At 64.8% G+C, this 174,100-nt stretch carries 156 protein-coding genes, 1 tRNA gene, 1 other RNA gene and 7 pseudogenes (1 of these 165 only partly in view); 78 read left to right on the top strand and 87 right to left on the bottom strand.

All coding sequences use genetic code 11. From position 1 onward, the window contains the following. The 9 genes from AC1POX_RS01955 to AC1POX_RS01995 all read left to right on the top strand — a co-directional run. Window positions 1–2,638: the 3' portion of a bifunctional acetate--CoA ligase family protein/GNAT family N-acetyltransferase gene (locus AC1POX_RS01955; RefSeq protein WP_372356687.1), read on the top strand. Its footprint begins 71 nt before the window's first position; only the last 2,638 of its 2,709 coding nucleotides appear in the window; the start codon falls outside the window, past its left edge; its stop codon occupies window positions 2,636–2,638. Window positions 2,639–2,743: 105 nt separating this feature from the next. After that, window positions 2,744–3,787 carry a DUF475 domain-containing protein gene (locus AC1POX_RS01960; protein ID WP_008575120.1) on the top strand — a complete coding sequence of 348 codons (1,044 nt, stop codon included), beginning with the start codon at window positions 2,744–2,746 and terminating at the stop codon, window positions 3,785–3,787. Window positions 3,788–4,389: 602 nt separating this feature from the next. Beyond that, window positions 4,390–6,888, top strand: a complete 2,499-nt coding sequence (locus AC1POX_RS01965) for a ribonucleoside-diphosphate reductase subunit alpha (protein WP_218502721.1) — start codon at window positions 4,390–4,392, stop codon at window positions 6,886–6,888. Between the two features lie 194 nt (window positions 6,889–7,082). Then, window positions 7,083–8,126: a ribonucleotide-diphosphate reductase subunit beta gene (locus AC1POX_RS01970; protein ID WP_005914812.1), complete on the top strand. Its 1,044-nt coding sequence runs from the start codon at window positions 7,083–7,085 to the stop codon at window positions 8,124–8,126. Between the two features lie 169 nt (window positions 8,127–8,295). Continuing rightward, window positions 8,296–8,778 carry a flavodoxin gene (locus tag AC1POX_RS01975; RefSeq protein WP_003487312.1) on the top strand — a complete coding sequence of 161 codons (483 nt, stop codon included), beginning with the start codon at window positions 8,296–8,298 and terminating at the stop codon, window positions 8,776–8,778. Further along, window positions 8,750–9,076 (top strand): thioredoxin family protein, encoded by a 327-nt coding sequence (locus AC1POX_RS01980; RefSeq protein ID WP_005914813.1) that lies wholly within the window; start codon window positions 8,750–8,752, stop codon window positions 9,074–9,076. The genes AC1POX_RS01975 and AC1POX_RS01980 overlap by 29 nt, the downstream gene beginning before the upstream one ends. 37 nt (window positions 9,077–9,113) lie before the next feature. Continuing rightward, window positions 9,114–9,566 carry a DUF3592 domain-containing protein gene (locus tag AC1POX_RS01985; protein WP_031424735.1) on the top strand — a complete coding sequence of 151 codons (453 nt, stop codon included), beginning with the start codon at window positions 9,114–9,116 and terminating at the stop codon, window positions 9,564–9,566. Window positions 9,567–9,603: 37 nt separating this feature from the next. Further along, entirely contained in the window at window positions 9,604–10,005 is a 402-nt protein-coding gene (locus AC1POX_RS01990; protein ID WP_003487309.1) for an acyl-CoA thioesterase, read from the top strand. Window positions 10,006–10,065: 60 nt separating this feature from the next. Beyond that, a non-coding RNA gene (locus AC1POX_RS01995) (sX9 sRNA) lies at window positions 10,066–10,139 on the top strand. A gap of 13 nt (window positions 10,140–10,152) precedes the next feature. Here the strand turns inward: AC1POX_RS01995 and AC1POX_RS02000 are convergent. From AC1POX_RS02000 to AC1POX_RS02015, 4 genes are all read right to left on the bottom strand, one after another. After that, a complete protein-coding gene (locus AC1POX_RS02000; RefSeq protein ID WP_029820668.1) occupies window positions 10,153–10,668 on the bottom strand; it encodes a hypothetical protein in 516 nt (171 codons plus the stop codon). Window positions 10,669–10,975: 307 nt separating this feature from the next. Continuing rightward, a complete protein-coding gene (gene panE / locus AC1POX_RS02005) occupies window positions 10,976–11,920 on the bottom strand; it encodes a 2-dehydropantoate 2-reductase (protein ID WP_173363331.1) in 945 nt (314 codons plus the stop codon). Then, window positions 11,920–12,732, bottom strand: coding sequence for an ABC transporter permease (locus tag AC1POX_RS02010; RefSeq protein WP_029820666.1), 813 nt, complete (start codon window positions 12,730–12,732; stop codon window positions 11,920–11,922). The genes panE and AC1POX_RS02010 overlap by 1 nt, the downstream gene beginning before the upstream one ends. Beyond that, the gene (locus tag AC1POX_RS02015) at window positions 12,729–13,724 is read right to left on the bottom strand and encodes an ABC transporter ATP-binding protein (protein ID WP_011348950.1); all 996 of its coding nucleotides are present in this window, start codon (window positions 13,722–13,724) and stop codon (window positions 12,729–12,731) included. Before AC1POX_RS02015 ends, AC1POX_RS02010 begins: the two co-directional genes overlap by 4 nt. A 36-nt stretch (window positions 13,725–13,760) precedes the next feature. On the opposite strand from AC1POX_RS02015, the gene AC1POX_RS02020 reads away from it, so the two are divergent. Beyond that, entirely contained in the window at window positions 13,761–14,588 is an 828-nt protein-coding gene (locus AC1POX_RS02020; protein ID WP_011348949.1) for a ferredoxin--NADP reductase, read from the top strand. 85 nt (window positions 14,589–14,673) lie between these two features. Here the strand turns inward: AC1POX_RS02020 and dmeF are convergent, their stop codons facing one another. After that, window positions 14,674–15,675, bottom strand: coding sequence for a CDF family Co(II)/Ni(II) efflux transporter DmeF (gene dmeF / locus AC1POX_RS02025; protein WP_031424726.1), 1,002 nt, complete (start codon window positions 15,673–15,675; stop codon window positions 14,674–14,676). 64 nt (window positions 15,676–15,739) lie between these two features. On the opposite strand from dmeF, the gene AC1POX_RS02030 reads away from it, so the two are divergent. Then, complete coding sequence (locus AC1POX_RS02030; RefSeq protein WP_008575145.1) at window positions 15,740–16,012, top strand: metal/formaldehyde-sensitive transcriptional repressor; 273 nt, start codon at window positions 15,740–15,742, stop codon at window positions 16,010–16,012. A gap of 118 nt (window positions 16,013–16,130) precedes the next feature. Here the strand turns inward: AC1POX_RS02030 and AC1POX_RS02035 are convergent, their stop codons facing one another. Then, the gene (locus AC1POX_RS02035; protein WP_031424719.1) at window positions 16,131–17,693 is read right to left on the bottom strand and encodes a GH39 family glycosyl hydrolase; all 1,563 of its coding nucleotides are present in this window, start codon (window positions 17,691–17,693) and stop codon (window positions 16,131–16,133) included. Window positions 17,694–18,155: 462 nt separating this feature from the next. Between AC1POX_RS02035 and AC1POX_RS02040 the strand changes: the two genes are divergently transcribed. Genes AC1POX_RS02040 through AC1POX_RS02060 form a run of 5 tightly spaced genes read left to right on the top strand, consistent with a single transcriptional unit; the run spans window position 18,156 to window position 22,564 of the window. Beyond that, window positions 18,156–18,743 (top strand): hypothetical protein, encoded by a 588-nt coding sequence (locus AC1POX_RS02040; RefSeq protein ID WP_011348946.1) that lies wholly within the window; start codon window positions 18,156–18,158, stop codon window positions 18,741–18,743. Then, window positions 18,740–18,940 carry a helix-turn-helix transcriptional regulator gene (locus tag AC1POX_RS02045; RefSeq protein ID WP_008575151.1) on the top strand — a complete coding sequence of 67 codons (201 nt, stop codon included), beginning with the start codon at window positions 18,740–18,742 and terminating at the stop codon, window positions 18,938–18,940. The genes AC1POX_RS02040 and AC1POX_RS02045 overlap by 4 nt, the downstream gene beginning before the upstream one ends. A 54-nt stretch (window positions 18,941–18,994) precedes the next feature. Beyond that, window positions 18,995–20,596: an alpha/beta hydrolase gene (locus AC1POX_RS02050; protein ID WP_372356688.1), complete on the top strand. Its 1,602-nt coding sequence runs from the start codon at window positions 18,995–18,997 to the stop codon at window positions 20,594–20,596. Window positions 20,597–20,627: 31 nt separating this feature from the next. Then, window positions 20,628–21,374: an ABC transporter ATP-binding protein gene (locus AC1POX_RS02055; RefSeq protein ID WP_014091358.1), complete on the top strand. Its 747-nt coding sequence runs from the start codon at window positions 20,628–20,630 to the stop codon at window positions 21,372–21,374. After that, window positions 21,371–22,564: an ABC transporter permease gene (locus AC1POX_RS02060; RefSeq protein WP_008571232.1), complete on the top strand. Its 1,194-nt coding sequence runs from the start codon at window positions 21,371–21,373 to the stop codon at window positions 22,562–22,564. The genes AC1POX_RS02055 and AC1POX_RS02060 overlap by 4 nt, the downstream gene beginning before the upstream one ends. 139 nt (window positions 22,565–22,703) lie before the next feature. On the opposite strand, the gene AC1POX_RS02065 is transcribed toward AC1POX_RS02060, so the two are convergent. From AC1POX_RS02065 to AC1POX_RS02085, 5 genes are all read right to left on the bottom strand, one after another. Next, window positions 22,704–23,714, bottom strand: a complete 1,011-nt coding sequence (locus AC1POX_RS02065) for an energy transducer TonB (protein ID WP_046932079.1) — start codon at window positions 23,712–23,714, stop codon at window positions 22,704–22,706. A gap of 139 nt (window positions 23,715–23,853) precedes the next feature. After that, window positions 23,854–25,419 (bottom strand): tryptophan halogenase family protein, encoded by a 1,566-nt coding sequence (locus tag AC1POX_RS02070; protein ID WP_011348942.1) that lies wholly within the window; start codon window positions 25,417–25,419, stop codon window positions 23,854–23,856. Window positions 25,420–25,429: 10 nt separating this feature from the next. Then, window positions 25,430–26,443 carry a cupin-like domain-containing protein gene (locus AC1POX_RS02075; RefSeq protein WP_372356689.1) on the bottom strand — a complete coding sequence of 338 codons (1,014 nt, stop codon included), beginning with the start codon at window positions 26,441–26,443 and terminating at the stop codon, window positions 25,430–25,432. Next, window positions 26,433–27,134, bottom strand: a complete 702-nt coding sequence (locus AC1POX_RS02080) for a SapC family protein (protein ID WP_008576490.1) — start codon at window positions 27,132–27,134, stop codon at window positions 26,433–26,435. The genes AC1POX_RS02075 and AC1POX_RS02080 overlap by 11 nt, the downstream gene beginning before the upstream one ends. A 187-nt stretch (window positions 27,135–27,321) precedes the next feature. Continuing rightward, entirely contained in the window at window positions 27,322–30,336 is a 3,015-nt protein-coding gene (locus tag AC1POX_RS02085; protein WP_122273179.1) for a TonB-dependent receptor, read from the bottom strand. 383 nt (window positions 30,337–30,719) lie between these two features. Here AC1POX_RS02085 and AC1POX_RS02090 point away from each other — a divergent pair, with 383 nt between their 5' ends. The 4 genes from AC1POX_RS02090 to AC1POX_RS02105 all read left to right on the top strand — a co-directional run bounded on the left by AC1POX_RS02090 (window position 30,720) and on the right by AC1POX_RS02105 (window position 36,503). Beyond that, window positions 30,720–31,409 carry a glutathione binding-like protein gene (locus AC1POX_RS02090; protein ID WP_008576488.1) on the top strand — a complete coding sequence of 230 codons (690 nt, stop codon included), beginning with the start codon at window positions 30,720–30,722 and terminating at the stop codon, window positions 31,407–31,409. Between the two features lie 332 nt (window positions 31,410–31,741). Beyond that, a complete protein-coding gene (locus AC1POX_RS02095) occupies window positions 31,742–33,979 on the top strand; it encodes a S9 family peptidase (RefSeq protein WP_372356690.1) in 2,238 nt (745 codons plus the stop codon). Between the two features lie 434 nt (window positions 33,980–34,413). Next, the gene (locus AC1POX_RS02100; protein WP_372356691.1) at window positions 34,414–34,650 is read left to right on the top strand and encodes a cytochrome c oxidase assembly factor Coa1 family protein; all 237 of its coding nucleotides are present in this window, start codon (window positions 34,414–34,416) and stop codon (window positions 34,648–34,650) included. Between the two features lie 68 nt (window positions 34,651–34,718). Next, window positions 34,719–36,503, top strand: a complete 1,785-nt coding sequence (locus AC1POX_RS02105) for a DUF885 domain-containing protein (protein ID WP_338339879.1) — start codon at window positions 34,719–34,721, stop codon at window positions 36,501–36,503. 192 nt (window positions 36,504–36,695) lie between these two features. On the opposite strand, the gene AC1POX_RS02110 is transcribed toward AC1POX_RS02105, so the two are convergent. From AC1POX_RS02110 to AC1POX_RS02155, 10 genes and pseudogenes are all read right to left on the bottom strand, one after another. Next, a complete protein-coding gene (locus tag AC1POX_RS02110) occupies window positions 36,696–38,045 on the bottom strand; it encodes a Tle-like phospholipase domain-containing protein (RefSeq protein WP_372356692.1) in 1,350 nt (449 codons plus the stop codon). Then, window positions 38,042–38,686 (bottom strand): hypothetical protein, encoded by a 645-nt coding sequence (locus tag AC1POX_RS02115; RefSeq protein WP_338339881.1) that lies wholly within the window; start codon window positions 38,684–38,686, stop codon window positions 38,042–38,044. The genes AC1POX_RS02110 and AC1POX_RS02115 overlap by 4 nt, the downstream gene beginning before the upstream one ends. Window positions 38,687–38,859: 173 nt before the next feature. Further along, window positions 38,860–39,099 (bottom strand): annotated as a pseudogene (locus tag AC1POX_RS02120) (type IV secretion system protein); the annotation flags it as partial. A 146-nt stretch (window positions 39,100–39,245) separates the two neighbouring features. Then, the gene (locus AC1POX_RS02125; RefSeq protein WP_372356693.1) at window positions 39,246–39,764 is read right to left on the bottom strand and encodes a DUF4189 domain-containing protein; all 519 of its coding nucleotides are present in this window, start codon (window positions 39,762–39,764) and stop codon (window positions 39,246–39,248) included. Between the two features lie 106 nt (window positions 39,765–39,870). Next, a pseudogene (locus AC1POX_RS02130) lies at window positions 39,871–40,587 on the bottom strand (type IV secretion system protein); the annotation flags it as partial. A 14-nt stretch (window positions 40,588–40,601) separates the two neighbouring features. Next, window positions 40,602–41,716, bottom strand: a protein-coding gene (locus AC1POX_RS02135) for an IS3 family transposase (protein WP_409350108.1) whose coding sequence is annotated in 2 segments (ribosomal slippage) — window positions 40,602–41,459 and window positions 41,462–41,716 — 1,113 coding nt in all. Because the reading frame shifts where the segments join, the coding sequence is not laid out codon by codon here. Between the two features lie 70 nt (window positions 41,717–41,786). Continuing rightward, window positions 41,787–42,169 (bottom strand): annotated as a pseudogene (locus AC1POX_RS02140) (type IV secretion system protein); the annotation flags it as partial. Between the two features lie 4 nt (window positions 42,170–42,173). Further along, the gene (locus AC1POX_RS02145) at window positions 42,174–43,529 is read right to left on the bottom strand and encodes a Tle-like phospholipase domain-containing protein (protein WP_372356694.1); all 1,356 of its coding nucleotides are present in this window, start codon (window positions 43,527–43,529) and stop codon (window positions 42,174–42,176) included. Continuing rightward, a complete protein-coding gene (locus AC1POX_RS02150) occupies window positions 43,526–44,173 on the bottom strand; it encodes a hypothetical protein (RefSeq protein ID WP_277574329.1) in 648 nt (215 codons plus the stop codon). The genes AC1POX_RS02145 and AC1POX_RS02150 overlap by 4 nt, the downstream gene beginning before the upstream one ends. A gap of 338 nt (window positions 44,174–44,511) precedes the next feature. Further along, complete coding sequence (locus AC1POX_RS02155) at window positions 44,512–44,949, bottom strand: DUF4189 domain-containing protein (RefSeq protein ID WP_372356695.1); 438 nt, start codon at window positions 44,947–44,949, stop codon at window positions 44,512–44,514. Window positions 44,950–44,973: 24 nt separating this feature from the next. On the opposite strand from AC1POX_RS02155, the gene AC1POX_RS02160 reads away from it, so the two are divergent. Further along, window positions 44,974–46,076, top strand: a protein-coding gene (locus AC1POX_RS02160; protein WP_372356259.1) for an IS3 family transposase whose coding sequence is annotated in 2 segments (ribosomal slippage) — window positions 44,974–45,232 and window positions 45,232–46,076 — 1,104 coding nt in all. Because the reading frame shifts where the segments join, the coding sequence is not laid out codon by codon here. A 186-nt stretch (window positions 46,077–46,262) separates the two neighbouring features. On the opposite strand, the gene AC1POX_RS02165 is transcribed toward AC1POX_RS02160, so the two are convergent. The 7 genes from AC1POX_RS02165 to AC1POX_RS02195 form a co-directional block, all read right to left on the bottom strand. Next, window positions 46,263–47,213, bottom strand: a complete 951-nt coding sequence (locus tag AC1POX_RS02165; RefSeq protein WP_372356696.1) for a TrbL/VirB6 family protein — start codon at window positions 47,211–47,213, stop codon at window positions 46,263–46,265. 12 nt (window positions 47,214–47,225) lie between these two features. Then, window positions 47,226–47,750 carry a DUF4189 domain-containing protein gene (locus AC1POX_RS02170; RefSeq protein ID WP_372356697.1) on the bottom strand — a complete coding sequence of 175 codons (525 nt, stop codon included), beginning with the start codon at window positions 47,748–47,750 and terminating at the stop codon, window positions 47,226–47,228. 139 nt (window positions 47,751–47,889) lie between these two features. Beyond that, entirely contained in the window at window positions 47,890–48,207 is a 318-nt protein-coding gene (locus tag AC1POX_RS02175) for a hypothetical protein (protein ID WP_372356698.1), read from the bottom strand. Window positions 48,208–48,338: 131 nt separating this feature from the next. Next, window positions 48,339–48,857, bottom strand: coding sequence for a DUF4189 domain-containing protein (locus tag AC1POX_RS02180; protein ID WP_372356699.1), 519 nt, complete (start codon window positions 48,855–48,857; stop codon window positions 48,339–48,341). A 17-nt stretch (window positions 48,858–48,874) separates the two neighbouring features. Beyond that, a complete protein-coding gene (locus AC1POX_RS02185) occupies window positions 48,875–50,020 on the bottom strand; it encodes a TrbL/VirB6 family protein (RefSeq protein ID WP_089111453.1) in 1,146 nt (381 codons plus the stop codon). A gap of 61 nt (window positions 50,021–50,081) precedes the next feature. Beyond that, window positions 50,082–51,023 carry a hypothetical protein gene (locus tag AC1POX_RS02190; RefSeq protein ID WP_372356700.1) on the bottom strand — a complete coding sequence of 314 codons (942 nt, stop codon included), beginning with the start codon at window positions 51,021–51,023 and terminating at the stop codon, window positions 50,082–50,084. Between the two features lie 209 nt (window positions 51,024–51,232). Further along, a complete protein-coding gene (locus AC1POX_RS02195; protein WP_372356701.1) occupies window positions 51,233–51,688 on the bottom strand; it encodes a hypothetical protein in 456 nt (151 codons plus the stop codon). A 223-nt stretch (window positions 51,689–51,911) separates the two neighbouring features. Between AC1POX_RS02195 and AC1POX_RS02200 the strand changes: the two genes are divergently transcribed. Further along, the gene (locus AC1POX_RS02200; protein WP_017156266.1) at window positions 51,912–52,154 is read left to right on the top strand and encodes a hypothetical protein; all 243 of its coding nucleotides are present in this window, start codon (window positions 51,912–51,914) and stop codon (window positions 52,152–52,154) included. A 224-nt stretch (window positions 52,155–52,378) separates the two neighbouring features. After that, window positions 52,379–53,371, top strand: coding sequence for a porphobilinogen synthase (hemB, locus tag AC1POX_RS02205; RefSeq protein ID WP_031424711.1), 993 nt, complete (start codon window positions 52,379–52,381; stop codon window positions 53,369–53,371). Window positions 53,372–53,745: 374 nt separating this feature from the next. Here the strand turns inward: hemB and AC1POX_RS02210 are convergent, their stop codons facing one another. Next, window positions 53,746–54,498, bottom strand: coding sequence for a DNA/RNA non-specific endonuclease (locus AC1POX_RS02210; RefSeq protein WP_218533307.1), 753 nt, complete (start codon window positions 54,496–54,498; stop codon window positions 53,746–53,748). Window positions 54,499–54,727: 229 nt separating this feature from the next. Between AC1POX_RS02210 and AC1POX_RS02215 the strand changes: the two genes are divergently transcribed. Continuing rightward, a complete protein-coding gene (locus AC1POX_RS02215) occupies window positions 54,728–57,262 on the top strand; it encodes a PepSY domain-containing protein (RefSeq protein ID WP_372357132.1) in 2,535 nt (844 codons plus the stop codon). Between the two features lie 464 nt (window positions 57,263–57,726). On the opposite strand, the gene AC1POX_RS02220 is transcribed toward AC1POX_RS02215, so the two are convergent. Next, the gene (locus AC1POX_RS02220; RefSeq protein ID WP_209261452.1) at window positions 57,727–58,608 is read right to left on the bottom strand and encodes a TolB family protein; all 882 of its coding nucleotides are present in this window, start codon (window positions 58,606–58,608) and stop codon (window positions 57,727–57,729) included. A 64-nt stretch (window positions 58,609–58,672) separates the two neighbouring features. Here AC1POX_RS02220 and aroE point away from each other — a divergent pair, with 64 nt between their 5' ends. From aroE to AC1POX_RS02285, 13 genes and pseudogenes are all read left to right on the top strand, one after another. Next, the gene (aroE, locus tag AC1POX_RS02225) at window positions 58,673–59,524 is read left to right on the top strand and encodes a shikimate dehydrogenase (protein WP_031424704.1); all 852 of its coding nucleotides are present in this window, start codon (window positions 58,673–58,675) and stop codon (window positions 59,522–59,524) included. After that, window positions 59,514–59,888, top strand: a complete 375-nt coding sequence (locus AC1POX_RS02230) for a hypothetical protein (RefSeq protein WP_372356702.1) — start codon at window positions 59,514–59,516, stop codon at window positions 59,886–59,888. The genes aroE and AC1POX_RS02230 overlap by 11 nt, the downstream gene beginning before the upstream one ends. Continuing rightward, the gene (locus AC1POX_RS02235; RefSeq protein ID WP_008576468.1) at window positions 59,885–60,121 is read left to right on the top strand and encodes a hypothetical protein; all 237 of its coding nucleotides are present in this window, start codon (window positions 59,885–59,887) and stop codon (window positions 60,119–60,121) included. The genes AC1POX_RS02230 and AC1POX_RS02235 overlap by 4 nt, the downstream gene beginning before the upstream one ends. A 264-nt stretch (window positions 60,122–60,385) precedes the next feature. After that, the gene (gene dinG / locus AC1POX_RS02240; protein WP_008576467.1) at window positions 60,386–62,521 is read left to right on the top strand and encodes an ATP-dependent DNA helicase DinG; all 2,136 of its coding nucleotides are present in this window, start codon (window positions 60,386–60,388) and stop codon (window positions 62,519–62,521) included. A 557-nt stretch (window positions 62,522–63,078) separates the two neighbouring features. After that, window positions 63,079–64,584 (top strand): annotated as a pseudogene (katB, locus tag AC1POX_RS02245) (catalase KatB). Window positions 64,585–64,642: 58 nt separating this feature from the next. Then, a complete protein-coding gene (locus AC1POX_RS02250; RefSeq protein WP_218211802.1) occupies window positions 64,643–65,248 on the top strand; it encodes an ankyrin repeat domain-containing protein in 606 nt (201 codons plus the stop codon). A 562-nt stretch (window positions 65,249–65,810) separates the two neighbouring features. Beyond that, a complete protein-coding gene (locus AC1POX_RS02255) occupies window positions 65,811–66,035 on the top strand; it encodes a hypothetical protein (protein ID WP_008576462.1) in 225 nt (74 codons plus the stop codon). A gap of 460 nt (window positions 66,036–66,495) precedes the next feature. Then, window positions 66,496–67,500 carry a tRNA dihydrouridine(20/20a) synthase DusA gene (gene dusA, locus AC1POX_RS02260; RefSeq protein WP_011348923.1) on the top strand — a complete coding sequence of 335 codons (1,005 nt, stop codon included), beginning with the start codon at window positions 66,496–66,498 and terminating at the stop codon, window positions 67,498–67,500. Between the two features lie 274 nt (window positions 67,501–67,774). Beyond that, window positions 67,775–68,140, top strand: a complete 366-nt coding sequence (locus AC1POX_RS02265; protein ID WP_031424692.1) for a hypothetical protein — start codon at window positions 67,775–67,777, stop codon at window positions 68,138–68,140. A gap of 71 nt (window positions 68,141–68,211) precedes the next feature. Continuing rightward, entirely contained in the window at window positions 68,212–68,895 is a 684-nt protein-coding gene (locus tag AC1POX_RS02270) for a response regulator transcription factor (protein ID WP_002808458.1), read from the top strand. A gap of 74 nt (window positions 68,896–68,969) precedes the next feature. Further along, on the top strand, window positions 68,970–70,340 hold the full coding sequence (locus AC1POX_RS02275) for an ATP-binding protein (protein ID WP_008576455.1): 1,371 nt from the start codon (window positions 68,970–68,972) through the stop codon (window positions 70,338–70,340). A gap of 118 nt (window positions 70,341–70,458) precedes the next feature. After that, window positions 70,459–72,048: a DUF1800 domain-containing protein gene (locus tag AC1POX_RS02280; RefSeq protein ID WP_372356703.1), complete on the top strand. Its 1,590-nt coding sequence runs from the start codon at window positions 70,459–70,461 to the stop codon at window positions 72,046–72,048. A 119-nt stretch (window positions 72,049–72,167) separates the two neighbouring features. Then, complete coding sequence (locus tag AC1POX_RS02285) at window positions 72,168–73,352, top strand: DUF1501 domain-containing protein (protein WP_029820642.1); 1,185 nt, start codon at window positions 72,168–72,170, stop codon at window positions 73,350–73,352. A gap of 137 nt (window positions 73,353–73,489) precedes the next feature. On the opposite strand, the gene AC1POX_RS02290 is transcribed toward AC1POX_RS02285, so the two are convergent. Continuing rightward, on the bottom strand, window positions 73,490–74,245 hold the full coding sequence (locus AC1POX_RS02290) for a M90 family metallopeptidase (protein ID WP_029820641.1): 756 nt from the start codon (window positions 74,243–74,245) through the stop codon (window positions 73,490–73,492). 8 nt (window positions 74,246–74,253) lie between these two features. Further along, on the bottom strand, window positions 74,254–74,568 hold the full coding sequence (locus tag AC1POX_RS02295) for a hypothetical protein (protein ID WP_008576447.1): 315 nt from the start codon (window positions 74,566–74,568) through the stop codon (window positions 74,254–74,256). Between the two features lie 304 nt (window positions 74,569–74,872). On the opposite strand from AC1POX_RS02295, the gene birA reads away from it, so the two are divergent. The 4 genes from birA (at window position 74,873) to AC1POX_RS02315 (ending at window position 77,643) form a co-directional block, all read left to right on the top strand. After that, window positions 74,873–75,889, top strand: coding sequence for a bifunctional biotin--[acetyl-CoA-carboxylase] ligase/biotin operon repressor BirA (gene birA, locus AC1POX_RS02300; protein ID WP_031424681.1), 1,017 nt, complete (start codon window positions 74,873–74,875; stop codon window positions 75,887–75,889). Continuing rightward, entirely contained in the window at window positions 75,886–76,614 is a 729-nt protein-coding gene (locus AC1POX_RS02305; protein WP_014091334.1) for a type III pantothenate kinase, read from the top strand. Before birA ends, AC1POX_RS02305 begins: the two co-directional genes overlap by 4 nt. 9 nt (window positions 76,615–76,623) lie before the next feature. After that, window positions 76,624–77,535: an SPOR domain-containing protein gene (locus AC1POX_RS02310; protein ID WP_080721248.1), complete on the top strand. Its 912-nt coding sequence runs from the start codon at window positions 76,624–76,626 to the stop codon at window positions 77,533–77,535. A gap of 32 nt (window positions 77,536–77,567) precedes the next feature. Then, window positions 77,568–77,643, top strand: a tRNA-Thr gene (locus AC1POX_RS02315). A 307-nt stretch (window positions 77,644–77,950) separates the two neighbouring features. On the opposite strand, the gene tmk is transcribed toward AC1POX_RS02315, so the two are convergent. The 5 genes from tmk to AC1POX_RS02340 form a co-directional block, all read right to left on the bottom strand. Continuing rightward, window positions 77,951–78,631 carry a dTMP kinase gene (tmk, locus tag AC1POX_RS02320; RefSeq protein ID WP_011348915.1) on the bottom strand — a complete coding sequence of 227 codons (681 nt, stop codon included), beginning with the start codon at window positions 78,629–78,631 and terminating at the stop codon, window positions 77,951–77,953. A 470-nt stretch (window positions 78,632–79,101) separates the two neighbouring features. Further along, complete coding sequence (locus tag AC1POX_RS02325; protein ID WP_003486615.1) at window positions 79,102–79,644, bottom strand: GTP-binding protein; 543 nt, start codon at window positions 79,642–79,644, stop codon at window positions 79,102–79,104. Continuing rightward, window positions 79,641–80,558, bottom strand: coding sequence for a hypothetical protein (locus AC1POX_RS02330; RefSeq protein ID WP_008576439.1), 918 nt, complete (start codon window positions 80,556–80,558; stop codon window positions 79,641–79,643). The genes AC1POX_RS02325 and AC1POX_RS02330 overlap by 4 nt, the downstream gene beginning before the upstream one ends. A gap of 96 nt (window positions 80,559–80,654) precedes the next feature. Further along, window positions 80,655–81,014: a roadblock/LC7 domain-containing protein gene (locus AC1POX_RS02335; protein WP_003486613.1), complete on the bottom strand. Its 360-nt coding sequence runs from the start codon at window positions 81,012–81,014 to the stop codon at window positions 80,655–80,657. Between the two features lie 63 nt (window positions 81,015–81,077). Next, window positions 81,078–81,530 carry a roadblock/LC7 domain-containing protein gene (locus AC1POX_RS02340; protein ID WP_008576438.1) on the bottom strand — a complete coding sequence of 151 codons (453 nt, stop codon included), beginning with the start codon at window positions 81,528–81,530 and terminating at the stop codon, window positions 81,078–81,080. A 320-nt stretch (window positions 81,531–81,850) separates the two neighbouring features. Between AC1POX_RS02340 and rocF the strand changes: the two genes are divergently transcribed. From rocF to AC1POX_RS02375, 7 genes are all read left to right on the top strand, one after another. After that, window positions 81,851–82,774, top strand: a complete 924-nt coding sequence (gene rocF, locus AC1POX_RS02345) for an arginase (protein WP_008576436.1) — start codon at window positions 81,851–81,853, stop codon at window positions 82,772–82,774. 106 nt (window positions 82,775–82,880) lie between these two features. Further along, a complete protein-coding gene (locus tag AC1POX_RS02350) occupies window positions 82,881–83,033 on the top strand; it encodes an entericidin A/B family lipoprotein (protein WP_011348912.1) in 153 nt (50 codons plus the stop codon). Between the two features lie 74 nt (window positions 83,034–83,107). Continuing rightward, window positions 83,108–83,242, top strand: a complete 135-nt coding sequence (locus tag AC1POX_RS02355; RefSeq protein ID WP_005914328.1) for an entericidin A/B family lipoprotein — start codon at window positions 83,108–83,110, stop codon at window positions 83,240–83,242. Window positions 83,243–83,469: 227 nt separating this feature from the next. Beyond that, complete coding sequence (locus AC1POX_RS02360; protein ID WP_003486601.1) at window positions 83,470–83,679, top strand: CsbD family protein; 210 nt, start codon at window positions 83,470–83,472, stop codon at window positions 83,677–83,679. A gap of 166 nt (window positions 83,680–83,845) precedes the next feature. Further along, window positions 83,846–85,135 carry a tryptophan--tRNA ligase gene (locus tag AC1POX_RS02365; protein WP_071117705.1) on the top strand — a complete coding sequence of 430 codons (1,290 nt, stop codon included), beginning with the start codon at window positions 83,846–83,848 and terminating at the stop codon, window positions 85,133–85,135. Window positions 85,136–85,263: 128 nt separating this feature from the next. Further along, the gene (locus tag AC1POX_RS02370) at window positions 85,264–86,208 is read left to right on the top strand and encodes an MBL fold metallo-hydrolase (RefSeq protein ID WP_008576427.1); all 945 of its coding nucleotides are present in this window, start codon (window positions 85,264–85,266) and stop codon (window positions 86,206–86,208) included. A 399-nt stretch (window positions 86,209–86,607) separates the two neighbouring features. Continuing rightward, complete coding sequence (locus AC1POX_RS02375) at window positions 86,608–88,260, top strand: M28 family metallopeptidase (RefSeq protein WP_481108605.1); 1,653 nt, start codon at window positions 86,608–86,610, stop codon at window positions 88,258–88,260. 336 nt (window positions 88,261–88,596) lie between these two features. Here the strand turns inward: AC1POX_RS02375 and AC1POX_RS02380 are convergent, their stop codons facing one another. Then, window positions 88,597–89,070, bottom strand: a complete 474-nt coding sequence (locus AC1POX_RS02380; RefSeq protein WP_046932093.1) for a Rap1a/Tai family immunity protein — start codon at window positions 89,068–89,070, stop codon at window positions 88,597–88,599. 31 nt (window positions 89,071–89,101) lie between these two features. On the opposite strand from AC1POX_RS02380, the gene yedA reads away from it, so the two are divergent. After that, window positions 89,102–90,046, top strand: coding sequence for a drug/metabolite exporter YedA (yedA, locus tag AC1POX_RS02385; RefSeq protein ID WP_031424669.1), 945 nt, complete (start codon window positions 89,102–89,104; stop codon window positions 90,044–90,046). Further along, on the top strand, window positions 90,043–90,951 hold the full coding sequence (gene rarD / locus AC1POX_RS02390) for an EamA family transporter RarD (RefSeq protein ID WP_109290482.1): 909 nt from the start codon (window positions 90,043–90,045) through the stop codon (window positions 90,949–90,951). The genes yedA and rarD overlap by 4 nt, the downstream gene beginning before the upstream one ends. 76 nt (window positions 90,952–91,027) lie before the next feature. On the opposite strand, the gene AC1POX_RS02395 is transcribed toward rarD, so the two are convergent. From AC1POX_RS02395 to AC1POX_RS02415, 5 genes are all read right to left on the bottom strand, one after another. Continuing rightward, window positions 91,028–92,143 carry an alpha/beta hydrolase family protein gene (locus AC1POX_RS02395; RefSeq protein WP_008574769.1) on the bottom strand — a complete coding sequence of 372 codons (1,116 nt, stop codon included), beginning with the start codon at window positions 92,141–92,143 and terminating at the stop codon, window positions 91,028–91,030. Between the two features lie 167 nt (window positions 92,144–92,310). Then, window positions 92,311–93,636 (bottom strand): ABC transporter permease, encoded by a 1,326-nt coding sequence (locus tag AC1POX_RS02400; RefSeq protein WP_029820629.1) that lies wholly within the window; start codon window positions 93,634–93,636, stop codon window positions 92,311–92,313. Window positions 93,637–93,643: 7 nt separating this feature from the next. Further along, window positions 93,644–94,804 (bottom strand): ABC transporter permease, encoded by a 1,161-nt coding sequence (locus AC1POX_RS02405; RefSeq protein WP_014091324.1) that lies wholly within the window; start codon window positions 94,802–94,804, stop codon window positions 93,644–93,646. Window positions 94,805–94,816: 12 nt separating this feature from the next. Continuing rightward, window positions 94,817–95,506 (bottom strand): ABC transporter ATP-binding protein, encoded by a 690-nt coding sequence (locus AC1POX_RS02410; RefSeq protein ID WP_014091323.1) that lies wholly within the window; start codon window positions 95,504–95,506, stop codon window positions 94,817–94,819. A gap of 375 nt (window positions 95,507–95,881) precedes the next feature. Beyond that, window positions 95,882–97,126: an efflux RND transporter periplasmic adaptor subunit gene (locus AC1POX_RS02415; protein WP_372356705.1), complete on the bottom strand. Its 1,245-nt coding sequence runs from the start codon at window positions 97,124–97,126 to the stop codon at window positions 95,882–95,884. A gap of 449 nt (window positions 97,127–97,575) precedes the next feature. Between AC1POX_RS02415 and AC1POX_RS02420 the strand changes: the two genes are divergently transcribed. The 3 genes from AC1POX_RS02420 to AC1POX_RS02430 all read left to right on the top strand — a co-directional run bounded on the left by AC1POX_RS02420 (window position 97,576) and on the right by AC1POX_RS02430 (window position 100,466). Next, entirely contained in the window at window positions 97,576–98,763 is a 1,188-nt protein-coding gene (locus AC1POX_RS02420) for a sensor histidine kinase (RefSeq protein ID WP_372356706.1), read from the top strand. A gap of 84 nt (window positions 98,764–98,847) precedes the next feature. After that, window positions 98,848–99,450 (top strand): response regulator transcription factor, encoded by a 603-nt coding sequence (locus AC1POX_RS02425; RefSeq protein WP_008574779.1) that lies wholly within the window; start codon window positions 98,848–98,850, stop codon window positions 99,448–99,450. 227 nt (window positions 99,451–99,677) lie between these two features. Next, a complete protein-coding gene (locus tag AC1POX_RS02430) occupies window positions 99,678–100,466 on the top strand; it encodes a ThuA domain-containing protein (RefSeq protein ID WP_372356707.1) in 789 nt (262 codons plus the stop codon). Between the two features lie 224 nt (window positions 100,467–100,690). On the opposite strand, the gene AC1POX_RS02435 is transcribed toward AC1POX_RS02430, so the two are convergent. Beyond that, on the bottom strand, window positions 100,691–101,233 hold the full coding sequence (locus AC1POX_RS02435; RefSeq protein WP_280302886.1) for a cytochrome b: 543 nt from the start codon (window positions 101,231–101,233) through the stop codon (window positions 100,691–100,693). Further along, window positions 101,230–102,321 carry a catalase family peroxidase gene (locus tag AC1POX_RS02440; RefSeq protein ID WP_011348897.1) on the bottom strand — a complete coding sequence of 364 codons (1,092 nt, stop codon included), beginning with the start codon at window positions 102,319–102,321 and terminating at the stop codon, window positions 101,230–101,232. Before AC1POX_RS02440 ends, AC1POX_RS02435 begins: the two co-directional genes overlap by 4 nt. Window positions 102,322–102,481: 160 nt before the next feature. Between AC1POX_RS02440 and AC1POX_RS02445 the strand changes: the two genes are divergently transcribed. Then, window positions 102,482–102,997 carry an RNA polymerase sigma factor gene (locus tag AC1POX_RS02445; protein WP_008574784.1) on the top strand — a complete coding sequence of 172 codons (516 nt, stop codon included), beginning with the start codon at window positions 102,482–102,484 and terminating at the stop codon, window positions 102,995–102,997. Beyond that, window positions 102,994–103,746 carry an anti-sigma factor family protein gene (locus AC1POX_RS02450; RefSeq protein WP_372356708.1) on the top strand — a complete coding sequence of 251 codons (753 nt, stop codon included), beginning with the start codon at window positions 102,994–102,996 and terminating at the stop codon, window positions 103,744–103,746. The genes AC1POX_RS02445 and AC1POX_RS02450 overlap by 4 nt, the downstream gene beginning before the upstream one ends. A gap of 55 nt (window positions 103,747–103,801) precedes the next feature. Here AC1POX_RS02450 and AC1POX_RS02455 read toward each other — a convergent pair whose 3' ends face one another. From AC1POX_RS02455 to AC1POX_RS02485, 7 genes are all read right to left on the bottom strand, one after another. Further along, window positions 103,802–105,172, bottom strand: a complete 1,371-nt coding sequence (locus tag AC1POX_RS02455) for a leucyl aminopeptidase family protein (protein ID WP_127172439.1) — start codon at window positions 105,170–105,172, stop codon at window positions 103,802–103,804. Window positions 105,173–105,213: 41 nt separating this feature from the next. Next, window positions 105,214–105,951, bottom strand: coding sequence for an HAD family hydrolase (locus AC1POX_RS02460; protein ID WP_136732927.1), 738 nt, complete (start codon window positions 105,949–105,951; stop codon window positions 105,214–105,216). A 100-nt stretch (window positions 105,952–106,051) separates the two neighbouring features. Then, a complete protein-coding gene (locus tag AC1POX_RS02465) occupies window positions 106,052–107,158 on the bottom strand; it encodes an AI-2E family transporter (RefSeq protein WP_029820624.1) in 1,107 nt (368 codons plus the stop codon). Between the two features lie 604 nt (window positions 107,159–107,762). Next, entirely contained in the window at window positions 107,763–108,146 is a 384-nt protein-coding gene (locus AC1POX_RS02470) for a hypothetical protein (RefSeq protein ID WP_031424660.1), read from the bottom strand. Beyond that, the gene (locus AC1POX_RS02475) at window positions 108,143–108,628 is read right to left on the bottom strand and encodes a phage holin family protein (RefSeq protein ID WP_014091315.1); all 486 of its coding nucleotides are present in this window, start codon (window positions 108,626–108,628) and stop codon (window positions 108,143–108,145) included. The genes AC1POX_RS02470 and AC1POX_RS02475 overlap by 4 nt, the downstream gene beginning before the upstream one ends. Before the next feature lie 3 nt (window positions 108,629–108,631). Beyond that, window positions 108,632–108,994 (bottom strand): hypothetical protein, encoded by a 363-nt coding sequence (locus AC1POX_RS02480; protein WP_008574792.1) that lies wholly within the window; start codon window positions 108,992–108,994, stop codon window positions 108,632–108,634. A 116-nt stretch (window positions 108,995–109,110) separates the two neighbouring features. Then, a complete protein-coding gene (locus AC1POX_RS02485) occupies window positions 109,111–110,547 on the bottom strand; it encodes a Do family serine endopeptidase (RefSeq protein WP_005914355.1) in 1,437 nt (478 codons plus the stop codon). A 243-nt stretch (window positions 110,548–110,790) separates the two neighbouring features. On the opposite strand from AC1POX_RS02485, the gene AC1POX_RS02490 reads away from it, so the two are divergent. Then, window positions 110,791–111,642 carry a histidine biosynthesis protein HisIE gene (locus AC1POX_RS02490; protein ID WP_372356709.1) on the top strand — a complete coding sequence of 284 codons (852 nt, stop codon included), beginning with the start codon at window positions 110,791–110,793 and terminating at the stop codon, window positions 111,640–111,642. Between the two features lie 278 nt (window positions 111,643–111,920). Here AC1POX_RS02490 and AC1POX_RS02495 read toward each other — a convergent pair whose 3' ends face one another. The 8 genes from AC1POX_RS02495 to AC1POX_RS02530 form a co-directional block, all read right to left on the bottom strand. Next, window positions 111,921–112,583, bottom strand: coding sequence for a DUF3313 domain-containing protein (locus AC1POX_RS02495; RefSeq protein ID WP_071118126.1), 663 nt, complete (start codon window positions 112,581–112,583; stop codon window positions 111,921–111,923). Window positions 112,584–112,647: 64 nt separating this feature from the next. Next, on the bottom strand, window positions 112,648–112,938 hold the full coding sequence (locus tag AC1POX_RS02500) for a hypothetical protein (RefSeq protein WP_372356710.1): 291 nt from the start codon (window positions 112,936–112,938) through the stop codon (window positions 112,648–112,650). Between the two features lie 376 nt (window positions 112,939–113,314). Continuing rightward, complete coding sequence (locus AC1POX_RS02505) at window positions 113,315–114,499, bottom strand: ATP-binding protein (RefSeq protein WP_372356711.1); 1,185 nt, start codon at window positions 114,497–114,499, stop codon at window positions 113,315–113,317. Beyond that, complete coding sequence (locus AC1POX_RS02510; RefSeq protein WP_127167769.1) at window positions 114,496–115,161, bottom strand: response regulator transcription factor; 666 nt, start codon at window positions 115,159–115,161, stop codon at window positions 114,496–114,498. The genes AC1POX_RS02505 and AC1POX_RS02510 overlap by 4 nt, the downstream gene beginning before the upstream one ends. Window positions 115,162–115,307: 146 nt before the next feature. Continuing rightward, window positions 115,308–116,195: a TIGR01777 family oxidoreductase gene (locus tag AC1POX_RS02515; protein WP_029820618.1), complete on the bottom strand. Its 888-nt coding sequence runs from the start codon at window positions 116,193–116,195 to the stop codon at window positions 115,308–115,310. Between the two features lie 204 nt (window positions 116,196–116,399). Then, window positions 116,400–116,993, bottom strand: coding sequence for a DUF4142 domain-containing protein (locus AC1POX_RS02520; protein WP_011348885.1), 594 nt, complete (start codon window positions 116,991–116,993; stop codon window positions 116,400–116,402). 74 nt (window positions 116,994–117,067) lie between these two features. Beyond that, window positions 117,068–117,343, bottom strand: a complete 276-nt coding sequence (locus AC1POX_RS02525; protein WP_008574808.1) for a hypothetical protein — start codon at window positions 117,341–117,343, stop codon at window positions 117,068–117,070. A gap of 43 nt (window positions 117,344–117,386) precedes the next feature. After that, window positions 117,387–117,668, bottom strand: coding sequence for a hypothetical protein (locus tag AC1POX_RS02530; protein WP_003486531.1), 282 nt, complete (start codon window positions 117,666–117,668; stop codon window positions 117,387–117,389). Between the two features lie 404 nt (window positions 117,669–118,072). Between AC1POX_RS02530 and AC1POX_RS02535 the strand changes: the two genes are divergently transcribed. The 3 genes from AC1POX_RS02535 to AC1POX_RS02545 all read left to right on the top strand — a co-directional run bounded on the left by AC1POX_RS02535 (window position 118,073) and on the right by AC1POX_RS02545 (window position 120,288). Further along, complete coding sequence (locus tag AC1POX_RS02535) at window positions 118,073–118,237, top strand: hypothetical protein (RefSeq protein ID WP_008574812.1); 165 nt, start codon at window positions 118,073–118,075, stop codon at window positions 118,235–118,237. A gap of 87 nt (window positions 118,238–118,324) precedes the next feature. Beyond that, window positions 118,325–119,419 (top strand): DUF3182 family protein, encoded by a 1,095-nt coding sequence (locus AC1POX_RS02540; protein ID WP_011348882.1) that lies wholly within the window; start codon window positions 118,325–118,327, stop codon window positions 119,417–119,419. Continuing rightward, complete coding sequence (locus AC1POX_RS02545) at window positions 119,419–120,288, top strand: alpha/beta hydrolase family protein (RefSeq protein WP_031424647.1); 870 nt, start codon at window positions 119,419–119,421, stop codon at window positions 120,286–120,288. The genes AC1POX_RS02540 and AC1POX_RS02545 overlap by 1 nt, the downstream gene beginning before the upstream one ends. Window positions 120,289–120,555: 267 nt before the next feature. On the opposite strand, the gene AC1POX_RS02550 is transcribed toward AC1POX_RS02545, so the two are convergent. From AC1POX_RS02550 to fabR, 4 genes are all read right to left on the bottom strand, one after another. After that, on the bottom strand, window positions 120,556–121,356 hold the full coding sequence (locus AC1POX_RS02550; protein WP_008574817.1) for a hypothetical protein: 801 nt from the start codon (window positions 121,354–121,356) through the stop codon (window positions 120,556–120,558). 205 nt (window positions 121,357–121,561) lie between these two features. Continuing rightward, window positions 121,562–122,785 carry an RtcB family protein gene (locus tag AC1POX_RS02555; RefSeq protein WP_039417243.1) on the bottom strand — a complete coding sequence of 408 codons (1,224 nt, stop codon included), beginning with the start codon at window positions 122,783–122,785 and terminating at the stop codon, window positions 121,562–121,564. Window positions 122,786–122,839: 54 nt separating this feature from the next. Then, window positions 122,840–123,964 carry a slipin family protein gene (locus tag AC1POX_RS02560; RefSeq protein ID WP_071118213.1) on the bottom strand — a complete coding sequence of 375 codons (1,125 nt, stop codon included), beginning with the start codon at window positions 123,962–123,964 and terminating at the stop codon, window positions 122,840–122,842. A 1,660-nt stretch (window positions 123,965–125,624) separates the two neighbouring features. Further along, window positions 125,625–126,272, bottom strand: a complete 648-nt coding sequence (fabR, locus tag AC1POX_RS02565) for an HTH-type transcriptional repressor FabR (protein ID WP_008574825.1) — start codon at window positions 126,270–126,272, stop codon at window positions 125,625–125,627. Between the two features lie 92 nt (window positions 126,273–126,364). Here fabR and AC1POX_RS02570 point away from each other — a divergent pair, with 92 nt between their 5' ends. Together AC1POX_RS02570 and AC1POX_RS02575 are read left to right on the top strand one after the other, a co-directional pair. Next, window positions 126,365–127,441 carry a ferredoxin reductase gene (locus tag AC1POX_RS02570; RefSeq protein WP_008574827.1) on the top strand — a complete coding sequence of 359 codons (1,077 nt, stop codon included), beginning with the start codon at window positions 126,365–126,367 and terminating at the stop codon, window positions 127,439–127,441. Window positions 127,442–127,450: 9 nt separating this feature from the next. Beyond that, window positions 127,451–128,572, top strand: coding sequence for a fatty acid desaturase family protein (locus tag AC1POX_RS02575; protein ID WP_372356712.1), 1,122 nt, complete (start codon window positions 127,451–127,453; stop codon window positions 128,570–128,572). Window positions 128,573–128,636: 64 nt separating this feature from the next. On the opposite strand, the gene AC1POX_RS02580 is transcribed toward AC1POX_RS02575, so the two are convergent. After that, the gene (locus tag AC1POX_RS02580; RefSeq protein ID WP_372356713.1) at window positions 128,637–130,199 is read right to left on the bottom strand and encodes an EAL domain-containing protein; all 1,563 of its coding nucleotides are present in this window, start codon (window positions 130,197–130,199) and stop codon (window positions 128,637–128,639) included. Between the two features lie 379 nt (window positions 130,200–130,578). Here AC1POX_RS02580 and AC1POX_RS02585 point away from each other — a divergent pair, with 379 nt between their 5' ends. Further along, a complete protein-coding gene (locus AC1POX_RS02585) occupies window positions 130,579–130,755 on the top strand; it encodes a hypothetical protein (protein ID WP_008574834.1) in 177 nt (58 codons plus the stop codon). Window positions 130,756–130,978: 223 nt separating this feature from the next. On the opposite strand, the gene AC1POX_RS02590 is transcribed toward AC1POX_RS02585, so the two are convergent. The 3 genes from AC1POX_RS02590 to ubiK all read right to left on the bottom strand — a co-directional run bounded on the left by AC1POX_RS02590 (window position 130,979) and on the right by ubiK (window position 133,642). Next, window positions 130,979–131,488 (bottom strand): lipocalin family protein, encoded by a 510-nt coding sequence (locus AC1POX_RS02590; RefSeq protein WP_338334831.1) that lies wholly within the window; start codon window positions 131,486–131,488, stop codon window positions 130,979–130,981. 339 nt (window positions 131,489–131,827) lie between these two features. Continuing rightward, on the bottom strand, window positions 131,828–133,348 hold the full coding sequence (locus tag AC1POX_RS02595; RefSeq protein WP_029820832.1) for a YifB family Mg chelatase-like AAA ATPase: 1,521 nt from the start codon (window positions 133,346–133,348) through the stop codon (window positions 131,828–131,830). A gap of 15 nt (window positions 133,349–133,363) precedes the next feature. Then, on the bottom strand, window positions 133,364–133,642 hold the full coding sequence (ubiK, locus tag AC1POX_RS02600) for a ubiquinone biosynthesis accessory factor UbiK (RefSeq protein ID WP_008574840.1): 279 nt from the start codon (window positions 133,640–133,642) through the stop codon (window positions 133,364–133,366). A 153-nt stretch (window positions 133,643–133,795) separates the two neighbouring features. Between ubiK and AC1POX_RS02605 the strand changes: the two genes are divergently transcribed. Both AC1POX_RS02605 and AC1POX_RS02610 read left to right on the top strand, forming a co-directional pair. After that, a complete protein-coding gene (locus AC1POX_RS02605) occupies window positions 133,796–134,170 on the top strand; it encodes a P-II family nitrogen regulator (protein WP_008574841.1) in 375 nt (124 codons plus the stop codon). 485 nt (window positions 134,171–134,655) lie between these two features. Continuing rightward, on the top strand, window positions 134,656–136,641 hold the full coding sequence (locus AC1POX_RS02610) for a glycoside hydrolase family 84 protein (RefSeq protein WP_372356714.1): 1,986 nt from the start codon (window positions 134,656–134,658) through the stop codon (window positions 136,639–136,641). A 203-nt stretch (window positions 136,642–136,844) separates the two neighbouring features. Here AC1POX_RS02610 and AC1POX_RS02615 read toward each other — a convergent pair whose 3' ends face one another. Further along, a complete protein-coding gene (locus tag AC1POX_RS02615) occupies window positions 136,845–137,501 on the bottom strand; it encodes an RIO1 family regulatory kinase/ATPase domain-containing protein (protein ID WP_014091297.1) in 657 nt (218 codons plus the stop codon). A gap of 545 nt (window positions 137,502–138,046) precedes the next feature. Here AC1POX_RS02615 and AC1POX_RS02620 point away from each other — a divergent pair. Both AC1POX_RS02620 and AC1POX_RS02625 read left to right on the top strand, forming a co-directional pair. Continuing rightward, on the top strand, window positions 138,047–138,865 hold the full coding sequence (locus AC1POX_RS02620; protein ID WP_372356715.1) for a hypothetical protein: 819 nt from the start codon (window positions 138,047–138,049) through the stop codon (window positions 138,863–138,865). Between the two features lie 185 nt (window positions 138,866–139,050). Further along, complete coding sequence (locus AC1POX_RS02625) at window positions 139,051–139,662, top strand: PH domain-containing protein (protein WP_372356716.1); 612 nt, start codon at window positions 139,051–139,053, stop codon at window positions 139,660–139,662. A 368-nt stretch (window positions 139,663–140,030) separates the two neighbouring features. Here AC1POX_RS02625 and speE read toward each other — a convergent pair whose 3' ends face one another. Beyond that, window positions 140,031–140,888 carry a polyamine aminopropyltransferase gene (gene speE, locus AC1POX_RS02630; protein ID WP_057681265.1) on the bottom strand — a complete coding sequence of 286 codons (858 nt, stop codon included), beginning with the start codon at window positions 140,886–140,888 and terminating at the stop codon, window positions 140,031–140,033. 237 nt (window positions 140,889–141,125) lie between these two features. On the opposite strand from speE, the gene speA reads away from it, so the two are divergent. The 5 genes and pseudogenes from speA (at window position 141,126) to AC1POX_RS02655 (ending at window position 150,470) form a co-directional block, all read left to right on the top strand. Continuing rightward, entirely contained in the window at window positions 141,126–143,012 is a 1,887-nt protein-coding gene (speA, locus tag AC1POX_RS02635) for an arginine decarboxylase (RefSeq protein ID WP_218497590.1), read from the top strand. A 137-nt stretch (window positions 143,013–143,149) separates the two neighbouring features. Further along, complete coding sequence (locus AC1POX_RS02640; RefSeq protein WP_218559262.1) at window positions 143,150–143,320, top strand: hypothetical protein; 171 nt, start codon at window positions 143,150–143,152, stop codon at window positions 143,318–143,320. 620 nt (window positions 143,321–143,940) lie between these two features. Beyond that, window positions 143,941–147,882, top strand: a pseudogene (locus AC1POX_RS02645) (amino acid adenylation domain-containing protein). Next, window positions 147,875–149,206 (top strand): glycosyltransferase, encoded by a 1,332-nt coding sequence (locus AC1POX_RS02650; protein WP_372356717.1) that lies wholly within the window; start codon window positions 147,875–147,877, stop codon window positions 149,204–149,206. The pseudogene AC1POX_RS02645 and the gene AC1POX_RS02650 overlap by 8 nt, the downstream one beginning before the upstream one ends. Window positions 149,207–149,342: 136 nt before the next feature. Then, window positions 149,343–150,470, top strand: coding sequence for an acyltransferase family protein (locus AC1POX_RS02655; RefSeq protein ID WP_372356718.1), 1,128 nt, complete (start codon window positions 149,343–149,345; stop codon window positions 150,468–150,470). A 247-nt stretch (window positions 150,471–150,717) separates the two neighbouring features. On the opposite strand, the gene AC1POX_RS02660 is transcribed toward AC1POX_RS02655, so the two are convergent. The 5 genes from AC1POX_RS02660 to radC form a co-directional block, all read right to left on the bottom strand. Next, on the bottom strand, window positions 150,718–151,473 hold the full coding sequence (locus AC1POX_RS02660; protein WP_008572040.1) for an SDR family NAD(P)-dependent oxidoreductase: 756 nt from the start codon (window positions 151,471–151,473) through the stop codon (window positions 150,718–150,720). A 36-nt stretch (window positions 151,474–151,509) separates the two neighbouring features. Then, window positions 151,510–152,043, bottom strand: a complete 534-nt coding sequence (locus AC1POX_RS02665; protein ID WP_372356719.1) for a hypothetical protein — start codon at window positions 152,041–152,043, stop codon at window positions 151,510–151,512. Window positions 152,044–152,049: 6 nt separating this feature from the next. Beyond that, window positions 152,050–152,934 carry an SPOR domain-containing protein gene (locus AC1POX_RS02670; protein ID WP_104613790.1) on the bottom strand — a complete coding sequence of 295 codons (885 nt, stop codon included), beginning with the start codon at window positions 152,932–152,934 and terminating at the stop codon, window positions 152,050–152,052. A gap of 179 nt (window positions 152,935–153,113) precedes the next feature. Next, window positions 153,114–154,802, bottom strand: coding sequence for an arginine--tRNA ligase (gene argS / locus AC1POX_RS02675; protein WP_008576503.1), 1,689 nt, complete (start codon window positions 154,800–154,802; stop codon window positions 153,114–153,116). 87 nt (window positions 154,803–154,889) lie between these two features. Then, a complete protein-coding gene (gene radC / locus AC1POX_RS02680; protein ID WP_011348857.1) occupies window positions 154,890–155,567 on the bottom strand; it encodes a RadC family protein in 678 nt (225 codons plus the stop codon). 96 nt (window positions 155,568–155,663) lie between these two features. Between radC and coaBC the strand changes: the two genes are divergently transcribed. From coaBC to AC1POX_RS02695, 3 genes and pseudogenes are all read left to right on the top strand, one after another. Then, window positions 155,664–156,938, top strand: coding sequence for a bifunctional phosphopantothenoylcysteine decarboxylase/phosphopantothenate--cysteine ligase CoaBC (coaBC, locus tag AC1POX_RS02685; RefSeq protein ID WP_029820818.1), 1,275 nt, complete (start codon window positions 155,664–155,666; stop codon window positions 156,936–156,938). Next, window positions 156,935–157,402 carry a dUTP diphosphatase gene (gene dut, locus AC1POX_RS02690; RefSeq protein WP_007964142.1) on the top strand — a complete coding sequence of 156 codons (468 nt, stop codon included), beginning with the start codon at window positions 156,935–156,937 and terminating at the stop codon, window positions 157,400–157,402. Before coaBC ends, dut begins: the two co-directional genes overlap by 4 nt. 13 nt (window positions 157,403–157,415) lie before the next feature. Beyond that, a pseudogene (locus AC1POX_RS02695) lies at window positions 157,416–159,176 on the top strand (phosphomannomutase/phosphoglucomutase); the annotation flags it as partial. Window positions 159,177–159,190: 14 nt separating this feature from the next. Here the strand turns inward: AC1POX_RS02695 and AC1POX_RS02700 are convergent. Continuing rightward, window positions 159,191–160,293, bottom strand: a protein-coding gene (locus tag AC1POX_RS02700) for an IS3 family transposase (RefSeq protein WP_372356259.1) whose coding sequence is annotated in 2 segments (ribosomal slippage) — window positions 159,191–160,035 and window positions 160,035–160,293 — 1,104 coding nt in all. Because the reading frame shifts where the segments join, the coding sequence is not laid out codon by codon here. Between the two features lie 69 nt (window positions 160,294–160,362). On the opposite strand from AC1POX_RS02700, the pseudogene AC1POX_RS02705 reads away from it, so the two are divergent. Further along, window positions 160,363–160,968: pseudogene (locus tag AC1POX_RS02705) on the top strand (phosphohexomutase domain-containing protein); the annotation flags it as partial. A gap of 106 nt (window positions 160,969–161,074) precedes the next feature. Here AC1POX_RS02705 and AC1POX_RS02710 read toward each other — a convergent pair. The 9 genes from AC1POX_RS02710 to pyrE all read right to left on the bottom strand — a co-directional run bounded on the left by AC1POX_RS02710 (window position 161,075) and on the right by pyrE (window position 168,153). Beyond that, the gene (locus AC1POX_RS02710) at window positions 161,075–161,647 is read right to left on the bottom strand and encodes a hypothetical protein (protein ID WP_127165606.1); all 573 of its coding nucleotides are present in this window, start codon (window positions 161,645–161,647) and stop codon (window positions 161,075–161,077) included. A gap of 372 nt (window positions 161,648–162,019) precedes the next feature. Beyond that, window positions 162,020–162,361, bottom strand: a complete 342-nt coding sequence (locus AC1POX_RS02715; RefSeq protein ID WP_008571195.1) for a lipid-A-disaccharide synthase N-terminal domain-containing protein — start codon at window positions 162,359–162,361, stop codon at window positions 162,020–162,022. Further along, complete coding sequence (locus tag AC1POX_RS02720) at window positions 162,361–163,083, bottom strand: glycosyltransferase family 2 protein (RefSeq protein WP_008571194.1); 723 nt, start codon at window positions 163,081–163,083, stop codon at window positions 162,361–162,363. Before AC1POX_RS02720 ends, AC1POX_RS02715 begins: the two co-directional genes overlap by 1 nt. Before the next feature lie 360 nt (window positions 163,084–163,443). After that, window positions 163,444–164,409, bottom strand: a complete 966-nt coding sequence (locus AC1POX_RS02725; protein ID WP_008571193.1) for an SDR family NAD(P)-dependent oxidoreductase — start codon at window positions 164,407–164,409, stop codon at window positions 163,444–163,446. A 204-nt stretch (window positions 164,410–164,613) separates the two neighbouring features. Next, window positions 164,614–164,922, bottom strand: coding sequence for a helix-hairpin-helix domain-containing protein (locus AC1POX_RS02730; protein WP_008571192.1), 309 nt, complete (start codon window positions 164,920–164,922; stop codon window positions 164,614–164,616). Window positions 164,923–164,955: 33 nt separating this feature from the next. Next, complete coding sequence (locus tag AC1POX_RS02735) at window positions 164,956–165,882, bottom strand: ParB/RepB/Spo0J family partition protein (protein WP_122272235.1); 927 nt, start codon at window positions 165,880–165,882, stop codon at window positions 164,956–164,958. After that, on the bottom strand, window positions 165,882–166,679 hold the full coding sequence (locus tag AC1POX_RS02740) for a ParA family protein (protein ID WP_029820813.1): 798 nt from the start codon (window positions 166,677–166,679) through the stop codon (window positions 165,882–165,884). Before AC1POX_RS02740 ends, AC1POX_RS02735 begins: the two co-directional genes overlap by 1 nt. Before the next feature lie 114 nt (window positions 166,680–166,793). Then, a complete protein-coding gene (locus AC1POX_RS02745) occupies window positions 166,794–167,444 on the bottom strand; it encodes a hypothetical protein (RefSeq protein WP_039417898.1) in 651 nt (216 codons plus the stop codon). A gap of 49 nt (window positions 167,445–167,493) precedes the next feature. Then, window positions 167,494–168,153, bottom strand: coding sequence for an orotate phosphoribosyltransferase (gene pyrE, locus AC1POX_RS02750; protein WP_011348851.1), 660 nt, complete (start codon window positions 168,151–168,153; stop codon window positions 167,494–167,496). Window positions 168,154–168,279: 126 nt separating this feature from the next. On the opposite strand from pyrE, the gene AC1POX_RS02755 reads away from it, so the two are divergent. The 3 genes from AC1POX_RS02755 (at window position 168,280) to AC1POX_RS02765 (ending at window position 170,981) form a co-directional block, all read left to right on the top strand. Beyond that, entirely contained in the window at window positions 168,280–169,080 is an 801-nt protein-coding gene (locus tag AC1POX_RS02755) for an exodeoxyribonuclease III (RefSeq protein WP_014091280.1), read from the top strand. Window positions 169,081–169,399: 319 nt separating this feature from the next. Then, entirely contained in the window at window positions 169,400–170,695 is a 1,296-nt protein-coding gene (locus AC1POX_RS02760; RefSeq protein WP_011348849.1) for an AmpG family muropeptide MFS transporter, read from the top strand. Window positions 170,696–170,753: 58 nt separating this feature from the next. Further along, window positions 170,754–170,981, top strand: coding sequence for a hypothetical protein (locus AC1POX_RS02765; protein WP_003489057.1), 228 nt, complete (start codon window positions 170,754–170,756; stop codon window positions 170,979–170,981). Window positions 170,982–171,022: 41 nt separating this feature from the next. Here the strand turns inward: AC1POX_RS02765 and AC1POX_RS02770 are convergent, their stop codons facing one another. Continuing rightward, a complete protein-coding gene (locus AC1POX_RS02770) occupies window positions 171,023–172,156 on the bottom strand; it encodes an anhydro-N-acetylmuramic acid kinase (RefSeq protein ID WP_011348848.1) in 1,134 nt (377 codons plus the stop codon). A 379-nt stretch (window positions 172,157–172,535) separates the two neighbouring features. Next, complete coding sequence (locus AC1POX_RS02775) at window positions 172,536–173,954, bottom strand: M23 family metallopeptidase (protein ID WP_008571183.1); 1,419 nt, start codon at window positions 173,952–173,954, stop codon at window positions 172,536–172,538. Window positions 173,955–174,100 lie beyond the last annotated feature (146 nt).

A 174,100-nucleotide genomic window follows, 5' to 3' on the forward strand; every position in this document is an offset into this window, starting at 1 on the left:
GCGCTCGGCCGGGCGGGCGGTGGTGCGCAACCTGCGCGCGGCCGGGTTTCCCGGCCGGATCGGTTGGGTGAGCCCGCGCTATAGCGAGATCGATGGCGTGCGCACGGTGGCGCGGTTGACCGATCTGCCGTGGGTACCGGACCTGGTGGTGATTACAGCGCCGGCGCGCATCGTGCCGCGCATCGTCTCCATCGCCGCGCGGCGTGGTGTGGCGGCCGCCATCATCCTCACCGCCGGCCTGGGCAGCGGCCCCGGCTCGCCGGCCGCGCGCATGGAGTCGGCCGCGCGCGCCAAGGGCATGCGCATCCTCGGCCCGCACTGCCTGGGCGTGATCGCCCCGCATGCGCGGCTCAATGCCAGCATCGCCGCGCATTGCCCGCAGGCCGGCGACCTGGCGTTGATTTCCGAATCCAGCGCCATTGCCGCCGCGCTGGTGGAGTGGGGTGTGGCGCGCTCGGTCGGGTTTTCGGCGGTGGTGTCGCTGGGCGATACGCTGGACGTGGATTTCGGCGATCTGCTCGACTACTTCGCCACCGACTACCGCACTCGCGCGATCCTGCTGTACGTCGAACGCATCGGCGATGCGCGCAAGTTCATGTCGGCCGCACGTGCCGCCGCGCGCGCCAAGCCCGTCGTGGTGGTCAAATCCGGCCGCCAGTACCGCATCAATCCCAATGCCGACACCCACGCGCAGGCGCTGGCCGGTTCGGACGCGGTGTACGGCGCGGCGTTCGCACGCGCCGGGCTGTTGCGGGTGGGCGCGCTGGACGAGCTGTTCGCCGCCGCCGAAACGCTGGGCCGGCTCGGCAGTTTCCCGGGCCGGCGCCTGGCCATTTTGAGCAACGGCGGCGGGGTGGGGCAGCTGGCGGTGGACCAGCTGGTGTTGCGTGGCGGCACCCTGGCCGAGTTGTCGCCCAAGACGCTGGAAAAACTCGATCAATCGCTGCCGGAAGGCTGGTCGCGCAGCAACCCGGTCGACATCATTGTCGACGCCGACGGCGCGCGCTATGCCGCAGCGATCGAAGCGCTGCTGGACGATCCGGAAAACGACGCGCTGCTGGTGGTCAATGTGCCCACCGCGTTCACCTCCTCGGCCGATGCGGCCAAGGCGTTGACCCGCGCGCTGGACCAGCGCAACCGCTACCAGCGCGACAAACCGGTGTTTGCGGTGTGGCTGGGCCAGGACGATGCGGCGATCGCCGCGCTCAACGCCGCACGCGTGCCCACCTATGCCACCGAATCGGATGCGGTGCGTGGCTTCACCCACCTGGTGCGCTACCGCGAGGCGCAGGCGGCGCTGATGGAAACCCCGCCCAGCCTGCCGGAAGACTTCGTCGTGGATGCCGGCATCGCGCGCACGCTGGTGGAAGAGGCGCTGGCGGCCGGCCGGCGCTGGCTGGACCCGGTCGCCACCAACCGCCTGCTGGCCGCCTACGGCATCCCGGTCGTACCGCTGCAGGTGGCCGCCACCGCCAACGAGGCCGCATTGCTGGCCGACCCGTTGCTGGCCGTCGGCCGCACCGTGACATTGAAAGTGTTGTCCAGCGAGATCGCGCATAAGTCCGACGTGGATGGCGTGCGCCTGAACCTGTCCAGCGTGGCGGCGGTGCGCGAAGCGGCCACCGGCATCCTGGCGCGTGCGCGCGCCGCGCATCCCCATGCAGTGATCGAAGGGGTGATCGTGCAGCCCACGGTGCTGCGGCCCAAGGCGCGCGAACTGATCGCCGGCATCGCCGACGACCCGGTGTTCGGCCCGGCGATCGTGTTCGGGCGCGGCGGCACCGCAGTGGAAGTCATCAACGACCGCGAGCTGGCCCTGCCGCCGCTGGATCTGCGCCTGGCCCACGAACTGATCGGCCGCACCCGCGTCTCGCGCATCCTCAAGGCCTACCGCGACGTGCCGGCCGCCGACGAGCGTGCGGTGGCGCTGGTGCTGGTCAAGCTGGCGCAGCTGGCCGCCGACATCCCCGAAATCACCGAGCTGGACATCAACCCGCTGCTGGCCGACCGCGATGGGGTGATTGCGCTGGACGCCCGCGTGGCGGTGGCGCCGGCGCGCAAGCTGCACAAGGGCCGCGGCCATCCGCGCTTTGCGATCTTCCCGTACCCCAAGGAATGGGAGCGCCAGATCGGCCTGGGCGATGGCACCCATGCGCTGGTGCGCCCGGTGCGCCCGGAAGACGACGCGCTGTTCCGCGCCTTCTTCGCCCGCGTCACCGACGAAGACCTGCGCCTGCGCTTCTTCCAGTCGGTCAAGCATTTCAGCCATGAATTCATTGCTCGGCTGACCCAGCTCGATTACGCCCGCTCCATCGCGCTGGTGGCCATCGACCCCAAGACCGGCGACATGCTCGGCGCGGTGCGCCTGCACGCCGATGCCGATTACCAGCGCGGCGAGTACGGCATCCTGATCCGCTCGGACCTCAAGGGCCACGGCATCGGCTGGCAGCTGATGCGCATCATGATCGAGTACGCGCGCTGGCTGGGCCTCAAACAGATCGAAGGCCAGGTGCTGCGCGAGAACCGCACCATGCTGGCGATGTGCCAGAGCCTGGGCTTTGGCGTGCGCCCGGATCCGGACGATGCGACCCTGATGGCGGTGACACTCCCTATAATAGGCGAGCCGCGCCCGGCCTGACGTTGCGTCACGCCGCGGTCCCCCATCCTCCACTGCACGCCGGGCTGCCAGGCCTCGATCTGGCCCATTGCTCCGGCTGTCGTCTCGGCCCGCCTGGGAGTGTCAATGTTTCGCGATTTCAGAATGTCGTTCGTGGTCACCGCCATCTGCCTGGGCCTGGCTGCGTGGTGGGGCCATACCTCATCGATGGGGATCTGGCAGGCGCTGTGGCTGTGCCTGGTGCTGAGCGTGCTGGAAGTGTCGTTGTCGTTCGACAACGCGGTGGTCAACGCCGGCGTGCTCAAGCACATGAACGCGTTCTGGCAGAAATTGTTTCTGACCGTGGGCATCCTGATCGCCGTGTTCGGCATGCGCCTGGTGTTCCCGATCGTGATCGTGTCGGTGGCCACCGGCATGGGCCTGGTGCCGGTGATGCAGATGGCGCTGAAGGAGCCGGACCGCTACAGCCAGGTGCTGACCGATAACTACCCTTCCATCGCCGCCTTCGGTGGCATGTTCCTGCTGCTGGTGTTCCTGAATTTCCTGTTCGACCAGGAGCGCAAGCTGCACTGGCTGGGCCCGGTGGAGCGGCTGGTCGGCAAGCTGGGCAAGGCCGATGCGATGTCGGTGATCGTGGCGGTGTCGGTGCTGCTGGGCACCAAGCTGTTCCTGCCGGAGGCCATCTTCCAGAGCGTGCTGTTCGCAGGCCTGGGCGGCATCCTGCTGTATCTGCTGGTCGGCAGCGTGGATGCGTTGTTCGAGGCCGAAGAGAGCGAAGACGGCAGCATGGGCCCGGCCAAGCGTTCGGGCATCGCCGCGTTCCTGTATCTGGAAGTGCTGGATGCCTCGTTCTCGTTCGACGGTGTGATCGGCGCCTTCGCCATCACCCGCGACGTGGTGATCATCATGCTGGGCCTGGCGATCGGCGCGATGTTCGTGCGCTCGATGACCGTCTACCTGGTGCACAAGGGCACCCTGGACGAATTCGTGTTCCTGGAGCACGGCGCCCATTACGCCATCGGCGTGCTGGCGATCATCATGCTGGTGGGCACCGTCTACCACGTGCCGGAAGTGCTGACCGGCCTGATCGGCGTGGCCTTCATCGCCGCCTCGGTGTGGTCGTCGATCCGCTACCGCAAGCGCCACCATCTCGGGCCGACCGAGATCTGAGCGATCACCGGCGAGCTTGCGCGGTCGCTGAACGGCTGGTGGCGCGTGGGTCGCCCGGCGGGTAAAAAAACGCGACCGATAGCACGCCTGGTGTCGACGGCGGGTGAGTGCGGCGAGCGAATCAGGACCCTCCCGACTTGACCTGCGCAGTCGGATTCGTCCTCCCGCCGCGCGAGGCGACCGCTCGTCAGCGCAGCCCGTTGTGCCGCAAGGCTCGGCGCAATTTGGGCACATTTGGTGTTGACCCCCTGGGGGTACCCCACTATCTTGGGGTTCGGTGGTGACCGCCCCCAAGTGGCACCGATCAGACGAAGGCGATGCGCAAGTGCGACATTGCCTGCGGCTCCCATCTCAGCGACCTGTACGCGCCCCGGCATTGCCGCGGTCGCTTCCGGCCCGATGACGGCAGCGCGTTGCCACCGAACACCATCATGCGACAGCACACCGCGTGATGGCGGCCGTGGGAGTTGAGGGAAATTGGTGGGTGATGCCGCCGCAGGCCATGGCCTGCGCGCTGTGCGTCCTGTGTCGCCAATGCACCCTGGACGCCGCTCGGTCGTTGCCTGCTCCGGCAGGTTCGTGTGCCTACGCATGGAGGACGCATGACCACCAACGACACCCTTTCCGCGATCGCCGCCGGTACCGCAACACCCACCAGCGTTCCCGCCAGCGTTGCCGCGCCCGCCTGCGGCGCGCCGGAAGTGACCGACCCGTCGGACATCGTGCCGCCTCCCCGCCAAGCCATTGCAATGCACGCACAGACCATCGAAGAACAAAACGTCTCCACCTGGATCACGAAAGAAGCGGGCAATCGCAAGATTCCGTTCGAGCCGGAGCGCCTGAATCGCGCCATCGACCAGATCCATGCCGAGTTCCCGCAGCTGGACGTGGCCGATTACAAGCGCTCGGTGTTCGGGTTTGTCGAGCGCAAGGACAGCGTCAACGCCGACGACCTGGTCGATCACCTGATCCGCGAGGCCGAAGCCCGCGTCGACCTGACCACCCCGGAGTGGGAGCACTTCGCTGCGCGTCTGTATCTGCGCCGCCTGTACAAGCGCGCCAGCCGCAACCGTTTCTACGACGCCAGCCAGAAGTACGGCTCGTTCGTCGGCCTGCAGGAGAGCCTGGCCGACCGCAATGTCTATTCCAACGACATCCTGCGCCGCTATTCCAAGGACGAGCTGATCGAAGCCGGCAAGATGATCGAGCCCGAGCGCGACAAGCTGTTCGCCTACAACGGCCTGTACCTGCTGGCCACGCGTTACCTGGCCACCGATAGCTCGCGCGGTGTGTTCGAACTGCCGCAGGAGCGCTGGCTGACGATCGCGCTGTACCTGATGCAGGACGAGATCGGCACCGGCAAGGGCAGCCGCGAGCGCCGCATGCAGCTGGTGGGCGAGGCCTACTGGGCGCTGTCCAACCTGTACATGACGGTGGCCACCCCGACGCTGGCCAATGCCGGCAAGGTCGGCGGCCAGCTGTCGAGCTGCTTCATCGACACCGTCGACGACAGCCTGCAGGGCATCTACGACTCCAATACCGACGTGGCGCGCGTGTCCAAGCACGGCGGCGGCGTCGGCGCCTACCTGGGCTATGTGCGTTCGTCGGGTTCGGCGATCCGCGGCGTGTCCAACTCGTCCGGCGGCGTGGTGCCGTGGATCAAGCAGCTCAACAACACCGCCGTGTCGGTGGACCAGCTGGGCCAGCGCAAGGGCGCCATCGCGGTCTACCTGGACATCTTCCACCGCGACATCGAAGCGTTCCTGGACCTGCGCCTGAACAACGGCGACCAGCGCCTGCGCGCGCACGACGTGTTCACCTCGGTGTGCATCCCCGACCTGTTCATGGAAGCGGTCGAGCGCCGCGGCGACTGGTACCTGTTCGACCCGCACGAAGTGAAGCGGATCAAGGGTTGGTACCTGCAGGACTTCTATGACGAGAAGAAGGGCGACGCCAACGGCAGCTTCCGTCGCAAGTACGAAGAAGTCGTCGCCGACGAGCGCATCACGCGCAAGACCGTCAAGGCGATCGAGATCTTCAAGCGCATCATGGTCAGCCAGCTGGAAACCGGCAACCCGTTCATGTTCTATCGCGATGAAGTCAATCGCAAGAACCCGAACAAGCACGAGGGCATGGTCTATTCGTCCAACCTGTGCACCGAGATCCTGCAGAACATGAGCCCCACGCGCATGATGCAGGAGATCATCAGCGGCAATCAGATCGTCACCACCAAGAAGGCGGGCGATTTCGTCGTGTGCAACCTGTCCTCGATCAACCTGGGCCGCGCGATCACCGTGCAGGCCGACCAGGCCGATCTGCTGGGCGCCGACGTGCTGGAGCGCCTGATCCCGATCCAGGTGCGCATGCTCGACAACGTGATCGATCTGAACCAGTTGCCGGTGCCGCAGGCCACCATCACCAACCAGAAGTACCGCGCGATCGGTCTTGGCACCTTCGGTTGGCATCATCTGCTGGCGCAGAAGTCCATCCACTGGAATGCCAAGGAAGCCGAGGACTACAGCGACGAGCTGTACGAGCGCATCAACTACCTGACCATCCAGGCGAGCATGGAGCTGGCCAAGGAAAAGGGCACCTACAGCGTGTTCCGCGGCAGCGACTGGCACAACGGCGAGTACTTCCGTGCACGCGACTACAACAGTCCGCAGTGGCTGGAGCTGTCGGCGCAGGTGGCGGTCAATGGCGTGCGCAATGCGTGGATGCTGGCGGTGGCGCCGAACATGAGCACCGCGCAGATCGCCGGTTCCACCGCCTCGATCGACCCGATCTACAGCGCGTTCTACTACGAAGAAAAGAAGGACTTCCGTCGCCCGGTGGCCGCGCCCGGCCTGTCGCTGGAGACCTGGCCGTACTACGAAAAGGGCGCCTACAAGGTCGACCAGTTCGCCAGCGTGCGCCAGAACGCGCGTCGCCAGCGTCACGTGGACCAGTCGATCAGCTTCAACTTCTACGTGCCCAGCACCATCCGTGCGAGCACGCTGCTGGACCTGCATATGACCGCCTGGCGCGAAGGGTTGAAGACCACGTACTACGTGCGCTCCAACGACATCGACATCAGCGAGTGCGAATGGTGTTCGAGCTAAAGCGCATGCAGTAGCTAAGCGCATTCGCGCTTCGCTTCCACGGTTCGCGTTGCGAACCGTGGACCCTGCTTCACAAGTATCCACACCCCGCGCCTTCGGCGCGCCCCCTGACTCAGGGGGCTTTCCTCCAGAACGATTGCTGCCGTCGTCCCTGCTGTACGCGCGCGCGACGCCTGAAACACGAGTAGAAACCCATGTCCGCAACACCGCTCGACCGCATCAAGATCCTTGAGCCGCGCAACCCGAACCGTTCGACCGGCATCATCAACGGCCAGACCTCGGGCATCCTCAACTGGAACGATATTCCGTACCCGTCCTTCTATCGGGCCTACAAGGAACTGTCGACCAACTTCTGGATCCCCGACGAGGTGGACATGAAGGGCGATGCGCGCCAGTACAACGAGCTGTCGGCGCGCGAAAAGAACGCCTACGACTCGATCATCGGCTTGCTGGCCACGCTGGATTCGCCGCAGACGCGCTTCATCTACAACGTGGCCGAATACATCACCGACCCGGCCGCGCATGCCAATGCCGCGATCATCGGCCAGCAGGAAGTGATCCATAACGAGAGCTACAGCTACGTGCTGGCCTCGATCACCGGCCTGGCCGACCAGAACCGCGTGTTCGAAATCGCGCGCACGCACCCGACCATCATCAAGCGCAACGCGCCGATCATGGGCGCCTACGAAGACTTCATGCGCGAGAAGACGGCCGAAACGCTGATCCGTTCGCTGATCCAGTCCTCGATCCTGGAAGGCATCAACTTCTATTCCGGCTTTGCGTATTTCTACAATCTGGTCCGCCAGAACCGCATGACCGGCACCGGCAAGATCATCAGCTTCATCAACCGCGACGAACTGGCGCATTCGAAGTTCATCAGCGAGCTGATCCGCGCCATCATCGGCGAGAACCAGGCGCTGCAGGGCGACGAGCTTACCGACTACGTGCACAAGGCCTTCGAGCACGCGATCGACCTGGAAACCCAGTGGACCGCCGAAGTGCTGGACGGCATCGACGGCATCGACGTGGACGAGATGATCCGCTACGTGAAGTACCGCGCCAACAAGATGGCCGGCATGCTCGGCATCGAGAAGCTGTACGAAGGCGCCAACGACAACGTGATGCCGTGGATCAAGGCCTACGCTGACAACTTCACCGAAACCAAGACCGACTTCTTCGAAATGCGCAATGCGTCTTACAAGAAGACCAACTCGGATAACGGCTTCGACGATCTGTGAGGAGCCGGGATTTGGGATTTGGGATTCGTTGAAGCGCCGGGATTAGGCATTGGAGATTTGGGATTCGTCACAGCAGCACTGCGCTAAGACACATCGATCAAGGACTTTCAATGACGTACCAGTTGCGGCTTTTGCGAATCCCCAATCCCGACTCCCCAATCCCCGCCCCATGAACATCCTGCTCGCCCTGGCATCGTTGAGCGGCAACACACGCGATCTGGCGCGTGCGGTGGCGCTGCGCTGCGAAGCGGCCGGGCATGCGGTGACCTGGTTGGAAACCGACATGCAGACCCTGGCCCAGGTGCCGCATGCGCCAGGGCAGTACGCGTTGTTTTTGCTTGGCAGTTGGACCGACAACGGCGGCCGTACGCCGGCAGAGATGAAGCGTTTCATCGTCGAGCTGGTCGACACGCTGGGCAAGCCACCGCGCGTTGCCGTGTTCGGCACCGGCGAAACGCAGTGGGGCGAAGAGTATTTCTGCGGTGCGGTGCACCGAATCGCGCGCTTCTTCGACAGCCCGTTTCCCCGTTTGACCATCGAACAGATGCCCCACGGCCAGCGCGACGCGCAGGCCATCGCCGCCTGGACCGATACGGTTCTGGCCCAATGCAAGAACGATCCCAATGCAGACCATTACCGTCACGTCGCCTGAGCACTACACCCAGACCCTGGCTGCGCATCCGCGCGCGCTGGTGGATTTCTACAAAGATAACTGCCCCGGCTGCCGCATGCTCGACATGTCGCTGGACAAGTTCGCCACCAGCGATGCCGCCAATGGCGTGGCCTTGTTGAAGGTCAAGTTGGAAGTGGTGGGCGAGGACTTCTTCCGCGAGCTGGGCCTGCGCCAGACGCCGACCCTGGCGCTCTACCGCGACGGCAGTGAAGTGGCGCGTCTGCCCGGCTTTCAGTCGCCGGCGCAGGTGGAAGCGGCGGTCCGTAGCGGCCTGTGATGGCGACGGGCGCCCGGTCGATGCGAGGCGCCCTGCGATGAACACCACGGTCACCATCGTCGCCTGGAGCTTCCTGCTGGCGGGGTTGGGCTTGTTGACCGGTGCGGCGCTGCTGCCGGATCAGGCGCGCTGGATCTTGTTGCTGCTGGGCGTGACGTTCGGCGGTGTGGGTGGTGGCATCCTCGGCTATCGCGTCTGGCATGCGCGCCGTGCTGCGTGGTTGCGCCGGCATGGCACGGTGGTGGAGGCGCGCTTGGTATGCGTTGAACGCAATGCGTCTTTGCAGGTCAACGGCGTGCACCCGTTCCGTATCCTGGCCCATCGCCACGACCGCACGCACGACACCTTGACCGAGTATCGCAGCGACAACCTGTGGACCGATCCCCAGCCGTTCCTGCGCGAGGGGCAGTCGCTGCGGGTGTTCGTCGATCCGCAGCGGCCATTGCGCTACCACCTGGACCTGAGCTTCCTGCCGACGCTGCGCAGATGATCGGGCTGGCTTTCCTTCCTTCTGACGGCACTTCTTCATGACCAGTTCCACGCCCGTTGCACCGACCGAAGCCCGCATGGCCGAGATCGTGTTTCCCAATCACACCAACCATCTGGGCACGCTGTTCGGTGGGCAGGCGCTGGCGTGGATGGACAAGGCCGCGTTCCTGGCCGCCTCGCGCTATGCGCGCCGCACTGTGGTGACGGCGCGTTCGGATCAGGTGGATTTCAAGCTGCCGATCCGTCAGGGCCAGATGGTGGAAACCATCGCCCGCGTGGTGTTGGTGGGGCGTAGCTCGATCACGGTGGAAGTGGAACTGATCGCCGAAGACCTGCTCAGCGGCGCACGCGAGCTGTGCACGCGCGGGCAGTTCGTGATGATTGCGCTCGATGCCGATGGCAAGCCGACTGCGGTGCCGCCGCTGCCGGCAGCCGACTAAGAGCAGCGAATAAGACGACTGCACTGCCGCCATGTGGGCGCAGCCAGTGCTCGGTGCGGTATGTATCACGTGCACTGCGGTTGCTGCGCTTCATCCACACCGGCCTGACGACCGCTCGCGACGTGGTGTTCGCCGCCGTGAGCGCGCTTACTCCTGTACTTCGCGGTCTTCGCGCTTGGTTTCTTCCATCGCCTCCGGTTCCAGCTCTTCGGCGCTGCGATTGAGTTTGACGAACACACCCCAGGCGATCAGCAGCAGTGCCGCGCAGGAGCCGACGGCAGCCGCGTAAGGCAGCTTGGCCGGGTCGGCATGCATCAGTTCGAAGATCGACACCAGCGTCTCGATTGCCAGCGCGATCACGATGACCACGAAAAAGCGCGACAGATACCGCCGCACGCGCGTCGGGCCGCTGACCTTGACGTCGCGCAGGATCTCTTCTTCGAAGATGGTCTGGCCCAATTCGAGCGTGACCAGCGCCACCGTCAGCAGGCCGATGGCTTCGAGCACGACGTTGAAACGGTCGCGCACCACCATGTCGCCGCCGGGTGTGAAGCCGTGCCACAGCTCCAGCCCGGCCATCGTCACCAGGCCCGCCGCGCACAGCACGAAGAACGCCAGGATCACGAAATGACCGGCACGAAACAGGTGGCTGAGCGCTTTCATCAGGGGCGAGGCGGGCGATGGGAAGCAGAGCATCGTGTGCACCGCGTCGTTGCAGCGCGAAGGCTGCGCCAACCCGGCGCACCCTCATCCGGCGCGTTGCGCCACCTTCTCCCGCGAGCGGGAGAAGTGACGTCCCAGAGCAACGCGGTGGAATGGATATGCAGGCCTTTGGCCCATTGCTGTGTAGCGACCCGCATCCTTTGTCCCGCGCTCTTCCCCCGCCTGCGGGGGAAGGTGCCCGAAGGGCGGATGGCGCAGACGGCTCACACGGCTCACACGCGCAGGCGGCCTCAGTTGCCCGCCATGATCAACTATGCCGCAACACCTGATACGCCTGCAGGTGCACATTGGCCGCCATCAGCAGAGGCGCGTTGCGCCCGGTTTCGCGCACGCGCGCCAGCATGTCGCCGACGATCTGCGCCGCTTCCACGTCCTGGCCGGCTTCCAGGTCGCGCAGCATCGAGGCCTTGAGCGGCGAATCCACCTGCAGCAGCGTTTGCAACGCTTTGGCGCGTGCCGGCTCGGGAATCGATTGCCCGGCCGCATCGGCAGCCCACAGGCATTCGTTGTACAGGCCGTTGATCAACGCGCGGCCGTCGTCGGTGGCCACGATCGCGCCGACCGGCGCACGCATCAGGCACGTGGCCGCGGCCAGTGCGGTGAGGAAGCTGTACTTGTTCCACTGCTCCTGCGCGATCTGGGTGCTGGCCACGTGGTCGATGCTGGCCTGCGCGCAGGCGGCGGCAAATGCCTGCACCCGGGTCGAATGTGCGTCACCGCTACGCTCGCCGAAGGTGATCGCCGCCGGCTTGCCCAGGTGCACAATCTCGCCGTGCTCGCCCTTGGTCGCGCTGATGAAGCACAGCCCGCCCAGTACCCGCGCGGCGCCGAAGCGCTCGTCCAGGGCCGCGTAATGGCGCAGCCCGTTGAGGATGGGCAACACCGTGGTGTGCTCGCCCACCGCCGGCGCAATCGCCTCGATCGCGCTGTCCAGGTCGTAGGCCTTGCAGCTCAAGATCACCAGATCGAACGGCCGCTGCGCCACCAATGCCGGCAAGTCCTGCGCGGTGACATGCGCCACCTGCAGATCGGCATCGCCCAGCGGGCTGCGGATGCGCAAGCCGTCGGCCTGCAGCTGCGCCGCACGCGCTTCGCGCACCAGGAAGGTGGCATCCACGCCGGCCTGCGCCAGACGTCCGCCGAAATACCCGCCGGTGCCGCCGGCGCCCAGGATCAGGATGCGCATGGCCATCAGCTCCGCAGCCCCACACCCCGCCGCAGCAACCACAGCGCCAGCGCGCTGAGCACGGCGACAAAGCCCAGCATCAATGCGTAGGCGACCCAGATCGGCACGTCCGAGCTACCGAGCAGGCCGTAGCGGAACGCGTTGACCATGTAGAAGATCGGGTTGGCGTGGGTGGCCGCTTCGGCCCAGCCGGGCAGCAGTTTCACCGAGTAGAACACGCCACCCAGGTAGGTCAGCGGGGTCAGGATGAAGGTGGGCACGATCGCCACGTCGTCGAACTTCTTGGCGTAGACCGCGTTGACGAAGCCGGCCAGCGAGAAGATGGTCGCGCCCAGCAGCACCGTGGTCAGCGTGACCAATGGATGCGGGATCCGCACCGGGGTGAAGAACATCGCGATGATCAGCACGATCGCCCCGACCATCACCCCGCGCAGCACCGCGCCGGACACGTAGCCCCACAGGATCACCCAGTTGGGCATCGGGCTCACCAGCAGTTCTTCGACATGGCGGCCGAACTTGGCGCCGAAGAAACTCGAAGAGATGTTGCCGTAGCTGTTCTGGATCACGCTCATCATCACCAGGCCCGGCACGATGAATTGCATGTAGCTGTAGCCGCCCATCTCGCCCACGCGCGAGCCGATCAGCCCGCCGAAGATCAAAAAGTACAGCGTCATGGTGATGGCCGGCGGCACCAGGGTCTGACCCCAGATGCGCAGGATGCGCTGCACTTCGCGGCGCACGATGGTGCCCAGCGCAATCCAGTTGCGTTGGCGGGGTGTGGCGGGCGTGGCGGACATCGACGGCTCCGAAGGACTCATGGGTGGCCTGCCGGGCGCACGGGCGCCGTTGCGGCAGGAGCCGGGGCGGCGACGGTCTCGCCAGGCCCGGTCAGACGAACGAACAATTCTTCCAGCCGGTTGCTCTTGGTACGCATCGAGCGCACGCGGATACCGGCGTCGCCCAGCGCGGCGAACACGCGGTTGAGGTCCATCGCGCGCGGCATGTCCAGATCCAGCGTGTGGCCGTCGATGGCGGTGAGCGTGGTGCCTTCGATCACCGGCAACTGCGTGGGCAGCTCACCGTCGATATCGAACAGGAAGCCTTCCACGTCGAGCTTGGCCAGCAGTTCGCGCATCGGCCCCTGGGTGACGATCTGGCCGTGATTGATGATGGCCAGGTTGCGGCACAGGTGCTCGGCCTCTTCCAGGTAATGCGTGGTCAGGATGATCGTGGTGCCGGCGGCGTTGATGTCCTTGAGCACGCGCCACATGTCGCGGCGGATTTCGATATCCACACCGGCGGTGGGTTCATCCAGGATCAGCAGGCGCGGCTGGGTCATCATGGCGCGGGCAATCATCAGCCGGCGCTTCATGCCGCCGGAGAGCGTGCGGCTCATCACCTGGGCCTTCTCCCACAGGTGGGCGCGGCGTAGTTCCACTTCGGCCAGTGCTTGCGCCTGGCTGCGCGGCATGCCGTAAAAGCCGGCGTAATTGACCAGGATGTCGAACGGCTTTTCGAACAGGTTGAAGTTGATTTCCTGCGGCACCAGGCCGATCAGGCGCATCGCATCGCTGCGGTGGGCGACCAGGTCGGTGCCGAACACTTCCACCTGGCCGCCGGACAGGTTCACCAGCGAGCTGATGATGCCGATCAAGGTGGACTTGCCCGCCCCGTTGGGGCCGAGCAGGGCGAAGAAATCGCCTGGCGCCACGTCCAGCGAGACGCCCTTGAGCGCCTGGGTGCCGTTGTCGTAGGTCTTGCGCAGATCGCACACGCGCAGGGCGGGCGCACGGGGAGATGGGGAATTCAAGCCGGGTCCTTCGCGCCAGGGTGACGGCGCAGCGAGTTGCAGCCCGTTATTATAGAAGCCCGTTGGGGCTTGCCCCGATCACAGACTGTCCCAAATACGTTCGTGCCCGTTCAATTCCCCCTCAAGCTTGTCGACCGGCGCATGATTGCGCCCACCGTGGCCCACTGCCAGTTCGTCCGTGACGACGGCCAGCCGCTGGATTTCCAGCCCGGCCAGTTCATCCAGATCCATTTCGACTATGCCGATGGCACGCCGACCAAGCGCAGCTATTCGCTGGCGACCATCCACGATCATGCGCTGGGGCCGGGCGAGGCAGTGGAGATTGCGGTGAGCTTCGTGCCCGGCGGCTCGGCCACGGCCTTGTTCGAAGGCCTGGAGATTGGTGACCAGTTGCAGGCAAGCGGTCCCTACGGGCGCTTTTGCCTGCAGCCGGGCGATCACAACCAGCGTTACGTGCTGATCGCCACCGGCACCGGCGTCACCCCGTACCGCTCGATGCTGCCGCTGCTGGCCGAGGCAATCGCCACCCGCGGTGTGCAGGTGGTGTTGCTGCAGGGCGCACGCACCCCGACCGAGCTGCTGTACGGCGACGACTTCCGCGCGTTTGCCGATGCGCACCCGCAGTTCCGCTACGTGCCGTGCTTCTCGCGCGAAGTGCCCGAGCAGCCGCATGCCGATGTGCGGCACGGTTACGTGCAGCAGCACCTGGCCGAGTTCGCGCCCGATGCCGCGCACGACATCGCCTACCTGTGCGGCAACCCGGACATGGTGGATACCTGCCTGGACGCGCTCAAAGCCGCCGGCCTGCCGAGTGCGCAGATTCGCCGCGAGAAGTACGTCAGCTCCACGCCGCCCAAGGTCTGAGGTGGCATGCAGGCGGCGCGTCGATGCCGCCTGTGTCTGCAGGCGTGCTGTGGGCTGCAGCGTGTGACGCCAAGTTGCTGCGGTTTTAGCCGGCAGCGTCTAGAAGCGCCGGGCGCTGCAGCTCCACCGTGACATGCACCAGTTCTTCGTGGATCTGCAGTGCGCGGCGCACCAGCTCCGCATCGATATCGGCTGCAGTGACCAGGCTGACGACGCAGGCATAACGCTCGCTGCCGACCCGCCAGACATGCAGGTCGGCGATGTCGATCGCATGCCCAAGCTCGGCGATGACCTGTTTCACTTCGGCCACCACTGGCGCGTCCATCTCCGCATCCAGCAACACGCTGCCGGTGCTGCGCAGCAGCCCCCAGGCCCAGGCGGTGACCAGCACCGCGCCGACGATGCCCATGAGCGGGTCCAGCCAGGTCACGCCCCAGTGCATGCCGGCCACCAGTGCGACGATGGCGAGCACCGAGGTCGCGGCATCCGCCACCACGTGCAGATACGCCGCGCGCAGATTCAGATCGCTGTGCGCCTCCTGGCCATGACCATGACCCCCGTGCGTGTGCGCATGTCCGTGACTGTCATGCGCGTGCACGTGACCATGGTGGTGACCGTGCGCATGCCCATGCGAGTCGCGCAACCACCATGCGCAGATCAGATTGACCAGCAGGCCGATCAGCGCAATCACGGTGGCCTCCTGATACTGGATGGGCTTGGGCGTGAACAAGCGTTCCACCGACTGGAATGCCATCAGCGCGGCAACCCCCAGCAACAGGACCGCGCTGGTGTAACCGCCCAGCACCTCCACCTTCCAGGTGCCGAAGGTGAAGCGCACATCGCCGGCATGCTGCCGCGCAAAGCGGTAGGCGAACAACGCCAGTCCCAGCGCCAACGCGTGCGAGCTCATGTGCCAGCCGTCGGCGAGCAGGGCCATGGAATTGAGCGTCCAACCGCCTACGATCTCCACCGCCATCATGAGCACGGTCAGGATCACCGCCTTGCGGGTGCTGCGCTCGGCGAGCGGGTTGGCGCTGGCAAAGGTATGCGACTGCGCGCAATGCGGCGCAGCGTGCGTGGTCGACATCGGCGGTAGCTCTGGCTAAGGTACCCCCAGAGGGTATCCTAAATACCCCCAGGGGGTATATGGCGTGGCACATCTCAATCAGGACAAATCGAAACTGCTCGCGCGCGTGCGCAGGATCCGCGGGCAGGTGGAAGGGCTGGAAAAAGCCCTGGCGCAAGACGTGGACTGCACCGCGTTGCTGACCCAGGTGGCCGCATTTCGCGGCGCGGCGCAGGGCTTGATGGTCGAGTTGCTCAGCGAGCACCTGAAGCATCACGTGGCCGCGCCGGATGCATTGGGTGAGCGTGAGCTGGCAGTGGATGACATCACGGCCATCCTCAAGACCTATCTGAAGTAAGCGCGGCCGACACACCATTGCGCTCACTCTCGGCCGGTTATGGTCCAGGCGCGCGGGACGGCCTGCATGGGCGTGTCGCGCGCCGTCGTCCTGATGCGCGGCACCCTGGCGCTTGCAGTCAGTGCGCCGCCGGCTCCAGCGTCAGCAGCACCACATCGTTGCTGCGCATCGGTACCGCGATGGCAACCACGCCATCGGCGCCCACACGCACACGCCGGTCCTGTTCGGGCGCATCGCGCGTGGCCTGTTGCAACTGCGTCAACTGACGCGGCGCAAGCGCCTTGGGCATGCCCATGTCGATATACAGCGATAAGGGGTCGTTGCGCCGATAGCCGGTCCTGCGCACCTGCAACTGGTAGGTGCCGGCAGGCACGTGGGTCATGCGCATCTGCAACGGTGCGCTATCGGTGGCGGGCACCTGCTTGGTGTAGAACGGCGTATTGCTCACCGCCTGCACGGGCTGCTGCCAATCCCACACCAGCGCGGCGACACGCGTGCCGTCCACTGCGGCGAGGGAGTGTGGGTCGCCCAGCGGCACATTGCGGCCCTTGAGTGCATTCAAATATTTGTAGGCGAACCAGGCCGGCTTGCGAATGCCTTCGCGGTTCATCAGCCCGAATCCGCCGTGGAAGGGCGTGGGCGGTGGGCCGGGTTCTTCGAACAGATCGGTATAGGTCCAGTAACTCATGCCCTGCACCAGGCCCTGCACCTGCTTGAGCTTGGTCAGGATGTACGGCGCGGCGATGTAACTGTCGTGGACGAAATCGCGCGGCGTATAGCTGCTGCTCCACTCGGTGAAGTACAGCGGCAGGTCCGGAAACGGCGAGGCCTGGATCTGTGCGCGCACGCGCCGCACATCGCCGACGATGGCATCCGGCGACGCAGACAGCTTGGTGTCCTGGTTGCCGTCTTCATCGAGAAACCCGCCATCCACGCCATAGGTATGTGTCGTGACGAAATCGATCGGCAGCTTGTTGGTGGCGACAAAGGCCAGTAACTCGGGCACCCAGGCGGCGCCTGCCGTGGATGGACCGCCGACGCGCAGTTGCGGGTCGATCGCCTTGATGGTGCGCGCCGTGTTCGCATACAGATCGAAGTACGCCTGCTGGTCGGCGTTCTCCCAGAAATCCTTCAGATTGGGCTCGTTCCACACTTCGAAATACCACTGGCGCACTTCCTCGGCACCGTAGCGCGCGCGGATGTGGCGCACATACGCATCGATCAACTGCCTCCACTTGGCAGGATCCGGATGCGAGGTGTTGCCCTTCCAGTAGAACAGCGTCTGCTCGGAGGTCTTCATCGCGCTTGGGGTAAAGCCCAGTTCGACGAAGGGGCGAATGCGCTTGGCCAGCAGTGCGTCGTACAACTGGTCCAGCTTGGTCCAGTCGTACACCAGTTTGCCGTCGACCTGTTTGACGGTGCCGAGCACATCATGGAAGACATCGTGGAAGCGGATGTAGCGAAACCCCAACTCCTGCACGGCAGGCAGCAGATGCGCCTGCGTGTCGCTGCGAATCAAGGTGCCGGGAAAATCCGAGCCAACCGACAGGTCGTAGAAACGATCGACCGGCGCACCCGCCGTGGCCAGATCCAGCTGGATCGTGCGCGGCGCTGCGTGCTGCGCCGGTGCAGAAGCCGTCACGCAGCACAGCGCCGCCGCCAACAAGACATGTGAACGCATCGCCGCTCCTGCTGAAGTGCCAGCCGGCAGCCTAACGCATATGCGGCAGACCACTGCCGACACGCAGGGTGATGCAGCGAGGCCAACAACACTGCTGGGCAGCCGCCATGCGAACGCGGCCGCGGCTCGGCATCGGCATCGGCATGTGCCGTGCGTACGCTGCGGCGGCTGTGTGTCGTCTGTCTTACCTGCCGACATCCCGCGACGGGTGTTCGCCGCTTGGGTCAGGCGATGACGGCGGACGCAAAAAGACCGCATTCGAATGTGTAAAGGGTGCTTGACAGCAAGCGCCAGTGGGCGCATCTTGCCTGTCAAGCGTACTTGACAGGCGACTGAGATGCGGTGGCAGCATAGGCACATGGAATGCAGGCATCACCGCGCAACGCGATGCGCTGTGCGCACGGTCGCCGGGCGTGCGCGCAGCGATCGGGCAGCGCGTCATGGCTTCACCGAGGCCGTGCGATGACTAGCTGCAAGCGCAAGGCGCTGCTGGTGTTCTGCGTGGGGCTGGTCTTCCTCGGCATTGGGCTGCTGGGTCTGTGGCACGTGCTGCCGTTGAACAACTACCTAGCCGGGGTCAGTGCCGGTATTGGTGGCTCATGCATGCTGCTGTCGGTGCCGATGTGGCTGGCGCGCGGCAATCCGCGCGATAGCACCCGTCCGGCGTTGGCGCGGCGGTACTACCGCGAATTCGGCATCCCGATGCTGTTGTACGTGCTGGTGATGCTGTTCTGGCGCTATCTGCTCGGGCATGTCGGGCCGCACTGGGCGCGCGTATTGATCGCCCTGCTGCCGGCGGTGCTGGTGGTACTGGTCATTCGTGCGGTGGCGCGTTACGTGCGCGATTCGGACGAGATGCAACGACGGATCGAGCTGGAAGCGATCGCCATTGCCGCCGGCCTGGTCAGCGGTGCGTACATGACCGCCGGATTTCTGCAGGCCGCCGCGCTGATCGATGTTCCGGCGAGCGCGGCGATGCTGTGGGTGTTTCCGTTGCTGTGCGCCATCTACGGCATCACCAAAAGCATCCACGCGCGTCGTTTTGAATGAATAGCCGCGTGCGCGAATTGCGCGAGGCCAATGGGTGGTCGCAAGGAGAACTCGGCGAACGGCTGGGTGTGTCGCGGCAGACGATCAACGCGCTGGAAACAGGCAAGTACGATCCCAGCCTGCCGTTGGCGTTTCGGATCGCACGCCTGTTTGGGGAATCGATCGAGCACGTTTTTCTTTACGAAGACGGGCAGTAACGGTCACGTGTGGCCGCATGCAGCGTCGGGGGACAGGCAATGCCAGGAGACGGGATGACGATGGTCAAGCAATCCACGATGGTGGCGGCAGTGCTGATGGCGATGCTGGCTGCCGGATGCCAGCGCGCCGCAGCGCCGGCCGCAGCAAACGACGTTGCAGCAAAATCCACCGCGACAGCACCGGGTGCGACTGCGCAGCAGTCCGCCTCAAAAATGCCGCCCGGCACTGCCGCGGGCAATCGTTACGGCACGCTGCTGTTCACGCCGTGCACGCTGAGCGCTGGTGGTGCTGCCGGCAACATCGAAGCGCAATGCGCGAGCCTGCGCGTGCCTGAAAATCCGGCCGTACCGAGTGGGCGCAGCATCGCGTTGAAGATTGCCTGGCTGGAAAGCGAAGCTGGCGCCGGCAGCACGCCGGACCCGGTGTTCTTCATCGCCGGTGGACCGGGGCAATCGGCCACTGAGGTCGCGGCGATCGTGGACATGGGCCTGCATGAAGTGCGCAAGCAGCGCGACATCTTTCTGGTCGATCAGCGCGGCACCGGCGGCTCGCATCCGCTGGAGTGTCGCGACGCGGCGGGCAAGCCGCTGGCGCTGGAGAACAGCAGCCAGGCCTCCGCCGAGCAATTGACTGCGTATGCGGCCCGATGTGCCGACGGTTTGCGCAACCACGCCGACCCGCGCTACTACACCACCAGCGAAGCCATCGGCGATCTGGATGCGGTCCGCGCAGCGCTGGGCGTGCAGACGCTGAATCTGATCGGTGCCTCGTACGGCACGCGCGTGGCGCAGCACTATGCCGCGCGTTATCCGCAGCACACGCGCACCGTGGTGATCGATGGCGTGGCGCCGAACGATCTGGTGATCGGCGGCGAGTTCGCGCGCACCTTCGAAGATGCGATCGCGCTGCAGTCTGCGCAATGTCGCCAGCAGCCTGCATGCGCCAGGCGTTTTCCAGTGGATACCGCCACGCAGTTGCGCCAGGTGGTCGAGCGGCTGCGGCAGGCGCCGGTGGCGGTGGACTACCGCGACCCGCGCACCGGTGGCTTACGCCACGAGCAGGTCACTGCCGACACCGTGGCCGGCCTGGCGTTCGGTTTCTCGTATGCGCTGGAAACCGCATCGTTGCTGCCGTTGGTGCTGGACGAAGCTGCCGCAGGCCGTTACGCCTCGTTGATGGCCTTGGCGCAGATGAGCGCATCGGGCATGTCCGATCAGATGAATCGCCTGATGCAATGGTCGGTGTTGTGCAGCGAAGATGCCGGGCGTTATCACCCCCCCGCACACCAGGACACGACGTTGCTGGGCAACGAGGTCGCCGAGATGTTCTTCGCACCGTGCAAGGTGTGGCCGTCCAAGCCGGCGCCGGCCGCCGCAAGCGCGCCGTTCCGCTCCACCTTGCCGGTGTTGCTGCTCTCCGGCGCGCTCGACCCGGTCACGCCGCCACGTTACGCCGAGCGCGTGCTGCAGGGGCTGCCCAACGGCCGGCATGTGATCGCGCCCGGGCAGGGGCATGGCGTGTTCCGGCTGGGCTGCATGCCCAAGGTGCTGAGCCAGTTCATGCAGACCGCCGATGCCAAGGCGCTGGATGCCACCTGCGTTGCCAGCCTCAACACCGTGCCTGCCTTCACCTCGTTCAACGGATGGGAACCATGAGTCGCATCGACCACGCCACGGAGGCGCTCGCATGATCGTCGTCGACACCCTGCATAAGTCGTTCAAGACCAAGACCGGTCTGGTGAAAGCCGTCGACGGGGTCAGCTTCAGCGCTGCCGACGGCCAGATCACCGGGCTGCTCGGCCCCAATGGCGCCGGCAAGACCACCACCTTGCGCATGCTCTACACGTTGATGACGCCCGACCAGGGCAGCGTCACGGTCGATGGCGTGGATGCCGCCCGCGACCCGGTGACGGTGCGCCGCGCACTCGGGGTGTTGCCGGACGCACGCGGCGTCTACAAGCGCCTGACCGCACGCGAGAACATCGCCTACTTCGGCCAGTTGCATGGCCTGTCGCGCAGCCAGATCGCACAGCGCACGCACCTGCTGGCCAGCGCGTTGGACATGGACGATATTCTCGACCGCCAGACCGAAGGCTTCAGCCAGGGCCAGCGCACCAAGACCGCGATTGCGCGCGCATTGGTGCACGATCCACGCAACGTGATCCTGGACGAGCCCACCAACGGACTGGACGTGATGACCACCCGCGCCATGCGCGGCTTCCTGCAACAACTGCGTGCGGAGGGGCGCTGCGTGATTTTTTCCAGCCACATCATGCAAGAGGTCGCCGCGCTGTGCGACCGCATCGTCATCATCGCCAAGGGCAAGGTGGTGGCGTCCGGCAGCGCCGACGAACTGCGCGCTGCCACCGGTGAACACAACCTGGAAGACGCCTTCGTCAAGGCGATCGGCTCGGACGAGGGACTGCACGCATGAGCACCACATCGTTGTTGTCCACGCTGTGGACCGTGCTGCGCAAGGAATTGCGGGACATCTCGCGCGACCGGCGCACCCTGGCATTGGCGTTGCTGTTGTCGCCGCTGCTGTACCCGATCCTGATCCTGGGCATGGGCGCGTTGAGCGAAAGCCGCGTGCGCACGCAGATCGACAAGCCGCTGGAGATCCCCACGCTCGGGCGCAGCAACGCACCGAATCTGGTGCGATTCCTGGCCGCGCAGGGGCTCAATGCCGTGGATGCGCCAGCCGATCTGACCGCGGCCATTCGCAACCAGGATGTGGATGTGGCACTGCGCATCAGCGACAGCTACGCCGAGGATTGGCGCGAAGGCCGGCCGGCGCTGGTGGAGATCATCAAGGACAGCACCCGCCGCGAGGCCGATGTGCCGAGCATGCGCTTGCAGGCCGCGCTCACCGGCTACAGCCAGCAGGTCGGCGCATTGCGGCTGCTGGCGCGCGGTATCGATGCGCAGGTGTCCAGGCCCCTGGAAGTGGCCGCGCAAGACCTGGCCACTGCCGAAGCCAAGCGCGGCCAGATGATGGCGATGCTGCTGCCGGTGTTGCTGGTGATCACCTCGTTTTTGGGCGGCGCCTCGTTGATTCTGGACGCCACCGCCGGCGAGCGCGAACGCCAGTCGCTGGAGCCCTTGCTGGCCACGCCGGCGCCGCGTAGCGCCATTGTCAGCGGCAAGATCGCTGCGGCCTGCGTGATCGGCATGGTGTCGCTGTTGCTCACCTTGCTGGCATTCAAGCTGAGCGCGCAGCTCTCCACATCCAACCTGGGCCGCCAGCTCAATGTCGGCTTCGTGCCGATGCTGCAGATGCTCTTCATCCTGGTACCGATGCTGTTTGTCGGCACTTCGCTGCTGACCTATCTGGCCGCCGCGGCCAAGAGCATGAAGGAAGCGCAGGCGCACATGACCTGGTTGCTGCTGCTGCCGATGCTGCCGGGCTACGCCTTGATGGCCTATCCGCTGAAGACGCAGCTGTGGCATTTTGCGGTGCCGTTTCTGGCGCAGAACCAGATGCTGTTGAAGGTGATCCGCCACGAGACCATCAACCTGCAGACCTGGGCGGTGTATCTGCTGGCCGGCTTCGGTGTGGCGGCATTGCTGTGGTATGCGGCAGTGCGCCGGTATCACCAGGAGCGCCTGGCGATTTCGGGCTGAGGGTGTTGGGTGGCGGCTGTTTGCGGCAAGTCCCGGCGGCACCCTGCAACGCGCAACACCAGAGTTGCACCACCGCTACAACGCAAAAGCCCGCATCGCTGCGGGCTTTTGCATTTCCATGTCATCAACGACCCAGCGATCAATCGCCCGGATTGAACGACAGCGTACGCCGCGTGGTCACCGGTGCGGCCACCGGTTCGAAGCGCCAGCGCTTGACCGCGTTGAGGGCTTCGCGGTCGAACACGCGCGGCGGGTTGGCGCGCAGCACGCGCGAGGCGGTGATCGAGCCGTCGGTACCGACCGTGAGTTCCACCAGCACTTCGCCCGAGGTCCCCGAGCGCAGGGCTTCGGCGGGGTAGCGCGGTGCCGGGGTGCTGATCGGACGCAGCGACTGCGCGGCCGGTGCGGCTGCAGCGGCGGCTGCCGGCGCCGGACGCGGTGCCGCCGGTGTGGGTGCCGGCGCTTCGGCCTGACGCCGCGCAGCGGCCTGGCGCTCGGCCTCGGCGGTCTGCTGGCGGGCCGCTTCCTGCTGGGCGGCAATCTGCTGGGCAGCGGCGGCCTCGCGGCTCTGCTGCTCGGCCAGACGCTTCTGCTCGGCCGCCTGCTTGGCCTTGTCCTCGACCTGCTTCTTGGCCAGCTCGGCATCCTGCTCGGAGCGGTTGGCAGCAGTCTTCATGCCCGTTTCCAGGCCGCTTTTCAGGCGCGGCAATGCCGGTGCCTGCGGGTCGACCTTCTCGATCAACGCGATCAAACGCTGCGCTTCGGGAAATTCTTCGCGGCTGATGCCTTGTTCGGCGGCGATCAGGGTATAGGGAAGCAGATCGGTCAGTGCGCTGTTGACGGTGGCATCCTGCGGCTGCTTCTCGCGCAAGGCCAGGTAGTACTCCACCGCGTTGTCGCCGGCCGGGGCGTACATGCGGTTGTCCTGCAGCGCTTTGGTGGCCGATTCGCGCAATTGTTCGGCAGCCATCGACTGCACCTGCGGCGAGACCGCCGTGGCCGGCGTGGGTGCCGTTGCCGCCGGTGTGGCGCCGGTCGCCGGCGTGGTGGTGGCGGCCTTGTCTTCCTGCTTGGAGCAGGCGGCCAGGCCCACCAGCAAAATGACCGGCGCGATCCGGCGTGCCATACGGCCCTGTGTCAGATCCAACATGCGTCCCCCTTACCCCGAGTGCGAAAGATAACGTTGCTGCGGCGAGCGCCGGCCATTGTTCCCGCAATGGACGGCAATGCCGCAATCTAGCATTGCTGGGGCGGTCTAAGCCAAGGGTTGCGCTGCAGATCGCCGAAATTTATCCCGCCGGGGTCGCCATGACCGGCGGGGCCGGCACGCGAGCGGCCGGTTCGGGCAGCGGCGGGGCAGGGCAGTAGCGCTGCAGGAAGTCCGCGTGCGCAGGCAACCGCACCAGCGCCGCCTCCACCCGGGCGCGGATGGTCTCCAGAAAGCGGCCCAGTTCCGCATCGCCCATCAGGTCGGCCACCGGGTGGTGCTGTTGCGGCACCACGCCCTGGCCCAGCATCACCTGCACCCACGAGTTCTCGGCGAACAGCTCGTTGGCCTGATGGAAGACCCGCCCGCTCTGGCGGAACAACTCCACCCGGTGGCGCAGCGAATCGGGGATGTCCATGGCCGCGCAGTCGCGCCAGAACGGCGTGTCGCGGCGATCGGTGGCGTGGTAGTGCAGGATCACGAAATCCCGGATGTGGGTGATCTCCTGGGCCGCCTGACGGTTGTACTCGGCGATGTCGGCAACGTTGATGACCTGCGGAAAGGTCTGCAGCAGGCGGATGATGCCGCGCTGGATCAGATGGATGTTGGTCGATTCCAGCGGCTCCAGGAATCCGCTTGCCAGGCCCAGCGCCACGCAGTTCTTCTCCCACACGCGGTGGCGCTGGTTGGGCGTGAAGCGCAGCGGCCGCGGTTCGGTCAGCGCGCGCCCGGTGAGGTTGCGTTCCAGCACCGCGCGGGCGCCATCCTGGTCCATGTAGCGGCTGGAATACACGATGCCGTTCCCCACCCGGTGCTGCAGCGGAATGCGCCACATCCAGCCGGCCTGGTCGGCGCGCGAACGGGTGTAGGTCACCGGCGGACCCACCGATTCGGTCTGCACCGCCAGCGCGCTGTCGGCGAACAACCAGCGCGACCAATCGTCGCTGCCCACGCCCAGCGTCTTGCCGATCAGCAGGCCGGCAAAGCCGGTGCAATCCAGGAACAGGTCGCCTTCCACCCGCGTGCCGTCCTGCAGCGTCAGTGCGGTGAGAAAGCCGCTTTGCGCATCGGTCTCCACCTGGCCGATGCGGCCTTCGATGCGGGTGACGCCGAAGCCTTCGCTGAAGCGGCGCAGGAAGCGCGCGTACAGCCCGGCGTCCAGGTGGTAGGCGTAATTCATGCCGCCATTGGGCAGGTGCGCGAAGCGGCCTTCCTGCGCCGCACGCAGTTCCAGGCAGTAGTCGCCGAAGTCGCGCGCCACTCCACGCTGGCGCCCCTTTAACCAGAAATGCTGGAACCCGGCGCTCCAGTGGTCGGTTCCGGCATGCCCGAAGGAATGGATGTAATGCTGGTCCACATCACGCCAGTGTTCGAAGGCGATGCCGAGCTTGATGGTGGCCTGGGTGGCGGCCATGAAGGCGGCTTCGTCGATTTCCAGCAAGCGGTGGAAGGTGACCAGGCTGGGGATGGTGGCTTCGCCCACCCCCACCGTGCCGATCTCGTCGGACTCCACCAGGGTGATCTGCAGGTGCCGGCCCAGCAGTTTCGACAGCGCTGCAGCCGCCATCCAGCCGGCCGTGCCGCCACCGGCGATGACGACGCGGCGTACCGGGCGCTGTTGCGGGTCCGAAGGCGTGGTGTCGGGCATGGTCAAATCCTCAGCGATTCAAGCGTTGCAGCAGCCGCGCACGCAGGCTGCGCGCGCTGGCGTCGTCCATCGGGGCCAGCACGCCGCGTGCGGCATCAGGCAGATGCGCGGCGGTGCTGTCGTCGGACTCGAAGACATAGTGGCGGAACACTTCCTGCCAGGTGGCGCGTTGTTCGGCCGGCAGGTCGCGGATGGTCAGCAGCGCCAGCATCAGCGCGTTCATCGGCGAATCCATGTAGGCCGGGCTCTGCCGCCACCAGAAATTCACCAACACGTTGAAGCTCTCCAGTGCCTCGACGTGATGCCACCACATGCTGGGAATGAACAGCGCATCGCCCGGCGCCAGCTCGGCGACCAGGGCGTGGTCCAGCGCCTGCGCATAGCGTGGAAAACGCTGCAGGTCCGGTGCGGCGATATCCACCAGGCTGACCGGCTGCCCGGCCGGGGTGAGATCCAGCGGGCCGATGTAGAGATTGGCCAGCTGATCGGGCGGGAACAGCGTAAAACGGCGGCGCCCGGCAACCACGCAGGCCAGGTTGTCGGGCAGGTCCTGATGGGCGGCGATCCGGGTGCGGTTGCCGATCCAGATGCTGGCCAGCGGCTCGCCCTGTGGCAGCGCGATCGGGTTGTGCGCGCGCAAGCCGGGCAGGTAGGTGTCCAGCGTGGTGGAGCCGACATAGATCGCCGGCGGCTGGGAGGCGTGCAGGTCGCGCAGCAAGGTGTCCAGCACCACGCCCAACGGCAAGCGTTCGGGGCGGAAATTGAAGCCGCTCATGTCCGCGTTGTAGAAAAAGCGCCCACCGATCTCCGGTGGCCCAACCTGCGCCACCACCGCCTCGCCGCGGTCGAAACCACGCAGGTAGGCGGCAGCAGACTGCGCAGAACTGGCACCGGCGCGGGCCAGCGGCCAGTCGCGCACCAGCCCGCGCAGCACCAGCGGGCTGGTGGAGCGAAGGATGGCCGGGTCCAGCTGTTGCGGGTCCAGGCCGTGACGCTCTTGGATGGGGCGTGGCTCAGCCGGCATGACGGCGGTTCATGCGTTCGAGCAGATGGCGCAATTGCGCAATCGAGGCCACCGCCATGTACAGCGGTTCCAGATCGCCATGCCGGTGCAGTTCGAGCAGCGCCGCCTCATCGAGTGCGCGCAGGCGTTCTTCGTGCACGACATAGAGCCCGGCCAGGCGGCATTCCAGGCCGTTGTTCAAGGTGGCTTCGAACACGAAGGGTTCGAGCAGGTCGTAACGCAACGCACGTTCGACAAATGCCGTGCTGGCCGCCAGGCCATCGTGCAGCGTGCGCAGCACCTGGCTGATGTGGTCCAGAAATTCGGTGGTGCCGCCGTGTTCGCGAAACAGCAACTGGCCCTCGGTGGTGCTGACGCGTGGGCTGTCCAGGTCCACATGCACCATCGGCCCATCGGGCTGTTCGCCGATCAGGAACGGCTGGCGTTGAATCGCCAGCGGAACATAGGGCGCATCCCAACGCGCGCCATCCAGGAACAGGTTCTCGCCCAGGCGTAATCCCAGCAATGCCAGCGGCTGGAAACTGCGCTCGCCGCTGCGATGGAACACGATGGGGTATTGCGCCTGCAACTGGCGAAATTCCTGCGGAAAGGTCGCAGCCGACATCACGTCATCGCCGTAGGCGGCGCCGTGCGCGGTGATCACCCGCAGATCGCGGTGATCGAGATTGTTCAACAACACGGCATTGGTCATGGGGATTGGCACAGCACGCGGGGGCGCGTGGCCCATGCTTCAACGAATCGCCATTGCACGGCAAGCCCCGGATGCCTTCACGTCCCCGGGCGGTGCAACGGCCGTGTACGTTTCCCGGCAGCCAGGCTGCCGGGAAACGTGTGGGTTGCTGTAGCGATGCAGTCAGTCCTGCATCGCCCAAGCGGCATCACCAGAACTTGTAGCGCAGGCCCAGCATGTAGCGCGGGCCGGTCTGGGTGGCATAGATGATCTCGTTCTTCTGCCGGCCGTGCTGGCGCTGTATTTCGTTGGTGAGGTTGATCGCCTCCAGGCTCAGCGACAGGTTCTCGGTCCACTGGTAGCCAATGCTCAGATCCAGCTGGCCATAGGCTTCGGTGTAGACCGGGTTGGGCAGGCCACTGCCGTCAAAACGCGCGGCCAGGAACTCGTCGCGCCAGTTGTAGGCCGCACGGACTTGCCATTGTCCCTTGTCGTAGAAACCGACCAGGTTGGCCGAATCGCTCAAGCCTTCCAGCGCGAACTGCTCGCCGATCACGTAGTTGTTGTAGGTCAACCCGGAGTCGACCTTGGTGTAGTTGGCCGACACGCCGAAGCCGCTCTGGCCGAACATGTGCTGCACGTTGAATTCCCAACCATCCAGCGAGGCCGAGCGCTGGTTGGCCGGCGCGGTGATGGAGAAGTTGGCGACCGGGTCGCCTGGCTGACCGCTGATCGTACCGGTGGCATTGCCATTGGTGTCGTCGGTTCCGCGGACCACGCCCGGCTGGCCGGCGAAGTTGCGGAAGATGTAGTTGCGGATGCAGGTCAGGTCGGCAGTGGCGCAGCCATTGGCCAGCGCCTGGTTCCAGTAAGCGCCGCCCACCGGGGTGTGCAGGCCGAGCGAGGTGTCGTTGCGGGTGGTGACGCCGACATAGTTGTCGATGTTCTTGCGGAAGAACCCCACCGAGGCGTAGCTCGCTTCGCCGTAATACCACTCCAGCGACAGGTCGATGTTGTGCGACAGCAATGGCTTCAGGCCCGGATTGCCTTCCTGGCCCGAGCCGCCTTCGATGCGGCCGATCTGGTTGAGCGTCTGCCCGCCCTGGATGTCGCCCCAGCCGGGCCGGCCGATGGTTTCGCCGTAGCTGCCGCGCAGCACCAGGTCTTCGCGCAGCTTGAAGCTCAGGTCCAGGCTGGGCAGCCAGTATTCGTACTTGCCGCTGCCGCCGGAAAACGCCGAGTCGGCCAGCCGGATCGGCAGCTCGTTGTTGGCGACCCAGTCGATGCCCACGGCCACCGGCACCAGCGCGCGCGCTTCCACTTTGGTTTCTTCGTAACGCACACCGGCCGCCAGGCTGATCGGCACGCGCAGATCGTCCCAGCTATTGCCCCACTGCAGGTAGGCGTTCTTGGATTTTTCGGTCACGCGGCGGTCGGTGGTGAACACCGGCGAGATGCGGTACAGCGACTCGTCGCCAGCGGCTTGCGCAGCGGCCTGGCGCGCGCGCTCGAAATCGAACAGGAACAGCTGGTTGAACTGCGCCGGATTGCCGCTGCCGTCGATCGCATCGAAGTACTGCGCGAACGAGCTGGGAATCCACAGGTCGTCCGGGTAATCGGCCGCAGTGCCGTTGCCGCCCCAGGTGTCGCGCTGCACGTTGGAAAACGCCGAGCGGTTCTTGACCTCGGTGCTGCCGACGCCGAACTTCAACTGCGAATAGTTTTCGAAGGTGAAATCGCCGTTGACCTGCGCCTGATCGATTTCCGACTTCATGTAGCTGTTGCGGAACGCCGAGCCGGTGACCAGCGTGCGCGACGGGTCCAGGCCGTTCAGCCCGAAGCCCAGCTGCTGCTGCAGCACCGGGAAATCCTTGCTGAAATCCACCACCGAGGTGCCGCGGTAGAAGCCGGACACGCCCAGCGAGTTGCTCGACCCGTACGGGCTGTCCGCGCCGGCTTCGGCGGTGGAGCGGTGGATGTCGAAGTTGAGCTTGAACTGATCGTTCACCGCCCAATCCACGTTGAAACCCAGCGACTTGTTCTGGTTACGCGTGGCCGCATTGGACCCGGCGGTGGCCAGATCGCTGGTGGGCGGATTGACGATTTCCGAATAGGTGATCGGACCGGCGACCGGTCCTTTGGTCCAGGAGCTGGCGGACGGCCCGTAGTTGAACCACACCGACATCTCGTTGCGCTGCTGCTGGATCTTGTTTTCCGAGTAGGTGTAATCCAGCGTGGTGGTGATGTTGTCCAGCGGCTTGTACTGCAGCACCAGCTGGCCGTTGGTGCGCTGGCGTTCGACGCCGACCACGCGGTAGTTGAGGTTCTGCGGCACCGAATAGATATCGTTCGGACCGGGGCGGTTGACGATGTTTTCCGAACCCGGTGCGCCCGGCTGCGGAATGGTGCCGTAGGCGGTGGAATCGCCGCGGAATGCGCGCCAGCCATTGGGGACGCCGACCTGGCTGTAGCCGAAGTCGCGTTCCTGGTAGCTGCCGCTCAGCGACACGCCGAAGCGTCCGTCGGCCGAGGTGTTGCTGAAGATGCCGGAGATTTCCGGCGTCAGCGAATCGCCCTGCAAGCGGCCGGGCAGGTTCTCGTTGGACGAGTCGTGCACACCCTTGAGGCCCACGTTGGCATGCATGCCGGGATTATCCAGCGGCCGGGCAGTCTTGATGTTGATGGTCGCGCCGATACCGCCGGTGGGCGTGCTGGCACGGCTGGTCTTGAACACCTCGATACCGGAGATCGACTCGGACGCCAGGTTGGCGAAGTCGAACGCACGCGAGTTGGAGGCATTGGATTCTTCGATGCTGGCGCCCGGCATCTGGCGGCCGTTCAACAGCACCAGGTTGAAGTCCGGGCCGACGCCGCGCACGGTGACGCGCGAGCCTTCGCCCAGCGAGCGGTCGATCGACACACCGCTGATGCGCTGCAACGACTCGGCCAGGTTGGTATCGGGGAATTTGCCGATGTCCTCGGCCACGATGCCGTCGACGATGCCTTGCGCATCGCGTTTGACGTTCATCGACGAGGTAAGGCTGCCGCGAATACCGCTGACCTGGACGGTATCGAGGGTGGCGGGGTCGGCCTGACTGGAACCCGGGACAGTGGATGCCGATTGCGGCGCCGGCGCGGTCTGCGCGGCCAGCGGAGTCGACAAGGCGAACAGCAGGGCAGACGTCAAGCGCCGCGTGCGCGGCAGGGTGCGAGTCTCTCTCACGGTGATTGCTTCCCCAAACAGAAGATAAGGCCGGCCCCACGGGGGCAGGCAAAGGTCGACGGAACAATCGAGCATTTGTTAGTGCAGCCTTAACAAAGTCAATTTGCACTGCAGCATCGGCCGCGACCCTGTCGCGTCACACATCGTTCCACCGAGCCAGGTGTGTCATGCCGCCATAGGCAAACGCTTGGCCTTACCATCGCGCTTGGATGGCAACCTCTCTCAAGATGCGATGGCACTGAGGTAGCGGGCACACGCCTTGGATGCGCACCTGGCAAGCGGATTCGTCAGGTGCGAGTGCGTTGCCGGCCCGACGCCTGCACGCCAGGCAGCCGCCCTTGAGTCAGGCCTGCCGCAACGACCACCTTTGACTGGAGCGCACGATGATCGATCTGTACTACTGGCCCACGCCCAACGGGCACAAAGTCACGCTGTTTCTGGAAGAGGCGGGGCTGCAGTACACCCTCAAGCCGGTCAACATCGGCAAGGGCGAGCAATTCGAACCGGCATTCCTGCAGATTTCGCCCAACAACAAGATGCCGGCCATTGTCGACCATGCACCGGCCGATGGCGGCGGTGCGCAGAGCGTGTTCGAGTCCGGCGCGATCCTGCTGTATCTGGCCGAGAAGACCGGCCGCTTCCTGCCGCGCGATGCCCGCGGCCGGATCGCTGCACTGGAATGGCTGTTCTGGCAGATGGGCGGGCTGGGCCCGATGAGCGGCCAGATGGGTCACTTCAACGTCTACGCACCGGAAAAGATTGCTTACGCGATCGAGCGCTACAACGCCGAGGTGCGTCGCCTGCATGGCGTGCTCGACAAGCGCCTAGCCGACCACGCCTTCCTGGCGGGCAACGACTACGGCATCGCCGACATGGCCAGCTATCCGTGGATCGAAGTGTATGGCGACCTCAAGCCGGACTATTCGGCCTTCCCGCATCTGAAACGCTGGCACGACGCCATCGCCGCCCGCCCCGCCACCCAGCGCGCCTACGCGCTCAAGGAGCAGGTCAATCCCAATGCGGGCCAGCCGCTCAGCGATGAAGAGCGCAAGCACCTGTTCGGCAAGCGTTGAAGCAACGTCTTGGGCGCGGATGCGTAACAGTACACGCGCATCAAACGCGCGCGGCACATCAACGGGGCGGCATGCGCCCCTCTCCCACGGGAGAGGGGTTGGGATGAGGGTACGGCATCGCCGGAGACTGACAGCGACCCCAATTGCGCTCCCTCGCCATACGTAGCGGCGCGTTAGTCCCCATCGTCCACAGACATCTTGCGATGCATGCGCATCCCCGGCCCCATCAATCCCAACGCGCGCACGCCTGAGCGGCCAACGCCAGGATCGCCGCGCTTCTCAAATCCACAACGCCGCCGCATCCTGTGCGCAGTCGTCAGACAGGATCATCGATGCGCGCCCTGTTCGTAGCCCTTGCCCTCATGCTCAGCACCGTTCCCATGGCCCATGCCGAAAAACTCACCCTGGAGGCCATCACCGGCCCATTGCCGCTTGCCGGTCCCACGTTGATGAAGCCCAAGGTAGCACCGGATGGCTCGCGCGTGACCTTCCTGCGCGGCAAGGACAATGATCGCAATCAGCTGGATCTGTGGGAATACGACATCGCCAGCGGCCAGACGCGCCTGCTGGTCGATTCCAAGGTCGTGCTGCCCGGCACCGAGGTCTTGAGCGATGTCGAAAAAGCCCGCCGTGAACGCCAGCGCATCGCCGCGTTCACCGGCATCGTCGATTACCAATGGGCACCGGATGCGCACGCGCTGCTGTTCCCGCTCGGTGGCGAGTTGTATCTGTACGACCTGCGCAAGACCGGCGCGGCCGCGGTACGCAAGCTCACCCACGGCGAAGGCTTCGCCACCGACGCCAAGCTCTCGCCCAAGGGCGGCTTCGTCAGCTTCGTGCGCGAGCGCAACGTGTGGGCCATCGAGTTGGCCAACGGCAACGCGCTGCAGCTCACCCACGATGGTAGCGAGACCATCGGCAATGGCGTGGCCGAATTCGTCGCCGACGAAGAAATGGATCGTCACACCGGCTATTGGTGGGCGCCGGACGACTCGGCGATCGCCTTTGCGCGCATCGACGAATCGCAAGTGCCGGTGCAAAAGCGCCCGGAAGTGTATGCCGACCATACCGAAGTGATCAGCCAGCGCTATCCGCAGGCCGGCCAGCCGAATGTAGCGGTGCAGCTAGGTGTGATCGCGCCGCGCGCCAAGGCCACCCCGCGCTGGATCGACCTGGGCAAGAACCCGGACATCTATCTGGCGCGCGTGGATTGGCGCGATGCACAGCGGCTGACCTTCCAGCGGCAGTCGCGCGACCAGAAAACCCTTGAGCTGATCGAAACCACGCTGGCCAGCGGCGTGCAGCGCACGCTCATCACCGAAACCTCGCCCACCTGGGTGCCGCTCAGCAACGACCTGCGGTTTCTCAAGGACGGCCGCTTTCTCTGGAACTCCGAACGCAGCGGCTACGAGCATTTGTATCTTGCATCCGAAGACGGCCGCACGTTGACGCCACTGACTTCCGGCAACTGGGTGGTCGATGCCCTGCTCGCCGTCGACGAACAGGCCGGCAACGTGTATTTCGCCGCCAGCAAGGACGGGCCCACACAAACGCATATTTACGCCGTGCCACTGGCCGGTGGCGCGATCGAAAAGCGCTCCAACACCAACGGCACGCATGCGGCCAGTTTCGCAAGCAACGCCAGCGTGTACGTCGATACCTGGTCCAACACCACCACGCCACCGCAGATCGAGTTGTTCCGCGCCAGTGGCGAAAAGATCGCCACGCTGCTGAAGAACGACCTGAGCGATCCGCAGCATCCGTACGCCACCTACCGCGATGCGCAGCGCCCGATCGCATTCGGCACGCTCACCGCTGCCGATGGCAAGACACCGCTGCATTACCGGCTGACCAAGCCCGACAAGTTCGACCCGGCCAAGCGCTACCCGGTCATCGTTTACGTGTACGGCGGCCCGGCGGCGCAGACCGTGCTCGATGCCTGGCCCAGCCGCGGTGATGCCTTGTTCGACCAATACCTGGCCCAGCGCGGGTACGTGGTGTTTTCGCTGGACAACCGTGGCACGCCGCGGCGCGGGCGCGCGTTCGGTGGCGCGCTGTACGGCAGGCAGGGCACGGTGGAAGTGGACGACCAGTTGCAAGGCGTGGCCTGGCTCAAGCAACAGCCCTGGGTGGATGCCAAGCGCATCGGCGTGCAGGGCTGGTCCAACGGCGGCTACATGACCTTGATGCTGCTGGCCAAGCACAGCGACGCCTATGCCTGCGGCGTGGCCGGCGCACCGGTCACCGATTGGGGCCTGTACGACACCCATTACACCGAGCGCTATATGGATCTGCCGGCTCGCAACGCCGCAGGCTACCGCGAGGCACGCATCGCCACGCATCTGGATGGCCTGCGCGCCAAGCTGCTGCTGATCCACGGCATGGCCGACGACAATGTGCTGTTCACCAATTCCACCGCGCTGATGAGCGCGCTGCAGCAACGCGGCACCCCATTCGAATTGATGACGTATCCCGGTGCGAAGCATGGGTTGTCGGGTGCCACGGCGCTGCATCGTTACAAGACTGCCGAAGCGTTCTTGCAGCGCTGCCTGATGCCGGTGCACGACTGAGCGTGCCCAGCAGGCGCAAGCAACAGTAGCCAGCTGGGTGAGGGCGGCGCACAGCAACCGAAGCGTACCTGTAGCGCGCCGCTTCTGAGCATCTCCTGCGCCCGCCGGCGGCTGTGCAGTCGTTGTCCACTGCTGTGCATCGCTCACAATGGGCGGTACCGATCATCCGCGTTTTCAGCGTTTGCACAAGGAGTGCCGTGTCCCGGCCACCACCGCTTCCTCAAGCAGCACCGCAACGCCCGCGTGCTGCCGACCTTTGGAGAACCGGCACTGGAAGTGGGCCGTGCCTGGCATCGGTATTGCGCTGTCTGTACTCCTGGCGTTGCTGATCGGTGGTGTGCTCTACGTGATCACTGCAGCGCTGAAATCCAGCGACGTGTATCGCGACGCTGCAGATCGCAAAGACCGACGCGCAGGTCGTGCAACGGCTGGGCATGCCAATCAACGAAGACGTCTCGATCAACGGCAGCATTCGTTATTCCGGTCCTACCGGCGAAGCGCATTTCAGCGTCGGGCTGCACGGCCCGCACGGCAAGGGCCGTGTGCAGGTGGATGCCATGCGCAGGCAGAGCCGCTGGACCTACCGGACATTGACCTTCGCCGGCGTCGATGGCGCCCGGATCGATGTGTTACCTGTTGCCGCCTCGCCGCCGCCGCCCCGCCGGCCATGACCTAAGGCAGATTGCCGCGGCCGCTGCAGATGGGTAGGGTCGCGCTACTCAATTCGCGGATCTGCCTCATGAAGCCACTCGTTCTCGCCGTTGCGCTGGCGCTCGGTTACTCGTTACCGTTGCAGGCACAGACCGGCAAGACTGCGCCCACACAACCCGCCAGCCCGGCCTGGGTGCAGACCAGCAACGGCTATGCGCAGATCCTGCTCAATGCGCAGGCGCCGTTCCAGCCCGAATACGCCAGCTTCTTCGGTGTGCCCGGCTACGACGATCAGGTCGTCGACCTCGGCCCGGACAACGCCGCGCGCTATCGCGATGCCATGCGCAAGGCGCGCGCCACGCTGCAAACGAAGTTGACCACCGAGCGCGATGCCAACGTGCGCCAGGACCTGCAGATCATGATCGGCGCGGCCGAGCAGAACATCGAAGGCAGCGAGCTCAACGAACGGTATCTGTTGCCCTGGAGCGATGCTCCCGAGGCGGTTTTCAGTGGTCTCAACGGTCTGCTCTCCGACCAGACCGTGCCCGAGCGCCGCGCCAAGGCGCTGGATCGCCTCAAGCGTTACGTCGGCCTGGTACCGGGAAGCACGCCCACCACCACGCTGGCGCGCCAGCGCTACGAGGAAAAGCTGAGCAACAAGGCCCTGCTGCAGCCCACCCAGCGCGAAGTGGAGCAGGCGCTGGCCAATGTGGACACCTACGTCGCCGGTATTGGCGAGCTGTTCGCCAAGTACAAGATCGCCGGCGCCGACGAGGCGCTCAAGGCCATGTCCACGCAACTGAAGGACTACGCCGCGTGGACCCGCGCCACCGTGCTACCCAAGGCGCGCAAGGACACCCGCCTGCCCGAGCCGCTTTACGCTTTCCAGCTCAAGCAGGTCGGGATCGATATCGCGCCGCAGCAGCTGATCCAGCGCGCGCAACTGGAGTTCATGGAGACCCGTTCGGCCATGCGCCAACTGGCGCCGCTGGTGGCCAAGGCCAAGGGCGTGCAGGGCGGCGATTATGTGCAGGTGATCCGCGCCCTCAAGGGCAACAAGATCGCCGACGACCAGTTGGAAACCCACTACCGCGGCGTGATCGATCAGATCGACCCGATCATCCGCCAGCAGCGCATCGTCGATGTGCCTAACCGCCCGATGCAGATGCGCCTGGGCAGCGCCGCCGAAAGCGCCGCGCAACCGGCCCCGCACTTCCTGCCGGCCCCGTTGATCGGCAATACCGGCCAGCAGGGCCAGTTCGTGTTGCCGCTGGGCAACCCGACCGCCGATGGCGCCAAGAAAGAGCAATACGACGACTTCAACTTCGGCTCGGCCGCCTGGACGCTCAGCGCTCACGAAGGCCGCCCTGGCCACGAACTGCAGTTCACCGCCATGGTCGAACGCGGCGTCTCGCTGGCGCGCAGCATGTTCGCCTTCAACTCGGTCAACGTCGAGGGCTGGGCGCTGTATGCCGAAGCGGAAATGGTGCCGTACGAACCGCTCGACGGCCAGCTCATCGCCCTGCAGTTCCGCCTGTTGCGCGCCGCCCGCGCCATGCTCGACCCGATGCTCAACCTGGGCCTGATCGACCGCGAACGCGCGCGCCAGGTACTGGAAGACGACGTCGGCCTGTCGCCGGCCATGACCCGCCAGGAACTGGACCGCTACACCGTCCGCGCGCCCGGCCAGGCCGGCAGCTACTTCTACGGCTACACCCGCATCCTCGAACTGCGCATGCGCACCGAACTGGCCCTGGGCAAGAAGTTCGATCGCCTGGCCTTCAACAACTTCCTGCTCGACCAGGGACTGCTGCCACCGGACCAGCTGGCCAAGGCGGTGGAGACGCAGTTCATTCCAGCGCACCAGAAGTAATGACGGTACTCGCTGTTCCAGATGCCACTCCTGGCAGACAACAACCTGGCCAGATCGCGCGCTGAAACGCGCGATCTGGTTCCGGCCGTGTTGGTAATGTCTTAGCCAACTCTCGTGTGCAACTCACCAGCCATCGGCACACTGGAGAAGCTATGGCTGACATCGTCGTTGTCGATCAGTCGCGCCATCGCCCTACATCACACGCGTCGGCGTCGGTGCAGCCATCTCCGACTGCGCCCGCTGCGCATCCAGCGCACGCAACTGCTGCTGGCTCTCTTGCAACGGCGGTGCCTCTGCCGCCAGATCCACTTTGGTGCGGAAACCCGGCGTATTGCCGACGATCCAGGCGTTGCTATCTTGCACGGTTACGCTGCGCAGCTGGTCGACGTTGACGATGCCGGCGCGTTTGGCTTCCACAGTCGCATGCATGGCCACTGCATCGGAGGTGCCTTCGGGTAACTTGCTGTGGATGGAGCGGTACAACGGATCAGTGGACATGGCCGCCGCAGCTGGATCCACGCAGCGCTCTGGGGTATTGCCCAACGGCAGCTTCCAACCAGGGGCTACATAGACCGGCGTGTCTTCGCGCTCCATGCGCTGTTGCGTTTCCGTCCAGCGCTTGGCTGCCATCTCGGCTGCGCCGGCACCAGGAGCCAGCGTGCCACGTAGGTGGTTGATGGCATCGGGGAGGTTCATCGATTGGGCGCTGCGCGATGCCAGGGTCAGGCCGCCACGCATCAGCGCCACATCATCGCGGTACTTGTCGATCATCGGCGCGTATTGCTGCGCCAGCTGCTGCGACCTGGGATCTCCCAGCACCGAGCGATCTGGTTTGCCATTGCCGTCAACGGGCAGAAAGTTATGCATGCGATGCGAATCGCCCAATTCGACGGCGACAAGCGGGTTGCGGTCATCCAGCACACTGCGGTCGTTGGCATACCCGGCCTTCTGCAATGTGGCGACTTCTTGTGGCGTTGCGTAGATCCTGACCTGGCCATAATGCTTGCTGGCAGCACTGACCGCATCGCCAGCCATTACGTGATTGATGACATCGTGACCGCCTTCGGGAATGCGCCGGTCCAGGCTAACCGCGCCATAGGCGTTGAAGGTTTCCCCTTTGAGACCGAAATGGTGCGCGGTGACCTGGGCCAAGTCGCCGCCAAGCGAGTGGCCGGTGACGGTGACGGCGGGTACTTCGCCATCCTTGCCGATTTTTTGCGCGTAGACCAACGCCCGCTTGGTCAACTCAATTGCTTCAGCGGCCTGGCGATTGTGACGTGCTGCGACCATGCCGCCATCGGTGTAGACACCATCCTGCTTGAGCTCACGCTCAGTCTCGGTGCCACGGTGGGCGACGATAATCTCGTTGGTGTCGATCCGCTGATAGACCATGCCTTGATAGCCTGAAGGGCTGTCTACATACTCAAGGCGCTTGTAGGTAATGCCGCCAATATTTACGGGTCGACTAACCGGGCCTGTCTCTCGCGGCTCCTGATAAACATCGTCAGAGAGAGCGGCATATTGCTGGCTCGTAAGGCTCATGGGGTCACCTTTTCAGTAGTCAGGGTGACTTTAAAGATGTCATTACGGGCATTGTCATTGAATTGATCGATTCTTGATCTGCCGCTGTCAGGGAAGTTGTCTACATCTTCCTTCGGGTAGCGTCCTTTCCAAAAGTAAGTGACCTTCGGAGCTTTGCTGTAAATCTCGTTCTTAAATAGGGCCGGCTGAAAGCGTGTGTCTTCATGCTTTTCGGTCGCTTTCAGGGAGATTCCAACCCCGTCTAATTCAAAAGAACACGTCCCCTTGCCATAATAGTCCGCATCTACCATGCCATCGGCATAGATCGTGCCAACATACGTGGATGCATTTATCCTCTCAAAGTGGATGGGGATGCCGTCTTCATCAGACTTGTTCCACACGCCGGCAATGGGCTCGATCGGCGTGCATTGTTTGTGGTTGGTCATCTGGTAGAACGCCGTGCCCGAGATCCATCCAAACGGACCCGGCGCATCCTCAATTGTCATCGTGATCCGGTACGCTTGCGTCGGATGCGGGTTCTTCTGGTAAGTCGGATCTTTGGTTGCGTCGGCGTTTGAGGATGGGGTAGTCATGGGTTTGCATCCTGCAAGAAGAACGGGCATGAGGAGGGAGGCGAAACGAGCGATAATCTTGGGGTTCATTGGGAATGCTTTCACTGCCTGTGCGCATTGTGCAATAGGGGGTATGCAGTTTTGGCCCGGATTGGGTGGTTCGCTGATCCCGACATCGCATTAGTGCGGCACGCGAACCCGCAGGACCAGCATAGGTTCAAAGGATACCTCGAACAACCCTGCCGCTTCCTATGCATCGCATGTGCCGAACCCACCGATAACATGGACATCGAGAACAATGTGCCGATCACATAGAGCGGCCATTTCTTGAACGGGCCCTTGGTCGCATCAAACATCAGCATCAGGATGAAGATGGAGCTGACGCCGACCATGAATGCCATCGTGAACTTGAACAACAGAATCGCGACTGTCGCAATCGCGGGGCTGGCTGTGCCATATCCGGCAAGCAGCGTGGCATTGCTATTCTTTTGGAGCGCCTCCGGATGATGATGGTAACTAAGAAGCCGATGTGGCCTGTTGCATAGGCCAGATTTTAGGAAACTTGAGATAGTAATGCTTGATCAAGATGACATGAATTTTGGATGATTGCACGGATTCCAATTCCGTCTTGACCCTTGGATATCTAACATCAAAATTTTTGGAAAATTGGCTCCGAGCAGGCTGTATAAATGACTCTGCACTCGATCTTATTCTTCGATAGGCATCTGCTAGACGCTTCGCTATTATTCTTCTCTAGTGATGGACTTGTTACGAACTGTAAACTTCCAGATGCTGATCTTCCATTGCTATAAGGCTCTGCAACAGCTATACATTGGTTTCGGTATGTTGCCCATTCTTTGCACTTAGTGCCGCCTGCTTTGGCGCAATTTGCAAGTGCAGTCTGCTGGGCATCATTTTTAGACAATTTTCCAGCTGACACGCCAAGCGCGCCCACGTCAGACTCGTCTAAAGCTACGGCACCCCAAGTCTTTATCCATTTTCCGATGGGACTAGGTTGTGTTTGTTGTGTTTGACTTTGTGGGATGGGAGCACATGCTGCAGCTCCTTGTCCTCCTATAGGATATTGCCCGGGCGGACAGCCCTGCTCAGCAGTTGCTGAATAACTGAAGAAAAATAAAAGTATTGTGGCGAAAACATAATTTTTCATTGTAAATTCGAAGATTATTAAGTAGGGTTTTCGCTTTGGGTGTTCTATATAATTTGGGTGACTTTTAAGTATGGCAAAGTGGATAAACGAGTCGGATCCGGCTTAATTAAATATTAAAGTTATCTGTTCTTCCGGCATTTCCTCTAGAGCCCGGTGCCGGTAGCGAATCTGAGGTGCCTACAATAGGTCTGTTTGCAGAATGAGTATTTGTGATGGACTCTCTCTGCCCATTATTAGATCCGTTATCATTAGAAATCTGACGCGGCATATAAGACCCTGGCGGCTGCCCCTGAGGGCCAGGAGCAGCGCTACTGGCGTTAGAGGCACCAGCGGTACCAAATGCCGAGTACGCCATAAACGTTCCCATGCTTCCTTGCCATAGCGCTGCCGCAACGGTAGGCATGGTGATGATGAGGGTGGTCAGCAGCAAGCCGATGCCGCCCTGCTGCAAGGCTTGCGAGCTCAGGCCTTCGGTATTGTTACCCATCAGCCCGGTGATGCCTTTGGCAACCCAGAGCGCGATGGCGACTTTGGTGGCGAGCTTGAGCACGATGGCCGAGACCACCGAAAGCATGGACATCGAGAACAAGGTGCCGATCACATAGAACAGCCACTTCTTGAACAGATCCTTGGTGGCATCAAACATCAGCGCCAGGATGAAGATCGGGCCGACGCCGACCAGGAATGCCATCGTGAACTTGAACAACAGCAGCATGGCGCCTGCCGCCATCGCGGGACTTGCCGTGCCGAATCCGGCAAGCAGCATGGCATTGCTCTTCTTTTGAAGCGCCTCCGGATCATCGGAGTCGATGTTCACTACATCCGTTAGCTCCCCCGTCAAGCAGGCACTTCAAAAGTAGAGCTTTCGGCGTACTTGTTGCGGTACTCGACCGGGGTCATTCCGCCGAGCGAATCATGGGATCTTGCTTCGTTGTAGTCGATCATCCACCAGTGGGCGGCTTCGCGCACATCGTCGAGGCAGGCGAAGAGATTCAGGTCGAGCACTTCCTCGCGGAACGTGCGATTGAAGCGCTCGATGAAGGCATTCTGATTTGGCTTTCCCGGCTGGATGTACTGTAGTGCGACGCCATTGGTCTTGAGCCAGCTGGTGAACGCTTCGCCCAGGAACTCGGGGCCGTTGTCCGAGCGCACCACCTGCGGCAAGCCATGATCGCGTTTGATCTGCTCGAACACACGCACAAGCCGTTGCGAGTTGATCGAGGTGTCAACCTCGATGTGCAGCGCCTCGCGATTGAAGTCATCCACCACGTTGAAGGTGCGAAAGCGTCGTCCGCATGCCAGCGCATCGCTCATGAAGTCGACCGACCAGACCGTGTCTGGCAGCCTCGGCACGTAGAGCGGCACCCGCTCACGCTTGGGAAGGCGACGCTTTGCAGCGCGGCGTAGGTTGAGCTTCATGGCCTTGTAAACGCGATAGATGCGTTTGGGATTCCAACCTGGTTGCTGCTTGCGAAGGTAGTCGCTGCACTTCCAGAAGCCACGACTGGGGTGCGCTTCAACGTAACGCGCGATCTCGGCAATCAGCTCGGCATCGCGCACCGTCCAGTCCAGAGGCGGTGCATACCAAGCGGCACGCGACAGCCCGACGCATGCACAGGACCGGCGCAACGGCCGCGCGTGGACCTCGATAAGGAACCGCACCGCCTCGCGTTTACGCGCCGGCCCTAGAGTTTTTTTGCGATCAGGTCCTTCATTGCCGCGTTGTCGAGCGCCAACTCGGCATACATCCGTTTGAGCTTGGCGTTCTCGGACTCGAGCTCCTTGACCCGCCGCAGCTCGGACGCCTCCAAGCCGCCGTACTTGCTCTTCCACTGGTAATAGGTCGCCGTGCTGATGCCGACTTGGCGACAGATGTCTTTGACTGGAACGCCTGCGTCGGCCTGCTTGAGCGTGGCGATGATCTGTGTCTCGGTGAACTTCGATGTGCGCATGGAACCTCCTGACTTGGGAACGATGCCAGAAAGATCTACTTATGCGGTGTCTGCGGATCGGGGGAGCTTACGCATCCACGGCGGCCATCGCCAGCTGCGTATAGCCCAGATTTTCGTCGATTGCATCGGCTGCTGACGTACCGCTTTCGCCTGTGAACAGTTCGTGGATCTCCTTGTCCAGGTTCTGCGTCATCGTCTTGTGCAGCATCGCGCCATTGCTTCCCACCGCCGTGGCGATACTCAGGATAAAGACGATCTTTGCGGCTTTACCCATCGTCTCCATCGCAGAATTGCGCGACTGTCCGGTGGCTAGTCGATAGCCAACGATCATCACCCACAGCGTGACCAAAATCATGGCGATCACGCTCACCCACGTCATGGCAGGGCCCATAGCGCCAGGTCAAAGTCCTGGAGCGTATTGCTGACATCGTCGTTGTCGATCAGTCGCGCCATCGCCCTACATCACACGCGTCGGCGTCGGTGCAGCCATCTCCGACTGCGCCCGCTGCGCATCCAGCGCACGCAACTGCTGCTGGCTCTCTTGCAACGGCGGTGCCTCTGCCGCCAGATCCACTTTGGTGCGGAAACCCGGCGTATTGCCGACGATCCAGGCGTTGCTATCTTGCACGGTTACGCTGCGCAGCTGGTCGACGTTGACGATGCCGGCGCGTTTGGCTTCCACAGTCGCATGCATGGCCACTGCATCGGAGGTGCCTTCGGGTAACTTGCTGTGGATGGAGCGGTACAACGGATCAGTGGACATGGCCGCCGCAGCTGGATCCACGCAGCGCTCTGGGGTATTGCCCAACGGCAGCTTCCAACCAGGGGCTACATAGACCGGCGTGTCTTCGCGCTCCATGCGCTGTTGCGTTTCCGTCCAGCGCTTGGCTGCCATCTCGGCTGCGCCGGCACCAGGAGCCAGCGTGCCACGTAGGTGGTTGATGGCATCGGGGAGGTTCATCGATTGGGCGCTGCGCGATGCCAGGGTCAGGCCGCCACGCATCAGCGCCACATCATCGCGGTACTTGTCGATCATCGGCGCGTATTGCTGCGCCAGCTGTTGCGACCTGGGATTTCCCAGCACCGAGCGATCTGGTTTGCCATTGCCGTCAACGGGCAGAAAGTTATGCATGCGATGCGAGTCGCCCAACTCGACGGCGACCAGCGGGTTGCGGTCATCCAGCACACTGCGGTCGTTGGCATACCCGGCCTTCTGCAATGTGGCGATTTCTAGCGGCGTGGCATAGATCCTGACTTGGCCATAATGCTTGCTGGCAGCACTGACCGCATCGCCAGCCATCACGTGATTGATGACATCGTGACCGCCTTCGGGAATGCGCCGGTCCAGGCTGACCGCGCCATAGGCGTTGAAGGTTTCGCCTTTGAGGCCGAAGTGGTGCGCGGTCACCTGGGCCAAGTCGCCGCCAAGCGAGTGGCCGGTAACGGTGACTTGAGGGGCTGGTTGGCCGGTCTTGAGATGTTTTTGCTCTGCATACATCAAGGCATGATGCGTTAAATCTATCGCATCAGCGATCTGGTTGTTGTGACGTGTTGCAACCATACCGCCGTCGGTATAAACGCCATCTTCTCTTAGCTGCCGATCGGTCTCTGTGCCGCGATGGGCTACGATAATCTGCCCTGTGTCTATTCTCTCATAGATAACGCCCTGATAACCTGATGGGCGATCCATGTATTCAAGGCGCCTAACTAGAAAGTCGCCGAGATCTACTGGTTTACTGTTGGGGCCCGTCTCGTTAGGCTTTTTATACGCATCGCTTGCAAGCAGTGCGTACTGCTGATGTGTCAAGCTCATTTAGGCACCTTTTCAGATTTTAGCGTTATCTGAAATAAGTTGCTTCTGTTGGGTTCTGAGTATTTGTCCGCACTATATTCGCCGGTGTCGGGGTAGTTATCCATCTTACTTCGTGGATAACCGCCTTTCCAAAAGTAGAACTTCACCGGTCTTACGTCGTGTATCTGCGACTTGAAGAGTAAGGGCTGGAACCGTGTTTCCTCTTCCTTGCCGGTCGCTCGAAGTGAGATGCCGATCCCGTTTAGCTCAAACTCGCATATCCCTTTTCCGTAATAATCTGCATCAACCATGCCATCGGCATAGATTGTCGCCATATAAGTGGATGCATCGCGCTTCTCGAAGTGGATGGGAATCCCATCTTCGTCAGACTTGTTCCACACGCCGGCAATGGGCTCGATCGGCGTGCATTGCGTGTGGTTGGTCATCTGGTAGAACGCCGTACCCGAGATCCACTCGAACGGCCCCGGCGCATCCTCGATGGTCATGGTGATGCGATATGCCTGTGTCGGATGCGGGTTCTTCCGGTAAGTCGGATCGCTGGTCGTCGCTTCGGCTTTTGAGGATGGGGTAGTCATGGGCTTGCATCCTGCAAGGAGAAAGGGCATGAGGAGGAAAGCGAAACGACCGATAATCTTGGTGTTCATTGGAGATGCCTTCGCTGCCTGTGCGCATCGAGCAATAGAGAGAACGCTGTGTTGGCCTGGGTATGCTCGATCATGCATTAGCTACGTGCTTGATCACCACACCTTCCGGGTCCTGGATGCCTCGCTCGTGGACAAAGCGAGCGAGGCCTGCCGCTTGCTCAGCGCCACGACTAAAGCCAATCGGAGCGACACTGCTCGTTGCCTCAGGGTCATCTCAAATCCACTCGCTGGCTGCTTTGCGCGAATTTTCCGAGCAGTTGCCAAGGCCCATTCGGGTTATTTCAGCAGCCTGCTAATGTATTTGGATAGATTTTACGCTGCTAAAATTAATTCAGTCTTCAAAGTTCCTGAAAAATCGGTTCTGAGCATGCGGAGTAAATAACTTTGCATTGCATCGTAGGATTTCTCCTTTCGCAACTTTCTAAAGCTTCTTTAATTGCGTTTTCTTTGCCTGGCTGCCGTGCGAACTGAACATATCCATCCGGATTTGGTCGCCCATTACTTTGAGGTTCACCAATTGCTGTGCACTGATTGCGATAAGTTGCAACAACATGGCAGTTATCTGCGCCTAGCTTTGTACACCTTGCGATAGCTTCTTTTTTTGCAGAAGCTTCACTAGGTAATCCCGTTGGCACGCCGTAATTCGGAACCCCATCAATAGTTCCTAGCGCAATAGCGCCCCAGGTTTTAATCCATTTTCCGGTAGGGCGTGGAGAGTTATTTTTATAGTATCGACGCCCCCCCGATTTTGAGTAGCACCTCAGTTTGGAGTCCAATTCCCTAACTCGAGGAGATTGGACGTGAAGAAGCGTTTTTCTGAAGAACAGATCATCGGCTTCCTGCGCGAAGCTGATGCCGGTGTGGCGATCAAGGACCTGTGCCGGCGGCATGGCTTCAGCGAGGCTTCCTATTATCTGTGGCGCAGCAAGTTCGGCGGGATGAGCGTGCCCGATGCCAAGCGGCTCAAGGACCTTGAGTCCGAGAACGCGCGGCTGAAGAAGTTGCTGGCCGAGCAGCTGTTCGAGAACGACCTGATCAAGGATGCACTGCGAAAAAAGTGGTGAGCGCACCGGCGCGTCGCATGCTGGTGCGCGAGTGGATCGGGCGTGGTGCCAGCGAGCGTCGTGCGTTGGCAGTGATCGGCATGAGCGCCAGTGCGCTGCGATATTGCCCGAGCGAAGATCGCAACGTCGAACTGCGCGAACGCATCTGTGCGTTGGCGCATCGCCATCGCCGTTATGGTGTGGGGATGATCTATCTCAAATTACGACAGGAAGGACGCATCGTGAACTACAAGCGTGTGGAGCGGTTGTACCGCGAGCAGCAGCTGCAGGTCCGGCGCCGCAAGCGCAAAAAGGTGCTGATAGGAGAGCGTCAGCCGCTGCTGCGGCCATCGCAGGCCAATCAGGTGTGGTCGATGGATTTCGTGTTCGACCGCAGCGCCGAAGGCCGAGTGATCAAGTGTCTGGTGATCGTGGACGATGCAACCCACGAAGCGATCGCCATCGAGGTGGAGCGCGCAATCTCGGGCCATGGCGTGACACGCGTGCTGGATCGGCTGGCGCACAGTCGCGGCTTGCCACAGGTGATCCGCACAGATAACGGCAAGGAGTTTTGCGGCAAAGCGATGGTGGCCTGGGCACATGCGCGTGGCGTGCAGTTACGGCTGATCCAGCCTGGCAAGCCAAACCAGAACGCCTACGTCGAATCGTTCAATGGCCGGCTGCGCGACGAATGCCTCAACGAGCACTGGTTCCCAACCCTGCTGCATGCGCGTACCGAGATCGAACGCTGGCGACGCGAATACAACGAGGAGCGACCCAAGAAGGCCATTGGCGGCATGACGCCATCTGCGTATGCCCAACAGCTGGCCAACACCGATATCATCAACTCCGGACTCTAAACCCGGCCGCTACTCAGAGCGGGGGGACGTCGGTATCCCTGGGGTATCGGTCCGCATGATGCAGGTCCGCCACCTGCTTGTGCAGGAATTTGTCCGGTAGGACATCCCTCTTCGGCGACTGCTATATCCATAAAAGCTAATAAGAATAATGCCAAGATTGTCTTTTGCATCACGACTCTCCTAAGCCTACGCTATTCGATTTCCGTCGTTTGCCAATCCCCGCGTGCCAGACATTTGGGCGGGCTGGTTATCCGACGGAGAACCTGAGGTCCGGCTAGCATTAATATTTGCAGGCCTTGCTTCTGGTGTGGATCGCGCATCATCATCGCGCCGAGCAGGTGTATATGAACCTGCCGGTTGCCCCTGCGGTCCGGGTGATGAAGCCCCGCCGCCGCTAAATGCTGAGAAGTGCATGAAGCTGCCCATGCTTCCTTGCCATAGAGGGGCGGCGACGGTTGGCATGGTGATGATCACCACCGTGAGCAGCATCCCAATGCCGCCTTGCTGCATGGCTTGCGAACTCAGGCCTTCTACATCATTCCCCATTAGACCGTTGATGCCTTTGGCGACCCAAAGCGCGACGGCGACCTTGGTGGCGAGCTTGAGCACGATGGCCGAGACCACCGAAAGCATGGACATCGAGAACAAGGTGCCGATCACATAGAACAGCCACTTCTTGAACAGATCCTTGGTGGCATCAAACATCAGCGCCAGGATGAAGATCGGGCCGACGCCGACCAGGAATGCAATCGTGAACTTGAACAACAGCAGCATGGCGCCTGCCGCCATCGCGGGACTTGCCGTGCCGAATCCGGCAAGCAGCATGGCATTGCTCTTCTTTTGAAGCGCCTCCGGATCATCGGAGTCGATGTTCACTACATCCACGGCGGCCATCGCCAGCTGCGTATAGCCCAGATTTTCGTCGATTGCATCGGCTGCTGACGTACCGCTTTCGCCTGTGAACAGTTCGTGGATCTCCTTGTCCAGGTTCTGCGTCATCGTCTTGTGCAGCATCGCGCCATTGCTTCCCACTGCGGTGGCGATACTCAGGATAAAGACGATCTTTGCGGCTTTACCCATCGTCTCCATCGCAGAATTGCGCGATTGTCCGGTCGCTAGCCAATAGCCAACGATCATCACCCTAGACTCTCAAAATTTCTGAAAAACTTGCTCGGAACAAGCTGTGTGAATAACCTTGCACTCAGCCCCAGGGTTTTCCTTCATGCATCTACGTAGTGCCTCGGCGCTCGCCTCTGCCTCCGTAGGTTGTCCTGAGAATTGAATAATTCCATTAGGCTTTGGCAAACCATCGATTTGAGGCTCGCCAATAGCCATACACTGATTTCTAAAAGTGGTTCCTATTCGGCAGCCTTGAGCGCCTGATCGGTTGCAGCGTGCCATTGCTTCTCTCTTTGCTTCAGCTTCTGAAGCAAGTCCGACTGGAACACCGTATCGAGGTGCAGCATCTAGTACACCCACTGCGACTGCGCCCCAAGTCTTTAGCCACTTTCCAGCAGGACGAGGCTGCGCGACTGTGGGTCGGTCTTGCGGAATAGGTGCACATGAAATCGCTCCCTGTCCTCCTATTGGATACTGGCCAGCTGGGCAGCCTTGTTCTGCAAACGCCGGACAAGAAAGGGCTATTCCCAGAAGTATCATTGTAGCTTTAAGCATTAGTAATTCTCTTCAAAGGAAAGCTAGACAATTCGATTGGTGTCATGAGTCGGCGCGATCCCGCGCGAACCAGCGGCTGCTGGGCTAGATGTAGCAGTAGTGCCACCGGACACTCGCCCGGCATTTAGGTTCGGCATGTTCATTTGCTCATGCGTTGCACCATCGCTCGGTTTTTGTGACGGATATAAGACCCAGGCGGCTGCCCCTGCGGCCCAGGAGAAGCACTACTCGCACCAGCGGTACCAAATGCCGAGTACGCCATAAACGTTCCCATGCTTCCTTGCCAGAGCGCTGCCGCAACGGTAGGCATGGTGATGATGAGGGTGGTCAGCAGCAAGCCGATGCCGCCCTGCTGCAAGGCTTGCGAGCTCAGGCCTTCGGTATTGTTACCCATCAGCCCGGTGATGCCTTTGGCGACCCAGAGCGCGATGGCGACCTTGGTGGCGAGCTTGAGCACGATGGTCGATACATTCTTTTGTAGCAAATTTAGCGGAGTTAAAAAATAATTAGGCTCACGGGCTCGGCTTAAAAATCGCTATGCAGAGTATTGAAATTAATTAACTGTTACACGGTTGATGGAGACCATTTTTAAAATTGCTTAAAAACGGGTTCTGTGCAATTTTTGTAACCTATACTGCATTCCGCATTTGGATTATTCTTCGTGCAAGTAGCTAAAGCATCAGTACTAGCTTCGTTGAGCGTCGCCCTTCCGACCAAACGAGCAATTCCCGAGGGTCTACCATCGATTTTTGGAGTGGCTACGGCGGCACACTGATTTCTATAGGTTAGTAAAACTGCGCAATTATTTTCACCATGTGATGAGCACTGCGCCAGTGCTTCTTGTTCCGCCTCGGCTTTCGAAAATTTACCTGTCGAAACGCCGTAGGTTACTATTGAGTCAATAGTGCCACTTGCAATGGCGCCCCAGGTTTTAATCCACTTTCCGATAGGCCTGGCTTTCTGTTGTGTCTGATCTTGAGGGAGCGGGGCGCAGGCAATAGCGCCCTGACCTCCGATAGGGTATTGGCCGGGTGGACATCCACCTTCAGCATGCGCTATGTCTAAAATGCATGCATAAATAAGTAAAATAAGCAGGCTAATTTTCATAAGCTCGTCACTAGACCTCAAATAATTTGGTCATTTCCTTTGGGTGCAAGACCTCTTGAGCCGGGAGATTGGGTTGCAGGCTGCTGTGCCCCAAGAAATCTCTCGCCAGATGCTGCTACAGGGTTACTCGCATTTGCTCTCGTGTTATCGCCACTAATCTGCTGCGGCATATACGACCCAGGCGGCTGACCCTGAGGCCCAGGGGACGCACTACTCGCACCAGCGGTACCAAATGCCGAGTACGCCATAAAGGTGCCCATGCTTCCTTGCCAGAGCGCTGCCGCAACGGTAGGCATGGTGATGATGAGGGTGGTCAGCAGCAAGCCGATGCCGCCCTGCTGCAAGGCTTGCGAGCTCAGGCCTTCGGTATTGTTACCCATCAGCCCGGTGATGCCTTTGGCGACCCAGAGCGCGATGGCGACCTTGGTGGCGAGCTTGAGCACGATGGCCGAGACCACCGAAAGCATGGACATCGAGAACAAGGTGCCGATCACATAGAACAGCCACTTCTTGAACAGATCCTTGGTGGCATCAAACATCAGGGCCAGGATGAAGATCGGGCCGACGCCGACCAGGAATGCCATCGTGAACTTGAACAACAGCAGCATGGCGCCTGCCGCCATCGCGGGACTTGCTGTGCCGAATCCGGCAAGCAGCATGGCATTGCTCTTCTTTTGAAGCGCCTCCGGATCATCGGAGTCGATGTTCACTACATCCACGGCGGCCATCGCCAGCTGCGTATAGCCCAGATTTTCGTCGATTGCATCGGCTGCTGACGTACCGCTTTCGCCTGTGAACAGTTCGTGGATCTCCTTGTCCAGGTTCTGCGTCATCGTCTTGTGCAGCATCGCGCCATTGCTTCCCACTGCGGTGGCGATACTCAAGATAAAGACGATCTTTGCGGCTTTACCCATCGTCTCCATCGCAGAATTGCGCGACTGTCCGGTGGCTAGTCGATAGCCAACGATCATCACCCACAGCGTGACCAAAATCATGGCGATCACACTCACCCACGTCATGGCACGGCCGATGAGCTCCATGCCGAACGTGTCGATCTCCTTATTGAGGTAATCATTGATCAGCTTGAAAAAGACATAGTCGCCGATGCCTACATCGGCCATCGGCGTAAGCCAACTCAATGCACCCTGAAAAACGCTGTCCATATCCGCCCCGATTTGATCCTAATAAAACTGCCTGCCGTGCATGGCAAATGTATAAGTGCACTCAATCGACTGATAGTGCCGCCTTCAACGCAGCGGCCTGTACCAGCTGGGTGACCAATGGAATGCCGCCGCCCTTATTGCCATCCAGGGCGCGCTTTGTGAGCTTGCGCTGGTCACTTTTCAGGGATGCCTCGTAATAGTCGTAGGCCTTCAATTTTGCCTGCCAGTAATCGAGATCCATCGAGTTCTGCGCCATGAAGCGTGAGACCTCGTTGTCGTTTGCGGCAAGCGCGCCCTGGCTGGTTCCCACGCTGTTACGCTGCGACTGAATCTTTTGCTCGAAATCCTTGTTACGCTGAATCAGTCGTTTGAGCATGCGGACAGACTCGTTGTAGCGAGCGTTTTCAGTCATCACCATCAACTGACAGATCTTGGTCTGCTCAGTCACCAGGTTGCCATCCATATTGGGCAATATGCTTTTGATGCTTGTCATGATGCTTCCCAAGCCACCACCTGAGCCTGGGCATGCTTCCGCCACCCCGTAGTTGGGATCACGTTCGTTGAAATTGTCTTCTAGATTTGTAGTGCCCAAGTTGAGGCTCTGCAGCTTGATCAGCTGTTGCTGATAGTGCGCATATTCTTTCTGGTACTGGGACAACGTTTCCTTCCAACGTTCAAATTCCTTTCCGTATTCAGCAATAATGCTTTCCAACGTCATCGGGTCGTGGGTAATCACCTGTGCGCTTGCATGCCCGGCAAACAGCCCTACCGCGAGGAGCAGGCCTGCTGCAAGGCGTGAAAACGGCGCACGAGAACGACGGACATGGTCAGTCATAGCAAGTCTCACTGAATTGGCTTGATACGGGAAAAAAGACACAGGGATGCGCCGGTGGGTCCTGTCGGCGGCTTGCCTGGGAGCGGGCGTCGTGCTGCCGATGCAGCCATAGACGCCCGCGCTGGCGCTGCTGTCAGCGCTGAAATTGTTCGTTCGAGTGCCTGCCACGGCCATCTTCCTTGTGTGCGGTTAAACGCAGGTCTGCCGTAAGGTGCCACAGAGCAGGCCGCATTTCCATATTTTTAATGCGTCGTTGTTTGATGAATGTCTTCAGATTCTCGGCCGGCGCCTTATCGGGAGAGGCTGTCCTGACCGCTCTTCCTTCCAATGCATCGCATGCGAGGACTCTTCGGTGGGTTGCTGCCCTGAAGCGACGCTCAAGGTTCTTTCGTAGGCGTGTCCCTGGCCCCCGCCGGCACCCAGATCGCCACTCCGGCCGCGCGCTTCTGGGTGGTGGGGATGCCGATCCCCAAGCCGCCGCCGACGCGGCCGCCGTAGCTGCCACCGCCCACCGACAGGCCGCCGCCGGAGCGTTCGGAGCCTAGGCCGACGATGACCACGCCGTTGGCGCCGAGCTTGGCGGCTTCGCGCTTGAGGCGTTGCACGGCAGCGTCGGTCTGGCCCTGGGTGCCGAAGCCGGCGGCGCTGGTCGATTCGAGCTGGGCGATTTCCACCGAGCCGACCGGGGCGTTGGAATACACCTGCACCTGCGCCGGGTCGATCGGCGCGCGCGCCTGGCCCAGCATCACCTTGGAGCTGCTGGCGCAACCGGCCAGCAAGGCGGCGGTCGCCGCGGCGATGGCGACGTTCCTGATCAGCGATTGCTTGTGCATGGTGGACCCCCCTTGGGTGATGAAAGCTGGGTAATGAAATCCGCGTAGTGGCAGCGATGATCCGGCGCCTGGACTGAATCGCGCCGCACTTTGGCGCACCCTAGCCATGCCGGTGTGAGGCTGCCGCCAAACCGCCATTGGTCATGATGACCACCCGCCCACGGCGTGAGGACGGCCGCGCCGGTAAGCTCGTGCTTTCTTCAAGACGAGGTGGCACGTGGGACTGATCAGCCTGTTGTGGGGCATCGTGGCGCTGCTCTGGATGGTGTTGGCCTTCATTCCGCTGCTGGGTTGGGGCAACTGGTTCCTGATTCCGTTCGCGGCGGTGGGCGCGTTGATCGCCGCCATCGCGCTGTTGTTCACCTCGGCAGGCAACCGTGGCCGTGCCAAGACCGGCTTGGTTCTCAACGGCCTGGTGATCGTGGTCGGGGTGATGCGCCTGACCCTGGGCGGCGGGATTATCTAACGGGCTCTCGACAAGGCGGCGATGCGCACCTGCGTGTGCATGTGTCGGGTGCGCGCGTGTCCGGCAGGGTCTGCATCGCCAGACGTCGGCGCCTTGCTCGACCTGTGGCTGAGAGAAAGCGAGCAAGAACCCGCGTGCCGTTGCAGCGCTGCGACACTGCGTCGCAGCGCGTTCTGCGCATCATGGCGGGCGTAAACTGATGCGCTGTCTACAGGAGCCTTGTCATGGCCCACCCGCACTATCGCCCCCGCCGCATGCGCCACGATGGGTTTTCGCGTCGGTTGATGCGCGAGAACACGCTGACCACCGATGACCTGATCTGGCCGGTGTTCGTACACGAACTGCCTGGCCGCGCGCCGATCGCGTCGATGCCCGGCGTGGAACGCCTGTCGCTGGACGAGCTGCTGCGCGAGGCGGAAAACGCGCTGGAACTGGGCATCCCGGTGATCGACCTGTTCCCGGTGATCGACCCGGCCGGCAAGAGCCTGGACGCGGCCGAAGCCTGGAACCCGGACGGCCTGGCGCAGCGCGCGGTGCGGGCGTTGAAGTCGCGCTTCCCGGAGCTGGGCGTCATGACCGACGTGGCGCTGGACCCGTACACCACCCACGGCCAGGACGGCATCATCGACGCGAAGGGTTATGTGCTCAACGAGATCACGGTCGAGGCCTTGGTCAAGCAATCGTTGTCGCATGCGCAGGCGGGCGTGGACATCATTTCGCCTTCGGACATGATGGATGGCCGCATCGGTGCGATCCGCCGCGCGCTCGATGCCGACGATCATCTCAACGTGCGGATCATGGCGTATTCGGCCAAGTACGCCTCGGCGTTCTACGGTCCCTTCCGCGATGCGGTAGGCAGCGCCGGCAATCTGGGCAAGGCCGACAAGACCACCTACCAGATGGACCCGGCCAACGGCGATGAAGCCTTGCGCGAGATCGCCCTGGATCTGGAAGAAGGCGCGGACATGGTGATGGTCAAGCCGGGCATGCCGTATCTGGATGTGGTGCGCCGGGTGAAGGATCAATTCCGCGTGCCGACCTTTGCGTACCAGGTCAGCGGCGAGTACGCGATGCTCAAGGCGGCGTCAGCCAATGGCTGGCTGGACGAGCGCAAGTGCGTGCTCGAAGCATTGATGGCCTTCAAGCGTGCCGGCGCCGATGGCGTGTTGACCTATTTCGCCCCGCAAGTGGCGCGTTGGTTGCGCGAAACGCGCTGAGCGCGAGCACGGTGCGACGGCGCTGCCACTCAGTTACGCAAGAGTGAGGGCCGCTCGCGTCGGCCAGGCAGTCGCCTGCGTGCAGTGGGGTCTGGAGCGGGCGGTCTGGTTCGATGGGCGTCGTTAGCCTGACAGATGCGCCAGCGCCCGCTGGATCGCGGGGAGTCGACGTGCCGCCTGCATCAGATGCAATACGGCACGTCGCTCCCATGCACTAGCGTTCAAACCTTTTGATGGTATGGCTTGCGTACGCCGCAACAGGACCGGCGCGCTACGCTTGAAATTTCCGGGTCAGCCGCGCAACGCGCCTGGCGACGGCGCAGTGCCGAGCCAGCAACTGATAGTGGTGCAAATCCCGAATCCCAAATCCCGTCTCAGGGCAGCACCAACGCGATCGCCTGCGACTTCACGCTGGCGCTGAGCGAGGGGAACGGGTCGACGTTGGTCATCACGACCAGGTCGTCGATCGACACCACGTCGCAATTGATGCTGCTGTCGTTGACGCACAGATACGCGCCGGCGCCCACGCCCGGTTCGTAGATCGCCTTCCACACATATGCCGGGACGGCGACCTTGTCGGTGCCGATGGTCGGTGCAGTGCCGCTGTCGAAGGCCGGGCCGGTCACCACGTACAACTCGCCGTGCTGCTTGGCCAGCTGACGCACCTGTTCTTCGATGTGCGCCCACTCGCCGGTGTTGAGCTTGTGGTCCTGCGGGACGACATTGGCCATGGAAAATGTTTCTTTTTCCGAACTTTCGGTCGATGCATCGCCGGCCGGCGTCATGTGCCCGCGGTCGTAGCCGGTATTGGTGTAGTCGGAACTTTTCGAGCGATCAGCGGCGGGGATGCCGGTTTCGTCGTGGAAGGAGCCGACCCGGCCGATCGCCTCGGCGCCGGCAACCTGTTGGTCGGTGAGGTGCTCGGCCGAATACACCGGGTCCTTGGTCACGCCCGAGGCCAGCAACACGTATTCGGTGTGGCAGACCTCGGTGGCGCGGGTCGTGCTGCTGCCCACGCTCGGCGGGGTGCCATTCGCGTAGAGGCTGGGACAACGGGTGGCGGCCATCGCCACGGAGGTCGTGCACAACACTGCCAGGGCCACACAACCGCGCAGGAGGAAGGACATTGCAGAGCTCGCTTGCCAAGGGAAGTGAGGAAGGTGGCAAGGCGCGATGTCCAAACGATGACCGCGCCATGTGCGGCAGATGACGGCGCGGCAGCACGCGTCAGACCAGACAGACCGCTGCCGGGCGCGGCGTGCAGCGAGCCATAGAACGCCGTCGGCATCGATGCAGATCGGATGCGAGACTCATTCTCATCTACAATGGGCGGCCGTCCTGTTTCGTGTCCAGGTCTTGATCAAGACGCTCCTGTTCCAGCTGCATTGGCTGCTCGGCATCACTGCCGGGCTGGTGCTGTCGGTAATGGGGTTGACCGGCGCGGCGATGTCGTTCGAAAACGAGATCGTGCGCATGGCCAATCCGGCCATTGCGCAACTGGCGCAACGGCATGCGGCGGGCGAGCAGCCCTTGCCGGTGGATGTGTTGCTGCAACGGCTCGATCTGGCGCCAGCCGGTGCCGGGCAGAAACAGACGGTGACGCGCCTGTTGATCGATCCCACTGGTGCGCGCCCGTCTGCCGCGCGCCTCTCCGGCAAGGGCGCGGGCCGGGTGTATTTCGACCCCTATACGGGTGAGCGGGTCGCGCCGCCGCGGCTGAGTACTGCGTTTGCCTTCATCGAAGACCTGCACCGCAATCTGACGGCCGGCAAACGCGGGCAGGCGGTCACCGGTGCGAGCGCCTTCATCTTGCTGTTCTTCTGCGCATCTGGGCTGTATCTGCGCTGGCCGCGACGGTGGTGGAGCCCGCGCACCTGGTGGGTGGTGGAATGGCGGCGGCAGGGGCGCAGTTTTTTGTGGAGCCTGCACGCGGTGTTCGGCACCTGGTGCTTGCTGGTGTATTTTCTGGTCGCGCTGACCGGGCTGACCTGGTCCTACCCCTGGTATCGCGATGGCATGATGGCCTTGCTTGGCGGCCTGCCTGCGATACGCGGCGACAAAGGCGATAACCGCCCGGCCACCGTCGATCTTGCACGCGTGCAGCGCACGCTCGATGGCATTCCCGCCACGCGCAGCGCCGCCCTGGATCTGCGCATTCCCGCGCGCGCCGGGCAGCCGTTGAATGTGCGGTTCTTGCCCGACCATCCCGCTCACGATCGCGCCTACAACAGTCTTGATATCGCGCCGGACAGCGGAGCACTGCTGCAGCGCCTGGACTACGCGCTGCTGCCGCGCGGGCAGCAATTGGCGGCGAGCATGTTCCCGCTGCATTCGGGCAGTTTCTTCGGGTTGCCCGGGCGCATCGTGGTGATGCTCGCCAGCCTGGGCATGTCGGTGTTCTTCGTCACCGGCTGGATGCTGTATCTGGATCGGCGCCGCAAAAAACGCGAACTGCGCGCTGCGCGCAAGGTGTTGCAAGGCGCAGCACCGGCCTCGCAAGCGGCGCCGTGGTTGATTGCGTTTGCCAGCCAGAGCGGTTTTGCCGAGCGCCTGGCGTGGCAGGCCGCCGGGCATCTGCAGGCCGCCGGCTTGCCGGTGCAGGTGTGCTCGCTGGCGCAGCTGGATGCGCAGGCGCTACAACGCACCGGGCATGCGCTATTTGTGATCAGCACGTTTGGCGATGGCGAGCCACCGGATGCGGCACGCGGTTTCGAGCGTGGGCTGCTGCGGCAACGCCTGCAATTGCCGCACCTGACCTACGCGGTGCTGGCGCTGGGAGACCGCCAATATGCGCAGTTCTGCGGGTTCTCGCGGCGTGTCGAACAGTGGCTGGATGCGCAAGGTGCACGCGCGCTGTTTCCTGCGGTGGAACTGGATAACGTCGACCCGCAGGCGCTGGCGCAATGGCATGCGCAGCTGGGCCAGATCGCCGGTGCACCTTTGCGCGTGGCGCCGCTGGCACGGACCAAATTGACCGAATGGACCCTTTCCTCGCGCATGCATCTGAATCCGGGCAGCGAGGGGGCGCCGATCTGGCGCGTCGATCTGCAGCCGCCTGCCGATGCGCAGTGGCAGGCCGGCGACATCCTCGAAGTGCAGCCTGCGCATGCCCAAGCACAAGTGCGCGCCTGTCTGGCGGCATGGGGCCTGGCGCCGGACGCACTGGTGCACGTGGATGCGCAGCTGCTGCCATTGCAGCAGGCTGCCGCCGAGCGCGTCCTGCCCGAGCCGCCCGCAACGCCGCTTGCCCATCGCCCTGATCCGCAGACCTGGCTGGATGCTTGCGCCTGGCTGCCCACACGCGATTATTCGCTCGCCAGCGTACCGGCTGACGGCACCGCGATGGTGGTGGTGCGGCTGACGACGCGTGTCGATGGCAGTCCCGGTCTGGGTTCGGGGTGGTTGATCTGCCATGCGGCGATCGGCACGCCGGTGCGCGCACGGTTGCGCACCAATCCCGGGTTTCATCGGCTCGAAACGATGCCGATGGTCTTGATCGGTAACGGAACCGGCATTGCGGGCCTGCGCGCGCTGCTACGCGAGGCCGAGTTGGCCGGCGTGCATGGGCACTGGTTGTTGTTCGGCGAACGGCATGCGGCGCACGACCGCCTGTTCGCCGACGAGCTGCAGGCCTGGCAGGCGAGTGGGCATCTGCAGCAGCTGGAGTGGGTGTTCTCGCGCGATCAACCACAAAAGCGCTACGTGCAACATCACTTGCGCGACGCCGGCGACACGCTGCGACACTGGATCGACCGCGGCGCGGTCATTTGCGTCTGCGGCAGTCTGGACAGCATGGCGCGCGAGGTCGATGCAACCTTGCGAGAACTGCTCGGCGACACGCGATTGGAATCGCTGACCGCGGCCGGCCGTTATCGACGCGATGTGTATTGAGCGCGGCGATGACGGCGCCAGCCCCGCCTTACATCGGCTAGCAGAACCTGGCCAGTGAGCATTGTGCGGGTGCGCAGAGCAGAGAGCCGCAGACCACCGTGGACGACGGATACGCGCCCACTCCGAGTGGCGAGCGTTCTACGTTTGCATGGCATTGGTGCAGCGTTGTGTCGGCTGACGACCTGTTGGACCCATCAACAACGCCTCGCCGGTCGAGCGTGCGCTGTCCTCGTCGCGCGCGGGACACGCCATGAACCCATTCCTGTGGTTTAACGGCGGCAGCCATGCCGCCAACGGTCCAGCAAGCGGCGCAGGCACCACGCCAGTCAGTTCGCGGGCTGTTTATCGAAGAATGAGCACGTCGCGTCGCACGGTTTGCTTGTCCCCGCATTGGAAGTGATCAGCAGCTCTGCGGCGAATGCCCAGGCAACATGGTCTCGATCGGACCGATGCACCCATCCACCTCAACGGCAACTCGCATCGCCGTCGGCTGCCGGTGCCTTCATCCGGTAGATGTCCAACTGCCCTGCGCGTGGCGCACGGGCGCTGCCGGTCACCAGCAATTCGCCCGGCTTGGCGGTATCCACGACCGCGCCGAAAGTGCGCTCCTGCGGCCCGTTGAACGACAGTGGCAGCGGCAAGCCCTGGGCAAAACGACCGTCCTTGCAGATGGCCAGCAGCAACTGGCTGGGGCCATCGGTCTTCCCCCGGGCCCAGACCAATGCGCGCCCGTCGCCGAGCCAGGCTGCGTCCAGCTCGTCGGCTGCGCTATTGATGTCGACCAAGGCCACCGGCGTGGTGAACGCCTGCCCATCCCAGCGCGCGACGAACAGATCCATGCCGCCAGCACCGCCATGACCGTCGCTGGCGAACAGCAGGCGTGTGCCGTCCAGCGACAGCGTCGGTGCGCGCTCGTTGCCGGCGCTGTTGATCGCCGCGCCCAGCGATTGCACCGGGCCCACGGCGCCTTGCGCACCCACTGGTGCACGGTACAGGTCGCTGCCGCCCGCGCCGCCGGGCCGGGTGGAGGCGAACAGCAGCCAGTGGCCGTCGGCACTGAACAATGGGGTGGTCTCGTCCTGCGCGGTATTGATCGGCAGCGGCTGCGCGTCCTGCCAACGCCCGCCGCGCAGCTGCGCCTGCCACAGATCCCAGCCGCCGGTGCCACCGGCCCGGTCGCTGGCCCAAACGATGCGCTGCCCGTCCGGGCTGAGCGTGGCGCGCGCCTCGTTGGCCGGCGTGGAGACCACACCCATGCCCTCGATACCGAATTCAGCAAGCCCCGAAGCAGACGGGACGCAGAGTAAACTTGCCGCCAGCGTAAGCAGCGTCCATCGATAGTGCATGCGGTGTTCCTGCCTCAAGAGCGGCTCCAAGTCGCGCACAGTCTAGTCAACCAGAGAGCGTTTCATGCCCGTATCCCGTTATGCCGTGTTCGGTCACCCCGTCGCCCATTCGCTGTCGCCGGCCATCCACACCGAGTTCGGGAAGCAGACCGGCATTGCGCTGGAGTACACCGCCATCGACGCGCCGCTAGAGGATTTCAGCGCCGCGTTGCAACGCTTCGCCGATGAGGGCGGCAAGGGCGCCAACGTCACCCTGCCGTTGAAGGAAGCCGCCTATGCGCTGGCCAGCAGCCTGAGCGATCGCGCCCGGTTGGCCGGGGCGGTGAACACGTTGGTGCGCAACGACGGCCAGTGGCAGGGCGACAACACCGACGGCGCCGGCCTGGTGCGCGATCTCACCGAACGCCAGGGCCTGGATCTGCGTGGCCGCCGCGTGCTGCTGCTGGGCGCCGGTGGCGCTGCACGCGGTGTGGCGCCGGCGCTGCTGGAGGCGGGCATCACCGCAATGGTGGTGGTGAACCGCTCGCCCGAGCGCGCCGATGCCTTGTGCGATGCGCTGGGCGAGCCTGCGCGGGTGACGTCGCGTTACATCGAAGACCTGCGCGAGCTGGGCGACTTCGAACTGATCGTCAATGCCACTGCGGCCGGTCGCGACCGCGATGCCGGTGCGTTTGCATTGCCACTGGGTCTGGTCAACAGCCTGACGGCCGCGGTCGATCTGAATTACGGCGACACCGCCATTGCGTTTCTGGCCTGGGCGCGCGCAGCGCAATGCCGGTACGCCATCGATGGACTGGGCATGCTGGTGGAACAGGCTGCCGAGAGCTTCGCGCTGTGGCATGGCGTGCGCCCGGACACCGACCCGGTCTATGCCGCGCTGCGCGCGCGCGAGGCAGTGCTGGTCAGTGCCGACTGACGTGGGCAGCGCCGATGCCACCGCGATCCTGCTGACCCTGGTCACCAGCCTGCTGTCGCGCGTGCCGATGCTGATTGCGGTGCTGCTCGGGCTGGTTCTGTTGTGGCGCGCACCGCATAGCCCGCTGCGGCGCGCCGGGCTGGCCGCGCTCTGGTTGCTGCTGGGCTGCCTGTTCGCCGAGGTCGCCGTCCAGGCGATTCCGATGGTGTTGCTGCAGCAAGGCAACGTGCGCCAGATCAGCGTGGTGGTCGGCATCGCCCACTTCGTGCTGATGGCCATGCAGGCCGTCGGCATCGGCGTACTGGTGTGGACGCTGGCGGCCAGCCTGCAGCGTTTGCCGGCTGGCACTGGTCCGCGCCCGTGATCCCGCTCAAAGCCATCTTGCTGGTGATCGTTGGATTGGTCTGTGCCGGGCAGGGCGTGTGGACGCTGCTGCATCCGCAGGCGCTGGCGGCGGTCAATCGCGGCGGCCTGCTGTACGAACGTTTCGGGCCCAATGGCGTCGGCGCCGGCATGCTGTTGATGGGCGTGGCCATGGCGGCCATCGGCCTGGTGTGGGCGCGCCATGCGTGGCCGGCACGCCGGCAGCGGAACTGAGCGCGCATCGATCCTGCCTACGCGTTAAAGACAGCGGCGTTTCGTGCATCGGCATTCACTGCGCCGCCTTCCGGGTCGCGCCGGCGGCGAGCGCCTGCAGGCGGCCGGTGCTGGGCCACGATCGGAGAATCGAACCATGCCCTCGGCCGCGTAGCAGTCGCACCAGCGTGGGAGTGGCCGGGTGGCCGCCGCAGGCAGGCAACCTGTTCAGCCCTGCGGCGCGCCGGTCGCAGTCACTGCGCCGGTCCGTGCGAAAATAGCGCGATGAGTGAAGTTGCCCCACCGGCCGCGCCGTCGGCGCCCGTTTCCACCCAGCGCAGCCTGACCGACCCGATCAAGGCCAGCATCCGCGACGCTTACGCCAAGCTGCAGGCCAATACGCCGGGCTTTGCCACGCGGCGCGCACAGAGCCAGATGATCGGCCTGGTCTCCCGTGCCCTGGCCACCTCCGGCGGCATCGGCATCGCCGAGGCGCCCACCGGCGTGGGCAAGAGCCTGGGCTATCTCACCGCCGGCGTGCCGATCGCACTGGCGACCAAGAAAAAACTGGTCATCAGCACCGGCACCGTGGCGCTGCAATCGCAGCTGGTGGAACGCGACATCCCGGCCTTCCTCAAGGCCACCGGACTGGAAGCGACCGTGGCGCTGGCCAAGGGCCGTACCCGCTATCTGTGCACCCGCAATGCCGCCGAACTGGAAGGCGACACCAGTCAGAACGCCATGTTCGAAGACGAGCAGGCGCTGTACGACCGCCCGCTCAGCCCCGTCGATGCGGATCTGGCCAAACGGTTGGCCAAGGCCTACGCCGCCCGCACCTGGAATGGCGATCTGGACGATGCGCCGGAACAGATCTCCGTGCCGCTGCGCATGCGCATCACCACGCCGGCCTCCGGCTGTGCGGGGCGCCGCTGCAGCTACGCGGCGCAATGTCCGGTACTCAAGGCGCGCACCGATGTACGCGAGGCGCAGATCGTGGTCACCAACCACGCCTTGCTGCTGTCGTCGCTGTCGCTGGGCGATGCCGAAAACGGCCAGCCGCTGATCGCCCCGCCAGCGGACATGCTGCTGGTACTCGACGAAGGCCACCACATCGCCGGCGTGGCGATCGACCAGGGCGCGGCGAACCTGCCGCTGGACGAGATGGCCAGGCGCACCGGGCGCCTGCAGATCCTCATCGCGGCCGCTTATCGTGCAGTGGACAAGGACAAGCTGGGCAACTTGCTGCCCAACGAAGCCATCGAGGTGGCTGCGCGCGTGTCCAAACTGCTCAAGGCCTTCCACGCCGAGGTCGAACGCGTGTGGAAGCCCGAGCCCGGCGAGCGCGATCCGCTGTGGCGCGCGGCCAATGGCAAGTTGCCGCCGCAGTGGGGCCCGGCCATCGAAGAGCTTGGCGAAGAAACCCGCGCACTGTTCAACTGGGTGCATGCCGCACACAGCGCCATTGCCAAGGGAAAACAGGACGATTCCGCGCGCGAACGTCTGCAGCGCAGTCTCGGCCTGGCGCTGGAGATGGCCGAGCAGCAACACAATCTGTGGAGTGGCTGGCGCCGCGAAGACAAGGAAGGTCAGCCGCCGATGGCGCGCTGGATCACCCTCTCGCGCGACGGCGACCTGATCTGCCATTGCTCGCCGGTGTCGGCCGCGCAGGTGCTGCGCACGATGATCTGGAACGAGGTGGATTCGGTGGTGATGACCTCGGCCACGCTGACCGGTGGCGGCGATTTCCAATCCTTCGCCATCGACAATGGCTTGCCCGATCACGCCGAAATGGCATCGCTGGCCTCGCCGTTCGACCTGCCCAACCAGGCCGAATTGATCGTCCCCAATTTTCCGGTCACTCCCGACGACCGCGAAGGCCATCCCAAGGAAGTGGCCAAGTATCTGGTGCGCGAACTGGATTGGAACGCCAAGGGCAGCATCGTGTTGTTCACTTCGCGCTGGAAGATGGAAAAGGTGGCCGACCTGATGCCGTTGGCGCAACGCAATCGCGTGCTGGTGCAGGGCGAAGGCAACAAGTCGCAACTGATCACCGAACATTTGCGCCGCATCGGTGCCGGCGAAGGCTCGGTATTGTTCGGCCTCAATTCCTTCGGCGAAGGCCTGGATCTGCCCGGTGAAGCCTGCACCACCGTGGTCATCACCCAAGTGCCGTTCGCCGTGCCCACCGATCCGCAAACCTCCACCTTGAGCGAATGGCTGGAAAGCCGCGGGCACAACGCCTTCAACCTGATCGCCATCCCGCATGCGTTGCGCACGCTCACCCAATTCGCCGGCCGCCTGATCCGCAGCTCCAGCGACCACGGCCGCGTGATCATCCTCGACTCGCGCCTGCTCACCCGTCGCTACGGTAAACGCATCATCGATGCCTTGCCGCCGTTCAAGCGGGTGATCGGGCGTTGAAGATCGCCTGGCGATGCCAGTGCCATCATCATCGCAATGTGCAATCTCGCGTGCGACGGTGATGGCGCAGCCGATACGGATGTAGCGCGCCGGTTCGGGTGTTGCGCGATGCAAGCCAGCGCCGCGCTGTGCAGCCACACAGGGAGCATGGCCAGTCGTACCGCATCGGCATACGCGCGATGGTGTAGCTGCAGCGTTGGAGGATCTCGTGCCGCGGCTCTGCATAATCGGCGCTGCATACGTGGCCCAGTCCTGCATCGCGCGATGCGCAATGGGCCACTCGCGTCATCCACACTGCGCACGATCCTGCAACGCAACATTGGCTGCGCGCGATTGAAACTCAGGTCGCGCAAAAAAACGCAATGACGCACGTAGCGTTCGATAATGCGGTTATTTGCTATGTACCGCTCGCGAGTTTGGCGATGCATATCACGCAACGCAGTCATCATCATCTTCCCCTATCGAAGCGATCATAACTAACGACTTCTCACGCTCCGGCCTGCTAGCGATGATTCAGCCTCCTCAAACGAGCTGACGCCATGCGCCCTGGACACCTCATGGTGCTAGCCCTGCTAGCCCCGACGTTGATCGCTCCGCCGGTCTTCGCCCAATCCGTTCTGACCCGCGACAATGGCGCCAAGGTCGGCGATAACCAGAATTCGCAGACAGCCGGTGCCACCGGCCCGACGCTGCTGCAGGACGTGCAGCTGATCCAGAAGCTGCAGCGTTTCGATCGCGAACGCATTCCCGAGCGCGTGGTGCATGCGCGCGGCACTGGCGTCAAAGGCGAGTTCACCGCCACTGCCGATCTCTCCAGCCTGACCAAGGCCAAGGTCTTCAGCGCCGGCGAAAAAACTCCGGTGTTCGTGCGCTTTTCTTCGGTAGTCCATGGCAACCATTCGCCGGAGACGCTGCGCGACCCGCATGGTTTCGCTACCAAGTTCTATACCAGCGAAGGCAATTGGGATCTGGTCGGCAACAACTTCCCAACGTTCTTCATTCGCGATGCGATCAAGTTCCCCGACATGGTGCACGCGTTCAAGCCGGACCCGCGCACCAATCTGGATGACGATTCGCGTCGCTTCGATTTCTTCTCGCACGTGCCAGAAGCCACGCGCACGCTGACCCTGCTGTACTCCAACGAGGGCACGCCGGCCGGCTATCGCTTCATGGACGGCAATGGCGTACACGCCTACAAGCTGGTCAACGCGCAGGGTGAAGTGCACTACGTCAAGTTCCATTGGAAGACGCTGCAGGGCATCAAGAACCTCGATCCCAAGCAGGTCGCCGCGGTGCAGGCCAAGGACTACAGCCACCTGACCAACGATCTGGTCGCTGCGATCAAGAAGGGCGATTACCCGAAATGGGATTTGTACGTGCAGGTGCTCAAGCCGGAAGACCTGGCCAAGTTCGATTTCGACCCGCTTGACGCCACCAAGATCTGGCCGGACGTGCCGGAGCAGAAGGTCGGCCAGATGGTGTTGAACAAGAACGTCGATAATTTCTTCTAGGAAACCGAGCAGGTGGCCATGGCGCCGGCCAATCTGGTGCCGGGTATCGAACCTTCGGAAGACCGCCTGTTGCAGGGCCGTATCTTTTCCTACGCCGACACCCAGCTGTATCGCATCGGTGCCAATGGGCTGAGCCTGCCGGTCAATCGCCCGCGTGTAGCGGTCAACAACGGCAATCAGGATGGGCAAGGCAACATCGGCCAGACCACCAGTGGGGTGAACTACGAGCCGAGCCGCCTGGAGCCGCGTCCGCAGGACACCGCTGCGCGCTACAGCGAGCTGCCGCTGTCGGGCACCACCCAGCAGGCCAAGATCACCCGCGAGCAGAACTTCAAGCAGGCCGGCGAGTTGTATCGCTCCTACAGCAAGAAGGACCGTGCCGATCTGGTGCAGAGCTTCGGCGAGTCGCTGGCCACCACCGACCCCGAAAGCAAGCACCTGATGCTGTCGTTCCTGTACAAGGCCGACCCCGAGTACGGTACCGGCGTCACCCGCGTGGCCAAGGGCGATTTGGCGCGGGTCAAGCAGTTGGCCTCCAGCCTGCAGGACTGATCCGCCCGACGACATCGCGGCCTGCGCCGCGGTGTCGTCTTTACTTCGGGAGATCCCTATGCGCACCCTGTTGTTTCTGATGCTTGGCAGCGTGTCTGCGATTGCCAACGCTGCGTCGCCTGCATCTGCATCTGCATCTGCATCTGCATCTGCATCCGCTGCCAGCGCAACGGCCACTGCCACTGCCACGCCTGAGCAGATCAAGCTGCAACTGCGCGAGTATTTCTTCGACGCCGCGCGTGAGGGCCGCCAGGAGATGCTGGCCGAATTCATCCGTTCGCATTACGACCTCAATACCCGTGACGAGAAGGGCTATACGGCCCTGATCCTGGCCGCATACCACGGCCAGCGGCCGGCGGTGGAGCAATTGCTGAGCGCCGGCGCCGATCCCTGTGCGCAGGACAAGCGCGGCAACACCGCACTGATGGGCGCCATCTTCAAGGGCGAGCTGGGCATCGCCAAGCGCCTGATGCAGGCCGATTGCGCGCCGGACCAGCGCAACAACGCCGGCCAGACCGCTGCGATGTATGCCGCGTTGTTCCAGCGCACCGACGTGCTCAAGGACCTCGCCGCCAAGGGCGCGGATCTCAGCCTCAAGGACGGGCAGGGCAACGATGTGACCAAGCTACAACGCGGCGAATTTGCCACCGTGCCGGCGCGCTGAGCGCGCCAGTCTTGCCTGCCAGGCGCGCCCCTGACAGCGTGCCGCATCGGCCGCGATGCGTCCGTGGTTGCGCTTCACTCACTAGAAGCAACGGGCGGCTGCTCGTGGCCAACGGCCGTGCAGCAGGTTGTAGTCACACGCGCTCTTGTCGCAACGCCCCGGCTCTCGCGAAGACGCCACGCTTGTGGGTGCACGCCGCGCCCCCCGGTCGCTGCATATCCTCCAGCTCTTGCTGCACCTGCCATGTCGACGGCGTCGATCGGGATCGCCGCATCCATTGCAGCACTCAGAACCGCTGTCTGGTACCCCCAAACTGCGCCTTGCAGCGCCGTCGGTTTTCCGCCACGGCCGCGCTGGATCTCTGACAGTGGCGGTGAAATCTTCGCCATTGCGTCAGGATTTTTCTGACGCGCAAACCCTTGTGCGCCAAGGCTTTGACAGAAAACTGAGTACTTGCTGACTTGCTTTAAATCGCCTGGAAAAAATCGCAGAAAACAGTTCAAGAAAGCGCCGGGAACGCCGATGCTGCAGCTATCGCATCGCACCTTGGAACCCCCGGACCATGAAGCTCGATCCCTCCATTCCCTTCCTGATGTCGCTGCTGGCCATGGTGCTGTGCACTGCCGCTGCCGTGGTTGCGCTGGTGTTCGGCCAGGTGCATGTGCTGGCCAAGTCGTGGAGCTTCTACACGGTCATGGGCACTGCCCTGATCACGCTGGTTGCCTCCTACCATGCACTGGGCAAGCCGCTGAGCGCCGAAGAGCGTGTCGGTGTCCGTAACCCGTAAGTTCCGGGTTCGTCCGGGCGCAGCGGTCACCGCGGCACCGGACCTGGAAAGCTCCGCTCGTCACTGACGATGCAAGGCGTTCGCCGCAGAGGCGAACGCAGACAGGCACCGCGCATCCTGCAGCGCTGCCTCCGTTACCGCCCGCACTTGGCGAGCGAGGGAAACTAAAACAGCGTCAACGCGATCTTCGGCGCTGTTGCCGTTTCCGACAGTAAAACGCACCCGTGGTGCTGGCCGCCCAAGCGCGTCACCAGCGCCACTCGCAATCGCGCGTCATGCTCGTCGCCGGCCAGCTGATAGGGGGCGATCCCGTGGCGCAACGAGTAGGCGATCCTGCAGCTAAGTCCCAAAGCAGCCGCTCCAGCCGCCCACTCCGCACCGCCGCAGATTCATCGACGCCCGTGTAAGCTGTTGATCCTGCTTCGCATTCTAATGGCTGCTCGCTGCGGCCACTTCGTCGATGACCGCTTCCGCCGATCGCTACGCCGCCTCCCTGCGCCTGTCCGTCGCTCCGATGATGGATTGGACCGACCGCCATTGCCGGGTCTTCCACCGCCTGTTGGCGCCGTCCGCGCGCCTGTACACCGAGATGGTGCACGCCAACGCGGTGATCCACGGCGATCGCGCCCGCTTGATCGGCTTCGATGCGGTGGAACATCCGCTGGCGCTGCAGCTGGGCGGCAGCGATCCCGCCTTGCTCGCGCAGGCGGCGGCGATTGCGCAGGAGTGGGGCTTTGATGAGATCAATCTCAACTGCGGTTGCCCCTCCGACCGTGTGCAGGCCGGGCGTTTCGGCGCCTGCCTGATGCGCGAGCCGGCGCTGGTGGCCGAGTGCGTCGCGGCCATGTGCGCGGCCACCCACGTGCCGATCACCGTCAAGTGCCGCCTGGGCGTGGACGACGATGACGACTACGCGCTGTTTGCCCGCTTTGTCGACCAGGTGGTCGCGGCCGGCGCGGCCATGGTGGTGGTGCATGCCCGGAACGCCTGGCTCAAGGGCTTGTCGCCGAAGGAAAACCGCGAAGTGCCGCCGCTGCGGTACGACTGGGCTTACCGGCTCAAGCAGGAGCGGCCCGGTCTGCCGGTCGTGCTCAACGGCGGCATCGTGGCCGTGGACACGGCGATGGCGCATCTGCAGCACGCCGACGGTGTCATGCTCGGCCGCGCCGCCTACCATGACCCGTACGTCCTGCATTGTCTGGATGCAGCCTTGAACCAGCGGCCCGAGCAATCGCGCGAGTCCTTGCTGCGCGCCTATCAGCCGTACGTGGAATCCCAACTGGCACAGGGTCTGGCCTTGAAGCACATGACCCGGCACGTCCTCGGTCTGTTTCATGGTCAGCCTGGAGGCAGGGCGTTCCGGCAGGTCCTGAGCGAGGGCGCCCATCGCCCGGGCGCCGGTTGGGAACTGGTCGAGCAGGCCCTGGAGCGCACCGACACCCGGTCCTGGCGCGTGGTTGCCTGACGTTGGCCCACCGCTTGCATTCCTGAACGGGCTGCCTGGATCTCCGAGCGTTTCGGTGGCTGCCGCAGCAGGCGCGTCCGTAATACCGCGTGCTCGCCGTGTCGGCCACTCTGATCGGCATTCATTTCACTGAATGCCGTTAACGTGAAGCTAAAAAGTTCAGATCGGATTCACCCCGAAAAATCAAGAATTTGGCTCGATTCCGACGCTCGACCCTCAGGTATGCGTGGTCGATTTCACGAATTTTGAATGTTTCTGAACAACCCGCTAGGATTTGTTTGTGACCCAATTGCACTGCCGCGCTCGCCAAGTCGCTCTGGTTGCCCTCTGGGTTGCCATGGCCGCGCCGTCGGCCTGGGGCCAGGGCTATCCGATGGTGCAGAGCGGACGCGAGGCGATGCCGCCCTCGGCACGCGGCAATAGCCGCACGCTGTCGGACACCATTCGGCATGTGCAGCGGTCTACCGGTGGACAGATCCTGGGTGCCGAGCGTGTGCCGTTCGATGGCGGCAATCTCAATCGGGTCAAGTACATGAAAGATGGGCGCGTGCACACCGTGTATGAGCCGGAGCAGACGCAGGCTGCGCCTGCGCGTAACTTGCCGCCGCCCGACGCGCCACCACGCGACGATAACCACTGAACGTAGATAGTTCTGCGTTCAGTCTTATAAATTCCCCGGCCGCTGGCCGACAACGTAACTAGGGAGAGTGCATGCGTATCCTTTTGGTCGAAGACGAAGCTCCGCTGCGCGAAACCCTTGCGGCGCGTCTGAAGCGCGAAGGCTTTGCGGTCGACGCTGCACAGGACGGCGAAGAAGGTCTCTACATGGGCCGCGAAGTGCCATTCGACGTCGGCATCATCGATCTTGGCTTGCCCAAGATGTCAGGGATGGAGCTGATCAAGGCCCTGCGCGATGAAGGCAAGAAGTTTCCGGTGCTGATCCTGACCGCGCGCTCGAGCTGGCAGGACAAGGTCGAAGGCCTCAAGCAGGGTGCCGACGATTATCTGGTCAAGCCGTTCCATGTCGAAGAGTTGCTGGCGCGCGTCAACGCGCTGCTGCGGCGTGCTGCTGGCTGGAGCAAGCCCACGCTGGAATGTGGCCCGGTCGCGCTGGACCTGGCGGCACAGACGGTAAGCGTCAACGGCGCCAACGTCGATCTGACCAGCTACGAGTACAAGGTGCTCGAGTACCTGATGATGCATGCCGGCGAACTGGTCTCCAAGGCCGATCTCACCGAGCACATCTACCAGCAGGACTTCGACCGCGATTCGAACGTGCTGGAAGTATTCATCGGTCGCCTGCGCAAGAAGCTCGACCCCGATGGCGAACTCAAGCCGATCGAGACCGTGCGTGGCCGCGGTTATCGCTTCGCCATTCCGCGTACCGAAGGCTGAGTCAGCGCGTCAGCGAGCAGGAAGACCAAGTGCCGGGCCGCTCCAAGTGGTATAGACGCTGGCGGCCGCGCTCATTGCAGGCCCGCCAGCTGCTGGCCGCCAGCCTCAGCCTGGTGGCGTTCCTGGCACTGGCGGGTTACGCGCTGGACGTGGCGTTTGCCGACACCGCCGAGAAGAACCTGCGTGAGCGGCTCAAGAACTACGCCTCCGCGTATGCGGCCAATATCGATTTCGTACGCGACGGGTCGCTGTACATCGGCGGGCAACCGCCCGATCCGCGCTTCGATGTGCCTGGCGGCGGGCTCTACGTTGAAGTTGTACGCCCGGACGAAAGCTGGACCTCGATGTCGGCCGAAGGCCCGAACATTCCGCATGGCCGCATGCTGGAGCCGCGCCAGGAAGAATTCATCGGCCCGCTGGAAATGACCCAGATCGACGGCAGCCTGGGCCAGCTGTATCGCTACGGGCTGGGCGTGAGCTATGTCGAACGCGAGCACGGCGGCGAGATTCCGTACACCATCTACGTGATGGAGGACGCGCGCTCGATGGGTGCGCAGCTGCGCGTGTTCCGTGGTGCAGTGTGGTTCTACCTTGGCAGCGCCGGTGTGGTGTTGCTGGTACTGCAAGCCTTCATTCTGCAATGGAGCCTGCGTCCGCTGCGGCGGGTCATCAACGAGTTGACCAAGGTGCAGCGCGGCGAGATCCAGCGCATGAGCGAGCAGCATCCACGCGAACTGGAGCCGCTGACCGACAGCATCAATGCCTTCATCGAAAGTGAGCGCGACAACCTGGAGCGTCAGCGCAACACGCTGGCCGATCTTGCGCATAGCCTCAAGACGCCCATTGCCGTCTTGCGCACACAACTCGATAGCGGTGCGTCCGAGCGCGACCTGCACGAAGAGATGGATGTGCAGCTGCGCCGCATGAACGATTTGGTGTCGTACCAGCTGGCGCGTGCGGCTTCCAGCGGGCACAAATTGTTCGCGGCACCATTGCCCATCGAACCGACCGCCGAAGAAATCGTGCGTGGCCTCGAGAAGGTGTATTCGGTCAAAGGCGTGTTGTGCGAATTCGATATTTCGCCCGAAGCACGCTTTCACGGCGAGCCGGGCGATTTGCAGGAACTGCTTGGAAATTTGCTGGAAAACGGCTTCAAGTGGGCGCGCAGCCGGGTGCTGCTGACCGCAAAACCGGGACCCACCACCGGTAGCCGTCGTGCCGGGCTGATTCTGTCGGTGGAAGACGATGGCCCCGGCATCGCGCCGGAAGACGTGGCCAAGATTCTGCAGCGCGGTGTGCGTGGCGACGAGCGTGTGCAAGGGCATGGCATCGGCATGTCGATCGTGCAGGACCTGATCAAGGGCTATCGCGGCGAGCTGCAGGTGGTGCGCTCGCAGGAACTGGGCGGTGCCCGCTTCGATGTGACCCTGCCGCCTGGATTGTGACCGCCGCAGGGCCGATGAACCCGTGGCCAATGTGCGCTGGCGTTCCGACAACCGTTTAACGCCTCACGCGTTGGCTTACCCATACTGGGCGGGCAAGCCGTTGCGATGGAGGGGCTGCATGTTCGAGCAAGTTGGCCAGGCCGTAGGCGTGGATGCGCGCGTCGCGCACGTGCGGCGCACGCGAGGATGGCGTGTGCTGCCGCTGTTGATCGGCAGCCTGTACGCGCTCACCTGCACGGCTGCCGAAACGCCGCTGACACCATCGCAGATGCGCTGGCTGCAGCGGGCCACCTATGGGGTTGATGCCAGCAGCGCGACGCAGCTGACACGGCTGGGCCCCAAGCGCTTTGGTGCGTTCTTGTTGCAGCCCAGCGACGACGCTGCGTTGCCCGCGGCGGTAGGCGCGCAGCTGCAGCGCTTCGACGCATTGCATACCCCGCTGGTGGCATTGCTGACCCAGTACGAAGCCGACAAGGTCCGCCTGCAATCCATGCCCGATGGCGATGAGAAGATTGCCTTGCGCAAGGAATGGCAGGCGCGCGGTGGTCAGATGCTGGTGCAGGCGCGGCAGGCGCAACTGTTGCGCGCGGTGTACGCGCCGGATCAACTGCGCGAGCAACTGGTGTGGTTCTGGCTCAATCATTTCAGCGTGTATGCCGACAAGGCCCGGGTGAAGTGGATGGCGGCCGACTACATGGAAAATGCGATCCGCCCCAATGCCACCGGCAAGTTCGCCGACCTGGTGATGGCCACGCTGGAAAGCCCGGCGATGCTGGAATACCTGGACAACGCCAAGAACGCCAAGGGCAAGGTCAACGAAAACTACGCACGCGAGTTGATGGAACTGCATACGCTGGGCGTGCACGGCGGCTACGGCCAGCAGGATGTGCAGCAACTGGCGCTGATCCTCACCGGCGCGGGCCTGGTGCCGATCAAGGCCAATGGCGCGCCGCCGTTGCCGCCTGCAGCGCCAGGGCAGGCGCAGGTCGTGCGCAAGGGTCTGTTCGAATTCAATCCGGCGCGTCACCAACCCGGCGACAAGATACTGCTTGGCCAGCGCATTGCCAGCGGTGGGCTGGATGAGATCGAACACGCCGTGCAGGTGTTGGTGCGCCAGCCGGCCTGTGCGCATTTCATTTCGCAGCGTCTGGCCGAGTACTTCGTCAGCGACGCCCCGCCTGCGGCGCTGGTGACGCGCATGGCCAATACCTTCCAGCACAGCGATGGCGATATCGCCAAGGTCATGCAGACCATGCTGGCGTCGCCGGAGTTTGCGCAGGCGCAACCGCGCAAGTTCAAGGACCCGAACCGGTTCGTGGTGTCGGCGATGCGGGTGGCGTACGAGGGTCAACCGGTGATCAACGCCGCGCCAATGGCCAGTTGGGTGCAGCAGCTGGGTGAACCGTTGTTTGGTCGCATCACGCCCGATGGTTGGTCGCTGCAGTCGCAGGCCTGGACCAGTTCCGGGCAGCTGGCACGCAGGTTCGAGGTGGCGCGTTCGATCGGCGGCGCACCGAAGCAGTTGTTTCGTCTGGAGGGCGACAACCAGACGCCGATTCCTGCGCCGGTGCAGATCGATACGCACCCCTCGTACCGCTGGTTGGCGCCATCACTGTCGGCCGCCACACGGCAGGCGCTGGAGCAGGCGCGCTCGCCTGCCGAATGGAATGGGTTCTTGCTGTCGTCACCAGACTTCAATTATCGCTAGGGCCATGGCGCCGAGTCGGATCTGGCGATTCAAGGCCCACGCGTCACGTTCGCAGATGCAACAACAACCGATCCAGCGATCCAACGAATGCCAGGCGCTCAATGCCGCGGGAGTACACCATGCAACGACGTCAATTTCTGCTTGCCTCTGCCGCCGCTGCAAGCATGCCGTGGGCCGGCCGTCTGTTCGCTGCGCCACGCGATAGCGCACGCATGCTGGTGGTGTTTTTACGTGGCGGCTACGACAGCAATAATCTGCTGGTGCCGCATGGCAGCGATTTTTATTACCAGTCGCGGCCGAGCCTGGCGATTGCGCGGCCAGATGCCGCCAATCCAAACAGTGCCCTGGCGCTGGATGCGCAGTGGGGTCTCAACCCGGTGGTAGGCCAGACGCTGCTGCCACTGTGGGAACGCAAGCAAGTGGCCTTCGTGCCGTTTGCCGGCACCGACGATCTATCGCGCAGCCACTTCGAAACCCAGGACGATATCGAATCCGGCCAGGCCGGCAAGCACCGCGATTACCGCTCCGGGTTCATGGCGCGCCTGTCTGGCGTGCTCAGTGGCGTGCCGGCCATCGCGTTCACCGATTCGTTGCCGCTGACGTTCCAGGGCGGTGGCGATTTACCCAACGTGTCGTTGCGGAGTATCGGCAAAGGCGGGCTGGATGCACGGCAGGCGCAGATCCTGTCGCAGATGTACGACAGCACGCCGCTGGCCGCCGCTGCGCGCGATGGTCTTGCATTGCGTCAGCAGGTCACCGCGCAGTTGCGCGAAGAGATGGAGCAAGCCGGTCGTGGCGCCGCCAGTGCACGCACGTTTGCCGATGAAACCCGGCGCATGGCGACCTTGATGCGCGAGCGCTATCGCCTGGGGTTCGTCGATGTCGGTGGCTGGGACACGCATGCCAACCAGGGCAGTGTGGAAGGTGGCCTGGCCAACAACCTGCGCAATCTCGGCGAAGGGCTGGCTGCCTATGCCGATGCGTTGGGCCCGGCCTGGAACGATACCGTGGTGGTGGTCATCTCCGAATTCGGCCGCACCTTCCGCGAGAATGGCAGCAAGGGCACCGATCATGGCCATGGCACAACGTACTGGGTGCTGGGCGGTGGCGTGCGCGGCGGCCGCATCGCTGGCGAGCAGGTGGCGGTCGAACAGGCGCAGCTGCTGCAAAACCGCGATTACCCGGTGCTCAACAACTACCGCAGCCTGTTCGGCGGAATGCTCGGCCGTCTGTGGGGGCTGTCGCCAGCGCAGTTGGAACGGGTATTCCCAGGTGCCAAGCCACGCGATCTTGGATTGGTGTGAGTGTGCATGGCGAGCGATCGCACCGTGCGTGGTATCGACAGCCGGCTTGTGTCGATCCCGCGGCGTCTGCTTCGGGCGACGGCTGCAGGTTGCTCCTGCCAAGTGCGATACCGCACGCCGCTCCGCGACGCGGCACATCAACGTTGCATTGAATCTGCAAACGGTGAGCGCCCGTAAAACCGTTCCAGGTGCAAGGCGACCTGCGGCATCGTGCGCAAAAGCACGCGCGGTGCGGAGAAATGATATTCGCTGACCACTGCGAAGAATTCCTCCGGGGCTTCGGCGGCATACGGATCGATCTCGGTGTCTTGACCCGCATCGACGCGTTGGCAAAACAGATCGTAGGCATGCTGGAAATCGCGCGCCCAGGCGCGTTGCGCATCGCGCGGCAGGGGCGGTGTGCCGTCGAGCGCGCCATCCAGTGCATCGAGCTTGTGCGCCATCTCATGCACGATCACGTTGAAGCCTGCCTGCGGGTCGTCCAGGTCGGCTTGCACATCGGCCCAGCTGACGATCAACGGACCTTGCTCCCAGGCTTCGCCGATCAGGGTGTCGTCCCAGGCATGCATCACCCCGGCCGCATCCATGTGGGTGCGCTGCACGCGAAACGCATCCGGGTACACAATCAGCTGCGACCAGCCGCGCCAACCGGCGGCGCCGATTTCCAGCAGCGGCAGGCAGCAGGTCGCGGCCAGCACGAGTTGATCGTTCGGTTGCAGCTGCAGCCCGTCGACAGGCGAAATGGTCTTTTGCTGCAGGAACTGCGCGGTCAATGCGCGCAGGCGTTGCTGGCGGAGTGGATCGAGCGCGGCGACCCAGGCGCAACTGCCGCACAGCCGCTGCCACAGCGCATCAGCAATGTCTGGAGGCGGCCGGCGCAGCCAGCGCATCAACCACTGGATCAGCGGAACATGCCCGGCAGGAAACTGTGCCAGCGCGGCATCGTGCGCATGCGCGGGAACAACGAATCGCCATCGCTGCCACCGCCGCCGCCGGTGGACGGCGTGGCCTTGTGCGGGCTGTTGCGTGCCGGTGCGGCTTCGGGCGCCGGTGTCCTGCCGCGCGCGGCCGAGTTGGTGCTGATGCAGCTGTCATGATCGCCGTCGATCAGCTGGTCCGATGCCAGGGCGGCAAGCGGAGCCAACAACAGGAGCAGGCAAACCGTGATTCGGCGCATCGTCCACATCCAGGGCAAGCGGCGTGAGTCGCCGATCATAACGCGCTTTTCACTCCCTCACGCAAGCCGCGCTGGGCGCCCGGGAGGGCTTGGCGCATACTTTGGCGGATGGATTCGGGGACTTTGCGCGCAATGCACTGTGAGATGAAAGGCGCCGGCGGCCGGCAGTGCGGCGCCGGCGCTGCGGGAGATTGGTCGGGCGCGCGCGCCGGTCAGCCGCAGGGCGCATGCCCGGTGCGGTCGGTCACCGAGCCCACCGCACGCCTGGTCTGGGTTGTCGATGTTGCATCACGCGCGTTGCCTCGGCGGCGCGCCGGCCGCGTCGCGCAGGCATTCCTCCCGGGTGCTGCAGCCCGCGCCGTTGCCACCTCACGCCGCATCGCCCGCCGCAGCCGTGGATGACCGTGCGTTGCTGGCCAAACTCGCCGGTGGCCGGTTGTCCGGCGATGCGTTGGCGCGCGATGCCGGGCTGACCCGCGCGGCGGTGTGGAAGCGCATCCAGAATCTGCGTGCGGCCGGCGTCGACATCGAAGGACGGGCCGGTGACGGCTATCGCCTGGCCACGCCCTTGGATCTGCTGGACGCGGCGCGTATTCGCGCCGGCATGGCCCCCGGTGCGGCAGCTGGGCTGGCGGCGCTGGATGTGGCCTGGACGCTGGAATCCACCAACACCACCTTGCTGGCGCAGCCGGCGCCCGAACAGGGCGTGGCGGTGCTGCTGGCCGAGCGTCAGACCGGCGGCCGTGGCCGGCGCGGGCGTCAATGGACCTCGCCGCTGGGCGCGCATATTTATCTGTCGGCGTCGCGCCGTTTCAATGGCGGGCTGGGCCAACTCGCAGGCCTGAGCTTGGCCGTGGGGGTCGCAGTGGCCGAAGCCTTGCGTGGTTGCGGGTTTGCCGATGTCGGGCTGAAGTGGCCCAACGATCTGCTGGCGCGGCAGCGCAAGCTGGGCGGCCTGTTGATCGAAGGCGGCGGCGAGATGGCCGGCAACGCGCGTGCAGTGATCGGGCTGGGCTTGAACGTGCACATGCCGGCGACCGCAGCGGCCAGCATCGACCAGCCCTGGATCGACCTGGATACCCTGGCCGGCGGCCCGGTGTCGCGCGACCAGGTGACGGCAGCGGTGCTGTCCGGGTTGCTGCCGGCACTGGACCTGTTCGAGGCGCAGGGGCTGGCGCCGTTCCTGGGGCGTTATGCAGACCTGGATGTCTTGCACGGGCGTACGGTGCAAGTCGAGGAAGCCGGCACCCACCATCGTGGCGTCGCGCTCGGCCTGGCGGCCGACGGCGCGTTGCGGGTGCAACTGGGCGAGACAGTGCGCCTGTTCCACTCCGGAGAAGTGAGCGTGAGACCTGCATGAGCGAGTGGTTGTTCGACCTGGGAAATTCGCGCTTCAAGTACGCGCCACTGCACGGCAACCGTGCCGGCCAGGTGCAGGCGTGGGCGCATGGCGCCGAGGCGATGGACGCGGCGGCGCTGGCGGCGCTGCCGTCCGGGCGTATTGCGTATGTTGCCAGCGTGGCCGCGCCGGCATTGACGCAACGCATGATCGCCTGCCTGCAGGAGCGCTTTACGCAGGTGCGCATCGTGCGGACCACCGCCGAATGCGCCGGCGTCCGGATTGCTTATGCCGACCCGAGCCGCTTCGGCGTGGACCGCTTTCTGGCGTTGCTGGGTGCGCGGGGCGATGCCCCGGTGCTGGTGGCCGGCGTGGGCACCGCACTGACCATCGACGTGCTCGGCGCCGACGGCCTGCACCGCGGCGGCCGCATCGCCGCCTCGCCGACCACCATGCGCGAAGCGCTGCATGCGCGCGCGGTGCAACTGCCGGCCAGCGGCGGCGATTATGTCGAGCTGGCCGTCGACACCGACGATGCCTTGACCTCCGGCTGCGATGGCGCGGCGGTGGCGCTGATCGAGCGCAGCCTTCAGCACGCCCAACGCAGCCTGGGCGTTCCGGTGCGGCTGCTGGTGCATGGCGGTGGCGCGCCGCCGTTGCTGCCGCTGCTGCCCGATGCCTCGTTCCGCGCGGCCCTGGTGCTGGACGGTCTGGCGACGTGGGCGACCGCTGCGGCGTCCCCGTAGAATCGGCGCATGTATGTCCGCGCGCTCATCGTCGTTTTGATCGTCCTCAATGCCGGGGTGGCGTTGTGGTGGGCCTTGCAGCCGCCACCGGCACCACCGCCGGCGCCGCTGCAGCCGACCGGTGTGGCGCGGCTGGAATTGCTGCCGACAGTGACCGGTGCTGGCGGGCCTGGGCTGCCTGCTGCAGCGCGTACGGGATCGGGGTCTGCGGCAGAGAGTGCGTCGACAGCACCGGCGCCATCGCCATCGACAGCATCCGGGCCTGCATCGGTACCCACGCCGACCACGCCGGCAGTTGCCGGTCCCGCCGCGCCAACGTCTGCAGCGCCGCCACCGGCCACCACTGCCGCAGCGCAAGCGCCGCGCGGCACAGCGGAAGCGTCGGCAGCGGCGAACGCTGCGATGAAACCGACCAATGCCGTCGCCGCGACGGCGGCACAACCATCGCCCGCCCCATCCCCGCCTGCCGCGGAGCGCTGCGCCAGCCTGGGACCTTTTGCGGCACGCGCCGATGCCGATGCGGCGCTGGCACGCGTGCGTGGGCAGGCCAGCCGCGCCAACGTGCGCGAGGACAAGGACGCCGGCATCAGCACGTTTCGGGTGATGTTGCCCAACGTGGGCGATCGCGCGGCCGCGCAGGCCCTGGTCAAGCGCATTGCCGCGGCCGGGATGGGCGACTACTACGTGATCGCGCAGGGCGAGGACAACACCGTGGCGCTGGGCCAGTACCAGAGCCGCGAGCGCGCCGAGCGGCGTCAGGCCAGCCTGGTCGGCGCAGGATTCCCGGCGCAACTGGTGCCCAGCGGCAACGGGCAATCGCGGTGGTGGATCGATGTCCGCACCAGTGCGGCCACCAACGCCCTGCAAGGGGCTGCCGGTGCCGCCCGTCAGCGTTCGCTAGATTGCGCCGCGCTGCGCTAGAATGCGCACCGGCGCGCAACGCGCCTGCCTTCGCCGGCATAGCTCAGTTGGTAGAGCAACCGCCTTGTAAGCGGTAGGTCCCCAGTTCGAATCCGGGTGTCGGCACCATCCTCGATCCACGCAAGCGTGGCAATCACGCTCGACGTTGCTGCTGTTGGAGCACGCGATGCGGTGTGGGATCTTTGCATCAACCGGTTACCAGGCACGATGGCGCGTTGCCTGCCGCCATCTGTCCCAACGTACGTTAGCGTGCCCAGCGTTTTGTAAGCCGGAGGGTGCGTCGCGCTCCGGTTTTTGAGCGTGCTATCCACGCTCACTTTGAAGGCTGCTCGCCCCGTTCGGTCGCCGCTTCAAGTGGCGTGCACCATGGCACGCGCATCGCGCGATGTTGATCGCGCCATGCGAGGTGCAGCACTCAGGCCGGGCGGCCGCCCGAGAGCAGTTCCAGCGCGGCCTTGCCGGTGTCTGTGTGTGCATCGCCGCTCAGTCGGTCGGCCAATGCGGCCACGATGATGGCGTGGGCCTGACGCAGCACGCTGTCGGCATCGGCGCTGGCGTCCACCACGTGTTTGCCGGGCAAGTCCAGCGCGGCAAAAATCGTGCGGCAGCGTTCCAGGTTGTCCTGGGTTTCGAAGTGGTTGGGCGCATCGCCACGGGCGCGGATCCGGGCCAGGCCGGTGGGTGGGGGCAGGTCGAGCAGCAGCAGTACGTCCGGGCGCGGCGCGAAGGCGTTGCGCTCCAGGAGTTCGTCCAGCGGCAGACCGGCCGCGCCCTGGTAGGCCACCATCGAGGGAAAGTAGCGGTCCAGGATGACGATGTCGCCGCGTGCCAGCGCGGGCGCGATCAAGGTGTCCACGTGTTCGTGGCGGTCGCGGATGAGCAGCTCGGCTTCTTCCTCCGCACTCAGGCGGCCGGTGGCGGCGGACTGGCGCAACTGGGTGCCCCATGGGCCGTTGGTGGGCTCCTTGCTCAGCACGACACGCGCGCCGGCCGCGTCCAGGGTGGTGGCCAGGCGGCGGGCGAGCGTGGTCTTGCCGGCGCCGTCGATGCCTTCGATGGCGATCAGCAAGCCGCCGGGCTTCAGTTCGATTGTCATCGCGCTACTTTAGCTGATCGTGGCGATGAACCTAACCGGCAGCAGGGCGATGAAGAGCGTGCAGTCTGCGCGACACGCGCCTGGCAAAACTCAGCCGCAGGAGCACATGGCATACGCGACGATGCAGCGACAGCGTTGCGGTGAGGTGCCCGGCGGCGCGCGACGGGAGGAAACAGAATGAGTTGACGTGCGCTGTGGCGGATATTGCCAAAGACTTATCGCCGGTATGTCCTGCGCGATGTCGGAAATGTCCCGATATCCTGGCTTCTGGCTGCGGGCCATACTGAACAAGTCAGACACACTGCACACGCGTCTCGCGACTGAGTCGTGTTTTTGGCTTCAAGGAAGACGGACGCGTCGCCGCCACCCTAGAGGCGGCATCCCCCGCGTGACGCCCGCTCAGGCACCGTCGTGACCAGATTCCTTGTCTTGCTGGCCGTACCCGGCGCCGGCGCCAGGCGCGCTTTCGATCAGCTGGTCGCCGAGGTGTAGCGATAGGACAGCAGCGACTTCACCAGGAAGGTGATCTGGGTGGCCGAGCGCGCATCCACGCGCATGACCGGTACGCGGAAGCCTTCGGCCACCAAGGCCTCGCGAAAGGGCGGCACCAGGAAATCCTCGACTTCATCGGTCATGGTGATGCCCACCGCCAGGCTGGCCTCGGGTGCGATCTGCGAAAACTCGCGCAACAACTCCAGCGTGGCTGTGAGCATCTGCGGGTCGCGTGCGTTGGTCAGCACGATCACACCCAGCGCACCGTCGCACACCAGCGGCCACATGAAATCCAGGTATTTCTGACCTGGCACACCGTAGACATGCAGCAGCTCGCCGTCTTCCAGCTCGATCGAGCTGTAGTCCAGCGCGACGGTGGTGTAGGTCTTGTCGCCGTAGGCGTCCTGGCTGAGCGGCATTTCGGTGCTGACCGGCTCCACATCGGAGATGGAGCGCACTGCGGTGGTCTTGCCGGCGCCCATGCCGCCGACGAACACCAGCTTGTTGGCTGGAAGACTCATGACTGCGCCTGGAAGAGGGAAAGGCCGAACCGACGTGCGACCCAGGAAAAGAACCGCGTGTTGCCGCCATCTGGGCGGCGCTGCGTTGCAGGCACGGGAATCTCCGCAGTCTGGGCAAGGCCGCTGGCAAGTGCAGCGGCGAACAGGCATTCCACCGTTTGCAGCGGCAGCTTGCAAGCATTGGCCAGCGCCTGTGGGCGCCAGGGGCGTGCATGCAGGTGGGCGATGGCCAGCAACTGGGCTGGCGAGCTGGTCTCTGCAGTCAACTCCGGCCACTGGCGCAATTGCAGCGCATGGCCGGGTTCCACTGCCGGCAGCGCCTGGCGCAGATGCTCGGGCAGGGCGAAAAACAGCGCTTCGAAGGAAATGCGTTGGGGCAACGCGGTCGCGGCAAGGTCGGGCACGACGTGCCAGCCCGAGCGGTCCAGCGCGGCGATGACCTGCGCCAGCGCCACGCCAGCGGGCAACTGCACGCAGCCATTGCCCGGGTCCACACGCACCTGCAACTGCGCATGCTGCAGCGTCGCTGCGCCGGCACCGAATTCGCCACGGCAGTGCCGCAGCAGCAATGCCGGCTCCGCGACCGGGGTAGCGTGCGGCGAGGACAACAGCAGGCGCATGTGTTCGTTGAGTTCGCGCACGGTGGCGCCGTGCTTGATCCAAGCGCCAGCCACGGGCGTGCGCGACACCACCAGCACCCGCACCGGTTGACCCTGCAATGCCTGCCAGGCGGCCAAGCCATCGGCGCTGTCCAGGCCCAGTACCACCACATCGGCCGCGTGCTGCGGCCATTGGCCCAACTGCACGTCGATGCGGTCGGCGAGCAGCAGCGAGCACGCCAGTTTCAGGCGTGTGGTGTGCAGCAGGTCCAGGCCGGCCGTGGCGACCCGCATGGCGTTGATGGGTGTGGTCATGAGCTGGCGCCGTAGCGGCGCATTGGATTACGAGATGCCTGCCGGTCTGCACCGGCAGGCTGGATCAGGCGATGCGCTGGCACCGCGCTGTCGGCATCAACCGAAATCGAGGGTCTTTTCGAACGCCTTGAGCTCGTGACGGGCCATGGCCAGGTTGGCCTTGGCACGGTCCAGCACCACGTACAGGAACAGCGTGCTGTTGCTTTCCAGCGGGCGCAGCAGGTGGTACTGGCGTGCAAGCGTGATCAGGATGTCTTCGATGGTGTCGTTCAGGCCGAGCTGTTCGGCGATGCGGCGCTTGGCGCGCACCACTTCGGTGTTGCCGGCCGCCGCCAATTCCAGGTTGAGCTCGGCACCGCCGGTCATGCCCAGCGCCATGCCGCTGTCGCTATCGACCAGCGCCGCGCCGACGAAGCCGGCCAGCGAATGCAGGTGTTCCAGATTGAGTTTTGACACGTGTGGTCCTTGGAAACGATGAGGAATGGGTGCCTTGCGGCATGCACGAACAGTGCCAGGTGCTCAGCCTTGCGGCGGGGTCAACACGGTGGCGAGGCGGCCGGCGCAATCGCGCGCATTGAACAACAGCGCAGCGGCATTGATGTCGCCACTGCCCACTGCGGTGAGCGTCAGCGGCTTGTCGGCGCGGATGCGGATCAGCACCAGCTGCCCGGCACGCGTGCTGACGGTGGCGTAATCGGCCTCTTTCAGGCTGGATTCGCGCGCCAGGGTCTCGCCCAGGGTCAGGAACGAATTGGCCATCGCGGCAAGCCGGCGACTGTCCACGTCCAGGCTGGAACGCTCGGTGATGGCGCGCCCGTCGGCCGTGGAAAGCATCAACAGGCGGATGCCCGGCTCACGTTCGATGGTCTGCGCAAACTCGTGACCGATGCGCTGCAGATCGTAGAAATGCAACGCCCGCGGGACTTCGCCTACGGCAGCCTTGACGACCTGGTTGACGGCGTTGTGCGGCATGAAAATCCCCCTGTTGCGTGATGGCCCGGGCGCGTACGTGCGTGGTGTGCCGCGCCGGGCGGCGCACCATACCACCCGGATCCGAGCAGGCTGTCACGCTCGCCCGTGGTGCTTAACTGGGCGGTCAGACAGGCAGAATCGGCAAAGTCCGGTGCGCCACAAAGTGCCTTGGTACGTCACGATAGCGGCGCGACGAGGCAGATCTAAACCTCGCGTTTGCTCGCACTGTTCAGTACGGGCGACATGCGTGCTGCGCTGCCGCGCGTCACTGTGCGGGCGGGCAACTAGACTGCACGGCTTTATCGATACTGGAGCAATGCATGGCAACGCAGTACGTGCCGGTTTCCTTGATTGGCGTTCCCACCGACATCGGCGCGGGCCACCGCGGCGCGCGCATGGGGCCGGAGGCGCTACGCATCGCCGGCCTGCAGGAGGCGCTGGTCGGCCGCGGCGTGGAGGTGCGCGATCTGGGCAATCTGGATGGTCCGCGCAATCCCTGGCAGGCGCCGCAGGCCGGCTACCGGCATCTGGACGAAGTGGTGGCGTGGAACCAGGCGCTGATGGACGCCAGCTACGCCGAACTGCGTGCCGGGCGCATGCCGATCATGCTCGGTGGCGACCATTGCCTGGGCATCGGCTCGATCACGGCGGTGGCCAAGTACTGCCGCGAGCAGGGCAGGCCGTTGCGGGTGCTGTGGCTGGATGCGCATTCGGATTTCAACACCAGCGAGGTGACTCCTTCGGGCAACGTGCACGGCATGCCGGTGGCCTGCCTGTGCGGGCTGGGGCCCGAGTCGCTGACCCACCTGGGCGGCAGTGCGCCGGCGTTGTTGCCCGAGCAGGTGCGGCAGATCGGCATCCGCTCGGTGGACCCGGAGGAAAAGCGGCTGATCAAGCAGCACCGCATCGATGTGTACGACATGCGCTACATCGACGAAGCCGGTATGAAGCGCACCATGGAAGCGGCGTTGCAGGGCATGAGCGCCGATACCCACCTGCACGTGAGTTTCGATGTGGACTTCCTCGACCCCAGCATCGCGCCGGGCGTGGGCACCACGGTGCCCGGTGGCCCCAACTACCGCGAGGCGCAACTGGTGATGGAAATGATTGCCGACACCGGGCGCATGGGCTCGTTGGATATCGTCGAACTCAACCCGGTGCTGGACAACCGCAATGCGACCGCCGAACTGGCGGTGGATCTGGTCGAGAGCCTGTTCGGCAAGTCGACGCTGATGCGGGATTGATCCGGACCGAGCGCACCGGGACGCGTTCACATCAAATCCACGGCCGCGCAGTCAGATTTGGCGCCAAGCCAGGTGCGCTGGCACCGTGATAGAACGAGGACAAGCGATGAAGCGACTGCTGACACTGATGGTGCTGGGCCTGTTTTCGGCCGGCGTGATGACGGGCTGCAACACCGTGGCCGGCGCCGGCAAGGACATGCAGGGTGCGGGCGACAAGGTCGAGAAAACGGCCGAAAAATGCAGCGACGGTAAGTGCTGATCCGTCACATCGCGTGGCCCTGTTGAATTGATCGATCTGCGGCAACGCGCCGCTTTACCCCTGAGGAGTGTGTTATGAAGCGTGCAATTGTGCTGCTGGTGCTGTCGATGTTGTCGGTGGGAATGCTGGCGGGTTGCAACACCGTCGCAGGCGCCGGCAAGGACGTGCAGGGCGCTGGCGAGAAGGTGGAAGACGCAGCGCGTAAGTAATCCGACGCCGCATGCAAAAAAACGGGCCGCAAGGCCCGTTTTTTGTGCGTGCTTTACGTACAAGGCGGCCTCCGTCGACGCATGCAACATGCAGTGCGACCAGCGGCGGGAGTAGGCAACGGTTCAGTGCGGTGATCGGCGGTTTGACACCTTTTGATCCCGGACCAACGCCCGCGTGGGCAGGCTGGCGCCACGGTCAATCGCGACCGCATCAGCGGAGTCATCGCATGAACAGTGACATCATTTCCGGCAAGTGGACCCAGTTGAAGGGCAAGGCCCAGGCGAAGTGGGGCGATCTTACCGACGACGATTTCAAGGTTGCCGAAGGCAATGCCGAATATCTGCAGGGCAAGCTCCAGGAGCGCTATGGCTGGGACCGCGATCGCGCCCAGACCGAAGTGCGCGCGTTCGAAAAGTCGTTGCGCGACGACACCTGAGGTGCGCCGATCTGCCGCCAGTTGAGGCGAGCAGCTTGCAGACGACGGGCCGCCCGGTGCGGCCCGTTCTGCGTTCGAGCGTGGAGCCAACTCCCCGGCGCCTGCGGCGGTGGCAAAAGTGCGGAACCGCTAAACTTGGGGGCTACCCCACTCTGGCATGACGTAGATGACCACCCGTGTCCTTACCGGCATCACCACCTCCGGCACCCCGCACCTGGGCAATTATGTCGGTGCAATCCGCCCGGCCATCCAGGCCAGTGCAGGTGCCGATACGGAGAGCTTCTATTTCCTGGCCGATCTGCACAGCCTGATCAAGGCGCAGGACCCGGCGCGCACGCAGCGTTCGACACTGGAAATCGCCGCCACCTGGCTGGCCTGCGGCCTGGACCCGGACAAGGTGTGGTTCTACCGGCAGTCCGATGTGCCCGAGACCACCGAGTTGATGTGGTTGCTGACCTGCGTGGCCGGCAAGGGCATCCTCAATCGCGCGCATGCCTACAAGGCGGCGGTGGACAAGAACCGCGCCGATGGCGAGGACGAGGATGCCGGCGTCACCGCAGGCTTGTTCATGTATCCGGTGCTGATGGCGGCCGATATCCTGATCTTCAATGCGCACAAGGTGCCGGTGGGGCGCGACCAGATCCAGCACATCGAAATGGCGCGCGATTTCGCGCAGCGTTTCAATCATGTCTACGGGCGCGACTTTTTCACCTTGCCCGAAGCGGTGATCGACGAGCAGGTGTCCACCTTGCCAGGCCTTGATGGCCGCAAGATGAGCAAGAGCTATAGCAACACCATTCCACTGTTTGCACCGCGCGAGGAATTGCGCAAGCTGGTGTTTTCCATCCTGACCGATTCGCGCGCCCCGGGCGAAGCCAAGGAGACGCAGGGGTCGGCGTTGTTTCAGCTGTACCAGGCATTTGCCACACCGCAGGAATCTGCCGCCTTTGCGCAGGCGTTTGCCGACGGCATCGGCTGGGGCGATGCCAAGCAGCAGTTGTTCGAGCGGATCGATCAAGAGATTGCGCCGCTGCGTATGCGCTACGAGGCGTTGATGGCAGAGCCAGCCAAGATTGAAGCGATCCTGCGCGCCGGTGGTGCACGTCTGCGCGCGCGCTATGCCACTCCCCTGCTGGCCGAGTTGCGCGATGCGGTGGGCTTGCGCGATCTGTCCAGCCAGGCCGCCACCGCGGCGGTGCAGTCCAGCGAAAAGGTCGCACTGCCGGTGTTCAAGCAATATCGTGAAAGCGATGGGCAGTTCTATTTCAAGTTGAACGATGGCGCGGGTGCATTGCTGCTGCAGAGCGATGGCTTCGCTTCGCCACGCGATGCCGGACAGGTGATCGCACGGTTGAAGCAGGCCACCCAAGCCAGCGATCTGCAGCTGCCGGGCGTGCATGCGCAGGTGGATGCCGACGTGATTGTTGCCGCGATGGATGCCTTGCGCGAGGCGTGAGCTGCGCGGCGCAACAGGCGTCGAGGTGGGTTGTTGCGGTTGCGTAGGTCGTGCCTGTGGCGACATGCGCGACAGTAACGCCAGGCTTGGGCCTACACTGCAGTTTCGACAACCGCCGCGGGGTGCGAATGACAGCGACAGCCGAGTTCAACATCCACACCATCGATACCGGCTTTGGCGGCGTGCAATTCGATGCAGCATATCTGGTGGTCCAAGCGCAGCAGGCCGCCTTGATCGATTGCGGTACCTCGCTGTCGGTCCCGCAGATGCTGGCCGCGGTGCAGGCGGCCGGCTTGGCGCCAGCGCAGGTGGAGTGGTTGATCCTGACCCATGTGCATCTGGATCATGCTGGCGGTGCAGGAGCCTTGTTGCGGCATTTGCCCAATGCGCAGGTGCTGGTGCATCCGCGCGGTGCACCGCACCTGATCGACCCTGCGCGGTTGATTGCCGGCGCCACCGCGGTGTATGGCGAGGCGGACATGGCGCGCCATTACGGCGTTATCGAGCCGGTGCCGGCCGAGCGTGTGGTCGCGGCCGGCGAGGGTCATACCGTGATGCTGGGCAAGCGCGCGCTGCGCACCGTCGAGACGCCTGGACATGCGCGCCATCATCTGTGCGTGTGGGATGCGCGCAGCCGCAGCTGGTTCACCGGCGACACCTTCGGCCTGTCGTATCGCCAGTTGGACAGTGCGCGTGGCGCTTTCATCGTGCCGACGTCCTCGCCGGTGCAATTCGAACCCGAGGCCATGCTGCAGTCGATCGCGCGCCTGATGGACGCCGCACCAGAGGCGATGTATCTGACCCATTACGGCCGTGTCACCTCGCCAGAACCGTTGGCGCGGGCGCTGGGCGAGCAGATTCATGCGATGACCGACATTGCGCTGGGCTGCGCGCAGCGTCCGGACCGGCATCGCTGCATGGTGGCGGCATTGACCGAACTGTATCTGGAACGCGCACGCCAACATGGATGTCGGTTGGACGATGCCGCCGTGGAGCAACTGCTGGCAACGGACATCGAGCTCAACGCGCAAGGGCTGGGCTGTTGGCTGGATCGTGCAGCGCGCATGCGTTAGCGCTGGTTGAGGGGTGACACACCCTCTCGAACGCTGTAGTGCGTGGTCGGGTCGTTCTGGTGCCGCTAAGGCCGGATCAGTCGGGTGCGCGGTGCCCTCACCGCTCGCGGGATACGCCGTGAACCCGTCCATGGGGCTCGACGGCGGCATCCATGCCGCCAACGGGCCCGCAATCGGTGAGGACACCGCACCAGAACGTTGGCTGGTGGTGTTGTTGAAAGCAGTGCACATCGACCATCTTGATGGCGCACGCGCAAGCGCCTTGCAGCCACACCGGAGATCATCCGCGCTTGGCCATGCATGCGATCGACTGCATTCTCGTGTCATTGCGCTCCGGTGTTGGTCGCACGCTTGTAAACTATGTGTCATCTACCGTTGCAAGGCCTCACCGTGAATCCGATGCGCATCCTGCTGTTGTCTGCCTGCCTGTTTGTAGGAGGTGTGGCGCAGGCCGCCAACGATCTGCCGGGCGGTGGCATCGATGCCGAGGCATTGTCGCGTCACGTGCGCTTGCTGGCGTCGGACGAATTCGAAGGGCGCGCGCCGGCCAGCGCCGGTGAGCAGCGCACGGTCGATTACCTGGTCGAGCAATTCAAGGCGGCTGGCCTGGAGCCAGGCGGCGAGCAGGGCAGCTGGACCCAGGCCGTGCCGCTGGTGCGCGCGCAGGTGGATGGCCCGGTGCGCGCAAGCCTGCGCGTCGGGGGCACGACCCAGGCGCTGGTCAATGGCAACGATGTGACCCTGCAAAGCCTGCGTCCGCAGCAGGCGGTCGCGTTGAAGAACGCGCCACTGGTCTTCGTCGGCTACGGCATCAGTGCGCCAGAGCGCCAATGGGACGACTACAAGGGCGTGGACCTGCGCGGCAAGATTGCGGTGGTGCTGATCAACGATGCCGATTTCGAATCGCCGCAGCCGGGCGCATTCGACGGCAAGGCCGTGACCTATTACGGCCGATGGACCTACAAGTACGAAGAGGTGGCGCGGCGCGGTGCGGCCGGGGTATTGATCGTGCACGAGACGGCGCCGGCGGCGTATGGCTGGGCCACGGTGCAGAGCTCGGGCATGTCGCCGTTGTTCGACATCGAGCGCAGCGATGCCGATGCCCGCGCGCAGCACGTGCCGGTGCGCGGCTGGATGCAGCGTGCATTGGCGGTGTCGTTGTTCAAGCAGGCCGGCCTGGATTTCGAACAGGCCAAGGCGCGTGCGCAGCAGCGCGACTTCGCGCCCGTGGCACTGGGCGATGCGGCGTTGTCGGTGAATTTCAAGCTCAAGCGCGAGCGTGTGGTGACGCATAACGTGGTGGCCAAACTCACCGGCAGCCGGCATCCGGATGAGACGGTGATTTTCTCCGCGCACTGGGATGCATTCGGGATCGGCAAGGCCGATGCCGGTGGCGATACGATTCGACGCGGCGCCGTGGACAACGCCACCGGCGTGGCCAGCGTGCTGGAACTGGCGCGCGTGTTCGCAGCCGGCCCCAAGCCGCAGCGCTCGTTGTACTTCATTGCGTTGACTGCCGAAGAAAAAGGCCTGCTCGGCGCCAATTACTACGCCGCGCATCCGCTGGCGCCGTTGGACAAGACCGTGGCCGTGCTCAACATGGAAATGTTCAGCCCCGATGGCCCGACCCGCGACATCGCCTCGTGGGGACGTGGGCGGGTGTCGCTGGAAGGCGATCTGGAAACCGCCGCCAAGGCGCGTGGTCGCAGCTATTTGCCTGATCCGAATCTGGAAGCAGGCTTCTTCTACCGCGCCGATCATTTCGCGTTCGCGCGCATGGGTGTGCCGGCGATCACCGCCGGCCCCGGCCTGGACATGCTCGACGGCGGCGTCGCGGCAGGCAAGGCACTGCGCGAAAAGTATTTCGCCGATTGCTACCACCAGCCGTGCGATCGCTGGACCCCGCAATGGGATGCCAGCGGCCATGCCGCCGATACCACGCTGGTGTACGACGTGGGCGTGGCGCTGGCCAATGGCCGGCAGTGGCCGAGCTGGCAGGATGGCTCGGAATTCAAGGCGATCCGTGCCAAGAGCGATGCGGTGCGCAAGTAAGCGCGCAGGAGCGAGAGGGCGCCGTGCCCTCGAGAGAGGCCAAGCGCAGCGACCAAGACGACTGCGCTGATCGCCAGACGGGCGCAGCTGGATTCGATGCGGCCTGTGCGCTCGTACATTCGGGGTCCTGCACGCTGTCCATGCGCATCGGATGACTGAGCGCTACGCCAAGCGAACGCAGCCGCTGCCCGGTGGCCTGCATTTGCTTGTGCGTGTGCGGATCCCGCGCGCCGTCCACGCTCATCAGACGGCCGCTCGGGATGTTTGTCGTTGCTCGGTACACAGGCTGGCGTTGTGATCAACGCCATGGCATTGAACGACTGCGTATAGGCGTGCCTACGGCTTGGCGGCGTTGGGTGAGTTGCCGCCGCCGGCACGCGTGCTTTTGTCGCCGCCGCTGCACGGATAGCGCTTTGCCAGCGCCTGGACGATCAAGTCGGGTGCGGCCTGGGCCTGGCGTGTATCGGGCAGCGCGCCGATATCGGCGATGACCGCCTGCAGATCGGGCGAGCCGGTGCTGCCCGCCGGCATGCACCAGCCGGTGCGATAGCTGGCGCTGGCGACGCCGAGCAGATACGCACCGGCGCGGCTGGCTGAAACAAGCACCTTGAACTCGCGTTGCTCCGGCGCGGTGATTTCTGGCGCAAGCGATCCGTCCAGTCCGGCGTCGATCAGCTTGCGGCCGCTGAGTTCCCACGGCTCGGGGGCACGCGCCGATGCCGTGGCGGACGTTGCGAATAAGGCGGCCAGGGCCAGCCAGCGAAGAGGGTGCTGCATCTGCACGCTCGGATGCGGTGGGAAGTGCACCATAGCGCGACCGAGGTGCGGCGTGGGCTTTGGCATGTGCTCTAGAATCGAAGGTTCCGCTGCACTGCCTGGCACTGTTCCGATGTCTTCCTCTCACGATGCTGCCGCGCCTGCGCGCAGCGGGTTAGTCGTTCTCGCCTTGTTGCTGGTCTACGTGGTGTGGGGCTCGACCTATCTGGCGATCCGCTTTGCGCTGGAAGGTGGCGCGCAGCCGCTGACGATGGTGTCCGGCGCACGTTTCATCGTCGCCGGTAGCGTGCTCTACAGCGTGCTGCGCTGGCGCGGTGTGGCGGCGCCAACGCGCGCGCAGTGGAAGAACGTGGCGCTGATGGGTGCGGCGTTGCTGCTGCTCGGCAACGGCATGGTGGTGCTGGCCGAGCGCAGCGTGTCGTCCGGGCTGGCCGCCACGGCGGTGGCGTCGGTGCCGTTGTGGATGGCCTTGTTCGGCGCATTGCGCGGGCAGCATGCCAGCGGCGGCGAATGGCTGGGCATCGTGATCGGCTTTGTGGGCGTGGTGTGGCTCAACGCCGGCAGCAGCCTGACCGCGACGCCGGTTGGCTTGGTGTTGCTGCTGATCGCACCGATCGGCTGGGCATTCGGGTCGGTGTGGTCGCGCGGGCGCGATCTGCCTTCGCCGTTCATGACCGCTGCCGGGCAGATGGTGTGCGGCGGCGTGCTGCTGGTCAGTACCGGCCTGCTGATCGGCGAGCGCCCGCAGGTGTGGCCGAGCCCGCAAGGACTGCTGGCGGTGGCGTACCTGTGCGTGTTCGGCTCGATCGTGGCGTTTACCGCCTACGTGTGGCTGCTGCATCACGTGCGTCCTGCGCTCGCCGGTAGCTACGCCTACGTCAACCCGGTGATTGCGGTCAGCCTGGGTGCCTGGTTGGGCCATGAGCGCTTCAGCGCGCAGGACATCGGTGCGATGGCGGTGATTCTGGCCGGCGTGCTGGTGGTCACCTTCGCCAAGGCGCGGCGATGAGCGCGGTGTCGTCGCAGGAAGCACGCCGCGGGTTGTTGATCACCGCCTCCACCTTCGTGCTGTGGGGGCTGGTGCCGGTGTACTGGCATCTGCTCAAGGCGGTGCCGTCGCTGCAGATCATCGCCCACCGCATCGTGTGGAGCACGGTGCTGGTGGTGGCCTGGCTGCTGGCGAGCTCGGGCCTGCGTTGGTGGCGCAGCATCGCGGCGCAGCCCCGCGCGCTGCGCATGCTGGCCGGCAGCAGCGTGGCGATCGCGTTCAATTGGGGCCTGTACATCTGGGCGATCAACGCCGGGCATGTGATCGAGGCCAGCCTGGGATACTTCATCAACCCGCTGCTGAGCGTCTTGCTGGGCGTGCTGGTGTTGAAAGAGCGCCTGCGCCGCATCCAGTGGGTGGCGGTGGCCTGCGCGGCAGCGGGCGTGCTGTGGCTGACCATCGATGCCGGCGCGCCGCCGTGGATTGCGTTGGGGCTGGCGGTGTCCTTCGGTATTTACGGGCTGCTGCGCAAATTGGTGGCGGTGGATCCGGTGGCCGGGCTGGGCGTGGAAAGCGTGTACCTGTTCGTGCCGGCGTTGCTGCTGGCGGCGTGGGGCGAGCAGGGCCACGGCGGCGCGTTCCTGAGCGGCTGGAGCCTGCGGACCGACGCGATGCTGATCTTCGGTGGCGTGGTGACGGCGCTGCCGTTGATCGGTTTCGCCTACGGTGTGCGGCGCATTCCGCTGTCGTTGGTGGGCATCCTGCAATACATCGCGCCGAGCCTGCAGTTGCTGCTGGGCGTGTGGTTCTTCCACGAGCCGTTCGATCAGGGGCGCGCGATGGGCTTTGCCGCGATCTGGGTGGGTTTGCTGTTATTTGTCGGCGACAGCGTGGTGCGGTCGCGGCAGCCGGTGCTGACGCGCTAAGTCAGCCACCCTGCACGCAGTGCGTGTGGCATTCATCAGTGCGATCGCTTCGCGTCAGCGTGCGCGATTGCCGTGCTCAACTCTGCGGCATCGCCAGGGGGTTGGTTACGGCCAGCGTGGACGCGGGCAGCGCCTGCGGTGCAGGGCAATGGCTGGGGTCTTGGTGCACCTGTGCCAGCCATTGGTCGATCGGCCCGCCGAGCACGTCCAGCCGTAGCGGCAGGCTCAAATGGTTTTCGCCCGGCAGTTCGAGGTAATGCGCACGCGCGCTGGCCAGGGCCAGTGCGCGGCCATGCGCCACCGGAATGTGCTGATCGGCATCGCCGTGCAACAGCAGCACGCAGCTGCGCGTGTCGGCCAGGGCGTGCGCGACATCGACACGGTCCAGGTCCAGCTTGAGCTGGGTGTCGGCCGCTGCAATCACCGCGTCGATATTCTGGTCGGCATAGCGCCAGCGTGCATACGCCGCCACCGCCCGCCCACGCCACCCGTGCGGCTGGCTGGCGAGCAGGTGCGGCACCATGTCGCGGATGCCTCGCCCGGCATTGGCGAAGGATTCCATCGCCACCACGCCGGTTACGCGCGGGCCGAGTTTGTCGGCCGTAAACAGCGCGGTGGCCGCGCCGTAGGAAATGCCGAACAGATACAGCGGCCCGCGGATTTCGCCGCGTGGTTGCAGGGCGTCGAGCACATCGATGACGTCGTCGGACTCGCGCGTGCCGTAGCCGGACGGCCCGCCGCCGGAATGACCATGGTTGCGCAGATCGATGGTGACCACGCGGTAGCCGGCCTGCGCAAGCTGCAGCGACCAGGGCAGCAGCGAGTCGCCATCCATCATCCAGCCGTGCAGCAGCACCACCGTGCCGCGCGGCGCCGGCGGTTTGGCAGTCGGTGCCTTGAAACTGAAATCCACATCCAGCGCATGCGCCGGGTCACTGCGCTGCCCCGTGTAGCGATAGTGCATGGCGTACTGGCCGGGGTCGATCGCGCGCCAGAAGATCGGCACGCCATCGCGCGTCACCACATGCCCGCTGCGATTGGGCACCGTGGCGATGGTGGCGGCAATGCGTTCTTCGTCCAGCAGCGGCGAGGTACCACCGGGCGCAACCAGGCGCTCGCTGAGCGAGGTCGAAGAAGAGGAGCAGCCGGCCAGCCACAGGCAGGCGCAGACCAGCAGAAGCAGGCGCGTCATGGCGATCGATCGATGGAGCAAACGGCCGAGCAGGCTACGGCCTGCCCGGCTGGCGCATCTACCGCACTGCGGTGACAGAACCATGACAGCCTGCAATACGTTCAGCCGCCGCCGTGCGCTTTGCCGCGGCTGTCACCATTCCCGATTCCCGGCGGGCCAAGGCCCGCCTACACCTCACGCAGCGCCGTGGTAATCGGCAGACGCGCCGCACGCAGCGCGGGAAACAGTCCGCCCACCAGGCCGATGCCCAGCGCCCACTTCAGCCCGCTCCAGAGCAGCTCCGGCGAGACCTTGAACTGGAAGACCACCTGGCTGAAGTTGCTGCCCAGCGTGGAGACGGTGTAGCCGTTGAACACCGCCCAGGCGATCGCGCCGCCCAGCAGCCCGCCCAGCAATGCCAGCAGCATGGTTTCCAGCATCAGCGCCATGATCACCGGCGTGCCGCGAAAGCCGATCGCACGCATGGTGGCGATCTCGCGCGCGCGCGTGGCCACCGCCGCATACATGGTGTTGAGCGCGCCGAATACCGCGCCCACTGCCATGATCGCCCCGATCACCGTGCCCAAGATGTTGATCAGCTTGTTCAGGCCGCCGCCCTGTTTGCCGTAGTAGGCGCGGGTGGTTTCCACATCCAGCTTGAGCCGCGGATCGGCGGCCATGGCGGTCTTGAACGCGCTGAAGCCTGCCTTGCCGTTGGTGCGCACGCTGATCGACTGATAGGCACTGCGGTTGTAGGTGGTGGCCAGCGTCTGCGCGTCGGTCCACAACTCCGAATCGTGCGCATCGCCGGAGGCGAACACGCCCACCACCGTCCACTGCTGGCTGCCAAGCGTGAGGGTCTTGCCCAGCTCCAGTCCGCGGAACTGGTTCAACGCGCCCTTGCCCACCACCATTTCGCGCAGGCCGGTGTTGAAGCGGCGGCCCTGCACGATCTTGACCTTGTCATGCACGGCCCAGGCCTGTTCGCCCACGCCACGCAGTTGTGCGTTGACGTCGGTGCCGTCGGAGCGGGAGGCGATGTTCACCACTTGCGACAATTCCGGCGACAGCATCGGGCGGCCATTGGCATCGGCGGCAATGCCGGGAAGGCTGCCGATCAGCGGCACCAGGTCGCGGGTAATCACCGAGTTGGTTTCCGCCTGCGAACCGCCGCGCAGGACGATCGCGGTGGTGTCGTCGCCGGTGCTGTTGAGCGTGGCCTGAAAGCCCTGGCCCATTGCCAGCATCGCCACCAGCACGCCGACCACGCCGGCAATGCCGACCACGATCACCGAGCTGGACCCCCAGCGCTGCGGCAGCGTGGCGATGCCGATGCGTGCGGCCGCCAGCGAAAGCCTGCCGCTGCGTGTGGCCACCAGCCACACCGCCAGCAATCCACCGATCGGCAGCAGCACCATCCACGGCAGTGCGATCCAGGCCGCCAGCCCGATTGCCAGCAGCACGACCGACAGCGCGTTGACCCCACGATCTTTCCATTTGCGTTGCATGTGCATGCTCCTGTCAGCGGCCGGCGAGTGCATCGACGATCTTCAAGCGCTGCGCGCGTAATGCCGGCAGCACACCCACCACGATGCCGATGCCGGCCATCAGCCCGACCGCGACAAGCCAGGTCTGCAGCGGCACGGTCTGGGTCGGCATCAGGCCGCCGCTGCGCGCTGCAACCGCCGGGATCACCAGCGCCGCCAGCCCCATGCCGATCAGCCCGCCCAGGCCGATCAGCAACATCGACTCCACCATCACCAGGCTCAGCACGGTGCGGTCCTGAAAGCCCAGCGTCTTGAGCGTGGCCAGCTCCGGAATCCGCTCGCGCACGGCCTGTGCCATGGTGTTGCCGGTCAGCAGCAGCAAGGTGAAAAACACCGCGGCCATGATCGAGGTGACGATCAAGCCGATATCGGCAAACTGCTTGACGAAGGCTTGCTGAAATGCCGATTCGGTCTGCGACTTGGTTTCATGGTCGGAGTTGGCCGACAACGCATCGATGGCCTGCGCCACGCGCGATGCCTGGTCGGCGTTGCGCAACGTCACCGTGTACCAACTCACCCTGCTTTTGATGTAGTCGTTGGACTCGTCGAAGTACTTCCAGTTCATCATCAACTGGCGTTCCTGGTTGGCGGCCACGGTGCGGTCTTTCATGCGGAAGATGCCGACCAGTTGCAGCGGCCAGTCGTTGCTGCCGCCGCGCGGAAAGATGGTGGCCTGCAGCGGAATGGTGTCGCCGATCTTCCAGCCATTTTCCTTGGCCAGGCTTTCGCCAACGATCGCGCCGGTGCGTGTGGTCTGGAACGCCTTGAGCTGGTCCTTGGGCAACTGGTATTCGCTGTACACATCGAAGAAATTGGGCGCCACCGAAAAATTCGGGAAAAAGTTCTTCGGGTCGCGGTAGATGCCGCCGAACCACATTGCCGAGGTCACATCGCGCACGCCCGGCACGCTGCGGATCTGGTTTTCCAGATTGATCGGCAGCGATTGGGTGATCGACAAGCGCGATGCCACCACCAGCCGGTCCACGCCGCTGACGCTGCCGCCGGAGGTAAAGGCCACGCGCACCGAATCGAGCATGCCGAACAATAAAAACGCCGCGACCACCGAGAGCAAGGTCAGCAAGGTGCGGGTCTTGCTGCGGAACAACTGCGCCCATACCAGCGAGAGATACTTCATGGCAGCGCTCCCTTACAGTGCAAGCGGCGCATCGGCCAGCTCGCCCTTGTCCAGATGGATGGTGTGGGTGGCGTATTCGGCGGCCTTGGGGTCGTGGGTGACCATCACGATGGTCTTGCCGTGTTCGCGATTGAGTTCCTGCAGCAGGCGCAGGATTTCTTCGGCATTGTGGCGGTCCAGATCGCCGGTGGGTTCGTCGCAAATCAGGAAGGTGGGATCGGAGACGATCGCGCGCGCGATCGCCACGCGTTGCTGCTGGCCGCCGGACAATTCGCTGGGCTTGTGGTTGCGACGCTCCTGCAGGCCGACCAGGGTCAATGCGATCTCGGCATTGCGCTTGCGTTGGGCGGCATTGAGCGAGGTGAGCAGCAACGGCAGCTCCACGTTCTTCTGCGCGGTGAGCATCGGCATCAGGTTGTAGAACTGGAACACGAAACCGACGTGGTGACTGCGCCAGGTCGCCAGCTGCCCGCCGCTCATGCGGTCGATGCGCTCGCCTTCGATCTCGATCTCGCCGCCGCTGGGGCTGTCCAGCCCGCCGATCAGGTTCAGCAAGGTGGTCTTGCCGGAGCCAGACGGCCCCATCAGTGCGACGAAGTCGCCGCTGGCAATGTCCAGATCGATGCCGTGCAGCACCTGCACCTGCTCGGGGCCGCGTTGGTAGGTCTTGGTGATGTTGCGCAAACTGACGAGAGCGGACATGGCAACTCCTGGCGGTGCGATGGAAGAGGTGACAGCAGCGCGCAGAGCGACTGCGGATGTTGTGCGGCACTGCAGTAACACGATGAGCTGAAATGCGATGAAGCGATGGGGCGAGTGCAGGCAAAGGCATCGGCTGCTGTGGCGGCACCTGTGCGGCGCACGCCGCCGATGCCTGAAACGTGCCTGCGACGACAACGGCTGAGATATCGACGAACATCGCAACTGCAGATACGCAAGCACAGCCGATACCGCGTTACTGGATTTCACCGGCGTTCCTCGCAGCGCGACGCAGGCGCCTGCGTCGCTGCCGTTTCAATCAAACGCGCTTTCGGTATTCCCCTGAGTGGTGACCGCCTGCGCTGTGTTGGTTGTGCGTTATTCGGCAGCGTCCGGCGCTGCTTCGGTCACCTTGTCGCCATCGTTCAAGGTTTGCGGCGGATTCAGTACCACGCTGTCGCCTGCGGCCAGGCCGGAGAGCACCTGCCTGTCTTCGCCCATCACCGTGCCGGTAGTGACGGCATGCGCGCTGACGGTGTTGTGCTCGCCGACCACGAACGCGACCGTGCGCGTGTCGCGCTCCACCAGCGCGGCGGCCGGGACGCGCACGCCCTGCGGCTTGGCTGCTTGCTGCGGTTTGGCCTGCTCCAGAAAGCTGACCCGGACACCCATCTCCGGCACGATGCGCGGGTCCTTGACCTTGAGCGCCACGCGCACTTTCACCGTGGCCTTGCCGCGGTCTGCGGTGGGGATGATGGCGATGACCTCGCCTGGAATCTTCCATTCCGGGTAGGCATTGAGCACCGCTTCCACCGGCATCTTGGGTTGCACGCGGCCGATGTAGGACTCGCCCACTTCCACCTCGATTTCCAGCGATTCCATGTCCACGATGGTGCCGATACCGGTGCGGGTGAATCCGCCGCCGGCCGACAACGGCGAGACGATTTCGCCCGGCTGCGCCGCCTTGGCCGTCACTACGCCGGCAAACGGCGCGCGCACCACATTGAAGTCAGAGCGGATACCGGCAATGGCCAGTTGGTCGGAGGCGACCTGCACATTGCGCTGCGCGTTCTGCAGCTGGGCGCGCAAGGCATCGCGCTGCGCAATGGCCTGGTCGTATTGCGAGCGCGACACCAGCTGCGCACCCACCAACGACTGCAGGCGCGTGGCATCGGCGTTGGCTACCGCCAGTTGCGCCTGCATGTTGTCGACCTGGCTGCGTGCGGCCGACAACTGCGAGGCCGACAAGCTGCGCTGCGCAACGGCATCGAGCGGGTCGAGTGTGGCCATCACCTGGCCCTGTTCGACGCGCATGCCTTCTTCGATCATCACCTCGCGCACCTTGCCGGTGACTTGCGCCGACACCGTGGCCATGCGTCGTGCCACCACATAGCCGGAGGCGTCCAGCACCGATGCGCTGCTGCTGCCGGCGCTGATCGCCACCACCGGCGCGGTCTGCACCTGCACCACCGGGCGGCGCGTGAACCACCACGCGGCGGCGGCCAGCACGATGACGAGGATCACTGCGGCGAGGATCCAGCCGGTACGGCGGGCGGGCGGCGGCGTGGCAGGGCGCTGGCGGTCGATGCGGAGTTGCTTGAGCAGATCGGCGGAAGTGTTCATCGATGACCAGGACGGAAGGCTGCGCGAAATGTGACGGTCTGCAGGCGATGCCGCAAGCTGCCGGAAGTCACCAACTGCGGTGCGGCGACGAACGGTCGATGCGCCGATGCCACCGCCAGCTGGTGCGCAGCATGCAGTCAGCGCGGCGCGCTCACCAGTGACAGCTGTCATCTGCACACCATGACACCGGCAACTGGTGCACCAGCGCTGCGGCAGGCCATGCTGGCGGCTCCTCCGGCAATCCGCTAACGGCATGCTTCCTTTGCATTTGCAGACTGCACGTATCTGGCTTGCGCTTGCGCAGGCCAATCGCAACCCCGGTGGGCGATCGCATCGCAGCAAGCACCGGGAGCATGCATGAGGCCGCTCACCCGTATCGTCCTGCACGCAGCCGCACGCAGGCGGGCCCGGCAGTGGCAGAATCCGCTCATCCACACGGACCTTCGCTGATGCGCCCCCGGTTTCCCGCATGGCTTCGCCCCGCCGCCAGTTCGCAGGTTGCCGCGCGGCTGGCGCAGGGCCAATCGCCGTGGATGGACAGCGTGCACCTGCTGTGGTCGGCCTGGGTATTCGTGGTGCCGGTGTTTTCTGCGCGGGGCTACGACAGGACCTGGCTGTTGTGCACGCTGCTCTCGTATCCGGTTTTTCTGCTGCTGTACGCACGCATGTTGCTGGCGCCACGCGGCACCTTGTATCGCTACGCCTGGGCGATGGCGGTGATGAGTGCCGCCTTGTTGCCGGTGTATTCGTCGGGCATCAGCTACTTCATCTTTGCCTGCCTGAGCTTGCGTCCCTCCACGCGGCCTGGGTTGTGGCGGCACTTTGCGATGTTGCTGCTGATGAACGCGTTGTACCTGAGTTGGGCGCACTGGCTCGGGTTGAGCATGCAGGCGCTGGTGTGGATGCCGGTGACGGTACTGGGCATGGCCGCCGTGGGCGCGGTGTACAGCATCAACGAACGCAAGGACGCGTTGCTGCGCTTGTCGCAGGACGAAGTTCGTCGTCTGGCGGCCACTGCCGAACGCGAGCGCATCGGCCGCGACCTGCACGATCTGCTTGGCCATACCTTGTCGCTGGTGGCGCTCAAATCCGATCTGGCTGCGCGCCTGATCGAGCGCGACCCGCAGGCCGCACGCAACGAGATCGACGCGGTGGCGCAGGTCTCGCGCGAGGCGTTGGCGCAGGTACGGCGCGCGGTCACCGGCATCCGTGCTGCCGGCCTGGTTGCCGAACTGGCATCGGCGCGGGTGCTGCTGGACCTGGACGGCATTGCGCTGGAGCAACAGCTGGAGCCGCTGGCCTTGCCGCCCGAGCACGAAACCGCGCTTGCGCTGGTGGTGCGCGAGGCGGCCACCAATGTGCAGCGCCACGCGCAGGCAAGACGCGTGCGTGTGCAACTGCGCGCGCACGGCGATCAGGCGGTGCTGGAGATCACCGACGACGGCCGCGGCGGCGTGATCGTGCCGGGCAACGGCCTGGACGGCATGCGCGCACGCCTGCACGGCCTGGGTGGCGCGCTGGATGTGCAGGCCTTGCCGCGCGGCATGCGATTGCGCGCCAGTGTGCCGTTGCCGTTGCCGTTGCCGCGGCCTGCGGTTGTCCCCGCAACGCCGCCGGTGATGCCGCAGCCGCTCTAACGCGCCCCGGTTGCGCTGCCAAGTGCACGGCATGCGTCGGCGCTGTTATCGTGCGCAACCGTTGCATGCATGCGAGCGCGACCGATGATCCGGGTGTTGTTGGCGGAAGACCAAGCCTTGCTGCGTGGCGCGCTGGTGGCCTTGCTCGGGCTGGAGGACGATATTGCGGTGGTCGGCAGCGCCGGCGATGGCGAAAGCGCGTGGCGCGAACTGCAGCGCCTGCAGCCGGACGTGCTGGTCACCGATATCGAGATGCCTGGCCTGACCGGGCTGGAACTGGCGCAGCGGATCCAGCGCCAGGCGTTGCCGGTACGGGTCATGATCGTCACCACGTTCGCGCGTCCGGGATTTTTGCGCCGTGCCCTGGATGCCGGCGTGGCCGGGTATCTGCTCAAGGATGCGCCGGCCGAACAGCTGGTCGATGCGTTGCGGCAGGTGCACCGCGGCGGGCGGGTGATCGACCCGCAGCTGGCCCTCGATGCGTGGGTGGAAGCAGACCCCTTGAGCGAACGCGAACGGACTGTGCTGCGGCTGGCCGGCGAAGGCCGCTCCGCCAGCGAGATCGCCCAGCAGTTGCAGCTCTCGCACGGCACGGTGCGCAATTACCTGTCCGAATGCATCGGCAAACTGGGCGTGGCCAATCGCATCGAAGCCTACCGCCTGGCGCGGCAGAAGGGCTGGTTGTAGTGCAGCCAGTCGATGGTTTGCGTGTGCGGGAAGCTGACGTTTTCGGGGTGCGGGATTGCATGCAGGTGCGCCGCGCCTAATCGACGCGACCGCACTACAAAGCCGCCATCGACGACGGTGCATCGGTTGCTTCATCCGCCAATCTGCAGCTATTCCAAACGCGTGCGAAGGCATGCGATTTGCACCCAGGTACACTGCACAGCATCGAAAAACACGGCGAGCGATGCATGAAATCTCTGTGGCTGTCGGGCCTGCTATGGATATGCGTCTTCAATGCGTCCGCCGAGCAATTCAAGATATTGGTGGCTGCCATTCCCAACCAGTATCACCACGACTATATCCCCGTGGCCAAGCCGCAATTCGAAGCGATGGCGCGCAAGCATTATGTCCAGATGGTGTGGGCGTGGAATGCCAAGGCGTTCGATGGCGACCTGTCGCAATACGCGGCCATCGTGTTGCTCAATACGCCGGCCACCGATCTCGACCCGGCGCAGCGGGCCAACTTCCAAAAATACGTGCGTAACGGCGGCGGCGTGGTCGCGGTGCACAAGGCCTTTGCGATCAAGCGCGGTGAATGGGAGTGGTACGACCACATGATCGGCCGCTCGTTCCGCACCCATCCGTACATGCAAACGGCGATGGTGGATGTGGCCGACGCCAATTTCCCGGCTACTGCCGGCCTGCCCAAGCGCTGGGTGTGGAGCGACGAATGGTACGAATACGATCCGCCCTACAGCGACGACTTGGTCACGCTACTCACCGTCGACGAACGCAGTTATGACCCCACCTTGATCTGGCCAGGACAGGTCGCCAAGGGCATGGGCCAACAGCACCCGGTGGCGTGGTACCACCACTTCGAAGGTGGCCGCATCTTCGCCACTGCGCTGGGCCATCTGGCCGAAGCCTATAACGACCCGCGCTATCTGGAGCATTTGTACGGTGGAATTTATTGGGCGGCCACCGGCAAGGGCATCGAATCATCGGCGCCAGCGGCCAAAACAAAACGCCAGCGTTAGGCACCAGCCCCTCTCCCCGGCGGGAGAGAGGTGGGTAAGGCGACGGGCGAGGCCGGCCGCGTGGGCCTACTTCAATCGGCTGCGCCCGCATCCTCGTCCGCCCCTGCGGGGCACCTTCTCCCCCATGAAGGGCAGACGATGTCCCATGGAGAAGGAACTGCGTGCTGCCACTGTGTGCCGATCCTCTGCCGAGCCGCGTCAGCCCACCATCAACCGCGACCCCATCACCGCGCAGACCGCTCTCCACGCGCCATGCTGGAAAACACCCCGTCGCGGCGTACCCAGGCGTGAAACAACGCCGCGCTCAGATGCCCCAGCACGGTGGCAAATAACAGATACGCCAGCCAGCCATGCGCGCTGCGCAGCCAGGCATACAGTGCAGGGTCGTGTGGTGCGATCGCCGGCAGGTTCGCACCTGGCCACAGCACGATCGGGTAGGCGCCGGCCGACAGCATCGCCCAGCCGATCAACGGCATGCCCAGCATCAATGCATACAGCAGCCAATGCGAGGCAATCGCGGCAGCCCTTTGCCATGCCGGCAGATCGGCCGGCAGCGGCGGCGGGCGATGGCGCAGGCGGTTGATCAGGCGCAGCACCGCCAGGATCAGGATCGCGATGCCCAGCGGGCGATGCAGATCGATCAACCACGGCCGCTGCGTCACCGAGGCCACCATGCCCACGCCGACGAACAGCATGGTCAGGATCATCGCGGCCATCAGCCAGTGCAGCACGCGCGCTGGCAGATTGAAGTGGGTACGGCGGCTCATTGGCGTGCTCCCTGGCCGGTGGCGGCGCTGCCCGTGCCGTTGGCGATCTCGCGCTCGCGGCGGTTGAACGATTGCGAATACACCGACGAGCGCGCTGCCAGAATCGGGTCATTCGATGCGGCAAGGCCCTTGGGCAAAATCAACGGGTCGTAATTGAGATCGCGACACGGGCCGGTGGCCTGCGGCTGCGCACGCTCGATCGAGAGCGTGCCGGCAACGATCTGCTTGCGGCGTTCCGGCCACGGTTGCGACGGGTCGTCCACCGCATCGCCGGGCTCGGCGATGGTCAGCACCATGTCCCAACGCAGCGGCCCGTGCGCCAGCCGCGCGTCCAGGTCGGTGGCGAGAAAATCGCCATCGGCCTGCTTGCGTTGCGCGGCGCTCAGTTCCTTGAATGGCGTATGCGGGCGCATCGACCAGCGGATGTAGCGTTCGCGTCCGTCGGCGGCAATCGCGCGGAACGCATTGACGCCGTTGTATTGCGTATTGGCCCAGCTGTCCGACCACGGCGCAGTCTTGGCCCACTGCTGGAACTTGGCCGCTTCCGGATACTGCTTGCCGAACGCCGCCAGTTTTTCGGGGTCCGGCTTGCCGGTGGCCGGGTCTGGCTTGGAGGCCACGTTGAGCGCCTGAAAGCCGGCCGGCGTGGCGACCACGAAGAACGGGAAGCTGTTCATCGCCGTGCGCCATTCCTGCCCATCGTCGCTGCGCAACAGCAGCGCCATGCTGCGTACGCGCGCCTGCCCGTCCGGCCCGTGCGGGTCGCCGCCGCCGATCGACATGCGCCCCAGCACCGGCGTGCTGGGCTGGCTGAAGATGCGTGCCGACGACAGCCAGGTGGCCTTGCCGCTGGACTGGAATTGCCCGCTCACGCACACCCCTTTGGTATGCGCGCGGCGAAAGCCCGGATGCGGCGGCCCGCTGGATTCGATGGTGTCGGTCATGCGCGCGGCAGTGAGCCGGTCGCCACCGATCCAGCCGGCCGTCCAGGCAAACGCAAGCGCAACGCCGCCGGCAATGGCGGCAATCCCCAACAATGGCAGCACGGGGCGGCGCGCGCGCGGGGGCGAGGGAGGTGGCAACGTCATGGCTGGCTCCGGTGGTCGATACTGTGAGTGGTTGATACGAGTGAGACGACATGCGAGCCGCGTTATTCCCTCGTCCACCAACGACGGTGGCACGCACCGATCGCGGGAATAATCCACGCTCCAGTGCGTCTACCGTGTGATGCCACCACCACGCGCGCCAATGGATGCTCTGGACGATGACCAACTGCGCGCCGTGCTGCCGGCGCTGCGCCGCTTTGCGCGCTCGCTGAGCGGCGAGCCCGCCAGCGCCGACGATCTGGTGCAAGCCACACTGGAGCGCGCGCTGCGGCGGTGGCACACCCGGCATACCGCCGAAGCCCTGCAGCCCTGGCTGTTCGCCATCCTGTACCGGCAGTTTCTGGATGGGCAGCGGCGTGCCGCGCGCTGGCAGCGGGTCGTGGGCCTGTTCGCGCCGCAGCAGCCCAGCCAATCCGCGTCCGCTGAGCAGGTGCACGACGGCCGTGCCATGCTGGCCAGCCTTGCATCATTGCCGGCCGAACAACGCGCGTTGTTGCTCTTGGTCAGCGTGGACGGTTTCAGTTATCGCGAAGTGGCCGATACCCTCGGCATCCCGATCGGCACCGTGATGTCGCGCCTGTCGCGTGCGCGCGAACGCCTGCGTGCCGTGAACGAAGGCCAGGTGAATCACGCACCTGCATTGAGGATCCTGAAATGACCACCATGCCGCCCGACGAACACGCGCTGCACGCCTACGTCGATGGCCGCCTGACGCCGGAGCAACATGCAGCAGTGGCAGCCTGGCTGCAGGCACATCCCGCTCAGGCCGCGCGCGTGGCGGGCTGGAAGCGCGATGCCGAAGCGCTGCGTGCCGCACACGCCGGCCTGATGGCGGAGACTGGCGCCGTCGCCTTCACGCCTGCGGCGATTCGCCGTGGCTTGCAACAGCGCCGTCGTGCCGCGTTTGCCGTGGCCGCCAGTTGCGTGCTGGCACTTGGCCTGGGTACCGGGCTGGGCTGGCAGCTGCATGCGAGCCGGATCGCCAGCCAACGCGTGCCGATGGCCGATGCAGTGGCCGCCTACCGCCTGTTCGCCGATGCCGACGTGCATCGGGGCGTTGGGTTGGACGTGCAGCGCCGCGCCGAGTTGGAACCGTGGTTGCGCACGCATTTCGGCAACGCAGGCGCGGTGCCGGATCTGCGTGCGCAGGGGTATACGTTGCGCGGTGGGCAATTGCTGTCCACACCGGAAGGCGCGGCCGCGATGCTGGTCTACAGCGATGCCGACGGCGCACGCATTGGCCTGTATCTGCGTCCACGCAGCGGCCCGATGCCGACCGGCGAGCGCCGCGATGGCCGGCTGTTGGCGCAGTACTGGGCCGAAGGCGACACCGCATTCGCGCTGGTCGGCCCGGCGACGCAGACACGCATGCGCACGATCGCGCCATTGTTGCGTCGCCAGGGCTGACCAGCGCAGCGCAAGCGTTGTGCTGGCCTCAGCCTGATTGCAGCGCTGCCCGCGCTCAGCCGCCGTAGCGTTGTTGCAGCATGGCGAACGCCGAGCGCAGTGCCAGCGCTTCGCCGCCGGCGGGGCGGCCGGGGCGGTCGCTGTCATTCCAGGCGTAGACGTCCAGATGCGCCCACGGCCGGCCGGGTGCCACGAAGCGTTCCAGATACAGCGCGGCGGTGACGGCGCCGGCCATGCGCGAGCCGGCGTTGGCCATGTCGGCTACATGGCTGTTGAGATAACGCAGGTATGGGCGCCATAGCGGCATGCGCCACACCGGGTCGCGGGTCTGTTCGCCGGCACTGATCCAGGCCTGCGCCAGCGCATCGTCGTTGGCAAAGAGCGCCGGCAGGTCCGGGCCCAGCGCGATGCGTGCCGCGCCGGTAAGCGTGGCGAAATCCAGGATCAGATCCGGGTGCTGCTCGGTGGCATAGCTCAGCGCATCGCACAGCACCAGGCGGCCTTCGGCATCGGTGTTGTCCACTTCCACCGTCACGCCGGCGCGGGTGGTGATCACTTCACCAGGGCGGAATGCATCCGGGCCCACCGCGTTCTCCACTGCCGCAATCAGCAGCGTCAGCCGCACCGGCAACTGCTGCGCCATTACCAGACCGGCCAGCGCCAACGCATGCGCCGCGCCGCCCATGTCCTTTTTCATGTTGCGCATGCCATCGGCCGGCTTCAGATCCAGCCCGCCGGTGTCAAAGCACACACCTTTGCCGACCAGCACCAGATGCGGATGCGCCGTGTCACCCCACTGCAACTGGATCAGTCGCGGCGCGCGATGCGAGGCGCGCCCCACGGCATGGATGGTGGGGAAGTTCTGCGCCAGCAACGCGTCGCCGACGATCGCATCGACTTGTGCGCCATGCGCCTGTCCCAGCGTGCGTGTGGCCTCTTCCAGATGCTGCGGGCCCATGTCTTCGGTGGGCGTGTTGACCCAGTCGCGCACGCGCAGGCACGCCTCGATCAGTGCATGCGTATGTGCCGAGGGCGTTGCAGCCAGTTCGGCCGGCGCGCGCGGCACCTTGCGATAACGTGAAAAGCGATAAGCGCCCAATCCCCAGCCCAGATGCAGCAATGCCTGCTCGGCATCGCTCAGCGGGTTGGCCAGCGTCCAGCGGCTGGCCGGCGGTAGGGCCATCGGCGCATGCGCGTAGGCGTAGGCATCGGCCCGGTCACCGATCCCCAGGACCGCGCCGGCCAGCCCGTTGTCGCCCGGCAACAACAGCACGCTGCCCGGCGCGGCATCGAAACGCTGTGCCTGCGCCCACGACAGCACACCGGTGGGCTGCTCCGCGCACCAGCGCGTAAAGTTCTCGCGGTCGAGCACATACAGCGGCAAGGCTGCGGCATGGGGATCGGTGAAACCGGTGAGGTGCGACATGGAAATCCTCGAGTGCAGCGCCGTGCGCCGCGCAGAGTGGCTCAGGCGGGAAGGGTGATGCCGGCGTTCATCGGGCCTGGATGCGGCTGCTGCGCGTCCAGCCAATCGGCCAGCCCGGTCATGCTGTCGAATTCCAGATCCGGCTGCTGGGTGGGATGCGACCACACCGCGCCCTCGCGATTGATCCAGCAGGCGCGCAGGCCGGCATCCAGCGCGCCCAGCACGTCCATGCGCACGTGGTCACCCACATGCAGCACTTCCGAAGGCGGCACCTCGAGCCGGGCACAGGCGGCCAGGAAGATGCTCGAGTCGGGCTTTGCGCTGCCGTGTTCGCGCGAGCCCAGTTGAAACGCAAAGTGGTGCATCAGCCCGATGCGCTGCAAATCGGCATTGCCGTTGCTGAGCGCGGCCACCGGCACATGGGCGGCAATGCGCGCCAGCGCGTCGAGCGCATCCGGGTAGCATTCCACCTGGTTACGCGCCGCATAGAACACCTCGTAGGCCGGCTCCAGCAACGCCAGATCGCCGCCGCTCTCGCGCAACGCCATTTCCAACGTCAATCGGCGCAGCGCGCTGAGGTCGTGATGCAGGTGCGGGTTGTCGGCAAAGCTGCGCTCACGCAACTGGCGCATCGCCTCCACCGGAAAGCGCTCGGCAGTCACCGGGCTGTGCTCGCGCATCCAGTCGTACAGCACCTGATCGATCCGCGCCCCGATCGGCGCAAAGGGCCACAACGTATCGTCGAGGTCGAGGGTGATGGCGCGGATGTGGAAGCTCATCGCACGATTGTAATGCCGGGAATGGAGAGTCGGGAATCGAGAATGGGTAGAGCACCGCCTCTGCGCTTGCGATTCCCAACTCCCAATTCCCCATTCGCGGCTACTCCAGTAGCCGGGCCCAGCGCTGCATCCCGTCCACCCGGCTCAGCACCATCTTGATGCAGACCAGCAACGGCACCGCCAGCAGCAGGCCGACCATGCCCCACAGCCAGCCGAACAGCATCAGCGCCAGGATCAGCATCAGCGGCGAGATCGCCATGCGTCGGCCCAGCACGATCGGCGTCACCACCTGGCCTTCGATCGTGTGCAGGGCCAGGTACAGGATCGCCGGCAGCAGCGAGGACAAGGTGGTGCGAAATTCCACAAAACCCATCAGCAGCATCAGCATCACGCCGATCAACGGGCCGACATACGGTGCGAAATTCAGCAATGCGACCACCGTTCCCCACAGGATCGCTTCGGGCAGCGGAATCTGCAGCACAGACAAAATGCCGGCAAATACCAGCCCGACCAGCGTGTTGATCACGCTGATGGTGAGCACGTAGCGCGAGACCTCGCGCTCGATGTCCAGCATGATTTCGGTGGTGAACCGTTGCTGCTGCCGGTTCGGTAGCAAGGCGATCGCATGCCGCTGCAGGCTTTCGCCATACACCATGAAGAAGAACGTCAGCAGCACCACCGCCAGCACCGAAGCCGCCAGCTTGGGCGTGCGGACCAGCGCTTTGTAAGGGTCGTCCATCTGCGTGCGTACGATCTGCACGCCGCGCTGGCCTTCGCCACCGGCCGCGCGTGCAAAGTTTTCCGCTGCCTGGTTGGCTTGCATCACCGGCTTGGTGAGATCGCGCACATCGCGCGCAATCTGGCGCATCTGCCGTGGTGCCTGTTGCACCCATTCGGCGGCAGGGCCGGCCAGTTGCGTGGCCAACGTGACGGTGCCGGCCAGGCCTAGGCACAGGATGAGCAAGGCGCCGAGAAACCGCGGGATGTACAGCTTGCGCAGACCCCGCAGGATGGGGTTGCCGATCAGCGCGAAAAACGCGGCCAGCATGATCGGCAGGATGATCGTCTGCGCTGCCCAGAGGGTGTAACCAACGGCGAGCGTGGCCAGCACCACCAGCGAGGCCGGCGCGCGCGGGCGGGGCGCCGGTGCGGGCGGAAGCGAATCTGCCGCGGTGACGGCATCCGGTGAGTCGACGGGAAGAGACATGCGCGCCCTGGCAGCAGACTGGCGTGCTGCCAGCGGTGCGCCATTATCGGCGCAATGCGTCAACGGCGCGCACAGAGCCTGTGGGCAGGATGTCAGCGAACCAACGCTAGTCTGGCGGACTCGGCAGCAGCGCCCCTGTGCAGGTCGCGGGGCGCAGAGTCGGTTGTCGAAGTGGGATTGCCATCGACCGCAGGATCCTGCCGCATGCTGCTGACTGCGGCAGCACACATGCCGTGCGGAATTAGCCGTCAGGCGTCAGAGCTCTTGGCGAGGAAAGGACCATTCGTCGCATGATTCCCGCATTTCAGCGCTGATATCCGTCAGCCTTCGCAGCGAGCAGTTATCCAGCGGAAATAGACAACGCGGATGCCAGCATTGCGGGCCCGTCGTGCAGCGGTCTTTCAAGCAGTCACCCAGCGCGGCACGCGCGGACTGCATGCAGCGCCGGGATCAGAACGCAGCGCCAGGACCAGACATGGCCACGCGGCGGTCGGACCTCTTCAAAGCGGCACTGGGCACTGGTATGTCGATGCCTTGCACAGGCAATCCGCTGCTGTCGACGGCGGCCTGGCAAAGCGCTAGCCGCCGTGAATACCGTCCGCGCTCAGGCGGCGCGATCTGCAGGGACCTGCACCACGGTCACCGGCGGGTCGGCTGCAACTTCCTCGGCATTGTCTGCCGCACGTTCGGCCTGCTCGGAAGCTTCCTGCGCACGGTGCGCAGTGAACAGCGCAGAGATGGTACTGATCATCTGCAGAAGCTTGGGAATACCGCCAAGCTTGCTGGCGATGCTGCCCAATGCCGCCTGCGGTTCGTTGCGGCCGGTGACAAAGCCGAGCCCGAAGCCCACAGTCATGATCCGCAGTGGCGACCACCCGGCACGCCAGGTCTGGCGGAGTTCGCTCCAGTGCAGACGCGTTTCTTGCGCGCGTCCTTCGACCAGAAACTCGGCGCGTTCGACGCGTTGACGCAAGGTTCCAAACTTCATGGGCGTGCTCCACTGGCAGAGGTTGCCGCGTCATCGTCCTTGCTCGGGTCATCGAAAATTCCCAGCTTGATGAGCTGACGGCGCGTTGCATTCATGCCGGTGTGGTCGAAGTAGAAAAACACGCGCCATGCCGCGATGCCGGTCACCAACAGACTCGCCAACGCAGTGAAAAACATCGCCTGGAACCACGACAACCCGGCACGTTGCAGCAGGGCGATGATGGCACCGGCCAGCAGCAACCACGACGAGGCGCCGAACACCACGGCCACGCAGGCCCAGGCCAGGCCACGCCCGAATGCGCTGCGTGCCAGTTGCAGATCGGCCGACACCAGCCGGCGCAAGGCGCGGCTGGTGTCCTTGGCCGAGCCCAGCGTTGCACGGCCGGCTGCGCCGACCGCACGTACGCTTTCGTCCAGTCCTGGCGTCTGCGCGCGCGCGTCTGGCGCGTCGGTTCCGGCAGCGGGAGAGGCCTGATCGCTCACGACTTAGTTGTCGTTGCTGCGTGCCAGCTTGGCGATGACCCAGCCAGCGGCGAAGGCAACGCCGAAGGCAGCCAGCGGACGCTCGCGGATCAGATCGGTGGCGCTTTCCAGCAGATCGTTGCCCTTGGCAACCAGGACGTCCATCTGCTCCTTGGCAGCGGCACCGCCGAACTCGGCAGCGGCCATGCCGGCCAGCGCGGTGTCAGACAGCTCGGCCTTGACGTTGGCGCGACCGAGCTTGAGCTCATCGCCAGCGGCGCTGGTGGCGCCCCTGACCGCTTCGCCAGCGGCGCTCGCTGCCGACTTCAGGTGGGTGCCGGCTTCGCTCAGGTTTTCCTTCAGCTGATCGGTATTGGTGGGGCTCATGCGATATCTCCTTCGGTCATTGATGGCAGCCGCCACTCACGTGCGGTCGAGCAGTAGCAATAGCATCGGGGGGGTGTAGGAGGCGTTAGTGGAAGCAACGCCCGGTACACATCGCGTCAACGCATCAGCGCGTCGTACTGCGCGTTGCCACGCAGGATGCGCACGACAAGCTGCTGCGGTTTACGCTGGAAATTGGCCCGCCAGCTGGCAAGGTCGGCGAACTCGCCCACGCTGCTGGCCACGATCACATCGCCGGCGACCAGGCCGTTGGCGGCAGCGCGACCGCCGCGTTTGACCTCGCTCACCATCACCCCGGTGATGCCTGACTGACGCAGCGATTCGGGGAGATCGACGAAGGTCGCGCCGGTCAGGCGCGGGTCCAGCATGTCGCCGGTGACGGCGCGGTCCTGCTCTTTCAGCGTGGCCTTGAGCTTGAGCGGCTTGCCATCGCGACGGATGTCCAGGGTGACCGCACTGCCAACCGCCTGCAGGCCTTCGTAATTGTGGAGCGCCTCGGCGCTGTCCACGCGCTGGTCGTTGGCCGCTACCACGACATCGCCCGGTTGCACGCCTGCCGCCGCCGCTGCGGAGCCCGGCAACACCCGTGTCACCAAGGCACCGCGCAACGAATCCACGCCCAGGCCCTGCAACATCTGCTGGGTGAGGTTCTGGGTTTCCAGGCCGAGCGTGCCGCGCACCACCACGCCCTTGGTCACCAATTGCTCGACGACATTGCGCGCCAGGTTGGACGGAATCGCCAGCCCAAGGCCGATATTGCCGGCCATGCTGCCCTGTGGATTGAAGCTGGCGGTATTGATGCCCACCAACTGGCCTTGCAGATTGACCAGCGCGCCGCCCGAGTTGCCGGGGTTGATCGAGGCGTCGGTCTGGATGAAGTTCTGATAGCCCAAGCCGCGAATTCCGCTGCGTCCCACAGCCGAGACGATGCCGGAGGTGACGGTCTGGGTGAAGCCGAACGGGTTGCCGATGGCCACCACGAAATCGCCCACGCGTAGCGCGTTGCTGTCGGCCAGTTTGATATCGGTGAGGTTGTCGGCCTTGATGCGGATCAGCGCAATATCGGTATCGGCATCGGAGCCGATGAACTCGGCCTTGACCGTGCGTCCGTCGCCGAGCGTCACCTGCACGTCGTCGGCGTTTTCGATGACGTGGTGATTGGTCAGTACGTACCCTTTTTGCGCATCGATGATCACGCCCGAACCCAGCGATTCGTTGATGCGGTCCTGTGGCACCTGCGGAAACAGCCGGCGCAGGATCGGGTCATTGAAGAACGGGTTGCGGACGCGCACCACTTGTTTGGTGTTCACGCTCACCACCGCGGGCATGGCCTGCTGCAGCATCGGCGCCAGCGATGGCACTGGCTGGCCGGCCACCGCAGCCGGCAATGCGGCGGCCGTCGGCAGGGTAAAGGCGGCGTTGCTGGGGGGCGTGGCTTCGGCGCGATTGTCCAGCCAGGCGTTGATGCCGGTGGCGGCAAATCCGCCGAAGGCAGCGGCCAGCGAAAGAGTCAGCAGGGTAGGCAGCGGTCGCATGGAACGGATTCCGGGTTACGCGGTGGATGAGGAATAGGGCGTCTGACTGCGTAAATCAAGCTGAACGAGAGTGCCTGCGCGCAATTTAACTGCCGGTGAAAGTGCCGCACATCCCTTGCCCTGATTGCGTTGACAGCCCGACGGGCCGGGCGTAGCGTCCGCTTGATCCGATGCCTGTTCAGCATGTTGCGTGCGGTCGCGCATCGCCTAAGTTTCCCGCACTGACGCCCTTAAGGAGGGTCTATGAGCAACGGCAATGGCGTAACGGCAACCCTGTCCGACGCCGTCGATAGCGTAAAAAGCACCGCCACCGAATTGACCGAGACCATCGCCAGCACCGCCAGCGAGGCGGTCGCCAGCGTGCAGGAGGCCGCAGGCACGGCGGTGGAAGAGGTCAAGACGCAGGTGGCCAAAGCGCGCAAGGCGGTGGTCAAGGTCGAAAAGAACGTGGCCAAGAACGCCGGCACTGCGGCCACCGCAGTGAAACGCAGCGTGGCCAAGACCAAGCGCTCGCTGGCGGCCACCAAGGACGCTGCCAAGGACAAGCTGGTCGCCACCAGGGAAGCCGCCAAGCAGAAGCTCACCGCCACCAAGGACGCGGCCAAGCAAACGTTGACCTCGACCACGCAGGCCGCCAAGCAGAAGTTGAGCAGCACCAGTGCCGCGGCCAGGAAGAAGATTACCGACACCAAGGCCACTACCAGGCGCAAGCTGGAAACCGCCAAGGCCAATGCCAAGGCCGAAGCGGCCGCATTGAGTGCCAAGACGACTGCCAAGAGCGCCGCACGCAAGACCGCCGTCGCAACGGTGAACGCACGCACGGCGGCGAAGAAGGCAGCGAAGAAGGTAGGGGCCAAGCCGGCGGCAGCGACGAAGACGTTGGTCAAGCCTGCAACAAAGAAGGCGCCGGTCGCCAAGCAAACCGCGACCAGGCAGGCCGCGGTGAAGAAGGCCCCGCTCAAGAAGGCCGTGACCAAGACCGCGCTGAAGAAAGCCGCCAAGGTGACCAAGACCCCGGCCACGCGTGCCGTGGCAAAGACCACCGCCGCGCGCAAGGCAGTGGGCAAGAAAGCGGCAAAGCGCGTCACGCGCTGAGGTTGTCACGCTGCGGCGCAGGGTGCGATGTGCGGGTCGCCAGGTAGCGTGGAAGGCGTGCAACGCACGCGATAGGTGTCACCGAACCTGTGCAATGGTGAAGACGCCGGCGCTGTTCCATAGCGTCGGCGTTTTTGTTGCAGCGGCTTTGGCCAGCGCTCCCCGTCTGCAGCCAACACGCTGATGACCCTGCACTGCGCGGGAGGATTGCCCGAACGTATCGCGTGCGCGCACTTCGATACGTACAGGCATCACGCATGCAATAAAAGGAGCAGGGCCTAGCGCATGCCATCGACCAACTGTTGCGCACCCAGGCCGATCCCTGCCTTGGCCGCGTCATAAGCACCAAGGCTGGCCTTGATGTTCATTGCATTGGGGTACTGCTTTTCGACATAGGCCGCCAGCAAGCGATCGCTTGACGCGTCGAAGATTTCCACCGCATAGCTGACCGAGCCGGAGAATGCGCCCTCCTTGCCACGCGCGGCCTGCACGGCATTGTAGGCGCCGCCTCCGATATCGACCTTCATGAAGGTGCCGAGCACCCGCTTGCTGGGTTTGGCGCCGGTCAAGGTGAGCCGCACACGCAAGGTGTCGGGCCCGATGGCGGTGGTGGGCTGCCAGCGCTGGCCAATCGCGTCGCCGAACTCGCGTTGCATGAGATCGGCGAGCATGCGTTTGTCCTGCTCGGGTACCCCTTCGAATTGCGCGTCCGCGCCGCGGTAAATGCGCACCGGCTCGACCAATGCGGTGCGATACCGCGACCAATCGACCTGGCCGTGATACGCGTACGGCATGCGGCCGCCGCGGCTGCCATCGTGCGGGCGCAGGTAGCTCGAAGATGGCAGTTGGCGATAGGGCGTGGGGCGGGTGCTGGCGCAGCCGATCAGGCTGACGCTGACGACGGCGAGTGCGCAGTATCGAACGAAGCAAGAAGTCGACATGGAGAACTACCTGGTGGAAGAAGGCGAGTGGGCGCAGTTCCAGCGCGCTGGCGTGACCTGATGTTCAGTGCAGTAGAACGCTGGCAGCGGCCAAGGCCAGAACGGCCGTTGCGGCAGTGAACAACACGCCGCGCCTGGCCAGGTGCTGCAGGCGGCGGGCAGCGCGCGCGCTGCGGATATCCGGCAACGCGCACCAGATGTCGCGGTTGCGCGTGCCGGCAGAGCCGCAGCGAAATTCCGGCTCGAGAGGCAGTGGCAGCGGATGCGCAGCGACGGGGTCATTGGCAGCGCACTGCCCGACCGGCAGCGATGGCGCGGTGGGGAGGTGCTGGGTGAAACGGATCGAATGAGGCATCACCAGGCATCCTTGATGCGTGCGGTGAGTGCACTGTAGGCAAGCGATTTTGGGAACTTATTGGATCAACGCGACGACTGCACCGCTTGGCGAAGGCGTGAAATTTCTTTGCAGCACGCAATGGTGTCGGCATTAGAGCGACCACCAAAATGTAGCGAGCAGGTGGTGTGGACGGCGCTCGGGAGCCGCGATGTACGCGTCAGATGGGCCGTCTCGCGCTGCGCGCTGGGCGCTGGGTGTGTGCGTGCGCAGTCGCGCATTTCACGTACCCCTGCTGGTCCATCGCGCACCGCGCACTCGCCGCGCCAGCCTGTGGTTGCGCCGTCGTTTGGTTGGCCGCATATCGTAGTGCTCTCGCGCTGCAGCGCAGGCGGCTTCAGGCCGCGCCGGCAGGGCGGTTGCCGGCAAACACCACGCGCACGCAGAGGCCGCGTCCATCGTTGCCGTCGCCGGCTTCGATCGTTGCTCCGTGCAGGCGCGCAATGCCGGCGACCAGCGACAATCCGATGCCACTGCCCTGTACTGCGCTGCCGGGCACGCGATAGAACCGCTCGAAAATAGAAGCCTGCGCGCTTTCGGGCACACCGGGACCGTCATCGCTGACCTGCAGGAACGGGTGCAGTACGTCAGCGCGCACACAATAGCCGCAGCTCACCTCCACCTTGCCATGCAGGCGGCCATAGCGGATGGCGTTGTCGACCAGGTTGCGGATCAGAATGCCCACTGCATCCACATCGCAACGCAGCAGGCAGGGCGATGCCTCAACCTGTAACTGCAGCTGGCGTGCGTCGGCCTGCACGCTGAATTCGTCCAGCACATGCGAGATCAGCTCGCCCATTTCGACTTGATGATAGGCGGCTGAACTGATGCCGGCATCCAGTCGCGCCAGATCCAGCAATTGTTCGGCCAGCCGGTTGCTGCGACGCGCGGTTTCCAGCAGTTGGCCCAGCGCGGCGTCCTTGGCCTCCAGTGTGGACGCGCGCGATGCGACCTCGGCGTAGGCATGCAGTGCCGAGAGCGGGGTGCGCAGTTCGTGCGCGGCATCGGCGACGAAATCGCGCTCGGCCTGGACGGCTTGTTCCACCCGCGCCAGCAAGGTGTTGAACGAGGCGATCAACGGGCGGACTTCGTCGGGCGCCTGTGCCAGCGGCACCGGCTCGGTATCCAGGCCGGTACGTTGCGCGATGGCGCCGGACAGGGCGCGTAGCGGCCCCAGCGAGGTCCGCACGGCCCACCACATCAATAGTCCCAGGATGCCCAATTGCACGGTGTTGAGCACCACGGCAATCAGGGTCTGCTTGACGCTCATGCGCGAGGATGGGTTGCCGATCGGGGTCGACGTGGCTGCCGCGCCGGGCGGCTCTGTCTGCGTATCGAAGCGGTGCTGGAGCGCGTCGGGCAAGGTGGCCATCAGTCGATCGCCGAGCAGGTTGAGTTCCTGTTCGAACACGCTGTGCTGACCCTGGGTGACCAGTGCGACCAGGATCCATAGAGAGGTGGACCAGCTCAGCAGAACGATCGCGGCCAGCGCCGCCAGCATGCGTGCCTGCAGCGACTTCATTCCGGGGTCTTTCCGACCATGTAGCCCTGGCCGTAGACGGTGGAGATCAGCGCATCGCCCAGCTTGCGCCGCAACTGGTGCACATACACCGCGATCATGTTGCTGCCGCCTTCGGACGGGCCGCCATAGACGCCTTCTTCCAGCTGATCCTTGGTGACCACGCGTCCGGCACGTTCCATCAACGCCAGCAGCAGGCGATATTCGTGTGCGCTCAGCGCCACCCATTTACCGTCCTTGGTGACCTTGCGGCTGCCAGGATCCATGCAGACGTCGCCGTGGCTGAGCAGGGGCACCACGCGGCCCTGGCTGCGCCGGGTGACCGCGCGCAGCCGTGCCATCAGCTCGTCGAACTGAAACGGCTTGACCAGATAATCGTCGGCGCCGGCATCCAGGCCGCGGATGCGGTCGGTGAGCTGGCCACGCGCGGTCAGCGCGATCACCGGGGTGGCATCGTAATGGCTGCGCATGAAGCGGATCACGCTCAGCCCGGACTCGCCCGGCAGGCCGATATCCAGCAATACCGCACTGTAGCGGTGGTCCACTAGCGCTGTCTTGGCGGCATTGGCATGACCGACATGATCGATGGTCCATGACTGCTGACGCACACCGTCGCAGATGGCGCTGGCCAGCATGGTGTCGTCTTCGACGAGGAGCAGATGCATAGGTGTTCTGCCGTGCGCAGGGCCAGTCCGAGATCCGCAGCACTGTCGGTGATGAAGTTTGGGCAAATATTAGGGCATGGCCGAACCGCATGCAGGCCAGGCCATGCATGCCGTTCGATCCCGTCTGGTCAGGCCCTGGCCGCCGCTCAGCGCTGCAGAATGGCGCGCAGCGCAGCGTCCAGGTGCAGGTACTGGAAGCGGAAGCCGGCATCGAGCGCGCGTTGCGGCAGCACGCGCTGGCTGATCAGCAGCAGGTCGGCCATCTCGCCGAAGCCCAGCCGCAGCACGCCGGCCGGCAGCGCCAGCAGGGCAGGGCGGTGCAGCACCTTCGCCAGCGTGCGCGCGAAGTCGGCATTGGTCACCGGATTGGGCGCGGTGGCGTTGTAGGCGCCGGGTTGGCCGTGCTGCAGCAGCCACAGCAGGAGCGCAACCATATCGGCGCGATGGATCCAGCTCATCCAGTGCCGGCCATCGCCGAACGGCCCACCGCCGCCGAATCGAAATGCCGGCAGCATGCGGGCCAGCGCGCCGCCATCGCGATCCAGCACGATCCCGGTGCGCACCCAGCTCACCCGCGGGCCGAGTGCGGCGATGGTGTTGGCTTCGGCCTCCCAGTCGCGGCACAGCACGGCAGAGAAGTCATCGCCGGCGGGCTCGGCCTCGGTCAACGCCGTATCGCCACGTTCGCCGTAGTAGCCCACGGCCGAGCCGGAAATCAGCACCGAGGGACGTTGTGCGGCCGGCTGCTGCGCAATCCAGTCATGCAATTGGCGCGTGATGCCCAGGCGCGATTGGCGGAAGCGCTGCTTGCGGGCATCGGTCCAGCGGCCGGCGGCCAGCGGCTCGCCAGCCAGGTTGATGACCGCATCGGCCTGCACTCCATCCAGCGTATGCACGGCGGTCATGCCGGGCAGGATGCGCTTGGCGCGGTGCGGGTCGCGGGTCAGCACGCTGACCTGATGGCCGGCCTGCAGCAATGCCGGGCACAGGGCCTGGCCAATGAAGCCGGTGCCGCCGGTGATGAGCAGATGCATGGAGGGCTCCTGGCCGAATCGATGCGGCACGATAGGCCAGGATCACGCCAAGCGAGGTGAAGCTAGCGCGCATGCGGCCGTGCGCTGCACGGTCAGCCTGCGGCGTGGCCCAACGACCTCGACGACAGCCGCATGTGCTGTTCACCCAACGCAAACGCGCCGGACTGGCCGGCGCGTTTGCAGGGCAAGCGCCTGATCGGCTGCTTACTTGGACGAAGACACCGCGTGGGCGCGTTCGAAATGCGCCGAGACCACGCGACGCGTCTCTTCCAGATGTTGCTTGACCGGCGCGCTTTCGGCGGCGGGCAGCAGTTCCGAATCGATGATCTTGATGGTGTCGCCATGGTCGATGACCATGTTGCGCATGAATGCATTGCGGTAGGCATCCTTGCCGTCAGGCAGGGTCAGCGTCTTGGACAGCGCTTCCACTGCCGCCTTGCCCTTGGCACGTATGGCCTGCGCGCGCGGGCTCTCGGTTGCGCCAAGCGACTTGGTCTTTTCAAGGTTGGCCTCGTGGTCGTGCAGCATCTGCTGCGCGAACTCGCCGGTGGCACCACCCAGATCCTGTTCGATGGCCTGCTTGGCGAGTGCGATCTCGTTGTCGTCGATCGCAGCCAGCACGCCCAGCACCGCGCCATCGCCCTTGGCCAGCTCGGTCGCGCCGCTTCCGCTGACGGGCGCAGCCGTCGGCTCGGGCGACACCGCTGGCGCGGTGCGCGAAGCATCGCCGCCGGGGCGGTCGCAGGCAGTCAGAGAGAGCATGGCCAACAGCGAAGCGGTGAGAAGCGTGACTTTCATGAAGATCCTGGAATGAATCGGCAATTGCCGGGGTGGAATGCAAAGGAGCCGCTAGGCGGCTCCGGGGAGGTCGGTTAGGCCCACTGCGGCTGGGCAACGGGCGCCATGCCCAATGGTCTGGCGGGCGCTTTGGGTGCGCGCACGGCGTCCTGCGCACTGCGGCAGGTACGTGCCATGCGAGCGGTGCGTTCGCGAATCAGCGCATGTTCGCTGATCGGCGCGCTACCCAACAGACTGGCCACGTGGAAGCCAAGGATTTCCTCCGCGCGGTCGCCCTGGTCGCTGACGATGTGCGGTACCAACCGCTCCAGTCGTTCCAGCTCCTGCTGCACTTGATACGGGGTTTTCATGACGATCTCCAATGAAAAACAGATGTTGCTCGATACTGCGGACTCAACTATTGCGCGCGCCCAAGCGCTGCCAGCAATCGGTTGCCAATTGTTCGTAGTTGGACTGTGTGCTGGATGAAATGAAGTGGTGCTCCAAGCGGTCCCGAAATAGGCGCAGACGTTCCTGGTCGCTCGAACGCGGGGCTTGCAGGTAGATATCGCAGGCCATTTTCACCACCGGGGACAACTCGCTGAACTTGCCTGCGCCGAGGTTGCCCTGGGCATGCCGCGCCTGCCAATGCGCGATTTCGGCCTGTACATCGATGACGGATGGATCTCTGCTCATGACTTGGGGTGTTCCGGTATAAACAAACTTGACCTGCAGAGTAACTGCGGGTATGTCAACGATTGATCATCGAACCCGACCATTGCAGCACTTCGGTGCATTGCACGCTTAACTGGTCAGATTGTTCGAGTGCATCTACACGCAATGCATGCAGGTGCGTGCATGTGGTCAATGCGTACCAAGTGACGCGTTTGAACCCGTGTGGTCGAAGCGACGCGTTGGTCTCGCATGCGTTTCGATGTCACGACTGCAACGTGGCCTGATCACACCAGGCAGGTGATCGCCGATCGGGCAAAATCGCTTTCGCAATGCCGCATTTCACGGAAGATTCTGAACCGCTCCACACCTGTGTAACGTCTGATCATTAAGGTAGGCGGCGACGTAATGGAGCGAGAGTACCCAGGATGCAGGACAGCGAGACCCGTAGCCCTAAGCCGCATCATGCAAGCGGCACACCTGAAGCGCGCGTGTGGTGGCATGCCTTGTTGGAGTTGCGCGGCGGGCGTATTGCCATCAGTTTGATCGTGGTGTTCCTGATTGTGCTTGGCTTGTATCTGGCACTGAAGTAAGGCTCCGGCGATACCACTGCCACGACTCGTCCCTCAGCTGCGACCGAGGCCAGCAACGACGCGCGATCACGCCGCAGGGGAGATGTCATGGCACAGACACACTATCGGCAGGTGCTTGGGCATGCCACGCGCGTGGTGCCCGAGCATGGTCATGAGCGTGCAACGCACGCATGGGTCTGTCGCGAGGTCGCGCATTTGCTGGGCGTGCCCGATGCCGGCGTCGCTGGCGATGGCGTGATCGAAGTTGGAACATTCCACGTACCCGATGACACGCTCACTACCGCGCAAGCGCGCGGGCTGGGCATCCACGGCGTCGGTGACTTGCTCGGCGGTATCGTGCCGCATGCGTTTCTGGCCACCAAGGTCATCGGTCACCCACTGGTTTCTGACGACGCGGCAAGCACTGCGGGCTGGGACCAGGCGCTGGCCATGTCGCTGATTCCCGCCACGCTGCCGGGCTACACCGCGTTTTCTCGCCCGGATGCGATGCATGCGTTCGAGGCGCTGTCTGATGGTGGAGACGTGCGCCTGAAGCTGCCCACCGGCGTGGGCGGCAACGACCAATGGCGCATTGCCGACGCATCGCAGCTGGCGCAGGTACTGGATAGCCTGCCCGATACCTATCTAGGCACGCATGGCGGCGTGCTGGAACGCAATATCTTGCAGCCAACGACGCACAGCGTAGGCGAGTTGTGTCTTGCCGGCGTCCAGATTGCGTATTACGGCACGCAATGCAGCGTGCCCGATGCGGACGGCAGCGATGTGTATGGCGGCTCGTCGCTGTGCGTGTACCGCGGGTCGTTGGAGGCACTGATGGCCACAGCTTTGCCATCGCTGGAGCGACGGGTGGTCGAGCAGGCGTGCAGGTACGATCGATGCGTCACCGCCGCTTATCCTGAGCTGCAGATTTCCCGCCGCAACTACGATGTGGTCAGCGGTCAGGATGCTGGCGATGTCCCGGTATGCGGCGTGCTGGAACAATCCTGGCGAATCGGTGGTGCAACCCCGGCAGAACTCGCTGCAATCGCCGCCTTTCAGCAAGATCCCGCATTGCAGTGGGTAAGGGCGTCCACACACGAAATCTATCAGGGCCAGCCGCCGGCCGATGCACAGGTCTACTATCGCGCAACCCAATCCGGTCCAGGGCCGCGCTACAAATACAGGAGGATCTCTGCGACGTAATGGAAGCCAAACTTTCTAGCATCGACATTCCGGTCGGCCAGGACGCACTCAGCGGCACCTTGCTCACGCCCTCAGGCATGCCTGCAGTGTTGTTCGTGCACGGCTGGGGCGGCAGCCAGCACCACAGCCTGGTACGTGCGCGCGAGGCAGCAGGCCTGGGCTGCATCTGCATGACCTTCGATCTGCGTGGGCATGAGGGTTACGCATCGATGCGCCAGACCGTGACACGCGGGCAGAACCTGGACGACATCAAGGCTGCCTACGATCAACTGGCAGGTCTGCCCTACGTGGATGCGCAGTCGATCGCAGTGGTCGGCCTGAGCTACGGTGGCTATCTGTCCGCATTGCTGACGCGCGAGCGCCCGGTGGAATGGCTGGCGTTGCGTTCGCCTGCGCTCTACAAGGATGCCCACTGGGATCAACCCAAGGTCAGCCTCAACGCCGACCCGGACCTGATGGCGTACCGCCAGCAGCGCCTGCGTCCGGCAGACAACATCGCCTTGGCCGCCTGCGCCGAGTACAAGGGCGATGTGCTGTTGGTGGAAGCCGAGCACGATGCGATCGTGCCGCAGCCGGTGCTGCACAACTATGCGCACGCGTTCGTGCAGGCGCGTTCGCTCACATCGCGTGTCATCGCTGGCGCGGACCATGCGCTCAGCATCAAGGAACACCAGCAGCAATACACGCGTGCCCTGATCGACTGGCTGACCGAAATGGTCGTCGGCCGGCGCATTGCATTGGCCAAGGAGGTGGTGGCCACGCGCAAGCAGTTGCTCAAAGATCAACAGGGCGCTGCTGCGGCCCCGTCGGAACAGACCACTGCGGTATTTCGCGGCGACATCCGTGCGGTGGAGAAGACCGCAGGGTAGTGATCCGGGAAAACGTGGCGTGCAAAGCCATGGGGTCGCGCACGCGTCGCTCTTTTCTTTCTGCGTGTTGAAGACCCGGTGGGCCCGCGGATTGCCTTGTGGATTCGTCAGCCTGAGATCATCTCGGTACTGCTTTTTTTCTGAGCGCCGCCGAGTGAGCAGGAACCCGCATTACTCCATAACGCAGAACGGGCCCGAGTGGGCCCGTTCTGGTTCAACGTCGTGCGCTGGCCGCGGCACTTGTGACCGCGCCGCTGCGATCACGCGTTAGACGCGCGGGTCGGTCGGGTGACGGCGCGCCGCTGCATCGTGATGATCCGAGTCGAATGCCTCACGTACCGCATGCTTGGCCTTTTCCCAGCTCAGGCGCGAATTGGCCTTGAAGCGGTCCCAGCCATCGCCCAGATCGCGTTCCAGGTGGTCGTCCCACTGGCGGCCGGCGTGCTGCTGCCGTGCCTGCATGCCATAGCGATAGGCCGGGCGATAGTCGTCGTACGAATAGTCGACATCGCGGTAGCTGGCGCTGTCGAAGCGGCCTGCGTAATGCGTGTCGCTGTCGCGATAGACAGTGTGGGTACGGTCCGCACGCTCCCATGCATCGCGTGCTGCAAGCCGGGCTTCATCCCATTCCAGGCGCGATTGCCCGCGGTTACGCGGCCATTCGCCGGCCAGCGTGGCTTCGGTTTCTTCCCAGGTGCTGGTCGGGCGGGTTTCGCGTGCCTGCAAACCGAATCCGTAGACGGTGGCGTAGTCGCGATCGTAGTCGGTGCCTTCCTTGTAGTAGGGGCGGTTGCGATGCTCCTGGCGCCAGTATTCGGTCTCCACAGTGGGGTCGAGCCGTTCGGCCACGCCCTTGCCAGCCGCTGCGCCAGCAACCACGCCGGCCGCTGCACCAATCAAGGTGCCGAGCGGCCCGAACACCGTGCCTGCAAGCGCCCCTGCCGCCGCACCGCCGGCGATGCCGCCCACACCGACGCCAACTGGATGCGAACCAGGCGCACCGGAGATCGGGTCGCGGTTCAAGTCCTTTGCTTCTTCCTTGCGTTCCTGCTTGTCGAGATTGCTCATACCGCCTCCGGATTATCTGATGGATGCGCCCTGTAGATCAGACCGCGAACGAGGCGCAACGATGGCGTCGCAAGAGTGAAACGTGCGTGCTTTGATGTGAGCGCGATCGCGACATGACTGAACTGTGCATTGCATTGCGGATGAGGTTGCTCACTCGCACTTGCAACGTGTCTGTAGCGAAAAGGGCCGCTGGCGCGGCCCTTTTCTATCCCTTGATGCACACCACCTGGCGCAAGGTGTGCAGCACCTCGACCAGGTCCTGCTGCGCCGCCATCACTGCATCGATGGACTTGTACGCTGCAGGCGACTCGTCGAGCACCGCCGCGTCCTTGCGGCATTCCACATGTGCGGTGGCCTGACGATGCTGTGCCAGGGTGATCTGCGCGCGTGCAGCGGTCCTGCTCATCACACGCCCCGCGCCGTGGCTGCAGCTGTGGAAACTGTCGGCGTTGCCCAACCCACGCACGATGTAGCTGCGCGTGCCCATGCTGCCCGGAATGATGCCCAGCTCGCCGACACGAGCGCTCACTGCGCCCTTGCGGGTGATCAACAATTCCTCACCAGCGTGCGTTTCCTTCTGCACGTAGTTGTGGTGGCAATTGACTGCGAGCTTTTCCAGCTGGAATTTGGGCAAGCGGTGACGCATCTCGGCCAGCACGCGCGCCATCATCGCCTCGCGATTTTCGCGGGCGTAATCCTGCGCCCACGACACCGCTTCGACGTACTCGTCGAACAACGGCTCGCCCTGCATGAAGAAGGCCAGGTCCTTGTCGGGCAGATGGAAACCCAACACGCGATGCGCCAGTTGTTCGCGCGCGCGCTCGATGAAGTACGTGCCGATCAGGTTGCCGGTGCCGCGCGAACCGCTGTGCAGCATCACCCATACCGCATCGGTTTCGTCCAGGCAGATCTCGATGAAGTGGTTGCCGCCGCCCAGCGTGCCGATCTGGCAGTCCAGCTTGTCGGTACGGATGCGCTTGTGCTGCTGCTTGATCGCATCCAGACGCTGCACCAGCCCGGACTGCGCAATGCGGGTCTCGATGCTAACCGGCAGCTTGCGATGCTCGCCGCCACGTCCATTGCCCACCGGCACGCTACGCTCGATGCTGGAGCGCAATTGCGCCAGATTGTCGGGCAGGTCGTTGGCGCGCAGCGTGGTGCGCACCGCAGCCATGCCGCAGCCGATATCCACGCCGACCGCCGCCGGGATGATGGCGCCACGGGTTGGAATGACCGAGCCCACGGTTGCGCCTTTACCCAGGTGTACGTCGGGCATCACCGCTACCCACGGACCGACAAACGGTACCGCCGCGATATTGCGCAGCTGCGCATGCGCCTGCTCTTCCAGGGGCACGCCGCGCACCCAGCCCTTGATCGGGGTGGTGCTGCCCTCGGCATGCAGAAATTCAAAGTGTTGTGATGTACTCATTGTTGTCATTGCCTTGCGGCAGTGCGTGGCAGATCCTTCCGCCACGCGCAGCCTTCATTGCCTGATCGTCACCAATTGCTTCAGCACGCCATCCAGGCCGCCGAACACGGTGAGCTTGTCGATCTTTTCGGTGACCTTTTCCAGCGCCTCCAGTTCCTTCAAACGCATCAGCACCGGGCTGTCTTCGATCAACTTGGCGGTGTTGAGCAACGAGCGCGTGGCATTGGCCTCTTCGCGCCGGCGGATGACGTTGGCTTGCGCCTGCTTCTCCGCCTGCACGACCGCGTTGAGGATCTCGCGCATCTCGCCCGGCAGGATCACGTCCTTGACGCCGACGCCCAGCACCTCGATGCCGAAGCCGCTCACGCTGCCGCGCACATACCCGAAGATATCCGCATCCAGGCAGGCCTTGTCGCCCAACAACTCGTCCAGCGTCTTGGACGAGACCGCGCGCCGCAAGCCGTACTGCAACTCGCGATACAGGTAATCGCCGGCCTTGGCCACGCGCGTGCGCATTGCCACCGCATCGGTGACGCGCATGCTGGCGGCCAAATTGACGCGCAACGACACCTTGTCGCGCGTCAACAGCTCCTGCCCGGACACTTCGACCGACTGCACGCGCAGATCGATCACGTCGGTGGTGATGTTCTTCTGGAAATTCCAGAACGCATACGCCCCCGGCCCGAACGGTGCAAACAGCTTGCCGTCGACGAACACCAGCCCTTGCGACTCGGCTGGCACGTCCATGCAGACCGCCACACGCGACAGCGTGCCGAGCTGACGCAGCCTGCGCTGCACATCGGTGGGCACCTGCAGCCCATCGCCCAATGGCAGGGTCTGCACCTCGATTGCCGCCGGACCACGCCAGTACAGCGTGCGTGTGCCCGGTGGCAGCACGTCCTCGAGCTTGCCGTTGCGGATCAGCAAGCCGACCTGCGCGGTGCCGATGTCGGCCAGCACGAAGTGTTGCGGCAGGGTGCTGCCGAGCGTATCGATCAGCATCTCCGCATCGCGGCCCATATAGGCGCCTTGCGTGATGGCGTGGACGATGACCTCGCTGCGACCCAACGGGTCGAACAGGCGATAGACGCCGGGGACGAGCACCCGCTCGAACCGACGATTGCGATACACCAGGCCGCGCTCGCCGTCACCGATCACGACCCTCTTGGTCCAGAACATGGCACTTCTCCTTAGGTTTGGCTCTGGTGGTCCGATCCGGGAATGCAAGCGTTCCGCCGCCCGGATCGGACTGCTGGCGGAACGTGTGCCGATGCAACGCGGCGTTGAAGGGTGGAAACGCCCGTGACGGCGGCCGTGCGGGGCGCAATGCGCTGTTGGCGCCTGCAGGTGCGTGGCTGATGCGGTGCGATGTCTTGCACAACGGCAGCGAACGGCGCAGCACGCGCGTTCAGGACAAAGGCCCGGCAGGGGCGCCGCTGCTGCAGGCAGTCAGGCGATGGCTTGCCTGTTTGCCTGCGGCATGGGCGTTTCCGTAAAGGGACTTGCGTCCCGAGGAATGACCGAAAAGGTCATGCATGGAGCGGGATTCGAACCCGCGACTAACAGATTACAAATCTGCTGCTCTACCAATTGAGCTATCCAGTGGTGGGTATTCCGGAATTGAACCAGGCCTACGGCTTGCGCCGCCGCTCCACCAGGAGCCGATACCCGTAACGAGAAACATGAAAAAGAGTTCGGTATACGCCACGGCATTGCCGCGCGCACCAGCTGGAATAAATTCCAGGCCGCTGAATATCTTTCGCAATGTTTCTGATTACCGTTTTATTCAAACGGCAATTCTTGTATGCGCATGACCACGCGCCACCCGTGCCCGGCACATAGCGCTTTGGCGCCTGGTCGCGTGCAACGTCCGTGTTGTCGGGCAATCCCATGCCCGGGTACCTGGAGGGTCATCCACAAGAGTCGGTGCGAACGCATACGAAAACGCCCCCGGATGCTGCATCCGAGGGCGTTCGCTTGCCTCGGAGATCGGGTGACCGATCTCCTTGTCAGGACATCAGTCGAAGAGGGTGATGCGCACGTCTGCTTTCTTCGTGCGCACACACGATGCCGCGCGGTGAGCGCTGGGCAGTCGGTTGAGTGTGGCGGAGTTGAGCAGGGGCATGAGGTCGATTGGGTAAAAGTGCAGACGTGCTGCCGAGGGCGCGAACATTACCCGTGTCTTTTTAGCGATGCAAGCACTTTATGCAATTATGTTCTGGATTATCTCTCTGGCGGTCGGAGTCGGTCGTTGGAAACAGAATCAAAATCGCGTCGCGGCAGCAGGCGAGAGCCATTGCGTGGGATGGTCGACCCAAGCGATGCCACGATTTCGAAATTCAGGACCAGGCGAGCCGACGCTGCGCGCGGCGAGCAATCGACATGCAATTCAAGCGGCGCGCTATTGGCCGGTGCAGCCCGTGATCCATGTCCACGCGGACACTGGACGCGCTCACGCGGCCTGCAGCCTTGTGGGTTTGTAGGCCATGTAAGCCTTCGCCTGCAGCGCTTCCATCGCTTCGAGAGAATGGGGGCAGTAGCGTCTTCGCCCAGAAGCCGCATGCGTCGCATTGGGCGAGGCATCGCTCGTCCCGCATCGGTGCCGCGGGCCGTTTCGCCTCTGTGCCGATGACAGAGGGACGACACGTCACCGCGCGTTGTGTGCGCCCGCATGTCGCCAGTCACGCAGGATGGCCTGAAGTGTTGGATCAGAGTGGCTCGCAAGAGCGATGCCGCACCCGCCACGTCTTTGAAGATCCGTGATCCGGCACGACGCTGACCGCCTGCGGTGTCCCTTCCGCCCGCACGCCAGCGCGCGCGCCAACGTCAGTGCAGACAATCAGCCTGCGTGGGTGCCCAGCGTGCGCGCGCCGGTCAGGATCATGCGCAGCATCTGCGAGATCTGCTCGATCAGCTCGGGATCTTTTTCCGGTGGCGAATCCATTGCCACCGCGCCCATCGCAAATACCAGCCGGGTGATCGCCTTGGACACCAGGGCAGGCGCGTGCAGCTTGGCGTTGTCGGCCGCGGCCAGGCGAATCAGGTCCACGCGCAGCTCGTCTTCGAAATAGGTGAGTTCGCGCTCCACCGCTTGCTTGAAGGCGTCCGAGCCCACCGCGCCTTCGCGCAGCAGTACGTGCAGCAGCTTGTCGTCGGCGCGCAGCTGTTCCATGAAGGCTTCGACCGAGACACGGATGACGCTGCGGTCGGTGGAGGTCGCGCGCTGGCGCGCTTGGCCGATGATGGTGCGCAGCGAACGCCCGGCCCGATCGATCAAGGCCACGGCGAGCTCGTCCATGTCGCGGAACTGGCGATAGAAGCTGTTCGGCGCGATGCCTGCCTCGCGTGCCACTTCGCGCAGGCTCAGCGTGGACAGGCTACGGTGCGGGCCAATCAAGGACAGCGCTGCAGCGATGAGATCCTCCCGTGAAATCGCCGGCTTGCGGGACGGCGGCGCGTCGTGGGAAGGCAGGGCGATAGAGGTCATGGGGCTGCAGCCGGGCGTGGGCCTGAATCATAGCCCCTCTGGCAATATACAAGTGTATACACGGGTGTGCATGCATGCGTATAGTGCGGCCCATGAACCTGGCATCTCCTCGTAAGTCCAAGTCCCCGCTGCCGGCACGCCTGGCGCGCCGACTGGTGTCGCCGCAACTGTTCGATTTCTGGGCAACCCGGCTCAACCCGTTGTGGACGCTGGAACAGCCGATGGCGCGGCTGGTCCAGCGCACCCCGGCCAGCCGGGACGCGGTGACCCTGGTGTTGCAGCCCAACGGCCACTGGCGCGGCCTGCAGGCCGGCCAGCACGTGAGCCTGGGCGTGGAGATCGACGGCCGCCGGCTGTTGCGTAGCTACAGCCCCACGGTGCAGGCCGACGGCCGGCTGGCGATCACCGTCAAGGCGATCGAGGGTGGGCTGGTGAGCCGCTTCCTGGCGCACGATGCGGCCTTGGGCACGGTGGTCTCGCTGGCCCCGGCCTTCGGCGACATGCTGCTGCCGACCACGCCTACCCCGCTCCTGCTGCTGGCCGCCGGCTCCGGCATCACGCCGATGCGTGCGTTGCTGCAGGCCGCCGCGCAAGCCGGCATGCCGATGGACGTGGACCTGCTGTATTGGGTGCGCCAGCGCGACGAAGCCTGCTTCGTCGACGAATTCGCCGCGCTGGCCGCGGCGCATCCGCGCCTGCGTGTGCAACTGCTGACCACCCGCGAAGGCGAGACTCCTGCAGAACGCGTGGACACCTATTCGTTGGACCACATTGCCGCGCTGGAGCAGCGCCATTTGATGGCCTGCGGGCCGGGTGGTTTTGTGCAGGCCGCGCGCGAACGGCTGCAGGGACGCGTGGCTGCATTTCAGGCCGAAGCCTTCAGCGTGCCGGCACTGGACCAGGCCGAGACCGGCCAGGTGCAGGTCCAACTGTCACGCAGCGGCCGTACCCTGACCCTGCCGCGCGGCCAGTCGCTGCTGGAAGGGCTGGAAGCGCAAGGCCTGCGGCCCAAACATGGCTGCCGCATGGGCATCTGCAACACCTGCGCCTGCCCGCGCCAATCCGGCACCACCCGGCACCTGCTCACCGGTGAACGCAGTAACGAACCCACCGCACAGGTGCGCCTGTGCATCAGTGCGCCAAGCACTGACCTGATCCTGGATCTGTAAGGAATCTTCATGAGCCGAGTCCATAACCGTGCCCTGTCCGCTGCCGAACTGCAGTCTTTCGGCGACGAACTCGATGCCATCCGCGCGCGCGTGCTGAGCCAGGTGGGCGCGGCCGATGCGCGCTACATCCGCCGCATCGTGGCCGCCGTGCGCTGGACCGGCGTGGCCGGTCGTGCGCTGCTGTTCCTGGGTGCGTTCGTGCACAGCGTGCTGATTCCGGCATGGATCGCCGGCGTGCTGCTGCTGGCGTTGTCCAAGATCCTGGAGAACATGGAGCTGGGCCATAACGTCATGCACGGCCAGTACGACTGGATGGGCGACCCGCAGCTCAACGGCAACACCTACGAGTGGGACATCGTTGCCACCGGCGACAACTGGCGCAAGACGCACAACTTCAAGCACCACACCTACACCAACGTGCGCGGCATGGACGACGACATCGGCTACGGCCTGCTGCGCATCTTCCCCGAGCAGCGCTGGCGCCCGTTCTACCTGCTGCAGCCCTTCATTGCGGTGGTGTTCGCGCTGCTGTTCGAATGGGGCGTGGCGATCCAGGACCTGCGCCTGGGCCGTTGGTTCGCCGGCAAGATGAAGGCGGCCGAACTGCGTGCCTCGTTCCTGCCGGTCGGCCGCAAGATGGGCCGCCAGATGCTCAAGGACTACATCGTATTTCCGCTGCTGGCCGGCCCGTTCTTCCTGACCGTGCTGCTGGGCAATCTGACGGCCAACGTGCTGCGTAGCATCTGGACCTTCGTGATCATCTTCTGCGGCCACTTCACGGCCGATGCGGAAGTGTTTCCGAAGGAATCCATCCGCAACGAATCGCGTGGCCACTGGTATCTGCGTCAGCTGCGTGGTTCGTCCAACCTGACCGGCGGCAAGCTGATGAACGTGCTGTCGGGTAACCTGAGCCACCAGATCGAGCATCACTTCTATCCGGACCTGCCGGCCAACCGCTATGCGCAGATCGCTGTCGAAGTGAAGCAGGTCTGTGTGCGCTACGGCCAGCACTACAACACCGGCTCGCTGCCGCGCCAGTTCGGCCAGGTGATGTGGCGAATCGTGCGCCATGCCTTCCCGAGCCGGCCCAAGCCGGTGCGGCAGAGCAGCGCTGCATTGCAGGGCGCGTGATCGGATTGCGCAACGCATGATCGACATCGAAAGGCCGCCAATGGCGGCCTTTTTGTTGCCGGGTTCATTGTGTCGCGCTGCGTGCCTGTGCGTAGTAGGCGATGAAACCAGTGGCCGGCAACGCGCGCGAGAACAGCCAGCCCTGCGCCAGATCCACGCCATGGGCGCGCAGATAATCGAGCTGTTCCTGCCGCTCGACTCCTTCGGCGATGGTGCGCAGCCGTAGCGTCTTGGCCATCTCGATGATGTGCGCGGTCACGGCGCTGGTGGCCGAGTGGGTGCCGATGGTGTCCACGAACGACTTGTCGATCTTCAACGCGTCCAGCGGCAGGCCCTGCAGATACTGCAGGCTCGAATAGCCGGTGCCGAAATCGTCGATGGAGACCGTATGGCCGGCACCGCGCAGATGGGTGATGGTGGTGCGTGCCGCATCGATGTCCATCAGGCTACGTTCGGTCGCCTCCACCCACAGCTGGCCGCTGTCCACGCCGGTGCCCCGCAACGCTTGCGCCAGCACGCCCTGCACGCGGCCGCTCTTGATGTCGTCGGCGGAGACATTGATGGCCACGTGCAGCGCTGGATCGGCGGCCAGGGTGGGGCCGAGTTCGCGGATGACTTCGGCCACCACCAGATCGGTGATCGGCAGGATCAGGCCGCTTTGTTCGGCCAGCGGGATGAAGGCGTCCGGCGGCACCAGCACGCCGTCGGGCTGCTGCCAGCGCACCAGCGCTTCGGCACCGACGCAGGCACCGCTGTCGAGCGCGATGATCGGTTGGTAGTGCACGATGAACTCGCCACGCTGCACGGCGATCTCCAGCCGCGCCAGTGGCGACAGCCGCCGCCGCGAGACCCACAGCACTGCACCGACCAGCAGCAGCGCCACTGCAATGCCGACCGGTACCAGCTGCAACCGTGCCGCCGCCAGCGGCCCGCGCAGATAGGCCACCGGTTCGGTGACCACCGCGGCCCAGTCGCCACGACGGTCGCGCCCGAACAACACCTGCGACAGCAAGAGGTCGCCCGGCTCACGCGTGGCGGTGGGGTCGGTCAGCAAGCGTTCGGCGGCGGTACCGGTGCTGCTGAGGATCTGCCCGTCCGGCGTGCCGATCGCCAGTTGCAGGCCAGGCGGAATATTGATGTCGGCCAGCGTGTCGGGGTTGATCAGGGCGTTGTAGTCGCCCAGTTGCAGCGCCATCAGCGGACGCTGCGGATTGGCCAACGGCAGCAGCCGCGTGGTCACCGCGATGCCGCGCTTGACCACGAAATCGGCGGTGCGCTGCGGAATGGTATTGCGCAGTTGGCCCCATGAGGTGCAGCTGAGGCGACCTTGTTGAAACCGTCCCAGCTCGACGATGTAGTGGCTGGTCAGCACCAGGGCGCGCATCTGTGCCAGGTGCGGAGGCGAGCACGGTGGCAACCGCGAGGCGGCCATGCTCAACAATGCCCCATGCGCCTCGTCGAAGGCGGTTTCAGTACGCCGGATCGACAGCGCAGCCAGCTGGCTCAGCCTGCCCTCTTCGCGCGCCAAGGCCAGCCGCCAGGCCAGGTAGTAGGACAGGCCGATCGGCAGCGTTGCGCTCAGCAACACCAGCAGCACGGTGACACTGATGATGCGTTGGCGCTTCACCTCACCACCTGCGACGGCTGTGCTGCCGGTTCACGCATGGCCCCGGGAGAAGTGCCGCCGGCGCAGGCTTGGGCAGATGGAAGGTGTACGCCAACCGGGTACGCGCGAACGGCGCACGTAGCGATTGGTGACGCACGGCATTGATTGATGAGGCTGCACGTCGCGAATGTACGACACACGCGTGCATTGCGCGCGTTTGCGGAGCGAAGCGGCTGTGATTTTTTTCCGATCGTCCTGCGTCGCATCCTGGCAGTCGGGGCCGCCTGCGGATTCACGCCACTGCACGCACTACCGCGCTACGGTCGGATCGTCTGCGCTCCCGCCCGGGAGCGGCGGGACAACGGTCCCACGCAAGGCGCTTTCACTGGAGGAATCACGCATGACAACGCAGAAAGAACGCGTCGGCGGCACCGATGCGGTGCCGATCTTCAAGATGCAGGAAACAACACGCGACGGCGAGCTGACCAAGTACGTGGTCGGCGATACCGGCGTGGCCTTCGACAGCCTGGAAGGTGCACAGGCCGCTGCCAGGGATCTCGGCACGCTCGACGATTGAGAGGACGAGCGCTGGCCTGCGCGATGGAACGGCTAGGCCAGTGCGCTGGGTCGCCATGGCCGTGGACATGGCGATTGCGTCGGTGGGCGACTGTCGTCTGGCTGGTCGTTGAGAGCATCGCGTGCCTGTCGTCCCTTGGTCGGTGCCTCGATGCGACCGGGGTCGCAGGCGCGACGGTGCTGCCGTTGCCGGTTTGACCAGTTCCCCAACCAGCCGGGGTCGCCTACGGAAGCGGTTGCTCGGTCAGCCGCCCGGTATGCGGGGTGTGGATCAGTGGCGCCAGGTCGAAGCCCTGTTCGCGCGCATGCGCCAGATAGGCCTGGGCGATGTTTTCGTCCAGCTGCGGCAAGCGTGCCAGTAGCCAGAGGTACTTACGATCCGGGCTGCCGACCAGTGCAGCGGTGTAATCGGCATCGATGCGCATCACCCAATAGTCACCCTTGGTGAAAGGGATCCAGCGCAGACCTTCGGGCAAGAAGGTCACTTCCAGGCGACTGTGCGTGTCGTCGATGGCGCGCGCCTGGCCGATCGCTTCTTCCAGCTCGCCTTCCGCGGTGAAGCAGCGATTTTGGACGCGCACGCTGCCGTCCTCTTCCAGGGTGTAGTGCGCCGACACATCGGTGCAGTCGACATCCTCGAAGCGGGTCGGCAGGCGGGCGATTTCGTACCACGTGCCCAGGTAGCGATTCAGATCCAGCGAAGGGACCGTGGCGAGTTCGGGATGGTGGCTCATACAGGCCTCTGCACAATGGAGTGGCGCCTGTTGTACGTGTAGCGCCATGAAATGCATGTTGGGATGTGGCGCCAGCGGTCGTGCAGCGAGGGCGGGCGTCCGCGAGGGCACCGGCTCGGTGCGCACGGCCGGTTGGCACGATGTCGCTCGTGGGCCGATGCCGCGCGAGCGATCAATTGGCTGCATCCGATGAACTCCGTGGCGGCGAATGAGGTTGCGCACCGACATCGACACCGAAACCGAAACGATGCCCTGACAATGCGGGCGCTTTGCGGTACCAAGGTGTCACGCCAGCGGATGGCGTGCGAATCGCGCGCGCCTGTCGACCTGCCGAGCACGCTACGCCGCGCTGGCGGTGCCAAGCGCACGATCCAGTTTGCGGTAGCCGATCGCTTCGGTGAGATGGCGTGTGGCGATGTCTGGGCTGTCGTCGAGATCGGCGATGGTGCGCGCAACGCGCAGGATGCGATGCATCGAGCGTGCGGACAGCTGCAGGTGTTCGATGGCGCGCTCCAGCAGCACCTGATCGTCGTGTTGCAGGCGGCAATGGCGGTCGGTGTCGGCCTGGTCCAGTTGCGCATTGGGCAGCGCACCGCGTGCAAGCTGTCGCTGTCGCGCGGCGACCACGCGGGCACGCACGCTGGCGCTGTCTTCACCGAGGTTGCCGCTGCGCAGCGCCTGCGGAGGGAGGCGCGGCACTTCGACATGCAGATCGATACGGTCCAGCAACGGGCCGGAGATGCGGCTGCGGTAGCGACGGATGCTGTCGCTGCTGCAGCGGCAGCGCCCGCTGCCATCGCCTGCCCAGCCGCACGGGCAGGGATTCATGGCGGCGACCAATTGAAAGCGCGCCGGAAAATCCACGCTGCGTGCCGCGCGCGCGATCGTGACCACGCCCGACTCCAAGGGCTCGCGCAACACTTCCAGGGTTTGCCGTTGCCACTCGGGCAATTCGTCCAGGAACAGCACGCCGTTGTGAGACAGCGAGATCTCGCCGGGGCGCGGGTGCGTGCCGCCGCCGACCAGGGCCACTGCGCTGGCGGTGTGGTGCGGGGCGCGGTAGGGGCGTTGCCGCCAGCGGGCCAGATCCAGCCCACGGCCGCTGATCGAGGTGATCGCAGCGGTTTCCAGTGCTTCTGCTTCGCTGGCTTCGGGCAATAGACCGGGCAGGCGCGAGGCCAGCAGGGTCTTGCCGCAGCCAGGGCTGCCGACCAGCAACAGGTGGTGCCCACCGGCAGCGGCGATCTCCAGCGCGCGGCGGGCGTGCGGTTGCCCGCGCACGTCGGCCATGTCGGGCAGGGCGCGGGCGCCGAGCGCCTGCACTGCCAGCTCGGCGGCGGGCGCTTTCTGGCTGCCGTTGAGCGTCGCGCAGACATCCAGCAGGGTACGCGCGGTGAAGGCTTCGACGTGTCCGGCGATGGCCGCTTCGGCACCGTTGGCAAGCGGGACGATCAGCCGTCGTCCGGCCTGCGCGGCCGCCAGCGCCGCGGGCAGCACGCCGTCGACGCCGCGCAGCTCGCCGGTCAGCGCAAGCTCGCCGAGGAATTCGTAATCGGCCAGGGCCTGGCGGTCGATCTGCCCGCTGGCAGCCAGGATACCGAGGGCGATCGGCAGATCGAACCGGCCGCCTTCTTTCGGTAAATCGGCCGGTGCCAGGTTGATGGTGATGCGCCGGGCGGGAAATTCGAACTGTGCGCACAGCAGGGCGGCACGCACGCGTTCGCGCGATTCGCGCACTGCCGCTTCGGGCAGGCCCACGATCTGGGTGGAAGGAAGACCGCCGGAGAGATGCACTTCCACCCGAACCTCAGGCGCATGCACTCCCACGCGGGCACGGCTGTGCACCAGCGCCAGACTCATGGTGGTGGCCTTCGCTCAGGGGATGGTGGGCGGTGCAGCGGGTGGCGTGCCGGGCGCGCGCGCCTCCAGTGCGGCGACGGTCTGCTCCAGCGCGTCGAGTTTTTCGCGGGTGCGCAGCAAGACCGCGCGCTGCACGTCGAACTCTTCGCGGGTGACCAGGTCCAGCTTGCCCAGGCCGGCCTGCAGCGCGCCCTTGAAGGTGCTTTGCAGTTCTTCGCGCGATTGGCGCAGGCCCGGCGGCACCAGGTCGCTGAGGCGGCGGGCGAGGTCGTCGAGCTGGTTGAAATCGATCATGGTGTTCTCCGCAGGTCCGTAGGAAGCCTAGTGCAGGCCGGGACACGCGGGACATCGGCAAGGCAGTCGGCAGGCGGTAAGGATAGTCCCATTCGGCTGTCGTCCGCGGTGATGGCGGCGCGCGGTTGGATGAGTGTTGCGCCCGTCCACGGTATGCTGCGCGGCCGTCATGCCCTGGGACCTGCACCGATGAAAATGATCATGGCCATCGTCAAACCGTTCAAGCTCGACGATGTGCGCGAAGCGCTCGCCGGCTGCGGGGTGGCGGGCATCACGGTGACCGAGGTCAAGGGCTTCGGCCGGCAGAAAGGCCATACCGAGCTCTATCGCGGCGCCGAATATGTGGTCGATTTCCTGCCCAAGGTGAAGATCGAAGTGGCGGTGACCGACGACCAGGCCGAGCGTGTGGTCGAGGCGATCGTCGCGGCGGCCGGTACCGGCAAGATCGGCGACGGCAAGGTGTTCGTGTACGACCTGGGCACGGTGGTACGCATCCGTACCGGCGAGCTGGATAGCGACGCGCTGTAGGTTCGCAACGCGACGCCTGCTGCTTGCCGGATGCGCGGTGGGTGGTGAGGGGGTTGCTGCCCTCTGCCGGCGCAGCGACGATCCCGGGCCACGTATTGCTGAGCCAGCACTGCAGCTAGTGGCGCTGGATCAGGCGCATTGCAGGCATTGCACTGATCACAGGAGCTCGACTGCTCAAGCGATGCGGCGCGCCACCTGCGCCACCTGCGCTGACTGCGTTGGCTGTGATGCGTATCACCGCAGCTGATGCGCGGCTGGGTGCATCCGCGCAAGGCCGCTCTCAGGCGCAAACGCCCCACTTTTCATACCATTTCAATACCGCCATGTATCGCTGCCGCACCTTTCTGGATTGCGATCCAGAAACAGGCTGAAGTCACCGCGCGGCAGCCTAGCGCTGGCCAGGATGGAAATCCCGGCCGCGCTTGTCGCCGCCGCCCGACTTGCCTACTCTAGGGCGTAATACCATTCCAATACCGGAGTTCGAGATGAAGCCACGCAACAGTACGCCGGGCGTGCGCCTGCTTTCGGTATTGGTGGCGTTGGGCCTGGCTGCTCCGGCGTTGGCACAGGCCGTGACCGAACCGGTCACCCAGCCGGCGATCTATCCGACGCCGGTCTCGATCACGCTGGATGGCGCAACCGTGACCTTGGGCCGCTCGGTGGTGCTGGTGGTCGCCCCTGGCGCGGACAAGGCCACGGTGGCGCTGGTGCGCCGCATTCTCGACAGCGCCGGCGTCACCAAGATTGCGACCGCCACACGCCTGCCTGCCGCGCTGGACCGCCTGCACATCGTGCTCGGCACCGGCGATGCGGCAGTGGTGCGCGATGCGCTGACGCGCAGCAAGGCGACCCAGGACACCCATAAGGAAGGCTACACGTTGGCCAGCGTTGCGCTCGATCGCGGCAGCCTGATCACGCTGGCCGGCCACGACGACGATGGCCTGTTCCATGCGGCGCAGACGCTGCGGCAGCTGGTCGAGCGGCCGGCCATCCCGACGTTGACGATCCAGGATTACCCGGCCATGCCGATCCGCGGCACCATCGAAGGCTTCTACGGCGCGCCGTGGTCGATGAGCGATCGCAGCAAGCACATCGATTTCCTCGCCCGCACCAAGGCCAACACCTTCATCTATAGCCCCAAGGACGACCCTTACGCGCGCGATCGCTGGCGCGAGCCGTACCCGAGGGCGACCTTGAAGGCGCTTGGCCAGCTGGCCGCTACCGCCAAGCGCAATCACGTCGATTTCGTCTATGCGATTTCGCCTGGCCCCACCGTGTGCTTCTCCGATCCGGCCGATGCCAAGGCCTTGTTGCGCAAGTTCGATGCGTTCCGTGCGCTGGGCGTGCGCAGCTTCTACGTGGCGCTGGACGATATCGAATACACCAAGTGGAATTGCGAACGCGACAAGACCACCTTTGGCGAGTCCGGCGCGCAGGCGGCCGGTATCGCGCAGTCGCATCTGCTCAATCTGGTGCAGGCCGATCTGGTCGCGCGCCACGATGCGGCCGCTGAACTCATCATGGTGCCGACCGAGTACTACGACGCCAAAGAGAGCCCGTACAAGGAAGCCTTGCGCAAGCATCTTGATCCGAAGATCGTGGTGCAGTGGACCGGCACCGATGTGGTGCCGCCGGCCATTTCCATCCCCGATGCGCGTGCGGCCACCAAGGCGTTCGGTCGCAAGACGCTGTTGTGGGACAACTACCCGGTCAACGATTTCGAAACGTCGGCCGGGCGCCTGCTGATGGCGCCGTATGCGCGGCGCGAGGCGGGTCTGTCGGCCGAGTTGTCGGGCATCGTCTCCAACCCGATGAACCAGGAAGCGCCCAGCCGCGTCGCGGTGATGGGTGTGACCGCGTTCGCCTGGAACGACAAAGACTACGACGCGCAACGCACCTGGCATGCGGCGGCGCGCGATCTGGCCGGCGGCGATGCGCGCGTGGCTGCGGCCTTGCTGACCTTCTTCGACACCCAGCATCTGGCGCCAACCTTTGGCAGCCAGCCGTGGCAGGAACAGGCTCCACGCTTGAAGGCCGTGCTCGATCATGTGCGCGAGGCAATCGCGCTTGGCGATGCGGCAACGCGCACGCAGGCGATTGCCGAACTGGCACGCGCTGCCGACGAACTGGCTGCGGCACCGCAGATCATCCGCGACGGCGTCGCCGACAAGGGCTTTGCCGAGCAATCGCGCCCCTGGCTGGAGGCAATGGAGGATTGGGGCCAGGCCCTGCAGAAGACGGCAGCCGGGCTGGATGCGGCAAATCGCGGCCACACGCAGGCGCCGGCCTTGTTTGCCGAGGCGGCTGCGATCGCCGCCGTCGCAAGCCAGATCCCAACGATTCCCGGCGCCACGCGCTTCGGCGGCCCGGTCAAGCTCGCTGACGGCGTGCTCGACCGCTTCATCGCGCAAGCGCCGCGCTTGATCGCCTATCGCGTGCCGGCGGTTGCCGACTCGGCAGCAGCAAAGTGATGGGGGAGTGCAATAACACAGCGACGCGCATCGGGAATTGCTCGCGTCGCTGTGCCTGCAAATGCGGGAGCGCCATTGCCACTGCATCGCAGCACCCGGCATGGCGCGCTCGAAGGATGTCTGTGCTGCAGATCAAACCGAAGACATCAGCGCAGTAGCTGGGCGTAACGGTGTGCCCAGTCGCCGTGAGCCAGCAGCGCTGATCACGCCTTGCCTTTCAAACGCCGATATAGCCGCTTCCAGCCGCTGCGAATCGCCTGCACCCAGCGCGGTTCGGCACTGCGGGCCGATTCGTCGGCAGTCGGTGCGATGCCGGCAAGGCGCTGGCGCATTTTCTGAAAATTGGCCACGTCGCTGCGCTGCAGCTGACGCGCCAGCGTGCCGCGCCGCAGCCAGCGCGGAAATCGCCACGCCGAGGTGAAATCGATCAGCACCGGCACGCCGGCACTGACCACCACATTGGTGCCGTGCAGATCGTTATGGGTGATGCCGAACGCATGCAGCCTGCGCAGCGCCTGCTGCAATTGCTGGAAGACCTCCTGGCCCACGACGGTGCTGGCGCTGAGCGTGTCGCCTGGAATGAATTCCATGCCCAGCGCCAGCCCACCCAGCGTGCCGAGCAAGGCCGGTGCATGCCGCCAACCCTGCAACTGCCGCAGCATCCTGGCCTCGTGGCGCACCATGAGCCGGGCGATCGGCGACAACAGCGTGCGGCGATAGCGGCCGTAGTCCTTGACCACTGCCGGTTGCCCGTTCACATGGGTGCGGTAGACGTCCGGCTCGAGCAGCCGGGTGCCTTGCTTGAGCAGAACGGGAGTGACGAGGTGCAGGCTGGACACGTCCAGCGGCTGGTAGTGCATGGCAGTTCTCCAGACCTTGGCGGCGCGGAGCTGTCACGCGTTGCGCAGGTTCACGGTGATCGCGAGGATCGGTCTGCCCAATTTTAGAACTTGTGAGTATGGAAATTATATTTATTTAACAAATGAAATGTTCCGGGAGTGGAACAGCTTTTGGAATCAGGTGTTTGGCGGACCCCATCAGAATCGGCATGTGCCAGCGAATGCATGCAGACCTGCCACTCCAGGCCATGGTGTCGTCCCGCCAGCGTTGCGTCCTGCCTCAAGACAGGCACTGTCAGCGCAACCCGGCGTGCGGTAGCGGTCACGCCGCTTCTTGACAGCGATTGAGACTCCAGACACTGTGCCGGCTGCGGTCAGGGGGCTGCAGCACGCGTTAACACGGGCACGCTCTTCGAGCGTCGCCTGCATCGATGTCGTACGACATCCAGGTGATGCCGGGTGCGCCTCCGAATGCGACCGCAACTGCGCCACTTCCAGACGCCGTCAGGTGCCACCTGCGTGCGCAAGGATGCGGAAACGATGGAGTACGACTCATTGGGGATGCAATGAAAAGGACCGCAACAGTGCTGTTGGCTTGCACGGCGTTCGGCGTCACGGCTCAGGCCTCGGCGCAGTCGTTGTCGCGCGGCTGGGACAGCTACCGTCAACAGCAAAAGCAGCAGACCGGCACCCAGGGCGCCACCGCGCCTGCAGCGCCATCCTCGCGCCCGGCGCAAGCGGGCGTTGGCGGAGCGCCGGCCGCTGTCGGTGGAAGCGGCGGCCAACCTGGTGCGTCCGGCGGGTTCACTACGGTGACCGAGCAGACTGAGGCGGTGGCAGTTCAGCCTGTCGCTGCTTACCCTGCAGCGCCTGTCCCCGCAGCGCGCTACACACGGGTGGAAGAATCGCGCATTGAAAGGGGCGCGTTCATCGGCGTGCAGCGTGGTCGAGGTGAGGTTTTCAGTGGCTATAAGCAAGACATGCTTGGCCTCAGCGCCGGCTATCGCTGGCGTGCTGGCTCGGTCACGTTGATCGGACTTGAGGGATCGATTGGACGCCTGGACCGCGGCGATACAACCGACGATGTCTTTATCCCCGCAGTGAAGTTTGGCGGCATCGGGGGTACGGCACGTTTCAATTTTGGTGACACTCCGCTGTTCGCGGTAGTCCGCCTCGGCTCATGGTATGCCGAGGTCGCAGACATGAGCGACGAAATCTTTGGTGGTTACGTAAGCCTCGGCCTGGGCGTCGATATCGGCAAGCATGCGAGCGTGAGCGCGATGTACACCAACTACGTCTACGCCAATGACTACTACGACTATGCCCAAGACACCACCATCAACCGTGCAGAGGTACTGAACGCAGTAGTGGAAGTCCGCTTTTAACTAGCAACGGTCGAAGGGCGGGCAGCAGCGCTCGCCCTTCTGGGTCACGCGGCATGCAGCGCGATGCCGCGGACGGCAATCCGTTTGAAGCTGCACCGCAAACGGTCATCGGCATTGCACAGCCATCCATGCGGCTTGCTGTAGTGTCTTGGTCAACGCACTGATTCAGCCATGGGCGAGGGCAGATGGACGCATTGGCGCAGTTCTTGACAGACGAACAGGACCCGGTGGCGGTGGGCAAGATCCTGCCCAAGATCACCGAGTTGCTGACCCGCGACGAGCAGGTCGAGTACATCGCCGTGCAGAAGAAGATGGTGATGAACCTGTCGCCGGATGCGGTGGTGCTGACCAACCGTCGCTTCATCGTGGTCTACCCAAAGCTGCTCGGCATGACCTTCCGCGATTTCCCCTGGCGCGAGGTGCTCGATGTGCACATGAGCGAACAGATGCTCGGAGCCACCATCATGTGCCGCACCACGCAGGGCGCCTACGCATCCATCGACAGCCTGCCCAAGAGACAGGCGCGGCGCGTGTACGCCTATGCGCAGCAGGTGGAAGAATCCGCCTACGAACAGCGCCAGCAGCTGGAGATCGACAAGTTGCGCGCGGCGGCCGGTGGCGTGGTGGTGCATGCGCCTGGTGCGCACGGCGCAGCAGTGCCATCGCAAGCCAGTGCCGTTCCTGCAATCGACGATCCGGTGCAGGTGCTGAGCAAGCTCAAGCAATTGCTGGATGCGGGGCTGATCACGCAGGACGAATTCGACGCCAAGAAGACAGAGGTGCTGGCGCGCTTATAGCGTGCGCAGCACATCCGCGCATCGGGCGGCTTCAACTACGTCGGCCCATGGATCGCAGTGACGCAGCAACTGACGCGTCCATTGCACGGCGGCGCTGTCGGTGGATCGCCGCGCCAGAAGGCTGCTGGCCGCGCACTGGCCTCACGCTCCAGCAGCGCCGCGCGACCACGGCAGCCTGATCGGTGCGAATGCATCAGCCCGCGCGCTGTAAGCACGCAGGCCATGGCACGCGAAAAAAACCAGCAAACCGGCCGGGCTTATCGCCAAGCGGACGCGGCCGGCTGCCGTAACCCGCCACGTCCATCCAAGCGCCACGATTCAACGAATGTCGTCTGCGCTTTTTGCCGGCGATGCTCGGCCAACCGCGATTACTCGCCCAGCGCCTTGGCCACGAACGGCGGGGCAACCAGCACGCCGGTGTGCAAATGGGCGGTGTAGTACAGCGTCTCGAAGCCCTTGGCCTGCGCGGCGTCCTGGCGGAAGGCGAAATCGGCGTTGGCCTGCTTGCTGGCCATGGTCACGCTCCACCAGCCGGTGGGGTAGCACGGCTGCGGGAATGGCAGGGTCTTGAACGACTGGAAGCCGGCCTTGCCCATTTCGGTGCGCATTTCGTTGATCAGGTCCAGCAGCGCCAGCGGCGATTCGGACTGCTGCACCAGGATGCCGTCGTCCTTCAAGGCCTTGAAGCAGCTTTCGTAGAAGGCCTTGTTGAACAGGCCCTCGGCTGGGCCGACCGGGTCGGTGGAATCGACGATCACGATGTCCACGCTGCCGGCCGGGCAATTGGCCATATAGGCCACGCCGTCGTCGAACAGCAGTTCAGCGCGCGCGTCGTGGTTGGCATCGCACAGCTCGGGGAAATACTTCTCCGACATGCGGGTGACCTGCTCATCGATATCGCATTGGGTGGCGCTTTCCACGCCCGGGTGCTTGAGCACCTCGCGCAGCGTGCCGCAGTCGCCGCCGCCGATGATCACCACGCGCTTGGGCGCAGGGTGGGTGAACAGCGCCGGGTGGCTGATCATCTCGTGGTAGAAGAAATTGTCGCGGCTGGTGAGCATCACCGCGCCGTCGATCAGCATCAGCTTGCCCCAATCGGTGGTCTGGTAGATCTCGATCTTCTGGAACGGGGACTGCACCTCGTCCAGCTTGCCGCTGATGCGGAAGCCGATCGCCGAGCCGGTCGGCTGGAAGTGTTCGATGTACCAGTTGTCGTTGGTGCTCATGCGGACGTCCTAATCGAAAAGAAGCGGGCGGTTCCTTCTCCCGGCGGGAGAAGGTGGCGCAAAGCGCCGGATGAGGGTCGGGTGCAGCCCCGTGCAGCCAAACTGCGCGGCGGCTGACCCTTGCTCGGCCCCGCTCCAACCAGGAGAGGGGCGTGAAGTCGGCGCGGATTGTAACGGACCCTGCGCATGCCAGGCGTTACACTTCACGCCCTTTTTTATTCCAGCCGAGACAGCGAAATGAGCGATTGGTCCCTCGACCAAGCCCGCAAGACCTATTCGATCCCGCATTGGGCCGACGGGTATTTCGATGTGAACGCTGCCGGACACGTGGTGGTCACCCCGACCGCCGATGGCCCGGCGGTGTCGCTGCCCGAGGTGGTGGATGCCGCGCGCGCAGCCGGTGCCAAGCTGCCGCTACTGGTGCGCTTCCCGGACATCCTGGGCCAGCGCCTGGGCAAGCTGCAGGCAGCGTTTGCGCAGGCGCAGTCGGAGTGGGATTACGCCGGCGGCTACACGGCGGTGTATCCGATCAAGGTCAACCAGCATCGTGGCGTGGCCGGCACCCTGGCCAGCCACCACGGTGAGGGCTTCGGGCTGGAAGCGGGCAGCAAGCCCGAGCTGATGGCGGTGCTGGCGCTGTCGCGTCCGGGCGGGCTGATCGTGTGCAACGGTTACAAGGACCGCGAATACATCCGCCTGGCGCTGATCGGCCGCAAACTCGGCCTGCAGACCTTCATCGTCATCGAAAAGCCCTCCGAACTGACCCTGGTGCTGGAAGAAGCACGCGCGCTGGACGTCAAGCCCGGCCTGGGCGTGCGCATGCGCCTGGCCTCGCTGGGCGCGGGCAAGTGGCAGAACAGCGGTGGCGACAAGGCCAAGTTCGGTCTCTCGCCGCGCCAGGTGCTGGACCTGTGGAAGACGCTGCGCGACACCGAGTACGCCGACAGCCTGAACCTGCTGCATTTCCATATGGGCTCGCAGATTTCCAACGTGCGCGACATCGCCAACGGCATGCGCGAGGCCACGCGCTATTTCGTGGAGCTCTCGCGCCTGGGCGCAAAGATCAGCCATGTGGACGTGGGCGGCGGCCTGGGCATCGATTACGAAGGCACGCGCTCGCGCAGCTATTGCTCGATCAACTACGGCCTGCACTCGTATGCCAGCAACATCGTGCAGCCGTTGGCCAGCGCCTGCGAAGAGCATGGCCTGGCTCCGCCGCGCATCGTCACCGAGTGCGGGCGCGCAATGACGGCGCACCATGCGGTGCTGATCGCCAATGTGTCGGAAGTGGAGCAGGCGCCTGAAGGCCGCGTGCCGGATGCGCACGACGATGAGCCGGCCGCGATCCGCCACCTGCGCGAGATCCATGACGAGCTCGATGTGCGCCCGGCAGTGGAGCTGTTCCAGGAAGCCCAGCATTTCCATGCCGAAGGTTTGAGCGCGTATGCGCTGGGCCAGATCGACCTGCCGCAGCGCGCGCGCATCGACGATCTGTTCTACGCCATCGCACATGGCGTGCGCGCACGCCTGAGCTTCGATGAAAAGAGCCATCGCCCGGTGCTGGATGAGCTCAACGAGCGGCTGGTGGACAAGTACTTCGTCAACTTCAGCGTGTTCGAATCGATCCCGGACGTGTGGGCGATCGATCAGGTGTTCCCGATCGTGCCGATCGAGCGCTTGAACGAAGCGCCGCAGCGGCGCGGCATCATCGCCGACATGACCTGCGATTCCGACGGCATGGTCAAGACCTATGTCGAGAACGAAAGCCTGGACAGCTCGCTGCCGCTGCATGGTTTGAATGCCGGCGAGAGCTATCGCATCGGTTTCTTCCTGGTGGGCGCCTACCAGGAAATCCTGGGTGATATCCATAACCTATTCGGCGATACCGATGCGGTGGAAGTCGTGGTGAATCGCGATGGCTATCGCATCGCACAGCAGCGCCGCGGCGATACCACCGACGTGATGCTGGACTACGTGGGCTATCAGCTGGACACGCTGCGTGCCACCTATGCCGAGCGCATTGCTGCCGCAAATCTGTCGCCCGAGCGGGCGCAGGAACTCGGCGCTGCGTTGGAAGCGGGGCTGACCGGCTACACCTATCTGTCCGACGAGCCGCTGGGCTGATCCGCAGTGCGCTGCGGCTGGGCCGCAGCGCTGGCTGTGCGCGACATGGCCCATCTTGCACGCGCTCCTGCCGCGAGCGCCGCTTGCAGCAGCAGGGACATCGTCGGCATGGACGCTGCAGGTTCTGCAACACGTCGATGCGCCATCGCGCCGACGTCGGGTGCGATCTCGCACTTCAAGTCGACCTGCTTCGTCGCATCGAGCAAGAGCACCTGCGCTTACCTTGCGCGACGCCGTCGATCGGTTCGACTCACGCTTTTCGCGCGTTTGTGCTGCATGCCGATGACAATCAGGCGACCATCGCGTGATCGTGCGCTTGTCGAGGCAGACGCGTTGAACGCATCTTTTTTCTCCTGAAGTGATTTGCCGAATACCCTAATTCCGGCAACGCTGATTTGGAATTGGTCTTATTCAATGCGGCTTTTTATCTGCCGTGGTGCGCGCATATTCGCCTTGAAGCCCATGCGTATCGTCGGCCATGCCCTACGCCGGATGCGGCGCGGAAATTGATCGGATGTATGCATGCAGAACACTAGTTCAAATCACACTTCAGTGAAAAAATTTTAGGTATCACGCGATTTCCGTGATTTTTTGCACGGTTTCGGCCCCGCGCGAATTGTTAGTGTTCGTTTAACTTGTCGGGATACAAGTGCTTCAACGAGTCACCCGCACACCGGGGTTCGATTGTGCGAGTCGCTGTGCTGTGCGTCTTCATCATGCGTTTCCATCGCGTATTGCCGGCAAGTGTCGGTGGTCGGCGGTGTTTCTTACCCCTCGTTTTCTTAGGCCAGGTGCTGATTCGGCGTCCATCGACCGCATAACGGTTGAGGGGTGTCGACGGACTGCGCGCCACACCAGAAGGATGCACGCAATGCACGCTGACGCCTCTCCCGTTTTTCCCCTGACCAAGGCGCAACGTGGCCTTTGGGTGGCCAACAAGTTGCATACCGACAACACCTTGATGTTGGCCGAAGTATTGGAAATGTTCGGTCCGCTCAATCCCCAGGTGCTGATCCGCGCCAGCATGCAGCTGACGCACGAGTTCGATACGCTGCGCCTGTGTATCGTCGAGCGCGAGGGCGTGCCTTCGCAGGTGGTCTTGCCCGCGTACAACGGCACGATTCCATACTTCGACGTCAGCTCAGATCCTGCTCCGCGTAATGCCGCCGAACATTGGATCGACGAAGAAATCCGCAAACCGGAAGATCTGCAGAACGGGCCGCTATGGCATTGCGCGGTGTTCCGTCTTGGCGAAGATCATCATCTGTGGGTGCAATGCGTGAGTCATCTGGTGATGGGCGGCTATTGCGCGTCGATCATGATGCAGCGCATGGCTGTGCTCTATAACGCCTACCTGGCCGACGTGGAGCCTGCGCCTGCGCAGTACGGCAGTGCACTGTCGCTGCTCGAAATGGAACAGCACTATCGCAACTCCGATCGGTTCCAGCGCGATCGCGAGTACTGGATGCAGCAGTTGGCCGATCTGCCGCCGCCGGCGACGCTGGCGCGGCCGGGCAATCAGCTGTCCACCGGGTTGTTGCGCGGCACCGGGCAGTTCTCGCCGCAGCAGGTGGTGCGTCTGCGCGCGCTGGGCAAGGAGTACGGCGCCAGCCTGCCGCAGATGCTGATTTCGCTGATTGCCGCGTACTACTACCGCTGCACCGGTGCCGAGGATCTGGTGCTGGCGATGCCGGTGACCGGCCGCATCAATGCGCGCTACCGGCAAACCGCGGGCCTGGTGGCCAATGTGATTTCGCTGCGCCTGAAGATGGACCCGCAGCAGCCCATCCATACCTTGTTCGCGCAGGTGTCGTCGGTGGTGCGGCATGCATTGCGCCATCAGCAATATCGCTTCGAGGACGTGCGCCGCGATCTGGGCATGTTCGGGATGGAGCAGAAGTTCGCACGCCTGGCGGTGAACATCGAGGCCTTCGACTACACCTTGCGCTTCGGCGAGGCGTACGCGGTGCCGCATAACCTTTCCAACGGCCCGGCCGACGACCTCACCATCTTCTGCTACGAACGCGGCGATGGGGCAGCGCTGCGTTTCGATCTGGATGCCAACCCGGCGCTGTACGACAGCGAGGAGCTGGCCGAACACTGCCGTCGTCTGACCCATCTGGCCGACGCGGTATTGGCCGATCCGGAATGCGCGCTGGGCCAGGTCGATGTGCTCGGCGATAGCGAGCGCCGGCGTTTGCTGCATACCTGGAACAACACCGCAGCGCCGCTGCCGGAACCGGCCACGCTGTTGCACGGCATGCTGCAACGCGCCGAGTTGATGCCTGCGGCCGTGGTTGCGCAATACGACAACCGCACGCTCGACTACGCCACGCTGTGCGAGCTTGCCTCGCGCATCGCTGCGCAATGGGTGGCCGATGGCGTGCGCCCTGGCGATGTGGTCGCGGTGGCGTTGCCGCGCAGCGAACAATTGCTGGTGGCGTTGCTGGCGGTGATGTGGAGCGGGGCGGCGTATCTGCCGCTGGATCCGGAGAGCCCGGCTGCACGCAACCGCTAGATGCTCAACGATTCCGGTGCCATTGGCCTGGTCTGCGAGCCAGCGCTGTGCGAGCGCTATCTGCTCGGTGGCATGGTCTGGCTGGATCCGCGCCCGGCCGTGTTGCCGGAGGCAATCGCACCGCTGGCGACGCCCGACGGCACCGCGTACGTGCTGTACACCTCCGGCTCCACCGGTGCGCCCAAGGGCGTGGAGATCAGCCATCGCAACCTGTTCAATTTCCTGCATGCGATGGAGCACGAGCTGGCATTGCGCCCGCGCGACCGTGTGCTGGCCGTCACCACCATCACCTTCGATATCGCCGGGCTGGAGTTGTACCTGCCGTTGCTGGTGGGGGCGCGCGTGGTCATTGCACCGGCCGGTATCAGCCACGACCCGCGCGGCCTGTCGCGGTTGATCGCCGACGAACACATCAGCGTGGTGCAGGCCACGCCATCGCTGTGGCGCATCCTGCTGGCCAATGAGGATCTGGTGCTGGATCGCATCCATGCGTTGATCGGCGGCGAGGCGTTGGTGCCGGAACTGGCCACCCAACTGCTCAGCCGGGTGGGGCGCCTGACCCAGTTGTACGGGCCTACCGAAACCACGATCTGGTCGACCATCATGCCGTTGCAGTTGACCGATGCCGCCGCACCGCCGATCGGCAGGCCGCTGCTCAATACGCGCGTCTATGTGCTGGATGCGCAGCGGCAACCGCTGCCGACCGGTGCGATCGGCGAGCTGTATATCGGTGGCGCAGGCGTGGCCAAGGGCTATCGCGGCAAGCGCCAGCTGACCAGCGAGCGCTTCATGCGCGACCCGTTCGCCGACGACGGCAGCAGCATGTACCGCACCGGCGACCGCGTGCGTCAACGCAGCGATGGCCTGCTGGAATTCATCGGGCGCGCCGATGCGCAGCTGAAGATCCGCGGACATCGAGTGGAGCCGGCCGAAATCGAAAGCGCACTGCTGTTGCATTCGCAGGTGGCGCAGGCGGTGGTGGTGGGCCACGGCGATGGCGAGCATGCCTTGCAACTGCTGGCCTATGTGGTGGGCAAGCACGGCAATGCGCCGTCGATCGAGTTGTTGCGCGCGCATCTGCAGCAGCGCCTGCCGGCATCGATGATTCCCACCCTGTGGGTGCCGCTGGAGGCGTTGCCGCTGACCCCCAACGGCAAGCTGGACCGGCGTGCGTTGCCGGCGCCTGGCGCATTGCCGCAACGCGCGCACCTGGCGCCGCGCGATGCGCTCGAACGCCAGCTGGCAACGATGCTGCAGGAGGTGCTGGGCATCGAAGTGGTGGGCGTGGACGACAATTTCTTCGAACTTGGCGGCGATTCGCTGCGTGCGGCGGAAATGGCCGCGCGTTTCCCGCAGATGTTCGGGGTGGAACTGCCGCTGGGCACGTTGTTCCATGCGCCGACGGTCGCCGGCCTGGCCGAGGTGATCAAGCGCAGCGCACACACGCCCAACGACCCGTTGAGCGTGCTGCTGCCGCTACGTGCAGGCACCGCGGGCAGCACGCCGCTGTTCTGCATCCATCCGGTCATCGGTCTGGGCTGGTCGTATCTCACCTTGCTGGGTCAGCTGGATCCGCAGTGGCCGGTGTATGCGCTGCAATCGCCGGGCTTGAGCGACCCGCAGCACCGTCCGGAGAGCATCGAGGCGATCGCGCGCGATTACCTGGCGCGTCTGCGCAGCGTGCAGCCGAGGGGGCCGTACCGTCTGCTGGGCTGGTCGCTGGGCGGTTTGATCGCGCACGCCATCACCGCCGAATTGCATGCGCTGGGCGAAGAGGTCGAGGTGCTGGCCATGCTCGACAGTTACCCGCATCTGGAACAGGCCGCAGCGTTGTCGGAATCGGAGAACGTGCGCGCCTCGGTGCACGCGTTGGCCTTGCATCTGGCGCCGGGCCAGCCGATGCCGACGACGGTCGCCGAGCTGGCGAGCCTGTTGTGCGATCACTACGGGCTGAACGAATTGCCTGCGGTGCGCCAGTTGCTGGAGCAACGTCCCACCTTGCTGGACGATCTGGGCGCCCTCACCCAGCATCACCTGCAGCTGGCGCGGCGTCATCGGCCCAGGCAGCTGGACCAGGATGTGGTCTTTGTCGAAGCGAGCGTGCGCATGAGCTCCGGCGGCGACGATGCGCTGTGGGTGGATTACCGTCCCCAGGCGTGGCACCCGTACGTGCGCAACCTGCAGCTGCACGTTCTGGACAGTGACCACCATTCAATGCTCTCGCCGACGCATGCGGCCACGCTCAGCACCTTGCTGCACGCGGCCACCGCAGAGTCCACCCGGGCTGTGCGGCCGGTGGGACAGGCCGGCCGTGGCGCGGTCGCCGGCGACGGAGTGACCGAATATGCCTGAGTCCAGCGCCGATCCGTCACGCCAGCGCCCGGTGGTGATCGCCACCCTTGGCACGCATGGGGACGTGCGCCCGATCATTGCGCTGGCCCTTGGCCTGCAGCGGCGCGGTTTTCCGGCGCGGGTGCTGACCAGTTCCAACTTCGAGTCGTTGATCCGTGCGCACGGCCTGGAATTCTTCCCGCTCAGCGGCGATCTCCAGCAACTGTTGCACGACCATCCGGACGTTGCCGAGATGCGCGGTGCCCCTGGCATCTTGCGCAAGAAGTTGCTGGAGTGGGCGCGCGATTGGCCCGCGCAGGGCCGCGCGGCGTGTGCCGATGCCGGCTTGATCCTGGGCGTGGGCAGTGCCAGTTTCCTCGTCCATAGCCTGGGCGAGGCGTATGGCGTGCCGGTGGCGTTTGCGCAGTTGCAGCCGCTCACCGAGTCGCGCCACCTGCCGTTGATGCTGATGCCCAACCTGCGTCTGCCGGGACGTGTCAACGTGGCATTGCATCGCCTGATGCGCTTTGTCGGCTGGCAGCTGATGCGGCCGGCCTTCAACGATATCGTGCGTCCGGCGTTGGGGCTGCCGGGATATCCGTGGAGCGGTCCGGATCGCAGCGCACTACGCGTGATCTACGGCTATAGCGCGCACGTGTGTCCGCGCCCGCCGGACTGGCCGGAGAGCGCGCAGGTGTGCGGCTTCTGGCAGCTGCCGCCGTCGCAGTGGCAACCGCCGGCCGCGCTGCAGGCGTTTTTGCAGGCCGGGCCGCCGCCGCTGTATATCGGCTTCGGCAGCATGACCAGTAGCGCGGTCGTGCAGCTCACTGCCACGGTCAAGGCAGCGGTGCGACTGACCGGGCAGCGCGCGTTGCTGGCCAGCGGCTGGGGCGGTCTGGGGGCCGGGGACGCCGCTGTCGCCGATGATGCCGAGCGCTTCTTCCATCTGGAACAGGCACCGCACGATTGGCTGTTCCCGCGCGTGGCGGTGGCCGTGCATCACGGTGGCGCCGGCACCAGCGGTGCCGCGTTGGCGGCGGGCATTCCCTCGGTGGTGCTGCCCTTTGGCTACGACCAGTCGTTCTGGGCCCATTGCCTGGCCCAGCGCGGCGTTGCGCCGCCAGCGCTGGCGCGTGCCGGGCTGCAGCCCGAAGCCCTGGCCGCTGCCATCCGGCAGGCGGGCACGCCGGCCATGCGTGCGGCTGCGCGCGCACTCGGTCAACGGATCGGCCAGGAAGACGGCGTCCGCAATGCGGTCGATCAGCTGGAAGCCTGGCAATTGCTTGAACCCGCGGCAGTGACGCCCGCGGCGGCCGCACGGACCGAGCAGCACGCCATCGCATAAGCATGGCGATGCTGCGCATCCGCCGCAGCGCTGATGCGCGCACTGCGGCGCGGTGGAGCAGTGCGTGGTTGGTGGCGACGCCCTGCGCGCTGCCGGCATGCGGCACAATCGGGCTCCCTCGGTTGATCTGGCCCGCATGCGCTATCCCGCTTTGGACCTGTTGCGTGGCATCGCCATCGTCTGGGTGATGCTGTTCCATTCGTTCGTGGTCGGCGGGTTGGGTCCGGACTGGGAATGGCTGTCGCGCTACGGCTGGATGGGGGTAGACCTGTTCTTCGTACTGAGCGGCTTTTTGATCGGCACCCAGGTGCTGACCCCGCTGTCGCGCGGCAAGCCACTGGACTTCGCCGATTTCTACCTGCGCCGCGCACTCCGCATCCTACCGGCGTTTTTGGTGGTGTTGGCGATCTACATGGCATGGCCGGGTTTTCGCGAATCGCCCGGGCTGGCGCCATGGTGGATGTTCCTCACCTTCACCTTGAATCTGTTCGTCGATTACGCCGAGCAGGCGGCGTTCTCGCACGCATGGTCGCTCTGTGTGGAAGAGCATTTCTATCTGGTGTTTCCGTTGCTGGCCACGTTGTTGTTGCGGCGTCCATCGGCGGCACGCGTGGTCGCGGTGTGCGTGGCGGTGGTGGTCGCCGGCATCGCGTTGCGCACTAGCGTGTGGCTGCACAACACGGCGCTGGATCAGATCGGCAGCGGCCAGCAGCGCAACTGGTTTGTCGAAGATCTCTATTACCCCACCTGGAACCGGCTGGACGGTTTGCTGGCCGGTGTGGTGCTGGCAATGACGAAGGTCTTCCGCCCCCGCACATGGCAATGGCTGCAGCAGCGCGGCAACACCTGGGCGCTGGCCGGTGTGGCCATGCTGGTACTGGCGATGTGGCTATTTCGCGAGCGCACCGGTTTGATCGGCAACGCGGTGGGCTGGCCGGTGCTTTCGCTGGGGCTGGCCTTGCTGGTATTGGCAGGCACCGCGACCGACAGCGCACTGGGCCGGCTACGCGTGCCGGGTGCCGCCTGGTTGGCCGCCATTTCCTACAGCGTGTATCTGACCCACAAGGCGATGTTCCATGTGACCCAGGGCTGGCTCGGCGCCACGCTGGACGGCCGTGGTGTCCTGGCCTTTGCAGTGTATGGCGTGGTGGCGCTGGCGGCGGGTGCGCTGCTGCATTACGTGGTGGAACGTCCGTTCCTGCAGCTGCGCGGCGCGTTGCTGCGGCGGCGCGCAGCCGTGCGCCGCGATGCCGAACTTGCGTGATGCGATGGTTGCGGAGAACGGCGAGCGTGCACGGGTGGCGGCGTGGCGGCCGCCGCTGCAGCACCTGGTGTCGGGCAACCGGTCTGCGCAGTTGCTGCGACCATGCAGCGCTGATGTAACGAAAAGCCGCGCAGTACGCGGCTTTTCGATGCTTCGTTCGATGCTCGGTAGGGCTTGCGCGGCGCAGCGGGGGGTGCGGCTGGCGCACTGCACGCTCACCGCCTAAGCCCTTGCTTCGGTGCACGCCTCACTGCGCGTCGCGGGCCACCTGGAACCCCGCAAAAGACTGCGTCACCGGCATGATTTCCAGGCGGTTGATGTTCAAATGCGCCGGCAGGCTGGCGACATAGAAGATCTGTTCGGCGATGTCTTCGGCCGTCATCGGGGTGGCGCCACGGTACAGCGTGTCGGACGCGGCCTGGTTGCCGCCGGTGCGCACCAGGGTGAATTCGGTCTCGGCCATGCCCGGTTCGATCGAGGTCACGCGCACGCCGGTGCCGTGCAGGTCAGAGCGCAGGCCCAGCGAAAACTGCTGCACGAAGGCCTTGGTACCGCCGTAGACGTTGCCGCCGGTGTATGGGTAGGTTGCCGCCACCGAGGCGATATTGATGATGGCGCCGCGGCGCGCAATCAACGCCGGCAGCAGGCGGTGGGTGAGGGTGACCAGGGCGGTGACATTGGTGTCGATCATCTGCTGCCACTGCGCCAGGTCGGCCTGCTGCGCCGGCGCGGTGCCCAGCGCCAGGCCGGCGTTGTTGACCAGTACGTCGATGTCGGCGAAGGCCGGCGGCAGCGCGTCGATCGCATCCGACAAGGCGTGTGCATCGCGCATGTCGAACGCGGCGGTGTGGACCTGCCCGGCCGGCAGATCAGCGGCCAGCGCCTGCAGGCGTTCGGCGCGCCGGCCGGTGGCGATGACCTTCCAGCCGGCTGCAGCGAAGCGGCGCACGGCGGCGCTGCCGAATCCGGAGGTGGCACCAGTGATCAGGACGGTCTTGGACATGGGGAACTCCAGGGGGACAGGGGGCGGGAACCAGATTCAGTGAGCAGGCCGCGGCTTCGCCGTTGCGGCATGCCGCGCACGCAGCCGCTCTTCGGTCAGGGTCTGGCGTGCGACGACCTGGCCACGCCGCAGCTGCAGCACCACGTACGGGGCCGGTGCGTGCGCAGCGCTCGTCGCGGTGGCGGGCAGCGCGACGAGCAATTCGCCATCCACCCAGACGGCGGGCACGGGCGCTGCCTGGCCGGGGAACAGCACATCCAGCGGCAGCGTGGGCGGCGCGTCGTTACAGGCGCCCAGGACCACGCGGTCGAGCACCAGCTGTTGCTCGTCCAGGCGCCAGTGGGCGCGGTAGCCGCGCCAGTTGGCGCTGCAGCTGCCCAGCGCGCTGCCTGCGTGCGCCACAAAACGCTTCCAGGTGGCCGGGTCGTCCAGTGGGCCGGACAAGGGTTCGGCCAGCAACGTCGCCTGCTGACCGTCGATCTGGATCAGGTCGGGAAGTTGATCGGTGGCCTGCGCCGGGCCGGCCCACGCCAGCACGCCCAGCAACACGCCAGCGCTACGTCGCAACACGGGCGTTTACTGCGCCTTGATCGCAATGGCGGACAGGCCACTGCCGGTGAGCTTCTGCTTGGCCTCGGCCAGTTCGCTGGCACTGCCATAGGGCCCCATGCGCACGCGGTAGACCGTCTTGCCGCTGATGTCGGCCGATTCCACGCGTGCGGCCAGGCCCATCATCGCCAGCTTGGCCTTGGTGGATTCGGCATCGCCGGAGGCGCCGAACGAGCCGGCCTGCAGGATGTAGCGGGTGTTGTCGGCGACCGCCGGCGCTGCAGCCGCGGGCGCTGTTGCAGCGCCGGCGGTTGCAGCGGGCTTGGGCGCGGCAGCGGCCGGTGTGGTGAGTGCGGCGGTGCTGGCCGGAGCCGGCGTGGCGGCCGGGCGTGCCGGTGCGGTTTCCGGCAGCGGCTTGGGTGCGCTGGCGGCGGTTTCCTTCAACGGCGTCGGGACGCTGGCCGCCGGTGTGGCGGCTGCCACGCTGGCGCCGGGTGCGGGGGGCACGGGTTTGCCTTCCAGCGCCGCACGCGCACGCGCGGCCTCTTCGGCGCGCGCGCTGGCCGCCAGTTCGGCATCGGACATCTGCACTTCCTTGCCGGGCAGCAAGGTGTAGAAGTCGTACTGGGTCTGCGCATCGCCGGGTTTGGCCTGCGGCTTGGGCGGCTGCGCGCTGGGCTTGGGCAGTTCGGCCGGCGTGTCCACGTCGGCATCGGCCACCGGCTCGGGCTGCGCATCCGGATTGGCACGCGGGCCCACGCGCAGGAAACCGTCGCCGTCCTTCTTGAACAGGTTAGGTGCGGCCAGGAAGATCACTGCCGCAATCGCGGCGCCAGCCACCAGCCACACCCAACCGGGGGTGCCATTGCTGGTGTTGCGCCGGGCCTGACTCTTACCGCGTCGTGCTGCCATCTACCACTTCTCCGAATCGTGTCGTTGCGGGCCCGCTGGCCCGGCTTGCTGTGGCAATGCGCGCCGCTGCGCTGATTGCCCGGTGAGCGCCATCGGCGCCCGAGGTGGCAGGCCGGCGCCTGCCGCAGTGCCACGCGCTGCGCCGCTGCCTGCGCCGGCACCCGGGAGCTGCCGCCTGTCTACATCTTTTCCGGAGCGCTGACGCCGAGCAGTTCCAGGCCATTGGCCAGCACCTGTTGGGTGGCGACCGCCAGGGTGAGCTTGGCGTCGCGCTCGGCGGCATCGTCCACCAGCACCTTGCTGTTGTGATACCACGTGTGGAAGGCGTGCGCCAATTCACGCAGGTATTGCGCGATCTGGTACGGCTCCAGCGCCTGGCCGGCGATTTCCACCACTTCCGGGTAACGCGACAGCTCCAGCATCACCGCCAGCGAGTGTTCGTCGTCCAGGCATGCGAGCTCGGCCAGGCCGTGGGCCTGGTCATACTTGTAGCCCTTTTCCTGCGCCTGGCGCAGCACGCTGCACACCCGCGCATGCGCGTACTGCACGTAGAACACCGGGTTGTCGTTGCTTTGCGCGCGCGCCAGGTCGATATCGAAGGTCAGCTGCGAATCGGGCTTGCGCGCAATCAGGAACCAGCGCACCGCATCGGCGCTGGTTTCTTCGATCAGGTCGCGCAGGGTGACGTAGCTGCCGGCGCGCTTGGACAGCTTCACTTCCTCGCCGCCGCGCATCACCGTGACCATCTGGTGCAGCACGTATTCCGGCCAGCCCTGCGGGATGCCCAGTTCCATCGCCTGCAGGCCGGCGCGCACGCGCGTCAGCGAGCCGTGGTGGTCGGCGCCCAGTTCGGTGATGGCGCGCTCGTAGCCGCGTTGCCACTTGGTCAGGTGATAGGCCACGTCCGGCACGAAGTAGGTGTAGGTGCCGTCGGACTTGCGCATGACGCGGTCCTTGTCGTCGCCGAAGTCGGTGGACTTCAGCCACAGCGCGCCGCCTTCTTCGTAGGTATGGCCGGAGGCGATCAGCTTCTGCACCGCTTCTTCGACCTTGCCATCCTTGTACAGCGAGCTTTCCAGGAAGTAGATGTCGAAATCGACCCGGAACGCGGCCAGGTCGTGGTTTTGCTCATTACGCAGGTACGCCACCGCGAAGCGACGGATCGATTCGAGATCGGCTGGATCCTTGGTGCCGGTGACCAGATGGCCTTCCAGGTCGACAGTGTCGCCGGCCAGGTAGGCACTGGCCACATCGGCAATGTAGTCGCCGCGGTAGCCGTTTTCCGGCCAGCCGTCGCTGTCGGGGGTGAGCCCCTGCGCGCGTGCCTGGACCGACAGCGCCAGGTTCTCGATCTGCACGCCGGCATCGTTGTAGTAGAACTCGCGCTTGACGTTCCAGCCGTTGGCGTCGAGCACGCGCGCCAGGCTGTCGCCGATCGCCGCGGCGCGGCCGTGGCCGACATGCAGCGGGCCGGTCGGGTTGGCCGAGACGTATTCCACGCCCACCGAACGGCCGTTGCCGGCCAGCCCGCGGCCGTAGTCGTGGCCTTGCTTGATCACATGCGCCACTTCGCGCTGATACGCGGTGGGGGCCAGATGGAAATTGATGAAGCCCGGACCGGCGATATCCACCTTGGCTACGTCGTCGCTGGCCGGCAGCGCGGCAACCAGCGCCTGCGCCAGTGCGCGCGGATTGCTGCGCGCAGCCTTGGCCAGCAGCATCGCGGCATTGGTGGCGAAGTCGCCGTGCTCGCGGGTCTTGGGTCGCTCGACCACAAAATCCGGCGGCAGGGTGTCGGCGGGCAGGGTGCCATTGGCGCGCAAGGCTTCAATGCCTTGGCCGATCAGTGCGCGGAGTAGGGCTTTCACGTGGGATCTGCTTGGAACCAAACCAGCGATTTTACCCGACCGCGCGGCGCAGGGTCCGACCGATGGTTCAGGTCAGCGCACCACTGCTCATTCCAGCCAGCCGCGCTCGGCGAACGACACCGGTCGACCATCGCCGATGACGAAATGGTCCAGCAGGCGGATATCCACCAGCTCCAGGCTGTCCAGCAGCCGCTTGGTGACCGCGCGGTCGGCCTCGGAGGGCTCCGGATTACCCGACGGGTGGTTGTGCCCGACGATCACCGCCGCGGCGTTGTGCAGCAGCGCCCGCCGGACCACTTCGCGCGGGTGGATGTCGGCCCCGTCGATGGTGCCGGTGAACAGTTCCTCGAAGGCGATGGCGCGGTGGCGGTTGTCCAGGAACAGCGCGGCGAACACTTCATAGGCCCGCGCGCGCAGCCGCTGCGAGAAATAGCGGCCCACGCTGGGCGGGTCGCTGAGCGCCTCGCCGCGCTCCAGCGCGCTCATCAGGTGCCGCTGGGCCAGCTCCATCGCGGCGGCAAGCTTGCAGGCCGAGGCCGGGCCCAGCCCGGGCAGGCGCGCCAGCGTCTTGGCCGGGCGGTCCAGCAACAGACGCAGCGGGCCGTGCCGGTGCAGCAGATCGCGCGCGGTCTGCACCGCATCCTGGCCGCGCAGGCCGGAGCCGACGAAGATCGCCAGCAGCTCGGCATCGGACAAGGCAGTGGCCCCGCGCGCCAGAAGTTTCTCGCGCGGGCGTTCGTGGGTGGGCCAGTCGTGTATGTGCATATGGCGAGATTGCCGGTGCTCATCGCCGACGCCCATCAGGCCAAGCAGAGGCATCGGCTAATCTAGTTGTCCTTGTAACCGTAGGACGACCCCGACGTGATCGGCTCCACTCAGGCCCGCCCCCTGGACGGACAGCGTTTGCTGCTGTGCGTCGGCGGAGGCATCGCCGCTTACAAATCGCTCGAACTGGTCCGTCGCCTGCGCGACGCCGGTGCGCAGGTGCAGGTCGCCATGACCGGCGGTGCGCAACAATTCGTCACCCCGCTGAGCTTCCAGGCATTGTCCGGGCAGCCCACCCGCACCACGCTGTGGGACAGCGCCGCCGAGCAGGCGATGGGCCACATCGAACTGGCGCGCTGGGCCGACCGGGTGATCGTTGCCCCGGCGACCGCCGATCTGCTGGCGCGTCTGGCGCATGGTTTGGCCGACGATCTGGTCACCACGCTGTGCCTGGCCACGACCGCGCCGCTGACCGTGGCGCCGGCCATGAACCACCGCATGTGGCTGCATCCGGCCACCCAGGCCAACATCGCCACCCTGCGCGCGCGGGGGGTGGCGGTGGTGGGCCCTGACGACGGCCCGCTGGCGGAGGGCGAATCCGGCCCCGGCCGGCTGGCCGAACCGGCCGCGATCCTTGCGGCGCTGGCCGGCGGCGCGGCGGTCGCCAGCGCAGCCCCGGAGGGCGCCAAGAGCGTCGCCGCGCCCGTGTTCATCCCCAGCAGTGCCCAGCTGGAAGGCCTGCGCATCGTGATCAGCGCCGGCCCCACCTTCGAGGACCTGGACCCGGTGCGCTACGTCGGCAACCGCAGCAGCGGCAAGATGGGCTACGCCCTGGCCGCCGCCGCTGCCAGGCAGGGTGCCGATGTGGTGCTGGTCAGCGGGCCGGTGCACCAGACCACCCCGGAGGGCGTGCAGCGCATCGACGTGCGCTCGGCCGCGCAGATGCGCGACGCAGTGCTGGGTGCATTCCCGGCCGACATCTACATCGGCGCTGCCGCCGTGGCCGACTACACCCCCAAGCGGGTGGTGTCGCAGAAGATCAAGAAGACTGGCGAAACGTTGACCCTGGAGCTGGTACGCACCCCGGACATCCTGTCCGAGGTCGCCGCGCAGACCGGGGCGCTGAAACTGGTGGTCGGTTTTGCTGCCGAAACGCACGATGTGGAGCATTACGCCCGTGGCAAGCTGGCGGCCAAGCGGCTGGACCTGATCATCGCCAACCAGGTGGGGATCGAAGGCGGCGGATTCGAAAGCGACAACAACGCAGCTACGGCCTATTGGCAGGGCGGCGAGCGTGTGTTCCCCAGCAGCAGCAAGACCGAGTTGGCAGACCAACTGCTGGCCCTGATCGCGGAGAGATTGCAGGCATGAGCCCCCCAACCCAGTCCTTGCAGGTGAAGTTGCTCGACCCGCGCTTCGGCGATCTATGGCCGCTGCCGGCCTACGCCACCGAATCCAGCGCCGGCATGGACCTGCGCGCCGCGCTGGAGGCGCCGATGACGCTGCAGCCGGGCGATGCGGCGCTGATCCCCAGCGGTATCGCGATCCATCTGGCCGACCCGCAGCTGTGCGCGGTGATCCTGCCGCGCTCGGGGTTGGGCCATCGCCACGGCATCGTGCTCGGCAACGGCACCGGTTTGATCGATGCCGATTACCAGGGGCCGCTGCTGATCAGCACCTGGAATCGCGGCCGAGAGGCCTTCACCATCGAGCCGGGCGACCGCATCGCGCAGCTGGTGATCCTGCCGATCGTGCGTATGGGCTTGCAAGTGGTGGATACTTTCGTCGACAGCGCGCGGGGAGCGGGTGGATTCGGCCACACCGGCGTGCGCTGACAGGGGAAATTACATGAGCAAGGCGAACGAGCGCAGGCAGGGGATGTCCAGCGTGCGTACGAGTGGTCCGGTGTTGGGAGGCATATTGCTGCTGCTGGCTGCCTGGTTCGGCTGGAACAGTTATGCGCAATGGCGCCAGGACGCGGTGGCGCAAGGGCTGGAGCAGGCGCGCGACCGCGCGGTGCAGGACGTGGGCCAGGCCATGGCCACCCAGGCCAGCCAGCTCGACGCGGTGCTCAAGCAGCCGCCGGTCATCGCTGCGTTGGCCGGTGGCGACGCGCTGGCGGCCGCATCGGCCATCCGCGAGCGCTTCAAGGGCGCCGAGGATGTGCAGGTGCTGCCTGGCGACCTTGCCGCGGCCTATGCCAACCCCAAGGATTTCGGTTACGCGCGTCTGAGCCTGCTCGAATCGGCGCAGGTGGCCGACCGGGCGCAGGTCCGGGTGGTACGCGAGGCCAAACAAGTCCGCCTGGGCGTGGCTGCCGCGGTGCGCCTTGGCGGGCAGCCGGCGGTGGCGTATGCACGGTTGCCGTTACTGCGCCTGACCGGCCCGCTGGATGCAATCGCGGCACCGGACAGCGCCTACCTGGCCGTGCGCCAGGGCAGCTACAACGTGGCCCAGCAGGGCGATATGGCACTGGCCGATGCGGCCGAAACGCTGGCCAGGCCGCTTGGGACCAGCGGCTTGCGCGTGGCTGCGGCGGTGCCGCAAGGCGACAGCGGCCCACTGGGCCTGGGCGCCGTCGGTTGCGCCATCGTGGCGGCATTGCTGCTGATCATTGCGGTACTGCTGGTGCTGGCCAGCCGGGGTCAGGTGGCCTTGCCACGGCGCCGGGTTGCCGACCAATCCGGCGCCGATGAACCCACCTTCAGTCAGAGCCTGCAGCACGACGCCAGCGTTGCCAGCGAGGCACGCGCGCTGGACGCCGAGGCACCGCCGGCACCGCCAGCGCTGGTGCCGGCGGTGCAGGTCGCCACCGAGATGTTCCGTGCCTACGACATCCGCGGCGTGGTCGGTAAGGACCTCAACCCCGGCGTTGCCGCCTTGGTGGGCCAGGCCATCGGCAGCGTGATGCAGGCGCAGGGACTGCGCGATGTGGTGGTCGGTCGCGACGGCCGGCTGTCCGGGCCGGAGCTGAGCAACGGCCTGATCGAAGGCCTGCGCCGCGCCGGCTGCAACGTCACCGACATCGGCCTGGCACCGACGCCGGTGGTGTACTTCGGCGCCTACGAGCTGCGTGCCGGCAGCTGCGTGGCGGTCACCGGCAGCCACAATCCGCCGGACTACAACGGTTTCAAGATCGTGATCGGCGGCGAGACCTTGTCCGGCGCCGCCATCGCCGAACTGCACCAGCGCATCAACGAAGGTCGCCTGCATACCGCCGCCACGCCTGGCGAACTGGAACAGCGCGACATCAGCGATGCCTACATCCAGCGTATCGCCGATGACGTCCAGCTCGATCGCCCGATCAAGGTGGTGGTGGACGCCGGCAACGGCGTGGCCGGTGAGATCGCACCGCGCCTGCTGGAAGCGATCGGCGCCGAAGTGGTGCCGTTGTACTGCGACATCGATGGCACCTTCCCCAACCATCACCCTGATCCGAGCGAGCCGCACAACCTCAACGATCTGGTGAAGATGGTGCAGCGTTTCGATGCGGATATCGGCGTGGCGTTCGATGGCGATGCCGATCGCCTGGGCGTGGTGACCAAGGAAGGCGCGATGGTGTTCCCCGACCGCCTGCTGATGCTGTTCGCCCGACGTCCCCCCGCTCTGAGTAGCGGCCGGGTTTAGAGTCCGGAGTTGATGATATCGGTGTTGGCCAGCTGTTGGGCATACGCAGATGGCGTCATGCCGCCAATGGCCTTCTTGGGTCGCTCCTCGTTGTATTCGCGTCGCCAGCGTTCGATCTCGGTACGCGCATGCAGCAGGGTTGGGAACCAGTGCTCGTTGAGGCATTCGTCGCGCAGCCGGCCATTGAACGATTCGACGTAGGCGTTCTGGTTTGGCTTGCCAGGCTGGATCAGCCGTAACTGCACGCCACGCGCATGTGCCCAGGCCACCATCGCTTTGCCGCAAAACTCCTTGCCGTTATCTGTGCGGATCACCTGTGGCAAGCCGCGACTGTGCGCCAGCCGATCCAGCACGCGTGTCACGCCATGGCCCGAGATTGCGCGCTCCACCTCGATGGCGATCGCTTCGTGGGTTGCATCGTCCACGATCACCAGACACTTGATCACTCGGCCTTCGGCGCTGCGGTCGAACACGAAATCCATCGACCACACCTGATTGGCCTGCGATGGCCGCAGCAGCGGCTGACGCTCTCCTATCAGCACCTTTTTGCGCTTGCGGCGCCGGACCTGCAGCTGCTGCTCGCGGTACAACCGCTCCACACGCTTGTAGTTCACGATGCGTCCTTCCTGTCGTAATTTGAGATAGATCATCCCCACACCATAACGGCGATGGCGATGCGCCAACGCACAGATGCGTTCGCGCAGTTCGACGTTGCGATCTTCGCTCGGGCAATATCGCAGCGCACTGGCGCTCATGCCGATCACTGCCAACGCACGACGCTCGCTGGCACCACGCCCGATCCACTCGCGCACCAGCATGCGACGCGCCGGTGCGCTCACCACTTTTTTCGCAGTGCATCCTTGATCAGGTCGTTCTCGAACAGCTGCTCGGCCAGCAACTTCTTCAGCCGCGCGTTCTCGGACTCAAGGTCCTTGAGCCGCTTGGCATCGGGCACGCTCATCCCGCCGAACTTGCTGCGCCACAGATAATAGGAAGCCTCGCTGAAGCCATGCCGCCGGCACAGGTCCTTGATCGCCACACCGGCATCAGCTTCGCGCAGGAAGCCGATGATCTGTTCTTCAGAAAAACGCTTCTTCACGTCCAATCTCCTCGAGTTAGGGAATTGGACTCCAAACTGAGGTGCTACTCAAAATCGGGGGGGCGTCGCGCCGCCGATGTCCTGCAGCGCAACCCTGGCGCATTGGTCATCTACGACGTGAAGTGCACCGGCAAGCTGTCCGACTACGTGTTGCGCAACGGCGGTAGTCCGCTGATGTGGAAGACCGGGCATTCGCTGATCAAATCCAAGATGCGCGAGACCGATGCCGAACTGGCCGGCGAGATGAGCGGCCACTTCTTCTTCAAGGAGCGCTGGTACGGCTTTGACGACGGCATCTACGCCGCCGCACGCCTGCTGGAAATCCTGGCCCAGCGCGAGGAAACCCCTTCCGACGTGCTGGACGCCCTGCCCGAGAGCGTCTCCACGCCGGAGATCAAGGTGCCGGTGGAAGGCGATGCGCATGCGCTGGTGGCGCGCTTTGTCGCGCGTGCGCAGACCGGCGAAGAATCGCCGTTCGAATCGGCGCGGCTGTCGACCATCGACGGGCTGCGCGCGGACTTCATCGACGGCTGGGGGCTGGTACGCGCCTCCAATACAACGCCGATCCTGGTGCTGCGGTTCGAAGCCGACAGCGAGGCCGCATTGCAGCGGATTCGCACGCTGTTCCGCAACGAACTGCAGACGTTGTTGCCGGAGCATCCATTGGCGTTTTGATCGCCGGATGCGCGGACCGTCCGCTGCGTTGCCTGGGCAGGGGCAGCGCAGCTGGGCCGGCGGGCGACGCGGCGGGCCGTTATCCGGCTCGCTTCGGTGTACGCGATCAACCGTGTGTTGCGCCTGTTCCGGTTGGCTCGGCACGATCGCAGTGCGTGGTGATCGACGCGGCGTCGTGACCGTCCGTCAATAGCCAGACTGCGTCCCAGTACGGATACTCGCCCACCTGCTCGGCCAGGCCCGCCCGCAGGGGCAATGCGACCAGCGTGCGCGCGAACTGTCGATGATCGCTTTGCTGCGGGAGCGCCGAGACCTGCATCTGCGGCTGCCACACCGTTCCACCACGCCCGCGTGCGCGATTGACTGCATCGGCGGTCCTCAGTCGCGCCGTCGCGGCCAATTGCAGCAACATCGCCTTGCTCGGTGCCTGCAGCAACCCGCACCACGCCTCAGGCAACAGCACCCAGCACAGCAACTGCGCACCTTGCCAATGGCGTGGCAGCGCCAGGCTGGCCGCCGCGGCGCGAGCGCAGCGCCAATCGGCGAATAGCGGCACGTGCTGATGCGTGGGCAGCCGCAGATGCCAATACGCGGCTTCAAGCGTCGGCGTGGACAGGAGGCGATGACGGAGCGCAGTGGACATGGTTACAGGTTGCCCGCGGCGCGAGAGCGGCAACATCGGCGGGCAGTCCATCACCGCGTCGGCCGCGCGCGCAATGGCGTGTCCGAAAAGCGGGCATCGGCGCTCAGCGCTATCGCCACGCCTCCGGCAAGCTGCGCTGCATGGGGTGGATGCCGCAGGTGGCGTCAAGGCGCGTAGGCGCACATCAATCACGCTGCATCGCAGCCCAAAACCTGGTCAGTGAGATGCAGTGCAGCCGTATCGCTTGCGTACGCTGAGGCATCGCCAACCACGATGGATCACCGAACATCGGATGCAGCAACGCGCTTTGCAGCGCACCGGGATCATCTCGATCCGCCGCGGATCACCGAGAGCGTTAGATCACCAGCAACCATCCGGACCAGGCAATGCGAATCCCGAATCCCCGCCTCAATGACCGGCCCGGTCGCGTTTCCACCCGCGATGCTTCACATCCAGATACAGGCTGTAAAACGCGGTAAACGCCGGGAACAGGTTCTGCAGCACACCGACCGAATCCTGCTTGGCCGAAAACACGAAATAGCTCAGCGTCATCAAGCTGCCGACCACGCTCATGTACCAGAACAGGCGCGGAATCACCGGTTTGCCGGCGCGCTTGGAGGCAACGAACTGCACCAGCCAGCGGCCACCGAACATCAGCGCACCGACATAGCCGATCAGCTTCCACCCGGTCACATGGATGCCGGTCCAGTACAGCCAGGTCAGTTGTTGGTCGAGCAAGGACGGGTCCATCAGCGTTCCTGCACCACGGTGCGCTTGCTGCGGGTGATCAGCCAGGCCACGCCGCGCAGGTCGCGGATGCCGACCAGGGCGCGATTGAGATTGTTGTACTTGGACACGCCGGCGGTGCGGTGGCGGTGGTTGACCGGCACGCTCACCGTGCGCCAGCCGGCGCGCTGCATCAACGCCGGCAAATAGCGATGCATGTGGTCGAAGTACGGCAGGTCCAGGAACGCCTCGCGCTCGAACAACTTGATGCCGCAGCCGGTATCGGGCGTGTTGTCGCGCAGCATGCGCGAGCGGATCGCATTGGCCCATTTGCTGGCCCAGCGCTTGGAGCCGGAATCCTGGCGGTTGACCCGCCAGCCGGCGAACAGCTTCACCTGCGGCTCGGCCTGGCTGCGCGCGATGAGCAGCTTGGGGATGTCGGCCGGGTCGTTCTGGCCGTCGCCATCGAGCGTGGCGATCCAGCTGGCGCGCGCGGCCTTCACCCCGCTGCGCACCGCCGTGCTCTGGCCGCTCTGGGTCACATGATGCAGCACGCGCAGTTCCGGCGTGGTGCTCTTCAGGTCTTGCAGCACCGCGAGCGTGTCGTCGCGCGAATGGTCGTCGACATACACGATTTCGAAGGCCACCACGCCGCGCAGGGCGCGGACGATTTCGCCCACCAGCGTGGCGACGTTATCGCGCTCGTTGAATACCGGGACGACGACGGACAGCTGAGGTTGGCTCATGGATGCGGGGTAGCCGGATGAAGGCTGAGCGAAAAAGATCGGGCATTGTGCCCTGACTCTCTGAGTCAGGCATGAAGCATGCACGCGTTATGCGCATTGGACCGGTTGGAAGCAGCCTGTAGCGTACGGTGGGGAGGTGGCAAGGCTGCGAAGGCGTGGGCCAGCGGGCCGATCACGCGTCCTCTTCCGGTGCATCAGCTGGCACACATCGCCATGCATTGCGTGGCTGCCATGCGGTCGTACGCCCGGGCGGCTGCTGGAAGGTAGGCCCTGCATCTGGCTCGCATGGCAGCCTCGGCGCTCCGCGCTCCGTGCGCCCATCGACGCCTTCGCACCTCCCCCCGTAAATCCCGCCAAGCGCTAGGTGCGCTCGCCGAAATACTGCCGGCACCACTCCACGACCTGCGGCAAACCACGCTCAACCGGGGTCGCCGGATCGAACCCGAAGGCCGCCTGCGCACGCTGCGTATCGGCCATGGTGCGGATCATGTCGCCCGGCTGCATCGGCCGGTAGACCTTTTCGGCTGCGCGGCCGGCGGCCTGCGCAATCACGTCGATGAAGGTCTCCAGCTCCACCGGCGTGTGGTTGCCCAGGTTGAACACCCGGTGCGGCACCGGCGCGGTGCTGGGCGTGTCCAGCGCGCCCAGCACACCGGCCACGATATCGTCGACGAAAGTGAAATCGCGCTGCATCTTGCCGTGGTTGAACACCTCGATCGGCCGCCCCGCCAGCACCGCACGGCTGAAGATCAGCGGCGCCATGTCCGGCCGGCCCCACGGCCCGTACACCGTGAAAAAGCGCAGTCCGGTCGCGCGCAGGCCATACAGCTGCGCATAGGTGTAGCCCATCAATTCGTTGGCGGCCTTGGTTGCCGCATACAACGAACGCGGTTGGTCCACGCGCTGGTCTTCGGAAAACGGCGGGGTGGCCGAATCGCCGTAGACCGAACTGCTCGAGGCATACACCAGGTGCTGCACGCCGCGGTGCCGGCACAGCTCGAGCATGTTGACGAAGCCAACGAGGTTGCTGTCCACGTAGGCGTGGGGGTTTTCCAGCGAATACCGCACGCCCGCCTGCGCAGCCAGATGCACCACGCGGGTCGGCTGGATCTCATCGAACAATGCGGCCAGGCCCTCGCGATCGGTCAGGTCCAGCGTGCGGATATCGATGCCGGGGCACAGCGCCGCCACCCGGTCATGCTTGAGCTGCGGGTCGTAGTAGCTGTTGTAGTTGTCCAGCCCCACCACCGTCTCGCCGCGGGCTGCCAGCGCGCGGCAGGTGTAGGCACCGATGAAACCGGCAGCGCCGGTGACGAGAATGGTCATGGCTGTGATCCTGGGAAATGCGGAAACAAAAGGCTGGCGCTCCGGATGCGCATGCGCGGCGCATTGCAGGCGCCGCTGCGAGCGGGTTCGGCATCTCTATGCTGCCAACGCGCCTGCCGTGCGCGGCGTGCCAGGCGCGATCTGCCGCGGTCGCCGCGCATGCGGCGCTCGAAATCAAGGCTGCAGCGCGCCACGCGTCTTCGTTCACCGCAGCGCGAGCGGCGCTTCGCTGGCAAGCTTGGCCTTGCGCTCGGCGCTGAACTTCCACCACGGCTGCGCCGCCTCGCCGTCCATGAAGCGCACGATCGACAGGAACACATCGATCACGCAGGGGTCGTGCAGCACGCCGGTGCGCAGGCACAGCTGTGCGTGCATGTCGTAGGCATCGCGACCGCGCAGCTGCGCAGGCACGCGGATGCCGATCAGGCGCAGGTCCTTTTCGCAGGCCGGCCCGACGTTGGGCAGGTCGGTCAGCTGCAGCAGATGCTGGCGGTCCACCTTGGCGGGATTCATGGCCGACGAGGATCCTGTTGGATGTGCAAGCGATCAGCTGCGCTGCATGCGCAGGCGTTCGAGCACGCCGTCCAGCGTGTCCAGATCAGTGTAATGGATCACCAGCTTGCCCTTGCCGCCGCGGCCATGATTGAACACCACCTTGGTGCCCAGCGACTCGGACAGTTCGGTTTCCAGCGAGGCGATATCGGCCTGTGGGGCCACCGGCGCCGGCTTGCCCTTGCGCAGCGAGCCGGGCACCTTGCCGGCGGCAAACTGCTGCGCGCGGTGTTCGACCTCGCGCACCGACCAGCCCTGGTCGGCTGCTTCCTGGGCCAGCTTGCTGGCCAGCTCCGGCGCCAGGGTGAGCAGCGCGCGCGCGTGGCCCATTTCCAGCCGGCGGGTTTCCAGCAACACGCGAATGGCCACCGGCAATTCCAGCAACCGCAGCAGATTGGAGACCGACGCACGCGAGCGTCCCACCGCGCCGGCGGCCTCGGCATGGGTCAGCGAAAATTCGTCGATCAGCCGCTGCAACGCCTGCGCTTCTTCCAGCGGGTTGAGGTCTTCGCGCTGGATGTTTTCGATCAGCGCCATCGCGATGACGGTGCGGTCGTCCAACTCGCGCACCACCACCGGCACTTCGGTCAGCCCAGCCAGCTGCGAAGCGCGCCAGCGGCGTTCGCCGGCCACGATCTCGAACTGCCCCGGCATCAGCTCGCGCGCCACGATGGGCTGGATCACGCCTTGCGCCTTGATCGACTCGGCCAGCTCGGCCAGCTTGACCTCGTCCATCTCCCGGCGCGGCTGATACTTGCCCGGCTGCAGCTGGGTCACCACCAAGGTGCGCAGGGTATCGCCGGGCTGCAAGGCCTGTTCGTCGGCACCGGCCGGTGCGGCGGCGGCCGCGCCCTTGGGCCCCAGCAGCGCTTCCAGACCACGGCCCAGGCCACGCTTCTTTGCCAGCGGCGGCTTGCTCATCAGACGGTCTCCACGGGCCGGACGGCCTTGTTGCGGTCGTTCTGGCGGCGCACGATCTCACCGGCCAGGCCCAGGTAGGCCACCCCGCCACGTGAGGTGCGGTCGTAACCGACGATGCTCTGGCCATGGCTGGGCGCCTCGGCCAGGCGCACGTTGCGCGGCACGATGGTGCGAAACACCTTGTCGCCGAAATGCTCGGTCAGCTCGGCCGATACCGCATTGGCCAGGTTGTTGCGGATGTCGAACATGGTGCGCAGCACGCCTTCGATTTCCAGCGTCGGGTTGAGGTTGGCGCGCAACGCTTCGATGGTTTCCAGCAGCGCGGTCAGCCCTTCCAGCGCGTAGTACTCGCACTGCATCGGCACGATGATCGAATCGGCCGCGGTCAGCGCATTGAGCGTGAGCAGCGACAATGCCGGCGGGCAATCGATCAGGATGAAGTCGTACTCGTCGCGGATCGGCGCCAGGGCGCGCTTGAGCCGCTGTTCGCGTTCGCCCTGGTCCATCAGCTGGATCTCGGCAGCGGTCAGGTCGATGTTGCCTGGCAGCAGGTCGAAGCCTTCCGGCGCGGTCACCCGGATCTGCGCGGCGGTGTTTTCGCCCAGCAACAGGTCGCAGGTGGAGGCGGCCACATCGCGCTTGTCGATGCCGCTGCCCATGGTGGCGTTGCCCTGCGAGTCCAGATCCACCAGCAACACACGCTTGGGCGCGCGCGCCAGGCCGGCCGCCAGATTGACCGCGGTCGTGGTCTTGCCGACGCCGCCTTTCTGGTTGGCAATGGCGATGATCCGGGCCATGCGGGAGAGCCTCGTGGGCAAAGAGTAAGACCGGCCATTATGCGGGCAGGGCGTCGGATCGGGAAATGCCGCCCGCGGCGGTGCGCCGCACGGCCGGAATGACGCAGGCGCCGGTCAGCCGGCGGGCGGGGTGCCGGCGGGTGGCTCCTTCATGGCCCGGTAGCGCTGCAGGATGTCGGCGATCTCGCCATCCAGCGCCACCCGTTGCTGCTCGAAGCTGATCTGCAGACGCAACTGCGCCATCAGATCGCGATGGCGCTGCTGGATGTCGCCGGCCAGCTTGTCAGCCACTGCCTGGCCGGCCAGCTCGCGGTCGCCGGCGCTGCGCAGCAGGCTGGCCAACCCCTCGCGCAGGCTGGTCACGTTGAAGCGCGCGGTATGGATGTTGTTGTCCACGATGGCGATGCGCTCCTTGAACACCCGGCGCAGGTCGTCCTCGCTCTGATAGGACATCAGCATCGCCTGGTCGGTGCGCTGGCGCATCTGCTCGGCGGCCAGATCGGCCTGGCGTTGCTGCTCGCTGGCCGCAGCGGCAGCGCGCTCATCGCTGCTCATGGCGCGCTGCACCTCGGCGCTGCGCATCCCGCTCTTGACGTTGAATTCGTCGCGCGCCTGGTTCACCGCCTCCGGGGGCAGCGTATCGCTGCACACGCGGGCGCCGTTCTGGTTCCAGCAATACAGCTTCTTGCCGGCCGGCTTGTCTTGCGCGCCGGCTGGCGCCGCCATGATCAAGGTCGCAGCGACAGCCGCCGCAACGGCGAACAATGCCGAACGTGTGTGTATTGGCATCATCGCAGCCCCCTGTCGCCTGCCGTCAGCCTGTGGTGTCGGTCCCGTAGCGGCCACGATAGGCCAGCAGCGGTTCCTGGAAGCCCACAAGGTCGGCGTTTCCTGCCGCAAAAGCAAGCAGGTCGCCCAGGTTGGCCACCGCGATCACCGGGATGCCGGCCTCGGCCGCCACCGCCTGGGCGGCGGAACGGCGGTCCTGATCGGACGCGATCTCCTGCCGGTCCAGCGCCACCACGATCCCCGACGGCATGCCGCCGGCGGCACGGATGATGGCCAGCGCCTCGCGGATCGCGGTGCCGGCGGTGATCACGTCATCGACGATCAATACCTTACGGCCGGCCAGCGGCGCGCCGATCAGGGTGCCGCCTTCGCCATGGTCCTTGGCTTCCTTGCGGTTGAACGCCAGCGGCAGGTCGCGTCCGCGCCCCGCGTAGGCGCAGGCCAGCGCGGTTGCCAACGGAATGCCCTTGTAGGCCGGCCCGAACAACAGGTCGAAGTCCAGCCCGGCCGCATCGATCGCATCGGCATAGCACTGCGCCAACTGCGCGGTCTTGGCTCCCGAATCGAAGCGCCCGGCATTGAAGAAGTACGGGCTGAGCCGCCCGGACTTGAGCGTGAACTCGCCAAAGCGCAGGGCATCGGCGTCCAGGGCCAGCTGCAGGAAACGGGTGCGGTGGTCGGTCATGTGACGAGATTGGGGAGTAGGGATTCGGGATTGGAAAGCATAGCCGGTCGCGCCTTGCGGCATCCGCTGATGCGGTACGCTTTCACGAATCTCCAATCCCCATTCCCGAATCCCGGCTCTTCATCCATGCGCATCATCAGTTTCAACGCCAACGGCCTGCGCTCGGCCGCCAGCAAGGGTTTCTTCGCGTGGTTCGCCGCCCAGGACGCCGACGTGCTGTGCGTGCAGGAAACCAAGGCCCAGGAGCATCAGCTGGCCGGGCCAGACTTCCTGCCCACCGGCTACAAGGCCTGGTTTCGCGACGCCAGCACCAAGAAGGGCTATAGCGGCGTGGCGATCTACAGCCGGCACGAGCCCGACGAGGTGCGCACCGCGCTGGGCTGGCCGGAGTTCGACGAAGAGGGGCGCTATATCGAAGCGCGCTTCGGCAACCTCAGCGTGGTGTCCTTCTACATCCCCTCCGGTTCCTCGGGCGAGTTGCGCCAGGACTACAAGTTCCAGGTGATGCAATGGCTACGGCCGATCCTGGAGCAGTGGCTGGCCAGTGGCCGCCAGTACGTGCTGTGCGGCGACTGGAACATCGTGCGCACGGCGCTGGACATCAAGAACTGGAAATCCAACCAGAAGAACTCCGGCTGCCTGCCGCCCGAGCGCGATTGGCTCAACGGCCTGTGCGCCGACGCGCCAGAAGACGCCAACCCCGCCGAAGGCCGCGGCTGGGTCGACAGCTACCGCGTACTGCATCCGCAGGGCCAGGACTACACCTGGTGGAGCAACCGTGGCGCGGCGCGCGCCAACAATGTCGGTTGGCGCATCGACTACCAACTGGTCACCCCCGGCCTGCGCGACACCTTGAAGGCCTGCTCGATCTACCGCGAAGAGCGCTTCTCCGACCACGCGCCGTACATCGTGGATTACGCGCAGTGAGGCAGGCCAAGGCTATGGTTTCGGTCATAGCGCGCCGGCATGTTGCAGAACGGGGCCAAGACTTCGCCGGCAACATCGCCATCCGGCGGCAGCTCGGCCACTGCAGCACGCGCGGCGGCTCTCATTGGCCCTTACGCAGTCGGCCGATGCCTTTCGCAACCTTCTGCTTCGGCACGGGAGTGCGTCGTTACGGTCCTGCACAGACCGCTCAAGACAGGACGCGTGACGCCATGACGGCCCTCCGCGGCGGGCTGCATGCAGCGGTGCCGTGGGCCGCGCCGGCCACGACCACTGGCGTTCGTGCTCGCCGGAGTGACGCATGACCACGTCTGCACCGGGCTATAAGGGCTGGCGTGGTATCCAGCGCGCCTTCGCCACGCCATCGGCGGCGACCATGGCACTGCTGGGCTTCGGCAGCGGCTTGCCGTTCCTGCTGATCGCCTCGCAGACCTTGTCGACCCGCTTGCGCGATGTGGGGCTGGACCTGGGCAGCATCGGCTTGATCAGCCTGGCCAGCTTCTTCTATCTGCTCAAGTTCCTGTGGGCGCCGCTGATCGACCGCTATGCGTTTCCGCTCACCGCGTTTCTGGGGCGCCGTCGCTCCTGGCTGCTGGTGGCGCAGATCGGCGTCACCATCGGCCTGTTCGCGCTGGCATTTTCGCGCCCGGACCTGAGCGTTACGGGATTGGTGGGCTGGGTGTTGTTCGCCTCGTTCTGGGGCGCGACCCAGGACTCGGTGGTGGATGCCTACCGCATCGAAATCGCTCCGGATGCCGCGCAGGCCGCGTTGGCGGCGACCTACACGCTGGGCTACCGCATCGGCCTGATCCTGGGCGGTGCCGGTGCGTTGTACATGGCCCAGTACCTCGGCTGGACGTGGGCGTACGTCGGCATGGCCGCACTGATGCTGGTGCCGATCGTCACCACCTTGCTATGCCGCGAGCCCGACCGGCCCGAGGCGACGGTCGTGCGCCGCGTGGACGTCGCCGGTGCGTTCTGGCAACCGATTTCCAGCTTCTTTTCCAGCAATGGGCTGGCGCTGGGCATCGTGCTGCTGCTGTTCGTGGGCCTGTACAAGTTTCCCGACCAGGTGATCGGCGTCATGGCCGGTCCGTTCTATCTGGATTCGGGCTTCACCAAGGCCGATATCGCCACCGTCTCCAAGCTGTTCGGCGTCTGGATGGGCATTGTCGGCGCCTTCGCTGGCGGCGCGGCAATTGCCGCGTTCGGGTTCCGGCGCATGTTGCTGGTGGCCGCGCTGGGGGTGGCCTTGTCCAACCTGGCGTTCCTGCTGATGGCGCACAACCCCGGCAAGCTGTGGGCGTTCTATGCCGCGCTCAGTGCCGATAATCTCTTCCAGGGGTTCGCCGCCACGGTGCTGGTGGCTTTCATGTCCTCGCTGACCGACCGCAACTTCACCGCAACCCAGTATGCGTTGCTGGTCTCGCTGGCCAACCTGCCGGGCAAGTTTGCCGGTGGCGTGTCCGGGTTCGTCGTCCAGGCGACCTCCTACAGCACCTTCTTCATCCTCAGCGCCCTGACCGTCATTCCCACGTTAATGCTGCTGGCCTGGCTATGGCCGCGGCTATTGGCGCACGACAGGCGGCCGGATTGAAACGTCCGCCAAGGTTGCCGATGATGCGCGCGGAGCAGCGCATTGCACGAGGCAGGGCATGACCGATCTGGTATTGCGTGACATCGACCCGGTGCTGGTGGACCGTATTCGCCGCATTTCCGTCGCACGGGGCTGGACCCAGCACCAGACCGTCATGCATCTGCTCGAACAAGGCCTGTTCGCCAGCGAATACGAAGTCACCGGCGGCCTGCAGCACCCGGAGGTCGATGCCCTGGCCGAGGCGATTGCCGCGCTCAAGGCGCTGCCGGCGGGAAATAATCCCTAGCGCTGCCGCAGCTTCATCCCGGCCAGCACAGGCCAACGGGCTCACGCCGGATAGATCGCCCCCAACAGCCGAGGTCCGGCCGCCCCGGTCACCGCGGGCAGGTTGGCCGCGCGTCCGGCCAGCAGCTCGGCCGCCAGCCAGGCAAAGCCCATCGCCTCCAGGTAATCCGGGTCCAGTCCGTATCGCGCGCTGGATTCCACCACCATGCCCGGCAGCCGCGCCGCCAGTCGCGCCAACAGCACCGGGTTGCGCACGCCGCCGCCGCAGACCAGGACCCGTCGCGTGGTTGGCTGCAGCCGCAACAAGGCATCGGCCACGCTGGCAGCGGTGAGTTCGAGCAAGGTCGCCTGCACATCGGCAGCATCCAACCGCGCGCTGCCCATCGCCTGCACGGCCCAGTCCAGATGGAATTGCTCGCGGCCGGTACTCTTGGGCGGCGGCAACGCAAACCACGGATCGGCCAACAGCGCCTGCAGCAAAACCGCATCCACGCGCCCACTGGCGGCAAACGCACCCTCGGCATCGAACGGCGTGCCGTGATGGCGTTGGCACCAGCTGTCCAGCAACGCGTTGGCCGGGCCGGTATCGAATCCCAGCACCGCGCCATCGCGCGGAATCAAGGTCAGGTTGCCGATGCCGCCCAGATTGAGCACCGCGCGGTCTTCGTCGCCTGCACCCAGCATGGCCAGATGGAAGGCCGGCATCAGTGGCGCGCCCTGGCCACCGGCGGCCACATCGCGGCGGCGGAAATCGGCCACCGTGGTAATACCGGTGTGCTCTGCAATCCGGCTGGCATCGCCAATCTGCCAGGTGAACGCCGGGTTGGCGTTGGGCCGGTGGCGGATGGTCTGCCCATGCGAGCCGATCGCACGAATCTGCCGGCGCTCCACGCCGCTGTCGCCGATCAATCGATTGGCCGCCGCCGCGAATGCCAGCCCCACCTGCGCGTCCACCTGGCCCAGCGCATCGATGGCCACCGTCTCGGCGCCCTGGCCGAGCGCCACCAAGGTCTCGCGCAGTTGCGGCTCCCACGCCACCGTCGTCCCGGCCACCAATTCGCAGCGGCGGTGGGTGGCGTCGGCAAAGCGCACCAGCGCGGCATCGATGCCATCGGCGCTGGTTCCCGACATCAGGCCCAGATACAAGGGGGAGTCAACGTGTTCGAAGACAGACATGCCGAAGCCAGAAAGACACGGCCGGCCAGCTTGTGCAGCCGGGCCGGGTCCGTCAACCGGTCTTACCCCGGTGGCAGCCGTGCAGCGGGCGCGTCATCGTCGGGCCACGCGCGCCAATCGCTGCCGCGACAATGACCCATGCCTCGAGATTCCCCACCCATCTCCGGAATCGTCAAGGTCTGCAGTCGCCTCAGAAGCTGTCACTCGACAGCCAAGACCAGGTGCCGCATGGGGACATCGCAGCGTTCAACACCTGCAGTGCGCCGCAACCCGTAGCTGCACGGCAACTACCAGGCGACACGGCTGGAGGCAGCGCCGAACCTGCCCGCCACCACCTGCGCAGCCGCAACGCAGCTGAGGCAGTGACCAGCCGCAGGCCTTAACTGCGCGACTTGCCCTTGGCCGGCTTGCCGGCGTCGGCGTAGATCAGCTTCTCCATGCCCTCGATACGGGCCATGGCCGGCGCCGTCTGCGCGCGGAACGCCGCCAGTTCGGCGCCCTGCAGCGGCTCCGGCGGCGGCATCGTCACCGACATCGGGTTGCGCTGCTGCCCGCCCACGCGGAATTCGTAATGCAGATGCGGGCCGGTCGCCAGGCCGGTCATGCCGACATAGCCGATCACCGTGCCCTGGTTGATGCGTTGCCCGGCCTTGATCTTGCCAAAGCGCGACATGTGCCCGTACAGCGTGCTGTAGTTCTTGCCGTGATCCAGGATCACCACGTTGCCGTAACCGCGCTGGGTCCCGACAAACACCACCCGTGCATCGCCGGCTGCCATGATCGGCGTGCCCGAGGCGGCCGCATAGTCCACACCCTTGTGCATGCGCATGGTGCCCAGCACCGGATGCTTGCGCGCACCGAAGGTGGAGCTGATCCGGCTATAGGCCACCGGCATGCGGATGAAGCTCTTCTTGAGCGGGCGGCCAGTGATGTCGAAGTACTCGGCCGGTTTGCCGGCGCGCTCGAAGCGAAATCCCGTATAGGTCTTGCCGCCAGTGGTGAACGTCGCCGCCAGGATGTCGCCGGTGCTGATCCGCTCGCCTTCGCGCCAGGTCTCATCCATGACCACGCTGAACCGGTCGCCGGGCTGCAGATCCTTGTCGAAGTCGATGTCGTACTTGAAGATCTCGTCGGTCATGATCGCCACCGCCGCCGGCGACAGTCCGGATTTGCCGGCCGAGGCATACAACGAACTGCTGATCTCCCCGCTGGCCACTACCGTGCGCGTGGTCGTCGCCCGCTCGGTCACGTTCTCGCGCACGGCGTCGCCCAGCAGGCGCAGTTCCACCCGATGACTGTCGTCGCGATCGAAGCGCAGTGCGCGCAGCTGCCCCGGCGTCGGCATGTCGAAGGCGATCTCGGTACCCGGACGCAGCTTGGTCAGCGCCTCCTTGGTCCCCGGGTGCGCCAATACCTGGTACATCACCGTGGTCGGGATTCCCAGCTCGCCGAACAAGGTACTCAGGGTCTGGCCCGGCTTGACCTGCAGAATTTCCCAATCGGTGCTCGGTGCCAGCTGCTTGCGGCTGGGAACCAGCGGCGGCAACGGCAATGCCAGCGTGGAATGGCTGGAAAGCGGTGCGTCGATGGCGTTGGAAAAACCCGGCACGATCGTGGCGACCAGCGCACCGATGGTGGCGAACAGGCTGGCGTGAATCCAGTGACGGCGGGTCCAGCGGTCATTGAATGCCGCCGGCAGATGCGCCTTGAGCTTGCGATGCAGTGCAGTGTCGTGGAGGACGTGGAGGCGTTCGTGAAAGCGCCGCTTGCGTGCACGGCCCTGCTCTGAGTTCTGCATCGTTCAAATTCCTCGCTGGCTCGAAGTGCGAGCCCAATCGCCGGTACCATAGACAGCCTGTAACAGCGCGTCAAACCATTGAGCCTGTTCATTATTTTCACTTGGCGCGGAATTAACCCGCGTTTAACATCATTCACGTTTTTGAC

This window comes from Xanthomonas sp. NCPPB 3442 (assembly GCF_056725145.1).

Excerpts from the sequence above, each read along its gene's own strand:
- AC1POX_RS01960 (WP_008575120.1), top strand. The coding sequence starts at position 2,744 with ATGTTTCGCGATTTCAGAATGTCGTTCGTGGTCACCGCCATCTGCCTG.
- AC1POX_RS01965 (WP_218502721.1), top strand. The coding sequence starts at position 4,390 with ATGACCACCAACGACACCCTTTCCGCGATCGCCGCCGGTACCGCAACA.
- AC1POX_RS01970 (WP_005914812.1), top strand. The coding sequence starts at position 7,083 with ATGTCCGCAACACCGCTCGACCGCATCAAGATCCTTGAGCCGCGCAAC.
- AC1POX_RS01975 (WP_003487312.1), top strand. The coding sequence starts at position 8,296 with ATGAACATCCTGCTCGCCCTGGCATCGTTGAGCGGCAACACACGCGAT.
- AC1POX_RS01980 (WP_005914813.1), top strand. The coding sequence starts at position 8,750 with ATGCAGACCATTACCGTCACGTCGCCTGAGCACTACACCCAGACCCTG.
- AC1POX_RS01985 (WP_031424735.1), top strand. The coding sequence starts at position 9,114 with ATGAACACCACGGTCACCATCGTCGCCTGGAGCTTCCTGCTGGCGGGG.
- AC1POX_RS01990 (WP_003487309.1), top strand. The coding sequence starts at position 9,604 with ATGACCAGTTCCACGCCCGTTGCACCGACCGAAGCCCGCATGGCCGAG.
- AC1POX_RS02000 (WP_029820668.1), bottom strand. The coding sequence starts at position 10,668 with ATGAAAGCGCTCAGCCACCTGTTTCGTGCCGGTCATTTCGTGATCCTG.
- panE (WP_173363331.1), bottom strand. The coding sequence starts at position 11,920 with ATGGCCATGCGCATCCTGATCCTGGGCGCCGGCGGCACCGGCGGGTAT.
- AC1POX_RS02010 (WP_029820666.1), bottom strand. The coding sequence starts at position 12,732 with ATGAGTCCTTCGGAGCCGTCGATGTCCGCCACGCCCGCCACACCCCGC.
- dmeF (WP_031424726.1), bottom strand. The coding sequence starts at position 15,675 with ATGTCGACCACGCACGCTGCGCCGCATTGCGCGCAGTCGCATACCTTT.
- AC1POX_RS02035 (WP_031424719.1), bottom strand. The coding sequence starts at position 17,693 with ATGCGTTCACATGTCTTGTTGGCGGCGGCGCTGTGCTGCGTGACGGCT.
- AC1POX_RS02040 (WP_011348946.1), top strand. The coding sequence starts at position 18,156 with ATGACTAGCTGCAAGCGCAAGGCGCTGCTGGTGTTCTGCGTGGGGCTG.
- AC1POX_RS02045 (WP_008575151.1), top strand. The coding sequence starts at position 18,740 with ATGAATAGCCGCGTGCGCGAATTGCGCGAGGCCAATGGGTGGTCGCAA.
- AC1POX_RS02050 (WP_372356688.1), top strand. The coding sequence starts at position 18,995 with ATGACGATGGTCAAGCAATCCACGATGGTGGCGGCAGTGCTGATGGCG.
- AC1POX_RS02055 (WP_014091358.1), top strand. The coding sequence starts at position 20,628 with ATGATCGTCGTCGACACCCTGCATAAGTCGTTCAAGACCAAGACCGGT.
- AC1POX_RS02060 (WP_008571232.1), top strand. The coding sequence starts at position 21,371 with ATGAGCACCACATCGTTGTTGTCCACGCTGTGGACCGTGCTGCGCAAG.
- AC1POX_RS02065 (WP_046932079.1), bottom strand. The coding sequence starts at position 23,714 with ATGTTGGATCTGACACAGGGCCGTATGGCACGCCGGATCGCGCCGGTC.
- AC1POX_RS02070 (WP_011348942.1), bottom strand. The coding sequence starts at position 25,419 with ATGCCCGACACCACGCCTTCGGACCCGCAACAGCGCCCGGTACGCCGC.
- AC1POX_RS02075 (WP_372356689.1), bottom strand. The coding sequence starts at position 26,443 with ATGCCGGCTGAGCCACGCCCCATCCAAGAGCGTCACGGCCTGGACCCG.
- AC1POX_RS02080 (WP_008576490.1), bottom strand. The coding sequence starts at position 27,134 with ATGACCAATGCCGTGTTGTTGAACAATCTCGATCACCGCGATCTGCGG.
- AC1POX_RS02090 (WP_008576488.1), top strand. The coding sequence starts at position 30,720 with ATGATCGATCTGTACTACTGGCCCACGCCCAACGGGCACAAAGTCACG.
- AC1POX_RS02095 (WP_372356690.1), top strand. The coding sequence starts at position 31,742 with ATGCGCGCCCTGTTCGTAGCCCTTGCCCTCATGCTCAGCACCGTTCCC.
- AC1POX_RS02100 (WP_372356691.1), top strand. The coding sequence starts at position 34,414 with ATGCCAATCAACGAAGACGTCTCGATCAACGGCAGCATTCGTTATTCC.
- AC1POX_RS02105 (WP_338339879.1), top strand. The coding sequence starts at position 34,719 with ATGAAGCCACTCGTTCTCGCCGTTGCGCTGGCGCTCGGTTACTCGTTA.
- AC1POX_RS02110 (WP_372356692.1), bottom strand. The coding sequence starts at position 38,045 with ATGAGCCTTACGAGCCAGCAATATGCCGCTCTCTCTGACGATGTTTAT.
- AC1POX_RS02115 (WP_338339881.1), bottom strand. The coding sequence starts at position 38,686 with ATGAACCCCAAGATTATCGCTCGTTTCGCCTCCCTCCTCATGCCCGTT.
- AC1POX_RS02125 (WP_372356693.1), bottom strand. The coding sequence starts at position 39,764 with ATGAAAAATTATGTTTTCGCCACAATACTTTTATTTTTCTTCAGTTAT.
- AC1POX_RS02145 (WP_372356694.1), bottom strand. The coding sequence starts at position 43,529 with ATGAGCTTGACACATCAGCAGTACGCACTGCTTGCAAGCGATGCGTAT.
- AC1POX_RS02150 (WP_277574329.1), bottom strand. The coding sequence starts at position 44,173 with ATGAACACCAAGATTATCGGTCGTTTCGCTTTCCTCCTCATGCCCTTT.
- AC1POX_RS02165 (WP_372356696.1), bottom strand. The coding sequence starts at position 47,213 with ATGATCGTTGGCTATTGGCTAGCGACCGGACAATCGCGCAATTCTGCG.
- AC1POX_RS02170 (WP_372356697.1), bottom strand. The coding sequence starts at position 47,750 with ATGCTTAAAGCTACAATGATACTTCTGGGAATAGCCCTTTCTTGTCCG.
- AC1POX_RS02180 (WP_372356699.1), bottom strand. The coding sequence starts at position 48,857 with ATGAAAATTAGCCTGCTTATTTTACTTATTTATGCATGCATTTTAGAC.
- AC1POX_RS02185 (WP_089111453.1), bottom strand. The coding sequence starts at position 50,020 with ATGGACAGCGTTTTTCAGGGTGCATTGAGTTGGCTTACGCCGATGGCC.
- AC1POX_RS02195 (WP_372356701.1), bottom strand. The coding sequence starts at position 51,688 with ATGCACAAGCAATCGCTGATCAGGAACGTCGCCATCGCCGCGGCGACC.
- hemB (WP_031424711.1), top strand. The coding sequence starts at position 52,379 with ATGGCCCACCCGCACTATCGCCCCCGCCGCATGCGCCACGATGGGTTT.
- AC1POX_RS02210 (WP_218533307.1), bottom strand. The coding sequence starts at position 54,498 with ATGTCCTTCCTCCTGCGCGGTTGTGTGGCCCTGGCAGTGTTGTGCACG.
- AC1POX_RS02220 (WP_209261452.1), bottom strand. The coding sequence starts at position 58,608 with ATGCACTATCGATGGACGCTGCTTACGCTGGCGGCAAGTTTACTCTGC.
- aroE (WP_031424704.1), top strand. The coding sequence starts at position 58,673 with ATGCCCGTATCCCGTTATGCCGTGTTCGGTCACCCCGTCGCCCATTCG.
- dinG (WP_008576467.1), top strand. The coding sequence starts at position 60,386 with ATGAGTGAAGTTGCCCCACCGGCCGCGCCGTCGGCGCCCGTTTCCACC.
- AC1POX_RS02250 (WP_218211802.1), top strand. The coding sequence starts at position 64,643 with ATGCGCACCCTGTTGTTTCTGATGCTTGGCAGCGTGTCTGCGATTGCC.
- AC1POX_RS02255 (WP_008576462.1), top strand. The coding sequence starts at position 65,811 with ATGAAGCTCGATCCCTCCATTCCCTTCCTGATGTCGCTGCTGGCCATG.
- dusA (WP_011348923.1), top strand. The coding sequence starts at position 66,496 with ATGACCGCTTCCGCCGATCGCTACGCCGCCTCCCTGCGCCTGTCCGTC.
- AC1POX_RS02270 (WP_002808458.1), top strand. The coding sequence starts at position 68,212 with ATGCGTATCCTTTTGGTCGAAGACGAAGCTCCGCTGCGCGAAACCCTT.
- AC1POX_RS02280 (WP_372356703.1), top strand. The coding sequence starts at position 70,459 with ATGTTCGAGCAAGTTGGCCAGGCCGTAGGCGTGGATGCGCGCGTCGCG.
- AC1POX_RS02285 (WP_029820642.1), top strand. The coding sequence starts at position 72,168 with ATGCAACGACGTCAATTTCTGCTTGCCTCTGCCGCCGCTGCAAGCATG.
- AC1POX_RS02295 (WP_008576447.1), bottom strand. The coding sequence starts at position 74,568 with ATGATCGGCGACTCACGCCGCTTGCCCTGGATGTGGACGATGCGCCGA.
- AC1POX_RS02305 (WP_014091334.1), top strand. The coding sequence starts at position 75,886 with ATGAGCGAGTGGTTGTTCGACCTGGGAAATTCGCGCTTCAAGTACGCG.
- AC1POX_RS02310 (WP_080721248.1), top strand. The coding sequence starts at position 76,624 with ATGTATGTCCGCGCGCTCATCGTCGTTTTGATCGTCCTCAATGCCGGG.
- tmk (WP_011348915.1), bottom strand. The coding sequence starts at position 78,631 with ATGACAATCGAACTGAAGCCCGGCGGCTTGCTGATCGCCATCGAAGGC.
- AC1POX_RS02325 (WP_003486615.1), bottom strand. The coding sequence starts at position 79,644 with ATGAGTCTTCCAGCCAACAAGCTGGTGTTCGTCGGCGGCATGGGCGCC.
- AC1POX_RS02330 (WP_008576439.1), bottom strand. The coding sequence starts at position 80,558 with ATGACCACACCCATCAACGCCATGCGGGTCGCCACGGCCGGCCTGGAC.
- AC1POX_RS02340 (WP_008576438.1), bottom strand. The coding sequence starts at position 81,530 with ATGCCGCACAACGCCGTCAACCAGGTCGTCAAGGCTGCCGTAGGCGAA.
- rocF (WP_008576436.1), top strand. The coding sequence starts at position 81,851 with ATGGCAACGCAGTACGTGCCGGTTTCCTTGATTGGCGTTCCCACCGAC.
- AC1POX_RS02350 (WP_011348912.1), top strand. The coding sequence starts at position 82,881 with ATGAAGCGACTGCTGACACTGATGGTGCTGGGCCTGTTTTCGGCCGGC.
- AC1POX_RS02355 (WP_005914328.1), top strand. The coding sequence starts at position 83,108 with ATGAAGCGTGCAATTGTGCTGCTGGTGCTGTCGATGTTGTCGGTGGGA.
- AC1POX_RS02360 (WP_003486601.1), top strand. The coding sequence starts at position 83,470 with ATGAACAGTGACATCATTTCCGGCAAGTGGACCCAGTTGAAGGGCAAG.
- AC1POX_RS02365 (WP_071117705.1), top strand. The coding sequence starts at position 83,846 with ATGACCACCCGTGTCCTTACCGGCATCACCACCTCCGGCACCCCGCAC.
- AC1POX_RS02370 (WP_008576427.1), top strand. The coding sequence starts at position 85,264 with ATGACAGCGACAGCCGAGTTCAACATCCACACCATCGATACCGGCTTT.
- AC1POX_RS02375 (WP_481108605.1), top strand. The coding sequence starts at position 86,608 with ATGCGCATCCTGCTGTTGTCTGCCTGCCTGTTTGTAGGAGGTGTGGCG.
- AC1POX_RS02380 (WP_046932093.1), bottom strand. The coding sequence starts at position 89,070 with ATGGTGCACTTCCCACCGCATCCGAGCGTGCAGATGCAGCACCCTCTT.
- yedA (WP_031424669.1), top strand. The coding sequence starts at position 89,102 with ATGTGCTCTAGAATCGAAGGTTCCGCTGCACTGCCTGGCACTGTTCCG.
- rarD (WP_109290482.1), top strand. The coding sequence starts at position 90,043 with ATGAGCGCGGTGTCGTCGCAGGAAGCACGCCGCGGGTTGTTGATCACC.
- AC1POX_RS02395 (WP_008574769.1), bottom strand. The coding sequence starts at position 92,143 with ATGACGCGCCTGCTTCTGCTGGTCTGCGCCTGCCTGTGGCTGGCCGGC.
- AC1POX_RS02400 (WP_029820629.1), bottom strand. The coding sequence starts at position 93,636 with ATGCACATGCAACGCAAATGGAAAGATCGTGGGGTCAACGCGCTGTCG.
- AC1POX_RS02405 (WP_014091324.1), bottom strand. The coding sequence starts at position 94,804 with ATGAAGTATCTCTCGCTGGTATGGGCGCAGTTGTTCCGCAGCAAGACC.
- AC1POX_RS02410 (WP_014091323.1), bottom strand. The coding sequence starts at position 95,506 with ATGTCCGCTCTCGTCAGTTTGCGCAACATCACCAAGACCTACCAACGC.
- AC1POX_RS02415 (WP_372356705.1), bottom strand. The coding sequence starts at position 97,126 with ATGAACACTTCCGCCGATCTGCTCAAGCAACTCCGCATCGACCGCCAG.
- AC1POX_RS02420 (WP_372356706.1), top strand. The coding sequence starts at position 97,576 with ATGCGCCCCCGGTTTCCCGCATGGCTTCGCCCCGCCGCCAGTTCGCAG.
- AC1POX_RS02425 (WP_008574779.1), top strand. The coding sequence starts at position 98,848 with ATGATCCGGGTGTTGTTGGCGGAAGACCAAGCCTTGCTGCGTGGCGCG.
- AC1POX_RS02430 (WP_372356707.1), top strand. The coding sequence starts at position 99,678 with ATGAAATCTCTGTGGCTGTCGGGCCTGCTATGGATATGCGTCTTCAAT.
- AC1POX_RS02435 (WP_280302886.1), bottom strand. The coding sequence starts at position 101,233 with ATGAGCCGCCGTACCCACTTCAATCTGCCAGCGCGCGTGCTGCACTGG.
- AC1POX_RS02440 (WP_011348897.1), bottom strand. The coding sequence starts at position 102,321 with ATGACGTTGCCACCTCCCTCGCCCCCGCGCGCGCGCCGCCCCGTGCTG.
- AC1POX_RS02445 (WP_008574784.1), top strand. The coding sequence starts at position 102,482 with ATGGATGCTCTGGACGATGACCAACTGCGCGCCGTGCTGCCGGCGCTG.
- AC1POX_RS02450 (WP_372356708.1), top strand. The coding sequence starts at position 102,994 with ATGACCACCATGCCGCCCGACGAACACGCGCTGCACGCCTACGTCGAT.
- AC1POX_RS02455 (WP_127172439.1), bottom strand. The coding sequence starts at position 105,172 with ATGTCGCACCTCACCGGTTTCACCGATCCCCATGCCGCAGCCTTGCCG.
- AC1POX_RS02460 (WP_136732927.1), bottom strand. The coding sequence starts at position 105,951 with ATGAGCTTCCACATCCGCGCCATCACCCTCGACCTCGACGATACGTTG.
- AC1POX_RS02465 (WP_029820624.1), bottom strand. The coding sequence starts at position 107,158 with ATGTCTCTTCCCGTCGACTCACCGGATGCCGTCACCGCGGCAGATTCG.
- AC1POX_RS02470 (WP_031424660.1), bottom strand. The coding sequence starts at position 108,146 with ATGAAGTTTGGAACCTTGCGTCAACGCGTCGAACGCGCCGAGTTTCTG.
- AC1POX_RS02480 (WP_008574792.1), bottom strand. The coding sequence starts at position 108,994 with ATGAGCCCCACCAATACCGATCAGCTGAAGGAAAACCTGAGCGAAGCC.
- AC1POX_RS02485 (WP_005914355.1), bottom strand. The coding sequence starts at position 110,547 with ATGCGACCGCTGCCTACCCTGCTGACTCTTTCGCTGGCCGCTGCCTTC.
- AC1POX_RS02490 (WP_372356709.1), top strand. The coding sequence starts at position 110,791 with ATGAGCAACGGCAATGGCGTAACGGCAACCCTGTCCGACGCCGTCGAT.
- AC1POX_RS02495 (WP_071118126.1), bottom strand. The coding sequence starts at position 112,583 with ATGTCGACTTCTTGCTTCGTTCGATACTGCGCACTCGCCGTCGTCAGC.
- AC1POX_RS02500 (WP_372356710.1), bottom strand. The coding sequence starts at position 112,938 with ATGCCTCATTCGATCCGTTTCACCCAGCACCTCCCCACCGCGCCATCG.
- AC1POX_RS02505 (WP_372356711.1), bottom strand. The coding sequence starts at position 114,499 with ATGAAGTCGCTGCAGGCACGCATGCTGGCGGCGCTGGCCGCGATCGTT.
- AC1POX_RS02510 (WP_127167769.1), bottom strand. The coding sequence starts at position 115,161 with ATGCATCTGCTCCTCGTCGAAGACGACACCATGCTGGCCAGCGCCATC.
- AC1POX_RS02515 (WP_029820618.1), bottom strand. The coding sequence starts at position 116,195 with ATGCATCTGCTCATCACCGGCGGCACCGGCTTCATTGGCCAGGCCCTG.
- AC1POX_RS02520 (WP_011348885.1), bottom strand. The coding sequence starts at position 116,993 with ATGAAAGTCACGCTTCTCACCGCTTCGCTGTTGGCCATGCTCTCTCTG.
- AC1POX_RS02525 (WP_008574808.1), bottom strand. The coding sequence starts at position 117,343 with ATGAAAACCCCGTATCAAGTGCAGCAGGAGCTGGAACGACTGGAGCGG.
- AC1POX_RS02530 (WP_003486531.1), bottom strand. The coding sequence starts at position 117,668 with ATGAGCAGAGATCCATCCGTCATCGATGTACAGGCCGAAATCGCGCAT.
- AC1POX_RS02535 (WP_008574812.1), top strand. The coding sequence starts at position 118,073 with ATGCAGGACAGCGAGACCCGTAGCCCTAAGCCGCATCATGCAAGCGGC.
- AC1POX_RS02540 (WP_011348882.1), top strand. The coding sequence starts at position 118,325 with ATGGCACAGACACACTATCGGCAGGTGCTTGGGCATGCCACGCGCGTG.
- AC1POX_RS02545 (WP_031424647.1), top strand. The coding sequence starts at position 119,419 with ATGGAAGCCAAACTTTCTAGCATCGACATTCCGGTCGGCCAGGACGCA.
- AC1POX_RS02550 (WP_008574817.1), bottom strand. The coding sequence starts at position 121,356 with ATGAGCAATCTCGACAAGCAGGAACGCAAGGAAGAAGCAAAGGACTTG.
- AC1POX_RS02555 (WP_039417243.1), bottom strand. The coding sequence starts at position 122,785 with ATGAGTACATCACAACACTTTGAATTTCTGCATGCCGAGGGCAGCACC.
- AC1POX_RS02560 (WP_071118213.1), bottom strand. The coding sequence starts at position 123,964 with ATGTTCTGGACCAAGAGGGTCGTGATCGGTGACGGCGAGCGCGGCCTG.
- fabR (WP_008574825.1), bottom strand. The coding sequence starts at position 126,272 with ATGACCTCTATCGCCCTGCCTTCCCACGACGCGCCGCCGTCCCGCAAG.
- AC1POX_RS02570 (WP_008574827.1), top strand. The coding sequence starts at position 126,365 with ATGAACCTGGCATCTCCTCGTAAGTCCAAGTCCCCGCTGCCGGCACGC.
- AC1POX_RS02575 (WP_372356712.1), top strand. The coding sequence starts at position 127,451 with ATGAGCCGAGTCCATAACCGTGCCCTGTCCGCTGCCGAACTGCAGTCT.
- AC1POX_RS02585 (WP_008574834.1), top strand. The coding sequence starts at position 130,579 with ATGACAACGCAGAAAGAACGCGTCGGCGGCACCGATGCGGTGCCGATC.
- AC1POX_RS02590 (WP_338334831.1), bottom strand. The coding sequence starts at position 131,488 with ATGAGCCACCATCCCGAACTCGCCACGGTCCCTTCGCTGGATCTGAAT.
- AC1POX_RS02595 (WP_029820832.1), bottom strand. The coding sequence starts at position 133,348 with ATGAGTCTGGCGCTGGTGCACAGCCGTGCCCGCGTGGGAGTGCATGCG.
- ubiK (WP_008574840.1), bottom strand. The coding sequence starts at position 133,642 with ATGATCGATTTCAACCAGCTCGACGACCTCGCCCGCCGCCTCAGCGAC.
- AC1POX_RS02605 (WP_008574841.1), top strand. The coding sequence starts at position 133,796 with ATGCTGCGCGGCCGTCATGCCCTGGGACCTGCACCGATGAAAATGATC.
- AC1POX_RS02610 (WP_372356714.1), top strand. The coding sequence starts at position 134,656 with ATGAAGCCACGCAACAGTACGCCGGGCGTGCGCCTGCTTTCGGTATTG.
- AC1POX_RS02615 (WP_014091297.1), bottom strand. The coding sequence starts at position 137,501 with ATGCACTACCAGCCGCTGGACGTGTCCAGCCTGCACCTCGTCACTCCC.
- AC1POX_RS02620 (WP_372356715.1), top strand. The coding sequence starts at position 138,047 with ATGAAAAGGACCGCAACAGTGCTGTTGGCTTGCACGGCGTTCGGCGTC.
- AC1POX_RS02625 (WP_372356716.1), top strand. The coding sequence starts at position 139,051 with ATGGACGCATTGGCGCAGTTCTTGACAGACGAACAGGACCCGGTGGCG.
- speE (WP_057681265.1), bottom strand. The coding sequence starts at position 140,888 with ATGAGCACCAACGACAACTGGTACATCGAACACTTCCAGCCGACCGGC.
- speA (WP_218497590.1), top strand. The coding sequence starts at position 141,126 with ATGAGCGATTGGTCCCTCGACCAAGCCCGCAAGACCTATTCGATCCCG.
- AC1POX_RS02640 (WP_218559262.1), top strand. The coding sequence starts at position 143,150 with ATGCGCCATCGCGCCGACGTCGGGTGCGATCTCGCACTTCAAGTCGAC.
- AC1POX_RS02650 (WP_372356717.1), top strand. The coding sequence starts at position 147,875 with ATGCCTGAGTCCAGCGCCGATCCGTCACGCCAGCGCCCGGTGGTGATC.
- AC1POX_RS02655 (WP_372356718.1), top strand. The coding sequence starts at position 149,343 with ATGCGCTATCCCGCTTTGGACCTGTTGCGTGGCATCGCCATCGTCTGG.
- AC1POX_RS02660 (WP_008572040.1), bottom strand. The coding sequence starts at position 151,473 with ATGTCCAAGACCGTCCTGATCACTGGTGCCACCTCCGGATTCGGCAGC.
- AC1POX_RS02670 (WP_104613790.1), bottom strand. The coding sequence starts at position 152,934 with ATGGCAGCACGACGCGGTAAGAGTCAGGCCCGGCGCAACACCAGCAAT.
- radC (WP_011348857.1), bottom strand. The coding sequence starts at position 155,567 with ATGCACATACACGACTGGCCCACCCACGAACGCCCGCGCGAGAAACTT.
- dut (WP_007964142.1), top strand. The coding sequence starts at position 156,935 with ATGAGCCCCCCAACCCAGTCCTTGCAGGTGAAGTTGCTCGACCCGCGC.
- AC1POX_RS02710 (WP_127165606.1), bottom strand. The coding sequence starts at position 161,647 with ATGTTGCCGCTCTCGCGCCGCGGGCAACCTGTAACCATGTCCACTGCG.
- AC1POX_RS02715 (WP_008571195.1), bottom strand. The coding sequence starts at position 162,361 with ATGGACCCGTCCTTGCTCGACCAACAACTGACCTGGCTGTACTGGACC.
- AC1POX_RS02720 (WP_008571194.1), bottom strand. The coding sequence starts at position 163,083 with ATGAGCCAACCTCAGCTGTCCGTCGTCGTCCCGGTATTCAACGAGCGC.
- AC1POX_RS02725 (WP_008571193.1), bottom strand. The coding sequence starts at position 164,409 with ATGACCATTCTCGTCACCGGCGCTGCCGGTTTCATCGGTGCCTACACC.
- AC1POX_RS02730 (WP_008571192.1), bottom strand. The coding sequence starts at position 164,922 with ATGAATCCCGCCAAGGTGGACCGCCAGCATCTGCTGCAGCTGACCGAC.
- AC1POX_RS02735 (WP_122272235.1), bottom strand. The coding sequence starts at position 165,882 with ATGAGCAAGCCGCCGCTGGCAAAGAAGCGTGGCCTGGGCCGTGGTCTG.
- AC1POX_RS02740 (WP_029820813.1), bottom strand. The coding sequence starts at position 166,679 with ATGGCCCGGATCATCGCCATTGCCAACCAGAAAGGCGGCGTCGGCAAG.
- pyrE (WP_011348851.1), bottom strand. The coding sequence starts at position 168,153 with ATGACCGACCACCGCACCCGTTTCCTGCAGCTGGCCCTGGACGCCGAT.
- AC1POX_RS02755 (WP_014091280.1), top strand. The coding sequence starts at position 168,280 with ATGCGCATCATCAGTTTCAACGCCAACGGCCTGCGCTCGGCCGCCAGC.
- AC1POX_RS02760 (WP_011348849.1), top strand. The coding sequence starts at position 169,400 with ATGACCACGTCTGCACCGGGCTATAAGGGCTGGCGTGGTATCCAGCGC.
- AC1POX_RS02765 (WP_003489057.1), top strand. The coding sequence starts at position 170,754 with ATGACCGATCTGGTATTGCGTGACATCGACCCGGTGCTGGTGGACCGT.
- AC1POX_RS02770 (WP_011348848.1), bottom strand. The coding sequence starts at position 172,156 with ATGTCTGTCTTCGAACACGTTGACTCCCCCTTGTATCTGGGCCTGATG.
- AC1POX_RS02775 (WP_008571183.1), bottom strand. The coding sequence starts at position 173,954 with ATGCAGAACTCAGAGCAGGGCCGTGCACGCAAGCGGCGCTTTCACGAA.